Source organism: Streptomyces sp. S063, assembly GCF_002832675.1.
Taxonomy (GTDB): Bacteria; Actinomycetota; Actinomycetes; order Streptomycetales; family Streptomycetaceae; genus Streptomyces; species Streptomyces sindenensis.
Map to the genome: position 1 here is coordinate 2,791,916 of NZ_CP021707.1, position 226,608 is coordinate 3,018,523.

Genomic DNA, 226,608 nt, shown 5'->3' on the forward strand with positions numbered 1-226,608 from the left:
CCGAGCGGGACTTGCCCTCGAACTCGTAGACGCCGTCCTTGTAGAACTCGGACGCGGCGACGTCGAGCGCGAGCGCGATGTCGCGGCCCGGGACATAACCGGCCTCCTTGATGGCCTCGACGATGAGGTCCAGGGCGGCGCGGTTGGACTCCAGGTTCGGGGCGAAGCCGCCCTCGTCGCCGAGTCCGGTGGACAGGCCCTTGGTCTTGAGGACCTTCTTCAGCGTGTGGTAGATCTCCGCGCCCCAGCGCAGGGCCTCGGAGAAGGACTCCGCGCCGATCGGCGCGATCATGAACTCCTGGATGTCCACGTTGGAGTCGGCGTGCGAGCCGCCGTTCAGGATGTTCATCATCGGAACGGGCAGCAGGTGCGCGTTCGGGCCGCCCAGGTAGCGGAAGAGCGGCAGGTCGGACGCCTCGGAGGCGGCGTGCGCGACGGCCAGCGAGACGCCGAGGATGGCGTTCGCGCCGAGCGAGGCCTTGTTCTCGGTGGCGTCCAGGTCGAACATCGCCTGGTCGATGAGGCGCTGCTCGGTGGCGTCGTACCCGACGAGCTCCGGGCCGATCTGCTCGATGACGGCGAGGACGGCCTTCTCGACGCCCTTGCCCTGGTAGCGGTTGGGGTCACCGTCGCGAAGCTCGATGGCCTCGAACGCACCGGTGGAGGCGCCGGACGGAACGGCAGCACGACCCGTGCTGCCGTCGTCGAGGCCGACCTCGACCTCGACCGTGGGGTTCCCCCGGGAGTCGAGGATTTCCCTGGCTACGACGACGTCGATGGACGGCACGAGGCATCTCCTTCTGGGATCTGACACTGGTTGTGCAGGGTCACTGTGGCCTTGCGACCCGAGCCTATCCGGCCCGGCCGCGTCCGTCGGCCGACCGCCCGCCTCCTGGGACGAAAAAGGACCCGAGGGCCTGCATAGCGGGACAGAACTCTAGATATCTACTGAGGGGTAACAACAAGAGGTGAACGCATGCGGGCCCCCGGGCTCCCGCCGTCCACGAAGAACCCGGCCCGGCGCGCTGGGGGGAAGAGCGCGCCGGGCCGGGAAGCCGTGCGAGGAGAAGTGCCGCCGGACACCGCTCCTCCGGGGAGGAGAGACGGCGATTACTTCAGGTGGAGCTGCTGCCCCGGGAAGATCAGGTCCGCGTCCTTGACGATGTCGTCGTTGAGCTTGAAGAGCTTGCTCCAGCCGCCCTTGACGCCTTCCTTCTGAGCGATCTTGCTCAGGGTGTCGCCGGCCTTGACCTTGTACTCGCCGTCGCCCTTCTCGACCTTCTCGCCGGTCGGGGTGGTGACGGTCTTCTTGCTCTCGGCCTTGGGGGCCTCGCGCTGCTCGCTGCGCGTGGTGGGCTGCTCGGCCTGGCGCTGGGGCTGCGCCTGCTCGGGCTTGCTCTCGGACCGGCCGGAGCCGCCGGGGTTCACGCCCGGGTCCACACCGTCGTTGGTGAGGCCGCCGGCGCCGGCGCAGGCCCAGGCGCCCGGGCCCTGCATGTCGAGAAGCTTCTCGGCGGTGGCGATCTGCTGGTCCTTGGAGGCCAGGTCGGCGCGCGCGGCGTACTGCGTACCGCCGGCGGCGGCCCAGCTGGACTGCGAGAACTGCAGTCCGCCGTAGTAGCCGTTGCCGGTGTTGATGGACCAGTTGCCGCCGGACTCGCACTGGGCGACGGCGTCCCAGGTCTCGACGGAGGCGGCGGAAGCGTTGGTCGCGCCCATCAGCGGGACGGCGACGGCGGCACCGGCGACACCGGCGAGGGTGGCGATACGGGCGGCCTTGGACGGGCGGCGGTGCTTGCCCTTGCTGTTCAGCAGCATGGAACGAATCTCCTCACCGACGCCTACGAGGTGAGCTGTCGGGTTCGGGCTGATGAGTTGCCCGGCCGTGCGTCCTTGCGCACGGCTTCACCCCTAGCCGGTCCCGTACGCCCCCGCGGAGGGGGCCGTGCGGACCCGGCGGCTTACCTGGGTCCCCCGCTCCTGCCTACGGCGCTTACGCGTCTGTTCCCTTCGACCGACGGCAGGATTCGGCGTGACGGTCGACGGGGCCCGCGGTGCGAGCAGTTAGACCGTAAACACAGGCAACCCCGACATTCAAAGATGGACATAGGGGGCAATCGCCCCGAACTCGCGGCAACCGGCAGGCCGTTTCCGCAGGTCGGGGGCGATGTGTGCGAATGAGCCGGAAGGGGCGTGCGAGTTGAAGCAAAGAGACCCATGTCTCACTTACGCAAAGTGGACATAGGCCTCTTAACTGCCTCTGTTTTCGGGGCTTTTTCCCGAATTGGATCAGTTGGCGGCAGGCGCCTCGGCGGGCTCCTCGACATCCTGGCCGACACCCTGATCCGAGCCCCGGTCGAGCCCCAGATCCAGGTTCTGGCCGGGCAGGATCAGGTCCGGGTCGGAGCCCAGGAGGCCCTTGTTGGTCTCGTACAGGCCGGTCCAGCCACCGGGGAGCTCCTGGGCGTTGGCGATCGCCCAGAGGTTGTCGCCGGGCTGCACGGTGTACGCGCCGGCGGTCGCCGCACCGCCGTCCCGGGCGTCACCGTCGCCGCGCGAGGCGTGCCGGCCGGATCCGCGCGGGCCGTCCTCCCGGCCCGACTCGGCCCCCTCGGGCGCAGGGGTGCCGCGGTGCTTGCCGCCCTTGCCTTTCGAGGCGTCGGGAGCGGTGGAGGGGTCCGTGGCGTCGGGGGCGCCGGAGGACGGCGGAGCGGTGGGCGTCACCGACGAGTCGGGGGCTTCACCACTCTTTTCCGCGTCACCACTGCCCCCCTTGTCCGCAGAGTCGCCCTTGCTGCTCTTGTCGCCCTTGCCGGACTCATCAGATTCATCGGACTTGCCGGATTCATCCGCTTCGTCGGGTGCATCCGCTTCGTCCGTCGGGGCGGTCGTCGGGTCGGGGGCCGGCGAGGTGCCCGGGTCGACGCCCGGGAGGCTGCCGTCCACCGCGAGACCCGAGATCACCGCACAGCTCGGCCACGCCTTGGGCCCCTGGTCGTCCAGGACCTTCTCGGCGACGGAGATCTGCTGGGAGCGGCTGGCGAGGTCGGCACGGGGCGCGAACTCCGTACCGCCGTACGCCGACCAGGTCTCCTGCGAGAGCTGGAGCCCGCCGTAGTAGCCGTTGCCGAGGTCGGCGCTCCACATTCCGCCGCTCTCGCACTCCGCGACCCGGTCCCAGGTGGTGGCCTCGGCGGCGGTCGCGCCGCTCGCCCCGAGCAGCGGGATGGCGATGGCCGATCCCGTCACCCCTGCGGCGACGACGATGGCGGGTGCCTGGCGAGGGCGGCGGTGTCTGCCGTTCGCGGAGCCCATGGGTATGCCTTCCGTGCGACTGACAAGCGAGTGACCTGAGCGCCGAGCAGCGGGATTCCGTGCCTGCGGCGGCGCACAAGTGACGCGTGAGCAACGTGCGACCGACGCGTCGAACCGTGAACCTAGCGGGACTCGAACGTGTGTCACAAGTCGATGCAGCGCAGATCACGTGAAAGTCACAGAGTTGACAGAGCGTCACTTTTTTCGGACCGGTTGCCCGGCTCGAACTCGACCGGAAGGGTGCGCAGTCCGCGCATGATGAGCCCGCCACGCCAGCGCAAATCGGCAGGTTCTGCCGCAAGTCGCAGGTCAGGAAGGCGTCTCAGGAGGGTCGCCAGCGCGGTCTGTCCTTCGAGCCGAGCCAGCGGCGCCCCCAGGCAGTAGTGAATGCCGTGCCCGTAGCCGAGGTGCTGATTGTCACGCCGTGCAAGGTCCAGCGTGTCCGGATCCGTGAACCGCTCAGGGTCGCGGTCGGCCGCCGCGAGCACCACGAGTACGGGATCCCCGGCGGCGATCTCCTCGCCGCCCAGGGTCAGCGGCTCGGTGGCGTACCGCCAGGTCGCCATCTCGACCGGCCCGTCGAACCGGAGCAGCTCCTCCAGCCCGGTCGCCGGCAGCGCGCTCTCGCCGGCCTCCAGGGAAGCCTGGAGCGCGGCCCGCTGCTCGGGGTGGCGCAGCAGGGCGTACGTCCCGTTCCCGATCAGGTTGACGGTCGTCTCGAACCCGGCGAAGAGAAGGATGAACGCCATCGCGGCCGCCTCGTTCTCGGTGAGGTGCTCGCCGTGGTCGCTGGCCCGGATCAGCCCGGAGATCAGGTCGTCGCCGGGATTCTCCCTCTTCCGGTGGATGAGTTCGGCGAGATAGCCGCGCATCTTCTTCACCGACCGGGCGACCCCGCCGCGCGGCCCGCCGCCGTGCCGGATCATCATGCCCGCCCAGTCCCGGAAGTCGTCCTGGTCCTCGCGCGGGACGCCGAGCAGGTCGCAGATGGCGTAGATGGGGAGCGGGAAGGCGAAGTCATGGATCAGATCGGCCTTCCCCTCCTCGATGAACCCGTCGATGAGCCGGTCCGTCAGCTCCTGCACGCGGGGCGCGAACTCCGCGACCCGGCGCGGGGTGAACGCCTTGGAAACGAGCCGTCGCAGCCGGGTGTGGTCCGGCGGATCGATATTGAGCAGATGCGTCATCAGCTCCGCCTTCCGCTCCCCCGGAATCCCCGTCTTCCCCTTGGCGTGCGGCGATTCGGCGTGGTTGGCCGGGTTCTTGGAGAGCCGCGCGTCGGCGAGCGCCTGCCTGGCGTCCCCGTACCGCGTCACGAGCCAGGCCTCGACCCCGCTGGGGAGCGCGGTGCGGTGCACGGGGCGGTGCTCGCGGAGCCACGCGTAGGCGGGGTAGGGGTCGGAGGCGAACTCCCAGGTGAAGAGTTCGGGGGCGGGGGCCGCCGGGGCGGCCTCGTGCGGGGTGGCGTGCGGGCAGGTGGGGGGCTCGGGGGTGCTCGGGGCGGGGCTGTCGTTCACGCCTTGACGTTATCGGGCGGGGTCTTGAGGAGCGCCTGCAGCATGTCTGCGGCCCCCCGCGCGTCCTCGTCGCCCGACTCGCCCAACCGGTCCAGCCAGTAGACCGCGCGATCGGCGAGCAGAAGCGCGAGGTCGCTGCGCGCCTCGTCGTCACCGGCTTCGGCCGCGCGCTCCAGATAGATGATGGCGGGAACGGCTTCTCCCCGGTCGGCCAGTATCGACCCCACGATGCCGGCGGCCTCGATGCCGCCCGCGTCGGCGGAGTGCCGGAACCACTTCTCGGCGTACTCGGCCTCCCCGGTCGCTTCATGGAGGCGGCCGAGCACGAGGCCGATCTCCGGATTCCCGTCTGCCAGAGGGGCCAGCTCGATCTGTGCCGTGGCCAACACGACGCCCAGGTAGGGAGGGGCTTCGCGCATCGCCTCCATCGCGAGCAGCCAGAGACCGAGCGGTACGGGCGGGGTGCCCGGCCGGGTCTCCGCCTCGCTGAACAACGAGCTGTGAACGCGCCAGGTGTCAGGGGCTTCCCCCGGGATCAGCATCCCGGCCACTCCGAGCCGGATGGCCGTGGCCCACATGAGCGCGTCCGCGAACGGCTCCCTGGCCGCGCGCGCCGCTTCCTGCTCGTACAGGGCGCATGCTGTACGCAGGACGGCCGAGGGAACAGGCGCGTCATCGGTCCCGCACCGGGCGAAGTCGATGGCCGTCCGGACGAGCAAGTGCCCGTGCGGGTGGGCGTTCAGGCGGCGAGCCCGCCACCACTCGTCCCACAGCTCCGGTGCGAGAGCGAGGTACTCGGTGACACGAGCGCCATCGCGCCAGGTGCTGGCAGCTTCCAGCCTGGGGTCACCGCAACCGACCTCCAGCCGCAGCAGCTCGGGCTCGGTCCAGTCCGAGCTGAGCTCCACCGGCTCGACACCGGCCAGCACCCGGGCGCGGACCTGTCCACCGAAGCGGTGGGCGTCATAGCCCTCGTCGTTCATCGTGGCGATCACCGGGACGCCCAGGCGGACGAGTTCGGCGAGGAGCGCCGGGGTCAGGCCGTGTTCGCCGAGGTGCCCCTCCAGCTCGTCCAGCCAGATCACGCACCGGTTCTCGCCCCGGCCGCGCAGCACGGCGGGAAGGCCGCGCAGATCCGTGCCGGCCGAGGGGGCGAGGAGGCGGGTCGTGCCCGGCAGGTTCGTGAGCATCGCCGCCCAGGCGGTCCGGCTCTTCCCGGACAGGGGCTCGCCGGTCACCAGGACCAGCCCACCGGACCCGGCGGCGGTGCGGACCCGCTCCCCCAGCACGGCATCGCTGTCCCTCACGACGTACGGGGGCAGCGGTGGCTCGTCACCGATGCGCCGGGTACGCCGCACTCCGAAGGCGATCGGGTCGGCCGCGTCGAGCCGGGGCCAGTCGGCGACCGGGGGCAGGCCGGAGGGCGGCTGCTGCCCGTAGTAGGTGTGCAGACCGCCGTTGAGGGTCCCGGTCTGGACGACCGGCGCGTGAAAGCCGCCCCCCGAGACGGAGTTGCCCACGCCCACCGCCGTGCCGTCCGGCGCTTCCCGGTCCTCGGCCACACCCGGCCCCCCGCCCCTCGTAAAGCCTCTGGGGTCACCGTACTAACCCGCCCCGCCCTCCACCGCCACGATCGCGTCGCGGTACGCGCGTGCCGCCGCGCGCAGGGCGGCTTCCGGGTCGGTGCCGTTCGCCTCGGCGGCGACGGCCAGGGCGAGGAGGTCGTAGCCGATGGAGTCGCCGGAGGGATCGCCGTTCGGGAGGGGGACGTCGAGTCCGGCCGTGCGGACTCGGCTCGCCAGCTTCGCGGCGAGGGCCAGGCCCGGCTGGCCGAGGGGGACGCCCTCGGTGACCGAGGTGCGCTGCTTCTCGATCGCCTTGGTGCGCAGCCAGTGCGCGTGGACGTCCTCGGGGGTCTCGGCGGTCTCGTCGCCGAAGACGTGCGGGTGGCGGTGGATCAGCTTCTCGACGAGGCCGCCGGCCACGTCGTCGATGGCGAACGGCTCGTCGGGGTCCTCCTCGGCGATGCGGGCGTGGAAGACGACCTGGAGGAGGACGTCGCCCAGCTCCTCACGGAGTTCGTCCCGGTCGCCGTCCTCGATGGCCTCGACCAGCTCGTACGCCTCCTCGATGGCGTACTTGGCGAGACCCCGGTGCGTCTTCTGCGAGGTCCAGGGGCAGGTGCGGCGGATCCGGTCCATGACCTGGACCAGGTCGAGGAGGCGGGCGCCGGGCAGGTCGTAGGAGCCGGGGAGCAGTTCCAGGTCCGGCATGGCCACCCGGCCCGAACCGCCCAGGCGGGCCAGGCCGTCGGTGAGGGGGCCGTTGCCCTCGCCGCCGGTCAGAACGACGACCGTCCGGCCGCCCGCGCAGTCCGCGACCAGCTCGTCCGCGGAGGGCGCGGCGTGTTCGACGTGTACGCCCGCCTCGCGGAGGTAGGGCAGCTGCGGCTGGTCCCGGTCCGCGCACAGGACGCGGTCGGCGGCGTGCAGGGTCTGCCAGGCCGGCCAGGACAGCAGACCGGGCGCGACCCGGTGGCTGGCGGTGAGCAGGACGATACGGCCGGGGTCGGCGGGGGTCTCGACGGAGGCGTCGGGGGCTTCGGCGTTCACCCTGCGAACCTACCTCCGGCTCCGCGGGCAGCCGACGGGCCGCCCTGCGCAGCCGGGGGGGTCAGGCCTCCGTCGGCTGCTCGGGGGTGAACTTCGTGCGCTGGGTGATCCACGGCGCGCGGTAGTCGCCCAGCTGCATCTTCTGGTCGTCCCAGGTGCCGAAGCGCGGGTTGACGTCGATGTCGAGGGCCTTCGACGCCTTCGTGAGGGCCTCGCCGACGACCTGCTGACCCGCGGGCGTGCCCAGGTCCGCGCCGAGCGCCCGGGCCAGCTTCGGGAGCTGGACCTCCTGGCGCATGTCGGCGTCGATCTGGTCCGGGGCCACCCAGCGCTGCTGGAGCATCATCGCCTCGAACTGCTCCTCGCCGCCCTGCTGGGCGAGGCCGGCCCGCCGCATCTCCTGGATCTCCTTGCGGGTGACCGTGACCCCCGCGTCCTCGGCGGCGCGGTCGAGGATCCGGCCGAAGATCAGCCCGTGCAGCTTCGCGCGGTTCAGCTGGCCCGACTTGTTCACCAGCTGGGCCGCCTGCGGGGAGCTCTCCTGGGCGGCGCGGACCTCCGCGGCCCGCTCCTGGACCGCCGACACCTCGATCCGCTCGCCGCCCACGACGGCCGCGGCGCCGGGGTGGGCCTGGTTGCCGCAGGCCGACAGGAGGGGCGCGGCGACGAGTGTTGCGGCGAGGACGGTGAGCGCGGTGCGACGACGGCGGTGCAAAGGAGCCTCCCGGGGAGAGTTTGTGCATCGGTGCACAAAGCCTTGCGGTGATCGATGTTAGGCAGTGGATGTGGCCTGTGCCACTGATTCGACCAACGATTCGGGAGGAGTTGGGGATGTGGTCCGCGAAGGGCGGTGCTCCGGGGCGCGGTCAGCCGCCTCGGACGTCCCGCTGGTGGCTGAGCAGGCGGCGCAGATCCATGGGCAGCGGGTGGTGCGGCCCGTAGGTGCGCTCGGCGTCGTGCAGCAGCGTCTGGAGCTGTGCCCGGCCCGCGGTGTGGTCGCCGACCGCCAGGAGCAGTTGTCCGATGCGGTGCCGGATGTCGAGGGCGCGGCCGGGGTCGGAGGTGATCGGCCCGTAGGCGTTCTCGTAGTACGGGAGGACCGCGCGGTACTCGACCAGCGCGGCCCCGGCCTCGCCGAGCTGTTCCAGGCACTGGGCCGCTTCGTAGCGGAACTGGAGGGCCTGGGTGTCGGCCGGGCCCGCCTCCGCGGTGCGGTCCTCCGCGAGGCGGCGCAGTTCGGGCAGGGCGCGGCGGTACTGGCCGTCGTCCATGAGCGTGGCGGCGTACTGCTTGCGCAGGATGCGCACGACCGGTGAGTGCTCGCCGTGCTCCGCGGCCGCGGCCGGGAGCGTGGCGCCGAGGATGTCCACGGCCTGGGTGATCCGGCCCTCGCCCAGCAGCTTCTTCACCTCGTCCACGGCCCGGGCGACGTCCAGCCGGCCGGGCGGCGGAGTGGTGGGGCGGGCCGGGGTGGCCGGGGGCGGGGTGAAGGACGGCGGGGCGCCGTGCGGGGGCGGCGTCGTGGCGAAGGCGGGCGGCGGCGGTGCGGCGAAGGTGGCGGGGGCGGGCACGGGGGCCGGGGTGGCGGCCCGGTCCGGCCAGGGGGCGTGCGGCCGCAGGAACGGGCGGGTCGGGTCGAGCGGCCCGGCCGGGGTGCCGTGCTTCGGCAGCAGCGGGGCCAGCTCCTCGTACACCTCCTGCGCGGAGGCGGGCCGGTCCTGCGGGTCCTTGGCGAGCAGCCGCAGCACGAGGGACTCCAGCGCGACGGGCGCCTCGGGGCGCTTCTGCCGGACCGGGACCGGGGCCTCGTAGAGGTGGCGGTGCAGGACGCCCAGCGCGGTGGACCCGGCGAACGGCACGTCGCCGCTGACGAGTTCGTGCAGGAGGACCCCGAGGGCGTACAGGTCGGTGTACGGGCCGACCGCGCCGCCCATCGCCTGCTCGGGGGCCATGTAGGCCGGGGAACCGATGGGCGAACCGGTGTGCGTGAGGCGGGTGGTGTCGGTGTCGAGGACGGAGGCGACGCCCAGGTCGAGCACGGTGACCGTGCCGTCGGGGCGGACCATCACGTTCCCGGGCTTGAGGTCGCGGTGGACGATCGGCACGGCGTGCACCGCGCAGAGGACCGCGCAGAGCTGGGCGGCGACCGCGACGGCCCACGGCCAGGGGTACGGGTCCTGCTCGGCCAGATGGTCGGCGAGGTCGGCGCCCTCGACGTACTGCATGACGAGGTAGAGGTCGTCACCGTCACTGCCCGCGTCGTGGACGGTGACCAGGCCGGGGTGGTCGACCTGTGCGGTGACCCGGCACTCGCGGACGAACCGGCGGCGCAGTTCGTCGGCCGCGTCGCTGCCGGTGGGCCCGGCGACGCGGTCGGGGCGCAGCAGTTTGACGGCGACGCGGCGGTCGAGGCGCCGGTCGTACGCCGTCCACACCTGGCCCATACCGCCCTGGCCGAGGATGGCGGCCAGTTCGTAGCGGTCGGCGATGGTCCGCCCGCTCACCGGCCCTCGCCGTCCCTGTTCTCCTTACGGAGGTAGTCGCTCAGCTCGTCCAGCTCGGCCCGGACCTGATCGAGGCGCTGCGGTGCGGGCTTGGGGGTGGGCGGCGGGGCCGGCGCGGTGTACGGGTTGGGCTGCTGGTGCTGGTGGGGCTGGTGCTGCTGGTGCTGCTGGTGTGGGGCGAGGTGCTGTTGCTGGTACGGGAGCGGGGGCGCCGGGTGCGCGGGCGCGCCGTACGGGGCCGGGGCGCCGAGGGCGTTGTAGTGCCGTATCTCCGCGTACAGGTAGTACGTGATCACCCCGGCCAGCAGGCCGAGGATCCAGAACATCATGAGCAGCGCCGCCGCGTCCGACATCTGGTCGGGGTCGTCCGGCGTGGCCATGATGAAGATGAACAGCCCGACGTTGAGGGCCACCACGACCACCAGCAGAGCCCAGTCGCGCGGCTTGCGGGTGACGATCGCGAGCCGCAGCATCGGAGCCCAGCCCAACAGGCCGCAGCTCAGCACGGTCAGCGCCACGAGGATCACGCGCACCGTCGTGAGCGTCGCCGGGGACGGCCGCGATGTCGTCGGCTGCTGCGGCATGGGGCCGTAGCCGTGCATGTGCTGCTCCTGGGAGGCGTATGTCGGACGTGTGGGGTGAGCGTATACACCTCCGCCGACCGGTTGTCCCCGGTTGCCCCCAACGTTGTCCTCAACGTTGTGTGCGGCGGTCCTCCCCGGCCGGTCGCCACGGCGGGGGCGTCCGGCGCGGCCGGCTCATCCGGGCGTGACCGTGCCGTCCGTCAGGCCGTCGTACATCCCCTGGACCAGTTGGCCGCCGAGCCGCCCCGCCGTACGCAGCGCGTCCTCGAAGGCGGCGAGTTCACGGAAGCGCTCCCCGTACCGCTGCTGCTCGGCGAGCGGCATCCGGGGCAGTTGGAGGCGGCGCGCGTCCAGCCGGGCGGCGGTGGACGCGTAGCTGCTGGCCTGCCGGTGGTTGGCGGTGCCGCGCAGGAACCCGGCGAGGAACCAGGGGTCGACGGCGGCCGGGTCGGGCCGCAGGAGCTGGAGGTTGCGGCCGAGCGCGGCCCCGGCCGTCGAAGCGTCCACGACCCGGGCCGCCGTGGAGCCGCCGAGCACGGGCACGACGACGTCGCCGGGTTCGAGCAGGACCGGGTCGTCGGCGGCCGCCCCGCCCGGGGCCTCCCGCTCGGTGGGCGGGAGGACGGCCGGGGCCGCGCCGGTGAGGACGTCGTGCTCGGTGAGGACGGGAGCGGCCGTACCGCCGGGGACCGCCGTACCGCTGTGCAGGAACAGCGCTCCGGCGCGGGCGAGTTCGCCGACGGTGGTGAGCGGGCGGTGCGCGGGTGCGGCGGGCGCGGCGGTGGGCGGGACGAGGCCCGCGGTCAGGCGGAGCGTCTCGGTGAGGCGTTCCCGGACCTCGCCGAGGCCGGCCGCTCCGCCGCCGGACGCCGGGCGCGGCAGATGGCGGGCCGGGGCCAGATCCACGTCGTCGTCGAGGAGTTCGATCACGGGCACGACGCGGCTGACCCCCTCGACGTCGGCCCGGTCGCGCCAGGCGCCGAGGACGGCGGAGCGTACGGCGGGCCAGTCGAACCGTTCGCGTCCGCCGCCCGGGGCCTTGCCGCCGGCCGCTTGGCCGCCGGGCGGGCGACCGGGGCCCGTGGATGTGTCCGGGGCCGGTCCCGGGAGGCCGGCGGTGTCGGCGAGGAGGAGATCGGCGGCGGGCCGTACGCCGGGCTCCGGCTTGCGCAGGATCCAGAGGTGGAGCGGAATGCCGTACGGAGGGGCGGCGCCGGCCGGCAGGGCGATGACGGCGCAAAGGGCTCCCCGGCGCAGGAGTCCGGCGCGGATCCGGCGGCCGGAGCGGCGGGAGGCGGCGGCGGGCGGCATGAGCAGAACGGCGGTGCCGCCGTCGCGCAGCCGGGCCAGGACGTGCTGGACCCAGGCCAGTTCGGACTCGGTACGGGCCGGGAGGCCGTACTCCCAGCGAGGGTCGTAGGCCAGTTCGTCGTGCCCCCAGTTGCGTTCGTTGAACGGCGGGTGGCAGAGCACGGTGTCGGCGGCCAGCTCCGGGAAGGCGTCGGCCCTCAGCGTGTCGCCCGTCCGCACGGTCGGCCCGGGGGCGGCGCGATGTGTTCCGCCGGCGGCGCGGCGCGGCCCTTCGGCGGCCAGGGCGAGGCGCAGGGCGGTGAGCGCGGCGAGCGCCGGGTCGGCTTCCTGGGCGTACAGGTCGGCGGGCCCGCCGACCGCCCGGAGCAGGGCGCCGGTGCCGGCGGCCGGGTCGAGGACGCTGCGGCCGGGCCGCTCCCGCGCCGCCCGGCCCGCGTCCTTCGGCGGTTCGGCGAGGTCCACCATCAGCTCGGCGAGCTGGGGCGGGGTCAGCGTGTACTGGCGGGGGTTGGCGTCCAGCTGCCGGCCGAGCAGGAACTCGAAGGCCTGACCGGCCCCGATCCCGGCGGCCAGCTCGGCGGCCGCGCGCAGCAGCGGCACGGACGGGAGCAGGTCCCGCTCGGTGGGCGCGTGAACACGTCCCGGGTCCGGTGAACCAGCCCCGTGTACACGCCCCGGCTCCGGTGAGCCAGCCCCGTGAACACCTCCCGGGTCCGGCGCACCGGCCGTGTCAACGTCTGCCGGCTCCGGCGCACTCGCCCCGCGAACACCGTCGGCCTCAGGGCCGAACCTCGCGGTGAGGACGTGCTCCATGGCCTGCGGCAGCAGGGCGGCCATCCGCTCGTCCGGGGCCGCCGCGAGCTCCAGCCAGGCGGTGGGCCGGTCACGGACGAGCAGCAGGGCGCAGCCCACGTGGATCAGTGCACGGCCGGGGCCCGCAGGATGTCCGGCGACCCCTTGCCAGACGCGCTCGCGGAGTGGGACCTCGGCAAGTTTCCCCTGGTCACGCAGCCACTGCTCGACCTCGGGCAGCGCGAAGGACGGACTGGTGCCGGTCCCGCCGACCGGCTGCGGGAAATCGGCGTACCGACGGCGCCAGTTGCTGACGGCGGCGCGTCCCACGCCTGCGAGTCGGGCGATCCCGGCCGCGGTGACCTCGGTCGCGTTCTCCGGCACTGGCCATCTCTCCTCGGTCCGTACGCCCTGCCTGTCAGGCCTGCCCGCGAGCATAGCGACTCTCCCGCGCCACACTCGCAAAGCCCGTTGCCCGACACATCTCGCGTGAACCGTGTTGACTCGGTTCACAAGCTTTGATCTTATTGACTCGTCGCCACGGGGGCACCTCGGAAGGGGTGTTCCTCCAGAGGGCGTTCTTCATCCGCTGTCCGGCGCGCCTCGCGCCCCTCCTCCCGGAGCCTGCCCCATGCGTCTCGTCACCCGTATCTCCATCAACACCCTCTGCACGCTGGCCCTGGCCGGTCTCGTCGCCTGCGGCACGGACTCCCCGAAGGAGACCGGGCCGTTCGCGGGCCAGTCGGGGCCGGAGGTCGTCAACAAGGCCCTGAAGAAGACGACCGGGGTGAAGTCCTTGCGCATGGACCTCGACATGACCACCGCCGACGGCCGGATCAAGGCCGCGTTCGCATCGAGCCTGGGCGGTGACTGCACCGGGACGATGACCATGGGCGGCGAGGGCAGGATGGACGTCGTCAAGACGGGCGAAACGGTCTACACGAAGTTCGACGAGGCCCTGCTGCGCGAGCAGTCGAAGGGCGAGCCGAAGGCGGACGTGGACGCGGCGGTCGAGCTGCTCGCGGGCCGCTGGATGGAGTCGAAGGCGTCCGACCCGGACACCAAGGACTCCATCGAGTTCTGCGACCTGAAGGGGCTCCTGAAGGATTTCGAGGGGAACGACAACGCCGCCCGGAAGAAGGGCCCCACGACGGTCGCGGGCACTCCGGCCCTCCGGCTCACGGAGAAGGAGGGCAAGGAGACCTACACCGTCGACGTCGCAGCCGAGGGCGCCCCGTACATCCTGCGCATCACGTCCCGGGGCGGCGAGGAGCCGATGACGATGAACCTGTCCGACTTCGACGTGCCGGTCGTGGCGAAGAAGCCCGCAGCGAAGGACATCGTCGACCTCGACCTGAAGCAGTAGGAGTCAGCCCGGGGCAGAGGCGCCCGGGGCGCACGAGGGGTTCCGCGCCCGAAGTCGACCTCGGCCGCGGGCAGGACGCGCACCCGGCGCCCCGGGAAGCGGAGGTTCCGGCAGATCTCGTTGTGGTGCGCCACGGACGCCTCCGGTGCGGCGGGCCGGACGGAGGCGGCGGACCGGCCGGAGGCGGCGGGCCGGCCGGAGGCGGCGGGCCGGCCGGAGGCGGCGGGCCGGCCGGACGTGGTGTGTCCGTCCGCGACGAGCACCACGTCGTACCCCCGGCTCAGCGCCTGCCGGGCCGTGGATTCGACGCAGATCTCGGTGGCGAACCCGGTGACGACGACCTCGGTCACTCCCCGGCCGCCCTGGCCCGCGCCTGGAGACCGGCGACGGACGCGACGGTGACGGACGCGCGGTGCGCGATCGCGACGAGGGTGTTCCGCACGTCGATGACGAGGAGCGCGGGGGTGGACGACGCCCCGGAAGCGCCGCCTCGCCGTCACAACCGGTGCCGCACCCACACGTTGGGCTCGACGTACACCGCGTACCCGTGGGCGAGCGCGCAGTGCACCGGGACGAGCGCGCCCGGCACCTCCACCGGACCGTCCGTGTCGAACGGCAGCCCGGTCCAGTCCCGCCACTGTGCCAGCGAACCGCTCACCGTCATCGACACGGTGGCGACCGAGTCCACTGTCCCGCCGGCCCGGGCGTGGACCCGCAGCCAGGGGTCCTCGGGCAGCCCGTCCTCGGGGCGGGTCAGCCGGGCGTACTCCTCCATCGGCAGGTCGGACCTGAGGTGCTTGCCGCTCGGCCGCACCGGGGCGACGACCTCCCGGAAGCCCTGCCGACGCGCGTTGTCCCGCATCGCGGCGAGCATCCGGCCGGATATCCCCTTTCCCTGATGGCCGGTGGCCACCGTGATCTCGATCGCGCCGACCGTGTCGGGCGTCCGCCCGCGCCGCAGGTCGGCGAAGGCCCACAGCAGCATCCGGTCCCAGCCGCCGACGGGCAGTTCACCGCGCCCGGGGGCGTCCAGCACGAAGGGCACGCTGTAGGCGCGGGCGACCACGACACCCTCGGGGTCGGTGGCGACCAGCACGTACTGGGGGAACTCGACGGCGATCCGGGCGAAGTTGGCCCAGCCGACGATGTCCTCCAGCACGAACTCCGGCCAGGTGTCCGGCATTCCGTCCAGGGCGCCGGCGAGCTCGGGACGCTCGGCGAGGGTGGTGATGTTCAGCTCCATACGCGTGACCCTAGGCACCCCGTACCGCTCCGACCAGCGAATATCGGCGCGGGGCCGCCGCGCTCCGGAGGGGCGGGCCGCTCCGGGCTACCCTCTCGCCGCATGACGACGACACCACCACCGGGCTCCCCTGCCCCCGTCCCCGTACATATCCGGCCCTGCCGCGCGGCGGACCTCGACGTGCTGGAGCGGCACATGCCCTCGCCCGGCCGGACCCGGCGGCACGCCGCCCGGTTCGAACGGCAGGAGCAGGGGCTCGCCACCTTCCTCACCGCCTGGGCCGACGACGACGCACCCGTCGGGACGGCGCAGATCCTGTGGCGGGGCTGCTCGGCCCCGGAGGTACAGGCCCGCTTCCCCGGCTGCCCCGAGTTGAACGGGCTCGGGATCTGGCCCCCGGAGCTGCGGTCCCGGGGGATCGGTACGGCGCTGATCCGGGCGGCGGAGGAACGGGTCCGGGCCGCCGGCCACCCCGTCATCGGCCTGGGCGTGGACGACGACAACGACCGGGCGGCCGCGCTCTATCTGCGGATCGGCTACCGGGAGACCGGCTGCCGCTACTTGGACCGGTACGCGTACGTCGACGACGACGGCGTCCGGCACGAGGTCGTGGACCCGGCCCGCTTCCTGGTCAAGGAGTTGGACGGGGGCGATCCGGGGCCGGTGTGATCCGACCGGAACCGTGAGGTGTGCATGCCGCGTCCCCACCCGTGACTTTCCACCCCGTGCGCCACCTGTGCGCCACCCGTCGAAGACCCGTCGAGGAGCAGAACCATGGCCCAGCCCGGCAGTACACCGAACCGCCCCCGGAGAGGCGCCGGATGCCTGCAGAGCCTGGTGGTGCTCGCGGTGATCCTCGGTCTGGGCTACGGGGCGTCCAAGATCTTCGGTGACGAGTCGTCGAAGTCGAAGGGGTCCTCGTCGTCCGCCTCGGACGGCAAGGGCGGATCGTGGGAGATCGGTGACTGCGGAGGCCCGGACCCGGAGAACAAGCCGGACGGCTACCGCGCCTTCGACTGCGACGACCAGGGCGCGACCTTCAAAGCCCTGAAGATCGAGGACGCGAGCTTCCTGCCCAACGCGATCCAGTGCCCGGCCGGAACGGACCTGATCATCCAGGTCTCCCGGGTCTTCGGCTCCGGCGACGGCAAGAAGGGCGGCGGCATCCCGACCAACACCGTCTGCGGCCGCAACCTGACGGGCGACCACCCCGGTGACGCGGGCGCCGGCGGCGGCCAGCTCGTCGAGGGCGACTGCATCTCGGCGACGGCCAAGGAGATCGCCTGCGCCTCGGCCGGGGCGAACGACTTCAAGGTCCTCGGCCTCGTCAAGGAGAAGACGGAGTGCCCGGCGGCGACCACGGAGCCGATGCAGCTGATGATGGCGATGGGCCGCCCGTACGACGTGATCTGCGGCGGCAAGGTCTGATCGGGCCCCCGGGCCCGGTCAGCCGCCGCACTGGGCGAGCATGGCCCGCTTGTCGGCCGTGGTGACCGGGAGTTCGTACTTCAGCGAGACCTGGGCGAACCGCACCGCGTACGAGCAGCGGATCGGCTTGTACGGCGGGAGCCAGGAGGCGGGGCCGGAGTCGCGCTTGGCGTTGTTGGCGGGGCCGTCCACCGGGAGGAGGTTGAGCGGGTCGTTGGCGATCTGCTCGCGCTTGGACTCGTTCCAGTGGGCGGCGCCCATCTGCCAGTCGTAGGACAGCGGCATCACATGGTCGATCTGCACCTTCGTCGCCCGCTGCTTGCGCCAGTCGATGGTCTCGCCGGTGTAGGGGTCCTGGAGCGTCATCGCCATGACGATGCAGTCGGATCCCGCCTTGTGCTCGATGTCCTTGCCGTCGCGGGCGAGCAGGTCGTTGCGGGTGTCGCAGCCGTTGCGGGCGAGCGGGATGCCGTCGACGCCGTCCTTCCAGGCGTAGCCGAACTTGTCCCGCTCGTAGCCGGTCTTCGGGCCGCGCCCCTTCGTGGCCACCTTCTCGATGAGCTGCCGGGCGGCGGCCCGGTCCGTGTCGCTGGTGAGGGGGGCCAGGCCCGGCTTCGTACCGTCCGGGTTGTCCAGCGGGCTGACGCCGAAGCCCTCGGCGGACTGCGCGCCGCCGTTGGTCCCGCCGCTCGTGCTGTCGCCGTCGGCCGCGAGGTCGTCGGGGCCGCAGCCGCTCGCCAGGGTGATCACGACAAGGGCGCCGAGGGCGGGCAGGGTCGCCGCTCGGTGCGTACGGCGGCGGGGCGTACGGGGAGCTATCACGGGAGAGCCGTCCTGACGGTGAGGAGACCGGACGCCGAGAATCCTAGGGGCGGCCGCGCGGTCTCCGGCCCACGGCTTCGCGACGCTGCTGCTCAGCGGCACGCTCGCGGACGCGATGGCGGGCCGGGACCCGGAGGAGGCGTTCGGTCGCTCGCCGCGTCGGTCTTCGCGGCCGGAGGACTGTCGCGCCGGAGGACGGGCACGGTCCACGCTGCCCCCATGGGCGTTTCCTGAGCGACGAACGAGGTCCCGCGCCGGGACCGGAAGCAGCCCGGCGTCGACCGCTGGGCCCCGTTCGTCTGCCCTCGCACGCCTCTCAGGAGACCCGGCCATGCCGCACACCCGGCCCGCCCACGCCCGTACCGCCGCCCCTACCGCTCCCGCTCCCCTGCCCGTCGACTGCCTGCCCCTGGACCGCCGCATCGAGCTGCTGCGCACGACGGCCGAGGCCGACCCCCGCGTGGAGGGCGTCCTGCTCTACGGCTCGTGGACGCTCGGCGAGGCCGACGCCCACTCGGACCTGGACGCCTGCCTGTACGTACGGGAGGAGGACGTCGACGCCTTCGACGGGCGGGAGTTCGTGGAGCGGCTGGCCCCGCTGAAGCTGGCGTACACCAACATGTACGGCATCCTCGCCGTGGTCTTCGACGACCTGATGCGCGGCGAGTTCCACGTCGAGCCCACCGGCGCCGGCATCGCCGAGATCGCCACCTGGCGCGACCAGGTCCACTTCCCCCGCGCCCACAACCTGCTGCACGCCGTGATCGCCCCGCTCCAGCTCAAGCTCTGCCGCCTGCTGCGCGGGTCGACCACCCACTGGCTCACCCCGAGCCGCGCCCTGGAGACGGACCTGCCGGTGGCGGACGTCGAGCGGTACGCCACGACCACCGGGCCCCTGACCCCGGAGGCGGTCCGCACGGCGGCCGCGAACAGCTGGGAGTGGAGCCGCGAGCCGGCGGCCGAGGCCGCGGACCGCTGGGGGACGCGACTGCCGCTGGGGCTGCACGAGGAGATCGCGGGGGCGTTGTCCCCGGCCGAGTGACATCTGCCGGGGCCGGGGATACAACCCCGGACGGATGCCGGGTGTCTCTCAAGCGCCGGGGGATGAGCCTCCGGCGCCTTTCCGTACGGAGATCGGGGATCAGGTGGGGAAGCAAGTCTGGAGAGCCGTCGTGGCCGGTGGTGCGGCGGCGGTGTTCACGGCCGTGGCCGCGGTGCCGGCCGGGGCGGCCGAGGGCGGGGCCTCGTTCAGCCGTGTCCAGGTGAACGGTGGCAAGCCGATCGTGATCGGAACGACGAACGAGGTGGCGGTACCGGCCTCCTTTCGGGTGCTGACCACGCGCGCGTGGAAGTGGGCGCCCCTGGTGTTCCTCTACCGCAACGGTGCGGATGACACGCTGTGGCACAACATCGGGACGAACGACTGCCCCAACCGGGTCGGCACCTGCGACATCGCCGAGACGATGTACTTCGACCCGAGCGAGTGGGACATGCGCAACAGCGAGGCCGGGGCCTGGAAGGTCGCGGGCGAGGTGCGCTTCAAGGACGGCAGCGAAGACATCGACGCCACGGGGCTGACGGTCCACGTCCAGCGCAACTCCCGTCTGACCGTCAACGCCTCGCCCGAACCGGCGGCCAAGGGCAGGACCATCACCGTGACCGGAAAGGTCACCCGGGCCAACTGGGAGACCAGGAAGTACGCCTCCTACGGCGGCCGCCACGTCAGCCTGCAGTTCAAGCCCTCCGGCTCCACCTCCTACACCACGGTGAAGAAGATCTACGCGGACGGCTCGGGCAACCTCAGGACGACCGTGAAGGCCTCCAAAACCGGTACGTGGCGCTGGGCGTACTACGGCAACACCACCACCGGGGCGTCGAAGTCGTCCGGGGACAAGGTCGTGGTGAAGTGACGCCCGCCGCGCCCACGGACCGGTGACGGCCGGGGAGTCCGGCCCGCCGAGCCGGGCGGTTGCCGCCGGGGAATGACAACGGCCTTGCTCCGCCCGGGCGTCGATGCGATCCGGTCGATGCCCGGGCCCCGCCGGGTGAGCAAACCCGGCGGGGCCCGATCGTTCGCACACCCCGGGGAGCGTAGGCGCCCCCGGGGTCCGGTCGCTCGCAGAGCTCCAGGGAGCTACGACCCCAGGATCGTCGTCAGGAACTCGCCCGTCCACGCCAGCAGTTCGCGGCCGATGACCGGCTTGCCGCCGATCTTGCCCGTTGTCGGGCGCGGGACCAGGATCTGGTGGGCGGCCGGCTTGATGACCGTCTTGGGGTGCAGGCGCTTCAGGCGCAGCTCCTGGGACTCCCGCAGCTCCACCGGGGCGAAGCGGATGTTGGAGCCCTGCAGGACGATCTCGCCCACTCCGCAGGCACGGGCCAGCATGCGCAGGCCCGCCACCAGGAGGAGGTTCTCGACCGGTTCGGGCAACGGGCCGTAGCGGTCGGTCAGTTCCTCGCGGACCGCCCGGATGTCGTCCTCGGAGGAGGCCGAGGCGATCGCGCGGTACGCCTGGAGGCGCAGGCGCTCGCCGGGGGCGTAGTCGTGCGGGACGTGCGCGTCGACCGGGAGCTCGATCTTGACCTCCAGCGGGGGCTCCTCCTCGACGCCGCCCTCCATCTGGGCCCGGTAGTCGGCGACGGCCTCGCCGACCATGCGGACGTACAGGTCGAAGCCGACGCCGGCGATGTGGCCGGACTGCTCGCCGCCGAGCAGATTGCCCGCGCCCCGGATCTCCAGGTCCTTCATCGCCACGTACATGCCCGCGCCCATCTCCGTGTGCTGGGCGATCGTCGCCAGGCGCTCGTGGGCCGTCTCGGTGAGGGGCTTCTCCGGGGGGTACAGGAAGTAGGCGTAGCCCCGGTCGCGGCCTCGGCCCACCCGGCCGCGCAGCTGGTGGAGCTGGGAGAGGCCGAAGTTGTCGCCGCGCTCCACGATCAGGGTGTTGGCGTTGGAGATGTCGATGCCGGACTCGACGATCGTCGTGGAGACCAGGACGTCGAACTTCTTCTCCCAGAAGTCCACCACGACCTGTTCCAGGGCCTGTTCGGACATCTGGCCGTGTGCCGTCGCGATGCGCGCCTCGGGGACGATCTCGCGGAGGCGGGCGGCCGCCCGGTCGATGGACTCGACCCGGTTGTGGATGTAGAAGACCTGGCCCTCGCGCAGCAGTTCACGGCGGATGGCCGCGCCGATCTGCTTCTCCTCGTAGGGGCCGACGAAGGTGAGCACCGGGTGGCGCTCCTCCGGCGGGGTGGTGATCGTGGACATCTCGCGGATGCCGGTGACCGCCATTTCGAGCGTACGGGGGATGGGGGTCGCGGACATGGTCAGGACGTCCACGTTGGCGCGGAGCTTCTTCAGCTGCTCCTTGTGCTCGACGCCGAACCGCTGCTCCTCGTCCACGATGACCAGGCCGAGGTCCTTGAACTTCGTCTCGGAGGAGAACAGGCGGTGCGTGCCGATGACCAGGTCGACCGAGCCGTCCTTCAGGCCTTCGAGGGTTGCTTTGGACTCCGTCTCCGACTGGAAGCGGCTCAGGGCCCTTACGTTGACCGGGAATTGGGAGTAGCGCTCGGTAAACGTGCCGTAGTGCTGCTGGACGAGGAGCGTGGTGGGGACCAGGACCGCCACCTGCTTGCCGTCCTGGACCGCCTTGAACGCCGCCCGGACCGCGATCTCCGTCTTGCCGTAGCCGACGTCGCCGCAGATCAGCCGGTCCATCGGGACCGTCTTCTCCATGTCCTCCTTGACCTCGGCGATCGTGGACAGCTGGTCGGGCGTCTCCGCGTACGGGAAGGCGTCCTCCAGCTCCCGCTGCCAGGGGGTGTCCGCGCCGAAGGCGTGGCCGGGGGCCGCCATGCGGGCGGAATAGAGCTTGATCAGGTCGGCGGCGATCTCCTTGACCGCCTTCTTCGCCCGCTGCTTCGTCTTCGTCCAGTCCGCGCCGCCGAGCCGGTGCAGCGTCGGGGCCTCCCCGCCGACGTACTTGGTGACCTGCTCCAGCTGGTCGGTCGGGATGTAGAGGCGGTCGCCGGGCTGGCCGCGCTTGGCCGGGGCGTATTCGACGAGCAGATACTCGCGGGTCGCGCCCTGGACCGTGCGCTGCACCATCTCCACGTACCGGCCGACGCCGTGCTGTTCGTGGACGATGTAGTCGCCGACCTCCAGCGTCAGCGGGTCGATCGTCTTCCTGCGGCGGGCCGGCATCCGGCCCAGGTCCTTGGTGGCCGTGCGCTGGCCGGTCAGATCGGTCTCGGTGAGCACCGCCAGCTTCAGCGCCGGGTCGACGAAGCCCTGCTCGATCGCCCCGCAGGAGACGTGGACGAGGGAGGGGGCGATCTCGGTGAGGTCCGCGTCGAGGCGGGCCGCGATGCCCTCGCCGCTCAGCACCTCGACCGTACGGGTGGCGAGCCCCTGGCCCTCCGTGACGTACACCGTGCGCCAGCCGTCGGCCAGCCAGCCCTTGGTGTCGGCGAGCGCCCGGGCGGTGTCGCCCCGGTACGCCTCGGGGGCGTGCATGGAAAGCTGGAGGGTGTCCTCGTCGTGGTCGGCGGCGTCGGCCGCGAACGGGGAGACCGACCACCACATCATGCCCAGCTCGCGGGCCCGGTCCCGGACGTCCGCGATGCCCCAGAGCGAGGCCGCGCCCACGTCGATCGGGGCCTCGCCGCCGCCCGCACTCGCCGCCCACGAGGCCTGGAGGAACTCCTGGCTGGTGGCGACCAGGTCGGCCGCCCGGGTCCGGACCCGCTCCGGGTCGCAGACGATCGCCATCGCGTCCTTCGGCAGGACGTCGAGCAACAGCTCCATGTCGTCGACGAGGACCGGGGCCAGCGATTCCATGCCCTCGACCGCGATGCCCTCCGCGATCTTGCCGAGCAGCTCGCCCAGCTCCGGGTGGGCCTCGGCGAGGGCCGCGGCCCGCTCGCGGACCTGGTCGGTCAGCAGCAGCTCGCGGCAGGGCGGGGCCCACAGCCCGTGCGCCGCGACCTCCAGCGACCGCTGGTCGGCGATCTTGAAGTAGCGGATCTCCTCGACCTCGTCGCCCCAGAACTCCACTCGGAGGGGGTGCTCCTCGGTCGGCGGGAAGACGTCCAGGATCCCGCCGCGTACGGCGAACTCGCCGCGCTTCTCAACCAGTTCCACCCGGGAGTACGCGGCGGCCGCCAGCGCGTCCACCACCTCCCCCAGGTCCGCGCTCTGCCCGCCCGCAAGGCTCACCGGCTCCAGATCGCCGAGCCCCTTGACCTGCGGCTGGAGCACCGAGCGGATCGGGGCGACGACGACGGAGACCGGGCCGGTCTCCGGGTCGTCCTCGCGGGGGTGCGCCAGGCGGCGCAGCACGGCGAGGCGGCGGCCCACGGTGTCGGAGCGGGGCGAGAGCCGCTCATGGGGCAAGGTCTCCCAGGACGGGAACTCCGCGACCGTGTCCGGCGGCAGCAGCGTACGCAGGGCCGCGGCCAGGTCCTCGGCCTCGCGGCCCGTGGCGGTGACGGCCAGGACGGTCCGGCCGGTCTGCCGGGCCAGCGCGGCCACGGCGAACGGGCGCGCGCCGGGCGGGCCCACCAGGTCGACATGGGCCCGGTGCCCGTCTCCGGCGGCCTTCACCGCCTCGGCGAGCGCCGGGTCCGTAGCGACGACATCCAGCAGACCGTGCAGGCTCATGAAGTTTCCGTCCGGGATCAGATCAGCGGTGGCTCGGACGTTGCCGGCAGCCGGCTGCTGGCCGGGCAACGCGAAGGGCCCGACACGTGGGACGCGCCGGGGGTTCCAGGTTACGACCCGGGGGTGACAGCCGCTCCCGCAACCGGCCGAGAGGCGCCGGCCGTCCGTCCCGTCGTGCCGGGCCCGCCGCCCGTCGTGCCCGCCCCGCCGCTCGTCGACGGTCGCGCACCGTTCATCTCCGTATCGCACACAGTTGCGCCGGGGCCCCTCACAGGAACGGGCCCAGCGTCTAGTCTTTGCCCGACCGTTACACGGACTCGGACGGCGGAGCGAGCAGCGGCCGGGCGGGCGGGCGGCGCGGGGTGACCCCCCTCGGTGCACGGCCCCGCGGCATCAGGCATCGGGGGCGTACGTGGGCGAGAACGAGATGTCTGTCTTCGGGGTCCCGGAGGCCGAGGAAGAGATCTACCGGTACTTCCTGCGCAACCCCGGAACACGCGCCGACGACCTCCGTCCCCTGCCGCACTCCCGGCCCGGCGAGGCCCGCGCCCGGATCGCCCGGCTCCAGGAGCTGGGGCTGCTGCACGCCGAGGACGCGGAGGGGCGGATCTTCCCCGTGGACCCCGAATCGGCGATCACCCGACTGGTGGACGTACGGCTGGCGGCGCTCCACCGGGAGCTGCGTCGCGTCACCCGATCGCGGCACGTCATTGATGGTCTACGCGCGGAGCTCGGCGGTGCGAGGAGCGGCGCGGGCACGGCCGCACCGCGCCCCTCCGGTATCGAGCGGCGGGTGCTCGTGTCGATGTGCACGGTGGGCAAGGACGAGGCTGGTGCGCGGGAGCTGGGGGTGTCGGTGCGGACCTACCGGCGGCATGTCGCCGATCTGATCCAGACGCTCGGCGCGGCCAGCCGGGCCCAGGCCGCGTTACTGGCCCGCGAACGAGGCTGGATCTGAGACCCGGCGGGGCAGCCCGATGCGGCCGGAACCGAGGCCCGGCGGGGCAGCCGGCGCGGCCGGAACCGAGGCCCGGGAAAGGCTCGGCCCCGGGACGTTTGGAGGAACGTCCCGGGGCCTGCCGGTCATCCTACGGTGACGCCCTCGGGCTCACCCCCGCCGGGCGGTTGCGTGCTCACCCGTCTGTCGCGATGGCGTTCAGGACGTTCATCCGGCCCGCCCGGAAGGCCGGGACGAGGGCGGCGAACAGTCCGACCAGGGCGGAGCAGGCGAAGACCGTGAGGATCGTCGGCCACGGGATGTCCAGGACCTCAAGGCCCTCCAGCGCCAGCAGCTTCTGGGCCGCGGTGCCCCAGCCCATCCCGAGTCCGAGTCCGAGCAGCGCACCGAAGAGGGCGATGACCACGGACTCCAGCCGGATCATGCGGCGCAGCTGGCGGCGGGAGAGCCCGATGGCGCGCATCAGGCCGATCTCACGGGTCCGTTCGACGACGGACAGGGCGAGGGTGTTCACCACACCGAGCACCGCGACGATGATCGCCAGGGCGAGCAGGCCGTACACGATGTTCAGCAGCTGGCCGATCTGGTCCTTCAGCTGCTCCTTGAAGTCGGCCTGGTTCTGGACCTGGTAGACCGGGTACTCGGCGATGGCGCTCTTGAGCGCCGCGTACGCCTCCTTCTCCTTGCCCTCCTCGGCCTTGGCGAACATGACCACGTTCTGCGGCATCCGGTCGGCCGGGACGTAGGACGCCGCCGTGGTGAGGTTGGTGTACATCGCGCCGCGGTCGATGTTGGTGTCGTCGGAGGTGATGGCCGCGACCTTGAGCTTCGCGGTCTCGCCCGCCTTGAAGGCGACGGTCATCGTGTCGCCGACCTTGATCCCGTGCCGCTCGGCGTACGCGTCGCCGACGGACATGGCGTTCTTCCCGTACGCCTTCGCGAGGTCACCGGAGACGACCGTGCGGCGGACGTCCTGCTGGTACGTCGGGTCGGCGGCGACGAGCCCCTCGTCCTCCGTCTTACCGTTCGGGGCGGTGATCTTCGCCTTGACGAAGGTGTAGTCGGTCATGTGCTCCAGGCCGGGGACGGCGCGCACGGCGTCGGCGGCCTGGGGCACGATCGGGCGGCCGGTGCTGCCGTCCTGGACGATGAAGTCCGCGCCGACCGACTTGTCGAGCTCCTCGGTGGCCGAGGCCACCATGGAGGACCCGACGACGGAGAGGCAGGCCACCAGGGCGAGCCCGATCATCAGGGCGGCGCCGGTCGCCCCCGTACGCCGGGGGTTGCGCAGGGCGTTGCGCTCGGCCAGCCGGCCGACCGGGCCGAAGAGCCGCAGGACGACGACGCTCAGCCCGCGCACCACGACGCCCGCCAGGAGCGGGCCGATCACGATGAAGCCGATGAGGGTCAGCAGCACGCCGAGGGCGAGGAACAGGGAGCCCTCGGTGGCCTTGTCCGCCTGGGTCGTCGCCCACAGGGCCGCGCCGCCCGCCGCCGTCAGGAAGAGACCGATACCGGCCCTGATCCAGCCGGAGCGGCCGTCGGCGGGGGTCCCGGCGTCGCGCAGGGCGGCCATCGGGGAGACCTTGCCGGCCCGGCGGGCCGGGATGTACGCGGCGAGGACGGTGACGACGACACCGAGCACGAGGCCGATCGTCGGGGTCGTCCAGGCGACGGTGAGGTCTTCGGTGGACAGCGTCATCCCGACGGCGCTCATCATCTTCATCAGCCCGACGGCGAGGCCGACGCCGGCCGCGACGCCGAGCACGGAGCCGACGATGCCGAGGAGGACGGCCTCCAGGAGCACGGACCGGTTGACCTGCTTGCGGCTGGAGCCGATGGCCCGCATCAGGCCGATCTCGCGGGTGCGCTGGGCGACCAGCATGGAGAAGGTGTTGACGATCAGGAAGATGCCGACGAGGAAGGCGATTCCGGCGAAGCCGAGCATCGCGTACTTCATGACGTCCAGGAAGGCGCCCATGTCGTCCTTGTTGGCGTCGGCGGCCTCCTGCTGGGTCTGGAGCTTGTACCCGGTGGTGCCGTCGAGGGCGGCGGCCACGTTCTTCTTGAGCTGGGTGTCGCTGACGCCGCTCTCGGCCGTCACGAGGATCTGGGTGAAGACGTCCGGGGCGCCCAGCAGGTGCTTCTGCGCGGTGGCGGTGTCGAGGTAGACGACGGCCGCGCCCGGGTTGGTGACGGTGAAGGACGCGATGCCGCTGATCTTCGCCTTGAGGTCACCGGTGGCGGCGATGGTGCGCAGCTCGTCGCCGATCGTGAGCTTGTGCTTCTTCGCCGTGTCGGCGTCGACCATCACCTCGGTGGGACCGCGGGGTGCGTGCCCGGAGGTGATCTCCATCGAACGCAGGTCGTTCTTGGTCCAGTTGCTCGCGATGGTGGGGGCGCCGGTGTCGGAGCCCATGTTCTTGTTGTCGCTGTTGACGACGGTGACCGCCATGGAGAAGGCGGAGCCCTCGGCCCGCGCCACCCCGTCGGCCTTCTCGACCTGCTGGACCACGGAGGCGGGCAGCGAGGCGGGCTTGCCGCTGTCGGGCTGCTCGTCGTCGCTCTCCGCGCTCTTCGGGCTGACGGTGACGTCGGGCGAGGAGATGGTGAAGAGCTTGTCGAACGTGGTGTTCATCGTGTCGGTGAAGACGAGCGTCCCGCAGACGAACGCCACGGACAGCAGCACCGCCACGGCGGAGAGGGCCATCCGGCCCTTGTGCGCGAAGAAGTTGCGCACGGAGGTCTTCCAGACAGTCATGACGTCCGCCCGCGTGCGTCGAAGTGCTTCATGCGGTCGAGGACCTGCTCGGCGGTCGGGTTCAGCATCTCGTCGACGATGGAACCGTCGGCGAGATACAGCACCCGGTCCGCGTAGGAGGCGGCCACGGGGTCGTGGGTGACCATGACGATGGTCTGGCCCAGCTCGTCGACCGACCTGCGGAGGAAGGAGAGGACCTCGGCCCCGGCGCGGGAGTCCAGGTTTCCGGTGGGCTCGTCACCGAAGATGATCTCCGGCCGGGCGGCGAGCGCCCGGGCGACGGCGACGCGCTGCTGCTGGCCGCCGGAGAGCTGGGTGGGGCGGTGCTTGAGGCGCTCGGCGAGCCCGACGGTCTCCACGACCTGCTGGAGCCAGGCGGCGTCGGGCTTGCGGCCGGCGATGTCCATCGGCAGCGTGATGTTCTCGATCGCGTTGAGCGTCGGGAGCAGGTTGAACGCCTGGAAGATGAACCCGATCCGGTCGCGCCGGAGTTGGGTGAGCTTCTTGTCCTTCAGCTTGGTGATCTCGGTCTCGTCGAGGAAGATCTCGCCCGACGTGACCGTGTCGAGCCCGGCCAGGCAGTGCATCAGGGTCGACTTGCCGGAGCCGGACGGGCCCATGATCGCCGTGAACTGCCCGCGGGCGATGTCCACGTCGACGTGGTCGAGCGCGACGACCCGGGTCTCGCCGGTGCCGTAGGCCTTCACGACCTGCCGCGCCCGTGCCGCAACGGCCGTACGCCCTCCAGTGCCCCCGTGCCTGGGAATGGTCACAGCCGTTGTCACGGTTTTTCTCCTATGTCGGTCGATGACTGGACGTCGCTGAGTACGTTCCGATTCTGTGTTCCGGACCGCCCCCGGCGCGATGGTGCTCAGCGCAGTCTTCAGGTGGGGTTTTCCCCACCCACCCCCCTGCGGTGAGCCGTAGCGGCGACGTAAGAAGAGGTTAAGGAGAAGGCCCCCGCCACCACGTCCTCCGCCGGGAGGAACGGGCCCTGGCCACTATGAGGGGGCGCCCCCTAGGGGAACTCGTCCCTCTGGCGGAGAAGGGTCAGGGGCTCCCCCTCGGCGCCCCATCGATGAGACAGTGCCACCGGAGATACGTGCATAGGGAAGGAATCCGGTGAGCGGCACGGACGGCGAGAGCGACGCGAACACGGGCGACACGGAGGCGGGCGGCACGGGCCGGGACGGCGGCACGAGCCGGGACGGCCGCGACGGTACGGGCCGGGGCGACGGGAGTTCAGGCGGCACGGACCCGAACGGCGACGGCGGCTCCCGCGGCACCGTCCGCGGCCGGGGCGACGAGACCGCGGCGCCGGCCGCCGTCACCACCCCCCGGGGCCGCCGCCCCGTCGTGGCGGCGCTCATGCTCGGCATGGCGCTGGCCGCCATCGACGGCACCATCGTCTCCACCGCCGTCCCCCAGATCGTCGGCGACCTCGGCGGGCTCACGGTCTTCTCCTGGCTCTTCTCCGGCTATCTGCTGGCCGTCACCGTCACGCTCCCCCTGTACGGGAAGCTCTCCGACACCTTCGGCCGCAAGCCGGTCCTGATCGCCGGGATCATCCTGTTCCTGGTCGGCTCGGTCCTCTGCGCGGCCGCGTGGAACATGGCCGCGCTCATCGCCTTCCGCATCGTCCAGGGGCTGGGCGGCGGTGCGCTCCAGGGCACGGTGCAGACCATCGCGGCCGACCTCTACCCGCTCAAGGAACGCCCGCGCATCCAGGCGAAGTTGTCCACGGTGTGGGCCACGTCGGCGGTGGCGGGGCCGGTCGTCGGCGGGCTGCTCGCCGGGTACGCCGACTGGCGGTGGATCTTCCTGATCAACCTCCCGGTGGGGGCCGTGGCCCTCTGGCTGGTCGTCCGCCATCTCCACGAGCCCTCCCGGCCCCGGCCCGCCGCCCGGCCCCGCGTCGACTGGGCGGGCGCGCTCGCCGTCTTCGCGACCGGCACCCTGCTGCTCACCGCGCTCGTACAGGGCGGGGTGGCCTGGCCCTGGCTCTCGGCGCCCTCGCTCGGCCTGTTCGGGGCGAGCGCGGCGCTGGCCGCGCTGACCGTCGTCATCGAACGGCGGGCGGCGGAGCCGATCATTCCGGGCTGGGTGTGGCGACGGCGCACCATCGCCTCCGTCAACCTGGCGCTCGGCGCGATGGGCCTGCTGATGGTCGCGCCGACCGTCTTCCTGCCCACGTACGCCCAGTCGGTGCTGGGTCTCGGCCCGATAGCCGCCGGGTTCGTGCTCTCGGTGATGACGCTGAGCTGGCCGGTGTCGGCGGCCCTGTCCGACCGGGTCTACAACCGCATCGGCTTCCGGCGGACCGCGATGATCGGCATGAGCGCGGCGCTGCTGGTCCTGCTGGCCTTCCCCCTCCTCCCCTACCCCGGCGAGCCCTGGCATCCGGCCCTCCTGATGCTGCTGCTCGGCGCGGCCCTCGGCCTGTTCCAACTGCCGCTGATCGTGGGCGTGCAGTCGACGGTCGGCTGGGCGGAGCGCGGTACGACGACGGCATCGGTCCTCTTCTGCCGCCAGGTCGGCCAGAGCATCGGCGCGGCGCTCTTCGGGGCCGTCGCCAACGGCGTCCTGGCCGCCCGCCTCCTCGACGCCCCGGTGGACGGCCTCCCCGGCGACCTGGACGCGGTGACCCGCGCGCTGGAGGACCCGGGCGCGTTCTCGGCGGCGGCGACGGACCACGTGCGCCGGGCGGTGGACGCGGCGGTGGACTACGTCTACGTCGGGGCGGCCGGGGCCGCGGCCCTGGCCCTGCTCGCCCTGATCATCCTCGCCCCCCGCCGCTTCCCGGTCATCACCGAGGTGGCGGACGTGCCCGAGACCGCCGGGGCGCAGGGCCGGCAGGGCGCCGCTTCGTAGCGGGACGAGCCCCCCGCTTGATAGGCAAGTCACCACTTGCCTATCGTGGAGTCATGGCGGACGATGTCTTCAAGGCCCTGGCCGACCCGACCCGGCGGCGCATCCTCGACGAGCTGACCGACCGGAACGGTCAGACGCTGTTCGAGATATGCGGACGGCTGGTGACCAGACACGGCCTCGGCCTGTCCCGGCAGGCGGTCAGCCAGCACCTGGCCGTCCTGGAGTCGGCGGGCCTGGTCATCACGCGCCGCGAGGGCCGGTACAAGTTCCACGACCTCGACACCGAACCTCTTGAGCACATCGTCGGGCGATGGCTCGGACCGAAGACACCGCGGACCCCGCAAACCCCGGAGGGCACCCCATGAGGATCAACCTGACCAGCGTCTTCGTCGACGACCAGGAGAAGGCCCAGCGCTTCTACACGGACGTCCTCGGTTTCGTGAAGAAGCACGACGTCCCGCTCGGCGGCGAGGACCGCTGGCTGACCGTGGTCTCGCCGGAGGACCCCGACGGCACCGAACTCCTCCTGGAGCCGGACAAGCACCCGGCCGTGAAGCCGTACACGACGGCTCTGGTCGAGGACGGCATCCCGGCCGCCGCCTTCGCCGTGGACGACGTACGGGCGGAGTTCGACCGGCTCAGCAAGCTCGGCGTCCGCTTCACCCAGGAGCCTACGGAGATGGGCCCCGTCACCACCGCCGTCCTGGACGACACCTGCGGCAACCTCATCCAGATCATGCACAACGGCGGCTGATGCCGCCGCCCGCGGGCGGCGGCAGCCGAAATCGGTTCGCGTGGTGCGGGCGCCCTCCGGCACGCTGCCCCCATGGATCACGCGGAATTGCTGCTCATCGGCGGACGGGCCGGCGTCGGGAAGACGACGGTGGGGTGGGAGGTTTCGGCGCTGCTGCGCGCCGAGGCCGTCGCTCACACGGTCATCGACGGCGACTTCATGGGGCAGGTTCACCCGGCTCCGGACGGAGACCCCCGCCGCGCGAAGATCACCGAGAGCAATCTGACGGCCGTGTGGGCGAACTACGCCCGGCTCGGCCACCGGCGCCTGATCTACACGAACACCATGAGCGTGCTGCCGGAGACGACGGGCATGTTCGAACGTGCCATGGGGGCAGGAGTGGGGATCGTACGGGTCCTGCTCACCGCCTCCGACGCCACCGCCCGCGAGCGGCTGACCGGACGCGAACTCGGCTCGGAGCTGGAGCACGAGTTGCGGGCCAGTCTCCGGAAGGCACGGCTTCTCGACCAGCATGCCCATGGGGACACCGTGCGCGTCGCGACGGACGGACGGCTCGTCGCCGACATCGCACGGGAGGTGGTCGACGCCACCGGCTGGACCGGGCCCCGGCCCGTCGGCGGTTCCTGATCGTCATCCGTGCGCCCGGCCCCCACCGGCGGGCGGGGCCGCCGCCACCTCCGCCCACACGGTCTTCCCGATCGGGTTCCGGGGCTCCCACCCCCACTTCGTCGCCAGGCACTCCACCAGAAACAGGCCGCGCCCCGACTCCTCGTCCTCCGGGGCAAGCGTCGCCTGCTCGGGGGTCCGGCCGAGCAGGGCGTCCGAGACCTCGATACGGAAGCGGCTCGCCGGACCCTCGTAGTCCACCCGGACATGGAAGTTCCGCCCCCGCAGCCGCCCGTGGCACACCGCGTTGGCCGCCAGCTCCGCCACCACGAGGGCGACCGAGCACGACGCGTCCGTCATCGGCCCGAACCCCCACTGCCCCAACTGCCGCACCACCGTGCGACGGGCGAGCCGCGCCCCCCTGGGCGTCGGGGGGAACTGCCGCGACAGGCTCCCGTAACCGTTGGCCGTCAGCCCGAAGCCGCGCGGGTGGGGTGGGGCATCTTCCCGTGCGCCGGCCTGCGCCGCCGCGGTCGTCCTCTTGCCGGTCATGCTGACCATCCGCTCGCTCGACTCTTCTCACGTCACCCACACGTGCGAGTTCCGTGACGTTCCGTGCTCAAGAGTCGGCGGCGCGGCCTAGCCTCGGAAGGTGACAGCGCCTTACCGCGCAGGCCGTAAGGAACGGAAGTATCGCCATGGCCAAAGCAATTGACCCGCAGGCTTCCATGGCCGCGCTCTTCGGATCGCGCCTGCGCAAGCTCCGCGTCGCGGCCGGACTCACCCAGGCCGAAGTGGGCGCGCTCGCCCACGTGGTCAGCAGCCGGATCGCCCAACTGGAGCGCGCGACCGGTGCGAAGCCCACGCTGGAGCTGACCCGGGTCCTGGACAAGGAGCTGGTGGCGGACGAGTTACTGGTCGACCTCTGGCCGTACGTGTACCGGGAGGCGTATCCGGACTGGTCGCAGGCGTTCATCGCGTACTCCGCCCGGGCGACGGTGATCCGTGAGTATTCCTCCCATGCCGTGCCGGGCCTGCTGCAAACCCCGGAATACGCGCGGGCCCTGCTGAGCATGGGCCACTCGCTGCGCGACGCCGAGCACCTGGAGGAGCGCGTCGCGGCCCGGCTCGACCGCCAGGTGCGGCTGACCGGCCCGGACCGGCCGGAATTGTGGATCGTTCTCGACGAGGCCGTGCTCCGGCGCCCGGTCGGTGGAGCGGCGGTGATGCGCGGCCAGTCGGAGAAGCTGCTCAGGATGGCGGAGGAGCCCAACGTCACCCTTCAGGTGCTGCCGTTCGACCAAGGCGCGCACGGTGCGCTGCCCGGGTCCCTCACCGTCCTGGTGATGCCGGACGGCACGAAGATCGCCTACACGGAAGGGGCACACCACGGCCGGCTCACCGAGGAACCGGACGAGGTCGAACAGTTCGATCTGACTTACGATCAACTCAGGGCGATGGCACTACCACCACAGATGTCGCTCGACCTGATCCGATCCGTGCTGGAGGTTGATTACCGTGCAGGGAGTATCCCGTCCCGATCTGACCGCCGCCGCCTGGCGCAGCAGCAGCTACAGCAACGAGGAGGGCGGCAACTGCGTGCAGGTGGCGGACGGATTCCCCGGCGTCGTCCCCGTCCGTGACAGCAAGAACCCCACCGGCCCCGGCCTCGTCGTCCCCGCCGCCGCATGGAGCGCGTTCATCGCCGGGGTCGCCGCCCGCTGACGCGGTGCGCCGCGCCCCCCGCGCGCTTCGACACCACTCGGTTTACTGGTGTCACTGAGCATTTACCGACGCGATACCGGATCTACCGGCACCACAGCCTCGCCCGATATGATCCGGCGAGGCTTTCCGGATTGGCCGAAAAGAATTCCTCGGGCCCGGAACGTCCTCCCTTCGCGGCGTACGTGACGCATATGCCCCGACCATTCCCCCGGGGCCCATTCCCGTCCGGTGCCGGTCAGTGCCGTGCACCGCCGCGCGAATACCACAACCCTCATGTTCGGCTGGCTCCTTCGCGACAAAATCACTCTGCCTACGGACTATGCCGTTCACCGGATCAACCGCCGCACAAGCATGTCTACGATGTGGTCGAACCCTGACAGGAAAGGCTGCTTCCGCTTTTCTCCGATTCGCCAGGTGATCTGCACCATCCCGGAGCGGCCGCACACCTTCCGCTCGGTAGAACTGAGGGACCGCATCCATGCCAGAACCCGTACCAGCCAGTCAGCGGCGGAGGCCGACGAAGGCGCCCGGGACGGCGAGAGCGCCGCTTGTGGCCGTGCTGTCCGTGCTCGCCGTCGCCGGAGCCGTGGCCGTGGTCCTGGCTCCGTCCGGGGCGCGCGGCTGGGCGGTGGCGGTGGTGGTCACCGGCTGGGTCGTCCTGGCCGCCGCCCTCTCCGTCGCGCACACCCTCGCCGTCCGGGCCCAGCGGGCGGCCTCGGCCCGGACCGCCGAGGCCGAACGGCTCAAGACCTCGCTGACCGCGCTCGAAGCGGACACCGCCCACACCGCCGACGTGGCGCTCCCCGCACTGCTCCGTCTCGTACGCGGCGGAGTACCGGCCGCCGAAGCCCTCGGCCGGATCCCGCTGCCGCGCGGGCAGCGCCAGCGGAAGCTGCTGCACGCCCTCGCGGCCACCGTCGAGGGACAGGAGCAGCAGACCGCTGCCCTGCGCACCGAGAGCACGCGGATCCACGACGAGCTGGGCAGGGAGAACGCCCGGCTCCGCGACGAACTGCACGCCCTGACCTCCGAGGTGGAACGCTTCACCCACGAGACCCTGCCGGGTGTGGCCGCCCGGCTCCGTGAGGGCGAGTCCGGCGCCACGGTGCAGTCCGAGGCGTACCTCCCGGAACAGCCCCTGCTGCGCGCCTCCGTCGAGGCCGTCCTCCGGGAGCTCGCGCTCAGCGAACGCCGCGCCCTCGCCGCGCAGACCGCGTCCGCCAAGGCGCTCAGCCGCGTCCAGGCGAAGTCCGTCAGCATGCTCGCCGATCTGCGCAGCATGCAGGAACGTCACAGCGAAGAGGTGTTCGGCGATCTGCTGAAGCTGGACCACAGCACCTCTCAGCTCGGCCTGATGACCGACCGCCTGGCCCTGCTGATGGGTGGCCGGCCCAGCCGCGCCTGGAACAGGCCGATCGTCATGGAGAGCATCCTGCGCGGCGCGGTCGGCCGGATCGCCGCCTATCAGCGGGTCCGGCTGCACTGCTCGTCGAACGTCGCCGTCTCCGGCTTCGCCGCCGAAGGCGTGATGCACCTGCTCGCCGAACTGATGGACAACGCGGCCAATTTCTCGCCGCCCATCGACGAGGTGCACGTCTATGTCGAGGAGCGTGGCACCGGCATCGTCGTCACCATCGAGGACAGCGGCCTGAAGATGGCCGACGCGGCGATGCGGCGCGCCGCGGACGCCGTCGCCGGGCGGACGACCGACCTCGCGGCCCTCCAGGGCACACGCCTCGGTCTCGCCGTGGTGGGGCGGCTGGCGCTCAAGCACCGGATCAGCGTCAACTACCGGCCGTCCTCCCGCGGTGGCACCGGCGTCGTCGTCCTGCTGCCGAGGCATCTGATCGCGCAGGAGTCCCGCGAGAGCCATGCGGTCGCCCCGGGCCTCCGGGAAGCCGCCGCCCCGACCGCGGCTGCCCCTGCCTCCGCGCCCGCCCCTGCCTCCGCGCCTGCGCCGGCCCCTGCCCCTGCCCCTGCCCCTGAGCCCGAGCCCACGGCCGCGCCCGCACTCGCGCTCGCGCCGGAACCCGTGTCGCCCGCACCCGCGCCCGTAACGCCGCCCCCGACGCCCGCACCGGCGACGCCCTCCCTCCCCGAAGCCCCCGCACCGGCTCCCCCGGCCCCCGACCCCCTCGTCGTCCGTTCCCGGGAGCCCGAGCAGCCCGCGGCCCGCCCGGCGGCCCCCGCCTCCACCCCCGGTGGTCTGCCCGTCCGCACGCCCGGCCGCACCATGGGCGAGGCGGAGCGCGAGCGGGGCCGTCACCGTGGGGCGCCCGCGCCGGCCTCCTCGGCGAACCCGCGGGGCGACACGCCACGGGCCACCCCGCCCCGCACCGCGGGCCAGCAGTTCGGCGCCTTCCAGCGCGGCCGGCGGCCCCAGGGCCACACGGCGGCGGAGCAGCCGGACCCCGGGACCGTACCGCCGCCGTCCGCCGCGCCGTAGCCAGGAACGCCATCCGCAGGGTGTCCGGGGCCACCGGACGCGCTCGCCCGAACATCCGAGATTGGAGGTACGGGCCGTAGGCCGGTTCCCCGGCGCCACGGTCCCGTCACTCATCATGCAGACAACGGACAACAGCCTCACCTGGCTCCTGCAGAGGCTGCTGGAGCAGACCCCCGGCACACGGCACGCCCTGGCCCTGTCCCGCGACGGGCTCAAGCTCTGCTGGAGCGAGCACCTCACCCTTGACCAGGCCGACCAGCTGGCGGCCATCTGCTCGGGCATGCAGGCGCTGGCGCAGGGCGCCTCCATCGAGTTCGGCGACGGTTCCGGCGGCGTACGCCACTCGATGACCGAGTTCCACGGTGGCCTGCTCTTCATCGTCGAGGCCGGTGAGGGCGCGCACCTGGCCGTCGTCGCCACCGAGGAGGCCGACCCCAGCATCGTGGGCAACCAGATGACGCAGATGGTCGAACAGATCGGCGAACACCTGCGCGCCGCACCACGCGGCACCGTGCCGGGGAGTACCTCGTGATCCGGCGCCCCGTCGACACCGGAGCCCCCGACCGGCTCTACACGGTCACCGGCGGACGCAGCCGCGCCGCGGACTCGTTCGACCTGGTGACCCTGGTGGTCAGCGAGAGCCGGCCGACCCCCGGCATGCAGTCCGAGCACGCGCGGATCCTCGAACTGTGCAGCCACCCGACCGCCGTCGTCGAGATCGCCGCCGAACTCTCCCTCCCCGTCACCGTGGTCCGCATCCTGCTGGACGACCTCCACGTCATGGGCCGGATCACCGCCCGCCACCCCCGCGTGTCCGCCTCGCGGGCCGAACTCCCCGACTCCGAACTGCTGAAGGAGGTGCTCCATGGTCTCCGGAAGCTGTGAGCTGCCCGCCCAGCGCACCCCGCTGGCCGACGCGGCCGAGACCGGCCTGAAGATAGTCGTCGTCGGAGGGTTCGGCGTCGGCAAGACCACGCTCGTCCGCTCGGTGAGCGAGATCCGGCCGCTGAACACCGAAGAGGTCATGACCCAGGCCGGTGTCGGCGTCGACGAGACGAGCGGCGTCGATGCCAAGACGACCACCACGGTCGCCTTCGACTTCGGCCGCATCAGCCTCAACGAACGCATCGTGCTGTACCTGTTCGGCGCCCCGGGACAGGAGCGTTTCTGGTTCCTGTGGGACCGGCTGTTCTCCGGCACGCTCGGCGCGGTCGTCCTCGTGGACACCCGCCGGATGGACGACTCCTGGTACGCGATCGACCGGCTGGAACACCACGGCACCCCGTTCGTGGTGGCGGTCAACCGGTTCGACGACGACGTCGCCCACCCCCTCGAAGAGATCCGTCAGGCCCTGGCCCTGCCCGAGCACGTCCCGATGATCGACTGCGACGCCCGGGTCCGGGCGTCCAGCAAGAACGTCCTGATCACGCTCGTCGACCATCTGCGCACGATGGCCATCGCCCGGGAGACGACACCATGACCACCTCCAGCCCGTCCTCCAGCCCGTCCTCCGATCCTCCCTTCGGCTCTCCGTACGCCCCGGACGCCACCGCCGCCTCCGGCTGCCCGGTCGCCCCCGGTGCCGTACGCCTGTCCGGGGCCGCCTACCAGCAGACGCCCACCGAGCTCTACCGCTCGCTGCGGCGGAAGCACGGCGCGGTGGCGCCGGTCCTGCTCGACGGTGACGTACCGGCCTGGCTGGTCCTCGGCTACGCCGAACTCTCCTACGTCACCACGCACGACGAGCTGTTCGCCCGGGACTCGCGCCGCTGGAACCAGTGGGACAGCATTCCGCCGGACTGGCCGCTCCTGCCGTTCGTCGGCTACCAGCCGTCGGTGCTCTTCACCGAGGGCGACGAGCACCGGCGCCGGGCCGGTGTCATCACCGAGGCGCTGGAGGGCGTCGACCAGTTCGAGCTGGCCCGGGACTGCCGGCGCATCGCCGAGCGGCTCATCGCGGACTTCGCCGGAAGCGGCCGGACGGAGCTGATGAGTACCTACGTCCACGCGCTGCCGATGCGGGCCGTGGTCCAGATGTGCGGGATGCCGGTCTCGGGCTCGGACACCCAGCAGTTGGTGGACGACCTGCGCATCTCGCTCGACGCCGGCGAGGGGGACGACCCGGTGGCGGCCTACGGGCGCGTCGGCGACCGGCTGCGCCAACTGGTCAAGGACAAGCGGGCGGCGCCCGGACCCGATGTCACCTCCCGCATGGTGACGCACGGGGCGGGGCTCACCGACGAGGAGATCGTCCAGGACCTGATCTCGGTGATCGCCGCCGCCCAGCAGCCCACCGCCAACTGGATCTGCAACACGCTGCGGCTGCTGCTGACGGACGAACGCTTCGCGGTGAACGTCTCCGGCGGCAGGCTCAGCGTCGGCGAGGCCCTCAACGAGGTGCTGTGGCTGGACACCCCGACGCAGAACTTCATCGGCCGCTGGGCCGTACGGGACACCCAGCTCGGCGGCCGGCACATCCGGGCGGGCGACTGCCTGGTCCTGGGGATCGCCGCGGCCAACACCGACCCGGAGATCTGGCCGGAGGCGTACGTCGGGGCCGAGAACTCCGCGCACCTCTCGTTCAGCGGCGGCGAGCACCGCTGCCCCTACCCCGCGCCGCTGCTGGCCGACGTGATGGCCCGTACGGCGGTGGAGACACTGCTGGAACAGCTGCCGGACCTGATGCTGGCGGTCGAACCGGCGGAGCTGTCCTGGCGGCCCTCGATCTGGATGCGCGGGCTGTCGGCGCTGCCGGTCCGGTTCAGCCCGATGGCTCAGTAGCGGGCGGCCGTAGCGAGAGGGCGCAGGAGAGCGGGCCGGGGTTCGAGGTGGCGCAGGAGAGCAGGCCGGGGCGAGCGGCAGGGGGCGGTTCCCCGCCCTCTGCCGCTCGCCCCGGCACCGGCCCCTGCCGCTCGCCGACGACGGCGTTCCGTCAGCCGGACACCGGTGTGAAACGGACCGGCAGGCTCTTCGGCCCCCGGGTGAACACCCCGTTCTCGACCGGGTCGAAGCCGTCGGCCAGCCGCAGATCGGGCATGGCGTCCAACAACTGGCCCACGCCGGTCTCGACTTCGGACCTGGCGAGCAGAGCACCCACGCAGAAGTGCCGGCCGAGCGCGAAGGCAAGATGGTCGGCCGCCGCCGAGAACGCGTTCGTGGCGCTCAGGTCCTCGCGGAAGATGTCGAAGACGTCGGGGTCGCGATAGCGGTCCTCGTCACGGTTGGCGGAGCCGATCAGACAGGTCACCGTGCAGCCCGCCGGTACGGTGCCACCGCTCAGCTCCACGTCCACCGCCGACTGGCGCATGATCATGTGCACCGGCGGGGTGTAGCGCAGCGTCTCGGCGAAGGCGCGGGCTATCAGGCTCCGGTCGGCGCGGACCGCCGCCAACTGGTCCGGGTGCGTGAGCAGGTTGGCGAAGATACCGGCGATGGCCTTGTCCGTGGTCTCCCCGCCGGCCGCGAGCAGCAGACTGCAGAACGCCTTGACGTCCTCGTCGCTCATCCGGACTCCGTCGACCTCCGCGGTGCACAGCGTCGACAGCAGATCGTCGCCCGGCGCTTCCCTCCGTTCGCGGATGATCGGCAGCATGTACTCGGCGAACTCGACGCGCGTACGTTCACCGGCGCGCGCCACCTCCTGGTCGCCGGAGAGATTGCCGAGAAAGGCTATGACGGCCGTATACCAGCCGTGAAAACGCTCATAGTCGGACTTGTCCAGACCGAGCATGTCCGCAATGACGTTCACGGGAAATCGAGTGGCGTAGTCGGCGACCAGGTCGACGGAACCGGACCCGCGGAACCGGTCGATCAATTCGCGTGAATTGCGCTCGATGACCGGTAAGAACTTGTCCCGCAGGTCGGCGCCCCGGAAGGCGGGCGCGACGAGGGCCCGGCGTACGGCGTGCTCGCGCCCGCTGAGCTGGAGAATAGTCCGCCCGTGCACGGGCTCGATCTGCCAGTCGTAGTTCTCGGTGGTGAACTCACCGGCCTTGTCCTTGAAGACGCGCTCGACGTCCTCATAACGCGAGACGATGTAACTCTTGGTGGCCTCGTGCCACAGGAGCGGCGTGTCATGCCGCATCCGGCGATACGCCTCGTACGGGTCTCTCTCGAACTCTGGCGACAGAATGTCCGGTGCTCGGACGGTCATGACCACTCCCTTGCAAGCAGAACGGGAACTGCGAGGTGCATGACTTATTCAGCTCGCACCGACGGGTATATGCAAGAGCCACGGGTCGCGAACTCCCCGAGGCGGTACGGCATCCCGGCCGCTAGCATCTCCGGCTGTGACGCATGACCGTGAGCGGACCGGGCCCGCCTGGGGGACCTTCCTGGAGCCGGCGGATCCCGCCGAAGGGCCCCTGCACACGCGGCTGGCCCGGGCGCTGCGGGCCGCCGTCACCAGCGGGCGACTCGCCGTGGGCAGCACCCTGCCCCCGAGCCGCGTCCTCGCGGCGGATCTGCGGTGCTCCCGCTGGGTGGTGACCGAGGCGTACGCCCAACTCGTGGCCGAGGGCTACTTCGAGGCCCGCAGCGGCTCGGCCACCCGGGTGCGGGCGCACGCGGGCATCACCGCACCCCGGGACCCGGGTGCGGGCCCGTCGCGCTGGACGCCCCGGTTCGACCTGCTGCCGGGAATCCCCGACCTCCGCGCGTTCCCGCGCAAACGCTGGGCCGACATGGTCCGCGCCGCCACCACCGAACTGACCTGGGACGAGCTGGGCTACCCCGACGCGGCGGGGCTGCCGCGACTGCGCCGGCAGCTCGCCTCCTACCTGGCGCGCGGGCGCGGCGCCCGCGTCGAGCCGGAACAACTCGTCGTCTGCGCAGGCACGTTGGACGGCGTTCTGCGGCTGTGCCGGACCCTGCGGGCCGCCGGGCACACCCGGGTCGCGATCGAGGACCCCGGCTGGGCCCAGCTGCGCCTGACCGTGGCCGCTGCGGGCCTGACACCGGTGCCGGTCGCGGTGGACGAACAGGGGCTGCGGGTCGACCTGTTGCGCCGGGCGGCGGCCGTACGGGCGGTGATCGTGGCCCCGGCGCACCAGTTCCCCACCGGCGTCGTCCTCGCGCCCGCCCGCCGCGCGGAACTGGCCGACTGGGCCCGGGAGGTGGACGGCCTGATCATGGAGGACGACTACGACGCCGAGTTCCGCTACGACCGCCACCCCGTGGGGGCCCTCCAGGGCATGGCGCCGGACCATGTCGCCCTGCTCGGCTCGCTGAGCAAGACGCTCTCCCCCGCCGTACGGCTGGGCTGGGTCGCCGCTCCCGGCCGCTGGACCGAGGCCCTCGTCGCCCGGGACACCGGAGGCGCCCCCCCCGTCATCGATCAGGACGCCTTCTCCCGCTTCGTCACCTCCGGTGCCTACGACCGGCATCTGCGCGCGTCCCGGCTGCGCTACAAGCGCCGCCGCGACCGGCTCCTGCGCGAACTCGCGACACATCTGCCCGGCACGGCCGTCGGCGGGGCGGCCGCCGGATTCCATCTGCTGCTCCCCCTGCGCGACTGCCCGGCGGGCGCCGTGGTGAAGGAGGCGGCCGGTGACGACGTACGCCTGGCGAGCCTCGACGACTACCGGATGGTGCCGAAGGACCCCGGGCCGGACGCCTCGGGCTCGACCCTCGTCGTCGGCTACGGGAACCTCACCGACCAGGCGGTGCCGGAAGCCGTCCGGCTGCTGGCCGCCGCCGTAGAGCGCGTGCGGGGCGGCCCGATCAGCCGTCGCGTACGGGACGACTGATCGCCGCGTACGGGAGTCTGCCGGCCTGGCCTGGCTCCGCCGCGTACGGAGGTCAGCCGGCCTGACCGGGATCCGCCGCGTCCAGGCGTGCCTTCAGCTCCTCCGGAAGCCGCAGCTCCGCCGCCCCCAGGATCTCGTCCAGCTGCTCGACCGAGCTGACACCGACGATCGGGATGACCGGCGGGTCACCGGCCATCAGCCAGGCCAGCACCACCTGGTTCGGCGTCGCGCCCAACTCGTCGGCCACCTCGCCGAGCACCGCGAGCCGCCGCGCGCTGCCCGGGTGGTCGTACGCCTTTGGCAGCGGCTTGTCCGCCCGGGTGTACGCGCCCGAGATCAGCGCCGAGTAGGCCATCAGCGTCAGGTCGGACTCGGCCCGCAGATAGTCGAGCAGCTCGGGCGTGACGTGCACGTGCGCGCTCTCCGGCAGGCTCAGGTCGAAGCGCGGCTGAAGGTAGGAGTAGCGCTGCTGGACGCAGGTGTAGGGCGTCATCCCGCCGGCGCGGGCCACGGAGCGGGCCCGCTCCGTCCGCCAGGTGGCGTGGTTCGAGCAGCCCAGGACGGTCGCCTTGCCGTCCTTGACCAGGGAGTCGAGGGCCTCGATCGTCTCCTCCAACGGGACGGTCCGGTCCTCCAGATGGGACCAGTACACATCGAGGTGGTCCGTGCCCAGGCGGCGCAGGCTGTCCTCCGCGGCCTTGGTGACGACCGCCCCCGACAGTCCCTCGGCCGTCTCCAGACCGGTGCCGGGGACGGTCGGCCGCGCCCCGGCCTTGGTGGAGATCAGCACCTGGTCGCGTACACCCCGGTCGGCGAGCCAGCGGCCGATGGTCGCCTCGCTCTCGTCCCCGGTACCGCCGGGAACCCAGAACGCGTAGGCGTTGGCGGTGTCGAGCAGGTTGCCGCCCGCCTCGACATACCGGTCCAGGATGGCGAAGGACGTTTTCTCGTCCACCGTGGTGCCGAACGGCAGCGTGCCCAGGGCCAGAGCGCCGGCCTGGGGACCGGTGGGCCCTCCGATACGACGTCGCAGCATGCGGAACTCCTCAACAAGTGGGCTGTCGTGCCCTCCTGGACGTTCTCCGGGAGGAACGATCACCACCGTAGGCCGCGAACGGTTCGGTATCCCGGGCCAATTCCACGACGGAAAACCGGACCGCTTCGCCGTGCCCGCGCCGACGCCCGGCTTCGGAGACTCGGGTGCTCAGGCCCTCTCGTTCTCCTGCTCGTGCTCGTGCTCGTTGTCGTGCTCGTTCTCCGTCGACGTCACGCGCCCCGTCAGCGCCGCCAGCGAGCTGCGTACGTGCGCCATGTGCGCCTGGACCTCCTCGCGGCCCTCCTCGTGCTCCCGCAGGATCCGCTCCGTCTCCCGGACCACCCGCTCCTCCCGGACCCGGGCCTCGGCCAGCAGCTCCGCCGCCCGCGCCTCCGCGTCCTCCTGGCCGTGCCGGGCGGCCTCCTGCGTGGCGGCGAGATGCCGGCCCGCCTCCGCGAGCAGCGCCTGGGCACGCTCGGTCAGCTCTGCGTGCCGGGCCTCCAGCGCGGCTTCCTCGGCGGCCAGTTCGGCCTCGGCCGCCTTGCGGCGCTCCGCGTGCTCCTGCTCCTGGTGGGCCAGCACACTCGCCGTACGGTCACGGGTCGCCGCCATCACCGACGCGGCGGCCGCCCGCACCTCCTCGGCGTCCTGCCGGGCCGCCGCCAGCAGCGCTTCCGCCTCCCGGACCGCCTCGGCGACCCGCTCCTCCGCCGCCCGGACCGCCGCCTCGCGCACCGCGTCGGCCGCCTCGCGCGCCGCATCGGCTGCGGCCCGGCCCGCCGTCTCCGCCTCGTCCCGCAGCGCCTGGCCCGCCGCCACGGCCTCCGCCTCCAGCGCCCGGGCCTCCTCCTCGGCCAGGGCCAGGATCCGCTGCGCCCGCTCCCCCAGCTCCGCGTAGTCCTGCACGGGCAGCGCCGCGACGGTCTCCGCCAGCCGGGCCGCCTCGGCGAGAAGCTCCTCCACCCGGCCGGTCAGCCGCGCGACCTCGGCGAGCGCTCCGTCCCGCTCGGCCGTCAGGGTGGCCACCACACGGTCCACCTGCTCCGGGCGGTAGCCCTTCCCCCGGACACCGACGACGTCGAACGCGGACACCGGTCCAGCACGCATCCCTGAAACCTCTCTCCGACCCACCGGTCCACCGACCCACCGCGATACGTCAAGGATGCGGCAATTGGTGCCGGAAGTCGGAATCGATCAGCCGCATTCAGGCCGGAAGCGACCGGCATCACAGATCCGGGCGAACCGGCACACAGCGAGGCGCCCGAACCCGGGAAGGGTTCGGGCGCCTCGGCCGGACCAGGGTGCCGGGCCGCCGGATCGGGCCGGCAGACCGGGTCAGATCAGATCAAGCCGTCCCACATCTGCTCCAGCAGCACCGACCACCAGCTCTCCGGCGACGCCAGCGCCGCCGGGTCCAGGGCCACCAGCTGTGCCTGGAAGTCGACGGTCCAACGGCCCGCCTGCTCCGGGTTCAGCCCGTACCGCAGCCGCCACATCCGGCCCAGCAGCGCCATCGACCGCACGAACTCGGGCAGCCCGGTGTTCACGAACTGGGGCGGTACCGGCTGCCCGCCGGGCCCCGCCTCCACCGGGACGGCCACGATGTTCGCCGTGCCGTACTGCACACAGACCGCCCGGCCGAAGTCCGTACCCATCACCAGGTACGACCCCGCGTCCGACGCGGGCTGCACCTGCCGCTGGGCGGCCAGCTCGGCCAGGGTCGGCACCACCGGCTGCCCCGGCTGCGCCCAGAAGAACGGCCCGAAATCGGCGGGCAGCCCCGCCCACACCAGGGTGCGCGCGACCACTTCCGGCACCCCCTGACGGGACACCGCACGCTGGTCGAACCGGAGGATGCCCTGCGGACCGAACGCCTGCGCCAGCTCCTCGGCGATCGCCTCCGGCGGCAGCGCGGGCGCGGGCGGCGTCTGCGGCAGCGGCGCCCGCACCGGCGCGGGCCGCGCCGGGCCGTCCGCGACCTGGTGCAGCTCGCCCTGGTGCGTCAGCAGATGCTGCATGCCCTGCTGCCGGCTGGCGTGATCGGTGCCGTACGGGGCGACGCTGGTGATCCGGACCTGCGGCCAGGTCTCCCGGATCATCCGCGCGCAGTACCCGCCCGGCAGCTCGCAGGACTCCAGCTCCGTGTGGAGCTCGATGACCTGCTGCGGCGGCACGTTCATCGCCCGCAGCTCGTGCAGCATCTGCCACTCGGGGTGCGGGGTGCCCGGCGCCGAGCGGCGGATCAGCTGCTGCTCGCTGCCGTCCGGGGCCCGGAACCGCAGCACGGCCTGGTAGCCGGGGCCCACGGTCGGCTGACCGGTGGGCTGTTGCGGATAGCCGTACGCCGGAGGCGGCGGGGTGTGCCCGCCGGGCGGCGGTCCGGGCGGACCGGGCGGCTGCGGTACGGAACCGGGAGGGCCGGCCGGTGAACCGCCCGGGGCTCCGGGCGGACCGGGCGGGCCGACCTGGCCCGGAGCCGCGAACATCGTCTCGGCCTGGTGCACCCCGCTGCCCGGAGGCGGCGTGGAACCCGGCGGCGGACCGGGGGGACCGGGAGGCTGCGGGGCACCCGGGGCACCGGGCGGGCCCGGCGGCCTGGGCGCGCCCGGGACGCCCGCACCGATGCTGCTCCCGTCGGCGAGCATCGTCGCGGCGTGGTGCACCCCGCCACCCGGGGGCGGCGTGGAGCCGGGGGGCGGGGGCGGGCCGGGCGGGCCGGGTGGACCGGGCGGCGGAGTGGAACCCGGCGGCGGGCCGGGCGGGGTGGCACCGGGCGGGCCGAGCTGGGAGACCAGCTGCGTCGGGACGTACCCGCCCGCGGGAGCTCCGGGCGCACCCGGACCCGAAGGCGGCGGCGTCGCTCCGGGCGGCATCCCGGGAACGCCCGGGGCGCCGGGCGGCGGCGGGGTCGACGGACCGCCCCCACGCGCCCCGCGCGGCGGCACCACGGCCTTGCTGGTGGCCGCGTCGGCGATGTCACCGGCCTCGTCCGGGGCGCCCTGCTCCGGTCGGAGCGCCGGCGCCACCTGCGTACGCGGCAGCTGGCTGCCCCCGGACATCAGCGCGGTGGGCGCCTCCGCCGGGACGACCGGCGGCGGGGTCTCCTCGTCGTCCGTCCCCGACAGCGGCGGTGCGAACACCGTCGCGGGCAGCGGGACCGCCGCGTCGTCGGAGTCGGAGTTGGTGTCCGTACCGGCCCACGGGGTCGCCCCGGCGGGCACACCGTCGGAAGCCGTCGGCTCGTAGGCCGCGCCACCGCCGGCGGCGGGCCACGACGCGCCGGAGCCCCCGGAAGAAGGGGAGGGGGGCGGCGGCGTCGCGTCGGCGGAGGCGGGACCGGAGGGCCGGTCCGACGCCGCCGCGGCCGGAGGCGGGACCGGGGACGGGGCCCCGGGCGAGTCCTGCGGCTCTGACGGGGACGCGGACGACGCCGACGACGGGGACGGCTCAGCGGCCTCCGCCGCCTCCGCCTCCCGGCGCTCCGCACGATGGTCCGGGATCCCCAGCTTGTCCGCCGCCTCCTGGAGCCACTCCGGCGGCGTCAGCAGGAACGACGTCTGGTTCAGATCCACCCGCTGCGGCGGCTCCGGAGCAGCGGCCGTCGCACCCGCCGGAGCCCCGTACTCCTCCTCGTACCGCCGGATGACCTCGCCCACCGGCAGCCCCGGCCACAGCGTCGCCTCACCGCTGTCCCGGGCGATCACCAGCCGCTGACGGCCCCCGTCCGAGACGGGGCCCTCCGGCCGGTCCTCGGCCCAGACCACGAAACCCAGCTCGAACTCACGGACGCGCACCTCACGGTGCTGGTACGCGGGCACGTCGCCGTTGACCCACTCGTCCGCCCGCTCCTGCGCCTGCGCGAAAGTCACCACCGCGCTCACCCCTCCACCGGGACGGCGCGCGCGAAGCCACCGTCCACCATCAGGTTCGCCACGGTCTCCAGCTCCGGCGGATTGCCCGCCAGCCGCTCCAGGAAGGCGTCGAAGTCCGTACCGCAGGGCAGCAACAGCCGCTCCACACGCTCCTGGACACTCCAGCCGTCCTGATCCCGGGCGTCGTCGTACGGGCAGAACCACACCGAGCCGACATCCTGGCCGCGCACCTTCACGGCGAGAATCCCGCCCTGGACGAACGCGACGCCCAGGAAGTCCTTGGTGAAGTGATCCCGCAGACACTTGTTCACGTACACGAGGTCGTTCATCGCGGCTTCGTCACGCACCGTGAAGAACGGCTGGTCCACCAGCAGCCCCAGTTCCGCGTCCAGCGCCGCGCCCACCGGGGCGGAACCTCCCGCCGCCTTGAGGAACGAGCGGTACGCGCCGGGCAGCCGGTAGCCGAGGTCCTCCTCGACCCCCTGGACCTGCTGTTCGGTCACCGCGCCGGCGCCCTTGGGCAGCCGGAAGTGCGCCGGACGGGTCTCCTGCAACGGGCGCGTGCCACGCCGGTGCTGGTCCACGTCCGTACCCGCGAGGCCGGCGTGATGACGCAGCAGCGCCTTCACCTCGACCGGCACCAGCTCCATCCGCCGGCCGCCGGGCACGTGGTGCCACGTCCAGCCGTGCGGGGTCGCCACCGCGGGAATCGTGTCCCACAGGTCATGGCCGCTCGCCGCCATCGCCGCGTTCGCCGACACGTAGTCGGTCAGGCGCAGCTCGTCGATACCGAAGCCCGGAGGCGGATCGGCGATCTCCGCCGCGGCGCGCGCGTACGGCGAGAGAACCGGGTGGCCGCTCCCGTCCATCCGCACCCCACCGGGGTGCCGGGACGCCCGGACCGGATCCGGGAAATTCACGACCTGCCCGGCATAGGCGGCGTTCGGTGGCGCGGCTTGCTGCCCGAGCCGACCTGTCGTCATGGCTGATGCCCCCTGCTGCGTCCGGTGTTCCGCACAGCCTAAGCCGTGGGGCAGCAGGGGATCCCGTCCCGCCGGTTCCGTCACGAACGGTCACATCCGTGTGACGGTGAGGCGACGGTCTCGCACCCGCGGGCGACACGCAGACACGTTTCCCTGCCCCAGCTTCCCCACCACCCGGCACATTTGGCAGGCTGTCCCCGCAACTCGGGGGATTGCAGGGAGGGACGTCAACACGATGCATTCAGCACAAACCGTCACATCAGGGGATCCGCGCCTCAGCTGGAGCAGTACCGGGACCAGCCGTACGCCCCGACTGCTCCACCGCCGCGACGGGATCCTCCCCGCCGTGGCCGCCGCGCTGTCCGTCCGCGGCGAGACGCTGACCTGCACTGCGGGCAAGGGGGACCAGCCGCCGGTGCTGCACCCGCTCGTCCAGGACTTCCTCGACGCCCTCACCAGCGGCCAGCGCGAACGCTTCACCGGCCGCTGCCCCGAGGCGATACTGCTCTCCCGCCAGCTCACCGCCGCCGAGACCGGGCGCTCCAAGCGGGCCCAGCGAAAACCCCTGACCAACGGGGAGGCGCGGCGCGCGCTCAAGCACGCGCGGATCACCGCGCGACGCATCCGCGAGGACGGCGACCCGCTGCACGGCAGCTACGCACCGCCCTGCCGGTCCTGTTCCGCACTCCTGTCCCACTTCGGCGTACGCCCCGTCGACCTGACCTCCACCGGCGCCGCGACCACCGCCGAGAAGGGCTGACCGCCCACCGATGCACGACCGCCAGCAGCACACCTCCACCACCACCCGCTTCCCCGTCGCCGTCGACGCCGCCCTGCGTGAGGCGGGCTGGCAGCCCGGGCGCTGGGACATCCGCCAGGCGGAGGAGTGGGCCGACGCCCTGCGCTCCCATGCCTCCCCGGCCGGCCACCGGCACGCCGTGTTCCCGGCCGCGGTCGAGGCGTGGGCGGAGTTCGGCGGCCTCCGCATCACCGCGGCCGCGCCGGGCCGCCACATCGCGCCCACGGCGGTACGGATCGACCCCCTGAGCGGCCTGCACCTGGCCCGTACGCTCGGGGACCTCGGCCGGGCCCTGGAGACGGAGGTCAGCCCGCTGGGGGCGGAGGGGGAGGAGCAGGCGGTGCTGGCGATCGATACGGAGGGGCGGGTCTACAGCATCGATCACACCGGGGACTGGTTCCTGGGCCAGGACATCGACGAGGCGCTGGCCACGCTGGTGACGGGCACGCAGCCGCCGCGCCTGACGTCGGCCTGAGCCCACTTCCTCACGCGCCCCGCAGGCAGAGGTGGGCCGCCCTCCGCGCACCGGACGGGCTGAAAAGGCCAGGCGCCACGGGCCTAAGCGGTGGGCCCCACCGGGAGTACCGCCGAGACACGGAAGCCCCCCGCGTCCGTGGGGCCCGAGACGAACACGCCGCCCAGCCCCAGCACCCGCTCCCGCATCCCCACCAACCCGTTCCCCCGCTCGGCAACCCCGCGTCCGCCGCCGCCGCGTCCGACGGACCGTTCTCGACCTGCATCGCGACCTCGGCCTCCCGATGCGCGAGCCGTACCCACGTCTTCGCGCCCGCCGCGTGCTTGTGGACGTTCGTCAACGCCTCCTGCACCACCCGGAACGCCGTCTGCTCCACCTCCGGCGGGTACGGCCGCAGCTCGCCGTGGACCGTCAGCTCCACCACCATCCCCGCCTGCCGCGACTGCGCCACCAGCGCCTCCAGCTCGTGCAGCCGGGGCCCGTCCTCCGTCGCGGCGGGGGCGGCCGCCGCCGCGGCCGCCTGCCGTACCGACGCCAGGGGAACCCGGCCCGCCGCGGCCGGCGCGGTCAGCGCCTCCCCCGTCCGCAGCACCCCGAGCATCTCGCGCAGCTCCGTCAGCGCCTGCCGGCCCATGTCCCCGACCAGCGCCGCGTTGCGCACGGCCTTCGCCGGGTCCTTCGGGGCGACGGCCTGGAGGGCGGCGGCGTGCACCACCATCAGACTCACCCGGTGCGCCACCACGTCGTGCATCTCGCGGGCGATCCGGGTCCGCTCCTCCGTACGCGCCCACTCGGCCCGCTCCTCGGCCCGGTCCGCGAGCAGCGACAGCTCCCGCTCCAGCGAATCGGCCCGCTCGCGCAGGCTCTCCATCAGACGGCGTCTGGCCCCTATGTAGAGGCCGAGGAGCACGGACGGGGCCGTGAGGCCCACCGCCATGAAGACGGACATCAGGGGGACGTACCAGTCCCCCGGACCGAAGTCGGTCTGCTCGGCCACGCTCTGCCGCAGCCGTACGTACGTGATGATGAACGTGCCCACCAGCGCCATGCTCGCCAGCACGACGGTGATCCGGCGCGGCACCTCGGACGCGGCCAGGGTGTACAGGCCGACCAGCGCCATCAGGAAGCCCATCTCGGCGGGCGTCATCGCGATCGTCAGCAGCACCACGACGATCGGCCACCGCCGGCGCACCAGCAGCACCGAACCCGCGAGAAGCCCGAACACGACGCCCACCGGCACCGGGATCCCGGTGTTCCGGGCGAACTCCACCCCCTCCAGGCCACACTCCAGCGCCGATACCAGCGCCAGACCCACGTCCAGGGCGACACTCCGTCGCCGCTCCCACCACCAGTAGCCGCGGGTGGTCGATCCCGCCGCCTCCCGGTCTGCCCCCGTTGCGGTCATGGCATCCAGCCTACGGGCGGACGCATCTCAATTCCGGGTGACCGGCAACAGGACGTTTTGCGTTCGGGCAGGAGCGCCGGACGCCGTCCGACCTCGACGAGCACCGCCCCCTCTCCGTCGTTCCCGTCGTCGCACAGAAGGGGCTTGGTACGGCATAGTGTTGGGTGCCGATCCGGTGAGCCGATGCAATGTCCGGTTCACTCGGAATTGATCCCCCATGGTGTAATCAGGCAGCACTGCGGTTTTTGGTACCGTCTGTTCAGGTTCGAATCCTGATGGGGGAGCTTCGACACGCGGGCCCCGACCACACCGGTCGGGGCCCGCCCCCGTTTCCCGCCGAAACACCCCCGGTATCCTGCGGATGACCACCACCCGAAGCCGAAGGGCACATCCGTGAGCGCAACCAGCCCGGCAGCCGTCGTCGTCCTCGCAGCGGGTGAGGGCACCCGCATGAAGTCGAAGACCCCCAAGGTTCTGCACGAGATCTCCGGGCGCTCGCTCGTCGGACATGTCGTCGCCGCCGCCCGTGAGCTGGCCCCCCAGCACCTCGTCGTGGTCGTCGGCCACGCCGGCGAACAGGTCACCGCACACCTGAACGCCGGTGAAGCCCCCGTGCGCACCGCCTTCCAGGCCGAGCAGAACGGCACCGGGCACGCCGTCCGCATGGGGCTCGAAGAGCTCGGCGGGACCGTCGACGGAACCGTGATCGTCCTGTGCGGCGACACCCCGCTGCTCTCCGGCGAGACGCTCGGCGCACTCGCCGCCACCCACGCCGCCGACGCCAACGCGGTGACCGTCCTGACCGCCGAGGTCCCGGACTCCACCGGCTACGGGCGGATCGTGCGGGACCCCGCCACCGGCGCGGTCACCGAGATCGTCGAGCACAAGGACGCCACCGAGGAGCAGCGGGCGATCTCCGAGATCAACTCCGGGGTGTTCGCGTTCGACGGACGGCTGCTGGGCGACGCGCTGGGCAAGGTGCGCACCGACAACAGCCAGGGCGAGGAGTACCTCACCGACGTGCTGTCCATCCTCCGCGAGGCCGGGCACCGCGTCGGGGCTTCCGTGGCAGGCGACCACCGCGAGATCCTCGGCATCAACAACCGGCTCCAGCTGGCCCAGGCCCGCCGGCTGCTGAACGAGCGGCTGCTGGAGCGGGCCATGCTCGCCGGCGTGACCGTCGTGGACCCGGCGACCACACTGATCGACGCGACCGTGACGTACGAGCGGGACGCGATCGTGCACCCGGGGACGCAGCTGCTCGGCTCCACGCACCTCGGGGAGGACTCCGAGGTCGGGCCCAACTCGCGGCTCAAGGACACCGTCGTCCACCCGGGCGCCCGGGTCGACAACACCGTGACGGACTCGGCCGAGATCGGGCCGGGGGCGTCGGTGGGTCCGTACGCGTATCTGCGGCCGGGGACGCGGATGGGGGCCAAGTCCAAGGCCGGTACGTATGTCGAGCTGAAGAACACCACGGTCGGCGAGGGGACCAAGGTCCCGCACCTGAGCTACGTGGGCGACGCGACCATCGGCGACCACACCAACATCGGTGCGGCGAGCGTGTTCGTGAACTACGACGGTGTGGCCAAGCACCACACGACGATCGGTTCTCACTGCCGTACCGGTGCGGACAATATGTTTGTGGCACCGGTCACGGTCGGGGACGGCGTCTACACCGCCGCCGGGTCGGTCATCACGAAGGACGTGCCGTCCGGTTCGCTGGCCGTGGCACGGGGCCAGCAGCGGAATATCGAGGGTTGGGTGGCCCGGAAGCGTCCGGGCAGCGCAGCCGCGCAGGCCGCTCAGGCGTCGCCGCAGGAGCCCGACGGGCAAAGCTGACCGGAAACAGGTACGCCGGTGACGGCGTACCGTGATAGATGCTCACCCCATTTCGGCTGGCTCGTTGCACATCGGGACCTATGCGTGCAGCGCCAGATACACGTCTGAGGAGACTGTGCTGTGACCGGGATCAAGACGACCGGCGAGAAGAAACTGATGCTCTTCTCCGGCCGCGCCCACCCCGAGCTTGCCGAGGAGGTCGCCCATCAGCTGGGAGTCGGTCTCGTACCGACGAAGGCTTTCGATTTCGCCAACGGTGAGATCTATGTGCGGTTCCAGGAGTCGGCACGTGGCGCGGACTGCTTCCTGATCCAGAGCCACACGGCTCCGATCAACAAGTGGATCATGGAGCAGCTGATCATGCTGGACGCGCTGAAGCGCGCGTCGGCCCGCTCCATCACGGTGATCGTGCCGTTCTACGGGTACGCCCGCCAGGACAAGAAGCACAAGGGCCGCGAGCCGATCTCGGCCCGCCTGGTGGCGGACCTGATGAAGACGGCGGGTGCGGACCGGATCCTCACCGTCGATCTGCACACGGACCAGATCCAGGGCTTCTTCGACGGCCCGGTGGACCACCTGTTCGCGCTGCCGATCCTGGCGGACTACGTGGGCGCCAAGGTCGACCGCACCAAGCTGACGATCGTCTCCCCGGACGCGGGCCGCGTGCGGGTAGCCGACCGCTGGTGCGACCGGCTGGACGCCCCGCTGGCGATCGTGCACAAGCGCCGCGACAAGGACGTGCCCAACCAGGTCTCCGTCCACGAGGTCGTCGGTAACGTCGAGGGCCGGGTCTGTGTGCTCGTCGACGACATGATCGACACCGGTGGCACGATCTGCGCCGCCGCGGACGCCCTGTTCGCGCACGGTGCGGAGGACGTCATCGTGACGGCGACGCACGGTGTGCTGTCGGGTCCGGCGGCCGACCGCCTGAAGAACTCGAAGGTGAGCGAGTTCGTGTTCACGGACACGCTGCCGACGCCGGGCGAGCTGGAGCTGGACAAGATCACGGTGCTCTCGATCGCGCCGACGATCGCGCGCGCGGTGCGTGAGGTGTTCGAGGACGGTTCGGTGACGAGCCTCTTCGAGGAGCAGGGCTGACCGCCTGAGCGGTTCCCGCCGATCCACTGGCGGTCCCTGTTGATCCACTTTGGGGTGCGGCCTCCCCGCCGGGTAGACTCAGCGAGTTGCTCGGCGAGGGAGGCCGTACCCGTGTGTACGGCGGTCCGTTATCGACGCGCTCTTCGTAGCAGGCCTGTCGTGGGCCGGGTGACCGTTCGAGATCCGTCACCCCCGACGGCTCTCCCTACCTGACGAGGAGTGCACCATGGCCGAGATCAAGCTCGCCACCGAGGTCCGTACCGAGTTCGGCAAGGGCGCCGCCCGCCGTGTCCGCCGCGCCGACCGTGTTCCCGGTGTCGTCTACGGCCACGGCGCCGAGCCCGTCCACGTCACGCTGCCGGGCCACGACCTGCTGCTCGCCCTGCGTACGGCCAACGTGCTGATCGGTCTGGAGATCGACGGCAAGGACGCGCTGGTCATCCCGAAGGCCGTGCAGCGTCACCCCCTCAAGGGCACCATCGAGCACGTCGACCTGCTGACCGTGAAGCGCGGCGAGAAGGTCGAGGTCGAGATCGCGGTGCACGTCGAGGGCGACCTGGCGCCGGGCGCCAACCTGCTGGAGTTCGTCCAGAACACCCTGCTGGTCGAGGCCGAGGCCACCCACATCCCCGAGTCCGTCACGGTCTCCGTCGCGGGCCTGGACGCCGGTGACTCGATCGTCGCCAAGGACATCCCGCTGCCGAAGGGCTCCGTGCTCGCCGGTGACGAGGACGCCATCGTGATCCAGGTCGTCGCCGCACAGGCCGAGGAGCCGGCCGCCGGCGAGGCCGCCGAGGGCGAGACCGCCGAGGCCTGAGCCTCGCGCTCCCCCCCGCACCGCTTCTGTTCCACCTGCTTGACTGACGGGGTGGTGGTTCCCTTCCGGGAGCCGCCGCCCCGTTTGCCTGTGCAGTAAGCCGTATGTCCTGTGCCGCAAGCCGTATGTGAGGAGACCGAGCGCTGATGTCCGACGCCACCGACCCCTGGCTCATCGTGGGCCTGGGCAACCCGGGTCCCGACTACGCGGCGAACCGTCACAACGTCGGGTTCATGGTCGCCGATCTGCTGGCGACCCGGATCGGCGGGAAGTTCAAGCGGGCGCAGAAGGCACAGGCGCAGGTCGTGGAAGGGCGGATCGGTCCGCCGGGTCCGGCGAGCCGACGGGTGGTGCTGGTGAAGCCGATGTCGTACATGAACCTGTCGGGCGGTCCGGTGACGGCGCTGCGGGACTTCTACAAGGTGCCGACGGACCATGTCGTGGCGGTCCATGACGAACTGGACGTCGACTACGGGTCGCTGCGGCTGAAGCTGGGCGGCGGGGACAACGGGCACAACGGGCTGAAGTCGATGACGAAGGCGATGGGGCCGGACTATCACCGGGTGCGGTTCGGGATCGGGCGGCCGCCGGGGCGGATGCAGGTCGCGGACTTCGTGCTGAAGGACTTCTCGTCGACGGAGCGCAAGGAGCTGGAGTTCCTGGTGGACCGGTCGGCGGACGCGGTGGAGTGTCTGCTCGCGGAGGGTCTTGAGCGGGCGCAGAGCGCGTACAACTCCTGAGGGCCGTGCCCGGTTGGTCACACTCCCCCGCCGCGCACAACTCCTGACATTCCTGATGCTCCTGGGACGTTTTCCGGCCATAGGTTGACCGGCGGTGCGGGTCTGGCCAAGGATCTGCCCCCATGAAGCGGAGCTCTTCCCACCGCGCGGCGGCAGCGGGGCGGCGGACGGCCATGGGACTGGTCGTCCTGGTGCTGCTGGTCGCGGGTGCGTGGTCGTCGTGGGACACCGCGCACCACATCGTTCTGGCCAAGGGCCGTGACCACGGGACCGTGACGGTGACGGGGTGCGGCGAGGAGAAGTGCACCGGGTCGTTCACACCGGACGCGGTGTCGCGGGAACGCGCGCGGGTGACCCTGGACCGGTCCGTCGCGGCGCGCGAGGGGGATCGTTTCCCCGTGGTGGTGAAGCCCGGCTCCGACGCGGTGGTCCGCACGGGGTTGCCGGGCTTTCTCCATGCCTGGGTGCCGCTCGCCGGGGCGCTGCTGCTGGCCGGGTTCGTGATCGGCGGCGGTCTGCGGATGGCGCGGACGGCGTGGGGCGTGGGAACGACGGGGGCGGCCCTGCTGGTGGCGACGTTCGTCGCGCTGTAGCAGGACCGCCCCGTTCGAGCGTGCGTACCGGGCGTACGGTCAGCCGGTGTTGCGCAGACCCGCCGCGACGCCGTTGACGGTGAGCAGCAGGGCGCGGGAGAGCAGCGGGTCGGGCTCCTCACCGCGCATCGCGGCCTGGCGCTGGCGGGCGAGCAGGGAGACCTGGAGGTAGGAGATCGGGTCCAGGTAGGCGTCGCGGATGGAGAAGGTCTGCTGGAGCACCGGGTTGGTGTCGAGCAGCTTCTCGCCGCCGGTGATCCGCAGGACCTCCTGCACGGTGAGGGCGTGTTCGGCCTCGATGCCGTCGAAGACGTGCTTCAGCTCGTCGGGCACGAGCGTGTCTACGTAGTGGCGGGCAATGCGCAGGTCGGTCTTGGCGAGCGTCATCTCGACGTTGGAGATGAAGTTGCGGAAGAAGTGCCAGTGCTCGTGCATCTCGTCCAGGACGGTGTCGAGACCGGCTTCGCGCAGGGCCTTGAGGCCCGAGCCGACGCCGAACCAGCCGGGCACGATCTGCCGCGACTGCGTCCAGCCGAAGACCCACGGGATGGCCCGCAGGCCGTCGAGCGAGACGCCCGAGCCGGGGCGGCGGGAGGGCCGCGAGCCCAGGTGCAGGTCGGCGAGCTGGTCCACCGGGGTGGAGGCGAGGAAGTACGCGGGCAGGTCCGGGTCCTCGACGAGCTTGCGGTAGGCGCTGTGGGCCGCGTCGGAGACGGTGTCCATGGCCGCGTCCCAGCGGGCGAGGGCCTCGTCGGACTGGCGGGGCGCGGTGTGCAGGGCGGAGGCCTGGAGGGTGGCCGCGACGGTCAGTTCCAGGTTCTCGCGGGCGAGCGCGGGGATGAGGTACTTGTCGGAGATGACCTCGCCCTGCTCGGTCACCTTGATCTCGCCCTCCAGCGTCCCCCACGGCTGGGCGAGGATCGCGTCGTGCGAGGGGCCGCCGCCGCGGCCGACGGTGCCGCCGCGGCCGTGGAAGAGGCGCAGCCGTACGCCGTAGCGGTGGGCGACGTCACGCAGCCGGCGCTGGGCGCGGTGGATCTCCCACTGGGAGGTGGTGATCCCGCCGAACTTGGAGGAGTCGCTGTAGCCGAGCATGACCTCCTGGACGTCGCCGCGCAGGGAGACGAGACGCCGGTAGGAGGGGTCGGCCAGCATCTCGTCGAGGATGTGGTCGGCGGCCTTGAGCTCGTCGGTGGTCTCCAGGAGCGGGACGATGCCGATCTTGGCCCAGCCGGCGTGGAGGTCGATGAGCCCGGCCTCGCGGGCGAGGACGGCCGCGGCGAAGACGTCGTCGGCGCCCTGGCACATGGAGATGATGTAGGACTCGATGACTTCGGGGCCGAAGCGTTCGAAGGCCTGCTTGATGGTGTGGAAGACGCCGAGGGTCTTCTCCCCGGCCGCGTCGAGCGGGGCGGGGGTGGGGGCCAGCGGCCGGCGGGAGCGCAGCTCCTTGGCCAGCAGCTTCTGCCGGTAGTCGCGCGGCATGTCGGCGTAGCGCCAGGACTCCTCGCCGAGCCGGTCGAAGAGCTGGCCGAGGGCGTGGTGGTGGGCGTCGGCGTGCTCGCGTACGTCCATGGTGGCGAGCTGGAGGCCGAAGGCGGCCAGCGTGCGGATGGTGCGGTCCATCCGGCCGTCGGCGAAGAGGCCGCCGCGGTGCTCGCGCAGGGAGGTCTGGATCAGCTCCAGGTCAGCGATGAGCTCGGCGGTGCCGAGGTAGTCGCAGCCGGGGCGGTGGGGGGTGCCCTCGGCGAGGCGCTCGCGGGTGTTGACGAGCTTCTGCCGGATGCAGGTGGCCTTGAGGCGGTAGGGCTCCTCGGCGTTCAGCCGCTTGTAGCGGGGGCTGATCCCGGGGAGGCGCTCCAGGTCGGCCTGGAGGGAGGTGAGGAGTTCCTCGGTGGCTCCGGCGTAGCGGATGGAGTTGGAGAGGAGGCCGCGGAGGTAGTCGATCATCTCCAGGGCGTCGGTGATGCCGTGCTCGTGCTGGAGGATCAGGACGTCCCAGGTGACGGCGGGCGTCACGTTGGGGTTGCCGTCGCGGTCGCCGCCGATCCAGGTGCCGAAGGTGAGGGGGCGGGTCCCGGCGGGGAGTTCGACGCCGACGCGGTCCAGCTCGGCGGCGAGGTCCTCCAGGACGTCGCCCACCGCGCCCGCGTGCAGCTCGTCCAGGTAGTAGATGGCGTTGCGGGCCTCGTCGGCGGGCTCCGGGCGGACGACGCGGAGTTCGTCGGTCTGCCAGATGAGGTCGATGTTCTCGGCGAGGCGGAGGTCGAGGCGGCGGCGGTCGGCCTCGATGACCGGGGTCTCCAGCAGCTCGGCGATGCGGCGCAGCTTGTTGAGGACGGAGCGGCGGGCGGCCTCGGTGGGGTGGGCGGTGAAGACGGGCCGGACGTTGAGGTTCTTGACCGTCTCGCGCAGGTGCTCGGGGTCGGCGTCCTTGAGGCGGTCGGCGGTGCGGGCCAGGAGGCCGCCCTCGGCCGAGCGGCGGTCACGCATCTCGTGGGCGCGGTGGACCTGCTCGGTGACGTTGGCGAGGTGGAAGTAGGTGGAGAAGGCGCGCACGAGCTGGGCGGCGGTCTCCAGGTCCGTGTCGCCGAGCAGTTCGGCGGCGGCCTCGCCGTCGGTGCGGGTCAGGGCGCGTACTCGTTCGACGAGGTCGAGGAGTTCCTGGCCCTCCTGGCGTACGAGGGTCTCGCCGAGGAGATCGCCGAGGCGGCGGATGTCGGCGCGCAGCGCGGGGCTGGCGGCAGGGGTCTGGTCGGCACTGCTCACAGTGTGCGGCTCCTTGCAGTGAATGAGGAGGTGCGTTCGCTTCGCCGTCCCCCACCTGGGTGGCGGTGGGAGCGGGTGGCGGGGGCCGGGGCCCTGCGGCTGGCAGCGGTGCTGTCGCCACGCCCCGACGAGCGGGTGCGGACCGCGCTGTCCGACCCTCCCAGGATAGGTGTCGTCGCAGGCGGCGTGTCCGTTGGCCCGAGGCGTCGCGGCTGCCGCCCGGGACGCCCGGGCGGTTACCCCCTACCCCGGAGGGCGGGCGGGTTACCGCGTGGGACGGGCTGGAGCGGCCTCTCGTGTTGTGGGGCCCGTCACTGCCATACTTACCAAGCCGTAGGTTACGGAACCGTAGCCACGGCCGTCCGAGCCTTCTCCCTCACCCTCAGAGGTATCCCCCTATGCAGAGCACTCCTCCTGCGATCGACGAGACCGAGCCGCCCGGGGCAGCGACGCCGCCGCCCTCCGCCACGCTGGGCGGTGACAACAAGCGGTCGATCGAGCAGTTCGCGCTGCTGGCGTTCATCGTGGTGCCGTTCCTGGCGCTGGTCGCGGCGGTGCCACTGGCGTGGGGGTGGGGGGTGAGCTGGCTCGACATCGGTCTGCTGGTGGCGATGTACTACATCGGCTGTCACGGGATCACGATCGGCTTCCACCGGTACTTCACGCACGGTTCGTTCAAGGCGAAGCGGCCGTTGCGGATCGCGCTGGCCGTGATGGGTTCACTGGCGGTGGAGGGCCCCCTGGTGCGGTGGGTGGCCGATCACCGCAAGCACCACCGCTTCTCGGACGCGGAGGGCGACCCGCATTCGCCGTGGCGGTTCGGCGAGAGCCTGCCGGCCCTGATGAAGGGGCTGTGGTGGGCGCACATCGCGTGGATGTTCGACGAGGAGCAGACGCCGCAGCAGAAGTACGCCCCCGATCTGATCAAGGACCCGGCGATCCGGACGGTCTCGCGCCACTTCCTGACCTTCACGATCGTCTCGCTGGCGATCCCGCCGCTGGTGGGCGGTCTGGTGACGATGTCGTGGTGGGGCGCGGCGACGGCGTTCTTCTGGGGTTCGCTGGTACGGGTCGCGCTGCTGCACCACGTGACCTGGTCGATCAACTCGATCTGCCACGCGGTGGGCAAGCGGCCGTTCAAGTCGCGTGACCGGTCGGGGAACGTGTGGTGGCTGGCGGTGCTGTCGTGCGGCGAGTCCTGGCACAACCTGCACCACGCGGACCCGACGAGCGCCCGGCACGGGGTGATGCGGGGGCAGATCGACTCCAGCGCCCGGCTGATCCGCTGGTTCGAGAAGCTGGGCTGGGCCTATGACGTGCGCTGGCCGGATGCCGCGCGTATCGACTCCCGGCGCACGTCCGCCCCGGCCGACGCGGCATGATTGACGACGTGGCGACCGACCCCAGCACGAGCAGCGACAAGAGCAGGACCTCCTCCCCCTCCCGCAGGGCCCGGCGGGTCCGGATGACGGGCAAGGAGCGCCGCGAGCAGCTGCTGGACATCGGGCGCGCCCTGTTCGCCGACAAGGGCTTCGAGGGCACGTCGGTGGAGGAGATCGCGGCGCGCGCCGGGGTGTCCAAGCCGGTGGTGTACGAGCACTTCGGCGGCAAGGAGGGCCTGTACGCGGTGGTGGTCGACCGCGAGATGCGGCAGCTGCTGGACATGGTGACGGGGGCGCTCACGGCGGGCCATCCGCGCGAGCTGCTGGAGCAGGCCGCGTTCGCGCTGCTGGACTACATCGAGTCGTACACGGACGGTTTCCGGATCCTGGTGCGGGATTCGCCGGTGGCCCAGTCGACGGGCACGTTCGCGTCGCTGATCAGCGATATCGCCACGCAGGTGGAGGACATCCTCGGCCTGGAGTTCAAGGCCCGCGGCTTCGACCCGAAGCTGGCCCCGCTGTACGCGCAGGCGCTGGTGGGCATGGTGGCGCTGACGGGCCAGTGGTGGCTGGACGTCCGCAAGCCCAAGAAGGCGGAGGTCGCCGCCCACCTGGTGAACCTGTGCTGGCACGGGCTGGAGAACCTGGAGTCGAAGCCGCGGCTGATAGGGCACCGGAAGAGCTGATCACGGCTGATCACGTAACCCTTCCGCACGTCGTCACCCGTTGTGATGACGCGTGCGGATTTCCCGCCGTAGTGTGGTCGGGAGGGCAGAGGATTCGTCCATGGGAGGAACCATGACCGCCGAGCCGACCACCGCGCACAGCTCCCGCTGGCCGGTGCCCCCGCAGGACGGATACACCGTGGACGATCTGTTCACGCTGCCCGATCTCCCGCCGCACACCGAGCTGATCGACGGGAGCCTGGTTTTCGTGAGTCCGCAGCGACGCTTTCACCAAAAGACGATCGACCTGTTGGTGAATGGCCTGCGCAGCACCGCTCCGGCGGATCTGAAGGTGGAACGTGAGATGACGGTCGTTCTGGATCGGCGCAACGGTCCGGAACCCGATGTGTCTATCGTCAAGGCCTCAGCCACTACGGGCCTGGAGCAAACGCATTTCCAAGCCGCCGACGTCCTCCTTGCCGTCGAGGTCGTCTCCCCCGACTCCGAGGCCCGCGACCGTGAGGCCAAGCCGCACAAGTACGCGACCGCCGGCATCCCGCACTTCTGGCTGGTCGAGATGACCGGCACCGACCAGCACCCCGTCGTGCGGGTCTATGAGCTGGACCCGGTGACGAAGGCGTACGCGCTGACCGGGATCCATCACGACCGGCTGAAGACGGGCGTGCCGTTCCCGGTGGACATCGACATCTCGGCGGAGGCGCTCGCAGCGCTGTAGAGCGGGCCGGGTTACGCGTCCGGCTCCAGGAACTCCAGGCGGTTGCCGACCGGGTCGTGGGCGTAGAAGCGGCGGTGGCCGGGGAGGTTGTCGTCCCAGGTGACGTGGACCCCGTGGGACTCCAGGCGTGCGGCGTACGCCTCGATGCCGGTGACGCGCAGGCCCGGGTGGGCCTTCTTCGCGGGGCGGAAGTCCTCCTCGATGCCCAGGTGGAGCTGGACCGGCCCGGCGGCGAACCAGCAGCCGCCGCGGGCGGCGAGCACCGGGGGTTTCGGGATCTCGGTCATGCCCAGGGCGTCGGCGTAGAAGGTCCGCAGGGCGTCCTCGGAGCCGGGCGGGGCGGCGAGTTGGACGTGGTCGACGGCGGCGAGGCCGACAGGCGCGGTCATCACTTCTCCTTGCGGGCTACGGCGAAGATGCGGCGGAACGGGAAGACCGTGCCGTACGGGCCCCGCGGATAGGCCTCGCGGAGCAGGTCGCGGTATTCGGCGAGGAACGCCTCGCGGGCGGCCGGGTCGTCGGCGAGCGCGGTGAGGACGGGGCGCAGGGCGGTGCCCTTGACCCAGTCGAGGACCGCGTCGTCGCCGTGCAGGGTCTGGAGGTAGGTGGTCTCCCAGACGTCGGCCGTGCAGCCGAGGTCGCGGAGGCGGGTGAGGTAGTCGACGGGGTCCAGGACGGAGGCGGAGCGATCGCCGACGCCGTGCAGCAGGGGGCGCCAGCGGTCGGACTCGCGGAGCCCGGCCAGGAGCGTGTGGCTGGGGGCGGTGAAGTTGCCGGGGACCTGGAAGGCCAGCGTGCCGCCGGGGGCGAGGGCGTCGAGCCAGCGGGGGAAGTGGTCGGCGTGGCCGGGGATCCACTGGAGTGCGGAGGTGGAGACGATCAGGCCGTACGTCTCGGTGGGCTCCCAGGTCACGGCGTCGGCCTCGGCGAAGTCGAGCAGGGGCGGCCGGGCGTGGGCGGCGGCCTCGGCGAGCATCTCGCGCGAGGTGTCGTAGCCGGTGATCCGGGCTCCTGGCCAGCGGTCGGCGAGGAGCGTGGTGACGTTGCCCGCGCCGCAGCCGAGGTCGGCGATCCGGGGCGCGGGGCGGCCGGGCAGGTCGTCGCCGATGTGGGCCAGCAGGTCGTGGAAGGGGCGGGTCCGGTGGTCCGCGTGACGCAGGTACTGCTGCGGATCCCAGGAGGGCCGGTCAGGTGCGTTCATGGGAACAGAATCACGGCGGCCGTATCTTGATGTCAAGACGCTTGATTTCAAGAGACTTCATGTCGAGGGACCCTCTACACTGATCGACATGGAGGACGAGGTCGACCGACTGGTCGCTGCATGGCGCCGCGAGCGCCCCGACCTCGACGTGGAACCACTCGAGGTGCTCAGCCGCGTCTCCCGCCTGGCACGCCACCTCGACCGGGCCCGCCGCATAGCCTTCTCCGAGCACAACCTGGAGCCGTGGGAGTTCGACGTGCTCACGTCGCTGCGCCGGGCCGGCGCCCCGTACCAGCTCTCCCCCGGGCAGCTCCTCACCCAGACCCTGGTCACCTCGGGCACGATGACCAACCGCATCGACCGGCTCACCAAGAAGAACCTCGTCGAGCGGCTGCCCGACCCGAACGACCGGCGTGGCGTCCTCGTGCGGCTCACGGCCGAGGGGCGCGACAAGGCCGACCAGTCGCTGGCCGGACTCCTCGACCAGGAGCGCGCCATCCTCGGCGAGCTGTCCCGCGCCCAGCGCGGCGAACTGGCCGGGCTACTGCGCCAGTTGACCGCCCCGTTCGACAACATCCCGACCTGACGGCCCCGCCTCCGGGCCGACGGGGCCGACCCCCGCCCGGCGGGCCAGCGCCACCGCTGCCAGTGTCGAGTGCACGCCGAGCTTGCCCAGCACGTTCTGCATATGGGTGCGCACCGTGTGCGGGGACAGGAACAGCCGCTCCGCGACCGCCTTGCGGCCCAGGCCGGCCACCATGCAGCGCAGCACCTCGTGCTCCCGGGGCGTCAGCGACTCCACCAGCCGCTCGCTCTCGGAGCGGTGCTTGCGGGCGGCGGTCAGCTCCCGCAGGACGCCGGTGAGCAGGGCGGGCGGCAGATGCGTCTCGTCGCGCAGCACGCCCCGGATCACCGACAGCAGCCGTTGCAGCGAGCAGTCCTTGGCCACCCAGCCCGAGGCCCCCGCCTGGAGCGCCCGGGCGGCGGCGCGCGGGTCGTCCTTCTCGGCCAGCACCACCGACCGTACGCCCGGCCGGGCCGCACGGACCCCCGCGACCAGGGCGATGCCGTCGACGGCGGCCGCCTCCTCCTGCCGGGGCGCGGGGACGGCGGGAAGCTCGCCGCCACCCGTCTGGGCGCCCAGCTCGGCGTCGACCAGGAGCACGTCGTAGCCCCGCCCCTCGGCGGCCGCGCGCTCCAGCGCGCGCAACGCGGCCGGGCCGCTGCCCGCCGCGGAGACGTCCACGTCCGGTTCGGCCGCGAGGGCGGCCGCGAGCGACTCGGCGAAGATGCGGTGGTCGTCCACCACGAGAACCCGGATACGCGCCACAGAACCCCCATCGATGGGTCGGAAAGCTGCGGGTACGGCGTCCGGGGCTCGCGGCCTGCCGCGCCGACGACCGCCGTCGTCGAACCGCCTGCCGCCCTGCCCCGGACGCCGTACCCGGCTTTCTCGCTCCCCTGAATCGGCACCGGCCCCCACCGGTGCTGAGCATCAGCGTACGGGCGGGGGCCCGGGGGGGAAGGCGATTGGCCGAACTGGTCGCCTCAGGTGTCCGGACCCCTGTTGCCGGTGGGTCTTAGGGTGTGCTCATGTTCCGTCTTGAGACAGAAGTAGACAAAGAACGTCGCATTCTGCTGAGCGGGCGTCTGCACGAGGACAACGTCGCCGCGTCGGCCGGCCTGCGTGCACTGCTCTCCACCTCCGCCGAGCACGAAGTCCCGCTGGAGGTGTGGGCGTTGGACGAGCACGGGGCCCTGGCGGGCGGGCTGACCGGGCGGACCTGGGCGTACTGGCTGCACGTCGATCTGCTCTGGGTCGACACCCCGCACCGGGGCCTCGGCCTCGGCGCGCGTCTGCTCGCCGAGGCCGAACGGACCGCCCGCACCGAGCGCGCCTGCACCCGCTCGCGGCTGGAGACCTGGGATTTCCAGGCCCCCGGTTTCTACCGCCGCCAGGGGTACGAGGAGATCGGCCGGGTCGCCGACTACCCGCCCGGCGTCACCGAGTTCATCCTGGCCAAGGAGTTGTGACCCCGGACCCCGGAGACGGCACGAAGGCCCTCGGGCCCAGCGCGGCCGGCTTGCGTGTCCCCGGGCTCAGCGCAGTCGGCGCGCCCCGGCGGACGGGACGCCGTCGAAGATCCCCGGGGCCGTGTGCCCGGCCGCCACGAACGCCTCGCTGACCGCCTTGGCCACTGTGCCGGCCTGCGCCTCCTCCACCAGGACGACCGCCGAGCCGCCGAAGCCGCCTCCGGTCATCCGCGCACCGAGCGCCCCGGCCGCGTTCGCCGCCTCGACCACCAGGTCCAACTCGGGGCAGGAGACCCGCAGATCGTCGCGGAGCGAGAGGTGGCCCTCGTTCAGGACGGGACCCGCGGCGCGGACGTCACCCGCGTCGAGCAGGGAGATGACCTGCTCGACCCGGTGGTTGTCGCTGACGACATGGCGTACGCAGCGGATCACGGACTCGTCCGCCCCGGCACCGGCGAGGGTGGTGAGCGCCGCGTCGAGACCGGCGTACGGCAGATCGCGGAGCATGGGTATGCCGAGCAGCCGGGCGCCCTCCTCGCAGCCGGCCCGGCGCTCCGCGTACGCCCCGTCGCCGAGCGCGTGCTTGACCCGGGTGTCGACGACCAGGAGCGTCAGGCCCTGGGCGGCCAGGTCGAAGGGGACCTGGCGCAGCGAGAGGTCCCGGGTGTCCAGGTGCAGGGCGTGGCCCTCGGTGCAGCAGGCCGAGGCCATCTGGTCCATGATCCCGCAGGGCACGCCGACGAAGTCGTTCTCGGCGCGGCGGCCGATGACGGCGAGTTCGGCGGCGCTCAGGCCGAGTTCGAAGAGGTCGCTCAAAGCGAGCGCGGTGACGACTTCGAGGGCGGCGGAGGAGGAGAGCCCGGCGCCGGTGGGCACGGTGGAGGTCAGCACGATGTCCGCCCCGGTGACCGGGTGCCCGGCCTCGCGCAGCGCCCAGAGGACCCCGGCGGGGTAGGCGGCCCAGCCGTGGCCGGAGTGCGGGGCGAGTTCGCCGACGCGCAGCGAGACGACGCCACCGGGGACGTCGGTGGAGTAGAGGCGCAGGCCGCCGTCGTCCCGGCGGGAGACGGCGGCGACGGCGGTGTGCGGGAGGGCGAGCGGCATGACGAAGCCGTCGTTGAAGTCGGTGTACTCGCCGATCAGGTTCACTCGTCCGGGTGCGGCCCAGATGCCCTCGGGCTCGCCCCCGTACAGCTCGGTGAAGGTGGCGGCGGGGTCGGCCCGGTGTCCCTCGGCGGCGGCCACGGTCGGTTCGGCGTGCTGGGTCATGGGGTGGTGGTGTCCTCTCGGCGGGCGAACTGCCAGGCGTCGGCGATGATTCCGGCCAGGTCGGCGCGGGACGGCTGCCAGCCGAGGCGCTCGACGGCGGTGGCGGCGGAGGCGACGAGAACGGCCGGGTCGCCGCCGCGGCGGGGGGCGGCGGTCTCGGGGACGGGGTGGCCGGTGACCTTGCGGACGGTCTCGATGACCTCGCGGACCGAGAAGCCGTTGCCGTTGCCGAGGTTGCAGATCAGGTGCTCGCCCGGGGCGGCGGCGGTGAGGGCCAGCAGGTGGGCCTCGGCGAGGTCGGCGACGTGGATGTAGTCGCGGACGCAGGTGCCGTCGGGGGTGGGGTAGTCGTCGCCGTAGACGTTGATCGACTCGCGCTTGCCGAGGGCCACTTGGAGGACCAGCGGGATGAGGTGGGACTCGGGGTCGTGGCGTTCACCGCACCTTCCGTACGCCCCGGCCACGTTGAAGTAGCGCAGCGAGACGGCGGCCAGCCCGTGGGCGGTGGCCTCGCCGCTGATCATGTGGTCGACGGCGAGCTTGGACGCGCCGTAGGGGCTGGTGGGGGCGGTGGGGTCGGCCTCGGTGATGGGGCTGGAGACCGGTTCGCCGTAGGTGGCGGCGGTGGAGGAGAAGACAAGGGTGCGGACGCCGTGTTCGCGCATGGCGGCGAGCAGGGCGGTGGTGCCGCCGACGTTGTTGACCCAGTACTTCTCGGGGTTCACGACGGACTCGCCGACCTGGGAGAAGGCGGCGAAGTGCAGGACGCCGTCGTAGGAGGGGTCCAGATGGCGGGCGGCGTCCTGGATGCGGCCCTCGACGAACGCGGCCCCGGCCGGGACGCCCTCACGGAAGCCGGTGGACAGGTCGTCGAGGACGGTCACCGTGTGCCCGGCCTCCAGCAGATGCTGGGCGACGACGCTGCCGACGTATCCGGCGCCGCCGGTGACCAGGTACTTCTTGGGCGGGCGGGACACGCTCTGGGGGTTGCTCACTGGCTCGCTACCTCTCGCAGTCGCTCGGCCGCGGCCTCCGGCGGCACGTCGTTGATGAACACGCTCATGCCGGACTCGGACCCCGCGAGGAACTTCAGCTTGCCGGAGGTCCGGCGAATGGTGAAAAGCTCCAGGTGCAGGGCGAAGTCGTCCCGGCCGTCGACCCCGAACGGCGCCTGGTGCCAGGCCGAGATGTACGGGGTCGGCGGCTCGCCGGGTCCGAAGATCCGGTCGAAGCGCCTCAAGAGTTCCAGATAGACCTGGGGAAACTCTGTTCGCGCGCCCTCGTCCAGCACCCGCAGATCGGGGACGCGGCGGCGGGGATAGAGATGGACCTCGTAGGGCCAGTGCGCCGCGTAGGGGACGAAGGCGATCCAGTGGCCGGTGGCGAGGACGACGCGTGAGCCGTCCTTCTCCTCGCGGGCGACCACGTCGTCGAAGAGGTTGGAGCCGGTCTCCTCGCGGTGCCGGGCGGCCGAGCGGAGCATCAGCTCGGTGCGCGGGGTGACGAAGGGGTAGCCGTAGATCTGGCCGTGCGGGTGGCCGAGGGTGACGCCGATCTCGGCGCCTCGGTTCTCGAAGCAGAAGACCTGGGTGACCTGGTCCAGGGCGGCGAGGGCGGCGGTGCGGTCGGTCCAGGCGGCGAGGACGAGCGCGGCCTGCTCCTCGGTGAGGTCGGCGAAGGACGCGTCGTGGTCGGAGGTGAAGCAGACGACCTCGCAGCGGCCGGAGTCGCCGGCGAGCGAGGGGAAGCGGTTCTCGAAGACCGCCACGTCGTAGTGGCCGTCGGGGATCTCGCTGTGCCGGCCCTCCCGGGTGGGGCAGAGCGGGCAGGCGTCGGCCGGCGGGTGGTAGGTGCGGGCCTGGCGGTGCGAGGCGACGGCGACCGCGTCGCCGAGCAGCGGATCGCGGCGGATCTCGGACGAGGTCGAGACGGGGTCCAGGGGGCGCTGGTCGACGGCGTCGCGGACGGTGTCCTCCGCGGCGTCGTAGTAGATCAGCTCACGGCCGTCGGCGAGGGTCGTCACCGTTTTCTTCACCAGGGTCCTCCACCCGATCCCTCCAACATAATCGCACATAAAAAATCACAAGCAAACACGCCCGTCAATGGCCGAAGGCGTGGTGGATCACGAGCGATTCAGCGCGGAGCACCGGCCGCATAGTCGGACATTCGACCGCGCTCGATCACGATCGAACAAAGAACCCCAACGAGACTGTTCATTTCTCGAACATGACGGCGTAAGTTCCGTCGGGTTAAGTTCGCAATCCGAAGCGAGTACCCCCATGCAGACACTGGCCGAAGGGCTTCGGCTCCCCACGAACGGGCTCGACTACGCCATCCTGGCGATCTACTTCGTCGTCGTACTCGGCATCGGCTTCATGGCCCGTGCCAGCGTCAGGACGAGCCTCGACTTCTTCCTCTCCGGACGGTCCCTGCCCGCCTGGGTGACCGGGCTCGCCTTCGTCGCGGCGAACCTCGGCGCCACCGAGATCCTCGGGATGGCGGCCACCGGAGCGCAGTACGGCGTCGCGGTGGTGCACTGGTACTGGATCGGCGCGATCCCCGCCATGGTCTTCCTCGGCCTGGTGATGATGCCGTTCTACTACCGCTCCAAGGTGCGCTCCGTGCCGGAGTTCCTGCTCCAGCGGTTCGACACGTCGGCGCACCTGCTGAGCTCCGCGCTCTTCGCGTTCGCGGCGATCCTCATCGCGGGCGTCAACCTCTACGCCCTGTCGATCGTCGTGGAGGCGCTCCTCGGCTGGCCGCAGTGGGTCGCGATCGTCGTCGCGGGCCTGTTCGTCCTGGTCTACATCACGATCGGTGGGCTCTCCTCGGCGATCTACAACGAGGTGCTCCAGTTCTTCGTCATCCTCGCCGCGCTGATCCCCCTCACCGTCCTCGGCCTGAAGCGGGTCGGCGGCTGGGACGCGATGAGCGACTCGCTGACGAAGCAGCACGGCGGCGACTTCATGACCGCCTGGGGCGGCACCGGCATCGGTGACGCCAACCCGCTGGGCGCCAACTGGCTGACGATCATCCTCGGCCTCGGCTTCGTGCTGTCCTTCGGCTACTGGACGACGAACTTCGCCGAGGTGCAGCGCGCGCTGTCCGCGAAGAACCTCTCCGCCGCCAAGCGCACCCCGCTGATCGCCGCCTTCCCGAAGATCTTCATCGTCTTCGCCGTGATGATCCCGGGCCTGGTCGCCGCCGTGATCGTGCCGAAGATCGGCACCCCGGGCTCCGACCTGACCTACAACGACGCGATACCCCTGCTGATGCAGGAACTGCTGCCCAACGGTGTCCTCGGCATCGCCGTGACCGGCCTGCTCGCCGCGTTCATGGCGGGCATGGCGGCCAACGTCTCCTCGTTCAACACGGTGTTCACCACCGACATCTGGCAGCGGTACGTGGTCAAGGACAAGCCGGACACGTACTACCTGAAGTTCGGCCGCCTGATCACCGCGATCGGCGTGCTGGCCTCGATCGGCACGGCGTTCATCGCCGCCAGCTTCTCGAACATCATGAGCTACTTGCAGACGCTGTTCTCGTTCTTCAACGTGCCCATGTTTGTCGTATTCATTATCGGAATGTTCTGGAAGCGCGCTTCCATGAAGTCCGGTGTCTGGGGCCTGGTGGCCGGCACCGCCGCCGCGATGGTCAACTACTTCTGGATCTACAAGGGCGGGATCATCGACATCCCCTCCGACCAGGGCGCCAACTTCGTCTCCGCGATCGTCGGCTTCGTCGCCGGAGCCGTCGTCATGGTCGTCGTCACCCTCTTCACCGCGCCGAAGCCCGAGGCGGAGCTGGCCGGTCTGGTGTACGGGACCGAGTCGCCGAGCCCCGACGAGGAGCTGGAGGAGGCCGACCGCGCCTGGTACCGCAAGCCGGCCCTGCTCGGCTGGGGCGCGATCGTGCTCGCCGCCGCGTGCTACATCCCCTACTCGTTCTGATCGGAGGCACTCACCATGTCCGACCTGCACAAGGAAGTCTCCGAGCTGGAGCGCAAGTCCGCGACCGCGGCCCGTCTCTTCGACATCCGGCGGATCATCGGCGGCCTGTTCGTGGTCTACGGAGTGATCGTCACCATCGCCGGGCTCAGCCCGTCCGACGCCGACCTGAAGAAGGCCGAGGGCGTCCACATCAACCTGTGGACCGGCCTCGCCATGCTGGCGCTCGGCCTGTTCTTCCTGGTCTGGATGAAGCTGCGCCCGGCCGAGGCCCCGGCGGCGCCGGAAGCGGAGCCGGAGCGGGAGCGGGAGCCGGGGTCCGACGCGGGATGACCCGCCGCCCTCGCCGCACTCGGGGCCGTACGTCAGCCACGCTGGCCGGGAACGTACGGCCCCTGCCGCGTTCCGTGCGGCGCACCGTCGGGGACAGCCGCTACGCGCGGCGCACCGTCGGGCACAGACGCTCCGCCCGGCGCCCCCTCGGAGGCGTAGGGGCCCTGCGGCGCGCCGCCGTTCGCCGCGGCGCGCTCCAGCAGTCCCGTACGGGCGGCGAGGGCGGCCGCCTCCAGCCGGGAGCCGACCCCGAGCTTCATCAGGACTCGCTGGACATGGGTGCGGGCGGTGCTCGGGGCGATGTCCATCCCGGCCGCGATCAGCCGGGTGCCCTCGCCCTCGGCGACCCGCACCAGCACTTCGGCCTCGCGCGGGGTGAGCATCCGCAGCAGCCGTCTCCCCTCGTCGTCGGGCTGGGCCGCCGGGTTGAGCAGCTCGGCGAAGGCCCCCCGCAGCAGCTGCGGGGCGACGGCACTCTCCCCCGCCCGCGCCTTGAGCATGGCCCGCTCGACGCCCTCGATGCGTTCGTCGTGCCGGACGTACCCCACGGCCCCGGCGGCGAACGCCGCGGCGATCCCGCGCGGGCTGGGCACCGGGCCGAGGACGACCACCGCCACCTGCGGGCGCTCCTGGCCGATGCGCGCGATCGGGTCGAAGACGCCGGGGGCGGCGGGCGAGGCCGTACCGAACAGGCAGACCTCCGGGGCCCTTCTGACGACCAGTTCCGCGGCGCCCGAGGTCGGCGCGGCGGCCGCGAGCACCCGGTGCCCGCGGAGTTTCAGTGCCGAGGCGAGTGCCTCGGCGAGCAGACGGTGATCGTCGACCACCATGAGCCGCACGCCCATCGGTCCTCAGCCCCCAAAAGCCCTGTACGCCCGGCCCCCCGGACTCCTGACCCGGCAAGGTACACGCTCGCCCGACGCCGCGCGGCGCTTACGTGGCAGAAGATCCGCGGAATGCCGGATTCTGCGCCCTTCGGCCCTCGTTGACCTGCGGCCGGTGATCACCTCACGAGCGAGCGGGGCGGAAAATGATCGGCCCCGCCGGTCAGGGGATCGACCGGCGGGGCCTGTTGTCGCCCGGGAGGGGCGAGGTGATCAGTCGGTGCCGTAGGCGACGACCAGGTAGACCTTCTCGTCGGGGGTGACGGTGCTGGGCTTGTGGACCGACCTGGCTGCCATGTAGAACTGCCCGTCGGAGTAGAGCAGTTCGGCCGATCCGATGTTGAAGCGCTTCTCCGCCTTGCGGATGGCCTCGTCGTCCGGGTTCTCCATCAGCGTGGTCTGCTTGAAGGTCTCGCCGTCGATGGAGACGACCTGGCCGCCCTTGTCGTAGGGGGCCTCCTTGTAGGCGATGATGCTGGTGCCGTCCATCCGGAGCGGGGTCAGGATGTGGCGGTCGCCCGCGTCCGCCCGGCCGCCGAGGAGCTTGCCGGTGTCCAGGTCGAAGGCGACGACCTCGTTCGTGTCGCCGTACTCGCTGGTCCCGTCGTGGCGCTCGGTCGGCAGGTAGAGACGGTTGTTGCCGACGGCCATGTTCTGGCACTTCTCGACGTCGGTGGAGTCGCAGTCGCCCGCGTACTTCTCCGCGTCGGCGGGGATACGGACCTTCAGCTTGCCGGTCGCCGCGTCGATCGAGAAGAAGTCGGAGATGCCGCTGCCGTCGCCGGCGGTGTCACCGACGTCGGCCGCGACCACCAGCGGCTTGGTGGAGACGATGTGCGCGTACTCGACGCCGGCGGGCATCTGGTACGAGGACAGGGGAGCGCCGGACGTCGGGTTCAGCGCCTGCACGGTGAGCTGCGGGCTGTCGTACGTACCGCACTTGCGGACCACGGCGAGGGCCTCGCCGCCCGCGTAGCCGCGGTCGTAGCAGCCGTCCGCGCCGGTCTTCGGCTTCCAGAGTTCGGCGCCGGTGTCCAGCTTGAAGGCCGCGCCGCCCGAGGTGCCGCCCGCCGCGACGGTGGTCCCGCTGAGCGTGACCTCGTCGAAGGTGACCGGCCGGTCACCGCCGGTGGCGGAGGTGACGCTCTTGCTCCACAGGAGCTTCCCGGCGGCCAGGTCGATCACGCCGACCTGGTTGCACGCGGGGTACTTCTTCTCCTTGGTCGGCTTCGACTCCTGGAAGACGATGGCCGTCTTGTAGTCCTTGCTCACGTGCCGGGACGTGGTGCAGATCTCGCCGGCCAGCGGGAAGGACCAGAGCTTGGTGCCCTTGTCGCGGTCGTAGCCGTTGATCTCGTTGATGCCGGTCTTCACGTACGCCTTGTCGGTGAGCCAGGAGCCCTCGACCGTGACGATGTCCTTGACCACCGGCTGCGGCACCTGGAAGGCGACCTTGGACTTGGTGTTGGCGGGCACCTTCTCGCTGCCGCCGGCCAGTCCGCCGTCCTTGCCGCCCTTGCCCTCGCCGCCGGTGGAGCCGGAGGAGGACGCCTCGTCCTTGCCGCCGTCGTCACCGCTGGTGGCGGAGTAGATGACCCCGGCGCCGATGATCAGCACCACGGCGACGGCCGCGGCGACGATGATCTGCATCTGGGTGGAGAACTTCTTGCCGCCGTTGCCACCCGGCTGCGGGGCCCCGAACTGCGGCTGCATCGGCTGGGTCGGGTAGCCGTACGCCTGCTGCGGCATGCCGGGCTGGCCGGGCTGGCCGCCGGGCCCCTGCGGATAGCCGTACCCCGGCTGCGGGGCCTGGGGGTAGCCGTAGCCGTTGGGCTGCGGCGCGGGCGGGGTGGGGTAGCCGGCCGGTCCCGGGGGCGGCGGGGTGCCGTAGCCCCCGGCGGGCGCGTCCTGCGGCGCGGCGGGCGGCTGCTGTGGGGCGGCGGGCGGCTGCTGCGGCTGCTTGCCGAAGGGGTCCGCAGGCGGCGGAGTCGGCTGGCCGAAGCCCCCGGGCGGCGGGTCCTGCGGCGCTCCGAACCCGCCCGAGGGCGGACCGGCGGACGGCGCCGGGGGCGTGGCCGGTGCGCCCGGCGGCGGGTTCGACGGCTCGTCGGGGTTGGGCGGCTGCTGCGGCGGCTGGGTCATGGCGTGCGTACCTCGGGGGACGAGTGGGGGTGGGGGCGCGTGGGGCAGAGAGGGGCCGGCCGCGTTGGGAGGCCGGGAGCGGCGAGTGTCCGGCGGACCGTCACTTCTCGAACACCAGCATCGTCGTCTGCTCCAGCTCTTCCTTGTCGTTGCTCGCGCTCACACGCTCGCTGAAGATGAAGGAACGGCCGTCCCGGTAGAGGACCTTGGCCGAGAAGAAGCCGTTCTCGACCCGGCCGGCGCCCGCAGGGTGCTGGAGCAGCGTCTTGGGGGTGCCGCCGGTCGGCGGAAGGGTCACGATGGCGCCGGCGGTGTCGTACTTCGGCCGCATGTAGAGCAGGACGTCGCCGCCCTCCATGCCCAGCGGCTTGAGAACGCGCTCGGCCGGGGCGGGCGCCTCCCACTTGGGCTTCCCGGTGTTCAGGTCGAAGGCGATGACCTTGTTCGTCCGGCCGGTGCCGCTCGAATCGTCCTCGGTCGCGATGTAGAAGGTGTTGGCGTCGGCGGCGACGCCGCTGCACCCTTCGAGCTTCTGGCCGAAGATCGCGAAGCGGCTGCCGCAGTCGGCGGTGAGCTTGGCGCCCTTGGCGGGCGTGAGCTGGGAACGGAGCTTGCCGCTCTCGGTGAGCGCGACGATGGTGTACTGCTTCTTCTCCTCGTGCTCCAGCCGGACGACGAGCGGGGTGGAGGAGTAGACCCTGCTGACTTCCCAGCCGCGCGGCGGCGCGTACGTCCACCGGGGCTTGCCGGTGGCCGGGTCCAGCTCCTGGACCTGGTGCTGCGGGTTCTTCACGTCGTCGGTGCGGCAGCTGGCCGCGGCGATCAGCTTGTCGCCCCCGGAGAAGGCGAAGGGCTTGCAGTTGCCCTCGGGGTTACCGAACAGCTCCTTGCCGTCGCTGACCCGGTAGGCGTTGGAGTTGCCGGTGCGTCCCACGGCGACGGTGTCCCCGCTGATCGCCAGACCGATGTCGGACAGGAAGTCCCAGGTCCCGTTCTTCTTGATCTCCTTCTTCCAGCCGGCCTTGCCGGTGTTGAGGTCGACCATCTGGAGGACGGAGCAGTTGGCCCGGTCCGTGGTGCCGTTCTTCACCCCGATGACGATCTTGCCGTCGGCGGTCGGGGTGTTGGGCGTGGCGCACACGTCGGCGGGGAGGTCAAGCTTCCACCTCTGCTTGCCGTCGGCCACGGAGTAGCCGGACACGCCCCGGTACATGGCCTTGGCGACCACGTCGCCGGCGAACCAGGGGCCCTGGACGGCCGAGCCGTTGCGCGGCAGGTCGACGTCGTTCTTCTGGAGCCAGGCGACCTTGGCCTCGCCCGGCTTGCGTCCGGCGTTGAGGTCGTCGCCGGTCTCGCGCCCGTCACCGCTGCCGTCGCCCTCGTCGACCGTGGGCGACTCGCTGGGGGCCTTGGGGTCGTTGCTGCCGGTGGCGACGGGCTTCTTCGGGTCCTCGTCGCCGCTGTCGCGCACGAGGAACCAGGTGCCCGCCCCGGCCGCCAGGACCACGGCGAGCGCCGCCGCGACCACGATGCCGGTCTTCCCCTTGAGGAACCCGCCACCGGAGCCCGGTCCGCCGGGGGCGGGGGCGCCGGGGTACTGCTGCTGCGGATAGCCGTACCCGGCCTGGGGCTGCTGCCCGTACGGGCCGGGAGCCTGCTGACCGTACGGCCCCGGGGCCTGCTGACCGTAGGGCCCGGGCTGCTGACCGTACGGGCCGGGGGCCTGCTGACCGTACGGTCCGGGGGCCTGGCCGGGCTGCTGCGGATAGCCGTAGCCGGGCTGTGTCGGGGGCTGCTGCGGGTAGCCGTACGCGGGGGCGCCCGGAGGAGGCGTCTGCGGCGGGCCGGCCGGGGGCGCGGGCGGCTGGGCGGGCGGCGGCGTCTGCGGCGGCTTGGCCAGGTCCGGCCGTTCGGGGGACGGCTGGTTCTGGGGCGACTGAGGAGCTCCGTTCGGCGGCTCCTGCGGAGCCCCGAAGCCTCCCTGCGGCGGTTGCTGGCTGGGCGGCTGGCTCATATCAGCGCGTCCCCCTTCGTGCGGCCCGGTGCGCGATCCGGTCTCCCCCGCATTCCCAAGAGGGTCAATCCCTCTCGGAAAGGAGCGAATCGGGCATGGCTTCCGCGGTGTTACGACAGTCGGGCGGGGCTTCTTTCTACCACCCGCCAGGCGTCGGGCACCGATTCGGGCCAACCCCTGTTCCCAAGGGAGAACCGCCTTGTGATGCCCTCGTTACGCCTCGACCGGAGGTGATGGTCAGTCACCGAAGGCGATCATCGTCCGCAGCTCCAGCTCCTCCTCGTCGGTGTCTCCGGAGACCTGGGGAAGCATGAGGAGGGAGCGCCCGTCGGTATGGACGACGATCGCCTCGTCGAAGGCGCGCTCGGTCGCCGCGGCCGACGCCGGGTGCCGCAGCACCGGTCGAGGGGTGCCGCCCCGCGGGCCGAGGGCCATGATGCCGCCGCCCACGTCCTTGGTCTTCGGGTCGGGCGGGCTCAGGTACATCAGTACCTTGCCGTCCTCGACCCGCAGCGGCATCAGGGTCTGCGTGGCGGGCGAGGGCACCTTCCACCTCTTCTCGCCGGTGTTCATGTCGAAGGCGATGACGTCGTTGGCGAACGACCCGCCCGCGGGCCGGCGCTTCGTGGCGACGTAGAGCGTGTCGGTGTCGGTGTCGACGGCCGCGCCCATGCAGATGTCGAGGTTCCAGCCCAGTTCGCGCTCCTTGCCGGGGCACAGACCCTCCGGGGCGTCGCCTCCGGGGACCGGCTGGGAGCGGATGGTGCCGTCGTCGTTCAGGACGGCGATCGCCGACGTGCCACCCACCAGCGGGCCGTTCCGCAGGAAGATCACCGGCGGGTCGACGGAGTAGAACGCGTCGACGTTCCAGTCCTTCCTGACCTCGTACGTCCACAGGGTCCGGCCGGTGACCGGATCGATGCGCCGCACCTCTTTGCCGGCCTCGCCCTTCGGCTGCGCAGGACAGTCGACAGAGGCGAGCATGACGGCTCCGCCGGCGAACCCCTCGACCTCACACGGGCCGGGCAGCTTGTCCCACAAGCGTTTGCCGTCACTGACGCGATAGGCCGCGGCACGCCCGAGGCCGCCGATCGTCACGACGTCGCCGCTGATCGCCATGATCACGTACCGGAGCATGTCGTTGTTCACCGCGCGATCGATGGTCACGGACCAGCCGGCCTCGCCGGTGGCCAGATCGATCATCTGAAGCTTGTCGCAGTTCTCCTCCGCGTCCGCGGAGGTGTCGGTCAGCAGCCCGATGACGATCTTCCCGTCGGCGGTCGGCCGGGTGGGCGCCGCGCAGACGTCGGCGGGCAGGCGCAGGCTCCACTTCCGCGATCCGTCCTCCAGGGAATAGCCGGACACCGTGCGGTACATCGCCTTGGCCACGATGCCGCCGGTGATCCAGGGGCCGAGGGCGGACGCACCCAGCGGCACGTCCACGCCGTTCTCCTGGATCCAGCGGACCTTCGCCTCGCCTTCCTTGCGCCCCTCGTTGATCTCCGCGGCCTCCGCGGCGGGCGTCTTCTTCCGGTCGGACCCGGCGCCGGGCTGCTTCGGGGCGGTGCTCTCCTTCGCGACGGGCTTCTTGTCGTCGGAGCCGCCATCGCCACCGGCGACGAACCAGACGCCCGCCCCGACGACGAGGACCCCGGCGAGCACGGCGGCGACGAGCCCGACGAGCCGGCCCCGGGAGCGCCCACCGGAAGGCCGGTTCGGCGGCTGGGGCGGCTGCCCGTACGGGCCGGGCTGCGGCTGCCCGGGGTCCCCGTACACGCCCGGTCGTGGTTCGTACGGAGCACCGAACCCCTGCTGCGGCGGCGGCTGCGACATCGGTGTGGTCCCCCTCGAACGTACGGTCCCTGCCGCCCCGTTCTACCACCCGCCCCGGCGGCCCCACCTGCCCGGTCAGGCGTCCTCGGCCAGTTCCAGCCAGCGCATTTCCAACTCGTCCCGCTCGGTGACGAGTTCGCGCAGTTCCGCGTCGAGCTTGGCCACCTTCTCGAAGTCGGTGGCGTTGTCCGCGATCTGCTTGTGCAGCGCGGTCTCGCGGGTGGAGAGCTTGTCGAGCTGGCGCTCGACCTTCTGCAACTCCTTCTTCGCGGCGCGGGACGCCTGCGCGGAGACCGCCGGTGCGGCGGCGGAGGCCGAGGACGAGCGGGGCGCGGGGGCGGCGGACGGGGTCGCCGCCTCCTCCAGCTTCTGCCGGCGCTCCAGGTACTCGTCGATCCCGCGCGGCAGCATCCGCAGGGCGCGGTCGCCGAGGAGGGCCATGACCTTGTCGGTGGTCCGCTCGATGAAGAACCGGTCGTGCGAGATCACGATCATCGACCCGGGCCAGCCGTCGAGGAGGTCCTCCAGCTGGGTGAGGGTCTCGATGTCGAGGTCGTTGGTGGGCTCGTCGAGGAAGAGGACGTTGGGCTCGTCCATCAGCAGCCGCAGGATCTGGAGCCGGCGGCGCTCACCGCCGGAGAGGTCGCCGACGGGCGTCCACTGCTTCTCCTTGGTGAACCCGAACTGCTCGCAGAGCTGACCGGCGGTCATCTCGCGGCCCTTGCCGAGGTCGACCCGGTCGCGGACCTGCTGGACGGCCTCCAGGACCCGGAGGTTCGGGTTCAGCTCGTGGACCTCCTGGGAGAGGTAGGCGAGCCTGACGGTCTTGCCGACGACGACCTTCCCGGCGGCGGGCTGCTCGTCGCCCTGGGTGCGGGCGGCCTCGGCGAGGGCGCGCAGCAGCGAGGTCTTGCCCGCGCCGTTGACGCCGACCAGGCCGACGCGGTCGCCGGGGCCGAGCTGCCAGGTGAGGTGGGTGAGCAGCGTCTTTGGTCCGGCCTGGACGGTCACGTCCTCCAGGTCGAACACGGTCTTGCCGAGGCGGGCGTTGGCGAACTTCATCAGCTCGCTGGTGTCGCGCGGCGGCGGCACGTCGGCGATGAGTTCGTTGGCGGCCTCGATGCGGTAGCGCGGCTTGGAGGTACGGGCCGGGGCGCCGCGGCGCAGCCAGGCCAGCTCCTTGCGCATCAGGTTCTGCCGCTTGGACTCCTCGGTGGCGGCGATGCGTTCCCGCTCGGCGCGGGCGAACACGTAGTCGCTGTAGCCGCCCTCGTACTCGTGGACGGCGCCGCGCTGGACGTCCCACATGCGGGTGCAGACCTGGTCGAGGAACCACCGGTCGTGGGTGACGCAGACGAGGGCGGAGCGGCGGGCGCGCAGATGGCGGGCCAGCCAGGAGATGCCCTCGACGTCGAGGTGGTTGGTGGGCTCGTCGAGGACGATCAGGTCCTGCTCCTCGATGAGCAGCTTCGCCAGCGCGATCCGGCGGCGCTCGCCGCCGGAGAGCGGGGCGATGACGGTGTCCAGACCGTGCTCGAAGCCGGGGAGGGCCAGACCGCCGAAGAGCCCCGTGAGGACGTCGCGGATCTTGGCGCTGCCCGCCCACTCGTGGTCGGCGAGATCACCGATGACCTCGTGGCGGATGGTCGCCTTCGGGTCGAGGGAGTCGTGCTGGGTGAGGACGCCGAGGCGCAGCCCGCCGTTGTGGGTGACGCGGCCGGTGTCCGCCTCCTCCAGCTTGGCGAGCATCCGGATGAGGGTGGTCTTGCCGTCGCCGTTACGGCCCACGACACCGATCCGGTCGCCCTCGGACACCCCGAGGGACACACCGTCGAGCAGGGCACGGGTGCCGTACACCTTGCTGACCTGCTCGACATTGACCAGATTGACGGCCATTTCACTCCTGTCCGGGGGGTCGATCGACCTTCCCAGGGTACGGCGCGGCGGAGGGGGCCCGGTCGTGCGGCCTCGGGCCGGTCCGGGACCGTCCGGATGCCGGGATAGCCTCGTGCGGGTGCTTTTGCCGATCGACGGGGGAAATCTATGGGTTCGGTCCCGGTGACCGTTCTGGTGGTGGACGACGACGCGCTGGTACGCGACGGCCTGAGGCGCATCCTGGAGTCGGCCGACGACATCCGGGTGCCGGCGGTCTGCGGCCCCGGAGAGGCGCTGGAGCTGGCGCGCCGGCACCGGCCGGACGTGGCGCTGGTGGATCTGCACATGCCCGGGACGGACGGCATCGAGGTGCTGCGCGGCCTGCGGGCGTCGGCCCGGCCGCCGAGAGTGGCGGTGCTGACGGGCTTCGGCGAGGACGAGCACGTACGGCGCGCCCTGCGGGCGGGGGCCGCCGGGTTCCTGCTCAAGGACTCGGCGGTGGACGAGCTGATCCCCGGTGTACGGCTGCTGGCCGCGGGGGGCGGCGCGCTGTCGGAGCGGGTCGTCCGCGCGCTGCCGGGCGGCGCCGGGGAGGAGACCGCGCCCGCGGACCCGCCGGGGGCCCGGCTGCTGACCGCGCGGGAGCGGGAGGTGCTGGAGCTGCTGCCTTCGGGGATGTCCAACGAGGAGATCGGTCGCCGGCTCTTCCTGAGCCGGACCACGGTCCGCGACCACGTGAGTTCGCTGCTCGCCAAGCTGGGTGCGGCCAACCGCGTCCAGGCAGCGGTCATCGCGTCCGGGATGCGCCGGGGACGGCGTAAGGATTCCGCCGCCGCCCGGGACGCGGCCGGCCGGTGAGCGCGGCCATACCCCGACCGCGGCGGGCCCGGTGGGTCGGGCGGGTCCGGTGGACCGGACGCGGCAGGTGGACCGGACGCGGCAGGAACGGACAGGCCATGACGGACGGTGCGCTGGTCGCCGCCGCCGGGGCCGAACTGCTGACCGTCGTGGGCGAGGTCGGCCGACCGACGCTGGCCGCTTACGTACTGGCGGTGGGCGCCCTGGCCGTGCGGCGCCGGCACCCCCTGCTCGTCGTGCTGGCGACGGTGCCCGCGGCGATGACCGGCTACCTCTGGCTCGCCCCGATGTTCGCGCTCGGCACGGCGGCCCGGCTGGTGCACAGCGGAGCGCTGGTCGGCGGCGCCGCGGCCGCGGTCTTCCTCGCCGCCGCCGCGCCGCTGGCGTACGAGATTCAGTGCGCGGGCGGGGCCGGCTCCCCGGCCGTCCTCGCGGCGGGCCTGCTGGGGCCGGCGCTGCTGGCCGCCGGTCCGACGCTGCTGGGGCGGGTGGCCCGCAGCCGCCGGGCGCTGGCCGAGCGGCTGACCGAGGCGCGGGCCGCGCTGGCCCGGGAGCACCGGATGGCCGAGGAGCGGGCGGCGGTGGCCGAGCGGGCCCGGCTGGCCCGCGAGATGCACGACATCGTCTCGCACCATGTGAGCCGGATCGCCGTCGAGGCGGGGGCGCTGAGCGTCACGGCGGACACGCCCGAGGCGCGCCGGGCCGGGGCCCGGATCGGCCGGATCAGCTCCCTCGCCATGACCGAGCTGCGGGACACGCTGGGGGTGCTGCGCGCCCAGGAGGCGGCGGGCGGCGGCCCCGGAGCCCTGGCGGACCTGCCGTCCCTGGTCAAGGGAAGCGGCGTCGACGCGTCGGTCACGGACCGGGTTCCGGCCTCCGCCGAGCTCGGGGCCGAGACGGAGTACGCGGCCTACCGCACGGTGCAGGAGGCGCTGACGAACATCGTGCGGCACGCTCCGGGGGCCCGGGCGGAGGTGGTGCTGGAGCTCCGGGGCGACGCCCTGCTGGTCGAGGTCGCCAACGGCCCGCCGGCCGACGGGGCCACCGCGGCCGGTACGCCGATCTCCGGGGCGGGGCCGGGGCTCGGGCTGGTGGGGCTGCGGGAGCGCGCGGCTTTGCTGGGCGGTTCGCTGGAGGCCGGCCCGGACGGCGACGGCTTCCTGGTCAGGGCACGACTGCCCCGGTCCGCGACGGCCCCCGGCGGCCGAGAGGGCTGAGGGGTGGTCGAGGGGACTGCTCCACCCCTCCCCGACAGGTGTCGGGGGCACTCCCCCGACACCAGGACGGAAAATCCGCACGAAAAGCGACAGGTGCGACACGTCCCTCCCATCGATCTTGCGGGCGTTCAGGGCGGTTCGTTACAACTCGACCCGCGCCGAACGGCGTTCGCCCGACCGGGGTTCGTCCGACCGGGCGCCAACCATTCCCGAGCACCACCAGAAGGAAACACCTCACGTGTCTGTCTCGATACTCCACCGCGCCTCCCTCCGCCGTACGGCCGTCGCCGTCGCGGGCCTGACCGCGACGAGCGTTCTGCTCACCGCGACCTCGGCGCAGGCCGCCCCCGCCGAACCGGCCGCCCACGGGGCGCCGGTGGCCGCCACGGCGGACGACGAGGCGATGGCCCGCGCCTTCGAGGAGGCACTGCGGATCATCGACGCGATCCCCGAGGAGGTCCTGGCCGAGGGCGAGGAGGCCACGGTGCGGTGGCTGGAGGAGCACGGCCGGAGCACGGTGACGGCGGACGGCACGCCGGTCCTCTACGCGTTCAACCTCGGCGGCTGCGCGCGGGGCATCGCCCTGGCGGTCGGCTCCAACATCTTCGCCGTCGCCAAGGTCTACAAGGTGAAGAAGGCCATCGACAAGCTCGGCGGCGTGAACAAGGTGATCAAGAAGATCCAGTCCAAGAAGAAGATGGGCAAGACCTTCAAGAAGGGGCTCATGGAGGTCTTCGAGGAGGCGGGCGGCGGCATCGGCGCCATCGCCGCCGAGATCCTCGGCATCGACGGCGTCGTCAAGAACTGCTGGTAGCCGGGGAATCAGGAGAGGGGTTTTCTGCCGATGACCGTCGTCGCGACCGCACTGCGCTGGGCCTTCCTCGTGGCAGGAGTGGCCGTCCTGGCCGCCTTCCTCGTCAGCGCCGCCCGGGCCCGTATCTCCGGCGCCCGCTTCGGTGAGCTGGTCGACGCGCTGGAGAACCGGTGGTTCGCCCCGGGCCAGGTGTTCTTCGCCGTACTGGCGGGCCTCGCCGGGTCCTGGGCCGCGGGCTGGGTGGGCGGGACCCGTCCGCCGCTCCTGGAGTCGGTGCCGATGCTGTTCCCGCTGGGCATCGTCGCCGCGTTCGTCGTCTGCCGTACGGGCGGGGGCGCGGGAGGCGACGAGGATGCGGACCGGGCCGGCAGCACGTTCCTGATGACACTGCTCGCCCTGCTGGCCGCGCCGCTGCTTCTGGGCGGCGTGATGACGGGCTGGTGAGGACGAGGCCGGGAGGCCGATGAGCCGGGCTTGCGGCGGCGAGGCGCACGGGGGCCTCGCCGCTCGCCCCCCTACCGCACGCCCCGCCCCCGCCCCGCGCACTCCACCAGCAGCCAGCCGCCCAGGGTCATCGCCACGGCGGCCGGGGCGCTGACCGGGATCGCGATCAGCAGAGCCGTGCGGCCGTCCAGCAGGCCGTTGAAGCCGACCATGGACAGGCCGAGGACGCCGAGCAGGCAGAGCGTCGCGCCGAGGGCCGCGAGGGGGCCCGCCCCGGGGGCTCGGGACGCGGCGAGAGGGCCGTGGCCCCCTCCCGGCGCAGGCGTCGCCGGGCGTTCGAAGGTGCGGAAGGCGGCGACCAGGGCCGCGGTCAGGGCCGCCGCGAGGGCGAGGCGCAGCGGGACCTGGGCCCACCAGGCGGCCGACGCGGGCTCGGGCAGGGCGACGTCGAGGGCGAGCAGCGCCCCGTACACCCCGAACATCGCCGTGAGGTGCCAGAGGAACGCGGTCATCGCCACCCCGTTCGCCGCCACCACCGTGCGCCAGACCCGGGGGCGTTCCAGCAGCCGGGCGGCCGGGGCGCGGAGCAGCTCGACCGCGCCGACGAGCCAGAGGCCGTGGGCCAGCAGGGCGAGGGTGGGCGGGGCCATGTTGCTGACCTTCTCGCCGGGCATCCCGACCATGGACAGCGGGTACGGCCCGAACGCCACCAGCGCCCAGGCGGCGACCAGGCCGCCACCGGCGAGCAGGGCGGGGCGGCGCAGGCGGAGGTGACCGTCGGCGCGCAGGAAGCCCAGTTGGTGGACCGCCAGCCACACGAATGCGAAGTTCAGGAACTCGACGTACGGGACTCCGGCGGCGAACCGCAGGACGTCCACCACGACCACCGCGCCCGCCAGACCGGCGAACGCCCCCCAGCCGTACCGCTCGTGCAGCCTCAGCAACGGCGGCGTGCAGGCGACCATCGCCAGGTAGATCCCGATGAACCACAGCGGCTGGGTCACCATGCGCAGCGTGACGCCGGTCAGCCCGCCGCCCCCGCCGAGGAGCTGGACCAGCAGCGCCGCAGCTCCCCAGACGAGGACGAAGACCATGGTCGGGCGCAGCAGCCGCTGGAGCCGGGCGCGCAGGAAGGCGGAGTAGACGGAGACCGCGGCGGCCCCCGGAGCGGCCTCGGGGCGCTTGCGGAGCAGGGAGCGGTAGGACAGCGCGTGCGAGAAGCCGCCGACGAAGAAGAACACCGGCATGACCTGGAGCAGCCAGGTCAGCGGCTGGAGCGCCGGGACGACGGCGAGCAGGTTGCCCACCCCGTCCGGGGTGACGGCGGCCATCAGCCAGTGGCCGAGGACGACCGCGCCGAGCGAGGCGACCCGGAGGAGGTCGACGTAACGGTCCCGGGTGGCGGGCGTCGCCCCGGCCAGTTCACGAACACTTGATCCCATGGACTCAACGTCGCGCGAGACGGGCGGGGTGCGGCAGCGCGACCGTACTCAGATCCGGGGTGAGTACGCCCGGCAGGAGGCTCAGATCACGTGCGCGCCCGGCGCCGGCGATCCCGCGACGCGCGCGTTGCGGCAGGTCCCCGATGCCAGCAGCGCGGCCGCCACCTTCTCGGCCGTCTCCTCGTCCGGGGCCAGGAACGCCGTCGTCGGCCCGGAGCCGGAGACCAGAGCGGCCAGGGCGCCGGCCTCCGTGCCCGCCGCCAGCGTCTGAGCGAGGGACGGGCGCAGGGAGAGCGCGGCGGGCTGGAGGTCGTTGCTCAGCGCGCCCGCGAGTGCGGCAAAGTCGCCGGAGCGCAGGGCGGCCAGGAGGGCGGGGGACGCGGTCGGTTCAGGGACCTCCGTGCCCGCCGTGAGGCGGTCGAACTCGCCGTAGACGGCGGGGGTGGAGAGGCCGCCGTCCGCCACCGCGAAGACCCAGTGGAACGTGCCGCCGACCTCGATCGGGGTCAGCTTCTCGCCGCGTCCCGTACCGAGCGCGGCCCCGCCCACCAGGCTGAACGGCACGTCGCTGCCCAGTTCGGCGCAGATGCCCAGCAGCTCGTCGCGGCTCGCGCCCGTCCCCCACAGCGCGTCGCAGGCGACCAGGGCGGCCGCCCCGTCGGCGCTGCCGCCCGCCATGCCGCCCGCGACCGGGATGTCCTTGGCGATGTGGAGGTGGACGGCGGGGTCGATGCCGTACCGCTCCGCCAGCGCTGCGGCGGCGCGGGCGGCCAGGTTGGTGGTGTCCAGCGGGACCTGCGCGGCGTCCGGGCCCGAGCAAGTGATGCGCAGCTCGTCGGCGGGGGTCGCGGTGACCTCGTCGTACAGGCCGACGGCGAGGAAGACGTTGGCCAGGTCGTGGAAGCCGTCCGCGCGGGCGGCACCCACGGCGAGCTGGACGTTGACCTTGGCGGGGACGCGGACGGTGACCCCCGTACGCACAGGACCCGCGGGGACGCCTCCGGCTTGTGCGCGACTCATTCCGACACCTCCGGCTTGTGCTCCGCGATCGCCGCGAACTCCTCCACCGTCAGCGCCTCCCCGCGCGCCTGCGGCGAGATCCCGGCGGCGACGAGCGCGGCCTCGGCGGCGGGCGCGGAACCGGCCCAGCCGGCCAGGGCCGCGCGCAGCGTCTTGCGGCGCTGGGCGAACGCCGCGTCCACGACCGCGAAGACCTCGGCGCGGGACGCCTTGGTGGCGAGCGGCTCGGTGCGGCGGACGAGCGAGACGAGCCCGGAGTCGACGTTCGGAGCGGGCCAGAAGACGTTGCGGCCGATCGCCCCGGCGCGCTTGACGTCCGCGTACCAGTTGGCCTTCACCGACGGCACGCCGTAGACCTTGTTGCCCGGGCGGGCGGCGAGGCGGTCGGCGACCTCGGACTGGACCATGACGAGGGTCCGCTCGATGCTGGGGAAGCGCTCCAGCATGGTGAGCAGGACGGGCACGGCCACGTTGTACGGGAGGTTCGCCACGAGCGCGGTGGGCGCGGGGCCCGGCAGCTCGGTGACCAGCATCGCGTCGGAGTGGACGAGGGCGAAGCGGTCGGCGCGCTCCGGCATCCGGGCGTTCACCGTGGCGGGCAGCGCGGCCGCCAGCACGTCGTCGATCTCGACGGCGATCACCCGGTCCGCCGCCTCCAGCAGCGCCAGGGTCAGCGAGCCGAGCCCGGGGCCGACCTCGACGACCACGTCGTCCGGGCGGACCTCGGCCGTGCGCACGATACGGCGGACGGTGTTGGCGTCGATGACGAAGTTCTGACCGCGCTGCTTCGTGGGGCGTACGCCCAGCGTCGCGGCCAGGTCGCGGATGTCTGCGGGCCCCAGGAGGGCGTCGGGCTCTGTGCTGCTCACCCGGTAAGCCTACGGCCGCAGTGGGGCCACGGACTCGCCCCCCGCTGCGCGTACAGCTTCTTCGCCCGGTACGTCTGCTCGGCGGCGGGCGCGTCCTGGGGCCGTCCGCTGCCGCCGAGGGACTGCCAGGTCTGCGTGTCGAACTGGTACAGCCCGCCGTACGTGCCGCTCGGGTCGACCGCGTCGGCGCGCCCGCCGGACTCGCAGGCGGCGAGCGCGGACCAGTTCAGTCCGTCCGCCCCGGCCACGGAGTCGGGCCGCTGCCGGGTGCCGGTGCGCACGACGCGGCTGACCGGCCGGTGGACCAGCTCCTCGGCGGCCCGCCGCGGCTGCTGCCGGACGCCGTTGACGGTCCGGACCGTGTACGTGACCCGGCGGACGCCGTTGCGCCCGGCCCGTTCGACGACCTCGGTGCCCCGGAACAGGGCGGGATCCTCGCTGCGCTCGACGGCGTAGGGGACCGTCTCCTCGCGTACCTCGCGGGTGTCGGTGATCCGCATGACGGAGATCGTCTGGCCGTCGCGCGGGAAGCTCGCCGGGGCGACGGAGGTGGTGTCCTCGCCGTGCAGGGTGATCCCCGCCTCGGCGAGCGCCTCCCGGACGGTGGCGGCGTTGGTGCGCAGGGTGCGTTCCTGGCCGTCGGCCATGAACGTCACGGCGCGTTCGGTGCGGACGGTGAGGGTGAGGCCGGTGCGGGCGATCCGGGTGGAACGGGCGGCGGAGAGGTGCGCCCCCTCGGCCCGGATCCCGAACTCGCGCAGCGCCCCGGCCACGGTGTCGGCGGTCGTCCAGACCCGGTGGCGAACGCCGTCGAGGGTGAGGGTGACGGGCCGCCCGTAGCGGACGACGACCTCGTCGCCGTGGTCGAGGCCGGTGCCGGGGGCCGGGGAGACCCGGTCGTGCGCACCGACGGTGACGCCCTCCTCCTCCAGCAGCTCGGTGACGTCGTCGGCGAACGTGTGCAGGGTCCGGGGCGCGCCGTCGACGTCCAGCCGGACGGCCTTGTCGTGGGCGACGAACGCGGTGGTGCCGCCGGCAAGGAAGGCGACGACCAGGGCCCGGGGGACGAGCCGGCTCAGCTTCAGGTTCTCGGGGTCGGCGACGAGGGAGCGGCGGCGCCTGGCGGCCCGGCGGGCCTCGGCGCGGGTGGGTCCCTGGCGGGGCACGGTGGGCGGCGGCAGCTCGGTGGGCGGCGCGTCGGCGAACGGGGTGTCGACCATGGTCGGGGCGTGGGCGGCGGCGACCGGGGCGTACGGGGCGGGCGCGGCGTACGGGGCGGGCGCGGCGTACGGGGCGGGCGCGGCGTACGGGGCGGGCGCGGCGTACGGGGCGGGCGCGGCGTACGGGGCGGGCGCGGCGTACGGGGCGGGCGCGGCGTACGGGGCGGAGCCCGCCGCCCATGCCGCGCCCCCGGCCCCGCCTCCGCCGGCCAGCGTCAGCTGCTCGTGGAACGCGTCGGGACGCCTGTCCTGCGAAGTACTCAAGCCGTTCACGCCGTTCACGCCGCTCCTGAAGGTCCGCCCGCTGCCGCCCCCGTCGTGGGCGGGGACGATAGCGGAGCAGCGGTGACTCTCCAAAGCGACACGGCTGCGCAGCGTGCGCAGCGCGGCTCGGGGCCGGGCTCAGAAGTCGAACGCCCGCGCCGTGTTGTCGTAGATCGCGGCGGCGAGCACGTCCTCGTCCAGGCCCTTCACCTCGGCCATCGCGCGGAGCGTGACGGGGATGAGGTAGGGCGCGTTGGGCCGGCCGCGGTACGGGGCGGGGGTGAGGAACGGGGCGTCCGTCTCGACGAGGACCAGCTCGGTCGGGGCGGCGGCGAGCGCGTCCCGCAGCGGCTGGGCGTTCTTGAAGGTCACGTTGCCCGCGAACGACATGAAGTACCCGGCCCGCGCGCAGATCCGGGCCATCTCGGCGTCGCCGGAGTAGCAGTGGAACACCGTCCGCTCGGGCGCCCCCGCGTCCGCCAGCACCCGCAGTACGTCCGCGTGCGCGTCGCGGTCGTGGATGACCAGGGCCTTGCCGTGCCGCTTGGCGATCTCGATGTGGGCGCGGAAGGACTCCTCCTGGGCGGCGACGCCCTCGGGGCCCGTACGGAAGAAGTCGAGGCCCGTCTCGCCGACCCCGCGTACGCGGTCGAGGGCGGCCAGCGCGTCGATCTCCGCGAGCGCCTCGTCCAGCGCCGCCTTGCCGCCGGGCTCCCGCGCGCCCTGCCGCGCGGTGCCGTCCGGATCGCCGTGGACGATGCGCGGGGCTTCGTTGGGGTGCAGGGCGACCGAGGCGTGGACGGCGGGGTGGGCGGCCGCGGTCTCGGCGGCCCAGCGGGAGCCGGCCACGTCGCAGCCCACCTGGACGACGGTGGTCACGTTCACCGCGGCGGCCCGGGCGAGGGCCTCCTCGACGGTGGCGTCCTGCATGTCCAGGTGGGTGTGGGAGTCGGCGACCGGAACCCGCAGGGGCTCGGGCAGCGGCGGGGCTTCGGTACGGCTCATGCCGACGATCGTACGAGGGCCCCGCCCCGGTACGACGTCGGCATGAGGGCCGAAGACGTCATCTGCGGTGGAACGGGTGCAGCAGGTCGGACAGCCGCCAGTGCCGGTCCGGGGTGGCGGCCGTCGACACCGTACGGTCCTTCGCGCCGGTCTCCGCGGTCTGCGGCATCTGCTGCTTCCGCAGCAGCTCCTGAACGCCCGCGACCCGCCCCGCCCGCATGATGCGCACCACGTGTCCGCCGCAGTTGGCACAGGTGGGCGTGGAGAGCGGCGACGGCACCCGCTCACCGTCCGCCGTGTAGACGACGAAGGCGTGGCCGTGGACGTCGACGTGGTGCTCTATCTCGTAGGACTGCTCCCAGCCGTACCCGCACTTCATGCAGGCGAAGGCGTACGCCTCATGGACAGTGGTCGCTGCGGTCTCGCTCATGCCTGCTCCTCTTGTCCGCCGGTCACACACGCCGGGGACGGCCGGCCCGCCCGAGAGGTTCGAACAGGTGGCCCGTCCCTTCCAGTGGACACCTGCACCCGGATGGACGCACCAGCTCAGCGGCATTGTTGATGCGTTCTTGGCCTCCTTGGGCCGCGCTTTGCCGACGCATGGCGCGGTAGAGAAGCCCGGCAGGGCAGCGCGTGACCGCCGGGCCACCGAGCGCCCCCGAGAGCGCCGCCCGCCGGTCGTGAACGCGCCCGCGCACCACCCCCGGCCGCCCCTGCGGCATTCCTGGAATTACCAGGGATTTCGCGCGGTTCACACCCCGTCCGCACTCCATGAATTCATCATTCAATTGAATCCATGATTTCCCCGGATGCAGCCCCCGATTTGCGACGCCTCTCTTCCTCCTTTTCACTCGTTACGTCCACCCCATTTCCCACAGGACGGGGAACAACCCATGTTCACCACGGACACCACTGCCACCGACGTCGAGCTCGACCTCGACGCCGCTCTCAACCCCGGTGAGGTCGAAGGCCTGTACCGCGACTCCCGCGAGTGCGCCTACCTGGCGCTCCTCGCAGGCGGCGGGGCACTGCTGCTCTCGCCTCCGACCCCGCGCCCGAAGAAGGGCTAGTCGCCGGCACATGGACCAGACACATGCTTCGTCGCCCCTGGCGGGTGCCGTGCATGACCTGGCAACAGAGGTGGTCCTCGCTCTTCGGAGCGGGGACCACCTCGCCACGGTGTGCGGCGCGGCGGGAATCGACGAGGAGAATCGGACCGGAATCGCGGCGGTACGGGTCATCGGGGCCGACCTGTTGCTGCCGAGTGTTCTTCACGGACGCCATCCGCATCCGGGGGACGTCGCCGTACTCGACCGGGCGGTGCGGGAATTCCCGCCCAAGCCCGACGCTCCGGCCGCGACGGCCTGGAGCCACTGGCACATGATCTCCACGCTCCAGCGGATGGCGCCGCCCGCACCGGGTGCCGCCCCCGGCACCTGTGCGGAGCCGGACGCCGCCTGGCTGGAGGAGGCCCCCTGGCAGGCGTTCACCCACCAGCTCTCGGTCCTCGCGCCGCTCGCCGTACCGGCCGCGCCCTCGGCCGTGCAGCGGGCCGCGGCGAACCGGGCCGTCGACCTGTCGCGCGGCTTCGTCCGCGCGGTGCGGCGGCGCGACTGGCTCCAGGCGGCGGGTGCGGGCCGCTGGCTCGCGGCGATCGGCGGCGAACCGGCCACCCTCGGCCTGGAACGCGGCCTGGACTTCGTCGAGCAGATGGGCGGGCACGACCCCCGGGTGACGCTCCATGTGCGGGCCGCCCGGCTGATGGCCGAGGCGAGGGCCCGGTGACGACGACCGCGACCGAGGACCCGCGGGGCCGCCCGGCCCGGGAGCGCGTCTCCACCCCCGGGGCCTCCGGGGCCTCCGGGGCCGCGCTCGCCGTCCTCCCCGGAGTCCTGACCTCCGCCCTCGCCTGGACCGACGCGCACCGCACCCGCTTCGCGCTCCCCGACGACGTCCTGGAACCCCACACCCAGGTCAACGCCACGCTGAAGCCGCTGGGCGAGCTGGCCCAGCTCGGCTCCACGATCCGCCGCACGACCGCCCCCGGCACCCCGGAGCACGAGCTGGCCGGGGACCTCGTCACGTACGCCTGGGAGCAGGTGCACGAGGGCGCGCTGCTCCTGGAGCTGCTGCGCGCCGAGCCGTTCGCCGCCTACCCGTACGAGATCTACGCCGCCTTCGCCGGGTACGGGCTGCGCCACGAGGGCTTCGAGGCGCTGGCCCGCCCGCTCACCGCGACCCGCGCCTGGGCCCACACCGAGCAGCACGCCAACCGGCAGCTGGGGCTGGTCAACTCCGAGCGCCGGGTGGGGGTGCTGACCCACACGGACGCGGGCGGGGTGCTGTCGCGGACCTGGCTGGGCGGTCTGTCCGAGCCGTGGATGTTCGAGGGCCCGTCCGGCTACGCGCTGACCCACACCGTCTTCCACCTCACGGACTGGGGCCGGATGCCCGACCGGGTACCGGAGAGGATCGACGGCTATCTGCGGACCTGGCTGCCCGCGTGGGCGGACGGCTGTCTGGAGAGCGGCCAGTGGGACCTGACCGGCGAGCTGCTGGCGGTGGCCGCGTCGCTGCCGGGCCCGGCCCCCGCGGAGCTGCTGGACGCGGTCTGGCCGGTGCTGGCCGACGTCCAGCATCCGACCGGCTGCGTCCCGGAGACCGGTGTGCCGGCCGAGGACCCGGCGCCCGACCCGTACCCCTTCATCGACTGCTACCACTCCACGCTGGTCACGGCCTTCGCGGCGGCCCTGTCCCTGAGGTCGCTGCGCGGGGACGGCGAGCGGGGCGAGACCGGCGGGGCCGCACCCGGCCGGGAAAGGCGCACTCCATGAGCAGCGGCACCACCACCGGCATCCAGCAGATCCACGACGTCGGGGCGAAGGCCCTGGGCTGGCTGTACGAACACCGTGAGGGCTTCCGGCTGGAGACGGACCCCTCCCCGGACGCGGGGATGCTGGACCGGTTCAAGCCGCTGGGCGAGCTGGCGCTGATCGGGAAGGTCATCTTCCGCGAGGGGGTGGCCGGCTCCCAGCAGTCCTCCCTCGCCCACAAGCTGCTGGACCACGCCTGGCACGAGCTGCTGGACTCGGGGGCGCGGCTGCTGGAGGGCCAGCGGCGCGAACCGCTGTCGCCGGTGCCGCTGGAGGTCTACGTACCGTTCCGGGAGCTGGGCCACCGGCAGCCGGATCTGGAGTCCGCGATCCGGCTCAACCACCGTCTGGCCAGCTGGGCGGCGCTGGAGGTGCTGCCGGTGCGGCGGCTCGGCCTCAGCGCCATCGAGCGGCGGTTCGGGGTGGAGCCGAGCGTTCCGGAGACGGCGGCGCTGGCCCACACCTGGCTGGCGCGCAGGCCCGAGCCGTGGACGGTCGAGGGCCATATCGGCTACGACATCACGCACACGGTGTTCCACCTCACCGACTGGGGCGAGAAACCGGCCGGCCTCCCCGCCGACATCGCGGAGTACGTGGCGCTCTGGCTGCCGGTCTGGCTGGACGACTGGCTGGACCTGAAGCGCTGGGACCTGCTGGGCGAGCTGCTGGTGATCGACGCCTGTCTGCCGGAACCGACCCTGGACCCGGCGGCCTGGGCCGGGTTCGCGCAGGCGCAGGAGCCGGACGGGGCGATGCCGGTGGTCGGCGGGATGCCGGAGGGGGACGAGGAGGCGGTGTTCGACCTGGTCTACCACCCGACGCTGGTCGCCGCGTTCGCCTCGGCGCTGGCGATGTCCCGCGCCCTGTCCGACCTCAGCGCGGATCCGGCCCCGGCATGACGGACACGAGCGACACCGCGGTCCGCGTGAGCGCCCCCGGCTCCCGGGCTGCCACCGCCCGCATCCTGGCCGAGGCCGCGCGGGCCGTCGACGCGCCCGACCTGGTGCTCGCGGTCAGCCGGGACCGGGTGCGCACCGTCCACACCGGCGGGAGCGCGGAGCCGGGTCCGGTCCCCCGCGACCGGCTGGCGTACGAGCTGGGGTCGGCGTCGAAGCCGTACGCCGGGCTGCTGCTGGCCCGGCTGGTGGCGCAGGGCCGGGTGCGGTACGAGGACCGGGCGGCGGACCTGCTGGCCCCGGGCTTCCCGGTGCACCCGGCGGTACGCCGGATCACCCTGCGCCATCTGGTCACCCACACCTCGGGGCTGCCGGGCCTGCCCGCCGACTTCTACCCGCAGGCGGTGCCCCGCTGGTCGACCGACCCGTACGGCGGCTACCCCGCCGACCGGGTGGTCCGGTCCTTCCTGCGGGCCCGCCGGCTCCACCGGCCCGGAACCCGCTGGCGCTACTCGAACTTCGCCGTCTCGGTCCTCGGCCACACCCTGGCGGCGGCCACCGGGACCCCGTGGGAGGTCCTGCTGCACCAGCAGGTCCTGGCCCCGCTGGGCCTGGAGGCGACCCGGGTGCGCCCGGGCCCCGACGGCACGGACGCGGTGGGCCACCGCCGCGACGGCACGCCGGTGCCCGCGCTGGACACCGGGGGCTTCACGGCGGCGGGCGCGGTCCGGGCGACCCCGCTGGACCTGCTGACGTTCCTGGAGGCGCATCTGGGCGCGGCCGGCCCCGCGCAGCCGGACGGCGGGCCCGACCTCCGGGACCCGACGCTGGCGGCGGCGCTTGCGGAGGTCAGGAGCCCGGTGCTACGACGCGGCCTGCGGCACGCGCACACCCACACGCTCACGTGGTTCCACCACCCGTCCCCGTACGGCCCGGTCCTCTTCCACGCGGGGGCGACCCTCGGCCAGCAGGCGTTCCTGGGCTTCCGCCCGGCAACGGGGCTCGCGGTGGCGGCAACGGCGACGCGGCGGGTGCACCGGGCGGACACGTTCGTGGCGACGGCGTACGGCTTGCTGACGGAAACGCCCTAGGCCTTCGGGGCCTTGTCCTCATCAGCCTTCGCGGTCTTCTCCGCGTTCTTGGCGGCGACGACCGCGTCGAACACCTCCCGCTTCGGCAGCCCGGCATCGGCGGCGACGGCGGCGATGGCCTCCTTGCGCCGCTCCCCCGCCTCCTCGCGCACCCGTACGCGCCGCACCAGCTCCTCGGCGTCGAGATCCCCGGGGCCGGCGTCCGCCGCCCCCTCCACCACGACGGTGATCTCGCCGCGCACCCCGTCGGCGGCCCACACCGCCAGCTCGCCGAGGGGCCCGCGCTTGACCTCCTCGTACGTCTTGGTCAGCTCGCGGCAGACGGCCGCACGGCGCTCGGCGCCGAAGACCTCGGCCATGGCGGCGAGGGTGTCGTCGAGCCGGTGAGGGGCTTCGAAGAAGACCATGGTGCGGCGCTCGTCGGCGTTCTCGCGGAGCCGGGAGAGCCGTTCGCCGGCCTTGCGCGGCAGAAACCCCTCGAAGCAGAACCGGTCGACGGGCAGCCCGGAGAGAGCGAGGGCGGTGAGCACGGCGCTGGGTCCCGGCACGGCGGTGACGCGAATGTCCCGCTCCACGGCGGCGGCGACGAGCCGGTAGCCGGGATCGGAGACGGAGGGCATCCCGGCGTCGGTGACCAGAAGCACCCGAGCACCACCGCTCAGCGCCTCGACCAGCTCGGGCGTCCGGGCGGACTCGTTCCCCTCGAAGTAGGAGACGACACGCCCCGAGGTGTGGATGCCGAGCGCCTGGGTGAGCCGGCGCAGCCGCCGGGTGTCCTCGGCGGCGACGACGTCGGCCCGCTCCAGTTCGGCGGCGAGGCGGGGCGGGGCGTCCGCCACATCGCCGATGGGGGTTCCTGCGAGCACGAGCGTTCCAGTCGTTCCAGTCACATCAGCCATCCTCGCAGCACGGGCAGCGCCCTTCGCACAGATGCGTTCCCTACGATGGCGCGGTGACGAGTACCGCACCCGAGACCCAGCGGGGCCACGACGCGGGGGACCCGCTCGGCGAACAGCCGACCTCCTGGCAACGGCGGCTGCGCCGCTTCGGCCATGTCCCCCGCCCGGAGACCTCGCTCCGCGACCGGCTGGACCCGCCGTACACCCGGCCCGGACGGCAGGTGTGGTCGGTGCTCGCGATCCCGCCGCACGTGGCGGACCGCCTGGTGCGCTGGTCAGGCTGGGGCGGCCCGCTGCTCGTGACACTCGTCGCGGGCCTGCTCCGCTTCTGGAAGCTGGACCGGCCGCACGCGGTGATATTCGACGAGACGTATTACGCGAAGGACGCGTGGGCGCTGGTCAACCAGGGGTACGAGGGTTCCTGGCCGAAGGACGTCGACAAGCAGATCCTCAACGACCCCTCCTCCGTCCCGATCCCGACCGACCCGGGCTATGTGGTGCACCCGCCGGTCGGCAAGTGGATCATCGGCTTCGGTGAGCAGCTGTTCGGCTTCACGCCGTTCGGCTGGCGGTTCATGGTGGCGGTGCTGGGCACGATCTCGGTCCTCCTCCTCTGCCGGATCGGCCGGCGCCTGTTCCGCTCGACGTTCCTGGGCTGTCTGGCGGGCCTGCTGCTCGCGGTGGACGGCCTGCACTTCGTGATGAGCCGGACCGCGCTGCTGGACCTGATCGTCATGTTCTTCGTGCTGGCGGCGTTCGGCTGCCTGGTGGTGGACCGGGACCACGCCCGCCGGAGGCTGGCGGCCGCCCTGCCGGTGGACGAGGAAGGCGTGCTGCGCCCGGACGTGAGGGTGGCGGAGACGCTGCGCCTGGGATGGCGTCCGTGGCGGCTGGCGGCGGGCGTGATGCTGGGCCTGGCGTTCGCGACGAAGTGGAACGGCCTGTACGTGCTGGCGGCGTTCGGCCTGATGACGGTGTTGTGGGACGTGGGCGCGCGGCGGACGGCCGGGGCGGTGCACCCGTACCGGGCGGTGCTGCGTCGCGACCTGGTCCCCGCCTTCGTCTCGACGGTGCCGGTGGCGATCGTCACGTACGTCGTGTCGTGGACCGGCTGGATCGTCACGGACAAGGGCTACTACCGCAACTGGGCGGCCACCGAGGGCAAGGGCTCCTCCTGGAGCTGGCTGTTCCCGGACTGGCTGCGCAGCCTGTGGCACTACGAGAACCAGGTGTACGACTTCCACGTCGGCCTGACCTCGGGCCACACGTACGAGTCCAACCCCTGGAGCTGGCTGGTCCTGGGCCGCCCCGTCTCGTACTACTACGAGGAGCAGACGGGCTGCACGGAGTCCGCGACCGGCAAGTGCGCCGCCGAGGTCCTGGCCATCGGCACCCCGCTCCTGTGGTGGCTGGCGTGCTTCGCCCTCGCGTACGTGGTGTGGCGCTGGTTCTTCCGCCGCGACTGGCGGGCCGGCGCGATCGCCTGCGGCGTGGTGGCGGGCTGGCTCCCCTGGTTCTTCTACCAGGAGCGGACGATCTTCCTCTTCTACGCGGTGGTGTTCGTCCCGTTCCTCTGCCTGGCGGTCACGATGATGCTGGGCGCGATCGCGGGCCCGGCGGCAGGCACGGGCGCCCGAGCCGACCTGGGCCTCACCACCCACGACCCCACCGGCGAACGCCGCCGCACCCTGGGCGCGATCGCGGTGGGCGTCCTGGTGCTCCTGATCATCTGGAACTTCATCTACTTCTGGCCGCTGTACACGGGGACGTCGATCCCGGAGGACCTGTGGCGGGACCGGATGTGGCTGGATACGTGGGTCTAGCTGGGAGAACGGCGGGCCCGGCACCTGATGGTGCCGGGCCCGCCGTGGTCGTTGGTGGTGGTCACTGGTCGTCCTGGGCCGCCCGTTGACGGCCCAGAGACGGCCCACAAGAAGCCCCCTGCCGTTTGGCGCGAACCACTGAGAGGCCGTCATCGATGGCCTTCGCGGCGAGCATCACGAGGCAGCTTGGGCATAGACATGTACCCAACGCGGGACAGGCTGGGCAGCGCCGAGCCCATCCACTAGGCGCGGCGCACAGGTACGCGATACGGTTGCAGTTCTGGTGTAGGTTCCAGTGCACCACAGTCGGAGTGTCATGCCAGCGAGCACGACGAGGATGGTGTTGGAGCGCATGTACGAGAACAGGGAAATCTACCCAAACTCACCACTGGCGCTCGTGACGGTGGAGGTCAAATATCCGTACGCTCCACGACTGCGCCAGGTGGACGCGCTAGACCGAATTCAGATGTCACTGGAAGGGCTGCTGCCCATCAGGCAGCGCGAGCAGCGATTCACGTTGCAGGTAGCGATGGGTGCTGGCCCCTTGGCTTCTCCACCGCAGGCGATGGACGTCTTTCGATTTCTAAATAAAAGCCGTCGACGCTCGGCTGTCATCTCCCCGGAAGCCTTCTCTGTCGAAATGACGGACTATCGGGAATTCTCCGAGTTCCTGGAACTAATCTCGGCCGTAGCCCAAGCAATTCAGGCCGAAGGGGCTATCCCGGCCGTCGAGAGAATCGGATTGCGCTACATCGACGAAATTCGAGTTCCGGAGAAAATTACAGAGGCTTCACAGTGGAGCAATTGGCTGGCTCCCGAACTTTTGCCCAGCACCGAATCGCGCGCCGGAACCGCTAGGGCGGTCCAAGGCGCAATCCTTTATGAAACAGCACCGTCGTCACAGCTTCGCCTTTCTTTCGCATCCCTAGAAGGTCAAGGCGTGGTCAGCAATGACCCTCTGCGGCGCAAGTCGATCCCGGAACCCGGACCATTCTTCGTAATCGATATTGACAGCTTTTGGGAAGCGGCCTCACCGGAAGACTCCCAAGAGTTTGACGTCGAGCTTTTGAAGCAAACCGTGGGCGAGCTACACGACCCCATGGGGCGCGTATTCCAGTCGGTGATTACCGATAAGCTGCGCGAGATTTTCAGGGGGGAAAATGGTTAATTCGATCAGTTCTCGGGGAGCGACTACCGACTCCAACGGCGTGCGGGAGTATGATGCCCCCGATTCCGTCACGCATTCGTCGGCAATCGACTACCGTGCCACCACAGGCTTCCTACGGTCACGAGCGGCCATCGTCAGCAGTGACATCGTCGACTTGCATAACCAGGCGACGGAAGGGGACCTGCGGACCAGGGCGGCCTTGAAGACCCGTATGGGCGTGAAAAGTCTCCTCAATGAGCTTGCCGTTGAGCGCGGGATGGCGTGGGCCGACATCGCCAAGCTCGCCGGCGTCAGTGTGTCAGCCGTAAGGAAGTGGCGGACCGGCGGAGACGCCAGCCCCGAGAAGCGCGGTCAACTGGCCCGGCTCGCTGGCTTCCTGGACCTTCTGGAGGAGTCACTGATCGAAGACCCTGCTCAGTGGATAGAGGTGCCGCTGAGCCTCCCCGACGGGTACTCTGTACGCCCAGTGGAGCTCTACGCCCTAGGACATCTGATCCCGGTTCTGGAGATCGCCGGCCTGAGGCGGGAGCCTGCGGACGTTCTGGATGAGGTGCTTCCAGAATGGCGTAGTTCCCGGAAGTCCAACTATGAGGTCTTCACCGCCAACGATGGCATCCTTGCCTTTCGCGAGCGTGAGGATAGCTAAAATTGGGGGCGGAAACTCATGGACGCACTTGATTCACCGGAATCGGTGGATGAGCTCTACGCTTCATGGGGCGAGGCCCCTTCGTTCGCAAGGCCTCTCATGCAGGGTGACGTGTTCTTCGATGTCACCCTGCCTGGAATTTCCGATGAACCGCAGCGCGCACAAATCGTCATGCATCCGTGCAACATGCGCCGGGGCGCAAATTTGGTTCCCCTTGTAACAATGGCCCCAGTCGCCGATTACGCGATGCAAGCGACGGACTGGCAGAAGCGCTTCAGAATTATGCCCCTCCCCGAGATGAGCGGCACAGGGTCCTCCAACGCGAGGGCAGATCTACTCCAGTTCACCTCCGTCGCGTCGAATCAACTATCTCCTTCTAAGAGGGTTGCCGCTCTGAGTGACGCGGGGGTTCTCCTTCTTCAGCAGAGGCTAGTTTTTACTCAAACGAGAATCCTCCTGTCCCTCGATCGAATCCATGAGCAAATGTCGCCAACCTTCACCGAGTTGGAGCTTCAGGAGGATTGGGTCGAGGAAGCATTGACGGCTGCGGGCGATTCTCAGAAACAAGAGGCGCTGGGGCAGGCCACAAAGGACTTCCAGTCCTGGCTAGACGAAGACAACAGGTCTAGGCGTGTCAGGCTCCAGAACGTGCGGGAGCACAGCAGAATTCGGCGAGAAGCGCGCGCAGAGTGCGTGGAGCGGTACTCTTCGCGATAGGTCACAGTCTGCCTTTACCACACACATGGGGCAGTCATAGCCTCATTAATTCAGTGCGGCATTAGCAATATGACTCGCCTCTCACCTTTTCAGTGCTGTCATTAATCCTCATTCCCCAGTAGGGACAGTACCTACCGCCAGAAGGTGGGAACTGGCGGCGAGGAGTTCCGGGTACGGCTCTGCCATGCGGGCTGCGTCCATGGCCGAGGCGATCAGCTCATCGGTGGGGCCCTCGCCCGGCTGCTGTTCCGCAGCCTTGACCAGCGACCACGCCGGGCCCTCGATCCCGAAGACCTGCACGTCCTCCAGCCCAGAAGCAGCAAGCTCCGCCACCAGCTCTTCAGCTCGATGGAAGTACGAGAGGGTAAACCCTCTCGCCCCGTCGTAGACGGCCGTCTCCAGGATCTTGGAGACGGAGCTATGAATCCGCTCGGTGTGCAGGTGTGCGTACGTAACGTGCTCGAAGAGCGACGCGTAGCGATTGATCGCAGCGGCGGCGACCAGTCCACCGGGTTTGGCTACACGGGAAGCTTCAGCTAGCGCCCGCTGCCGGTCGGCCTGTTTGGGCAGGTGATAGAGCGGCCCGAGGAGCTGCACGACATCGAAGGTGTCATCCGGCTCGGGCAAGTCACGTGCATCTCCGACGACCGCCGGGCACACCGCCGACGCGGCCTCAACATGTCGGGGCACCGGGTCCACCAGGACAACGTCGTAGCCATCCTTCACTAGCCACTCAGCGTGAACCCCGGTCCCACCGCCCACGTCAAGCACGCGCGCTGGCGCGGAGGGCAGAAAACGTCGGAGAAGTTCCTGAGTTCTGACGAGTTCCATACGGCCGTCTGCTGAGCTGCGCAGGCGACAGTCCTCGTTGACCGTCTCGCCATAGAACCGCATCACGGAGGGAGCCAATTCGAGATTCGACATGGTCGCAGTATCGTGTGTACCGGTGGACCAGTCCAGCTCAGGGAGCAGGGAAAGCCATGGCAGTCCTGAAGTACGAAGAGATCGCAGAGTTCCTGCGCGCCCGCATCGCCGCTGGTGAGATCGCACCCGGGGCGACGATTCCATCGGGCCGCGAGTTGGCCGAGCAGTGGGACGTTTCGCGAGCCACTGCCATCAAGGCCGTCGATGTGCTGCGCAACGACGGCGTGGTCGTGGCCAAGCAGGGAACCGGGTTCGTCGTCACGGAGACACCCGTTGCACGCCCCGCCGGCGCTCGCCGTGCGGGGTCGGCGCGCATCTTGGGAGGGATGCCGTTCCGGCGCGTCGGTGAACCCGACTGGATTGAACCTCCTGTCCGCGTCGCAGCCGCCCTTGGTCTCTCCCCCGGGACGAAAGCGCTCCGGCGCGTTCGGGTCCTTCAGCTCCCGGATGGGACGCCGAACAGTTGCGTTGAGGCATGGTTCCCCCGGACGTCGCGGAAGCGTCGCCGCGTCTCGCAGATACCAATCCCATCGCCGAAGGAACAACGCGCTACGTGCGGCGACAGACCGGCCGGGGGCCATCCGAGGGCGTGGACGTCACCACGGTGCGTCTCGCGTCTGAGACGGAGGCGGACCGCTTGAAGGTGCCTCAGAACACCCCGGTCGCCGTGTTGCTACACACCGCGTACGACGAGCAGGGGAGGCCGCTGGTCTGCGAAGAGGGCGTTACGCCCTCTTCGCTCTTCGAGCAGGTAGACACCTACGCTATGTAGGCGCTCTCTAGCGGTGAGAACTGGCTGGACCGGTCCACCGGTTCAGCTTTTTTATTGCCTGCGAATACCCTCCGACGTGCACATTCCTCCACCCCGGAGAGGCGGCACGCACATTCACCACTTGACTGGACCGGTCCACCGGTCCAGTCTCTTGTTGTGGCCATCGCCCGCTTCGGAATCTCCGGAGGGAGCAAATCTGCCACGCCAAAACTCCATAGCGTGATCCATCGCAGTACGGCGGCCGTGACCGTTCCGGCCGAGGCGAGTGGAGACCAGTCGGCCGAGAAGGGGCCCCCGTCACACCGGGGCCCGACACCCCAGACGGGGGACACGCCACCGACTCGAAAGAACCGCTACGGCACACCTTGAAGCTGCCACCTCAGACGTCCGGGACTTCGGCTCTCCCCGGACCGAGCAGCGCCGAGCGAACACGAGAACCGAAGCACCAGCGCTCACGGTGCCCGGCATCCCCACACCCGCCCTGCCGGCGGGCCCGGGTGTCGGGTCGCCGTGGTCGCTCGTAGTCCACGAACGACCTTCGCCAGACGGCGCGAGGCCCCGGTGCGGGAACACCGGGGCCTCATTTCGGGCCGTCGCACCTGCTAGGGAGAACACGACCCATGAATAGCATCGCAGCACTTCAGGCCGCTGTTACGGCCACCTCGTCCGACGGTGAGCCCTCGGACGCAGAGCTGGACGCGATCGAGACCGAGTCACCGCTGATCCTCGCGGACGTCGCGCTCCTCGACGCACAGATCATGACCATCGACCGCACCCCGACCGAGCTGGACCAGCAGCGCATCCGCCGGGCCCGCCGCCGGGTGCTGGCCGCCCGCCGGGACCTCGCCAACCGCGCCGCCACCCTGACCGTCTCGGGCGGCGCGGCATGAGCGCCACGGCGACGAAGACGGTTCTGCCGGCCGTCGCGATGACGGCGGTATCGATGGTCCTCACCCTGGCTGTGGTGGTGATGTGGCTCGGCACCGCGATGCCGTGGCCGGTCGCCCTGGTCGTCGGTCTCGGGATCGACGGGGGGTGGCTCGCCACCCTCGCCTACGAACGCCGCCTCGCCGCACAGGGCGACCACTCCACCCCCGTCGCGGCCGTGGGCTGGTTCTTCGGCCTGGTCGCCACCGGCGTCCTGATCGCCCACGCCGCCACCGCCGACGGGAACGTCGGTGCGTGGCTCGCTGTCGCCTGGCTGCCGCTGGCCGCGAAGGCGCTGTGGTTGGTGCACGGGATGTGGGAGCGGACCGCGCTGACCGGGTCCGCGTTGGAGGCGATCCAGGGCATCCAGCAGGAAGCCCGCGACGAAGCCGCCGTGGCCAGGGCCCGGCTGCGGGCCGAGGCGGGGACGGAGGAGACGCGGCTGGCGGCTGTGACGCAAGCCGGGGCGCGCGTCGCACGCGTCCAGGCACAGACCGCTACCACCCTCGCCCGGGCCTGGTCGACGCTGGAGAGCGCCCGGTCCGGGAAGGACACCGGCAGGGCCCTGACCAGCGTGACGACCCGTGTCACACCCGGCGTCACACCCACCTGGGAACTCCCCGTCTGGGGCCCCACCAACCCCCTCCCCGCACTCGACCCCGCACCCGCGCTGCCCGACGCAGAGCTGGACCGGTTGGTGGATGAGATCCGGCACAGCGAGACCCCGGCCCTGTCCTACCGGGAGATGTCCACCCGGTTCCGGGCCGCCGGCCACGCCGCGTCCGAGGTCCGGCTGCGGGCCGCGTGGAAGCGCGTAGCGGCCTGATGGCCACCGTCTACCGGTGGCGTCTCGCCCCCGACGGGTTGGCCACCCGCCGACAGCTCCGCGCGCTGGGACTGCGGCCGGGCGGTCAGGACGTCGTCGCGGAACTCCACCGCCCTCGACATCGGGGGCGGGCCCCGCTGGTCGCCTACCTCTACCGCGTCGACCACGCCCGCCCTGTCCGGCCCATGACGCCGGGCCGTGCCGCTGCTCTGGCGGCGGCGATGCGGGCCCGCCGCACCTGCCCCAACTGCCGCCTGGATGTGGGGTATTGCATCCCACGTTCGCTCGGCATGTGCGTCCCCTGCCACGACACCCCGTCGTCTTCCTGACTGGAAGGACCCTGCCGTGCTGTTCCCCGCCCTCTTCGTCCTCCTCTACCTCGGTCACCTGCTCGCGGACTACCCGCTCCAGACTGACCACCAGGCCGCCCATAAAGCCGACCGGTGTGCCGCCGGATGGGCCGCCAACCTCGCGCATGCCGCCACCCACGTCGCTACCTGCGCCGCCGCCCTCGCCTTGGGGGTCCTGGTCCTGGACGACGTGACCGTGTCTCTCCCCGTCTCCGTGGCCGCACTGCTGTGGATCGGCGCGAGTCACGCGTTCATCGACCGCCGCTGGCCCGTTGCCCGGTGGATGAAGTTCGCCCGCCAGCAGAAGTGGGCGCAGCACGGCGGGGCCGCGCACGTCGACCAGACCGCCCACATCCTCGCGCTCGTCCTTGCCGCCCTCGCGCTGGCGGACCCGGAAGGACCGTCATGGACCACCTGCCCGAACCCCGCCGGCCGTCCGTCGTGAACCTCCCGGACGGCACCCCCGCCTACACCGACCACCTCCCCGCCACCTACCAGCCCACCAACGTGGTCCCGCAGGTCATCCACGTCCACCAGGCACCCCCAGACCGCACGGTGCAGCGCCTCGCGCTCGGCTCCGGCGTCGGCGCCGGAGCGGTGGCCGCCGGGGTCTACTTCGGCCCGCTGCTGGTCAGCGTGCTGACCGCGATCGCCGCGAACCTTGCCCTGCTGGCCCTGGTCGCCTCCGTGTGCGCATGGGGTGTCGTGACGGTCGTGAAGTCCGTGAGCGACACCAAGGCCGCTCGCAAGCGCCGCTGACCCGAAGGGAGCGCCACCGTGTTCCAGGCAGGTCAAGAGGTGCGGATCGTCGCTTGTGAGGACGACCCGCGTGCGGCCGGTCGTACCGGCCGGATCGTCGACGAGGTCCCGCCGGGGCCCCTCACCGGGGGCCGGTGGACCGTGCGCGGGGTGGGGCTGCTGATCGGCCCAGTGCTGTGCCACACCCACGAGTTGCGGCCCGCCTGACGGCTGCCCGCCACCCCCGAACCCGTCGTGTTTCGGGGGTGGTTGGGGAGTCGGACAGTCCGGCCCCACCCACCTGGGAGGTTCGCTGTGCACAGCTACACCCGAGCCGAGTCCCGCGAACGCGCCAAGCTCTTCCGCAAGGGCTTCCGTCAGGCCCTCGCGGACTGCGTCGACCCGGACATCCGCCGGAAGATCGAGCGCATCGACCAGTCCGCCGCCGAGCGCGGGGCTCTGGAGCTGGCCGCGCTGCACCGGGTGCAGGCCGAGGCCCGCCACGACTTCGCCGCCGCCAAGGCCGCCGAGCGCACCGCCCCGCGTGCCGACAAGGCCGCCGCCCGGCAGGCCCGCAAGACCGCCGAGGAGCGCGTCCGCCTCGCTGAGCGGGCCGTCCACAAGGCAGAGCGCGGCTGAGCGGGGGCGGCCGGACCCGGCCAAGGAAACCGGCCGCCCCCTCACCCCATCCCGTTGCACTGAGCAGGAGAGGCACGTTCATCATGACCGAACCCGCCAGCACGGTCCCCGTCATGGGGACCGTGCACCACCTCGACGACCACCGCCCCACCACCTCCGACACCACCACCGAGCCGGTGGTGAGCCTGGCCAAGGACCCCGCCACCGACCCGACCGACCCGGACACCTCGCCGCCCGTTCCCCGCGTGTCCCGGGCGGTCCGTACAGCTCGTGCCCTGCGTACGGCCGCGACGCACGAGCGAACCCGTACGGCGGGCCGGTTCACCGTCCGGCACGGCATGTACGTGGTCGGCGGGGGTCGGATCGTGGCCCGCCGGGCGTGGGAGGGCCGTACCGCCGCCCGCTACGAGCGCATGCTGCGGGCGGCGGAAGCCGCGGGGAACCTCGACCTCGCCACTGAATGGGAGGAGCGCGGCCAGCGGTTCCGCGCGGCCCGTCACCAGCGGCGCATGGACCTGCTGTCGGCCCCGGTGAAGGCGGCCAAGGGGGCGGCGGCCGGGCTCGGCATCACCGCCGGCGGCCTGCTCCTGCTCGGGATCATCCTCGCGGTGGCGAACGAGAACTTCGCCGACCTCGCCACCCCCACTCTCGCCCTGATCGAACTGGTCCGGTGGATCGTGCTCATCATCACCGTGGTGTGGGGGCCGCTGGTCGCCCTCGGCCCGTGGGCCGCCCTGCTGGCCCTGTGGGGTGTGGGCCGTCACCAGCAGGCCGCCCCGCAGTGGGTTCTTCCCGCCCGTGCCGCTGATGTCGGTGCGCCGATCACCCCGTCCGTCGTGGTCACCGCCCTGCGGGACCTGGGGATCGCCCCTCTCCGTACGGCGGTGAAGGAGATGGGGGATGCGGGGGCGGCGATGCTCGGGCCGATCCGGATCGCCGGATGCGGCGTCGAAGTCGACGTCACCCTCCCCTCCGGCGTCGCGACCGACGAGGTGCAGAAGCGCCGGCGGAAGCTCGCGGAGAACCTGAACCGGCACGAGCACGAGGTGTTCATCACCATCGCGCAGGCCGCCCGCACGGTCCGGTTGTGGATCGCGGACTCCGGGGCGCTGGACGAGCCGATCGGACCGTCGCCGCTGATGACGGACACCACCCTGACCGCCGACTACACCAAGGGCCGCGCGCCCTGGGGTCAGGACCTGCGCGGGGACGCTGCCCTGATCAGCCTCTACCAGCGGCACATGCTCATCACCGGCCTGTCCAACCAGGGCAAGACCGCCGCCCTGCGCGCCCTCGCCCTCTGGCTCGCCCTCGACCCCCGCGTCGAATTCCGGGTGGCGGACCTCAAGGGGGTCGGGGACTGGGGCATGTTCGACGGGCTCGCCACCGTCCTCATCCAGGGACCGACCGACGACCACGTCATCGAAGCGACCGAGATGCTGGAAGACCTGGTCGACGAGATGGAGCGCCGCATCCAGGCCCCGCCGGGCACCGTCTTCACGCCGCTGATCGGCATCGTGGATGAGGCGCAGGTCGCGTTCATGTGCCCCGTGGTCGACGGCGAGAAGCGCCCCTACGGCGGAACCCGGGCCACCTCCCGCTACTTCATGGCCGCCCGGAAGATCCACAACCAGGGCCGGGCCGTGGACGTGCTGCTCTTCCAGGGCACCCAGGACCCCACCGACCAGAACCTCCCCAAGCTCGTCCGCGAGGGAGCCCACACCCGCGCGTCCCTCGCTCTCGGCACCGAGTCGCAGGCCCGCATGGCGCTGGGGGACAAGGCCGTTGACGGTGGGGCCGCCCCGAACCTGCTCCGGCCTGGCCTGGACAAGGGCACGGTCGTGGTCGCCTCGGACGGGATCAAGATTCCCGCCGGGCAGGCCGCGTTGACGGTGCGGACGCACTACATCAGCACCGACGACGCCGCCGAGATCGCGAACCGGGCCAAGGCCCTGCGCGACGGCGTCACCACCCTCCACGCGATCGACCGTGGTGAGGAGCGCGAACCGCTCATGGACATCATGACCGTCCTGGGAGATGCCTCCCGCGTCCTGACCACGGACGTCCTCAAGCGGCTGACCGCGCTGAGCGAGGACACCTACGGCAAGTGGTCGCACCTGGACCTCAAGCGGGTCCTGGACGGCACCGGGGCCGAGCCCTACAAGTCCGACGGCCGGATGGTCATCGCCCGCGAACGGCTCTTCCGCCACCTCGCCAACCGGCACGCCGACGGTTCCGCTTCCGCCGCCGAGTGACAGGGAGTCGACCCCTGTGTGGTCAGGGAGGCAGGGAGAAGTCCCTGACCCCCTCCCTGACCTGCCTCCCTCGCCCTGAGCTGCACAAATGATCTGCCAGGGAGTCAGGGAGGCACCGCAGGTCAGACCCCCGAAACCCCCTCCACACGCACCCCGACAGGGGGTGCCCAAGCCTCCCTGCCGCAACGGCGACAGGGATTCCGGATACCGCCCGGCAAGCCGAGAGCGGCCCCTCTCACGCCAATGAAGTCGGGGCCGCTCTCGTCTGCCAGCACTCACGGAACTGGAGACATCCATCATGACGCACCCCACCGTTGTGCGGGAGGCCGCACGCGTCATCGCGATCGAGGCCGCCTGCGCCTACGTCGCGAACATCCGCCCCATCGACCTCACCAACCCGAACGTTCTCGTCGGTCACCTCATGGCCGCCGAGACCCTGCTCATGGACATCGTCGCCGCCCACACCGAGCCCACCGAGGGGGCGGACCGATGACATCCCTCTCCCTCCGCCGGCCGCGCCTGCTGGACCTGTTCTGCTGCCAGGGCGGCGCGGCCAAGGGCTACGACGATGCCGGGTTCGACGTGACCGGCGTCGACATCCAGCCCCAGCCCCGCTACCCGTACTCGTTTATCCAGGCCGAAGCGGTCGCCTTCGTGCTGGAGCACGGTGCGGAGTTCGACGTGATCCACGCGTCGCCGCCGTGCCAGCACGACAGCGACTGCCAGCGTCTCCAGGGCAACACCCACCCCGACCTCATCGCGCCCACCCGCACCGCCCTGAAGGCGACCGGACGGCCGTGGGTGCTGGAGAACGTACGCGGGGCGGTGCCGAAGCTGGTCCGGCCGGTGATGCTGTGCGGGCCGATGTTCGGGGTGGAGACCTACCGGCACCGGTACTTCGAGACCGGCGGCGGCCTCACCCTCAACCAGCCCCCCCACCCCTTGCACTTGGTGCCGCAGGCGAAAATGGGCCGCCCCATCCCGCCCGGCCACTACGGCCAGTTCGTCGGCAACTTCTCCGGCGTCGACCTGGCCCGCCAGGTGATGGGGGTGCCGTGGATGAACCGCGACGGCATCCGCGAATGCATCCCCCCGGCCTACACCCACCACATCGGCACCCAGGCTCTTGCCCTGCTGGCCGCAGCCGGTCTGGGGGTGGCCGCGTGAACGCGCGTGTGCTGCCGCTGCGCAGGCCGAACGGGCTGCGGGTGCTGGACCTGTGCTGCGGGGCCGGTGGCCTGTCCATGGGCTACTACCTCGCCGGATACGACGTCACCGGCGTCGACCTGCACCCTATGCCGAACTACCCCTTCACCTTCCACCGGGCCGACGCCCTCGACTACCTCGCCACCATCACCGCCACCGGGGAGATCGAGCGCTACGACCTGGTCCACGCCTCCTGGCCCTGCCAGAACAAGGCCCGCGTCACCGCTTGGCGCGGCAGCCGTGACGACCACCCCGACCTGATCACCCCCGGCCGCGAACTCCAGGCCGCTTGCGGCAGGCCCTGGCTCATCGAGAACGTCCCCGAAGCCTCCTGGGACGGCACCCTGCGCCCCGACTACCTGCTGTGCGGCTCCCAGTTCGGCCTCAACGTCCGCCGCCACCGCGTCTTCGAAACCTCCTGGGGCGGCGGCGGTGACCTGCTCTCGCCCTGCTGGCACCACAAAGGGCTCCTCACGTTCGAGCACAAGGGCGAGCGGGCCTACGCGGACGCCATGGGCTGCACCTGGATGACCAACGTCGAAGCCCGCCAAGCCGTACCCCCCGCCTACACCCAGTGGATCGGCCACCAGTTCCTCACCCACGAAAGGACGGCCGCAGCATGAACCCCCACCTCACCACCGCCCTTGACCTGGCGAACCGGTCCGTCCCTGCCCTGCCTCTGCGGGCCGGGAAGGTCCCGTTCGGGAACTGCCCGGCCTGCCGGGACAACGCCTGCGGCGGCCGGCCGAACATGAAGAACCCCGGCCCGTGCGACTGCCCCCGCCCCTGCCACGCATGGGCCGCCGCCACCACCAACCCCGACGTCATCACCGGGGCCGCGTGGTCGACGGCGTGGAAGCAAGCCGCGGCTGTTGCCTGGCACCCCGGCGGAATCGGGCTGACCGTCGTCGACCTGGACCACGCCGACGCGGTCGCCTGGGCCCGCCGGACGCTGCCCTCGACGCGGACCGTGCCCACGACGCGGGGCGAGCACTGGATCTACCGGGGTGCGATGTCGTCCGTGAACGCGGTGCGGGACGGGATCGACATCAAGTCGACCATGGTCTACGCCCGGTGGCTCGGACCCGGCACCGGCACCATGGCCACCCTCCCGGACACGGTGCGGGCCCTGATCGTCAAGGAGCCCTCGCCCACCCGGCCCGTCACTGTGGCCGTGCCCACCGGGGGTGGAGAGTGCCGCCACCGGACCCCCGCCTACCTGGAACGTGGCATCGCCATGGCGGAACAGCGGATCACCGCCGCGACGAGTGGTGTGCACGCCACGGTGTACCGCACGTTCCTCGCCGTGCTGTCCACGCACGGGCGGTGCGGGTGCCTCACCGACGCCCACGCCGCCCGGTTGTTCGCCGCCGCGCAGACCAAGGGCGAAACCGCCCGGCACTGCACGGACGCCTGGTCCAACGCCCGCACCGCACTGGGGATGTGAGCCATGTCCGAGGAGGAGAAGAACCCGGCGCGTGAGGTCATCAGCGACTACGCGCAAGCCCACTTCCGGTACTTCCGCACCGCCGACGGCACCGTCTACGCACAGAAGAACGGTCATCCCGTCGCCCGGCCGATCCGCTCCCAGGGCACGACGGGCAGCCACCGGCAGGAACTCATGGTCGGCATGTTCCTCGACAGGGTCGGCGTCTTCAACGGCACGGCGCTCAAAGAGGCGTTGGACCTGATCGAGGCGCTGGCGATGACCGAGACCACCCAGGCCGTACACATCCGCGTCGCCCCCGGCTTCGACGGAGCAACCTGGCTCGACCTCGGCCGCGCCGACGGGCAATCCGTCCGCATCCACCCCACCGGGTGGGAGGTCACGGTTCCCGATCCTCGGGAGGTGTGTTGGCGGCGGACCCAGCTCACCGGGGAACTCCCCCTGCCGGCCAAGGACACCCAGGGCAAAGGCATCGACCTCCTGATGCGGCTGTGCAACTTCGCGAACGCCGAAACCGAATGCCTGGCCATCGCGTGGCTGATCGGATGTCTCGGGCCTGGCGTGCCCGTCCCGGCCCCGTTCCTCACCGGCCCGCAGGGCGCGGGGAAGTCGACCGGGGGCGGATGCTGGTGCGGATCGTGGAGGGCATGAGCGGGGACCTGCGCCGGGCCCCGAAGGACGAGGAGAACCTGATCGCCGCCGTCGCCGCCGGATGGGTCACCGCCCTGGACAACCTGAGCCACATGACCCCGGACCTGTCCGACGCCATGTGCTGCATCGTCACCGGAGCCGAATCCGTGAAGCGGGCGCTGTTCACCGACGGGGACGTGCACCGGGCCCGCTACCGCCGACCGCTCCTGCTGACCGGGATCGACGTCGGAGTCATCCGCCCGGACCTCGCGGAACGGCTCCTGCCGCTGCGGCTGGAGCGGCCCACGGTCCGGCGGACCGAGGCTGAGTTGTGGGCAGAGTACGAGGAGGTGTTGCCCGTGGTCCTCGGCTCGCTCCTCGACCTGACCGTCAAGGTCCGTGCCGCCGAAGCGGTGACCCCGACCGATCTGCGGATGGCGGACTTCGCCCACCTCTGCGCCCAACTCGACGTCGCCACCGGGCTCGGGGCACTGCCCGCGTACCGGGCGAGCCTGGACGACCTCAACGACGACGTCATCGAAGGCGACCTGCTCGCGCAGACCGTCCTCCAACACGCCGAGACCCTCGACCCCGGCGGCGAGCAGCGCATGACGTCCACGGAATGGCTGCACGCCCTGAGCCGCCTCTACAGCGGCGACGAACTACGCCCCCTGCCCAAAGGGTGGCCGACCACCGGCAAGGTGCTCTCCGACCGTCTCAAGCGCCTGCAACCCACCCTCGCCGCCCGGGGCGTCCTCATCGACAGCGGGCGCACGAAAGCGGGCCGGTACCTCGAAATGACCCGCTGCCCCGGGACGCCCCCCCCTGAGCAGCCGGAGCAGGCGGCGGCGTTCTGACAGCCCCGGTCCCCGGGGGACAAGCAAGAGGAGCACCCCGCGCCACGCCGCCGGGTGCTCCTCTTGCTGTTCGGCGGCAGCGCCGCCCAACAGGCGTGCCCGAAGGGCCCCTCACTTCGCCCGAAGGATCACCGCCACTACTACAGACACCCCTCCCCTTTTTCCTAAGTAGGGAAGGTCTGCGTCACCTGCGTCACCCGGGACGGAAAACGGCCCCCCACCTGCGCCGGAAGGGGTGACGCAGACGCCGAATCCTGCGTCACCCCTGCGTCACCCGCGTCACCCCCACGTCACCGGTGACGCAGAAGGTGACGCACGGGTGACGCACACCCAACCCGCTGCGTCACCCAAACCCGCAGGTCAAAGACCCGGATGACGCGGGTGACGCGGTGACGCAGAAATCCACACCTCGGACAACCACGCCGCCCATTGGAGAGCCCGTGGCACCGAAGCCCGACCCCCGCGCCACCCTCCGGGGCGGCCTCCCCGACCGCTACCTCACCCCCGACGACATCGCTGAAATCTTCGAGGTGCCCAAAGAGACCGTTTACGCCTGGCGCAAGAAGCAGATCGGCCCTCCCGGCTTCCGTATCGGCAAGCACATCCGCTACGACCCCGCCGAAGTACTCGCCCACGTCACTCACCTCAAGAACATCGACCGCGAAGCGGCCTGACCCACCACCCACAGGGGCGCGACCACCACCGGTCGCGCCCCTGCCGCATCCCCGACAGGAGCACCACGTGGCCGGCCACATCCAAGACCGCTGGTACAAAACCGAACCCGGGCCCGACGGCAAAGACCGCCGGGTCAAGAGCGACCGATACGGCACCGGACTCCGCTACCGCGCCCGCTACATCGGCCCCGACGGTACTGAGAAGTCCAAGTCCTTCCCGGACCGACAGAAGCGCCTCGCAGAGAAGTGGCTGAGCAAGACCGAGGCCGACATGAGTAACGGCCAGTACGTGGACCCGAAAGCGGGCCGGACCACCTTCCAGCAGTACGCCGAACGCTGGGTGTCCTCTCACGTCGGCGAGGTCAACAGCGGGGAAGGGGCCGAACGGCGGCTGAGACTTCACGCGTACCCGACTATCGGGAGTCGGCCGCTCGGTTCCTTCAAGCCGGAGCATGTCCGCACCTGGCTGGGGGTGCTGAAGAAGTCCCTGCCGAACGAGGCGCATCGGCGGGTGGTCGCCGCGACCGTCTCCGCCGTCTTCAACGCGGCCGTCGATGACGAGTTGCTGGCGCGGAACCCCTTCAAGGCCCGCTCCGTGCAGATGCCGAAAGTCGCGGACGCGTCGGTGAAGCCGTGGACCACCGACCAACTGTTCACGGTGCAGCGTTCTCTGCCGGCGCGGTTCCGTACCGCAGTGGATCTGGGAGCAGGGTGCGGGCTGCGTCAGGGGGAGATCTTCGGGTTCTCCGTGGATGAGGTCGACTTCGAGAGTGGCTGGGTCACCGTGAGCCACCAGCTCAAGCGGCTCCGAGGTCGATACGTCTTCGCCCCTCCAAAGGGCGGGAAGACCCGACAGGTGCCCCTCCCCCGTGCGGTCGCGGCCGCGCTCCGGTCTCACGCTGTAGCCTTCCCGCCCATCGCCGTGAGCCTGCCGTGGCGCACCGTGGACGGCGAGCGGCGCACCAAGCGGTTGTACTTCAGCGGAGCGGCTGGCATGCACGTCCGGGTGAGCCACTTCAACGACTTCATGTGGAAGCCTGCTCTGGCCGCTGCCGGGATCATTCCGGAACCGGAAGAGGGCAAGCGCTATGCCTCCGCCCGGGAGCACGGCATGCACGCGCTGAGGCACTTCTACGCCTCCGTGCTGCTGGATGCCGGCGAGAACATCAAGGCTCTGAGTCGGTACCTGGGACACGCGGACGCGGGGTTCACGCTGCGGACCTACACCCACCTGATGCCGAGCAGCGAACTACGCACCCGCAACGCGGTGGACGCCTTGTATCAGGGGCCGCGAAACCATGATCACGGCCCAGAGACGGCCCACCACGAGTGACAGCCCACTCGACGGGGCCGTTTTGGCTGGTCATCGGCGGTGCCGCGTCTACGCCTCAGAACTTCATCTACTTCTGGCCCCTGTACACGGGGACGTCGATCCCGGAGGACCTGTGGCGGGACCGGATGTGGCTGGACACGTGGGTGTAGTGGGTTGCCGGAGAACCCATCGCCCCTCTCATGCCGGCGGAGAACAATGCCGGGGTGGGAACAGACATTCACGGCTTCATCGAGTGCCGCTGGGATCGCTGGCTGGACGAGGACGATCGCGCGTGGTTCCCGGCCATCGACCTCACGCACCTCTACAACGGGCGCGACTACGTTGCCTTCGGCTCCCTGTTCGGTGTCCGCGACACCGATTCATTCCGCCCACTCGCCGATCACCGAGGCTTGCCACCGGACGTTTCGAAAGAGGTCCTCGCCGCCTTCGAGCCCTGGAGTCATGATCAATACGGCGAGTCATGGATCTCCTGGGCGGAGCTGACAGCCACCGACTGGGACGAGGTCTCCAACCAGGTCGATGGCTGTGTCCACGAGTTCCGCCGGAGCTCTGACGGCAGCTGGAGGATGCACGGGCGGAACTCCGACCTCACCCGTTTCGCGGAACTCTCCGGACTCGCAGATGCCCGGCAGCTCTACACCGCGGGCAACGCCTACCCCGAGAACGCCGAGTGGCCGGACGGCGACCGCCTCTTCCGAGTAGGCCGCCTGCGGCGGAAGGATGCCGTGCCCGACGGCGAATGGGGCGCGGTGTGGTCGGTGATGCGGACGCTGGCGGACCTGCACGGCGACGAGGGAGTCCGCCTGGTCGTCTGGTTCGACGGCTGACCCCACCGGGCAGATCGGACAGGATGCCGCGTACCAGATGAGCAGAGACGGCCCACGGCAGGTGACAGCTCGCTCTTCGTGGATGCTTCACCCGGTCTCAAGTTCTCGCGGTCACCCCGCGATTCCCGGCCCGGCCGCCGCCTTTCGCCGCTGCCGTACCAGGAAGACCGCCGCCACGGCCGACAGCATCAGGAAGAGCAGCGCGGTCCCGCCCGAGATCCAGGCGAGCAGGGCCGCGCCGCCGCCCCCGACGTCCGCCTCGCGGGCGACCACCTGGGGGTCGTCCGCCTGGTAGCGGACGGTCAGGGCGGCGCCCACGGACTGCTTGCCGCCGCCGCTGCCCGTCGGCAGATCCGCCACCACGGCCCGGCCGTCGACCTCGAACTCGACCCGGCAGTGGCCGATCATGCACGACCCGCCCGTGTGCAGCGTGGCGTCCGCCCGCTGGCCGTCCCGCAGGGAACGCAGGTGCTCGGCCGCCGGGAACATCACCAGCAGCGACAGCATCCCCAGCAGCAGCGCGAGCGTCAGCGACATCACCAGGGATCCGCGGGGTCCCAGTCCGCTCCCCGGTGCGGTCCCGTGCGCTGTGGTGCTGTCCATCGGTGTCGCCTCCCCCTCCGTCGGCGCCCGGCCGACGTTCCCCGTTCCGGTGTACGAGCAGACTAGTTCGGTGCCCGAGCGGACCGAGCGGGAACGACGGCGGCTGTCGGAGACCTCGCGCAGGTCGAGCGGCGTCGCAGTCGAGCGGGAAGAACGGGAAACGGCGCCAGGCCGCCGAGCCGTCAGCGCCCGCGATCAGTCGCCGCAGCCGCCGCAGCTCGACCTGCAGCTCGATCCGCAGCCGCCACCGCTGCTGTACCTGCCGCTCCCACCGCTCCCGCTCGACCGGTCCGGCGAAGGCCGCGGCGGGTTCCTGCGGCGCTCCTCCGCTTCGCGCTTCGCCCGCTCGTCCGCCGCCCGGTCCCGCGCCGCCTCCTCCCGGGCCTCGCGGAGCCGTTCGCGCTGGCGGGTGGCGCCGTCGACCGGTTTCCAGACGCCCAGCCCGTGGTGGCGGTCCGGCCGGAGGAGGACCGTGGTCACGGCCGCGTACATCCGGCCCATCTCCTGGCGGCGGTGGTACTCGGCGCAGGCGTATTCGAGGACGACCTCGTCGCCCTCCGTCGGCGTGCCGTACAGGATCGCCTCGAAGGGCTCCCGCCGCGGGTCGATGTCGTGGTGCCCGTTGCCCTCCGCGTACACGGAACCGCTGCCCAGGAGCCGCGTCCGGGTGCGGGTGTCGCGGCCCCGGGGAACGTACGGGACCAGTGGGGGCGCCGAGGGCGTGCGGGCGTCCGGGTACACCCAGTGGCGTCCGTCCGCGCCGGTGCGTACGCCCACGATCAGGGCCGGCTGGTCCTCCTCGTGGAGCCGCCGCGCCGCCCGGTAGGCGAGCTGGCCCCAGCCGGCGAAGGTCGTACCGGCCACGAGAAGCACCAGGCAGACGCGCTGCTGCCCGATGGCGTCGTACCCGACACCGCCCGAGGTCAGGTCCTCGACCAGGCCGTCGGTCAGGATCGCGAGGCCGGACAGGCAGAGCACCAGCCCGAGGTAGACCTGCGCGTGGCCGCGGTGACCGTCCGACTCCGGGACGCCCCTGGGCAGCGGGAAGCGGCGTTCCCCGGCCGCGGCGAGGGCCAGCGCCCGCTGCCGTCGGCGGGCCCGCAGCCGCAGGCCGGCTCCGGTGGCCGAGAGGGCGCAGACGGCGAGGACGACGAGGTACCCGGCGGTCGCCGAGCGGTCGATGTCGCCGGTCCGGGCCGCCAGCAGGGCCGCCTCCACCGCGACGAACAGCGCCGCCGGGAAGACCGCGACCGGAACGTACCGGTACCAGAGCGGCAGGGCCGTCAGCAGGACCACGCCCGGATACCTCAGCCAGTCCGTGCCGCCCCCGAGCCCGTCGCGCCACGCCCCGGACGCGGACGAGAGCCCGAAGAGAAGGACGTACGCCGTCATCACCAGGGCGGCCAGGATCCAGCCGCCCAGGACGGGGGCCAGGACGGTCGGGACCCCCGCCTTGCGCCACTTTCCCGCGTCGGCGACGGACCAGGCGGTGATGGAACCTCCGGACACGGACTTCGTGGTGCTGCCGTCCCCGCCGACCGACCAGACCGGGACGCCCCCTTCGGGCAGGGTTCCGGGCGGCAGGTACTTGATGTGATGCACCCTCTGCGGCCGATCGTGGCCCGTTCTCCCTATGAACATCCCGTACGCCCCCCGACGTCCGCTCCCCCATGCGTTCCCGGCCAGTCTTCCCACAACGGTCCCTGCACACACAGGTCGCGGTCCCGGCCCGCGCAGGCCACGGTCCCGGCACACACACGCCAGACCGGAGAGCGCTTTCCAGCCAAGCATTCCGGTCCGGTAACAACCCTCTCGCCGCCCGCCCCAGCCCTTTAGGGTTCCTCACAGTTGCCCCTTGAACATGTTCAGGCCCTTGAGCATGTTCAGGGGGGCTCCTGGGGAGGGGGACTGCGAGATGCGCAGTGGAGCGAAGGTCGCCGTCGTCGGCGGTGCGTTCGTGCTGGTGGCCGGTGGGATCGGTTACGGGGCGTACAGCGTGCTCGGGGACACGGGCGGTGGGGGCGGCGGGGGTACGCAGAGCGCGTCCCAGTCGTCGAAGGTGAAGACGGGGCCGCCGAGCGCGGAGGAGATAGCGGAGACGTCGAAGGACTTCTTCGACGCGTGGGCGGCCGGGGACGCGTCGGCTGCGGCCCTCCTGACCAACAACGAGGCGGGCGCGGAACCGGTGCTCGCCTCGTACGGCGAGGACGCCCGTATAGGCAAGGTGAAGATCACCCCGGGCCCGGCCGTCGGCACGAAGGTCCCGTACACGGTCAGCGCGACCGTCGCGTACGAGGGGAAGTCGAAGCCCTTGTCGTACGCCTCGGAGCTGACGGTCGTACGCGGCCTGACGACGGGCAAGGCCCTCGTCGACTGGGAACCGACCGTCGTGCACCCACAGTTGACGGAGGGCGCGACGCTGAAGACGGGCGAGTCCTCGACGCCGGCGATCGAGGCCGTCGACCGCAACGGCACGGTGCTGACGAAGGAGAAGTACCCCTCACTGGGGCCGATCCTGGACACCCTGCGCCAGAAGTACGGAGAGACGTCGGGCGGTTCGGCCGGCATCGAGACCTGGATCGAGCCCGCCGACGCGTCCCAGCCGGACGTCAACCTGCTGACCCTGTCCAAGGGCAAACCGGGCAAGGTCCAGACGACGCTGGACGCGAACGCGCAGGCGGCGGCCGAGCGGGCGGTGAAAAGGTTCTCCGAGGCGTCGGTGGTCGCGGTGAAGCCGTCCACGGGGGCGATCCGCGCGGTGGCCAACAACCCGGTGACCGAGTTCAACGTGGCGCTCCAGGGCAAGCAGGCCCCCGGCTCGACGCTGAAGATCATGACGGCGGCGATGCTGCTGGAGAAGGGCCTCGTCACGGCGAACGGGGCGGCCGAATGCCCCAAGGAAGCTATGTACCAGGCGCGTTCGTTCCACAACCTGGCCCACTTCGACCTGCCGGACGGCTCCACCTTCACCCAGAGCTTCGCCCAGTCCTGCAACACCGCCTTCATCAAGCTCATCGACGACACGAAGGACGACGCCGCCCTCCCCAAGATCGCCAAGGACGTCTTCGGGATCGGCCTGGACTGGAAGACGGGTGTGGTCACCACGGACGGCAGCGTGCCGGAGGAGGTGGGCGGCGAGGCGGCCGCCCAGTACATCGGGCAGGGCACGGTCCAGATGAACGTCCTCAACATGGCGTCCATCACCGCGACGGCCCGCACCGGCACCTTCCGGCAGCCGATCATCGTCCCGCAGTCCCTGGACAACCGGGAGGTGGCGACGGCCTCGCGTTCGCTGTCACCGTCCGTCACGCAGCAGCTCACGACGATGATGCGCGCCACGTCCGCCTGGGGAACGGGCGCGAAGGCCATGGCAGGCGTCGGCGGCGACAAGGGCGCGAAGACCGGTTCGGCGGAGGTCGGCGGGCAGTCCACCTCGAACAGCTGGTTCACCGGCTTCAGCAACGACCTCGCGGCAGCGGCGGTCGTCCAGGCCGGCGGCCACGGGGGCGACGCGGCGGGCCCGGTCGTGGCGGAGGTGCTGAAGGCGGGCGGCTGAGGCCGCGGGTGGCCCGCGCGGGCAGCTGAGGCCCGGGCCGAAGGATCCGGGGCTCTGCGCGCGGGCCGAAGGGTCAGCGGCTCTGCGCGCGGGCCGAGGGGGCCGGGGCTACGGAGCCTCTCAGAGGTCGTCCACGTCGACGAGTCCGTCCTGAACGGCCCGGGCCACCAGGCTCGCCTTCGTGCGTGCGGGGCGGCCGACGTTCGCGTACTTGATCCGCACACGGTCCAGGTACGAGTTGACCGTCCGTACGGAGATGCCGAGGCGCTGCGCGACCAGTTCCTTCGACTCCGACTGGAACCATTCGATGAGCACGTTCTCCTCGCGCGAGGAGAGCTGCGGGCGGTCCGCCCGGGCGTTCGTGCCCAGCGCGCCGGCCAGCGCCGGCGGCATGTAGGGCCGCTCGTCGGCCGCCGCCAGGGTCGCCTCGACCAGGTGTTCCTGGCCCTCGCTCTTGGTCAGGAAGGTCGCGGCGCCGAGGTCCAGGCAGGTGAGCGCGGTCTTCTCGTCGTCCCGCATCGAGTAGACGACGACCTGCCGCCCGGCGTCGACCAGTCTCCGGAGGCTGCTGAAGGCGGGCACGGTCTCGCCCAGTTGCAGGTCCAGGACGACCACATCGGCCGCGCTGCCCGGGGCGGTCCAGGCCTCCCGGACGGAGGCCCCCGCCGCGACCACGGTGATGGGGCGCGGTGAAGCGCTGTACCACATCTGCACGCCCGAGAGGATGGCGGGATGGTCGTCGATGACGACCACGCTGACCGGTCTGTCGTTACTCATGGCAGGTCAACTCCCGATGGCATCGGTCTGCTCCAACTCGCTTCCGCCCACACACTTTCACCGCGTCTGGTTCTTACCACGGACACGCCCGGGTCCGCGGACCGGCCGTCCGCCGGGTCAGCCGCCGCCTCGGTGCGGTCGTCCGCGCAGTCGACGCCCACGACGCTCACCCGGACGGCGCCGGGGGTCCAGACGACCGTCACGCGCGCGGTCGAGCGGGTACGCCCCAGAGTCACCGCCACCGGGTCGACCAACTCCCTGCGCACCTCCACAGGCACCTCGCCCGGTCGGCCGCGAACGGCCAGGCTCACCGTCACCCCCTGGTGTTCGGCCACCTCGACGCAGGCCCGCACCTCGTTCAGCAGCGGGTCGGAGACGGCATCGCCTTCGGCGAACAGGCGGCGCATACGGGCGCCTTCGACACCGCACCGCAGTCTGACCTCCTCGTCGTGCGGGCTCAGCACACCGTGGCCGAGGCCCACCAGCAGCGGCACGGTCGTCGCCGTCAGCGCGCGGTAGCGCTCCTTGTGATCGCTCTGCAGGTGCTCGTGGATACGTTCCCGGGTGCGCAGTTCCTCCTCCCGCGCGGCGGCCGTCCCCGCCGCCGGAGCCGTGTCGCGGAGCAGATGGGTCATCAGGACGCCGATGGCGAGCTGGAGGCCGCAGCTGCCGCCCGTGGCGATCCCCAGGACGGCCGCCTCGGCCGCGGTCGGCGTCCCGTGCCAGACCACGGCCGCCGCGTTGATCCCTGTGTGCGCCCCGAGGAAGACCGCGTACACCCTGACCCGCAGGTCGGCCAACAGGAACAACGCATGCCAGCCGACCACGCCGAACGCCCAGTCCGCCGGGCCCGTCGAGTGACCCGGCGGAAGCGTGTACGCGCTCACCGCCGAGGCGGCCAGCACCGCGCCCAGGCAGCAGCCGCGCACCCCCGGTGGGATCCGCCGGCCGCGCAGCAGATGGGCTCCCCCGGTCACCGCGACGGCGACGAGGCAGAGGAAGGCGGCCGTCTGCGCCCACGCCGGCTCGTACACGTCCTGGTGCGCCACCAGCCGGCGCAGCGAGATGGTGAACTGCCACACCAGGCAGATCAGCAGGGCGACCAGCTGGGCCCCGTAAAGGAGTTGTCCGCGGATGAAGCGGACGGCGGCCGTGTGCTGCGCCGGAGTACGGGGCGGGCACGGTACACCCGTGGCCCGGACGGCGTGACCTGTCTGCGGCGCACGCCCCCGGTCGGGCCAGCGCCACCGCACACGCGTCCCGGCGCCCGGACGCGAGGTGATGGAAGCGGTGCCGCCGACCGCGCGCATCCTGCCGACGATGGAGCCGGAGATGCCCCGGCGCCGCACCGGTACGGAGTCCGGGTCGAAGCCCCTTCCCGCGTCGGACAGTTCGACGACGACGCCGTTCGCCTCGTCCCGCCACGCCCTGAGTTCCGCTTCCCGCACCCCGGCATGGCGGGACACATTGGCGACGCCTTCCCGGACGCCGTTGAATAGCGCGAGCCCCGGGCCGGACGGAATCGCCAGCGGGCCCTCGATGTGCGTCGTCAGCCGTACCCTCGCCTGCCCCTCCCCCTCGGGCACACAGCTCAGCAGCGCCGCGAGGTCGACGCTCCCCGTCTCGAATCCGGGCATGGCGGACAGCGCCTCCAGGTCCTGCCTGGCGCGCGGGGGAAGCCACGACCAGTCCCGGCTGTCGCCCTGGGAGACCATCAGCAGGGTGGCGCTGGCCGTGTCGTGCAGGGTCGCCAGGTACTCGCGCTCCGTCGCCCGCCGTGCCGCGGCGACATCGGCCTCCCGGCGCAGGGCGGCTCTCACGGCGGCCGACCGGTCGGCCGCCCTGGCCCGCGCCCGGACGATGAGGTAGCCCGCCCTCGACAGCCCCACCTGGATCAGCATGCGCACCAGGGGCACCACGTCGGGGGCGTGCCCGGGCGAGGAGAGGACGTCCCCCAGTACGCAGGCGGCGCCCCCCGCCACGGCCAGGGCGACCCCGGCGACCGGACGCGTCGCCCACTCGAACTGGAACGCGATGACGCTGATGCCGACGGCCACTTCCACCATCGCGTTCGCGCCCTCACCGCCGACGACCGGCTGGGAGAGCCCCACCAGCGTCACCACCGCCGCGTCCAGCGTCCACAGCAGGGCGAGCGGGAGCGGACGGCGCAGCGCCCGGAGGCGCACGCCACAGGCGAGGGCGGCCGGTGCCAGCAGCGACAGCGCCCCGGGCACATCCGCACCGTCCGCCCGGACCAGGCCCAACGCACCGCACAGAAGGACCACGGCGGACCTGAGCCACACCCCGTACCGCTCGACGGTGCGATTCACCAGGCGCTCGCTGTTTCCCTCGTGCCCCCCACGCCGCATGAGGGCGAGGTTAGTTGACCGGCGGACGACCAGCGCCGGATGTGGGGCGAACGACCGGCACACCCCGCGACCGGACCGGGCTAACGTCCCGACGAGAACCACACGGGAAAACGGAAACACGGGGAAACGGGGAACATTTCATGCAGAGAAACCAGAGGCGGCTCACGCTGCTGCTCGCCGCGGCGCTGTCGGCCGTCCTCACCATGCTGGCCGTCGCGCCGGCCGGCGCGGCGAGCAAGCCGTCCCGGTCGAACGGCGCGAACAACCGGGTCATCTTCGTCCACGGGCACGCCCCCTTCGGCAAGCACGACTGCACGAAGACGTTCAGCGCCGCCCGCAAGCACTTCACGAACAAGAAGTGGAAGGGGAACCTGCTCACCTTCGGCTACTACACGAAGAACACGAAGTGCTCGGCCAATGTCACCGGCAGCCGCGATACGCCCATCAAGGACGTGGCCAAGAAGTTCGCGAACTACGTCTCCAGGAACTACACGGAGAAGGGCATCAAGGTCGACGTCGTAGCCCACTCCATGGGCGGTCTCGTCGTCCGCGCCGCTCTGCACTACACCCACCAGCGTGCCGCGGGCTTCCCGAAGAAGCTGTACATCGAGGACGTCGTCACGCTCGGCACCCCGCACGCCGGAATCACCAAGAGCAGGGCGGTGCTCTGCGGAAAGGCCCGGCAGTGCACGGACATGAAGGCGGGTAGCGGCTTCCTCAAGGCTCTCCCGGGCAAGATGCCGAGCACCACCAGGAACGGCAACATGAGCACCGACTGGACCACGATCTCCTCGTACGACGACGGCACCGTCACCGAGGCCTCCGGCATCGCCGGCACCGCGAACCACGAAGCCCAGTACAAGGCCGGAATCAACCACGGCGAACTCATCACCACAACCTCCGGCAGTCACAACGGCAGGATCAAGTACTCCACGACGTGGACCAAGTTCCACAAGCGCGTCTCGCCCGTGGAACAGGCACGCCTGGCCGTGTACTGGCACGCCACGACCTGACATCCGCTGATCCGCCGAGAGGCGGAGCGACGGAAGGTGCGGTCGCCCCGGCGGGGGCGGCCGCACCTTTGACGTGTGATCACCCGGGCTTCACCGCGCCGCTCCCCGAGCGGGCCGCGGCGTCGGCCGAAACGGCCCCCGGACCACCCGGTTCGGGCAGTGAGCGGAAGAACAGCCAGCTCAGCAGAGGCATCAGGACGAGGGGCGCCAGGGCAGTTCGCAGGGACGTGGCGTCGGCCAGCGCTCCGATGGCGGGGCCGGCCAGGCCGCCGACGCTGACGGTCAGGCCGAGGGTGATCCCGCCGGCGGTGCCGACCCGGGACGGCAGGTAGTCCTGGCCCAGCGTGACCTGGAGGGAGAAGGGCACGTACAGGCCCGCCGAGGTGAGCGCGACGAAGAGGTAGACGGCCGGGCCCGGCACCCACACCACGCCCGCCACGGCCACGGCCGCGACCAGGTAGGACCGGCGCGCGACGGTCACCCGGTCCCAGCGGGCGGCCAGCGACCCGCCGAGCACCGAGCCGACCGTGCTGCCGAGGTAGAGCACGGTCAGCGCGGCGGTGCCCGTGACCGTGCTGCCGCCGAGGCGCTGGCGTACGTACAGCGAGATGAAGGTGCTCAGGCCGATGAACGCGATCGACCGGAAGACCACGGCCAGGGACAGCTTCACGAAGGAGGCGACGTCGTCGTCCCCGCGCGGCGGTGTCGTACGGGGCCCGTCGGCGGCCTGCCGCTCCTGGAGGGCCCGCACCACGGGCAGGCACATCGCGGCCCCCGCGAGGGCGGGCAGGACGAGCAGCGGCGTCCAGCGCAGCCCTCCCGTGGCCACCACGGCCGCGACCATGAGCGGGGCCAGCGCGAAGCCGATCGTGCCGCCCGTGGAGAACCAGCCCATCGCCCGGTGGCTGCCGCGGGCGGCGACGCGGGCGACGCGGGCGGATTCGGGGTGGTAGGCGGCGACCCCGATCCCCGAGAGCGCGACGAACGCGAGGGTGAGCGGGTAGGAACCGCTCAGGCCGCTCAGCGCGATGCCGACACCGCCCAGCAGGGTGCTGACCGGCAGGAGCCAGGGCATCGCCCACCGGTCGGTGAGCACCCCGAACACCGGCTGTGCCACCGACGACAGCAGCGAGGCGGCCAGCACGATGCCCGAGGCGACCGCGAGGGAGTAGGCGCGCTCGGCGATGAAGAACGGCACCAGGGCCGCGACGCAGCCTTGGTAGACGTCGACGCAGGCGTGGCCCACGGACAGCAGGACGATCGGCGTGTTCCTTCGCATCCGGCCATGCTCCGGCCGGGACGCCCTGGCGCGCTTTCCTTAAACTGCCAGATGATGCGACATCCTCCAGGCCGACCCCGGCGACCGCCGTACGCTCGCCGAACTCGGTCGCCAGGTGGGGGCGAGCGACCGGACCCTGTCCCGGCTGTTCCGCAGCGACCTCGGCATGACGTTCCCGCAGTGGCGTACGCAGTTGCGCCTCCACCACGCCCTGGTCCTGCTGACCGGGCGGACGCCGGTGATGGCGGTGGCGCACCGGTGCGGGTGGTCGTCGACGAGCGCGTTCATCGCGGTCTTCCGCCGTACGTTCGGCCACACCCCGGGCTCGCATGTGGCGGGGTGAGCCGGCGGGCCCACGCTCCGGAACCCCCTCGCGTGCATCGTGCACGGACCGCTAGCGTGCAGCCATGAGCACACCCGAGCCCACCGAAACCGCCGCACCTGTCTCCCCCGCCCACCCCCGGTTCGCGGAGGCGCTGGCCGAGGTGGGTCTCCAGGTCGAGGTGCGCCGCTTCCCCGACGCGACCAGGACCGCGACCGAGGCCGCGGCGGCGATCGGCTGCGAGCTGTGCGAGATCGTCAAGTCGCTGGTCTTCACGGCGGACGGCGTGCCGGTGCTGGTCCTGATGGACGGGTCGTCCCGGGTGGACGTCGAGCTGGTACGCCGCGAACTCGGCGCGCGGAAGGTCGCGCGGGCGGACGCGGACCTGGTCCGGGAGACGACGGGCTACGCGATCGGTGGCGTACCCCCCTTCGGCCACGCGACCAGGACCCGCGTCCTGGCCGACCGGCGGCTCCTGGACCACCCGGTGGTGTGGGCGGCGGCGGGCACCCCGCACACGGTGTTCCCGCTCGACCCGAAAACGCTGATCGCCCACGCGGGCGCGACCGTCGTGGATGTGCGCGAGCCCGCCGAGTGACCCCGCTGGTCGCCCTCGCGGTCCTCATAGCCGCGGTCACGCACGCCAGTTGGAACGCCATCGCCCATGCGATCAAGGACCAGCTGCTCTCGTTCACGCTGATCTCCGGCGGCGGTCTGCTGATCGGTGCGGCGATGGCGCTGTTCGCACCGTTCCCGGCGGCGGGCGCCTGGCCGTACCTCCTGGTGTCGGCCGCGCTGCACGTGGCGTACATGATGCTGCTGATGCGCTCGTTCACGCTGGGCGACTTCGGCCAGATGTACCCGATCGCCCGGGGCACGGCCCCGCTGGTGGTGACGGTCCTGGCGGCGGTGTTCGTCGGCGAGCGCCCGGACGCCTGGGCCACGACGGGCGTGGCGGTGGCCTCGGCCGGGCTGGTCGGCCTGGCACTGTGGGGCATCCGGGGTTCCGGAAAGCGTCCGCACTGGCCGGCGATCGTGGCGGCCCTCGGCACGGGCCTGGCCATCGCCGGGTACACCACGGTCGACGGCGTCGGCGTCCGCGCGTCGGGCACCCCGCTGGGTTACGTCGCGTGGCTGATGATCCTGGAGGGCCTGGCGATCCCGGCGTACGCGTACTGCCGCCGCCGTACCGAGCTGCTCCCGCAGCTACGCCCGTACGCGGTACGCGGACTGCTCGGCGCGGCCCTGTCGGTGGTCGCGTACGGCCTGGTGCTCTGGGCCCAGACCAGGGCCCCGCTCGCTCCGATCGCGGCGTTGCGCGAGTCGTCGATCATCGTGGGCGCGGCGATCGGCACGCTGTTCTTCAAGGAGCGTTTCGGGGCTCCGAGGATCGCGGCCGCGGGGCTGATGGTGGTGGGCATCGGGCTGATGCTGCACACGAGTTGATGCCCCCCGCCCCTCCGTACGGGGAGGGGCGGGGGGCATCCGGAGCTGTGGGGATCAGACGGTCGCCTTCGTCGTTTCGCCGTCCGTGTCTCCGCCGGTTCCGTCGGTGCCGCCGGCCTTCCGGACCCGCACGTATTCAAGGAACTTGTCCAGTTCGCGCTTGACGACGGGGGCGAGGAGGTAGAGGCCGATGATGTTGATGACGGCGAGGGTGAAGAGCACCGCGTCGGCCAGGTCGATGAGGGTCTGCAGGGTGAGCAGCGACCCGGCGATGGCGAAGAGGGTGTAGAGGGCCTTGTAGACCGTCTCGCTGGTGCGGCTGCGGCCGAAGAGGTACGTCCAGGCCTTGAGCCCGTAGTAGCCCCAGGTGAGCACCGTGGAGAACGCGAAGAGGATCACCGCGACGGTCAGGACGTACGGGAACCAGGGCAGCACCGTCTCGAAGGCGTCCGAGGTGATCGTCACACCGCCGATGGACTCACCGGCGCGGGCCTCGCCCCAGCTGGCCGGATTGGCGATGACGATGGTCAGTGCGGTCATGGTGCAGACGACGACCGTGTCGATGAACGGCTCCAGCAGGGCGACCAGGCCCTCGCTGGCGGGGTGCTTGGTCTTCACCGCGGAGTGGGCGATCGGCGCTGAACCGAGACCGGCCTCATTGGAGAACGCGGCGCGCTTGAAGCCGACGATCAGCGCACCGAGGATGCCGCCCGCGACGCCCTGGGGGTTGAACGCGCCCTTGATGATCTCCTCGATCGCGGCGGGCACGGCGGTGACGTTGACGAGGATGACGACGAGGCAGGCGGCGATGTAGATCCCGGCCATGGCGGGGATGAGCCGGCTGGTGACCTGGGCGATGGAGCGAATGCCGCCGAGGAGCACGATGCCGACGAGCGCGGCGACGAGGATGCCGAAGAAGAGCGCACCGCCGGAGGAGCCCATCGCACCGCTTTCGCCGCCGGTGACGGAGACGAGCTGGGCGTAGGACTGGTTCACCTGGAAGAGGTTGCCGCCGAAGAGCCCGAAGAACAGGATCATGATCGAGGCGAGGACGGCGAGGACCTTGCCGAGGCTCTTGCCGTTCTTCCCGAAGCGTTCGGCGAGCCCTTGGGCAGGTAGTGCATCGGCCCGCCGGAAACCGTGCCGTCGGCGTGGACCTCGCGGTACTTCACACCGAGGGTGACCTCGACGAACTTGGTGGCCATACCGAGCAGGCCGCAGAGGATCATCCAGAACGTGGCTCCGGCACCACCGATGGAGACGGCGACGGCCACACCGGCGATGTTCCCGAGCCCGACCGTGCCGGAAACGGCAGCGGTCAGGGCCTGGAAGTGGTTGACCTCGCCCGGCGAGTCCTTGTCGTCGTACTTGCCGCGCACCACGTCGACGGCAAGACGGAACTTCCGCACCTGGATGAACCCGAACCAGCCCGTGAAGACCAGACCGGCCACCACCAGCCAGGTGACGATGAGAGGCACCTCGGCCCCGGCGACGTTGACGGAGTAGAAGACGATCCCGCCCAGCCACTCGGCTATGGGCTCGAAGAACCCGCTGACGGACTCATCGATGTTCTCGGTGATGGAGTCGAGTGACACGTTGGCTACCTCGATGACGCTGGAGCGGCGGACTTGGGGGGGGCTTCGCCGGTCGGTGTGCGATGGGGGTAATGAGGGGGATGGGCGAACGACGCTGTCCGAATGGCGACCCGCCGTGACCGCGTGGGCGGACGACGTCGGTGATCGCTCTGATGCTGCCGGTTGAGCCCCGGCACTCCGCTGCGACGCTGGTTCCGCCCGCGAAGTTGGGCATTTGTACCACGCCGTTTACCGAACTATTAGTGACGTGGATCACATTCTGGGATATTGCGAGTGAAGATGCTGGGCAGGTGACGTCATCGTTATGCGGATTCCCGGATGCGTTTATCGGACATCTATCTGCCCGGTCGAGCGCCCTCGGACGGCCCACGGCGACGTCGGCCGCCGGGCCGGTCCAGGACCGCGCCGCCGCCGGGCCGGTACCGCGCAGGACGGTGCGGGCGGAGATCGACCTCGTACGGTGACGACCCCCGCCGGGTCGCGCGCGGGCACGGTCCGGTGCAGCCCCACCGGGTCGTGCGCCCGCGCGACCCACTGCGGCACGACATCAACTACTTAAAGAACCAAGAGAAAGAACCCGACCCCACCCCACCCGTCCGGTGGCCACCTGACGGACCCCAGGCGCTTGCGGAGCTTCATCACTCACACGGGTGACATTTCCCAACTCAGCTCGCTTTCGGGCAGGTTGCCCGGCATATGCTCACGCCAGAACCACATCCCACACATACGTCGGCCCCCGACCGGGACTGCAATCCCAACCGAGGGCCTGGCCACCAAGGAAGTTAGGGCTTCCCGATGGATACCCAGCAGAATACTGCCCTCACCCGCGCCCTGGCGGAGGTTCCCGGACCTCTCCCCACCTCCGGCGTCATCCACATCACCATCCCCCACACCGACCGCTTCACCGTCGTCGGCAACCACCTCGCCCAGCACCCCCACCTCAGCTGCACCGCCGTCGGCATCGCCGTACGCATCCAGTCCCTGCCCCAAGGGACCGAGATCAGCATCAAAGCCCTCGCCGCCCGCTGCAAAGAAGGCGAGAAGCGCATCGCCGCCGCCCTGCGCGAACTCGAAGCCCACGGCTACCTGCAACGCTTCCGCCACCGACTGCCCGGCCAGAAGGTCATCACCCGCACCGTCTTCTGCGACCAGCCCGCCGCGCTCGCACACCCCCGCCACCCGGCGACCACGGCAACCGCGCCTGTGCCCGTACCCGTGCAGGCGCCCGCACCCGTATCTTCGGCTGCGCCGCCCGCGCCGGAGGCACCCGTGGCCCCGCCCGTACCACCACCCCCGCCCGCACCGTCAGCCCCGCTCTTCATGCCGCGCGTACCGCCCCCGACCGCGCCCAAGGCTCCTCGCCGGCCACTGCCCCGGCCCAGCGAGCTCACGCCGGAGCTCGACCGTGCCGCCACCGTGTTCCTCAGCGATCTGCACCGCCAGGCACCCCAGTTCACCCTGTCCGAGGACGATGTCCGTCGGCTGGTCCCCGGAGTGGCGGCCTGGCTCGAACGCGCAGCCCGCCCCGAAGCCATCCGCCGTGCCCTCACCGACGACCTGCCCCAGCCGCTCAAGCACCCGGCCAAACTCCTCAGCTACCGGCTGACCGAGCTGCTCCCGCCCGCGCCGCCCGGCGTCGACGACCTCGCCGCGCTCGCTCGTCCCCGCGTCACTGTCACGCCCTTCCAAACGTGCGACGACTGCGACCGGGCCTTCCGCTCCCCCACTCCGGGCCACTGCCGCGACTGCCGCGGAATCCGCACCGCATACGCGCAGGCCGCCGCCTGACCTGAGGAGTTCAGGACAGTCCCAGGGCGGACGCACATCGCTTGAAACAGTTCGGCAGCCCTCGCGGTCCGGCTCCGGTCCTGCTCAGGGCCGTTCCTCGGTGAAGGGGTACATCTCGGCATAGGGGTCGGGCTCGCCAGTAGCCGGGTCCAGTCCGGCCCTGAACCGTCGGTCTTGCTCTCGCCAGCTGACGAATGCGCCTGTCCGCTTCCAGAGCGACGCATCGCCGAGGGGGCAGGCGTCGAACTGGCCCAGCATCATGCGGGTGATGAACTGGACCATGTTGCAGTCGAACAGGGCCCATGGCGACTCGCCCCACGAGTGCTGCCGGCGCCAGGCTATGACTGGCCACTTGTCCGGATCCGGGTCGTTGGTGAGCCACGCCATCTCGTTGGCGTTCATCCCGGAACCCCAGGGCAGGACGGCTTCGGAACCAAGCGTCACGTGCGGAACTCCTCCACGGTCCTCCCAGAATCCGCGCAGGCCGTCCGTCATGCTTCCGATGTGACACTCTTCCCACCCGGGCACGTCACTCGGGAGTGGAGGCAGAATGATCAGATCTCCGATATCACCCACGCCGTACGTGTCCAGCAAAGCCTTGTAGTCACTCGGCAGCTTGGTGCCCAGCGTGGCTTCAGCCGCGGCCCAGTCGATCTGCTCGCCGCCTGCGAAGTCTGCCGGCACGAGGTCGAGCAATACGGCGACGTCGGGATGCATGCCCATGGTGAAGCCCCTTGAGGTCGGTGGTCAGCAACCCTATGGGTGGGGACTGACAGAACAGGCGTCCCGGCACACCGCGCAGGCGCCTCCCCCCGGCCACTGCCTCGGCCTGGACCGTGGACGTGCCGTCGGCTGGAAACCGTGGCCAGAAGGGCTTCAAGGCCATCCCGCGGCGCTCGGTCGTGGACGGACTTTCGGCTGGCTGATGAACCACCGCCGCCTCGCCCGCGACCACGAAACACACCCGCACCGCTCCGAAGATGGTCCGAATCGCGATGACCGACCTGATGAGCCGCAAGCTCACCCGAGAGTCCACTCCGAACTGCAAGGACTCATAGCCAGAGCGCGAGGAGCAGACTCGCCGGCCCGGCAAGCCCACCCGGCGATACGAGAGGATGCGGGTCAGCCCCTCTCGAGAGAGCGAGACGTACGTTGACTGAACCGGCCCCGGTGAACATGATCGATCTGGGAGACGCGGATGGCAACCGCTGCGTCGTCCGCGTGGCCGGCCGCTACCAACCCGGAGTGCTGACCGGCCACGACATTCTGCAAGCCGATGTCCTGGTCTCCGCGAGCTTTGTCGATGCCAGACTTGAGCTCTACCTGTTCCAGCAGGACCTCGACACCTGGCAGCACGACTTGACACAGCTCGCACCGGGCAAAGGCGCAACCATCGGTGGCCACCGCGGGCTGAGTCTCGACTTCGTCATGCATGAGGACCGCACGTTGTCGTTGATGGTCCAGGACCCCGACCGCCTGAGCCTCGCGCTAGGGATCGGACCGCAGGAGACCTGGATCCAGGACCACCACCAGCGACTTGAGCACGTTCGAGAGACCTGGCCCAGCGAAGTCGTGGAGACGGCTCCCATGACCTACGAGTGGAGCTCCAACCGCAAGCGCTGAGTCGGTACGCTCCTGGCAGCGCATCGACACATGGTTGGCCCGGCATGCCCCGATCGACTCGCAGAGCTTGCGCCCCCGGCTTCGCCACAAGCCATCGACCAGCTCGAAGTCGCGTTGAACGTACGTCTTCCCACCGACCTTCGCGCATCACGGCTGTGCCACGACGGGGACTCGTCCTATCGGGGCGGCCTTCGCACGGCCCCCCGGCACCAAGGACAAACAGCGGGCGCCCCGCTACGACGTTGGCAGAACAGTCAAACGGGCCGAGACCCCCAAGGCCATCGGCAAGCCCGATAGATCTTGGTGGATAGAGAACAAGCTCAGCGGCCGGCCGTCGCGTCCCAGTCCCGGCGGAGCAGACCGTAGACCCAGGAGTCGGAGACGTCGCCGTTGACGATGCAGTCCTCGCGGAGGGTGCCTTCGCGGACGAAGCCGAGCTTCTCCAGGACCCGGGCGGACGCCACGTTGCGGGTGTCGGTCTCGGCCTGGACGCGGTTCAGGTCCAGGGTGTCGTACGCCCACCGCAGGACGGCGTGGGCGGTCTCCGTGGCGTAGCCGTTGCCCCACGTGGTGGCGTCGAAGACATAGCCCAGGGACGCGCTGCGGAAATCCGGGTCGAAGCCGGTCAGGCCGCACCAGCCGATGAACGAGCCGTCCAGGGCCCGGTCCACGGCCAACCGCGCTCCCGACCCTTCCTCCTCGATCCTCCGGCAGGTCGCGAGGAAGCGCTGGGAGCGGGCCGGATCGGTCCACGGCGGGGAGTCCCAGTAGCGCAGCACGTGGGCGTCGCTCTGGAGCGCGTAGAGCGACGCGGCGTCGGCCTCGGTGAACGGCCGCAGCCGCAGGCGCTCGGTGTGCAACTCGGGGGTGGGCAAGGTCATGCGGGGCATCCTGCCGCGCACGACCTCGTCCCCGCCATCCGTTTTCTCCGGCGGCCGGATCTCCGTTCCGCAACTACCATCCCGGCCCATGACCACCACCAGCGCCCAACCCGACGACGACGCGTACGAGATCGATACCGACCCGGACCGCATCGACCTCGACGCCGTACACCACTGGCTCTCCACCGACGCCTTCTGGGCGCTCGGCCGCAGCCGGGACCTCGTCGAGCGGGCCCTGCGCGGATCGCTCAACTTCGGTGTGTACGACCGCCAGGGGACGCAGGTCGCGTACGCCCGGGTCATCACCGACCATGCCACCTTCGCCTGGCTCTGCGACGTCTACGTGGACCCCGCGCACCGGGGCCGGGGCCTCGGCATACGCCTGGCGACCGCCGTCCGCGACCACCTGGCCCCGTACGAACTCAATCGCACCCTGCTCGCCACCCTCGACGCCCACGAGCTGTACGCCAAGGTCGGGTTCGCCCCCGTGCCCGACCCGACGATGCTGATGATGCTCGGCCCGGCGACGTAGAAGCGCGGCGGGCGGGACGCGCACTCACTTCGCCGCCGCTACGTCCGCTCCGCCACCACTTCCCCGTCCTCCTCCACCCCCGTCGGCCGGAAGCCGAGCGCGGTGTACAGGCGGGCGGCCGCCTCGTTCTCCGGGGCGTACGAGAGGCGTACGGCGGTGCCGGCCTCGCGGGCCGACAGCCAGTCCGCCAGGGTGTGTACGGCCGCGCGGCCGATGCCCGTGCCCTGGTGGGCGGCGTCGATCAGCATGCCGCCGATCCAGTGCGAACCGTCCTCGTCCCGGCCCCACATGATGTGGCCGGTCACCTCGTCGCCCGCGAGGACGGCCAGGGAGTTCCAGGTGTCCTCGCGGCTGCTCAGGACGAGGTAGCGGGCGGCCAGGGCGGGGACCCAGTCGCGCTGGTCGTCGCGGGGCGCGCAGTCCGCGACCGCCCGCCAGTTGTCCGCGTCCACCTCGTGGAGGGTGACGGGGCGGCCGGTCCTGTCGGTGTGTCCATGGTTGATCATCCGCGCAGGTTAGGCCGCCCGGGCCGTGCGCGACCAACGGGTTTACGGCTGTGCCATCGCCTGCCGGAAGCCCGTGTTCACCGCGACGATCCCGCCGTCCACCCGCAGCGTCGTCCCCGTGATCCACGACGCGTCGGACGAGGCGAGGAAGGCCACGGCCGACGCGATGTCCTCCGGGGTGCCGATCCGGCCCAGCGGGTACAGGGCCGCCGCCCGGGCCAACTCCGCGTCGCGGCCCGCCCAGGCGTCCGTGCGGATCGTGCCGGGGGCGACCAGGTTGACCCGGACGCCGCGCGGTCCCGCGTGGCCCGCGAGCGTACGGGTCAGGCTGGCCAGGCCCGCCTTGGCGGCGCTGTACGCGTGGCCGCCGAAGTCCTGTTCGCCGTTGACCGAGCCGATGGTGACGATCGCGCCCCGGCCCGAGGCGACCAGGTGCGGCAGGGCGGCGCGGGCGCAGCGGAACGGACCGGAGAGGGTGATGTCCAGGTCGCGTTCCCAGCTCTCGTCCGGCTCGTCCTCGAAGAGTTCGGCGTCCTCGCTCGCCGCGTACGCGTTGTTGACCAGGACGTCGAGCCGGCCGAAGGTCTCGACCGCGTACGCCACGGCCTCCTCCACCGCCGTCCGGTCGGCCACGTCGCAGGCGAGGGACGCGGCGGTGCCGCCCGCCTCGCGGATCGCCGCCGCCTTGTCCGACGCGCGCTTCGCGTCCAGGTCCGTGACGAGGACCGAGGCTCCTTCCGCCGCCAGGCGGTGGGCCGTTGCCGCGCCGATGCCCTGGCCCGCGGCGGTGATCAGGATGCTGTAGCCGTCGAAGCGGGGAGGTGTCACAGGTGTCATAGCGCCGACCGTACTGCCCTGACCAGCGCCTGGGCACGGGGGTCGGCGGTGACTCCCTTCTGGAGGCCGTTGGTGACGTAGCCCAGCGCGATGCCGGACTCCGGGTCGGCGAAGCCGAGGGAGCCGCCGCGGCCCGGGTGGCCGAAGGAGCCGGGGCCCAGCAGCGGGGCGGCCGGGCCGTGCAGCATGTAGCCCAGGCCGAAACGGGTGTTGACGACCAGCACCCGGTCCGGGCCCGCCGACTCCTCCGTACGGGCCAGGGTGAGCGTGGCGGGGGCGAACAGGCGGCGGTGGCCGTCCACCGGGCCGATCATCGCGGCGTAGCAGCGGGCCAGGCCCCGGGCGGTCGCGATGCCGCCCGACGCCGGGAGTTCGGCCGCGCGGTAGGCGGGGTCGTTCTCGTCGGGGAACGGGTCGATCGCGCCGAACGCGCGCCGGGTCAGCGACTTGGGGTCGCGGTAGGCCTCGACGACGGAGCGTTTGGGGCGTACGCGCAGGGCGCCCGACGCGGCGGCCGCGGCCGGGGGCTCCACAGGACCGATGCGGCCGATGCGGTGGGCCTCGTCGGCGGGGAGCCCGAACCAGAAGTCCAGGCCGAGCGGGCGGGCGATCTCCTCGGCGATCCAGCGGCCGATGGTGCGGCCCGTGGCGCGGCGGACCAGTTCACCGATCAGCCAGCTGTAGGTCTGGGCGTGGTAGCCGTGGTCGGTGCCGGGTTCCCACTGCGGGCGCTGGGCGGCGACTGCGGCGGGCCCGGAGACCCCGTCGGCGGCCTCGGCCGGGGTGAGGGCGCGGTCGAGGGCCGGGACCCCGGCCCGGTGGGCGAGGAGGTCGCGGACGAGGACGCGTTCCTTGCCGTTCGCCGTGAACTCCGGCCAGTAGGTGGAGACCGGGGCGTCCAGGTCCACCTGCCCGCGCTGGTGGAGGAGGAGTGGGACGGCGGCGGCGATGCCCTTGCCCGCCGAGCGGACGATCTGGACGGTGTCGACGGCCCACGGTTCGGTGCCGTCGACGTCTCTCGTACCGGCCCACAGGTCGACGACCTTGCGTCCGTGACGGTAGACGGCGACGGCCGCGCCGCGTTCGCCGCGCTGCTCGAAGTTCCGGACGAAGGCGTCCGCGACCGGTTCGTACCCGGGGGCCACCGTGCCCCGGACGTCCACGGTCCTGCCCTCGGTCACGGTCCCGTCCGTGGTCGCCGCTGCCTCCGTGCCGGGTTCCGCTCCCGTGTCGGGTTCCGCTTCCGCGCCCGTACCCGTCGTGCTCACTCCCGCGCTCCCGCTCATCCCCCCATGGTGCACGTCCCGGCGGGGTGTTCGGGGAGCGGGTCTCCGTGACCACCGGGCTGTCACCATCTGTTTACGGTGTCGGAACGTCGACGGCTCCCGGGTCGAAGCCGAACGGCAGCTCCAGCCGGTGGGAACGCACCAGCCCCTCGTCGCGCAGCAGTTCCTGCGTACGGTCGTCGGCGGCGATGACGCCCTCGCTGAGGATGACCGCGCGCGGGCAGAGCTCCAGCGCGTACGGCAGATCGTGGGTGACCATCAGCGCCGTGATGTCCAAGGACCGCGGGATATCGGCCCGTTCACGGCGGGAGGCGGGTCCAGGTTGGACGAGGATCTCCGGGTCCATCGCGAGGACGGTGGCCACGGCGACGCGGCGACGCTGCCCGAAGGAGAGGTGGTGCGGCGGGCGGGCCGGCGACGAACGCCGAGGCGGTCGCGGACCGGCGGGTGCGCGGCAGAAGCCCGGCGAGCGGGGCGGTGCGTTCATCCAGTGCGCGGCGCGCCGCGCAAGGCTGACGGCTACCGCGCCGGCCGCGAACACTCCGGCGGCGACGGAGACAGGTGCGTCGATGAATCCATCGGGTACATGCATGACAGAGGCTCCGCTTTCTGCGGTTCCGCACGGTGTCCGCGTCCGCTCGGGCACGGATCTGCGGGCGGGGTCATGAACCCATCAGTAGGAGTGCCCTCTTGCGAGCTGTACGCAAGAGCGGAAGCCCGGCAGCTGAGATACACCCACGGTCACGATGCGTACGCGCTCGCCGCGCCACTTCCGCAAAATATGGGACATTAGATGGCAGAGCGATACATATAGGAGGAGCCGGCCTATGTCCCCTGTGATCGAAGAACACGCACGCGCCCGGCTCATCACCGATGGCCCTCTCACCCGTCCGGTCCCGGTCGATCTGCGCTACGACCCGGCGGACGAGCGGCGCACCGTCCACATAGGACTGCCCGACGGCACCGACTGGGCGTTCGGCCGCGACCTCCTGGAACGCGGTCTGCGCACACCGATCGAGCGCGGCCCCGTCCGCGTCTGGCCCTGCGGCCGTACGCAGCTGATCGTGGAGCTGCATTCGACGGACGGGGTCGAGGTGTTCCAGTTCGAGATCCGGACGCTGATCCGGTTCCTCGCCCGGACCCGTACGCAGACGCCGACGGCGTCACCGGACGCGGACCGCGAACCCCGGCCGCCGTCCCGCACGACCCGCCCGGACAAGAGCGCCGAGCAGGAGCGGGGCACCCAGCCGGCCCACGGCTGAGGCGCAGCTGCACGGAGAACGCCGAGAGCGTTGAGAGCGCTGAGAACACGGTGAAGGCCGAGAACGCCGAGAACGCGGAAAGCCCCCGTGCCGCTCGCACGGGGGCTTTCGCTGTGCCCCGGTCCCCGTCCCCACAGGTAACCGGCGCTTCCGGGGCCGCGCTCCGCTCAGACGCGGACCCCGGAGTCTTCACCGTCCGGACGCGTCAGACGCGGACGAGCTCACGCTCCCCCTCGCCGCCGCCGTCACCGGGCCCGGCGGAGTCGGACGTGTCGGTCAGCTGCTGCTGGAGCTTCTCGCCCTCCACGTCCACGTTGGGCAGCGCCCGGTCCAGCCAGCGCGGCAGCCACCAGGCCTTCCGGCCGAGCAGGGCCAGAACGGCGGGCACGATCGCCATGCGCACCACGAAGGCGTCGAAGAGGACGGCGATGGCGAGCGAGAAGCCGATCATCTTGATCATCTGCTCGCTGGAGCCGATGAAGCCGGCGAAGACCGCCATCATGATCACCGCGGCGGCCGTGACCACCCGTGCGCCGTGCTTGAAGCCGGTCACGATGGCCTGGCCCGGGCTCTCGCCGTGGACGTACGCCTCGCGCATCCGGGTCACGAGGAAGACCTCGTAGTCCATCGCGAGACCGAAGACCACACCGACCATGAAGATCGGCATCATGCTCATGATCGGACCGGTCTGCTCGACACCGAAGAGCGAGCCGAGCCAGCCCCACTGGAAGACCGCGACGACCGCACCGAGGGCCGCGACCACCGAGAGCAGGAAGCCCAGGGCCGCCTTCAGCGGGACGAGGATCGAGCGGAAGACCAGCATCAGCAGCAGGAACGCCAGGCCGACGACGAGCGCCAGGTAGGGCACCAGGGCATCGTTCATCTTCTGCGAGAAGTCGATGTTCATCGCGGTGGCGCCGGTGACCAGGACCTCGGCCCCGGTGTCGGCCTTGATGGTCCTGCCCGCGTCACGGATGTCGTGGACGACCTCCTCCGTGGCGTGGGAGGACGGCCGGTCCTTCGGGATGACCACGATCGTCGCGGTGTCGCCGGCCTTGTTGAACTGGGCCGGGGCGACGGCGACGACGCCGATGGACTCGATCTCCTCGGAGACCCGTGCGGCGGCGGCCTTGCCGTCGGAGCTGTCCTTCGTGTCGACGACGACCATCAGCGGACCGTTGAACCCGGGGCCGAAGCCGTCCGAGAGCATGTCGTACGCCTGGCGCTGCGTGGTCGACTTCGGCTGGGCGCCGTCGTCGGGCAGGCCCATCTCCAGCGAGGCGGCCGGTACGGCGATGACGCCGAGGCCGAGGACGCCGACGAGCAGGACCCAGACCGGCCTGCGCAGCACGAACCGCGCCCAGCGGGTGCCCATGTTCGGCTTGGCGCCGGCGCTCTTCGTCAGGTCGGCGCCGTTCCCCCGCTCGGCGTCCTTACGGGCCTTGCGGCCCATGACCCGCTTGCCGGCGAAGCCCAGCAGGGCCGGGACGAGGGTGAGGGCGATGACGACGGCGATCGCGACCGTACCGGCGGCGGCGAAGCCCATCTTCGTCAGCATCGGGATGTTGACGACGGCGAGGCCCACCAGGGCGATGACCACGGTCAGACCGGCGAAGACGACCGCGGACCCGGCCGTGCCGACGGCCCGCCCGGCGGCTTCCTCGCGGTCCCGGCCGTCGGCCAGTTCGGCGCGGTAGCGGGAGACGATGAACAGGGCGTAGTCGATGCCGACCGCGAGGCCGATCATCATGGCGAGGGTCGAGGTGGTCGAGCCGAGATCCAGGACGTTGGCCAGCGCGGTGATCGTCGAGACCCCGATACCCACCCCGATGAGCGCGGTCAGCAGCGGCAGCCCGGCGGCGACGAGCGAACCGAAGGTGATGACGAGGACGATCGCAGCGATGACGACACCGATGATCTCGGCGGTCCCGGTGTGCGGCATGACCTGGAGGGCGTCGCCGCCGATCTCCACCTTCATGCCGCTCTTCTGCGCGTCCTTGCCCGCGTCCTCCAGGGAGTCCCGGGTCGCGTCGGTCAGCTCCATGGAGTTGACCTGGTAGGAGACGGAGATGTATGCCGTCGAACCGTCCTGGCTCACGGCCTGGACCTGGAACGGGTCGTCGACCTTGGCGATCTGCTTCGAGCCGGACCGCAGCTCCTTGACGATGCCGGTGATCTCGCGCTTGTTCTCGGCGTCGGTCACCTTCTCGCCCTCGGGGGCCTTGAAGACGACCCGGGCGGTCGCGCCGTCGGCGCTGTTGCCGGGGTTGCGCTCTTCCAGCAGGTCGAAGGCGCGCTGCGCCTCCGTACCGGGGATCGAGAAGGAACTGGAGGTGGCGGTGGACGCGGTGGCCGCACTGATTCCGGCGACCGCCAGCAACGCCACCCAGATCAGGGCGACGAAGCCGCGGCGGCGGAAAGTGAGCCGTCCGAGCTTGTAGAGGAAAGTGGCCACGGGGGCGTACTCCCGGTCAGGTCGTATGAGTGGAAATTGGGCGTGAGGAACCAGCCCGACGACGAGAGCGGCGTGTCAGGTGGAGCTTCGGGGAGAGGGCCGTGCGGGTGGGTGGTGCGGGGACGTCAGACGCCGAGAGCGGGGAGAATCACGGCATCCACGTAATCCATGAGGAACGCCTGGTCGAGCGGGCGGTCCTCGATCAGCTGCCGGGCGGCCAGCGCGCCGACCAGCATGTGCGGGATGTACTTCAGCGCCGGGTTGTCCGGACGCAGCTCGCCCCGGTCCACCGCCCGTTGCAGCAGCTGGTCGAGACCGGTCATCTCCGGTTCGATCAGCAGCTCGCGCAGGGCCTGGAGCAGCTCGGGGTTCTCGTGGACGGCATGGCTCAGACCCCGCATCAGCGCGGCGTCCTTCTCCATCTGACAGTCGTCGGTCCGGCTCAGCGCGGCATGGAAGTCACCGCGCAGCGAACCGGTGTCGATATCCGAAAGGCTCACCGGCTTGTCGTGCCGCAGCGCCTTCACGACCAGCTCGGGCTTGGAGCCCCACTGGCGGTAGAGAGTGGCCTTGCTCGAACGGGTACGGGCGGCGACGGCGTCCATGGTCAGGGCGTCGTAACCGACCTCGCGGAGCAGGTCGAGGACGGCCTCGTAGAGCTCGCCCTCACGCTCGGGGGTCAGCCTGGTGCGTGCCATGCGCCGACCTCCTTCGCGCTCGATTCATCTGCCGGCGGCCTCGCTCAGCATCGAACGAAACCGTTTCGTACACCTGAACCGTACCCCCGGCCGCCAGCGAAACGAAATCGTTTCGCTTGTGTCCTGCACCACAAGTTGCCCCGGGCCCCGCGCACCGAAAACATTGGGGGGTGAGTGACGACGTCGCGTATCTCCGTTTCCCGCACCTCCACCAGGACTTGCTGTGCTTCGCGGCCGAGGACGACCTCTGGGTCGCCCCCCTCGCCGCCGCGGGGCACCGGCCCGGAAGAGCCTGGCGGGTGACCGTCGACCGGACCCGGGTCAGCCATCCGCGCTTCTCACCCGACGGCACCTCCATCGCCTACACGACCTGGCGGACCCTGGACCCCGAGATCCACCTCGCCCCGGTGGACGGCGGCCCGGCGCGCCGGCTCACCTACTGGGGCTCGACGGACGCCCGGGTCTGCGGCTGGAGCCCCGATCCTGGCGAGGCCTGCCAGATCCTCGCCGTCTCCTCGCACAACCAGCCGTTCTCGTACTTCTCCTGGGCCTACAGCGTCCCCACCGACGGCAGCCCCGGCGGCAGGCTCCCCTGGGGCCCGGTCTCCGACATCGCGGTCGCCGACATCGACGGCGAGCGCCGCACCCTGCTGCTCACCGGCACTCCCCCGCACGAACCGGCCGCCTGGAAGCGCTACCGGGGCGGGGCCATGGGCCGCCTGTGGCTGCACGGCGAACGGCTGCTCCCGGACATCGACGGGCACCTCGCCAACCCGATGTTCGTCGGCCGCCGCATCGCGTTCCTCTCCGACCACGAGGGCGTCGGCAACCTCTACTCCTGCCGGACGGACGGCACCGACCTGCGCCGCCACACCGACCACGACGCCTTCTACGCCCGCAACGCCTCCAGCGACGGGCACCGGGTGATCTACCAGTGCGCGGGCGAGCTGTGGCTCGTCGAGGACCTGGAGTCGCCCGACGCCACCCCGCGCAAGCTGGAGGTACGCCTCGGCGGCCCGCGCACCGGCCGGCGCGTCCACCAGGTGCCCGCCGCCAGCAACGTCGACTCCCTCTCCGTCGACGAGACGGGCCGGGCCAGCGCCGTCACCGTACGCGGCAGCCTCTACTGGCTCACCCACCGCGACGGCCCCGCCCGCACCATCGCCGACACCCCGGGCGTACGGGTGCGGCTGCCGGAGATGCTCGGCAGCGGCGGTCAGGTCGCGTACGTCACCGACGCGGAGGGCCCGGACGCGGTCGAGATCGCCTATCTGCCGCGCGCCAGCGGCGACCGGCCGCCGCGCAGGCTGGCCACCGGGCTGCTGGGCCGGGTCCAGGAAATGGTCTCCGACCCGGACGGGAAGCGCCTGGCCATCGCCTCCAACGACGGCCGGCTGCTGCTCCTGGACACGGGAGACGCGGAGGCGGAGCCCCTGGAAACCCTGGAGCCCGTGGAGCCCGTGGAGAAGGCCCCCAGCGGCTCGACCCGCGCCGACCTCCACGCGGCCACCGGCGCGGCGACCCCGGACAGCGCCGTGCCGGTCGACGAGCACCCCGGGCTCACCGAGCTGATCCGCTCGGTCAACGGCCCGGTCCGCGATCTGGCCTTCTCCCCCGACGGCGACTGGCTGACCTGGTCGCACCCGGGCGTCGGCCGCTCGCTGCGGCAGATCAAGCTGGCCCGGATCTCCGGCCCCGGCGCGCCGGTCATCGTGGACGTCACCAACGGCCGCTTCGAGGACGAGAACCCGGTCTTCACGGAGGACGGCCGCTATCTGGCGTTCCTGTCCTGGCGCGGCTTCGACCCGGTGTACGACGTCCACACCGGCGACCTGTCCTTCCCGCTCGGCTGCCGCCCCTACCTGGTCCCGCTCTCCTCGGCGACCCCCTCCCCCTTCGCGCTCTCGCCGGACGGCCGCCCGGCGGCGGGCGGCCTCGACCCCGTGGACGTGCCGGACGGGGGTACGTCGGAGGGGTCGACGGTCATGGTCGAGTTCGAGGGGCTGGAGAGCCGGGTGACGCCGTTCCCGGTCTCCGCCTCCAAGTACTCGGCGCTCGCCCCGGTGAGCGGCGGCGGTCTGGTCTGGCTGCGCTGGCCGATCTCGGGAGCGCTGGGCGAGACGTTCGCCAACCCGGCCGACATGTCGGGGCGGCCCACCCTGGAGCACTTCAACATCGCGAAGGCCCGCAGGACCGAACTGGTCGACCACCTCGACTGGTTCGCGGTCAGCGGCGACTCCTCGCGCCTCGTCGTGATGGACGACGGTGAACTGCGCGCCGTCCCCGCCACCGAGCCCGGCGACGGCGACACCACGGTCTACCTCGACCTGCGCCGCATCCTGCACGAGGTCGACCCGGGCGCTGAGTGGCGGCAGGCGTACGGGGAAGCGGGCCGGATCATCCGGGACTACTTCTGGGAACCGGACATGTGCGGCATCGACTGGGACGGGGTGCTGGACCAGTACCGCCCGCTGGTCGAACGGGTCGCGTCCCCCGACGAGTTCGCGGATCTGCTGCGCGAGGTGCTGGGCGAGCTGGGCACCTCCCACGCGTACGTCTCCCCCGCCCGCCGCAACGAGGGCCCGCCGCACTACCAGCGGGCGATCGGCCTGCTGGGCGCCAACCTGGTCTGCCGGGACGGCGCGTGGACCATCCAGCGCATCCTGCCCGGCGACTCCTCGGACTCCAAGGCGCGTTCACCGCTGGCCGGTACGGGGATCAGGGAGGGCGCGGTCCTCACCCATGTCGACGGCCGGCCGGTGGACCCGGTGGCGGGCCCGTACCCGCTGCTGACGGCGGCGGGCGGCACCACGGTGGAGCTGACCTTCACCCCGGCGGGCGGCGGCCCGTCCCGCCGGGTGGCGATCATGCCGTTGGTCGACGAGCGCCCGCTGCGCTACCAGGACTGGGTGGCCAAACGCCGTGAGGTCGTACGGGAGTTGAGCGGCGGCAAGTGCGGCTATCTGCACATCCCGGACCTGGGCGGCTCCGGCTGGGCCCAGTTCAACCGGGACCTGCGCCTGGAGGTGGCCCGGCCCGCGCTCATCGTGGACGTACGGGGAAACGCGGGCGGCCACATCAGCGAGCTGGTCGTGGAGAAGCTCACCCGCACGATCCTCGGCTGGGACCTGACCCGTAACGCGCAGGCGGTCAGTTACGCCTCCAACGCGCCGCGCGGCCCGGTCGTGGCCCTGGCGGACGAGGCGACCTCCTCGGACGGCGACATGATCACCGCCGCGTTCCGGCTGCTGAAGATGGGGCCGGTGGTGGGCCAGCGCACCTGGGGCGGGGTGGTCGGCATGACCGGACGCCACCGGCTCGGCGACGGCACGTCGATCACGGTGCCGATGAACGCCGCCTGGTTCGACACGTACGGCTGGTCGGTGGAGAACCACGGAGTGGAGCCGGACGTGGAAGCCCTGCGCACCCCGCTGGACTGGGCGGAGGGCCGGTACGCGGTCCTGGACGACGCGGTCCGCCTGGCGCTGGACCTGCTGGCGGCCCACCCGGCGGCGACGCCCCCGTCGTACGACACGGCACCCGACCTGCGCAGGCCGCCGCTGCCGCCGAGGTGACGGCCGCTCAACCGGCCGTCGATACCCCGTGCGTGCGTAGTGAGCCCCCGTCCGGGCGTGCCGGGCGGGCGCTCCTCCGCGCGCGGCCGACACGATGGAAGGGGCTGCCCACGGACGAGGGAGAAGCATGACCGAGAACCGCTCGGACCGGATCGCACGCGGCCGGCCCGGGGAAGCCCCCGACCTCGCCCCCGCCCCGCCCGACCTGCGGCGGATCGGGGCCAACCCGGACTTCTGGTACCCGGTCGCCCTCTCCCGGAGCGTACGGAAGGAAGGGGTGGCCGCGGCCGTGTTCGCCGGGGAGCGCATCGCGCTCTACCGCGCCCGGAGCGGTGCCGTCCACGCGCTGGAGGACCGGTGCGCCCACCGGCAGGTGCCGCTGAGCATGGGCGTCGTGGACGGCGAGACGCTCCGCTGCTGCTACCACGCCTGGGCCTACCGGGGCGACGGCCGCATCTCGCAGATCCCCTACCTCGCCAAGGGCGACGCCCGGCCGCCGCGCGGCGTGCGCGCCTACCCGGTGCGCGAGGAGTACGGCCTGGTGTTCGTCTTCCCGGGCGACCCGGAGAAGGCGGCGGTCACCCCGCTGCCCGACGTGCCGGCCTTCGCCTCGCCGCGGTACAGGACGATGACGTTCTCCCGGACCGTGCGCTGCCACTACTCGTTCCTGCACGAGAACCTGCTCGACATGAACCACCAGTTCCTCCACCGGGGCGTGGTCGGCAGGCTCCAGCCCAAGCTGCTGGGGTACGAGAGCGGCCCGGCCTCGGTGGAGGCCCGCTATCTGTTCACCCACACCGGCGGCAAGCGCAACCGCAGCGCGAGCCTGCTCGCCGCCGAGGGCCTGGGCGGCCGGCCCTCCAGCGACGTCATGACGATTCGCACCGAGTACCCCTACCAGACGCTGGACCTGGTCCCGGAGAAGGCCGACCACCCGGCGCTGCGCCTCTGGGCGGTGTACGTCCCCGAGGACGCGGAGCAGCGCGTCTGCCACGCGTACGGGCTGCTCATGATCGAGAAGCCGAGGATTCCGGCCGCGCTGAGCGTGGCCTGGCCGTTCATCCGGCACTTCACCGAACGGGTCTTCGCGGAGGACCGCATGGCCGTCGAGGCCGAGCAGCGGGCGTGGGACGAGCAGGGCGAGGACCGCAACCACGAGGTCTTCGCCCTGATCCTGGACGTCCGCGACGTCCTGCGCGCCAACGGCGTACCCGTTTCCAGCCCGTCCGGCGATTGAGGACGCCCTCTTGACCCGCGGCCCGGGGGGCTGACGCCGCGCACAAGGAGGAGGCGCACCCGGTCACCCGGGTGCGCCTCCTGACGCGACGCGTACGCACGCGCTGACCGCAGCACGTACGCGTCACACCTCAACGACCGTCAACGGTCAAAACGCTCGCGCGCCTGGTCCGCGGCGTCCTGGGCACGGTCCTTCATGCCCGAGGAGGAGTCCGACCGCTGGTCGCGGTCCTGCCGGCCGCGCTCCTTGGCCTGGTCCTTGCCCTGGCCGGCCTTCTGCTTGGCCTGGTCGCTGAGCTCCTGCGCCTTGTCCTTGAACTGGTCTGCGATACCCATGCTGTTCACTCCTGCGGTATGCGTGGGACGGATGTGGGGGTGGCCCCAGCGGGGCCGTGCTCAGCGTTGCACGCTCCGACATCCCGCGCATTTCGGACCGCTACCCACCGTGAGGTGGGGTGCGTCCACCCCGTTACGGCCGGTCCGCACGCTCCGCGCGCGCGTCCTGGTCCGCCGCTCCGCCGGCCCCCACCAAGCCCTTCGACACGGTGTGGAGACGCGGTTCGAAGCGCCGCATCTCGCGCGGTCCGCCGATCGCGATGACCGAGGGCAGATAGCCCCGGACCGACTGCATCCCGCGCAGCCACCACTGGGCGTAGACGTGCGGGGAGCGCCGCGCGATGCCGTCCACGATCCGGTCGACGGCCGGGCCGAGCGGGTAGGTGCGGTTCATCGGCCACGGCAGCCGCTGCCGCAGCTCGCGCATCACGTCGTCCTGGTCCGCGCCGCGCACCATGTCGGTGTCGGTCCAGGAGAGGTAGCCGACGCCGACCTTGACGCCCTTGTGGCCGACCTCGGCGCGCAGGCTGTGCGCGAAGGCCTCGACGCCCGACTTGGACGCGCAGTACGCGGTCATCATCGGGGCCGGGGTGATCGCGGCCAGCGACGCTATCTGCAGGAAGTAGCCCCGGCTCTCCGTCAGCACCGGCAGGAACGCCCGGCCCGTGACCGCGCCGCCGATGAGATTGACCTCGATGACCCGCCGCCAGGCGGTCGGGTCGGAGTCGGCGAACGGACCGCCCGCGGCGACGCCCGCGTTGGCGACGACGACGTCGACCTTGCCGAAACGTTCCTTGACCTCACGCGCCACCTGGGCCATCGCCTCGTGGTCGGTGACATCGGCGAACCAGTGGTCGCTCTCGCCGTGCAGCCGGTCGGAGACCTGCTTCAGCTCGTCCGGCTCCAAGCCGACGAGCGCGAGGGTCGCCCCGCGTGCGGACAGCTTGCGGGCGAGCAGTTCGCCCACGCCCCGGGCCGCGCCGGTGACGACGACGACCTGCCCCTCCAGATTCCGCTTGCCGCTCATGCGACATCCTCCTTCTCCGCCGTGGCGCCCGCGCCCGTGGCGACGTACCGGGTGACCAGCTCCCTGATTTTCGCCGAAACGGCCTCCGGGGCCTCGACCGGCGTCATGTGTCCCATGCCCGTCAGCTCGGTCAGGCCGAGGCCGACCGGCAGGGCGTCCGCGATGGCCCGGGCGTGGACCGGCGGGGTCAGCCGGTCGTCCGTGCCGGCGATCACCGCGGTCGGCACCCGCAACGCCCGTACGCCCGCGGCGAGATCGAGCTCGGCGAGCACATGGCCCCACTCCACCCGGGCGCGGCGCGGGCAGGCGTGCACGATCCGGGCGCAGGCGTCGACCCGGTCCGGGGCCGAACCCCGCCCCATCGTGGCGTACTTGAGGATCTTCCTGGAGACCGGGGTCACCGGCCCGAGGGGGGCTTTCGCGCCGAGGACGGCGGTGGTGAGCCGGGTCCGCAGCGCACCCGCGCGCAGCGGCAGGACCAGGGCCTCGGCGGTCAGCCGCGTGACTCCGGTGGAGCAGAGCAGCACGGCGGCGGCGTGTTCCCGCAGTCCGGGCCGGTCGGCCGCCGCCATCACCGTCATCCCGCCCATGGAGTGCCCGGCGAGCACCGCCTTGCGGCCCGGGGCGAGCGTCGCGGCGAGGACCGCTTCGAGGTCGTCGGCCAGCGCGTCGGTGCTGTAGCCGCCGGGGCCGGGCTCGGGGGTGAGGCCGTGGCCGCGCTGGTCGTAGGCGATGACGCGGTGGTCGGCGGCCAGGTCGCGGATCTGGGCGTCCCAGAAGCGCGTGTTGCAGGTCCAGCCGTGGGCGAGGACGACGGCGGGCGCGTCCTCGGGGCCGTGCAGTTCGACGTGGATCCGCGAACCGTCGGCGGAGCGCGCGGTCAGCTCGGCGGCGGGCACGGGCGGGACGGTGTCGCGGTGCAGGAGCCGGCTCATCGCGTCGCCTCCTCGGCGACGGGTCCGTTCTCCTCCGCCGCGGCGGCGGTGACGGTCTCGCGGTCGGTGCGGCCGGGCTGCTCGGGGACGCGGCCGACCCCGGTGGCCCGCCGCTCACCGCCCGCGCCGCCGGCCCGGATGACGTCGTACTCCGCGAGGTCCACCGACCGGGTCTGCCGCCGGAACTCACCCGTCGTGCCCGGCCAGACGGTGGTGTTGCGGCCCGCCTCGTCCAGGTACCAGCTGGTGCAGCCGCCGGTGTTCCACACCGTGCGCTTCATCCGCTGCTGGACCTTGTCGTTCCACGCGGTGACGGAGCCGGACCGGGCGTCGAGCGCGGCGCGTCCGCCGAGCACGTTCAACTGGCGGAGGTAGTCGGCCATGTAGTTCAGCTGGGACTCGATCATCAGGATCATCGAGGAGTTCCCGAGGCCCGTGTTGGGGCCGATGATCGTCATCCAGTTGGGGAACCCGGCGGCGGTCGCGCCGCGCAGCGAGTTCATCCCGTCCTTCCAGGTCTCGGCGAGGGTGATGCCCTCCGCTCCGACGACCCGCTCGGCGATCGGCATGTCCGTCACGTGGAAGCCGGTGCCGAAGATGATCGCGTCGACCTCGGCCTCGGTGCCGTCGGCGGCGACGACCGTGGAGCCGCGTATCTCGCCGAGCCCGGAGGCGACGACGTCCACATTGGGCTGGGCGAGCGCCGGATAGTAGGTGCTGGAGAGCAGGATCCGCTTGCAGCCGATGCGGTAGTCGGGGGTCAGCTTGGCCCGCAGGGCCGGGTCCTTGATGGCCCGCGCCATGTTGGACTTGGCTATCTTCTCCACCAGACCCAGCTGGTCGGGGTGCTTGGTGAAGGCGCTGACCTGCAACTCCCGTATGCCCCACAGCAGTCCGCGGCGCGCGGTGCCGGTGGCGGGTACCGCGCGGTGGAGGGCGCGCTCGGCCTTGCTGATGGTGCGGTCCATGCGCGGCATGACCCAGGGCGGGGTGCGCTGGAAGAGCGTGAGCTTCGCGGTCTTCGACTGTATCGCGGGGACGATCTGGATCGCGGAGGCGCCGGTGCCGACCATCGCGACGCGCTTGCCGGCCAGGTCGTAGTCGTGGTCCCAGCGCGCGGAGTGGAAGACCTTGCCGGGGAAGGAGTCGAGCCCGGGTATGTCGGGCATCTTGGGGTCGGAGAGCGGACCGGTGGCGGAGACGACGACGTCCGCGTGCAGCGTGGTCCCGTTGGCGGACTCGATCACCCAGTACAGGTTCTCCCTGTCCCAGCTCATCAGCTTCACCTCGTGGTTCAGCCGGATGTGCGGGCGGAGCCCGAAGGTGTCGGCGACGCGCTCCAGGTAGGCCCGGATGTGCTCCTGGCCGGAGAAGGTGCGTGGCCAGTCCGGGTTGGGCGCGAAGGAGAAGGAGTACAGGTGGGACGGTACGTCGCAGGCGCAGCCGGGATAGCTGTTGTCGCGCCAGGTGCCGCCCACCGAGCCGGCCCGCTCCAGGACGACGAAATCGGTGATGCCTTCGCGGCGCAGCCGGACGGCGGCCCCCAGGCCCCCGAATCCGGTACCGATCACCGCCACACGTACGTGCTCCTGCTGGGCCATGCTGCCGCCTCCCGCGGTACGTCACGCGACTTTGCCAGCAATCACTGGCATGGTTCGGAGAGTAGAGCAGGTCCGTACTGATGGGTAGGGGGCAGACCAAGGAAAGTTACCGGCGGTACAACATAGGGTGCCCTTGTGGCTGAAGGACGCGAGCACCGCGAATACCGCATGGAGGAGCTGGCCAAGGAGGCCGGCATCACCGTGCGGACCCTGCGCTTCTACCGGGAGCGCGGACTGATCCCGCCGCCCCGCCGCGAGGGCCGGATCGCCTGGTACGACGACCACCACCTGGCCCGGCTGCGCACGATCGCGGGCCTGCTGGAGCGCGGCCACACACTGAACGGCATCGCCGACCTGGCGGCCACGTTCGAGAGCGGCCGCGACGTCGCCGAGGTGCTGGGCCTGGGCGAACCGACCGAGGAGACCCCGGTCCGGCTCACCCCGGAGCAGCTCGCGGACTACTTCGAGGGCGAGGTCACGCCGGAGAACCTCGCCGCCGCACTGGACCTGGGCTATCTCGCCACCGACGGGGACGAGATCGTGCACATCAGCCGCCGCCTGCTCGAGGTGTCGGCGGAGCTCGTACGGGAAGGGGTGCCGCTCGCCACGGTGCTCTCCTCGGGCCGCCGCGTCCGCGAGCACGCGGAGGCGCTCGCGGAAATCTTCGTACGCGTACTGCATGCCCACACGAAGGAGACCGAACCAGCCCAACTCCGGCCACTGGCCCGCGCGGTGGTGGACGCGGAGCTGTCGATGGCGCTGGACCGGAGGCTGCGCCGCGAGGACGGCACGCAGCCCCCGAAGGCGTAACCGCACGCAGGGAGCCGCGGTGCGGCCTCGCGCCGCAGGGGCCGCGTGACGGCCCCGGACGGCACTACCGCTCGTAGACGACCGTGACGGGCGCGTGGTCGCTCCAGCGCTCGCCGTGCGTGGCCGCCCGCTCGACCCAGGCCTTCACCGCACGCCCGGCCAGCCCCGGGGTGGCCATCTGGTAGTCGATGCGCCAGCCGGTGTCGTTGTCGAAGGCCCGGCCCCGGTAGGACCACCAGCTGTACGGCCCCTCGACATCCGGGTGCAGCGACCGCACGACGTCGACGTACGCGGCCTCCTCCAGGACCCGGGTCAGCCAGGCGCGCTCCTCGGGGAGGAAGCCGGAGCTCTTGCGGTTGGCCTTCCAGTTCTTCAGGTCGGCCTCCTGGTGCGCGATGTTCCAGTCGCCGCAGACCACGACCTCGCGGCCGTCCGCCGCCGCCCGCGCCTTCAGTCCCTGGAGGTAGGGCAGGAAGGCCGCCATGAAGCGCTCCTTCTCGTCCTGGCGCTCGGTGCCGACCTCACCGGAGGGCAGATACAGGCTCGCGACCGTGACCCCGGGGAGGTCGATCTCCACATACCGGCCGCTCGTGTCGAACTCCTCCGCCCCGGGGGCCCCGTGACCGCCGAAGCCGATCTGGATCCGCTCGGGGGCGTGCCGCGAATAGAGCGAGACGCCCGCGCGGCCCTTGGCGGCGGCGGGCGCGTGGACGGTGTGCCACCCCTCGGGAGCGCCCACCCCTTCGGGCAGCTGAGCCGGCTCGGCCCGCACTTCCTGGAGGCAGACCACATCGGCGTCGGTCGCCGCCAGCCACTCGACGAAGCCCTTCTTGGCGGCGGCCCGGAGCCCATTAACATTCACAGTGGTAACGGTCAGCATCCCCGAACAGTACCTACTCCACCCCAGCGCACAGATATACGATATCCAGCATGCTTATTCATTCTCGGCCCTTCGACCACCCCGACGCCGTCAAACTCAACGACCAGGTGCAGCTCGAATACGCCGAGCGCTACGGCGACGAGGGCGATGTCACACCGCTCGACCCGTCGATGTTCGTGCCGCCGCACGGTCTGTATCTGCTCGCCTACGACGAGCAGGACCGCCCGGTGGCGACCGGCGGCTGGCGGACCCAGAACCACAACGCCGACGGCTACGAGGACGGCGACGCCGAGATCAAGCGGATGTTCGTGATTCCCGAGGGCCGGGGCCGGGGCCTGGCCCGGCGGATGCTCGCCGCCCTGGAGGAGGACGCCCGGGCCGCGGGCCGGACCAGGATGGTCCTGGAGACCGGCGACCAGCAGCCCGAGGCCGTCGCGCTGTACACCTCGTGCGGTTACACCGTCTGCGACGTGAAGTTCGGCCACTACCGGACGTACGACAGCAGCATCTGTATGGCCAAGCCGCTGCGGCAGCCGTAGCAGCCACAGGGTCTGCGCGGTCGGTCACGCGTCCCCGCCGCGTCATGGAACCCGACGGCCGGTCACGCACCCCCGCCGAGCACCAGGACCACGTGCTCGTCCTCCCCGTGCCGCACCGTGCCGGTCACCGTGAACCCGCACTTCTCCAGCAGGCGTAGGGAGCCGGTGTTGCCCGAGACGGGGTCCGCGTACAGCGGGCGGGCCGTCTCCCGCTCCAGGAACGCGGTCAACGCCTCGGTGCCGATGCCCCGGCCCCAGTACGGACGGCCGAACCAGTAGCCGAGGAAGCGCCGGTCCTCCTCCCACCAGGCCACGATGTTCCCCGCGGTCTCCCCGTCCACGAGGACCGTCTGCACGAAGTTGGCGGGATCCCCCAGCACCCGCGTCTTCCAGTGCGTCATGAACGCGTCCCTCTCCCGGGGGGCGAACCGCGACCGCCGGACCGCCTCCGGATCGTGCTCGTACGCGAGGAACACCTCCAGGTCCTCGGGCACGACATTCCTGAGCTGCACGCTGTTCTCCACGCTCTCCATGCCGACCGAGTCTGGCACCCGCCACTGACAATCGGCCCGGCCGCTCACCTCGGGGTGGCGAGCACCTGGGTCCAGTAGGGGCCGCGCGGGGAGTCGGCGATGCCCACGCCCACGTGGACGAAGTCGCAGTTGAAGATGTCGTCGTCGCGGCCGGGGCTGTTGCGCCACTCCTCGACGACCGCCGCCGGATCGCTCATGCCGGTCGCGATGGTCTCCCCGACGGCCGACCAATCGTAACCGGTGGCGCCGACCCGGTCGCCCGCTCCCCGGCCCGAGGAGTCGGTGTGGCCGAAGTAGTTCCGCGCGGCCATGTCCTCGGAGTGCCGCTGGGCGACCTCGGTCAGCCGGGGGTCGGTCTCCAGCTCCGGGCAGCCGTTCGCGGCGCGCAGGGTGTTGACCCGGGTGACCACGCGGGCGTCCGGGCCGGGGCGCGGCGCGGGCGCCGGCGAGGCGGAGGGCGACGGGGGGACGGTGGGCGGCCGGGTGGTGGCGGTCCTGCCCGGGGTCGGCGTGGGCGAGACCGCGGCGGGGCTGGGGCTCGGCTCGGCGGGGGCGGTCGCGGGCGGGGGCGCGGGCGCGGGGCTGTGGGTGACGCCGCCGCCCCGGGACTCGGGCTCGGCCGGGGCGGAGGGCCAGATCAGTACGGCGAGGGCGGTCACGGCGGCCGCCCCGGCTATGAGCCCGGCCGCCTTCCCGGCCGAGAGGGCGGCAGGGGCGGAGTGGGCGGCGCCGGAGGCGGACGGAGCGGCGGCGGACGCGGCGGCCGGGGCGGCCGGGGCGGCCGATGAAGCGACGGCCACCGCCACCTGCTGCCCGCTGTCGTAGAGCGGCACCACGAGCGCGAGCCCGGACAGCAGGCCCTCCGGCGGGACCAGCCCCGCACTGCCGTCGGAGCAGGAGGCGCAGCCCCGTACATGGCGGGCGATCCGCTTGCGCCAGAGCGGCGTCGGCGTACCGTCCCAGTCGCCCAGCAGGTCCTCCAGGGCCGGGCAGCGGGGATCGGAGGCCAGGGCCCGGACGACGGTGCGGCCGACGTCGAGCTGGTTCTTGACCCGCTGGACGCGGACGGCGGCGTGCTGCGGGGAGAGGCCGAGCGCCTCGGCCAGCTCGGACCGGGTGAGGTCGCCGGTCGTCTCCAGCCACCACAGGGACAGCACATCGCGCTCGGCGTCGTCCAGCCAGCGGGTCGCCTCGGCCGTCTCGCGCCGCTGCCCGGAGAGTTCCAGGCGCAGGATCGTCAGGTCGACGAAGTCGGCGGCGGGGTCGGCGGGGTCGCTGGTCTCCTCCAGCGGGGCGGGACGGTGGCCGAGGTTGGACCAGCGGCTGCGGACCTGGTTCATGGCGATGGCGACGAGCCAGGAGCGGAAGCGGGCCGGATCGCGCAGGGCGGGCAGGCCGGAGAGCGCCCGGAGCATGGTTTCCTGCACCACGTCGTCCACGTCCGGATGGCCGTTGAGGGCGCGCCCGACGACGTTGTAGACCAGGGGGAGGTACTGTGCGGCCAGCCGCTCCCCGGCGGCCCGGTCGCCGTTCCTCGCCGCGATGACCAGAGCGGTGCTGTCCACGCCGTTCACGCCCTTCGTTCGGGTTCGCCACCGGAATGTGGGCCAGGTCACCCCTGGGGGTTTTGTTATCCGCCCCCCGTCCGGTGGTCAACCAGTATGCGGGGGCCGCCAGGCAGCCCCGCCGAGAGAGTGCCGGGAGCGGGGAGAGACATGTCGAGCGACACGGACACCGACGAGGCGCACGCCACCGCCGCGCGGACGGGCGTGGCCATCACCACCTCGGCCCTGCACGCGGCGGCGACCGGAGCCGACACCTTCCCCGGGGTCCTGCGGGAGGCGCTGAACCGCCGCGGGCTCTCCCTGGAGCGGGTGAGCGAACGGCTCAGGGTGCGCGGCATCACGATCAGCCAGGCCACCCTGAGCAGCTGGCAGCGCGGCCGCAGCCAGCCCGAACGGGCCCGCTCCCTCCAGGCGGTGGACGTGCTGGAGGAGATCCTGGAGCTGCCCGCCGGGTCGCTGCGCTCACTGCTCGGCCCGCGCCGCCCGCGCGGCCGGACCACCCCGCCCGACGCGGAGGGGGCGGCGCTCCAGATCCTCGGCGAGGACTCGGTGGTGGAGAAGGCGCTCGGCGCGCGCTTCCGCCACTTCAACCAGGAGACCAGCTCGCTGATGGTCCACGACATCGTCAGGGTCGGCGAGACCGGCACACTGAGCGGCATCTCCACCACGAACGTGCTGCGCGCCAAACGGGCCGGCGCCGACCGGGCGATCTTCGTCCTCAGCTTCGACGACGAGGCGGCCGAACCCGTCGACATCAAGGTCACCTGCGGCCGACTGGCAGAGGCCACCTATCTGAAGGGGCTCAAGTCCTTGGTGCTGGAGATCCACTTCGGCCGGGAACTGGCCAAGCTGGACACCACGGTGGTGAGTTACGCGGTCGAGGTGAGCCCCTCCGAGACCCCGGCCACGCACTACGAACGCTGGTCGCGGACGAACCTCCACGAGTACCTCCAGCAGGTCTTCTTCCACCCCGGCGCCCTGCCCGCCGACTGCCACCGCTACGTCCGGGACAAGGTCGGCGCCCCGCCCCGGGGCCGCCGTCGCATCCCGCTGAGCGAGGCACACGACGTCCATGTGCTCACCTCCCGGTGCAAGCCCGGCGTCCACGGAGTGGCGTGGGAGTACGGAACGGGCACAGGCGGAACGGGCGGGCCGGGAGCAAGTGGAACGGGAGACCGCCCAGGATGAGTGGACGGTCTCCCGTGTCTGGGGGGTGGCCTTTTCTGCCGGTCTGTTCCCGCGGTGGGACTACTTGGTGTTGAGCGTCAGCCCGTAGTACGCGAGGGCGTCGTCCAGCGGCTGGAAGTAGGAGGAGCCGCGCGCGTTGACCTGGCCGTTGCAGCGCTGGTTGCTCGGGCCGCCGGACGTCATGCCCTGGGCCTGGTCACCGGAGACGTACGCGCCGCCGCTGTCCCCTCCCTGGGTGCAGACGCTGGAGCTGGCCAGGCCGGTCACGACGGTGTCGGGGCCGCCGTTCTGGTCGGTGTAGGTGACGCTGACGTTGTACGAACCGACCTTGCCGCAGGTCCACTGGGTGGTCTGGCCGGACTTGCAGAGCGCCGCACCGGAGGGGGCCCGCTTGCTGCCCCTGACCGGAACGGTGCCGGCCCTGCCGTACGTGGTGATGTCGAGGCCGATGGAGTGGCCGGCGTCGACGGCCGCGATGCCCATGTCGACGCTGCGGGTGCCGAGCGCGAACCGGGTGTGGGTGCCCTTGGCGAACCGGGTGCCGTTGTAGGCCAGTTCGGGCAGATCCTCGATGCAGTGCCCGGCGGTCACGAGCACCTGATTGCCGTTGCGGTCCTTGGCGCCGTAACCGACGGAGCAGAGGTAGCCGTTGAAGGTCATCCGGCTGCCGGGCGGCACTACGGCCTGGGTCTCCAGCTTCTCCTGGCCCTTCACGACGCGCACGGCGTCGCCGTTGCTCTTCGCGGCCTTGAGGAAGCTGCGGGTGGCGGCGTCGGTGTCGCCGTTGACCTCGACGGTCACCGTGTCCGACGCGAGGTCGACGGACCAGGAGGAGACCCCGGCCGGGGCGCTCTTGAGGGCCTTGGCGTCGAGCTGGGCCTTGATGCGGTCGAGTTCGCTCTCGCCCCGCTCGGGAATCCGGGCCTTGAGACCCGCGGCCCGGACGTCCTGGGCCGCTTCGGCGTCGGCGGCGTTGACGACGAGGGAACCGTCCTTGGCGAAGAAGGCCCCGAGCGTGTCGACCCGGTCCTTCCGCAGTTCGGCGAACCGGTCCTGCTGCTCGGCCTCGCGGTCCAGCCGCTCGATCGCGGCCTTCTCGCTGACGCCCAGGGTCACGGCGAGCGCCTTGACCATCTCCGGCTGGTACGCCGGCGCCGCCGCGGGCGCCGAGGGCTCCTCCGTCGTACCGGCGTAAGCCCCTGTGGCGACTCCGGCCGACAGAAGGGCGCCGATCGAGGCGGCCACGATGTATCTGCGCGCGTTCTTCTTTCCGTGCTTCACGCGATTCCTTCCGCTACGCAGGCGAGCGTCCAGACAATGGGGGGGTGGCCACACCGCGCCTGGGGAAGCACGATGTGTTCCATGGACACTGCCTGGCGGCGATGACATGTTCCTGTCGCCGCGACTCGAACTCTGGCGCAGCCGGAACTGCCGCGACAAGAAGTGGCGGTGGGGCTCTTTTCTACAGAACTGGCCGAGAACTGTAGAGAGAACGGCGGAAAGCGCTGGTGCGGACCTTTGCGCCGGGTCGTATGCCCGCCCCGGAGTCGCCCCGAACACCATTGCCCAGCAGTAGAGTTGCCTTCCGAATAAGGGGGGACGCCGGCGTGAACAGAGGCCGAAGAGCCGTACTGATGTGGACGGGCCTGGGGGTCGCCGTGCTCGCGGGAGTGCTGTCGTTCCTCAGCTGGGACCGGGCCGGCCAGGTGGCCGGAGTGGTCTCCGCCGTGGTGAGCGTGGCCGCCCTGGGAGTCGGTGTGTACGGGGCGCTCGGCCCGGCCCGGGTCCCCGACGTGCAGGTCTCGGGCACCGGCAGGGCGGTGTCCCGTGGCGGCGGCGAGGCCAACACCGGGTTCGTCGCTCCGTCCTCACCCACCGCGCCCGGCACGGTGTCCGTCAGCGACACCGGCGACGCGGAGACCGACGGAGGCAGCGCGAACACCGGCTTCCGGCAGGGGTAGCGCAGCTGTGGCCGGCGGCAGGATCGGAGCGAGGGAAACGGGCGACGCGTCGGCGCAAGGGGGCGCGGCCCTCTCCAACACCGGGGTCATCAACGGCCCCGTGACGTTTTCCTCTCCCCCGCGACGGCCCGCCGTATCGGGCTATCTGCTCCAGGTCGAGAGGATGGCGGCGGCCGACTTCCGGGGACGTGTGGCCGAGCTTTCGGAACTGGCGTCCTTCAGCACGGAGGAACGTCCGCGGGGAGCGGCCGGAAAGAACTACTGGCGCTGGCTGGCCCCCGCCTGGGCCGGTAAGTCCGCCCTGCTGGCGGAGTTCGTCCTGAATCCGCCACCCGGAATCGATGTCGTCGCGTTCTTCATCACCTCCCGGATGGCGGGCCAGAACGACGCCGCCGCCTTCTGCGAGGTCGTCCAGCGGCAGCTGTACGCCCTGTTGCGGGAGGAGGAGCCGCTGAGCACGCCGGCCACGCGGGACGAACAGCTGCGGCTCGCCATGGACCGTGCCGCGGAGCGCTGCGCGACGGAGGGCCGACGGCTCGTCCTGGTGGTGGACGGGCTGGACGAGGACCACGGCGTCACCGCCGGTCCCGACTGCCACAGCATCGCCGCGCTGCTGCCCCGTACGCCCCCGCACGGCATGCGGATCATCGTGGCCGGCCGCCCGCACCCGCCCGTACCTGAGGATGTGCCCGGCGACCATCCGCTGCGGACCACGGAGATCAACCACTGGCTGGAGCCCTCCCCGCACGCCCAGGCGGCCCGCTGGGACGCGGAGCAGAACCTGCTGCGGCTGCTCGACGGCGGCGGGCTGGGGCGTGAGCTGGTCAGCCTGACGGTGGCGGCGGGGGGCGGGCTCAGCGCGAGCGACATCGCCGAACTGACCGGAAGCCGGCCCCGCCTCGTGGAGCGCGAGCTGTCCGCCGTCAGCGGCCGCAGTTTCCGCCGCCGCTCGGCGCACTGGACACCCGGCGGCCCCGAGGTCTACCTCCTGGCCCACGAGGAGATCCAGCGCAGCGCGGCGGAGCTGATCACGGACGCGGAGCTGGCGGACTGCCGCACGCGGCTGCACGCGTGGGCCCAGACGTACCGGAGCGCGGGCTGGCCCGCCGCGACGCCCGAGTACCTGCTGCGCGGTTACGCACAGCTCCTGCGCGAACTGGGGAACACCGGGCAGCTGGTCGAGCTGGTGTGCGACGCCGCACGGCACGAGCGGCTGTGGCAGGTCACCGGGGCGGACCTGGAAGCGCTCGGCGATCTGTCGGCCTCACTGGACCAGTTGCTGGGACAGGGCAGGCAGAGTGGCGACCTGGACGTCTCGGCCGCTCTGCGCCTGGCCGCCGCCCGCGACGGGCTGCACGAGCGGACCCGGGCTCTGCCGCCCGGTCTCATCGGCCTGTGGGCACGGCTCGGGCACACCGGCCGGGCCATCAGCCTGGCGGAATCGCAGCGGGAGCCGTACGACCGGGTGGGCGCCCTGACCGCCGTCGCCGCCTGCCTCGCCGCCACCGGTCACCGGGAGCAGGCGGAGGCGCTGGCGGCGGACGCGGACAGCCGCGAGGACGAGGCCCGATTCCTGGAGGCCATCGCGAAAGGGCTGGCGGAGGCGGGCCTCTACGGCGAGGCGTTCCGAACGGCCGCGAAGGCAAAGGGCACGGACCGACTGGCGCCGGCTCTCGTCGCGACGGTCGGACGGGCGGCCGGCGACCACGCGGCACACGGGCGGATCGGGGTGGAGACGATCACGCCGCACTTCGCCGAGGCGTTGCACGCCGTCGCGGCAGTCCGCGGCGTCGAGCAGGGCGAGCTGTACGCCGATCTGGCCTGCGCGTTCTCCCTGTTCGGAAACGAAGAACGGGCGCGGGAGACGGTGGACCTGGCCGTCCGGGACCGCTCGGACGACGAAGGGGTGTTCCGGCAGGCCCAGAATCTCAGTCACATAGCCGTACGCCTCGCACCTGCGCCGGGCCTGGCGCAGCGCGCCGCGATCATCGCCCGTGACGCGGCCGATCTGGCGCATACGATCGACGACCCCCAGAGCGTCCAATGGCTCTTCCCTCAGATCGCCTCGGGCCTTGCGGCGACCGGGGAGTACGAACGCGCGGAAGAGGTGGCCACCGGGTTCCTGCCCGACCCGGCCGACCGTGACGAAGGGCTCTGCGCCGCTGCCGTGTCGGCGGCCGAAGTCGGCGAACCGGCCTGGGCGCTGGAGGTCGCGGACCGCCTCACCGCCCCGATCGACGTGGCCAGGATTCTGGTCGCGGTCGGAAGGAGGATGGCCCGGTCGGCCGCCCCGGCAGAGATCTCGCGGCTGGCCCGGCGGGTTCTCACGGTGACCGACGAAGTGTCCGGCCATGGATGGCGGACGGAGTTTCGGACCGACACGTCGGACTTCCTGCTCCGGGCCGGCGAGAGGGAACAGGCCGAGACCGTGGCGGCCACAGCGACGGCTCTCGCCCGGAACAGCACGACGCCCAGGGGCAATGTGACCGCGCAGATCGCCGTCGCCCGGGCTTTGGCGGCGGCGGGCGCCGAGTCCGAGGCACACCGGCTCGTCCACTGGGCGAGGGAGTCGGCCGAAGCGGAGACCGGATACCTCCGGCTGCTGCGCCTGGCCTACGTGGCGGGCGGGCTGCACGCGATCGGCCGGGATGACCACAAGGTCGCCATGCTGGCCGCGCTACTCGAGGAGACGCGGCAGGAAGCGCATCACTCGGAACACGCTGATTCCATGCAGCGCGTGGCCGAGGCATTCGGTGAGACCGGCGATCCCGACCTGGCGAGGGAGGTGGCTCGGGAGCTCCTGGACAGGGCGGAAGCCTTGGACAGCGCGTACCAGCAGGGGTGGAACAGATACTGCGCGGCCGGCGCCTATCTGGCGGCCGGTGACTTCGAGAATGCCTTGGCTCTCACCGACTCCCTGCCGGACGTCGTCGTGTCCGATTTCCTCGCCAGGGTTGTGGAGAAGCTCGTGCGGGCGGGCGAATACGCGTGGGCGGAGCGGCTCGCCGAGGAGTTGGCGGACGCCCGTGGAGGCGATCGCTGCCTCAGGCACCTCGCGGCGGGCATGGCGGGCAGGGGCGATTTTCCCCGGGCGGTCGCTCTGCTCGACGAGATCTCCGTATCCGCTCAGCGTGAGGCGGCCATGGCCGAGGTCGTCAGCGCGTCGGTCCGGGCGGACGCGCCCCACGAAGCCCGCGCCCTGGCCGACGCCATCACCGCCCCGGACCACCGGAGCCAGGCCCTGGCAGCCATCGCCCACTCCCACGGTCCCACACCGACGGGCCGCGTCCTGCTCGTCGAAGCACTGGCCCTGGGCCCCTGGGACCACCTGGTCGAGGCGATCGCCGCGGTGGCCCCGGAGCATCTGGTCCTCCTGGCGAACCTGTCCCGGAACGAGCACTAGGCGGGCCCCGGCAGCCGCCCGCGCCGCCCCGGTCGAAAAGCATGCGCGCGCATCTGTACGCCGCGCCGTTACCCCCAGTAAGTTACCTCGCGGTAAGGGTTGTGCCGCCTTGCCCACCAGGTAGTGCCGCCTCGTGCACCCAGATTCGGATACCGGGGGAATCATGAACCGGAGCACCGCCGGCCTGCTGGCCGTCGCCGTCGTCACCGCTCTCACCGTCGGCGCGGCGCCGACGGCCTGGGCCACGCCCGCCACCGCCACGCCCGCCGCAGCCGCGCAGAACGACAGCAAGGCGTCCGACCCGTTCTACCGCTACGACGGCAGCGAGCCGCTGTCCTCCTACGCGCCGGGCGACGTGCTGAAGAAGCGCACGCTGGACTATCACGTCCTCGGCATCCCGACGCCGGTCAAGGCCGTCCAGCTGCTCTACCGCACGACCGACGCCCAGGGCCGGCCGTCGGCCAACGTGACCACGGTGGTCCGCAGTCACCGCGGCGACGGCAGCAAGGCGGTCTCGTACCAGTCGTTCTACGACTCCCTCGACCCCGAGGACGGCCCCTCCCGGGCCATCGCCGGGAAGGTCACCCTCGGCGGGATCATCGCCAACGTCGAATCCATCGTCATGGCACCGCTGTTGCTCAAGGGCTACGACCTCGTCATCCCCGACACCGAAGGCCAGAGCGCCGAGTTCGCGGCCGGTCCCGCGTACGGGACGAACACCCTCGACTCGATCCGGGCGAGCACCCGGGCCGGGGCGACGGGGCTGCACGGCGGGACCAGGTTCGGGCTGCTCGGGTACTCCGGCGGGGCCATCGCCACCAACTGGGCGGCGGCCCTGGCCCCGGAGTACGCCCCCGAGGTGAACAGGCAGCTGGTCGGGTTCGCCGAAGCCGGGCTGCTCGTCGCGCCGGCGCACAACCTGAAGTACATAGACGGCTCCGTGGTGTGGACCGGCGTGCTGCCGATGGCGGTGATCGGCGTGTCCCGTGCCTACGACATCGACATCGAGCGCTATCTGAACCCGAGGGGCATCGCGGTCTTCGACGAGCTCGAACACGGCTCGATCGTCGATGCGCTGGGCCGCTACCCGGGGCTGACCTGGAAGGACCTGGCGAAGCCGGAGTACAAGGACCCCAACTCCATCCCCGCCTTCGTCGACGCGGTCAACAAGGTCAACCTCGGCGAGGCGGCCACCCCGACCGTCCCCGGTTTCATCGGGCAGGGAAACGCGGGCGTGCTGGAGGGAACGTTCAACCGGCCGCCGGGCATCGGCACGGGCGACGGTGTGATGGTCGCCGGTGATGTGCGGGCGCTCGCCAACCAGTACTGCGCCACCGGCAACCCCTCGATCCGGTACGAGCAGTACAACCTGCTCAGCCATTTCGGTGCCATGCCGTACTGGACCCCGCGCGCGATGTCCTGGCTCGACGACCGGTTCGCGGGCAAGACCGCCCCCACCAGTTGCGGCCGCATCCCCGCGGGCAACTCGCTGGCGCCGGAGAAGCCCGCCGTCACGAACTGACCGGCTCGTGGGGCAGCCGCCCCGCTCGTACGGCAGCGGTGCGGCCCGGTGTACGTGACCGGGACCGCACCCCTGCCCGGCGCGGCGCGGCGTTACGACAGCACCTTCGCCAAGGCCGTGAGCGCCGCCCCGAGTTCCTCCTCGGTGATGGTCAGCGGAGGCGCCAGCCGTACCGTCGAGCCGTGGGTGTCCTTGACCAGCACCCCTTCGGCGAGGAGCCGCTCGCTGATCTCCCGGCCCGTGCCGATCGCGGGGTCGATGTCCACGCCCGCCCACAGCCCGCGGGCCCGGTAGGCCGTGACGCCCGCGCCGACGAGGGCGGCCAGACCGCGGTCCAGTACTTCGCCCAGCTCGGCGGCCCGCCGCTGGAACTCGCCGGTGGCCAGCAGGTCGAGGACCGCGGAACCGATCGCCGCGGCCAGCGGGTTGCCGCCGAAGGTCGAGCCGTGTTCACCGGGCCCGAGCACGGAGAGCACGTCGCGGCGGGCGACCACGGCGGAGACCGGGACGATGCCGCCGCCCAGGGCCTTGCCCAGGAGCAGCATGTCCGGGACCACGCCCTCGTGGTCGACGGCCAGCGTGCGGCCCGTGCGCCCCAGGCCCGACTGGATCTCGTCGGCGATGAACAGGCACCCCGCGCGCCGGGTGAGTTCACGGACCCCGGTGAGGTAGCCGTCGTCGGGGATGACGACGCCGGCCTCGCCCTGGACGGGCTCGATCAGCACGGCCGCGGTCGTCTCGTCCACGACGGATTCCAGGGCGGCGAGGTCGTTGTACGGGACGACCCGGAAGCCCGGGGTGAAGGGACCGAAGCCGGCCCGGGCCGTCCCGTCCGTCGAGAAGCTCACGATCGTCGTGGTCCGGCCGTGGAAGTTGCCGTCGGCGACGACGATCGTCGCCCGGTCCGGTGCGACGCCCTTGACCTCGTACGCCCACTTGCGGGCGACCTTGACCGCGCTCTCCACGGCCTCGGCGCCGGTGTTCATCGGCAGCACCATGTCGAGGCCGGTCAGCGCCGCCAGGCGCTCGGCGAAACCGGCCAGCCGGTCGTGGTGGAAGGCGCGCGAGGTGAGGGTGAGTTCGTCGAGCTGGCGGTGCGCGGCCTCGATGAGGGCGGGATGGCGGTGGCCGAAGTTGAGAGCGGAGTAGCCCGCCAGCATGTCGAGGTAGCGACGGCCCTCGACGTCCTCGACCCAGGCGCCTTCCGCGCGGGCGACGACCACGGGCAGCGGATGGTAGTTGTGGGCGAGCACCGGGGCCTCGGCCCGGATCAGCTGCTCCGACGAGCGCGTCCCGGAGGCGGCGGAAGGGGTGACGGTGTCGGTCATCAGCGGATCTCCTGGGTGCAGCACTTGATGCCGCCGCCGGCCTTGCGGAACTCCGAAAGGTCGACCGGGACGGGGACATGGCCACGGTGGGCGAGCTCGTCGATCAGGCCGTGGGCCTGCGGAGCGATGAAGACGTGACGGCCGTCGGAGACGGAGTTGAGGCCGAACGCCAAGGCGTCCTCCTCCGTGGCGACGACCGCGTCCGGGTAGAGGTGCCGCAGGACCTCACGGCTGCCCGGGGAGAACGCCGCCGGGTAGTAGGCGATGTTCCCCGCGTCCGCCCCGGCGCCCCCGTCCGGCTCCCCGCCGAGGTGGAACAGAGCCGTGTCCAGGTGGTAGAAGCGCGGATCCACCAGGTCGAGGCCGATCACGGGCCTGCCGAAGAACTCCTGCACCTCGCGGTGCGCGGAGCTGTGCGTACGGAAGCCCGTTCCCGCCAGTACGTACCGTCCGGCCGGGACGAGGTCCCCCTCGCCCTCGCAGACCGAACGGGAGGGGCGGACCTCGTACCCGGCTTCCTTGAACCACTGCGTGTACGCCGCCGCCTCGGGCTGCCGCTCGGGCGCGTGGAAGGACGAGCCGAAGACCTTGCCGTCCATGACCAGAGCCGCGTTCGCCGCGAACACCATGTCGGGCAGACCGGCGACCGGGACGATCGTCTCGACGGTGTGGCCATGGGCCCGGTACGCCTCGACCAGGGTCAGCCACTGGTCACGGGCGAGCGGGAGATCGACCGGTGTGCCGGTGTCCATCCACGGGTTGATGGCGTAGCGCACCTCGAAATGGCGGGGCTCGCACATCAGATAGCGCCTGAGGCTCGGGCCACGGCCCAGCGGGCCACGTTCTACGGGCACGGCTTTCCTCCGCGTTCTCCGGGTGACGATGGGGATGTCATCACCGTAGAAAGCGGCCCGCGCGCCCGCCAAGAACGAAAGGCTGCACGCATACGCAGGAATGCTGCGCAGATGCGCCACTCAGAGCAGGTTCAGTGCGTCACCGCCGCCGCCCACATCCTCTCCGGCGTCGGGCGCGGGCTCGCTGACCCCCGCCTCGGGGCTGTCCGGCAGCAGGTGGGACAGCACCATGTAGCTGATCGTCTTGCGGATGAAGGGTTCGCTGCGGATCCGTTCGAGCACCTCCTCGAAGTGCTCCACATCGGTGGCCCTGATGTGGAACAGGGCGTCGGCGGCCCCGGTCACCGTCATGGCCGCCACGATCTCCGGGTACTTGCGCGCCACCTCGGACAGGCGCCTGGGCGGCGCCGCGCCGTCGCAGTACACCTCGATGTACGCCTCGGTGCGCCAGCCGAGCGAGGCCGGGCGGACGGTAGCCCGGAACCCCGTGATCACCCCCGTGGCGCGCAGCCGGTCGACCCGGCGTTTGACCGCGGTGGCCGACAGCCCGACGGACGTGCCGATCTCGGCGAAACTCGCCCGGGCGTTCGCGATCAGGGTCGCGACGATCTTCCGGTCGAGCTCGTCGAACGGCGTGGGCTTCGTGGTCATGGCGGGTGACCTTCCCCTCGTGCCGCCCCGGGAAGGGGCCGTCGGTCTCCCCCATCCTGCCGGTTCGCACGGCCCGCCCTCGGCGTGCGCCGAACCATGACCTCCATCGGCGAAGGAACGACGCTCTGGGGCTTCGCCGCCATTGGGCCGACAAATGACGGAACTCCTGCCTGGTTGACGCGCGTTGACAAGCAGCACACACTCAGTCAGGTCCATGACAACACGCACCTGACTGACCAACGACAGGGGATTTCCCGTGCTGCCGAGACCGAGTGTGTCCGCGTACATGAGGACCGCCGTCACCGCCCTCTCCGCCATCGCCCTCGCCGTCACCGGACTGCTCGCCGCCGCCCCCGCCGCTCCGGCGAACTCCTCGGCCGGCGTCGGGCACCCGTCCGCCGGGGTGGTCGTGAAGATGCCTGCCGCCGTCGCCGACCGTCTCGGCGCCGAACGCCAGGCGCTGTTGGACGCCGTCTCCGCGGACGTCCTCTCGCGGTCCCACGACGCCAGGGAACTCGCCCCGAGTGCCGCCGTCGGCGAACTCGCCGACGAGGGCCGCAAGGTGGTCGTCGACGTACGCGACGTCTCGGGCGACTGGGCCCGCGGCGTCGCCTACGTCGAGGCGTCGCGCACGCGGCACGGCGCACCGGAGGGCTGGCTCTACATCGCCCACCGCACGGACGGACGGTGGGTCTCGGGCCTGGAGGGCGACCGCGAGTTCGCCGACCATGTGGCCGAATCCCCGCTGGTCGGCGCGGCGGAGCGGCGGACCATGAAGGCCTACGCCGAACGCAAGGTGACCCCGGACGCGCAGGCCGCGCCGGCCGGCGCCCTGGCCAACACCAGCGGACTGCTGCTGCCCTGGATGCCCGACTACTACATGACCCTGACCGGCGGCCCTCACGCACATGACGGTGCGACCGGCTACTGGAGCGCCCTCGACTTCGCGGGCGGCAACGCCAGTGGTCTGGTGCGCTCGTCGCGTGAGGGTACGGCCACCTCGATGTGCGGCGCGGGCGGCGGCTGGACCCGGGTGATCCACCCCGGCGGCTTCTCCACGGACTACTACCACCTGCGGAACACGACCTACTACAACGGGACGTCGATCGCGCGCAGTGCCCTGCTCGGCAGCATCGGCACCGACACCTGCGCCGGCGGTTCCGCGACCGGCGCCCACGTGCACTGGTCCCTGCGCACGTACGACGCCAACTACAACGGCCAGTACACCTGGCTGAACGGCCGCACGATCGGCGGCTGGGCGTGGTGGAACGGATCCGCCCAGTACTCCGGCTGCGGCACCCGTCTCGGCGTCACGGCCTGCCCCGGCACGGCGATCTACAACCGCACCGGCTGACGCCCGGGGCGCCGCTCGCGGGACACCACGGGCCCGGCGGCAGGAGAACCACGGGATCCCGCCCGGTCGAAGCAACCGGACGGGATCCCGTGACGTTCATGAGAGCTGTTCAAGAGCTGTCGTTCGCGGGGCGCTCACGCACACGTCCGACCTGCGGCGACGCGATGCCCCCGGCGGGGGCGGATCCGATGATGACGGCCTCGCGGATCCCGCTCATGCGGTCCGCTCCGGGTTCGCCGGGGCGATCTCCTCGATCAGGCCCTCGACGAGCTTCCTGATCTCGTCGCGGATCGGGCGGACGGCCTCGACGCCCTGGCCCGCCGGGTCCTCCAGCGTCCAGTCGAGGTAGCGCTTGCCGGGGAAGACGGGGCAGGTGTCGCCGCACCCCATGGTGATGCAGACGTCGGACGCCTTGACCGCGTCGACGGTGAGGATCTTGGGGGTCTCGGCGGCGATGTCGATGCCGACCTCGCGCATGGCCTCGACGGCGGCGGGGTTGACCCGGTCGGCGGGGGCGGAGCCTGCGGAGCGGACCTCGACGCGGTCTCCGGCCAGGTGGGACAGCCAGGCGGCGGCCATCTGGGAGCGGCCGGCGTTGTGGACGCAGACGAACAGGACAGAGGGCTTCTCGGACACGGCAGTCTCTCTTGTCTCACGGCGAAATCAGGCACGAATGACTTCAGCACCTGATGGTGTCAGCCACCACTGATGTGAGAGTATCAGCCCATGATGACGTCAGTCGACACTGAACTGATCCGGGTGCTGGGCGACCCCCTGCGCCTGCAGATCGTGACCCTGCTCGCCCGCGAGACCCTGTGCACCACCCACCTCGTCGAGGAGACCGGCGCCCGGCAGACCAATCTCTCCAACCATCTGAGAGTGCTGCGCGAGGCCGGAGTCGTGGAGACCGAGCCCTGCGGCCGCTTCACCTACTACAAGCTCCGCCCGGACGTCATCGCCCAGCTCGCCGGCCAGTTCGCCGACCTGGCCGAGTCCGCCCGTACCGCAGCCGAGAACAAGAGGGCCTGCCCGTGACCCCCACCCAAGCGCCCGCGACCACCGAGGAGGCCTCGGTCGTCGCGAAGCTGTCGACGCTCGACCGCTTCCTCGCCGTCTGGATCCTCCTGGCCATGGGCCTCGGCCTCGGGCTCGGCAGGCTGATCCCCGGGCTGAACGACACGCTGGCCAAGGTCGAGATCGGCGGCATCTCGCTCCCGATCGCCGTGGGCCTGCTGATCATGATGTACCCGGTCCTCGCCAAGGTCCGCTACGACAAGCTCGACGCCGTCACCGGCGACCGCAGGCTGATGGTCTCCTCCCTGGTCGTCAACTGGGTCCTCGGCCCGGCGCTCATGTTCGCCCTGGCCTGGATCTTCCTGCCGGACCTGCCCGAGTACCGCACCGGCCTGATCATCGTCGGCCTCGCCCGCTGCATCGCCATGGTCATCATCTGGAACGACCTCGCCTGCGGCGACCGCGAAGCCGCCGCCGTCCTCGTCGCCCTCAACTCGGTCTTCCAGGTCATCGCCTTCGGCGTCCTGGGCTGGTTCTACCTCGACCTGCTGCCGGGCTGGCTCGGCCTCGGCGACGGCGAGACCCTCGACATCTCCATGGGGAAGATCGCGCTGAACGTCGTCATCTTCCTCGGCATCCCGCTCGTCGCCGGCTTCCTCACCCGCCGCATCGGCGAGAAGAAGCTGGGCCGCGAGTCCTACGAGCAGAAGTTCCTGCCGAAGATCGGCCCCTGGGCCCTCTACGGCCTGCTCTTCACGATCGTCATCCTCTTCGCCCTCCAGGGGAAGACGATCACCTCGCAGCCGCTGGACGTCGTACGGATCGCCCTCCCGCTGCTCGTCTACTTCGCGGTGATGTGGTTCGGCACGTTCCTGCTCGGCAAGGCGATCGGCCTGAACTACGACCGCACCGCCACCCTCGCCTTCACGGCCGCCGGCAACAACTTCGAGCTCGCCATCGCGGTCGCCATCGCCACCTTCGGCGTCACCAGCGGCCAGGCCCTCTCCGGAGTCGTCGGCCCGCTGATCGAGGTTCCCGTCCTCGTCGCCCTGGTGTACGTCTCGCTCGCCTGGCGCAAGAAGTTCACCCCGCCGCAGATCAAGTAGCCCGGCCGTACAGCAGAATTCGGCTGCCCCGCCTCACCCGGCGGGGCAGAGACCGACCGCCGCCCTCGCGGTCCCGCCCGATCAGGCGGGACTGGCGAGGAGAGCCGCCATTCCGGCGATCACCGACGGCTCCACCCAGTAGTAGACCCACGTACCGCGCCGCTCGGAGGCCAGCAGACCGGCCTCGCGCAGCTTCCTGAGGTGGTGGGAGACGGTCGGCTGGGAGACGCCGACGTCGGCGATGTCGCACACGCACGCCTCCCCGTCCGGGTGCGAGGCGACCTTGGAGAACAGGCGCAGCCGCACCGGGTCGGCCAGGGCCTTGAACATCGCGGCCATCTTCTCCGCGTCCGCCTGCGAGAGCTCGGCCGAGGTGAGGGGCGGACAGCACGGCTCCACCTGCCCGACGGGCGTCACCGGCAGCTCCATCATCCGCGAATTCGACATATGTCTATGTTGACACCCGCCGATGCAAGTGGCAAGCTCCAGACACGGAAGGACATCGACGAACATCGAATCAAAGGCGGTCGTCGCCGGTCCGCGCCGATCGCATGCCGCCGTCCGCCGCCCCGTTCCGAGGAGACCACCCGCCATGAACGAACAGCAGCTTCCCGTCGTCGTCATCGGCGCCGGCCCGGTCGGCCTCGCGGCCGCCGCCCACCTCACCGCGCGCGGTACCGACGCCCTGGTCCTGGAGGCCGGGACCGCGGCCGGGGCCGCGGTGCGCGCGTGGGGTCATGTACGCCTGTTCTCCACCTGGTCCGAACTGGTCGATCCGGCCGCCGCGAAGCTCCTGGCGCCCACCGGCTGGGCCGCCCCCGACGGTGCGACCTACCCCTCCGGGGCCGACTGGGCCGAGAAGTACCTCCAGCCCCTCGCCGACGTCCTGGGCGACCAGGTCCGCTACGACGCCACCGTGACCGGCGTCTCCCGCCTGGGCCGGGACCGTGTCGTGGACGCCGACCGCGAGCGGCAGCCCTTCACCGTCCACGTGCGCCACACCGACGGCTCCGAGGAGCGTCTCCTCGCCCGCGCGGTCATCGACGCCTCCGGCACCTGGTCCACCCCCGGCCCCCTCGGCGGCGACGGTCTCCCCGCGATCGGCGAGAAGGCGTCGGCCGACCGGATCTCCTACCGGATCCCCGACCTCAAGGACCCGGCCGTCCGCTCCCGGTACGCCGGCCGGCGTACCGCCGTCATCGGCTCCGGGGCCTCCGCCTTCACCGCCCTGGCCTCGCTGGCCGGCCTCGCCCGACAGGAGGGGGGCACCCACGCGGTGTGGGTGCTGCGCCGGGGGATCTCGGGCTCGACCTTCGGCGGCGGCGCCGCCGACCAGCTGCCCGCCCGCGGGGCCCTGGGCCTCGCCGCGAAGGCCGCGGTCGACGAGGGGTACGCCGACGCGGTCACCGGCTTCCGCACCGGGTCGGTCGAGAGGGCGGGCGAGCAGGTGGTCCTGGTCGCCGAGGACGGCCGCCGCCTCGACCCCGTGGACGAGGTCATCGTCCTCACCGGTCTGCGCCCGGACCTGTCCTTCGTCTCCGAACTCCGCCTCGGCCTCGACGAGCGCCTGCAGGCCCCCGGTGAACTCGCCCCTCTCATCGACCCGAACCAGCACTCCTGCGGCACCGTCTACCCGCACGGGGTCAAGGAGCTCTCCCACCCGGAGAAGGACGTCTACCTCGTCGGCATGAAGTCCTACGGCCGAGCACCGACCTTCCTGGCCATGACCGGCTACGAACAGGTCCGCTCCGTCGCCGCGGCCATCGCCGGCGACCGGGAAGCCGCCGAGCGGGTCGAACTCACGCTGCCCGAGACCGGCGTCTGCGGCGGAGCCGGCCTCTTCGACGAGCCCGAGGCGGACCGGGCCGGGAACGGCGGCTGCTGCGCCACCCCCACCACGGAGACCATCGGCATCGGAGCCCCCGCCTCCTCCGGCGGCTGCTGACCGCGGTGCCCGACGCCAAGGCCCCGGAGGCCGCGACCGGAACGGGGGTCCGGTCGCGGCCACGCGCCGTGCTGCCCGCACTCTGCGCCACACAGATCACCAGCTGGGGCATCGTCTACTACGCCTTCCCCGTCCTGCTCTCCCGCATCACCGCCGACACCGGCTGGTCCACGAGCGCCACGACAGCCGCCTTCTCCCTGGCCCTGCTCGTCTCGGCGGCGACCGGCATCCCCATCGGCAGAGTGCTGGACCGCCGAGGCCCTCACCTCGTGATGACCGGCGGATCGGTCCTCGCCGTCCTGGCGGTACTCACGGTGGCGGCGGCCCCGAACCTCCCGGTCTTCTTCGCCGCCTGGGCAGCGGCCGGCGTCGCGATGGCCGCCACCTTCTACCAGCCCGCCTTCGCCGCGCTCACCCGCTGGTGGGGCCCCGACCGCATCCGCGCCCTGACCGTCCTCACCCTGGCCGGCGGCCTCGCGAGCACGGTGTTCGCCCCCCTCACCGCCGCGCTGGCCCAGCACCTGAGCTGGCGCTCGACCTACGCCGCTCTCGCCGTGATCCTCGCCCTCATCACCATCCCCGCCCACGCCCTCGCGCTGCGCGCGCCCTGGCCGCCGGCACCGCCCGCGCCACCGGCGACAGGCAAAGGCACCGCGGTGACCCGCAGCCGCCCCTTCGTCGTCCTGGCCGTCGCCTTCACCCTCTCCGGTTTCGCGATGTACGCGGTCGTCATCGGGCTCGTACCCCTTCTTCAGGAACGGGGCGCGAGCACCACCGCCGCGGCCTGGGCCCTGGGCCTCGGCGGTGCCGGTCAGACCCTCGGCCGCACCCTCTACGCCGGTCTCGCCGCCAGGACGTCCGTCACCGCGCGCACCACCGTCCTGATCGCCCTCGGCGGAGCCACCACGGCCGCACTGGCTCTCGTCCCCGGTCCGGTCCCGCTCCTCGTCCTGCTCGCGGTCCTCGCGGGCGTTGTCCGCGGCAACCTCACCCTCCTCCAGGCCACCGCCGTCACCGACCGCTGGGGCACCACGCACTACGGGAGGCTCTCCGCGCTCCTCACCGCTCCCGCCACCCTCGCCGCCGCCCTCGCCCCCTGGGCCGGGGCCGCCCTCGCCGGACCGCTCGGCGGCTACGACCGGCTCTTCCTCGCACTGGCGGGAAGCTCGCTGGTAGCTGCCGTGCTTGCCCGGAGCGCGCGTACGCGTGGAGGTGCGGTACTGCCTGAACACCGCTGAGGCCCACCGTCACGTGATTCGCGCCAGGACCCCGGTCACCCCTGCTCGACGACCGGAGCGTCGGGTTCGTGCTGCCGCCGCGTCCCGGTGTGGCGGGGTGCGCGTCCTGCACGACGTCCTCGGCATCGGCCGCCGAGCCGAGGAGACGGTACGCGAGCGAGGCCGGTCAGCCCCTCGCCGACGAGCCCGTACGGTCCCGCCTCCGCGCCGGCCGTCTTGCGCGTCGAGGCGGTCGCGCAGCCGCAGCGCCGACGGCCGTCCCGCGACGTCGAAGGCATGCTCGGCGTCGACGGTCGGTACGAGGTCACGGTGACCCTGTTCTCCAGGGCCCGGGGCGGCGTCCCACCTACCCGCGGACAGAAGTCTGCGACATCCCGGAACGGTCGTGCAGGCCGAGCCGCAGATGCTCCACATGGAAGAGCGCCTGCTCCAGGAGCTCGGCGACGTGGTTGTCGTAGAGCGAGTAGATGATGGAACGACCGTGACGCTCGCCGGTGACCAGTCCGAGGTTGCGCAGCAGCCGCAGCTGGTGCGAGCAGGCGGACGCCTCCATGCTCACGGCCTCCGCGAGGTCGCCGACCGAGCACGGGCCCTCCTGGAGGCGGGCCAGGATGTACAGGCGGGACGGGGTGGCCAGAGCCTGGAGGGTCGCGGCGACGTCGGAGGCTCCCGCCGCGTCGAGTCGTTCACGCGCGGTGGTGTCGCTCCTGCCGTCGGCTCCGTGCCCCATGGGACCCATCCTAACGATCACACCTGAACACCTCTTCAGGCATTCTTGGAAGCGCGCTACTGCCGAGGGACAAGGCCACCGCCGTCCAGGGGGAGGCGCGTACCGGCCGCGCGGTGGGGGCGAGGTCGCGCGGTCAGCGGCCGTGGTGCTGGGCTCGGTGCGTCTCCCAGCGCTCCATCAGCGACCCCAACTCCTTCTCCAGGAACTGGAAGAACTCCAGCGTGTCGTTGATCCTGCGCCCTTGGGGGGTTTCGAGCCCGAAGTGGCTCACACCCTCCCTCAACGTCGCCTGCCAGCTCCTCAGCATGGCGTCGCGCCCCGTCAGGGCGCTGTACCACTGATCACCCTGTACGCGGTAACGCTCACGCCGCGAACCCGGCTCCCTCTCACGGCTGATCATGTTGACCTGTGCGAGATGGCGGACGGCTCCCGATACGGCCGCCGGGCTGATCGTGAGCCGCTCGCCCAGCTCGGCGGAGGTCAGGGCCCCCCGCTCGGAGGAGAGCAATGCCGCGAAGACCCTGGCCGGCATGCGGGCCATCCCGGCTTCGACGAGCTGGGCGGCGAAGCGCTCGACGAACGGCGAGGCGGCGGCCTCCGCGTCGGCGGCCCCGCCGCCGACGCGGGCCTCCCCCGGCCGCCGTCCGCACGGCCGTCTCCCCGCCGCCGCTCATTCATGCCCTGACCCCAGTCCTTGTGATTCGGCGCCCCGACCCACCCGAGGCCCCGCGGCAGTCTATCGAGTGATTCATACGGTTCCTTAACTTCACACACTTCTGAAGAAAGCGTACGTTCGGCATCATGAAGAAGGCAATCACTGTCGCCGGGCTCCACAAGTCGTTCGGCCGGACACACGCCCTCGACGGCCTGGACCTCACCGTCGACGTCGGCGAGGTCCATGGCTTCCTCGGCCCCAACGGTGCGGGAAAGTCCACCACCATCCGTGTTCTGCTCGGGCTGCTGCGCGGTGACTCCGGCTCCGCGCAGCTCCTGGGCAAGGACCCGTGGAAGGACGCCGTCGAGCTGCACCGGCGGCTCGCCTACGTACCCGGCGACGTGGAGCTGTGGCCCAACCTCACCGGCGGGGAGGCCATCGACCTGCTCTCCAAGCTGCGCGGCGGTCTCGACCGGCGGCGGCTCGACGAGCTCGTCGAGCGGTTCGACCTGGACCCGACCAAGAAGGGCCGCGCCTACTCCAAGGGCAACCGGCAGAAGGTCGCCATCGTCGCCGCGCTCGCCTCCGACGCGGAACTGCTGCTCCTGGACGAGCCCACGGCGGGACTCGATCCGCTCATGGAGGTCGTCTTCCAGGACGTCATCCTTCAGGCGAAGGCCGCGGGCAGGACCGTGCTGCTCTCCAGCCACATCCTGGCCCAGGTCGAGAAGCTCTGCGACCGCGTCAGCATCATCCGGCAGGGCCGCAACGTACAGTCGGGCACGCTGAGCGAGATGCGGCACCTGACGCGCACGACGGTGGAGGCCGAGACCCAGCACCCGGTCACCGGACTCGACACCCTGCCCGGCGTCCACGGGGTCCAGACGCAGGACCGTCGGGTGAGCTTCGCCGTCGACGGAGCACACCTCGACACCGCCATCCGCAGAGTCGGCGAGTTCGGCATCCGCGGTCTGATCAGCCATCCGCCGACGCTGGAGGAGCTGATGCTGCGCCACTACGGCGACGAGCTCGCCGTCAACGGAGGCCAGAGGCGCACCGGAGGCTCCTCCGGCTCAGGGGACACGGTCTCCGGCACGGTCACTCCGGTCCTCGGCGGCGACGAGGCGGACCGATGACCACCACCGCAGCAGCCCTCCGGGCCCGCACCGCACCCGGACCGGGTCCGGGCGCTTTCGCGGGTACCGCGGCCCTCATCCGGTTCGCCCTGCGCAGGGACCGTGTCCGTCTCTCGGTCTGGCTGCTCGCGCTCACCCTGGGCACGCTCGCCACAGCGAGCGAATACACGACCCTGTACGCCACCGCCGAGAAGCGGGCCGCGGTCGCCGCCACCATGGACAGCCCCGCCGCGCTCGCCATGACCGGCCCGCGCCGCTACCTCTCCGACTACGACATCGGCGCGATGCTCGGTCATCAAATGCTCGGCTTCATGGCCGTCCTGGTCGGCCTGATGAGCGTCCTGATCGTCACCCGGCACACGCGGAACGAGGAGGAGACCGGCCGGGCCGAGCTGGTGCGCTCCACCGTCGTCGGGCACCACGCCCAGCTGGCCTCCGCCCTGGCGGTCGCCGCCGTCGCCAACATCGCCCTCGCCGTCCTCGTGGCCCTGGCCCTCGTCTCGACGCGCATCGACGGCATCGGCACCGGCGAAGCACTGCTGTACGGGCTCACGCACACCGTGATCGGCCTGGTCTTCGCCGGCATCGCCGCCGTCACCGCGCAGGTGACCGCCCACGCGCGCGGCGCCTCCGGAATGGCGCTCGCACTGATCGGTGTCGCCTACGTGCTGCGAGCCTCCGGCGATGTCGGCAACGACGCCCTGTCCTGGCTCAGCCCGATCGGCTGGATCCAGCGCACCTACGTCTTCGTCGACAACCGCTGGTGGCCCCTGCTGCTCTGCCTGGCCACGGCCGCGCTCACGGCCGCCGCCGGCTTCGTGCTGAGCACCCGGCGTGATGTCGGCGCCGGCCTGCGCGCCGCCCGGCTCGGCCGCCGTACCGCGTCCGAAGCCCTCACGCGGCCCTTCGGCTTCGCCCTGCGGCTGCACCGGGCGACCCTGCTGGGCTTCGGCGCCGGACTGTTCCTGATGGGCCTCATGTACGGCTCCATCCTCGGCGACGCCGCCGACATGGTGAAGGACATCGAACAGGTCCAGGAGGCGCTGGCGGAGATCGGCGGCAGCTCCGTCGCCGAGTCGTTCGCGTCGATGGTGATGGTCGTCGTCGCGGTCGTCGCCGCCGTGTACGTGGTGATGGCCTCCCTGCGGCCGCGAGCCGAGGAGAGCGCCGGCCGCGCCGAACCCCTGCTGGCCACCGGTCTCTCGCGCGACCGCTGGCTGGGCAGCCATATCGCCGTCGCGCTGGCCGGCGGTACGGCGCTGCTGCTCGCGGCCGGGCTGGGCTTCGGTCTCGCGGGCGCCGCGTCCACCGGGGACACCGCCCTCGTGGGGGAACTGCTCGGGGCCGCCGTCGCGTACGCGCCCGCTCTGTGGGTGACCGCGGGTGTGGCCGTCGTGCTGTTCGGCTGGTGCCCCCGCGCCGCATCGGCGGCCTGGGTCGTGCCCGTGTACGCGTTCCTCGTCGGGTACCTCGGCGCGATTCTCCGCTTCCCCGACTGGATGAACGACCTCTCGCCCTTCGGCCACGTCCCCCGCCTTCCGGCCGCCGAGATGAGCTGGACTCCCGTGCTCGTCCTCACAGCCGTCGCGGCCGGACTGGTCCTGTCGGGGCTGGCGGGCTTCCGCCGACGGGATCTGGAGACGAAGTGACGGAGGCAACCGGACCTGCGTAGAGCAGAGGGCCCTCCTCACCCGGCGGCACCCCCGCCCGCCACCACAAGCGCCGGTCCGCGCCCCGGAAAGGGGGCGCGGACCGGCGGTCAAGGGTGATCGGACATCTAACGGTGGTGCGTCACCGCACCGTATGAGCCCTGCAGAACCGCTCCACGAGCTCGCAGACCTCCACCGGCGCCTCGTCCAGGAGCAGGTGCCCCGCCCCTTCGACCACCCTGAGCCCCACCCCCAGACGATGCCGGGCGGCCGGCCCCAGAGCGCCCGGGGGCAGGAAGAGGTCGAACCTTCCCGTAGCGACCAGCACCGGAGCCGCGCGGGACCGTTCCAGGAGGGCGGGCGGCAGCGGCGCAGGGGCCAGGCTGGTGCGGCAGCGGCGCGCGACCAGATCCATCCACGCGCTCAGGTGCCCGGGGACCGTCCACCCCGGGGCGGACATATGACGCAGCAACTCCTCCGCTCGCGGCACCGAAGGGCGCAGGAGCCAGGGAACGGTGGCGGCCAGCAGGGGGGCGGGGGTCCGCAGACGCGTGACGCCGGCGCCGGACAGCAGCACTCGACCGGCAATGAGAGGAGAGCCGCAGGCCAGCGCCACCGCGCCGCCCAGGGAATGCCCCACCACCACGGCCGGCTCCCGCACCACCAGAGCCAGGATCTCGCTCAGCCACCTTCCGTACCAAGCCGTGCGCCCGGCACGGGGCCTGTGACCCGAGCTGAGCCCCGGCTGCCCGGGCAGGTCCAGGATCACCACACGGTGTTCACGGGCCAGCCCTTCGGCGGCAGCCAGACACAGGGCGGCATTCATGTTCGTACCCGGCAGCAGAACGACGGCCGGTGCTCCGTCCCGCGACTCGGGGCCCACGGTCACGACACTGGTCAGGCCCGCCGATGTCGCCGTCTCCCGGCGGGCATGGGGCACGTGCCACGCGTCGATCCGACTCAGGCACCAGTGCCGAATCTCCTTTTGAGCCCTGGCGTTTCTGTAGACAGAGGGCACGTACCCGTCCTTCGTGATCGGCACCGGCAGATGGAGGCGGCAAGTCAGGCGTTCTGATCGGGCCAGTTGAGGATGCGGGCTCCGATGACCGCGGTCTGCAGCGCGTATCGGTGCCGGGGGTTGGCCGGGTCGGACCCGGTGAGCTGGTGGATGCGCTCCAGCCGGTAGGTGAAAGCGCGGACGCTCAGGGACAGCTTCCGGGCGGCGTACGTCGTGACGCATCCCGCGTCGAAGTAGGCGGTGAGGGTGTCCAGATGGGTCTGCGGGCCGTTGCGGCTCCTGAGCAGCGGGCCCAGCGTGGTGCGGACAAGGTCGGCCATGGCCTGCCGGTCCCGGGTCAGCACCGGATACACGAGAAGGTCCGCGGCGTACAGCACCGGATCATCGAGTTCCAGCCGGACCGCCAGATCCAGGGCCCGGAGGGCCTCCTCGTAGGAGTGGACCACGCCGCCCGCGCCCGGGTGCGGGCGGCCGATGGCGGCCCGGCCACCGTCGGTCGCGGCGTGGGCCTGTTTGGCGAAGTGGATGAGAACGTCCCGCTGGTCGCCAGGGGCGATGCAGATCATCCGGCCGTCCTTGGTGGTGAGCAGGACGTTGCGGTCGCCGAAGCGCGCGTTCACGGCCCGCTCCACGAGGCGGGGCACGGCCTCGCCCTCCAGGTAGGGATCGGCGCCTTCCGCGACGGCGACGGCGTGGGCATGGGAGAGCCTCAGCCCGAACTGCTCCGCACGCTCCACCAGACGTCCCAGGTCGCCACGCCCGTACAGCAGGTCGTCGATGAACTCGCGGCGGCGTGACTCCTCCTGCCTGAAGGCGATTTGCTGCGCTCTTTCGTAGCCCTCAGAGCGCCTCGACGGCGGTCTGCACCGTGGCGAGCACACAGTCAGCACCCGCGGCCCCCACGGGCCAGGCGACGCGGGCGCGGGCGAGGTGGTGCACGACCAGGGCGCGCAGCGTGATGCCGTCGTCGGCCGCTTGTTCCCCGAAGACACGGAGTCCTTCCAACGTGGCCTCGTCGGGCTCTTGCCCTGTCGCCGCGGCCGAGGCCAGCAGGGATTCGTATCCGGTGTACGTCTGCATCCGGTCGTCCTGTCTCAGGGCGCCACCTGTACTGCCTCGGGTGCGCCGATGCCTTCGGGGATCGGCGCACCGGCTCAGGTGGTGCGGTCGTCGGCGTAGGTGACGGGTTCGTCGACTCCGGCCCGGCGGAAGCCGTCGCGAGCTTCGAACGAGGCTCCGCTGATCAGGGTCAGGACGCCGCGGCACCGAGCGGGACGGGCGGCTGTTCCCACTCCCTGGGCACCGTCGGCGGTCAGGACAGTGGTGCCGCGCAGGCCGATGCGGACCCGCTCGGCCTCCGGACGGAGCACGGCGACCTGCCGCCGGTCCGGCAGCGGCTTCACCGGCGACCGGCGCGCCGGGGCCCCCTCCCGGACAACAGATCCGGGGCTCTCGTGCAGTGGTGCGGTCGTTCGTACACGGCGGGCAGCCTCCGGGGTCGCGGCGGACGGAGGGACAACCGCCCCCGTCGCCGACCAGGCTTCCCGGCACACCAGCGCCCGTGACGACGCGTTGCACGCATCCTAGTCACGGCCTCTCACGGACAACATAGATGCGACGACCGGTCCGAAGCCCGACTCGAACCGAGCAGCGCCGGGCGGCGCCGAACCGAGGCTTCTCCGAGCGGCATCCGCGTCGCACCAAGTCTGAGAACCACGAAATCCCGCCCAGTTGAAGTAACTGGACGGGATCTCGTGAACCCTTCACGAGATGACTCGTGAACAGTTCGCTTGTGGACCTGTGGGGATTTGAACCCCAGACCCCCTCGATGCGAACGAGGTGCGCTACCAGACTGCGCCACAGGCCCTTGCGACGTGTGAAACTCTAGCACCCTCACAGGGGTGCTTGGAAATCCGTTCCTCCGCTGGTCAGCGGTGTCGGGTTTCCCGGTACCCCCGGGCGTCCCCGGGGGCCTCACTCATTGGCCGCGCGCGGCCGGTCCTCGTCGTCGTACTGGTCGAAGAGCGGGGTCCGGCCCCGGTCGCGGTTGCGGCGGGACTGGTTCGTGCGCTGGCGCGGGGCCGGGTCGACCGCCGGAGCCGTCGGGTGCGAGGTGCCCGTCTGGGTGGGTTCGGCGGTGCTGGAGCGGGCCGCGCTCCAGGTCTCCGGGTCACCGACCTCCACCGCCCCCGTGGCCCGGGGGGCGACGGGCGCGGTGACATAGGTGGGCAGCGGTACGGGAACGGGTTCCCAGCTGTCTCCCTGAACGCGGCCGCGTTCGCGCTGCTGGTCCACCCACTCCGCGTGATCCGTCTGCTCGACGAGGGCGCGGCGGCCGGCCTCCTGGGGGGAGACCGTGGGGGTGGGTTCCGGCTCCGCGTGGTGCGCTTCGGAGTCGTCGTCCGCCTCGGCGGAGTCGGGGGCCGCGGGCTGGTTGCGGCGCGGGCGGTTCTCCCGCAGCCGCTGTGCCGCGTCCTCGGCCCGGCGGCGGTCCATCGTGAAGGCGAACCGTCGGCGCTCCTGGGCACGCAGGTGCACGATGTACGTGCTCAGCAGCACGGCCGGCACCGCAGGGGCCCAGAGGAAGCCGAGGCCGCCGACCGCCGCGACGATCGCGCCGAGGGTGAAGGCCAGGAAGAGGACGACCGTGGTCCGCCTGCGCCGCGCCAGAACCTGGGAGCGCCGGGCGCGCCGGGCCCGCTCGGCGTCGGCCGCGCCGGGGCGCGGGCGCCGCGGGGCGGGGGGCACGTGCTCCGCGGGGCGCTCGCCGGACCGGCGGTCGTGCGCCGGGCGGTCGGATGCCTGGTGGCCCGGGGCGCGCTCGGGCGCGTGCGCCGGGTCGTTCAGCCGGGCTTCCGTGTGCGCCGGAGGCGCGGCAAAGGCCCGGACGTCCACGGACTCCATACGGTCCGTTTCCCGGTCCGGGTCGACCTCGGGCCCCGCCTCCTCGGCGGTGCGCTCCCGCAGCTCCTTGGCGTAACGGCGCTCCATCGCCGCCCGGCCGGACAGCAGCCGGATGGCGGTGCTGAAGCGTTCGGTCGGACGTGCTTCGTTGAGCTCGTCCTGCCTGCGGAGCCACATCGGCACCAAGTAGGCGGCCCAGGCCCCGACGATGACTGCGTAGATGAGGCCGCTGCTGCTCACACTCACACCGTAGAGGGGTTTGCGCGGAAGGATCCGCCAATTGGCCCGGTGTGTCGCACGATCCGGCTGATATCACGGACTTTTTTTGTGATTGTTCGGATCAACAGAGGCCGATAGCCCTGGCCATTACGGTCACTCAGCGATCAAATTCGAACACTTATTTTATTTCCTCGGTCGCCCCGGGGCCTTCCGGCGTCGCGCGCCGCGACCGGCGCCAGCGGCGGAGCATCCCGTCGGGCACTTCCTCGGCGGTGAGGGCGAAGATCAGGTGGTCGCGCCAGGCTCCGTCGATGTGGAGATAGCGCGGGCGCACGCCCTCGGAGCGGAATCCGAGTTTCTCCACCACCCTGCGGCTGGGCGCGTTCTCCGGGCGAATGCAGACTTCGATCCGGTGCAGGCCCACCGTGCGGAAGCAGTGGTCCACCGCGAGCGCCACCGCCGTCGGCATGACGCCGCGCCCGGCGACGCTCCGGTCGACCCAGTAGCCGATATGACCGGAGCACATCGAGCCCCAGGTGATCCCCGCGACCGTGAGCTGGCCGACCAGCCGGCCCTCGTACTCGATGGCGAACGGCAGCATCCGCCCCGCGTTCGCCTCGGCGCGCAGATGGCGGACCATCTGCCGGTACGTGGGGCGCTGCGCGATCGGGCCGCCGGGGGCGGGCGGTGGGACGGTGGCCTCCCAGGGGCGCAGCCAGTCGCGGTTGCGCCGGTTGACCTCGCGCCAGACCCGCTGGTCACGCATCTTTATCGGACGCAGGACGATCTCGCCGTCGGTCAGCGTCACCGGCCAGGTCGCGATGCTCAGCTCGGGCTCCCCGGTCGGGGGTGGTCGCCGCCTCGGAGCTGGTCGACGGCGTGCACCAGGAGCCGGCCGAGGACGGAGAGCCCGTCCTTCACCCCGCCGGTGGAGCCGGGGAGGTTGACGATCAGGGTGCGGGACGCGACGCCCGCGAGGCCCCGGGAGAGAGCGGCGGTCGGGACCTTCGCGAGGCCCTCGGCCCGGATCGCCTCCGGGATGCCGGGGATCTCGTGGTCGAGGACGCGGCGGGTGGCCTCGGGGGTGGCGTCGGTGGGCGAGATGCCCGTACCGCCGGTGGTGACGATCACGTCGTACCCGGCGGCGACGCCCGCGCGCAGGGCCGCCTCGACCGGGTCGCCGTCCGGGACGACCTGTGGGCCGTCGACCGTGAAACCGAGGCCGGTCAGCGCCTCCGCGATCAGCGGGCCGCCCTTGTCCGCGTACACACCGGCGGAGGCCCGGTTGGAGGCGGTGACGACGAGGGCGCGGTACGGGGCACCCGGGGCGGCTCCGGTGGGCTCGGGCCCCCGCGCCGGCTGCTCGTGGCCGGCGCCTCCGGCGGGCTCGGGCGGCGTCACGCGTTCGGTCCCGCCGATGCCGCCGGCGTGGTGCGCCGGTAGTCGCCGGACTTGCCGCCCGACTTCGCCTCGACCCGTACGTCGGTGATGACCGCGCTCTTGTCGACCGCCTTGATCATGTCGACGACGGTCAGGGCCGCCACCGACACCGCCGTCAGGGCCTCCATCTCGACGCCCGTGCGGTCCGTCGTCTTCACGGTGGCCGTGATCTCCACCGCGTCGTCGGCCACGCTCAGGTCGACCTTCACCCCGGAGACGGCCAGCGGGTGGCAGAGCGGGATCAGGTCCGGGGTGCGCTTGGCCCCCATGATCCCGGCGATCCGGGCGGTGGCGAGGGCGTCGCCCTTGGGGACCCCCTCGCCGCGCAGCAGCTCGATCACGCGCGGCGCGACGAGCACCCGGCCGGACGCGCGGGCGACGCGGGTGGTGACGTCCTTCGCCGACACGTCGACCATGCGGGCCGCGCCCGCCTCGTCGATGTGCGTCAGCCTGTTCTGCGTACTCAACTCACTCCGCCTAGCGGTAGGGGCACCGATGGGCCTCGGGCCCGGAGGGGGACCTCCGGAAGGCACGGCGGCAGATACCGTACCGCCACCGGGCGGCGGTCAGCGGAGCAGGACCACGTCCGTCTCCGTGCCGGGCTCGACCGAGGTGACGTCCTCGGGGACCACGATCAGCGCGTCGGCCTGGGCCAGCGCGGCGACCAGATGCGAACCGGAACCGCCGACCGGGGTGACCGTGCCCGCCTCCGCGTCGTAGCGGCCGCGCAGGAACTGGCGGCGGCCGGCCGGCGAGGTGAGCGCTTTGTCGGAGCCGAGCTCGGCGCGGACCGTGGGACGGTGCACATCGGCCAGGCCCATCAGGGCCCGGATCGCGGGGCGGACGAACAGCTCGAAGGAGACGTAGGCGGAGACCGGATTGCCCGGCAGGGCCAGCAGCGGGGTGTGGTCCGGGCCGATCGAGCCGAAGCCCTGGGGCTTGCCCGGCTGCATGGCGAGCTTGCGGAACTCGACCCCGCTGCCCGGCTCGTCCGCGTCGCCGACGGAGGACAGCGCCTCCTTGACGACGTCGTACGCGCCGACGCTGACGCCGCCCGTGGTGACGACGATGTCCGCCCGGATCAGCTGGTCCTCGATGGTGGAGCGCAGCGTCTCGGCGTCGTCGGCGACCGCGCCGACCCGGTAGGCGATGGCTCCGGCGTCCCGGGCGGCGGCGGTGAGCGCGAAGCTGTTGGAGTCGTAGATCTGGCCGCCCGTCAGCACCTCGCCCGGCTGGATCAGTTCGCTGCCGGTGGACAGGACGACCACGCGGGGGCGGGGCCGTACGACCACGGTGGAGCAGCCGATCGCCGCGAGCAGGCCGATCTGCGGCGGGCCGACGACCGATCCGGCGGCCAGGGCCGGCTCGCCCGGCTGGACGTCGCTGCCGCGCTTGCGCACATGGGCGCCCGCCGCGACCGGACGGTGGACGCGGACCTCGCCGGTGGCGCCCTCCGGCGCGTCGGCGTGCGCGCGCATCCCCTCGGCCGGGCCCTCGCCCGTACCGCCGTCCGTCCACTCGACCGGGACCACGGCCTCCGCGCCGGCGGGCAGCGGGGCGCCCGTCATGATGCGGGCGGCCTGTCCCGGTCCCACGACCTGGTCGTCGGCGAGCCCGGCGCTGCCCGCGGCGACGTCCCCGATGACGGTGAGGACCGCGGGGAACTCCTCGCTGGCGCCCTCGACATCGGTGACGCGGACCGCGTAACCGTCCATGGAGCTGTTGTCGAAGGGCGGCAGGGCCACCTCCACGACGACGTCCTTGACGAGGACGCAGCCCTGGGCGTCGGGCAGCTGCAGCTCGATGGGCTCCAGCGGCCTCACCAAGGCGAGGATGTCGTCCAGGTGCTCGTCGACCGACCAGATCGTGCTGCTCACGGGGTTACATCTCCTCAGCGACGTACTTGCGCAGCCAGGTCCGGAAGTCCGGCCCCAGGTCTTCACGTTCGCACGCCAGTCTGACAATGGCGCGCAGATAGTCGCTGCGGTCGCCGGTGTCATAGCGGCGGCCCTTGAAGACGACGCCGTGCACGGGGCCGCCGATCTTCTCGTCCGCGGCGAGCAGCTGGAGCGCGTCGGTGAGCTGGATCTCGCCGCCGCGGCCCGGCTCGGTGTGTCGCAGTATGTCGAAGACGGCGGGGTCCAGGACGTACCGGCCGATGATGGCGAGGTTGCTGGGGGCGTCGGCCGGGTCCGGCTTCTCGACGAGGTCGGTGACGCGGACGACGTCGCTGTCGACGGTGGCGTCCGCGGCGGCGCAGCCGTACAGGTGGATCTGCGAGGGATCGACCTCCATCAGCGCGATGACGCTGCCGCCCTCACGCTCCTGGACCTCGACCATCCGGGCCAGCAGCGCGTCGCGCGGGTCGATCAGGTCGTCGCCGAGAAGCACCGCGAAGGGCTGGTCGCCCACGTGCGGGGCGGCGCACAGCACGGCGTGCCCGAGGCCGCGGGGGTCTCCCTGGCGCACGTAGTGCATGGTGGCCAGATCGCTGGACTCCTGGACCTTGGCCAGGCGTTCGGCGTCGCCCTTGCGGGTGAGCGCGGACTCCAGCTCGTAGTTGCGGTCGAAGTGGTCCTCCAGGGGCCGCTTGTTGCGGCCGGTGATCATCAGTACGTCGGAGAGGCCGGCTGCCACGGCTTCCTCGACGACATACTGGATGGCCGGCTTGTCGACGACAGGCAGCATCTCCTTCGGAGTGGCCTTCGTGGCGGGCAGGAACCGGGTGCCGAGACCTGCTGCCGGGATGACGGCCTTGCTGATCCTGGAGGGCGACTGAGTCATGTGCCGACCTTAACGGGTGCACACGGCCGGAAGCTGATATTCCGGTTAACTTCGTCCTTAAATATGCCCATACGAGAATCGTGCGAGTCACCAATGAACACCGACAAGTCCGGAAAGACGTCCGCGAAGGGCTCCCTGCGCCGCGAACTGCTCGCCGCCAGGGCCCTTCTGACGAAGGAGGACGCTCTCCGGGCCGCCGCGGTTCTCGCCGACGCCGCGCTGCACCTCCCCGAACTGGCCGACGCCCGTACGGTCGCCGCGTATGTCTCCGTGGGCCGCGAACCGGGCACCCGTGCCCTCCTGGAGGCGCTGCGCGGCCGCGGCGTGCGGGTGCTGCTGCCGGTCCTCCTGGCCGACAACGACCTGGACTGGGCGGCCTACGAGGGCCCGGCGCACCTGCTCCCGGCCGGACGAGGGCTCCTGGAGCCGGACGGTCCGCGCCTGGGCCCCGACGCCGTCATCGCCACCGACGCGGTGCTGCTGCCCGGCCTGGCGGTCGACGGGGCCGGGATGCGGCTGGGGCGGGGCGGCGGCAGCTACGACCGGGTGCTGGCCCGGCTGACGGCCGCCGGGGCGCACCCGTCGCTCGTCGTGCTCCTGTACGAGAACGAGGTGGTCGCGCGGGTCCCGTCGGAACCGCACGACCACCCCGTGGACGCCGTGGTCACGCCGGCCGGAGCGCGGCGCTTCGTGAACCCTCTGTAGGGCCTACGGTTTCAGCGTCAGCGTGTCGACGGTGGACGCGTCGACCGCCTCGGTCCCGAAGGACCAGTCGAGCAGTTCACCGTCGACCCACTTGTCGGTCTGGTCGGTGTAGTGCGCGTTGAACGCGTGCCCGGAGGCGCCGCTGAGGTTGATCCAGCGGGACTTGTCCCAGTCACCGACGTTGACCACCATGCGCATCGACGGCACCCAGATGACGTCGTAGCCGCTCGCCGCGTTCCAGCCGGTGGCGTTGACCGCCGCCTCGCCGCCGCCGAGGTTCCAGGGGCCGCGGTTGAGCGCCCGCTGGAGCAGGCCGGGGCCCTCGGTGCCGAGCGTCTGGTTCTTCAGCGTGAGCCGGTGCAGCCGGCCCCAGCTCCAGGTGGAGATGTTCTTGCCGAGCTTGGAGGTCAGCTCCCAGCGGGCGTCCTCCATCGCCCGGGCGAACAGGTCGTCCCGGTTCTCCAGGGCGTCCTCGCGACCCCGGGCGGGCGCCTTCCACCACGCGTTGTCCTGGTCGCCCATGATCTCGCGGACCACCTGGAACCAGCGGTCGCCGCCGTCCGGCTGCGCCGTGTCCCCGTCGCGCTGTCCGCACTCGCGGACGAGCTTCCTCTGCTGGTCGGCCGGACCGCTGTTCTTGGCGGGCGGCACATTGATGCAGTCGCCCTTGACGCGCATCTCCTTGGGCAGCTTGTTGCCGAAGGCGAGCTTCAGGATGTTGCGCCAGACGCCGTTGAAGTACGCGGCGGCGGCCGAGTCGGGCTCCTGGGTGTAGTCCCAGCCCTCCAGCAGCTTCTGGGCCTCGCGGACGCTCGGGTCGGAGATGTTGATCTTCTTCAGCTCGGGCACCAGCAGCGCGGCGATCTCGCTGAAGTTGTCCATCTGCATCTTCTGCATGTCATCGGTCGAGACCTTCTCGCCGCCCTTGATCTTCTGGGCGAGGAGGTCGTTGATCCGCTGGCTGCGGGCGCCGTAGCCCCAGTCCTTGGTCAGGAGGTGCGGGTACTTCTTCTCGTCGATGACGGCCTGGTTGGCGGTGACGATGTAGCCGCGGTCCGGGTTGTACTCGTAGGGCAGCTCGTCGAAGGGGATGTAGCCCTTCCACGCGTACTTCGGGTCCCAGCCCGGCGCCGGGACCGTACCGTCGAAGCCGGCGGAGCGGACCGGGATCTTCCCCGGGGCCTGGTAGCCGATGTTGCCCTCGGTGTCGGCGTAGATGAGGTTCTGCGAGGGGACCTCGAAGTTCTCGGCGGCCGCCCGGAAGGTCGTGAAGTCCTTGGCCCGGTTGATCGCGAAGACGGCGTCCATGGACTTGCCGGGCTGGAGCGCGGTCCACTTCAGGGCCACCGCGTAGCCGTCGGCCCGGTCGGGGGCGGCGTTGCTGACGGGGGCCTTCTGGCCGACCTTGTCCAGTTCCTTGCTGCGGTCGGAGACCAGAGGGCCGTTGTCGGTCTCGCGGACGGTGATCGTCCGGTCCCGGCCGCCCGCGACCTTGATGGTCTCCTCGCGGGTCTTGAACGGCTTGGTCGCGCCGTCGTACAGGTAGCCGCCGTCGGAGACCTTCTCCAGGAAGAGGTCGGTGACGTCGGCGCCCAGGTTGGTCAGGCCCCAGGCGATGTCCTGGTTGTGGCCGATGATCACACCGGGCATGCCGGAGAAGGTGTAGCCGGCCGTGTCGTACTGGCAGGTCGCCGAGAGCTTCCGGCAGTGCAGGCCCATCTGGTACCAGAGCGAGGGCAGCATCGGCGCGAGGTGCGGGTCGTTCGCGAGCAGCGCCTTTCCGGACGTCGTGTGCGCGCCGCCGACGACCCAGGAGTTCGAGCCGATGCCGTTGCCGTTCGGGCCGAGCAGCGCCGGGATCTCGTCCAGGGTGTCGGAGAGCGCGGCGAGCTGGGTCGTCAGGCCCTCGCCGGCGCCCTGCGGGGTCGCCGAGCCGATGTCGTCCGCCGGGGTCGCCTCGGGGTCGAACTTCCCGGTCACCGGCGAGATCGCGCCCTGCTCGACGATCGGCTTGTGCTGCTTGTACGGGTAGCCGGGGTACAGGTCCTCGATCTGGTCCTGGTCCAGGCGGCTGGTCAGAAGCGAACGGTCGATCTCGTCCTGCATGTTGCCGCGCAGGTCCCAGGCCATCGCCTTGAGCCAGGCCACCGAGTCGACCGGGGTCCACTCACCGGGCTTGTAGTCGTTAGTCAGACCCAGCGCCGCGTACTCGACCGAGATGTCCCGGCCTTCCTTGCCCTTCAGGTACGCGTTGACGCCCTCCGCGTACGCCTGGAGGTTCTTCTTGGTGCTCTCGTCGAGGACCTCGTCGTACTCCCTCTGCGCCACCTGCCGCCAGCCGAGCGTACGGAGGAAGGCGTCGGTCTCGACCTGCCCGGAACCGAACATCTCGGAGAGCCGGCCGGACGTCATGTGGCGCCGGACGTCCATCTCCCAGAAGCGGTCCTGGGCCTGGACGAAGCCCTGGGCGCGGAAGAGGTCGGCGTCGGAGTCCGCGTAGATCTGCGGAATCCCGTAGGAGTCGCGTTTGACCTCGACGTCGCCGGAAAGGCCGTCGAGCTCTATCGATCCGGTGGTCTGCGGGTACGACGCCCGCACGGTGGCTACGGACCAGTACGCCCCGTACCCGACACCCGCGACGAGCGCCAGCACCAGGACGAGCACGATCAGGCGGGCACGTCGCCCCTTCTTCCTGCCGGGCTTCTTCGCGTCGGAAGGGCCGGAAGAGTCGGTTGTGTTGGCGGGCATCGCTGTCCTTAGAGGGGCAGGGTGGTCCTGGGAGTGCAGGAGCAACCATAGGCGCAGCGGAGAAGCCACTCGGACGCGGTATAGGGATGCATCCATTTACGTCTTCCTCGTACGAACACTCGAAGCCGTCAAGGATTCGTTAACGATTAGGTAAGGTAACGAAGTACTTGACTGCCGGGGCCGATCCGGCAGGCGCACGCAGGGAAGGAACGGACCCTGACTGTCCACGCGCTCAACGAACTCCTGCTCGTCTGCTCGCTCGTCCTGCTCGTCGCCGTGGTGGCGGTACGGGTCTCCTCGCGCAGCGGGCTTCCCAGCCTGCTTCTGTATCTCGGCATCGGGATCGCCCTGGGCCAGGACGGCATCTTCGATGTCAGGTTCGACAACGCCGAGCTGACGCAGGTGATCGGCTACGGCGCCCTGGTCGTCATCCTGGCCGAGGGCGGACTCGGGGCGAAGTGGAAAGAGGTCAAGCCCGTCCTGCCCGCCGCCGCGGTGGTCTCCACCATCGGCGTCGCCATCAGCGTGGGCATCACCGCCTCGGCCGCGTACTACCTCGTCGGCCTGGAGTGGCGCCAGGCGCTCATCATCGGCGCGGTCGTCTCCTCGACCGACGCCGCGGCCGTCTTCTCCGTGCTGCGCAGGGTGCCGCTGCCGCCCCGGATCACCGGCGTCCTGGAGGCCGAGTCCGGCTTCAACGACGCTCCCGTCGTCATCCTGGTCGTCGCGTTCTCCACGGTCGGCCCGATCGAGCACTGGTACGTCCTGGTCGCGGAGATCGCCCTGGAGCTGGCCATCGGCGCCGCGATCGGCGTCACGGTGGGCTGGCTGGGATCCCTGGGGCTGCGGCACGTCGCCCTGCCCGCCTCCGGCCTCTACCCGATCGCCGTGATGGCCATCGCCGTCTCGGCGTACGCGGCGGGTGCCTTGGCCCACGGCAGCGGGTTCCTCGCCGTCTACCTGGCCGCCGTGATCCTCGGCAACTCCAAGCTGCCCCACTGGCCCGCCACGCGCGGTTTCGCCGACGGGCTCGGCTGGCTGGCCCAGATCGGCATGTTCGTGCTGCTCGGCCTGCTGGTCACCCCGCACGACCTGGTCGCCGACTTCTGGCCGGCCGTCGTGGTGGGCCTGGTGCTGACCGTGGTGGCCCGGCCCGTGTCGGTCTTCCTCAGCCTCGCGCCGTTCCGGATTCCGGGCCGCGAGAAGGTCCTCATGTCCTGGGCCGGGCTGCGCGGGGCGGTGCCCATCATCCTGGCGACCATTCCGATGGTGTCCGGGGTGCAGGGCAGTACGCGCATCTTCAACATCGTCTTCGTCCTGGTCATCGTCTACACCCTGATCCAGGGCCCGACACTGCCCTGGGTCGCGAACAAGCTGAACATCGCCGAGGACCCGGCCGAGGCCGACGACCTGGGCATCGAGTCGGCCCCGCTGGAGCGGCTGCGCGGCCATCTGCTGTCGGTCGCCGTCCCCACGAAGTCGAAGATGCACGGTGTCGAGGTCGGCGAGCTGCGGCTCCCGGCCGGGGCAGCCGTCACGCTGGTGGTCCGGGAGAACCAGAGCTTCGTACCGTCCCCGGCGACGGTCCTGCGGCGCGGCGACGAGCTGCTGGTGGTGGCCACCGACCCGGTGCGCGACCGGGTGGAGGAACGGCTGCGGGCGGTCGCCGAGGGCGGCAAGCTGGCGGGCTGGCTGGGCACGGGCGGATCCCCCGCCTCCGGAACCCCCGGCGCCACGGGGCCCCGGGGCGGGTCGGCCATCCCCCAGGCGATGAAACTGGCCAAGAAGCTCGGCGGCGCGGGCGCCGACACCCGTACCGGCGTCCATGGGAGCGGCGGCGTCGGCGGCGGCACGAAAACCCGTTCCTGAGCCTCCCGGATCCCCGAGCCTTTCGGATCCCGGGCGTATGAGAGGTGACAGCACAGGCGACCCGCGACGAACGCGGCGTAGATCACAGGCTGACACGGAAGCTGTGTGCGCAATCGCAGGCGCACTTGCCTTCCTACCTGTAGCATGAAGGCAAACCTGATCGACCAACTCTGTCTGATGCAGAGCTGGCGCGACCGTATGGCGGTCGTGGTGCCTCTTCGCCCGGCGTTTCTTCGCCGATGGCAGCGAGTCGCCCGGCATCTACCGCAGTTCCGCGCGAAGAGGACAGCTCTCGGCCGCTTCCGTCCGGCCCGCCCCACAAGGGCGCCGGGAAGCAGTGCCACCAGGCGGCAGAAAGGCAAGGACCGTGGCGACCACGGTCTCCGACCGCCCCGGATACGGGCAACTGCTGCGCACCCCCGGTGCGTGGACCTTCCTCCTCCCCGGCTTCGCCGCACGGCAGCCCTTCGCGATGCTCACCATCGGCATCGTCCTCCTCGTGCAGCACACGACCGGCTCGTACGGCAGCGCGGGCGCCGTCGCGGCGGTCTCCGGCGTCTCCATGGCGCTGTTCGCCCCGCAGAGCGGCAAACTCGCCGACCGGTTCGGCCAGCGTGCCGTCCTGGTGCCCGGGGTCCTGCTCCACGCCGTCTCGGTGAGCGCCCTGACCGCGCTGGCGCTGGCGGACGCGCCCCTGTGGGCTCTGTTCGCCGCCGCCGTGCCCACCGGTGCGTCGATCCCGCAGGTCGGCCCGATGGTCCGGGCCCGCTGGGCGGCGATGCTGGGGGCGACCCCCGACCGGCCCGCCTCTCCGCTGATGTCCACCGCGGCCGCGTTCGAGTCGGTGACGGACGAGTTCACCTTCGTCCTGGGTCCGGTGATCGCCACCGCGCTGTGCACCGGCGTGCACCCGGCGGCCGGCCTGATCACGGAGGCCGCCCTGACCCTGGTCGGCGGCCTCTTCTTCGCCGCCCAGCGGGCCACCCAGCCCGCACCGCGCGCCAAGGCCACCGCGGCCGAACCGCACGCCTCGGCGCTCTCCGTTCCCGGCGTGCGCGTCCTGGCCGTCACCTTCCTGGGCATCGGCGCGGTCTTCGGCGGGATGCAGGTCTCGCTGACCGCGTTCTCCGAGGAGATCGGCCACCCCGGGGTCAACGGGGCCCTCTACGGGATCTTCGCGGCGGGCAACATGCTGGCGGGCATCGCCTGCGGCGCCATCGCCTGGAAGAGCAGCCCGCGCCGCCGCCTGATCGTCGGGTACGTGGCGCTGACCCTGACCGCGTCCGGCCTGTGGGCCGTGCACTCGGTGCCGCTGCTGGCCGGGCTCGGCCTGCTGGTCGGCCTCTGCATCGCCCCGGCCCTGATCAGCGGCTACACCCTGGTCGAGGCGCTGGTGCCCGCCACCGCCCGGACCGAGGCCTTCACCTGGCTGACGGGCGCGGTGGCGCTCGGCCAGGCGGCGGCCGTCACCGTGGCGGGCCGACTCGCCGACGCCCACGGCGCGAGCACCGGATTCCTGGTCCCCCTGGCCGGAACCGCACTGGCCCTGATGACCTTGCTCGCCCTGCGCTCCCGGCTGACTCCGAAGTCCCAGGGACGCACGGTGGCACGTGGGATCGGTCACCGCGAGCCGGTCACGGTGGACTGATCCGACGGAATACGTCAGTATGGAGCGTCGTTAGCACTCATTGAGTGAGAGTGCCAGGAGGAGCAAGTGCCGACCTATCAGTACCAGTGCACCGAGTGCGGCGAGGGCCTCGAGGCGGTGCAGAAGTTCACCGATGACGCCCTGACCGTGTGCCCGAGCTGCGACGGACGCCTCAAGAAGGTGTTCTCCGCGGTCGGCATCGTCTTCAAGGGTTCCGGTTTCTACCGGAACGACAGCCGCGGCTCCTCGTCGAGCAGCACGCCGGCGTCGTCCTCGAAGTCGTCCGACTCGGGTTCGTCCTCGTCGTCGACGGGTTCGGACACGAAGTCGAGCGCCTCGTCGTCCGCCTCCTCGTCGTCGGCCCCCGCGCCGGCCTCGTCGTCGAGCGGTACGTCGGCCGCCTGATCCCGCGTACGCCCCACCTGCTTTTCACCGGACCCCGCCGAGAACCCCTCGGCGGGGTCCGGGCGTTTCCCCCGGGCGTCATCCCGGCGGATACGGTGACCGCATGGTGAACGCACATACGGAAACGAACTCCGGTACGGGTACAGGTACGGGCGCGGCGGGGGCCGAGGGGGCCGCGGAGATCGGTGTCATCGGCGGCTCGGGTTTCTACTCCTTCCTGGAGGACGTCACCGAGGTCGCCGTGGACACCCCATACGGCAAGCCGAGCGACTCGGTCTTCCTCGGCGAGCTCGCCGGCCGCCGGGTGGCCTTCCTGCCCCGCCACGGACGCGGCCACCACCTGCCGCCGCACCGCATCAACTACCGGGCCAACCTGTGGGCGCTGCGCTCCGTCGGGGTCCGGCAGGTGCTCGGGCCGTGCGCGGTGGGCGGGCTGCGACCGGAGTTCGGGCCGGGCACCCTGCTCGTCCCCGACCAGCTGGTGGACCGCACGAAGGCCCGTGTGCAGACCTATTACGACGGTGAGACCCGGGCCGACGGAACCGTGCCGAACGTCGTCCACCTGGGCTTCGCCGACCCGTACTGCCCCGACGGCCGCAAGGCCGCGCTCGCGGCGGCCCGCGGACGGGACTGGGAGCCGGTGGACGGCGGCACCCTGGTGGTGGTCGAGGGCCCGCGGTTCTCGACCCGCGCGGAGTCGCGCTGGCACGCGGCGATGGGCTGGTCCGTCGTGGGCATGACCGGGCACCCGGAGGCGGTCCTCGCCCGGGAACTGGGGCTCTGCTACACCACGATGACCCTGGTGACCGACCTGGACGCGGGGGCCGAGGCGGGCGAGGGCGTCTCCCACGAGGAGGTGCTCCAGGTGTTCGCGGCCAATGTGGACCGGCTGCGCTCGGTGCTGTTCGACGCGGTGGCGGGGCTGCCGAAGAACGAGAGCCGCAACTGCACCTGCGCCCACGCGCTGGACGGGATCGACACGGGGATCACGCTGCCGTAGTGGGACGACCGCCGCTCGGGCACGCCCCGGGGTTTCTGCCGCTCGGGGCACGCCCCCGGGTGTCTGCCGCTCGGGCAGGGCGGGGCTCACCGGATCGGGTGACGGGGTTGTCCACAATGCGGGGGCTGTCCACAGGGCTCAGCGGGATCTGCTGGACGGGTGGAAAGTGAGGGGAGTCCGGCCGGGTCGCACCGGTCCGGACTCCCCTTTCCCTTGCGCGCTTCCTTGCGCGTCTCCTTGCGCTCGTCCGCACTGATCCCAGGTGGTGCCATGTCCACTTCTTCCTCTCCCCTCTCCTGTCCTGCCCCGGTGCCCGCGCCGTGCGGGGTGGGGCCGTTCGGCCCCCTGCGGGTGCGGGGCGGCGGCTCGGACCGGTTGCGGCGGATGCTGCGCCGACAACGGCGTGCGGCGGCCGCGGGGCTCGCGCTGGCGGGCGCCGTACTGGCCACCACGGGCCCGAGCAGCGCCGATGGCGGGGCCGGCCCGCCGGAGGATCCGCCGGGGACGGGCCGGGCACCGGTGCGGCTGGTCTCCGCGCCGGTCCGGATCGCGGATCCGGAGACGGTACGGCTGCTGCGGCCCGGAGACCGGGTCGATGTGATCGCGGTGGGCGACGCGGGCGGCGACGCGCGTGTGGTGGCCCGAGGGGCGCGGGTGGCGAAGGTGCCGCCCGCGTCCACGGGGGCCGGGGCGTTGGTGGTGTTGTCCGTGGAGCGGCCGACGGCGACGGCGCTCCTCGGCGCGGGCACGTCGGGCCGACTGGCCGTGGCGGTGTCCGATGCGAACTGAGGTTCTGCCACCGACCCTGCGGGAATCAGCGGAGTGGACAGTGTCGCCTTCAACCGCCTTGGGTGGTGGAGCAGTTCGCTTCCCTCACCGTCCACGCGAAAGAAGGCTCATCCGTGAGCGAGAAGAAGGTCAGTCTGCTGGAGGGCTTCAAGGCCTTCCTGATGCGCGGCAATGTGATCGACCTCGCGGTGGCTGTCGTCATCGGTGCCGCTTTCACCAACATCGTGAACGCGGTCGTCAAGGGCATCATCAACCCCCTGGTAGGCGCATTCGGCACGCAGGACCTGGACAACTACAGCTCCTGCCTCCGGGGCCCGTGCACCACGAACGCGAAGACCGGGGAGATGGACGGGATCGAGATCCTGTGGGGCTCGGTGCTCAGTGCCACCCTCAGCTTCCTGATCACCGCGGCCGTCGTGTACTTCCTGATGGTGCTGCCGATGGCCAAGTACCTGGCCAGGCGGGCGGCGATGCAGGCCGCCAAGGAAGGGGTGCAGGAGACGATCGAGGTGAGCGAGCTGGAGGTGCTGAAGGAGATCCGCGACGCCTTGGTCGCACAGCGCACCGGTGGCGCGCCCGGGCAGGGCTCGGGCGACGGCCCGGGCGGGGCCGGCGGGACCGCTGTCGGCCCGCGCGAGGACCGGTAGCCCTCAGGGCGGCCGCTCAGATGTGGTGCGGCGGCTTCTCGTCCAGGAAGCGCGCGAGGTCCGCGGCGCTGTCGCCTGCCGGAGGCCGCTCACCCCACCCCCGGTCCGTATCGTCCGCGGACTGCCGGTCCAGCGGATCGTCGAAGATCAGAACCGGCTTGGGCTTCGGTTCCCGGTGCGGCTGCTCCTGTGGCTGCTGCTGCTTCGCATCACGCGGGCTGGGGGCGGGGGCGGCGCTCATGTCTCCAGGGTACGGCGGCTCACCGCGGAGGGAGAGCCGCCATGGGCCAGGGCGGCGGGCGTCAGCGGTCCTTCGGGTCGACGAGCCACAGGCCGAGCACGACGAGGAACGACAGACAGAGGAAGCCGGCCCCCCACCAGGCCGTGCCGGTGCTGCCCTCCATCCACTCGTCGATCAGGACCGTCAGCCCCCAGAGCTGGCCGATGACGACGGACATGGCCAGGGCGAGGCGGGCGGTCAGCTTCGAGGAGCGCTCGGGGTTCTGGTCGGTGCCCGCGCCCGGTCCGGGGCCGGTGTGGCGGACACGCGGATCCCCGTATCCGCTGGTGGGGCGGATCTGGGGGTACCGCTCGTGGACGGGCCGGTTCAGCTCGGGGTCGGCGCTGCCGGGGTGGTAGGCCGGGTAGTGGCTGCCCGGGGGCGGCAGCGGTTGCTCGGGGCGCGGGGAGTCGCTCATGCCCGCCCGCCCGGGTTCTCGGCGGTGGCGGACGTGGCGCCGGTGGCCCGGGGTACGCCGTCGGTCCGGGGTGCCCCGCCGGCCCGGGGTGCGGGCCGTTCACCGATGGTCCGGTTCCGGGCGCGTGGCCCGGCGGCCCGGGGCGGGGACTCGGCTCCGCCGTCGATGCCCGGGCAGCCGATACGGGCGGCGAGGTCGGGGCGCTCGCCGCCGAGCCGGCGGCAGAGACCTTCCTCGACGCTCTCGCCGGACCGGGTGGTCCCCACGGCCCAGACGCTTCCGTCGTCCTGCTCGACGACCACGACCTTGGGCAGCCCGCGCGGCGGCGGGCCCGCGGTGACCTCGCCGGACCGGGCGTCGAAGACTCCCTCGTGGCACGGGCAGTACAGCTCGCCCTCGGTGCCCCGGTCCTTGCGCCAGAGCACGGCGCAGGCGAGGTGGGTGCAGACGGCGGAGTAGCCGACGAGGGTGCCGTCGTCGAGGCGGACGGCGACGGCCCGGTCCTCCTCGCCGGGGTAGCGGAAGGCGATCGATTCGCCGGGCAGCAGCCCGCCGGCGATGCGCTTCGGCTCGGGGGCCTTGCCCTCCTCGCCGTCGCCGTGGCGGTGGAGGATGCCCGCGGCCACTCCGATGCCGCCGACGGCGAGTCCGCCGGAGACGGTGGTGACGATCCGGAGGTAGTCCCGGCGGGTGGTGAGGGAGTCGGCGGCGATCCGGTCCCGGAGCGCCTCGCGCGGGTCTCCCCCGGCGGGGTGCCCGCCGGCCGGCGGCTGGTCGGTGACGCTCATCGGCGGACGTCCTTCCCGTTGATCTCGACGACGGGAAGACCGCCGGGCACCGGCCACTGGACCCGTTCGGCGGGGACGACCATGGCCACACCGGTGCGGACCTCGGTCTCGCCGAAGACGAAGGTGTCGGCCACCTGGACGCCGGGGCGCTCCGCCTGGAGCTCCTCGACGGTGCCGTAGAAGAGCGCTCCGGTCGGGCAGACGGTGGCGCACATGGGGGCAAGGCCGTAGGCGGTGCGGTCGTAGCAGAGGTTGCACTTCATCTGCAGCTTCGCCTGGAGGTCGATCTTCGGTACGCCGAAGGGGCAGGCGTTGACGCAGTTGGAGCAGCCGATGCAGCGGGTGGTGTCGGCCTGCTGCACCACACCGTCCGCGGTCACCAGGATCGCGTCGGCGGGACAGACCTCGGCGCACGGGGCGACCGGGTCCTCGCAGTGCATGCAGACGGTCGGAAGGGAGGCGACGGACCGGCCCTCGTCGGTGTAGTCGAGGTGGATCATCGACTTGCCGCGGTGCGAATCGCATTCGCGGCAGGCGGAGACACAGGCCTGACAGCCGATGCAGCGCCCCGGGTCGATGAAGATCGTTCTGCCCATCATGGGCCTCAGCTCCTCTCCGAGGTGCCACGGCCCTGCGGGGCCGTGGGGGGCAGCGGGTCGGTTCGGGAGACCTGGGTCTCCGGGTAGGCGACGTGGCCGGGGGCGACCGGCGGGGCGGGGACCTCGTCGATCCGCTCGGCGTGCTCGATGCGGCAGGCGCACACCTTGTACTCGGGGATCTTGGACCGGGGGTCGAGGGCATCGATGGTGAGGGCGTTGGCCGCGGTGGGGACGGGCCAGTGGTACGGGACGAACACGGTGTCGGGGCGGATCGCCTCGGTGACCAGTGCGGGGAAGACCTCGCTGCCGCGCCGGGTGACGACGCGGACGGGCTCGCCGTTGCGGAAGCCGTGGGAGGGGTGGATCTCGGCCCAGGGGCGCGGGGTCTGTTCGACGAGGGCGCCGAGCCTGCGGGTCTGGTTGCCGGAGAGGAAGTGGGCGACGGTCCGGCCGGTGGTGAGGGACATGGGGTGCTCGTCGTCGTACGGGTCCATCGGTGGGTGCCACTCGACGACCTGGAGGTGGATCCTGCCGTCGGGGTGGTAGGTCTTCCCGTCCTCGAAGAGCCGCGGGGTGCCGGGGTGGTCGGTGGCAGGGCAGGGCCAGGCGATGCCGCCGGTCTCCTCCAGCCGTTCGTAGGTGATGCCGTAGTAGTCGTTGACGGTCCCGGCGGAGGCGATGCGCAGCTCGTCGAAGACCGACCGGGAGTCGGGGAAGTGGAATTTGTCGCCCGCTCCGAGGCGGCGGGCGAGTTCGCAGATCACCCAGGTGTCGGTCCGGACGCCTGGCGGCGGGTCCTGGGCTTTGTTGTGCTTGACCACGCGGGCTTCCGCGTTGGCCATCACTCCTTCGTCCTCGGCCCAGGTGGTGACGGGGAAGACGACGTGGGCGTTGGCGGCGGTCTCGGAGAGGAAGAAGTCGAATTGGGCGTGGAACTCGGTGGCGTCGTACCCCTCCTTGACCACCCGGTAGTTGGGCAGGGAGACGAAGGGGTTGTTGCAGATGCCGATCAGGCCGCGGATCTCTCGGCGCTGCATCTGCCAGACCATCTCCATCATGGAGGTGCCGGCGGGCGGGAGTTCGGATTCCTCGATGCCCCAGATCTCGCAGATCTGGCGGCGGTGCTCCTCGTTCATGATGGAGCGTCCGCCGGGGAGGAGGTCGGACTTCTGGCCGTGCTCACGGCCGCCCTGCCCGTTGCCCTGGCCGGTGATGGTGCCGTAGCCGGCGCCGGGCCTGCCGATGTGACCGGTGGCGGTGCAGAGGTTGATCACGGAGAGGCAGTTCTCGACGCCCTGCGAGTGGTGTTCGATGCCGCGGGCGTGCCAGGCCATGGCCTTGGGGGCGCGGGCGAAGGCCCGGGCGACCTGGACGATCTGCTCGGCGGGGACGCCGCAGATCGCGGCGGCGCGGGAGGGCGGGTATTCGGCGGCCTTGGCCTTGAGCTCCTCCCACCCGGTGGCGTGGTCGGCGAGGAAGTTCTCGTCGGTGAGCCCTTCCTCGATGACGACGTGCAGGACGGAGGTGAAGAAGGCGGAGTCGGTGCCGGGTCTGAGGGCGACGTGGATGTCGGCGGTCCGGGCGATGGCGGTCTCGCGCGGGTCGACCACGATGAGGGTCGCGCCGCGGTCCCGGGCGCCCCAGACGTACTGGGTCATCACGGGGAAGCACTCGCCGACGTTGGAGCCCGCGATGAGCAGGCAGTCGGTGAGCAGGATGTCGGAGAAGGGGTTGCCGGCCCGGTCGATGCCGAAGGCCAGTTTGTTGGCGCCCGCCGCGCTGACCATGCAGAGGCGGCCGTTGTAGTCGACGTGCCGGGACTTGAGGGCGACCCGGGCGAACTTGCCCACCAGATAGGTCTTCTCGGAGAACAGGCTGGCTCCGCCGAGCAGCCCGAAGGCGTCGTTGCCGTACGTCTGCTGGATGCGCTTGATCTCGGAGACGGTGAAGTCGAGGGCCTCCTCCCAGGAGACCTCGCGGAACTCCTCGTCGCGGGAGCGGCGCATCAGCGGGGCGGTGAGCCGGTCGGGGTGGTTGACCTGCTGGTAGGCGTTGATGCCCTTGGGGCAGAGCCGCATCCGGTTGATGTCGTGGTTGCGGGGTTCGACGCCGAAGACCTTGCCGCCGTGGTCCACGCGCAGATACATCCCGCACTGCACACCGCAGAAGCAGCAGTGGGTGGGCACGAGCGTCTCGCCGTTCTGGTCGGCGTGCCACCGGTCGGCCGGGATGCCGCCCGCGTCCCGGAAGGCGCGGGTGCCGGGCGGGGCGAGGGAGGGGTCCAGGGGGATGAAGGTGCGGCGGTCGGCAGCAGCTCGCGGATCCGCGGTCAATTGAAGCCCTTCTTCACATGGGAGAGGTAGGCGCTGCCGCGCAGCACCCGCTTGCAGCGCGGGCAGTATTCGGCCCAGGCGTCGAAGTCGAGGCTGAGGTCGCGCATAGTGCCTCGGAGGTTCTCGACGTACGGACCGGTGTCGATGGGTTCCTCGCAGCGGCGGCAGGCGAACACCTCGTCGTCCTTGCGGCCGGTGTACTTGAACAGCTGCATGCCGACCGCGGCCGGGCGCTGGACGATGTGGAAGAACTTGCCGAACGGGATGTAGATCAGGGTGAAGACGACGGACACCATGTGCAGGATCGCCAGGAACTGGTAGCCGCCGCCGTGCAGGAAGACCGAGGAGAAGGTGAGCAGCAGGCCGGTCACGGAGATGACGATGAGCGCGATCGGCGGCACCAGGTCGTAGGCGAAGCGCTGGCCGGTGATGGCGCCGCGGTCCTTCATCCGGCGCCACAGGAAGTACGAGGCGCCGGGGATGACGAGGACGGCTGCGATGTCCAGGCCGTGGAACATCAGCCAGCCGAGCAGGTTCAGGGAATCGAAGCCGAGGATCTTGAAGCCCCAGATCCGCATCTCGTAGCCGGGCCCGGATCCGGTGCTGGAGGTGAAGGTGAACCAGCCCCAGGTGAGCGGAAAGGTGATCAGGGCGGCGAGGACGCAGCCCCAGAAGATGAGCTGGTGAGCGGCCCAGCGGGCGTGGGAGCGGGCCCCGAGGAACTTCTGGAAGCCGAGGTAGGTGGCGATCATCCTGGGCAGGGCGGTGGGGGCCCGGCGGAAGTTCTCCATCGAGAAGAGGCTGCGCCAGCCCTGTTTGAAGAGGCGCCGGGCACCGGGGGCGGAGATCCAGACCGTGTAGCGGTAGGCGACGCCGAAGGCGAGGAAGACCGTGGCCACGGCGTAGGGGAGGAGGGCCGAGTCGAAGTTGCGGAGCATGCGGCTGCCGAGCACGATCGCGAGGATCAGGAGGGCGGAGACAACCACTCCGGCGAGCGTGGCCCGGGTGGTGACGGACCGGGGGCCGGTCGGCGCGGGAGGCGTGGCCGAGGGTTCGCCGGGGGCGGGGGGCTCGGCTGCTGCGGTGGCTTCTGAGGGCTCGGTCACCCGGCCACCGTAGGACTGTTTGGGCGGATTGAACCCGTTTTAGAGAGTGAGAGGGTGAGCGGGTCGCCCGGACAGTCGCAAGGTCCGCCTTGCGCGGGCGGACGGGCTTGGACGGGCTGCCCCCGGGCTGGCGTGGGCGGGCGGGGCCTGGCTCGCCTTGCGGAGGGTCGGTTCGCGTGCGCCCCGCATCCCGGCCAGGTCGCGCACGCCTCGCCCGGGCCAGGCCTGCGGGCCCTCCCCCGGGCCGGGCCGCCGGGCGGGGCCCGGCGCAGCGGCCGTACGGGGTCTCGGGCACCGCTTCCGGCTCGCCGGTACGTTCGAGGTGGAGCGGCCCGCGTTCTTCGGCGGGCCCCGATGCCGACCGGAGGAGCCGCACGATGACGCGCGAGGACAAGGCCCCCGAACTCCCGCCTCTGCTGGACGCGCTGACCGATGTGGCCGGTATCCGCGTCGGCCACGCCGAGGTCGCCGGTGCGGGCGCGCTGAGTGGCACGACCGTCGTCCTGGCGCCCGAGGGCGGGGCCGTGGCGGCCGTGGACGTACGGGGCGGCGGGCCGGGTACGCGGGAGACGGACGCGCTGGACCCGCGCAACCTGGTGCAGCGGGTCGACGCCGTCGTCCTCACGGGCGGAAGTGCCTTCGGGCTCGACGCGGCGTCCGGTGTGATGGCCTGGCTGGAGGAGCAGGGCCGGGGCGTCCGGGTCGGCCCCGGGCCCACCCAGGTGGTGCCGGTCGTTCCGGCCGCCGCCCTCTTCGACCTCGGCCGGGGCGGCGACTGGCGGGCCCGCCCCGACGCGTCGACCGGCCGCGCCGCGGTGGAGGCCGCGGCTGCCACGGGCCCCGGGGCGCCGGTCGCCGAGGGCTCGGTGGGGGCGGGCACCGGCGCAGTGGCCGGGCAGCTCAAGGGCGGCACCGGCACGGCGAGCGTCCGCCTCGCCTCCGGGGTCACGGTGGCCGCCGTCGTGGCGGTGAACGCGGCGGGCTCGGTGGTCGATCCCCGGACCGGGGTGCTGTTCGGGGAGTACGGGGCCGAGGGGCCGCCGGTCCACCCTCCGGCCGAGGTCCACGCGGCGGCGGAGCGGCGGCTCGCGCAGGAGCGCGAGGCCGTGGAGGCGGCCGGGGGCGGGGTCCCGCCGTTCAACACGACGATCGCGGTCGTCGCCACGGACGCGGACCTGACCCGGGCGCAGGCCCAGAAACTGGCGGGCACCGCGCACGACGGCCTGGCCCGCGCGGTGCGCCCGGTCCATCTGCTGACCGACGGGGACACCGTGTTCACCCTGGCCACGGGGCGGGTGCCGGTGGAGCCGGGGAATCCGGTCGCCGTGAACGAGATCCTGGCGGCGGGCGCCGACGTCCTGGCGCGGGCCATCGTGAAGGCGGTGCGCGCGGCCCGGAGCGCCGAGGGTCCGGGCGGCACGTTCCTCTCGTACACGGAGTTGTACGGGGGCGGGATGCGGTGAGGCTGCGGCGGAGGGGGCGTGCGGGGTGAGCAGGGGGCGCGCACGGGTGGCCGACTCGCCGCTCGCGTAAGGGAGTTCCTCCCAAGCGCCCGAAATGCACCGGGCACGGGCGGGGAACTTTCGGCGGGCGCCTTACGTTTTCATCCAACCCCGGTCACGATGTCAGGCCCAGGGACTACGTTAAGCACGCATCGAGTAACACGCGGCGACGGCCTGGAGACACCACCTTGAGCGATCCGTGCGAGACAACCGAGCACCACCTCGACCGACTCCTGCGACGCGCCCTGAACTCCTTCGACCTTCCCGACAGCACGGTCGACCGCCTCGGCACGGCGCTCGCCCACAGCAGTTCGCTGCACTCGTCGCACCACAGCTCGGTGCTGCACCGCGAGACCTACCGGCACACGTATCTCCTCGCCGACGGCTCCGCCCTCACCCTGTGGGAGCTGGTGCACAGCGGCGGCCGTGACGTGCGGAGCCCGCGCCGGCACGAGCTGTACGACGACGAGGGCGACGCTCGTATCGCCGCGTCCCGGCTGGCGGAAAGCCTCTCCGACTCCCCGGCCTTCGGCGACGAGGGAATGCCGGAGGCTCCGGCGAGCCTGGAGATGCTGACGGTCCTGATGTCCGCCCCGCCGGCCCCGCTCCCCCGGACGTACGCCCCCGACAACTCCGCGGACCACGCCCGCCGCGTGCTGCGCCGTGCGGAGAACGCCGACCGGCCCGGCGAGGAGAAGGCGCGACTGCTGCGGGCCGCCTTCGCCCACCACATCACCCTGATCTTCGGGCGGCAGTGCGACGTCGACGGCCGGCCGGCCGGATTCACGCTCTACGAGCACGCGTTCCTGCTGCTGGACGGCAGTGAGACGAGCCTGTGGGAGGTCGAGCACACGGCGACGCCCGATGGCCGCCACATGTGCGAGGTGTACGAGGACGAGCACACCGCCCGCGCGGCGATGGAGAGCCGCACCCGGATCTGCTGACCCGGGCCCGTTTCCCCTGCCGCACCGGTCAGTTCGGGGCGGACTCCCCGTGGGCGCGCGGCCGGGCCGGCAGCGCGAACATCACCAGGAAGATCACCGAGAGCACCCCGGCCACCCACCACAGCGCCCCCTGGAACGCGTCGACGAACGCCGGTCCGACCGCTTCCGGGGCCAGCCGGTCGCCGATCGCGCCGAAGAAGACGACGGAGACCAGACCGAGGCCGAGCGCCGTCCCCATCTGCTGCACGGTGTTGATCAGGCCGGACGCCGAACCGGCATGCTCCTGCGGCACTTCGGAGAGCACCGTGTCGGTCAGCGGGGCCACGATCAGCCCCATCCCCGCGCCCATGACCACCAGCGGGACGGCCATCTGCCAGGAGCTGATGCCCATGCCGTACTGCTCGCTCTCCCAGAGGTAGATCAGCAGCCCGGCGATCATGAGGAGCGCACCGGCCTGGAGGACCTTGCGGCCGAAGCGGGGCACGAGCTTCTGCACGGAGATCCCGGCGGCCACCGAGACGGAGACGGAGAAGGGGATGCCTGTCACGCCGGCGCGCAGCACGCTCCAGCCGAGACCCATCTGCATGTAGAGGGTCCAGACCAGGAAGAAGATGCCGAGGCCGACGCCGAAGGTCAGCTGCACGGCGATACCGGCGGCGAAGCTCTTCACCCGGAACAGGGACAGTTCGATCAGCGGCGAACCGTCGATCAGGGCCTTCCGCCGCTGGTGGATCACCAGGGCCGCGAAGACGAACAGGCTGCCCACCATCGAGAGGTGGCCCCAGAGCGGCCAGCCCAGCTCGTGCCCCCGGGTGAGCGGATAGATGAGCATCAGCATCGCCAGGGTGATCAGAGCGACGCCGGGCAGGTCGAGACGGACCGCCTTGGGGGCCTTGGACTCGGTGATGAACTTCGCGCCGAGGAGCAGTCCGGCGATGCCGACGGGCAGGTTGATCAGGAAGATCGGCCGCCAGCCGAGCCCGAAGAGGTCCCACTCGGTGAGCAGGGCGCCCAGCAGCGGACCGGAGACCGCGCCGAGGCCGACGACCGCGCCGAAGAGGCCGAAGACCTTGCCGCGCTCGTGGGCCGGGAAGGTGGCGTGCACGATCGAGAGGACCTGGGGCACCATCAGGGCCGCTGTCGCGCCCTGGAGGATGCGGGCGGCGACCAGTATCTCGGGGTTGGGCGCCACGCCGCACAGGGCCGAGGCGAGCGTGAATCCGCCGATGCCGATGAGGAAGAGCCGCTTGCGCCCGTAGATGTCGCCGAGTCGGCCGCCCGTGATCAGCCCGGCCGCGAACGCGAGCGCGTAACCAGCGGTGATCCACTGGATCGCGGAGACGGAGGCTCCGGTCTCGCGCGTGATGCTGGGAATCGCGATGTTGACGATCGTGACGTCGACCAGGTCCATGAAGGCCGCGGTCATCACGATGGCGAGCGCGAACCAGCGACGCCGGTCGGCCGGGGCGGGCACGGGCGCGGGCGCGGTGACGGGTACGGATGCGACCGGCGTCTTCACCGGGGCGGGCGACGTGGGCGGTGCGAGCTGCGATGCCGCGGGCGGCGGCGGTGCGGAAGAAGGCATGGGAAGAACGTATGCGCCCATTAGGTCAGATCATGACCTGATGGTCCGCCATCCTGGGGCCATGTCCGATACCCCGGCACGTCTGCTGAAATTGCTGTCCCTCCTTCAGACCCCGCGTGAGTGGCCGGGCGGCGAACTGGCCGAACGGCTCGACGTCAGCCCGCGCACGATCCGCCGCGATGTCGACCGGCTGCGTGACCTGGGCTATCCGGTCGAGGCCTCGCGCGGCTCGGTCGGCGGTTACCGCCTGGTGGCGGGGGCCGCCATGCCGCCCCTGCTGCTGGACGACGAGGAGGCGGTGGCCATCGCGGTGGGGCTGCGGGCCGGGGCGGGGCACGCGATCGAGGGCGTCGACGAGGCCTCCGTACGGGCGCTGGCGAAGCTGGAACAGGTGCTGCCCTCCCGGCTGCGGCACCGGGTCTCCGTGCTCCAGAACGCCACGGTTCCGCTGACCCGGGGCGACGGCTCCACCATCGACCCGCGGACCCTGACGACGCTGGCATCGGCGGCCACCGGGCGGGAGCGGCTGAGGTTCGCGTACCGCAGCGGCGACGGCACCCGGACGAAGCGGCAGGTGGAGCCGTACCGGCTGGTGAGCACGGGGCAGCGCTGGTACCTGGTGGCGTACGACATCGGCCGGGAGGACTGGCGGACGTTCCGGGTGGACCGGATCGGCGAGCCGTACGCAACGGGGGCCCGCTTCACCCCGAGGCCGCTGCCCGTCGAGGGCGCGGGGAGCGGTGCGGGCGCCGGGGGCGGGAAAACGGGGCACGGGGACGCGGGGAACGGGGACGCGGCGACGTTCCTGGCCCGGTCGATGCGGCGGATGCAGCCGGAGCTGCGGCTCGATGTGCGGTTCGGCGCGCCGGCGGAGTTCGTGACGGCGCGGCTGCCCGCGCACCTCGGGGCACCGGAGCCGGACGGGGAGGGCGGCTGCCGGCTGCGCGCCTCGTGCGCCGATTCCCTGGAGTGGGTGGCGCTGCGGCTGGCGCTGGTGGACTGCGAGTTCTCCGTGCAGGGGCCGCCGCAGTTGGTGGCGTATCTGGAGGACCTGGGCGCCCGGCTGACCCGGGCCGCCGCCGGGGCCGGAACGGAACCGCGACAGGAAGCCGGCCCGGAACGCGGGCCGGTGGCCGACCCGGAGCAGGGCCCGGAACAGGGATGAGCCCCGACGCCGGGGGGGGTGGGCGCCGGGGCTCAGCTCGTGGACCGGTGAAAAACCGGTCGGGTGACCGGAACGACCCGGTCGGTCAGCCGGTGCGAACCGGCTTGATGGGGAGATTACGGGTTAATGGCTCACGCCGCAGCGTCAAAGCCCGTGTCGTGAGCCATTCGCTTCAATTCGAGCAGTGCGTGCTTCTCTATCTGCCGGATCCGCTCCCGTGTGAGGCCGTGCTGCTTGCCCACCTCGGTCAGGGTCCGCTCACGCCCGTCCTCGATGCCGTACCGCATCTTGATGATCGAGGCGGTCCTGTTGTCGAGCTTGCCGATGAGGTCCTCCAGCTCCTCACTGCGGAGCAGGGTCATCACCGACTGCTCGGGCGAGACGGCGGAGGTGTCCTCCAGCAGGTCGCCGAACTGGGTGTCGCCGTCGTCGTCCACGGACATGTTGAGACTGACCGGGTCGCGGGCCCAGTCCAGGACGTTGCCGACGCGCTCGGCGTTGGAGTCGAGCTCGGCGGCGATCTCCGCGTGCTCCGGGTCGCGCCCGTGCTCGCGGTTGAACTCGCGCTGGACCCGGCGGATCCGGCCGAGCTCCTCCACCAGGTGGACGGGGAGCCGGATCGTGCGGGACTGGTCGGCGATGGACCGGGTGATGGCCTGCCGGATCCACCAGGTCGCGTACGTGGAGAACTTGAAGCCCTTGGCGTAGTCGAACTTCTCGACCGCGCGCACCAGGCCGGCGTTGCCCTCCTGGATCAGGTCGAGCAGAGGGAGCCCCGCGCGCGGGTAGCGGCGGGCCACGGCGACGACGAGTCGGAGGTTGGACCGGATGAATATGTCCTTGGCGCGCTCGCCCTCGGCGACCAGCGCCTCCAGCTCCTCACGCTTCGCGTCACCGGCATCGCTCTCCACCTCGCCGTCGAGGATCTGCTGGGCGAAGACGCCCGCCTCGATGGTCTGGGAGAGGTCGACTTCCTTGGCGGCGTCGAGCAACGGTGTGCGGGCGATCTCGTCCAGGTACATGCCGACCAGGTCGCGATCGGCGATCTCCCCGCCCACGGCGCGAACACTGCTTGCCCGGTCGGTCTCACCGGAGCCGGCGGACGTACGACGGGCGACGGCACGGGTTGCCATGCGTGCTCCCTTGCTGAGTAGGTCGCGACACCCTTTCGGGTGCCCTGCATCCGATGGAAACAACGACTGGAATCCGGACAGAATTCCCATGCGGCACATTCATTTTCGTGATCATGCAGTACCCTGTTCGGTTCCGACCGCTGGACACCGCTTGCGGATCCCGTCGGAATCGCAGGTCAGAGCCGGTGCGGAAGGTGTTCCGGCCCCCTTGCCGGCCCCTTCTCAGCCCCTTGTCGGCTCTCCGGCCGGGTACCCGGAATCGGCGCGTCCACCCGAAGCGCCGTACTCCCGCCCGAAACGCCGTGCTCCACCCCGAGAGACGGCCGCGGAGGCGTTCGGGTTGCTCACGGCGCCCGCGACGGACCTGGTCCACCGGCCGGTCCGGCCGGTAACCACGGACCGGCGCGCCGGGCCCGCGGTCCGAGGCCGACCGGGACCGCAGCCGCCGCATCGCCGACTGGACGGCGTACGTCGAGCGGGAGACGGCCGAGAGCCCCTGGCGCGACGCGCTCGTCGAGCGCCGGCCCCGGCTGCCGCCGGGCATCGCGGCGGGTGCCACGCGCACGGGCCCCTCGGCCGGACCGCACCGAGCGTCAGCCGAACTGCACCGACCGCTTCGCCAGTCCCATCCAGAAGCCGTCGATGACGCTCCTGCCCCGGTCCAGCTCGTCCTCGGCCGCGCCCAGCGTCACGAACAGCGGCGCGAAGTGCTCGGTGCGCGGGTGAGCGAGCTTTCCGGCCGGGGACGTGTGCTCGAAGTCGATCAGCGCGTCGATGTCCTGGGCACGCAGCGCGCGGTCGCCCCAGTCGTCGAACTCCGCCGACCAGCCGGGCACCCCGCCGCCCTGGTGTCGCAGGGCGGCCAGGTTGTGGGTGAAGAAGCCGCTGCCGACGATCAGCACGCCCTCGTCGCGCAGCGGCGCGAGCTTGCGCCCGACGTCCATCAGCTTCTGCGGGTCGAGGGTCGGCAGGGAGATCTGGAGTACGGGAATGCCGGCGTCCGGGAACATCTCCACCAGCGGGACGTACGCCCCGTGGTCCAGACCCCGGTCCGGAATGTCCTGGACCGGGGTGCCGGCGCCGCGCAGGAGCTTGCGGACGCTGTCGGCGAGCCGGGGCGCGCCGGGGGCCTCGTACCGCACTTTGTAGTAGTGCTCGGGGAAGCCCCAGAAGTCGTACACCAGCGGCACGGTCTCGGTCGCCCCCAAGGCGAGCGGGGCCTCCTCCCAGTGAGCGGAGACCATCAGGATCGCGCGGGGGCGGGGCAGGTCCGCCGACCAGGCGGCGAGTTGGCCGGGCCAGACGGGGTCGTCGGCCAGGGGCGGTGCGCCGTGCGAGAGGTAGAGGGCGGGCATCCGCTCCGCGGTGGCTGTCATGGCACTCCCCATCCACTGGGCGCCGAATCCCGGGCGGCCGGGCGCCGCGCTGGGCGTCCGGGTCGCCGGATCCGGTCACGAGTTCGTCAGAGCGGTAGTTCCCCGAGGTCATCCGGGGGGATCGTTGTTCAGAGGTCCTGCGGAATTCCGCGGGAGCCCCCTCGGGTCTCCTGCCGGATACCTTCCCCGGAGACCTCCCGGGAAGGTTCCTTGAAACTTCAAGGTCCTACCTGTGGAGACCTTAGCTCTATCTAGTTCAACTTTCAAGAAAAGGTCGTACAGTGGAGTCCATGACCACGGCATCCACCAGCGCACCGCGTTGGCTCTCCGACGAGGAGCAGCGCGTCTGGCGCGCCTATCTGCATGCCACCACGCTGCTGGAGGATCACTTCGACCGCCAGTTGCAGCGCGATGCCGGTATGCCGCACACCTATTACGGGCTGCTCGTTCAGCTCTCACAGGCCCCTCGCCGCCGGATGCGGATGACGGAGCTGGCCAGGAACGCGAAGATCACCCGCTCCCGGCTCTCGCACGCCATCGCCCGGCTGGAGAAGAACGGCTGGGTACGCCGTGAGGACTGCCCGTCCGACAAGCGCGGCCAGAACGCGGTGCTCACCGACGACGGCCTCGACATGCTCCGCCGCTCGGCGCCGGGCCATGTCGAGGCCGTGCGGCAGGCGATGTTCGACCGGCTCACGGACGAGCAGGTGAGAAGCCTCGGGGAGATCATGCGGACGCTCGCCACCGGTCTGGAACCGGAGGGCGCGGACGCGGATCTGCCCTGGCTCCGCTGAGCGGAGCCAGGGCAGATCGGGGGCCGGTCCCCGTCAAGGGCCGGCCGTCGCCGAAGGACGGCCGGTGCCGGTCGTCAGTGGGCGACCACCGGGATCTTGAACTCGGCGTCGGTCTCCTCGGCGCCCTCGCCGGACGCGCTCTCCGTGCCGCCCGTCCCCGTTCCGGGGCGGCCGGTGTTGATGAGGCCGATCGCGATGACGGCCGCGGCGACGAGGATGCCGACCGCCCACCAGATCGCGGCGGCGAAACCGCTGACCATGGCCTGGAGCTCCAGGAGCTTCGGGTCCGTGGCGCGGGCCGCGTGATCGGCGACGTACGCGGTGGTGGCGCTCGCGGCGATGGTGTTCAGCAGAGCGGTGCCGATGGCGCCGCCGACCTGCTGCGAGGTGTTGACCATCGCGGAGGCCACTCCCGCGTCACGCGGCTCGATGCCGTGCGTGGCCAGGGACATCGCCGGCATGAACGCCGTACCCATACCGAGGCCGAGCAGCAGCATGCCGGGCAGGATGACGGCCGCGTAGCTGGTGTTCAGGTCCAGCTGGGTCAGCAGCAGCATGCCGACCGCGGCGACCAGGAAGCCGGGGCCCATCAGCAGACGCGGCGGGACCCGGGTCATCAGCCGGGTGCCGATCTGGGTGGAGCCGGTGATCATGCCCGCGATCATCGGGAGGAACGCGAAACCCGTCTTGACCGGGGAGTAGCCCTTCACGACCTGGAGGTAGTAGGTCAGGAAGAGGAACAGTCCGAACATCGCGATGATGGCGAGGCCCAGCGAGAGGTACACCCCGCCGCGGTTGCGCTCGGTGAGGACGCGCAGCGGCAGCAGCGGCGACTTCACGCGCGCCTCGGTGACCACGAAGGCCAGCAGCAGCACGGCGGCGGCGATGAACATCGAGACGGTCAGGCCGTCCGACCAGCCGGCCGACTCGGCGCGGGTGAAGCCGTAGACCAGGGCGACCAGGCCGAGCGTGGAGAGCACGACGCCGGGGATGTCCAGCGGTGCGCGGTTGCGGGTGCCGGAGGGCTCACGGATCACGAAGTACGCGCCCGCGGCGGCGACGACGGCGAACGGGATGTTGACGAAGAACGTCCAGCGCCAGTTCAGGTACTCGGTGAGGAAGCCGCCGAGGATCAGCCCGACCGCGCCGCCGCCACCGGCGATGGCCCCGTAGATGCCGAAGGCCTTGGCGCGCTCCTTGGCGTCGGTGAACATCACGGCGAGCAACGAGAGAGCGGCCGGGGCGAGCAGGGCGCCGAAGACACCCTGGAGGGCCCGGGAGCCGAACATCATCGCCTCGTTCTGGGCGGCCCCGCCGAGCGCGGAGGCCAGCGCGAAGCCGATCAGGCCGACGACGAAGGTGCGCTTACGGCCCCAGAGGTCGGCGATCCGGCCACCGAAGAGCAGGAGACCGCCGAAGGCGAGGGCGTAGGCGGTGATGACCCACTGTTTGTTGCCGTCGGAGATGCCGAGATCGGCCTGGGCGGAGGGCAGCGCGATGTTCACGATGGTCGCGTCGAGGACGACCATCAGCTGGGCGAGCGCGATGAAGGCGAGGGCTTTCCAGCGACTCGGATCGGGAAGGGCGGTGTCAGCCGTTCGGGACAGGCCGGCCGTTTTTGACATGGGTGTAGCCACCTAAGGACGTGCGAGGGCGCCGAGGCGTCGCGAAATGGGCGTCGGCGGTACGTGCTGTGACGTACGCGCGACGGTTACGTGGGCCCGCCCGCGGGCGACCCCGTGCATGACAGGGACGTACGGGCCGGTGTTCGGGTGGGGCGGGACCGTGAGGCCGGTGGGGTCGGCGGGTCCGGAAGGTTCAGGTCGGTGCGGCCGTCAGGAGCGCCGCAGATCCTCCAAGGTCGCTGCCGATCCGGGCAGTTCGGAGCGGGCCGGGGTCTCCAGGCCGTCAAGGAACAACTGCAGATGACGGTGGGTGAACCGGTCGATGCCCTGGCAGGCGATGCCGGGGAGCGGCCGGGTGAGCTGGGAGAGGGCGACGAGTACGTCACCGACGGCGATGTCGGTGCGCAGCCGCCCCGCGGACTGGGCCCGCGACACGAGCCCCGCGACGGCCTCTTCGAGGCGGTCGCGCTCGGCGAGCAGATCGGGATGGTCCTTGTCGAAGACGCCGGAGATCATCGGGCACAGGGCGCCGATCCGTTCGTCGGCGGCGGCGTGCACGAAGCGGCTGAGCGCGGCGAACGGGTCGGACTCCGCGGCGACGGCCTCCTCGGCCCTCAGCGTGGTGCGGGAGGTGACCGCGAGGACGACCTCGTGGGTGAGGGCGGCGCGGTCGGGGAAGTTGCGGTAGAGCGTGGCGTTGCCGACCCCCGCACGGCGGGCCACGTCGTCCAGCGCCACGTCCGGCCCCAGCTCGACGAACAGCTCGCGCGCGGCCGCGATGATCCGCTCCCGGTTGCGCAGCGCGTCCGCGCGCGGGCGGGCGACGCGGCACGACGGCGCCCGCGCGGCGCCGCTCTTCCCGACGACGGCCTGAGCGGCGTCCTTGGCGACGGTCTTCACTGCGACCCTCCTCCCTTCCCTCTGTGTAGCCGGTCGGACCCCATCCGTAAGCGGGGGCCGCTTCCCCGTTTAGCGGGGACACGTATGCAAACGGGGAGAGCTTCCCCGCTTATTTCCCACCTCATATGTGACCTGCGTCACATGATCCCGGCAGGAAACCCACCGATCGGCGCACTCAGCGAGCGGCCCCGGACCACCCGGCACAGGCTGATCGCCAGAGCGCAGTCAGGGGTCGGCCGACTGCCGCGGACCCCGAAGGCGCCTCTATGCAGCAGCCCCGCCACCGGATACGCAGACACCGCCGCCCGGTCGCCCTGGCCGGAGCGACCGCCCTGGTCATAGCGGCCATGGCCTCGGCCAGCACCACGCTTCCCTCTGCCGGCCGTGCCTCGGCGGGCCCGGCGGCCGCCGCCCAGGACTCCGCGCTCGCCCCGTGCCGGATCGCCGCGGCCATGGGCGTACAGATGTCCGAGGGCCTGCCGACCCCGCCCGGCTACGCCCGGTCGACCGGTGAGATCAGGGCGCTCAACCTGATGATCGACTTCCCGGACGCGGAGGGGACGGAACCCGCGACGGACCGGTTCGCGGAGTTCTTCCCGCAGACCTCCGAATGGTTCAGGACCAGCTCCTACGGCCGGCTCGTCTACCGGCCCGAGGCCCCCGTCAAGGACTGGCTGCGGATGCCGATGGCGTTCACGGAGTACGGAATAGAGCGCGGCTCACCGTTCGAGCCGGGCTACCGCCAGCTGGTGAAGGACATCGTCGCGGCCGCCGACCCCCGGGTCGACTTCTCGGAGTACGACCTGGTCAACATCCTGGTCAGCCCGAACGCCGGCCCCTCCGCGCTGGACACCGTGCTCTCAGTGACCTTCTCCGGCAACGACGAGGCCCCGGAGGCGGACGGGGTGCCGCTCGCCAACACCTCGTTCGTCTACAGCCGCCAGGACGACGGTTCGGGGTCGTACGCCGAGACCGGCTACCGCGTCCTGCCGCACGAGAACGGCCATGTCTTCGGGCTGCCCGACCTCTACACGATGGAGGGCGGCGGCTCGGTCGGGCACTGGGACATCATGTCCGAGGACTGGGGCGCCAACAACGACTTCCTGGCCTGGCACAAGTGGAAGCTCGGCTGGCTCGACAACGAGCAGATCAGCTGTGCGTCGCAGCCCGGCGTCAGCGAGCACACGCTCGGCCCGCTGGCCACCGAGGGCGGCACCAAGCTCGCCTTCGTCCCGCTGAGCGCCCAGTCCGGCTATGCAGTGGAGGTCCGCACGGCGGCCGGCAACGACGAGGCGGTCTGCCGACCCGGGGTGCTGATCTACAAGGTCAGCTCCGACGTGGACACCGGCCAGGGCCCGGTCTCCGTCGCCGACGCCACCAAGGACAGCGGCGGCTGCACGCGCCGCCCCAACGTGCACGCGGAACTGTCCGACGCCCCCTTCCGGCCCGGCCAGACCTTCACGGACCGGGCCAACGGCGTACGGATATCCGTGCTGGACGAGGACGACGACGGCAACTACCGGGTGCGGGTCACGCGCCCGTGACGGGCCCGGCCGCCTCCGCCAGGGCACGGATCCGTTGCTTGACGAGCTTCCCGGTGGCGTTGCGCGGGAGCGGCTCGTCGGTGAACAGCACCCGGGCGGGCACCTTGAACGCGGCCAGCCTCCCGCCGACGTGGTCCCGCAGCGCCCCGGCGGTGACCGTCGCCCCGGCGCGCAGCCGGACGACGGCCGCCACCTCCTCCCCCAGCACCGGATGCGGGAGGCCGAGGACCGCGGCGTCGGACACGTCGGGGTGGTCGTGCAGGACGCCCTCGACCTCGACGCAGTACACGTTCTCGCCGCCCCGGATCACCACGTCCTTGAGCCGGTCGACCACGGAGACCTGCCCCTCGCGGCGTACGGCGAGGTCCCCCGTACGGAACCAGCCGCCGTCGGCGAAGGCGTCCTCGGTCGCCGCCGGGTCGCGCCAGTAGCCGCGGAACAGCGACTGGCCGCGCAGCCACAGCTCGCCCGTCTCGCCGTCGGGCAGTTCCTCGCCCGACGGCCCGGCGATCCGGACCTCGGTGACGGGGGTCGGGCGGCCCGCGCCGGCGGGGTCGGCGCGGTAGTCGTCCCCGAAGTGCGCGAGGACGCCGCCGCTGGTCTCGGTGAGGCCGTAGCCGTTGCGGGGCTCGACGCGCTTGCCGTACCGGGCGGTGAGGCGGGCCACCAGGGCGGGCGGGGGCGCGGCTCCCCCGGTGCTGAACAGGGTGAGGCTCGCCAGCCCGTCCCCCGTGCGCTCGGCGGCGTCCAGCAACTGGAGGGCGGTCGTGGGCACCCCCGCGAAGTGCGTGACGCCATGGGCGCGGATGAGCCGGAGGGCCTCGTCCGCGTCCCACTTGTCCATGAGGACGAGAGTGCCTCCGGCCGCCATCACCCCGTAGAAGCTGGTGAACGCGGCGACGTGGAAGAACGGGAACGTCATCAGGGAGACCGGGGCGGGCCCCAACCCCGGAACGGCCCCCCGCCCCAGCGCGGAGGCGGCCGCCTGGTAGCGGGGATTGAGCGCGGCCCCGGCCTGGGCGAGATGGGTGGCCACCGCGCCCTTGGGACGGCCGGTGGTGCCGGAGGTGTAGAGGATCGTGGCGTCGTCCTCGGGCCGGGGCTCGACGTCGGGCGGCGCGGCCAGCGGATCGGGGGCGGGGAACTCGTCGTACCGGTCGAGGCGCAGCGCCTGCGCCACCGACGCTACGGCGTGTTCGACGTGCTCACCGTGTTCGGCGTGCTCACCGTGTTCGGCGTGCTCGCCGTGCTCGCCGTGCTCGCCGTGCTCGCCGTGGAAGAGGATGACGTACGCCCCGGTCCGCCGGGCCCAGCCCGCCACCCGGCCCAGCCGCGCCCCGTCCACGAGGAGCACGCCGGGCTCGCAGTCGTCGAGGGCGTGGACCAACTCGCCCTCGGTCCACCAGGCGTTGAGCGGTACGGCGACGAGACCGGCCAACTGGGCGGCCCAGAAGGCGATCTGCCACTCGGGGTGATTCCGCATCGCGATCACGGCCCGGTCGCCGGAGCGCAGCCCGTACCGCTCCCGCAGGCGTACGGCAAGGGCGGAGGCGGCGGCGAAGAACTCCCCGTAGGAATACGTCCGTTCACCCGCGATCAGGAACGGCGTGTCCCCGTAGGCCCAGGTGGTCTCGACGAACTCCCGCAGCGTACGCGGCGCGTCGGCGTACTCCGGCGTCCCCCGCTCACCGAGGACCACGGCGAAGGGCGCGCCGGGCGCGGTGAGGGAGTCCTCGATATGCGCGGCGCGCCGGGCGCGTTCCGCTCGGGCTGCGGCGTCCTCGGCCGGGAGCGGGGACGGGTGGGTGTGCTGCGGCACGGACGGCCTCTCTCGCGCTGACGCTGGGTGCTGTCCGAGACGCTATACGCAGGTCGCTGAGCGGAAGCGGGAAAGCTGTCCCTCCACACGGCAGGGAGCCGCCGACGGGTCCGGCCCGGCCCTGACGGAGGACGCAGCCAGGGATTTCCCGCACATATCGGTCTCCTATGAGATAGGCCACTTTCGGGTGGCATAGGCAGGGGCGGCCACCTCGGCCTACAGTCCTTTTCGTTTGCGGAGTATTCGGCTCCGTTTCGTCCGGCCCACCCCTCCGCTCCGTACACGACCTGTACGCGCACGCGGAGACCGGGCCGATTCCCCGACTCACAAGGAACCGGGAACATCTGCATGGGCACGTTGGAAACCTGGGTCGTCGACCTCAACGACATCTTCTGGACATATCTGCTGATTCCGCTGGTCGCCGTCGCCGGCGTCTGGTTCACGCTGCGCTCCAAGGGCGTGCAGATCCGCCTGATCCCGGAAATGTTCCGCGTCTTCAGGGACAAGCCGCAGTCCGGCGTCAGCCCCTTTGGTGCCTTCACCATCTCCGCCGCCGCGCGGATCGGCACCGGCAACATCGCCGGTGTGGCCACCGCGATCACCATGGGCGGCCCCGGAGCCGTCTTCTGGATGTGGATGATGGCCCTGATCGGCGGTGCCTCGGCGTTCGTCGAGTCGGTCCTGGCCCAGCTGTACAAGGTGCGCGACACGGAGCCCGGTACGTACCGAGGCGGCCCGGCCTACTACATGCAGAAGGCGCTCGGAATGCGCTGGCTCGGCGTGATCTTCGCCGTTCTGATCACGCTGACGTTCGGGTTCGTGCTGACCGCGGTGCAGTCCAACACGATCACGGTGGCCACGAAGGGGTCCTTCGGCTCGGACGCCTCCTGGTTCAATCCCGTCCTCGGCGTCGCGCTCGCCGCGCTGCTCGCGCTCGCGGTGTTCTTCGGCGTGAAGCGCCTGACGGCCGTCACCAAGGTCATCATCCCGGCAATGGCCGCGCTCTACCTGCTCGTCGGCCTGGTCATCGTGCTCCTCAACCTCGGCAACGTGCCCGGCATGCTCGGCGACATCATCGGCGGCGCCTTCGGCTTCCGCGAGGTCGCGGGCGGTGCCGTGGGTACGGCCATCCTGCAGGGCGTGCGGCGCGGCATGTTCTCCAACGAGGCGGGCATGGGCTCCGCCCCGAACGCCGCCGCGGCCGCGGAGACCACGCACCCGGTCAAGCAGGGCCTGGTCCAGACCCTGGGCGTCTACTTCGACACCTTGGTCATCTGCACCATGACCGCCTTCGTGATCCTCTCCGCCAACCCGACCCTCGGTGAGCGCGGCGGCGCGGACGTCACACAGGCCGCCTTCACCAGCGCGCTCGGCGACTGGGCCGGTCATCTGCTGACTCTGGTGGTCTTCATGGTCGCCTTCAGTTCCATGATCGGTAACTACTACTACGGCGAGTCCAACATTCAGTTCATCACCCGCAGCAAGAGCGTGATGAGCACGTACCGCGCGATGGTCGTCGCCTGCGCCGTCCTCGGCGCGATCGGCTCCGTCCCGCTGGTCTGGAGCCTCGCGGACGTCACCATGGGCGCGATGGTCCTGGTCAACCTGATCGCGATCATCCCCCTCGGCGCGGTCGCTTTCCGCCTCCTCGACGACTACCTGGCCCAGCGCCGCCAGGGCCTCGACCCGGTCTTCCGCAAGGACCGGGTTCCGGGCCTGCGCGGCGAGGTGGAGTGCTGGGGCGCATCGGACGTGGACGCCACACCGCAGGAGCGGACGCCGGTCGGCTCGCGCTGACGCGCCACCGCGCGACCGTACGCATCGACGGGCGGCACCCCGGGAGGGGTGCCGCCCTCGGGCTTTTCGAGGTCGGGCCCGAATCCCAGGAACCGTGGCGAAGGGCGGCGCGAAGGTATTGCGGCGCACATCGGCAACGGGGGCGACCTCCGCGAAGCGGCAACGGGGGCGACCTCCGCGATCCCCATCCGCTACGCTGTCAGCGGTCAGTCGACCTCAAGTGCGCCTGCCCGGGAAAGCGTCCTTCCGGATCCCTACCGCGGCACCGCCACAGGCTGGCATGACCAGGGCGTTTACCTCGCCCCGCCTGGCATTCCCCACTGGGGTCTCCGGCAGGGTTCGGCAAGCCCCCGCCTTCGTAGCTCAGGGGATAGAGCACCGCTCTCCTAAAGCGGGTGTCGCAGGTTCGAATCCTGCCGGGGGCACAACGCATTACCGCTCTGACCTGGGGGTTCACTCCCCGGGCGGGGCGCTTTCCCGGCCTCGGACTTCTCGTCCGGGGCCGCTTTCGTGGGTGGACGGGGAGCCGACGCCCCACTCCGTCCCCACGGACCGGGGCCGACCGCCCCGGTCCCTACGTGACGATCTCCTCGATCACCTGCGCCGCGATCCGTGCCATCACCGGGTTCGTCTCCCGGTAGTGGGCCAGCTCCAGCAGGGCGATGGAGAGCGCCCAGCCCCTCCCCCGCGCCCAGGTGGCGTCGTCGGCCGCGACCGCCGTGCGGAACGTCTCCCGGGCCCCGGCCGTCAGCAGGTACCAGGCCGCGATCAGGTCGACGGCCGGGTCGGCCAGGCCCGTGCAGCCGAAGTCGATGACCGCGGCGAGGCGGCCGTCCGCGACCAGGACGTTGCCCGGCTGGAGGTCCCCGTGCACCCAGACGGGGGCGGCGGTGAAAGGCGGGGCGGAGAGGGCCTCGTTCCAGGCGGCGGCGACGACCTCCGCGTCCACGATTCCGGCCAGGGACGCCAGCGCCTCGCGGGTCGTCGCGTCGCGGGAGGCCAGCGGCTCGCTGCGGTACGCGGGCGGGGCCTGGGCCGGGTCGACCCGGCGGAGCGCCAGCACGCACTCCGCCAGATCCGCCGCCAGGAGGTCGGAGGACGAAGAGCCGTCGCCGGGGGCCGGGTTCGCGCCGTCCAGCCAGGTGCAGACCGACCAGGGCCGGGGGAACGCCTCGTCCGGGACTCCTTGGGCGAGCGGGAGCGGCACGGGGAACGGCAGCCGCTCGGCCAGTCGCGGCAGCCAGCGGTGCTCCGTCGCCACATCCGCCGCACTGCCCTCGGTACGGGGCAGCCGTACGGCCTTGTCGGCGCCCAGACGGTAGATCGCGTTCGCCGTCCCGCTCGCGTCGACCGCCTCCACCGGCAGGTCCGCCCAGTGCGGGAACTGGGCGGCGATCAGGCCACGTACGAGCGACGGTTCAATGATCATGCTGCGATCGAACCAGGTGGTCCCGGGGCCGCACAACGTTCCGGCCCGGGCTCTGCCCCGGCGCCTCCTCGCCGTGGGCGCCTCCTCGGACCGCCTCGTCCGAAAATCGGTGCGGCGTCGCGTGTCCGTACGAGAGGATCTGCGGCCATGACCTATCCATCGCGCACCCTCGTGCTACCACCCCAACTCACCGCCTCAGCAAGGAGGTTACGCACCACAGCGCTGCGTCGCGGGCTGCGGGTCGTGGAGGCGGCGGCCTCCGCCGTACCCGAGGGGCCGGGAAGACCGGAGTGGGCGGCGGGCACCGGGGGCGAGGCGCACTCCCTGCATCTGCACGCGGGGCCCTCCTTCGCCGATGTCGTCGCTCCCGCCCTCGGGGTCGCCCTCCTGGAGGCTCCCACCGACTGGCTCGCCCGGCTCCCTCGCGCGCTCACGCAACGGGAGATCCGGGCGATGCCCATCGGCGAGGCGTACCGGCTGCGCCGTCCCGCCTTCGTCAAGTCGCCCAACGACAAGGGCATTCCGGCGCTCGTGTACGCGGACGGGTCCCGGCTGCCCGGACCGGATGCCGTGGACCCGGCCACCGCGGTGCTGGTGAGCGACGTGATGACCTTCGCCGTCGAGTACCGGCTGTTCCTCCTCGACGGGGCCGTCCACACGGCCTCGCAGTACGCCGAGGCCGGCCGGCTGCGGCTCGGGCCGCCGAGCGGAGCCGCGCTCGCCTTCGGGCGCGAGGTACTCGCGGCCGCCGGGGACACCCTGCCCTCGGCGATCGTCGTCGACATCGGGCGGGACACCGAGGGCCGATGGGCCGTGATCGAGGCCAACGCGGCCTGGGCCAGCGGGTGTTACGAAGCCGACCCGGGACGCGCCCTCGACACCGTCCTGCGCGCCGCCGGACCCGCCACGGACCTGTTGCCGCACGACCGTGCCTTCGTACGGTAGGCCCGGGGGTGGGTGGCCCGGCGGAGCCGGTGGTTCGACGGGGCCGGTGGGGCCGTGGGCCCACGTCCGCGCGGCCGCGCCGTAGTGGGCTCAGTGGCAGGACGCCCTCATCTGCGCCGCCGCGTGATGCGCGCCGACCCGCCGTGCGTCGCCCCAGTCCCGGCCCCGGTCGATGAGCTGGACCGCGAAGACGTCCCCCTTGACCGGATAGCTGCGCACCGGGACCCCGCTCCCCCGGTGTTCCGTCTGGAGCACGGCGAAACCCGTGTACGCGGAGTCCGCGTCGTCCGGGTCCGAGAGCACCCGGTAGACGGTCGGCTCCCCCGCCGCGTCGCGGGGGCGGCCGCTGTCGGGGACGAAGACGGTCAGCGCGCACTCGCTGAAGCCCCGGCCCAGGTGCCAGGACCAGGTGGCGGTGGAGCCCCGGTCCTCCGTCGGGCTGCCCGACATCGGGATCGCGCTGAACCGGCCGTCGCACCCGTCACCGTCGAAGCCGCCGTTCTCGACCGTGTACCAGCCGGCGTCCCCGCTCTCGAAACGGCCGCGCTCCCGGTACGTCCCCTTCGCACAGCCGGGGCCCGCCCACTGTGTGAAGCGGGCGCCGTCCGCCGGGGGCTCCGAAGAGGGGGCCGGGGTGCCCGGGGCCTCCGTACCCGTGCCCGGGCCGGGCACGATCCTCGTGGGGGCCGCGCCGCCGATCCGGTCGGGGACCGCGCCCGCCCGCCCCGCCGCGTCCGTACGGCTGCCGCCACCGGCCGGGACCAGCAGCGAGGCGACGGTGACCAGGCCTCCGGCCGCCACCACGACGCCCGCCGCGAGCAGGGCCTTGCGTCGGCGCGGCAGGGTGGAGAGGCGGCCCGCCAGCGTCTCGCGCGCGACCCATGATCCGTCAGCCCCCGCCGTGCGGGACGCCCCGGCCCCGCAGCCGGGGCAGACCATTCCGGGCAGCGGCCCCCGGCGTCCGCCGCCGCAGTACTGGCACCTCGTGGCGTTCATGGCAGCACACCTTGCCAGTGCGCCGCCCGCAGAGGGAGATCCCGCACCTGATGGCCCGTACACGGGACGGGCACGAACGGATGGCCGAGGACCGGTCAGCTCAGCTCTTCCGGGCAGGGCGTGCCCGGCTGGAGCTGGTACGGGGCCGCCAGCCGGTACGTACCCGGCCGCGGCGCGAGCAGTTCGGTCCACTCGTCGCCGTACGGGCCCTCCTCGACCTTGTTCAGACAGCCGTGGATGTTGAGATACGTCTTCGGCGCGGTGTCGTCCAGCCGCGACCGCTCCTTCGACTCCTCGGTCTCCAGCGGGCGCTCCACGCTCTTGCCGTCCTCGTCGACGAGCGCGAGCCAGCGCGTGTACGGGATCCGGATCAGCACCCGGCCGGCCGACTTCACCGTGATCGTCAGCTCGTCCGCGCCCGCCCGCTCCACCGTCGCCGGCGGGTCGGCCAGCGGCACCGGGTCCAGCACCCGGAAGAGCTTCCAGTTCGCGTCGCCCCAGATCTGGCGCAGGTACGGCTGCCCCTGCTCGACCAGTTCCGCCTCCTGGACCGCCCCGTTGTCCGGCCGGTCCTTGGGCAGCACCACGTAGTGCACGGCCCAGCGGTCCAGCCACTCCCGGTAGTTCACCGGGTCGAGCGTGTCGTCGTAGAAGAGCGGGTTGCGCTTCATGTCCGCCTGGCGGTTCCAGCCGCGCGCCAGGTTGACGTACGGGGCGAGCGCCGACGATTCGCGGTGACTGCTCGCGGGCACCACCTCGACCCGGCCGCGCTCCGCCCCCACCTGCTGGAGCTGGTTGATCAGCGGGGCCAGTTCGCGGTTCCAGGACGCGGCGGGCGCGGTCCGGACGATGTCGTCGACGCCCTTGAAGCCGATCCAGAAGTTGAGGCCCACGAAGGCCAGGACCAGGGCGTACCAGCGGCGGCTGCGCGGCACGGTGTACGGCAGGGCGGCGAGCAGCGCCACCCCGGCGAACAGCATCGCCATGCGCGTGATGTTCGACCCGATCTGCGAGTCGATGACGTACGTGAGGAGCGTCCCGAGTCCGTAGACGGCGGCGGCCGTGCGGACCGTGCTCCAGTCGCGGGGGACGAGGAAGAAGACCAGCACCGCGAAGACGAAGGGCAGCGACAGCGTCCCGAGCGACATCGGCTGCGTACCCGAGAAGGGGAACAGCCAAGCGGAGAGCCCCACCACGGCGACCGGGGCGAGGCCGATGGCGTACGCCCCCGGGCGTCGTTTGTGCAGGAACAGCGCCGCCGCGACGACGCCCAGGAAGAGTCCGGCGACCGGGCTGGACGCGGTCGCCAGCCCGGCGAGCGGGGCGGCGACGGCGGCCTTGGCCCACCGCTTGTACCGCCAGCGGTAGGGCCAGCAGAACACCGCGGCCACCGAGCCGACCGCGAACATCATGCCGAGCCCGAACGTCACCCGGCCCGACAGCGCGTTGCACAGGAACGCGAAGACCCCGGCGAGCGAGCAGGCCAGCGGATTGCGGACGGCCGGGACCCGCACCAGGATCAGCGCGGTCAGCCCGGAGGAGACCGTGCCGACGATCATCATCGTCGTACGGACGCCGAGCAGCGACATCAGGTAGGGCGAGACCACGCTGTACGAGACGGGGTGCATGCCCCCGTACCAGGCCAGGTTGTACGCGGTGCCGGGGTGCCGGCCGACGAACTCGGCCCAGGCGTCCTGCGCGGCGATGTCCCCGCCGGTGTTGGCGAAGAAGAAGAACCAGAGGAGGTGGAGCACGGCCGCGGCCGCCGTCGCGATGGTGACGGGGTGGCGCAGCAGCCGGCGGGCCCGGGCGCGCGGGGTTTCGGCGGCCTCGGTGGATCCCTCGCGCCCGCCCGTGCTCTCGCCCGCGCCCTCGTCCGCGCTCCCGTTCTCCGACGACGCGGCGCCCTCGGCGGGAGGCTCCGGCACGCGGGGCGACGGCACGCGGACGTGCAGGGCGTCGCCCCCGGCACCGGTGGTCCCGTCCGCCTCACGGCCGGGCTTCGGCTCCGCGGTGGTCACTACGGCTCTCCCCGTCCTCCGGCGGCCCCGTACCCGCGTACCTCGTGGTTACGTCCTCAAGGACGCGTCCCGGCATCCCTGAGTTGTCCGGGGACGCTAACACGTACCTCGGGCACGCTTCCCTGTCATAAGCGGCCACCGGAGCAGCGGGGCGGGACCCGCACCCACCGCTCCGGTGGCCCGGCTCTCAGCCGATCCTGGTCAGCTTGTCGCCGAAGGCCGCCTCGGGCAGATCGTTCTGCAGCACCACCGGCGCCGTGACCTTGCCGGTGCCGGTGCCCACGGTCACCGAGCCGACCTCGGTCCCGGCCTTCGCGGCGTGGTCGATGCCCTTGCCGTTGTCCGTGACCTCGAGCTCGACCTTCAGGCCGGACCAGCCGACCGCCTTCAGGTTCTTGGTGGCGATCACCGGGGCCTGTCCGCCGAACCCGTTGTCCACGTACCCGACGACGTCGCCCTTCTTCACGACGGTCGCCGAGGTGGCGGCCTCCTGCGCGTCCTTGATCAGCTTCAGGCTGTTCTGGAGCGACAGCTCCAGGCTGTCGTAGACCCGGCCGGTCCCCGCCTGCTGGCCCATCACCGCTCCGTAGATCCACAGCATCTTGCCGTCGACCTTGGTGTTAGCGGACCAGAGCAGGTTGCCGCCCGCCGGGGTGGAGGAGCCGGTCTTGATGCCGCTCACGCCCGGCTGGAGCAGGAGATTGTTGTTGTTGTAGATCTTGCCGTCTATGCCCTCGATCTCGACCTCGGGCATGTCCACGATCTCCCGGAAGACGTCGTTGCGCATCACGGCCTGCGCCAGCTTCAGCTGGTCGGTGGCCGTGGAGACGGTGGTCTTCTCCAGCCCGCTCGGGTCCGTGTACGTCGACCCGGTCATCCCGAGCTCCTCGGCCGCGTCGTTCATCTTCTCGATGAACTTGTCCTCGGAACCGGCGTCCCAGCGGGCGAGCAGCCGCGCCGCGTTGTTCCCCGAGGGGATCATCAGCAGCTGGAGCAGCTGGCGCTGGGTGAGCTCCTGCCCCTCGGTCAGCGGGGCCGTCGACTCGTCGGGCCGCTTGGACTCGTCCTCCGCCTTCTGGTCGACGGTGATCTTCTCGCCCTCCTCGTCACCCTTGAGGGGGTGCCCCTGAAGGATCACGTAGGCGGTCATGACCTTCGCGACGCTGGCGATCGGGGCCGGCTTCTGCGCACCCTCGGAACCGAGCGACCCGACGCCGTCGACCATCACGGCCGACTGCCCCTGCCCCGGCCAGGACAGCTCCGTCTCCCCGCCCTCGAAGGTGTACGTCGGCTTCGCCGTGAGCTCCAGCGAGGGCTCCGGGAGCGGGCGCATCACCTGCACGATCGCAAAGACGATCAGCAGGAGGAGTACCAGCGGGGTCCAGATCTTGACCCGTCGTACGGCGGTCCGGACCGGGGTCTCCGGCGGAGGCGGGGTGTTCGTCAGCTCGGCGAGCAGGTCGAGCGGCGGCTTCGGCGGCAGCGGCTGCTGCCGGGTCCGCTCGGCAGCCGCCCAGGACGGGGCGGCGGCCGGGCTTGCCTCCGGGGTGCGCGCGGGCGCCTCGGGTCCGGCCGCGGACTCCGGCTCCGGCTCCGGCTTGCGGGGCGCGGGTCCGGTCCGTACGTCGTCGGAGCGCAGGGGCACGAAGGTGCTCGTGCGCTCGGCGTCGGTCTCGGGTCCGGCCCCGGTGCCGGTGCCGCCCTTGGGCTTGTCGTCGCGGGGCGGGAGCTTCAGCGCGGTCGTCGCCTGGTCGACCCGGTCGGCCGGCTTGACCGCCTTGAAGATGGCGGTGGGCTGATCGATTCCTCGCAGGTCGGAGGCGCCGTCGGCGGCCGGCTCGGAGGCGGAGTCAGAGTCGGAGCGGGAGTCGGAATCCGTTTCGGGCTCGGCTTCGGTCTCGGCGTCGGGCGTCTTGTCCGGCTCGGTGTCGGCCTTCGGCTCGGTGTCGGCCTTCGGCTCGGCGTCGGCCTTCGGCTTCTCGGCCGTCTTCGGCTTCTCCGCGGCCTTCGGCTCGGGCTTCGACTCGTCGTCCTGCTCAGCCTTCGCCTCCGGCTCGGGTTCCGGCTTCGGCTTCGGCTCCGTCTTCGCGGCGGACCCGGGCTCGGCGGCCTTCGCCTCCTCGGCTTCCTCCGCCTTCGGCTCGTCCTCGGCGGCGGCATCGACCCAGGCGGCCACGGCAGCACGCAGCCGGCCGTCCCCTTCCCCGGTCTCCGGCTTCCCGGCCTCCGGCTCGTCCGCCGATCCCTCGGCGGGAGTCTCCGCGTCCGTCTCCGCATCCGCCGCGTCCGCCGCGGACGCCTCCACGTCCGCGTCCGCGTCTGTGCGGCCTTCCGCGACCCCCGCGCCCTCGGAACTCCCCGCAGGCGCGTCAGCGTCTCCAGGGGCCGCAGAGGCCGTTACAGGCGCTCTCTCGGCGTCGCCCTCGGGCTCGGACTCCCGCCGGGCAGCGTCCTCCGGCAGCCGGGGACGGAACACCGCGGTCGCCGTGTCGGACATGGCTCCCGCGTCCGCACCCCTGCCCGTACGGGCGTCCGCATCCGTACCGGCGTCCGCGTCCGTGTCCGCGCCGGGGTCACGGAACACGGCGAAGCGCGGGTCGCGTTCCTCCGCAGCCGTCCCCGACGACTTCCGCTGCTCCGTTTTGTCGGGGGACTCGCCCGCCACCGATGCCTCCTCATGCGCTGCGGGGCCACCCCGCGCTGTCCGAACCATCTACCAGTGTCCTGTGTGAACCCCTGGCCGAGCTGCTAGACGAGAACGACATACCTACTGGTTCCCATACAAAGCGACCAGGCGCTCTCGACAGATGAATGTGAGAGGGGTCACCCTGTCAGACATCCACGCGGGGAGGCATGGATGGGCAGGAGCCGCAGAACAATCCCGGAGGAGCTTCTGTTGCTCGCTCTGGACCCGACCACGGGTACCACAGCGCAGCCGCAGTCGCTCGACCTCGGCCTGGCCGGGGCACAGCTAGTGGAGCTGGCTCTGGCAGGACGGATAGCCCCTGACGGGGATCGTATCGCCGTGGTGATGCCACGGCCGACAGGAGATCCGACTCTGGACTCCGCACTGGAGCTGCTGCGCCGTCGTGGCAGCCCGGTCCGGGCGGTCCACTGGATCGGCGGGCCCCGGCTGGGGCTGCGTCAGATCTATCTCGCTCATCTGGAGCGGTGCGGCATGGTGCATGCCGTGGCGGGCCAGATGTGCGGGGTGCTGCCGACGACTCGCTACCAGGCGACGGAGACGGCGATCAGCCGGGACATCAGGAACCGGCTGGACAGTGCGATCCGCACCGGCGTACCGCCGGACCCGCGGACCGCGGCGCTCGCCGCGCTGGCCCACGCGGTCGGACTCGGCAAGCACCTGTACCCCGGGAACGAGGGGCGCTCGTCGCGCTCCCGGCTCCGGGACCTGATCAGGCACGACCCGATGGGCGGACTCGTGGCGCACGCCGTGATGGACGTCCAGAACGGAGTGGCGGTCCAGCCACGCCGCTCGCAGCAGGCAGCGGGCGTTCCGTTGCAGCCGCAAGCACAGGCCCGGCGCGGGAGCATGGCGCACACCGCCGCGAGCTGAAAACCGCACACCGCCGTACCGTCGTCAGTCGTCACCGACCCGGTCCGGGAGCCGCACCACGCACGGGGCAGCCGGTAGTCACCATCACCGGCTGCCCCGTGCGCTTGTGCGCCACCCCGCGCGCCGATGCGCACGCCCCCCGGCTCCGCGTGTAGCCATTTCCCAGCGCGGCCGGGGCAAGGGGTGGCAATCTGCTGAGCAGTAGATACGCACAGCTACATAGCCGGAGGTGCCGTTTCCGTGCCGTCCAACGTCAATCCCACTGTCAGGCGACGCAGGTTGGGCCAGGAATTGCGCCGCCTGCGCGAACTCAAAGGCATGACGGCCGAGGAAGTGGCGGAGCGGCTGCTGGTCTCGCAGTCGAAGATCAGCCGCCTGGAAAACGGCCGCCGTTCCATCAGCCAGCGCGATGTGCGCGATCTCTGCGGGGTGTACGAGGTCGAGGACCACCGCATCGTCGACTCGCTCATGCAGATGGCGAAGGACTCGCGCCAGCAGGGCTGGTGGCACGCCTTCGGCGACATCCCGTACAGCGTCTACATCGGCCTGGAGACCGACGCGGAGTCGCTGCGGGTGTACGAACCGCAGATGGTTCCGGGGCTGCTCCAGACCCGGGCGTACGCCGAGGCGCTGATCAGCGGCGCGCTGCCCGAGGCCCCGCCGTCGGACATCGAGAAGCGGGTCAACGTGAGGTCGCGACGGCAGGACCGGGTCAACGCGCCGGAGAATCCGCTGCGGCTGTGGGCCGTGATCGACGAGTCGGCGCTGCGCCGGGTGGTCGGCGACAAGCAGGTGATGATCGACCAGCTGGAACACCTCGTCGAGCAGTCGCATCTGCCGCATGTCACCGTGCAGGTCCTGCCGTTCGAGATGGGCGCGCACCCGGGCGTCAACGGCCAGTACGCGATCCTGGAGTTCCCGGACGCCGCGGACTCCAGCGTCGTCTACATCGAGGGCGTCACGAGCGATCTCTACCTGGAGAAGGCGAACGACGTGCAGCGCTACAGCGTGATGTACGAGCACCTGCGGGCGCAGGCGCTGAACGTGGAGCAGACCCGGGAGTTCATCAGCAAGATCGCCAAGTCGTACACCAGCTGAATCCGGACAGTGGGGTGAGCGGCGGCGGGATGGTACACCGCCGCCCAGTCACAACAGAAGATCTACCGGGGAAAGACCATCCGGTCGAGTGAACGGCCATCTCATGGACGGGGCTTGGCGAGTAGCGTCGATCACGCCAATCGGAATCAGGTTGGTGCGACTCCCCCAACTCTCTGAACCGGAGTGAACATGGCAATTCTTCAGGGTGCTACGGACCAGTGGACGAAGTCGTCGTACTCCGGCGGCAACGGCGCGTGCGTCGAGGTCAAGTCCCCGGTCGCTCTGTCCATCGCCGTACGTGACTCGAAGGCTCCCGAGGGCCCCTCGCTCACCTTTGTCCCCGGTGCGTGGAACGCGTTCGTGCGCGATGTCGCCACGGGCTCGATCAACGCCTGACCAGCCGGCAGCGTTCCCGTACCACCGCACCACCCCGCACCACCTGATGGAGCCCTCTCGACCGGTTCGCCGTCCTGGCCGAGGGGGCTCGGCATGTATCCGGTGTCACCGCAGCCGGTCGACGTAACGGTCCGTCCCCGGCACGGTCGGGACGAACGGGGCGACCAGCTCGGCCCTCCCGAGGCCGGCCTCCGCGACCGCCGCGTCCCGGCCGGTGAAGCGCTCCGCCCAGCAGCTCCGCGGATCCTCCTGGAGGAACCACAGCAACGTCAGCCGGGTGTCGACCCCCTCGACCTGCTTCACATACGTCATCCGGTCACCGGGCAGCGGCGTCGGCCGGAAGACCGTGGCCATCGCCGCGGGCGACCCCTTCAGCCGCTCCGGGAGTTCCCCTCCCGTCGCCCCGGCCGCACGGGACCCGCATCCCGCGTCTGAGGGATGCCGCTGAACGGCCCCTCAGCCGCGCGGGTAGCGGGCCAGCCAGCCCGGGGCGACGGCAGCCGGGCTGTGCAGGGCGGGGCCCTGGGTCATCTCCATCGCGAAGTCGTCGGCCAGTTCGAGGAGGGTGGCCCGCCCCTCCAGCTCCGCGAGCCAGGCCGGCGGCAGCGCGGTTTCCCCGTGCAGGGCACCCAGCAGCGCCCCGCAGACCGACCCGGTGGCGCGGGAGGGCCCGCTGTGGTTCACCGCGAGCCGCAGCCCGTGCCGGATGTCCTCGCTCACCAGCGCGCAGTACACCGCGACCGCGAGGACCTCTTCGGCGGCGTCGGTCGCTCCCAGCGCCTCGATCAGCGCCGGCCCCGGAATGCCCTGGCGCACGGAGCCCAGCGCCTGGCGCAGGGCCTCGGTCACCGGCTCGTGGCCGGGGCGTTCGGCGAGCAGGGCCAGCGCGTTCTGGACGGCGCCGTCCAGGCTCTCGCCGCGCGCGAGACCGTGCACCAGAACGGCGAAGGCTCCGGCGGACAGCTGGGCGGCGGGATGGCCGTGGGACTGGGCCGCGCACTCGACGGCCAGTTGGAGCACGAGCCCCGGCTCCCAGCCGACGAGGAGCCCGAAGGGCGCGGACCGGGTGAGCGCGCCCGCGTCCCGGGCGGTGGGGTTCTTCGGCCGGTCGAGGGTGCCCATGACGGTGTCCCCGAAGCCGGCCAGGCATTCCCGGGCGGGATCGCGGCGGGCGTAGAGCCACTCCTCGGCGGCCAGCCAGCCGTTGTCCTCGCGCCGTTCGTCGGGCCCCCAGTCGTGCTGGGTGGCGGCCCAGCGCAGATGGGCCCGGTGCACATCGGTGGGCGGGTGCCAGGCGCCGGTGTCGCGGCGGACCTGGGCGCGGATCAGGCCGTCGACGGTGAACAGGGTGAGCTGAGTGAGGGCGGTGACGGCACCGCGTCTGCCGTGCGCGGGGACGTAGTCGACGACCCCTTCGACCCCGTGGGCGGCGCGGATCTCCTCCAGCACGAGCCCGCTGACCCCGGCCCCGAGCGCGTCCCCGACGGCCCCGCCGAGCAGGGCCCCGCGGACCCGGCTGCGGAAGTCCTGCTGCTCGGCCCGGCCCCAGACCGCCGCGGTCCCTGTGCTCACCCCGCCCCCTCCCGTCGCCGCTCCCGGCACCACGTGCTCGCCTGCGCGCGGGCCCCTGCGGGCGACCGCGCAAGCACTGTAATCGAACGGGAACGGGCGGTAGAGGGGGCGACCGGGGTACGGGCGGGTATGTCGACGGACGTCCCGCAGGTCGCTTTTGACCGGTGAGGGGGACGGCCCGGGACGCCTCAGAAATCGTCCGGCATGATCCGGAAGTGCGTATAGCGACCCGCGAGCGGCCGCAGCGCGCGGAAGTCCCGGATGTCCCGGGTCAGCACCGCGTCCGTGTCGTACTCGGCCGCGAGGGCGACGTTGACGGCGTCCACCAGATCGAGGTTCAGCGTCGCGTAACGGGCCCGTACGGCGAGTGCCGTATCGATGATCTCCGCCGTCGGGGGTGCCAGTACGAGCCGCGCCTCCCTGATCCGCCTGCTGATCGAGCGCAGGATGTGGTCGGCGGCCCTGCGGCCTCCCCGGACGGACGCCACGTGGTGGATCTCGGTGAGCACGAGAGGGCTCGCGACCAGCAGACCGCACTGGTCGATGATCTTGCGCGCGGCGAGGTGGTCCGGATCGGAGCTGTTGTAGAGGGCGAGCAGCCCGGATGTGTCGGCGACGACGATCACGTGGCGTGTCCCCGACCGCGGGGCTCTCGGCCGCCGAACGCCTCGCTCACGGCCCCCCGTACGTCATCGCGCGTGATGGGCCCGCCCAGGTCGAAAGTCTCCTCGTCGCTGACGAACGGCTCGTCCCACACACGCCGCGCAAGGGCGATCCGATGGATGCCCTCCCGGATCAACTCCGCCTCGGACACGCCCAGGCGTCCCGCCGCTTCCTTGATCAGGGCGAGGTCCTCGTCGTCCGCGTACACATTGGTCCGTTTCAGCGCCATACGCGCATGGTACAGGACCTGTACCATGCGCGCGGTTCTCCGTCAGCCCGCCCCCAGCCGCTCCCGCTGCGCGCGGGCCCACCCGTACTCCGGGTCCAGCTCCAGCGCCCGGTCCAGATCCGCCCGTGCCTCCGACAACCGCCCCAGGGCCTCCAGAGCGAGGGCCCGGCTGCCGTGGGCCCAGGCGTACCCGGGATCCAGGGCCAGCGCCCGTCCGTAGCAGGCGACGGCCTCCTCGTACCGGCCCGTCGCCCGGTACACCTCGCCCCGCTCCCCCTCGGTCCCGGGCAGCCCGGGGTTCAGCTCCTCGGCCCGGTCCAGGTCGGCGAGGGCGCCTACCGGGTCGCCGAGCGCAGTGCGGACCCGGGCCCGCCGGACCAGCGCCCAGGCGTACTCCGGCCACAGGGCGAGCGCCCGGTCGAAGTCGTCCAGCGCCTCCTCGGACCGGCCCAGGGCATGGCGGACCAGACCCCGGCTGCCCAGCGGCACGGCGTCGGACGGGTCCAGGGCGTGCGCGCGGTCCAGGACGGCCAGGGCCTCCTCCAGGCGGCCCATCCGCCGGTACGTCTCGCCCCTCTCCCGCACCGCCCAGGCCCAGGCGGGCGCGATCTCCTCGGCCCGGTCCAGGTCGGCGAGGGCTTCCTCGTAGCGGCCGAGGGACCGCAGGATCACCGCACGGCCCTGGTGGGCGCGTTCGCTGCGCGGGTCCACGGCGATGGCCCGCCCGTGGTCGGAGAGCGCGGCGTCCAGCTCCCCGGTCCGGAAATGCTGCCAGGCGCGCACCACGAGGGCGGCCGCCCGGTCCCGGTCGGTCAGCTCGGCCCGGGTCAGCAGCAGCCCGAGGGCGGCGGTGGGGCGCGGGCCGTGATCGGTTATGGCGGCGAGGAGGTCCCGACCCCACTCCCGCAGTACGGCGTCGTCGGCGTCCTCGCCCGCGTCCACCAGGGTCCGGGCCCAGTGCCGGGCGCGGGACGGCCGCTGGGCGAAGAGGTCGATCCCGGCACGCAGGGCCTCGGGCAGCGCGGTGCGGGGACGGGCGCACAGCCGGTGGTAGAGCACGTCCAGAGCCGCCCGGCGCCAGGGCTGTTCGGCCCAGAGCCGTTCCGGGTCGATGCCCTCGGCCGCCGCGTCCCGGCGGGCGGCGAAGGCCTCGGCCAGCCGGTCGTGCGCCGCCTTCCACCGCTGCGGGGACCCGGTGCGCTGGAGCCGGAGCATGGGGGCCCGGACGACCGCGTGATAGCGGGAGCGCCCGCTGTACGGCTCGGCGACGAAGGGCAGTTCGAGCAGCCAGTCGTAGAGCCCGGGCACGGTGTGCGGCCCGTCCTGCGGTACGGCGACGGCGACCAGGTCCTCGTCGAACCTGCGGGGCAGCGCGCAGGCGAGCGCGGCCGCCCGGCGGGCCGGGTCGCTCTCCCCCGCCAGGAAGCGTTCGACGGCGGTCGCGTTGGCCTCACCGGCCGCGCCGGGGTTGGCGGCGAGCGTCGACACCAGGACCGGCAGCCCACCGGAGAGCCGGAGCACTTCCCGTACGACGGGCTCCGCCATAACACCACGCTCGTTGAGGAGTTGGCGCGATTCGGCCTCCGTGAACGGGCCCAGCGGCACGTCGGCGACGAGCCGGCCCCGGTCGCCCCAGTGCGCGGGGTCGAGGCGGCGCTGTCCGGCCAGGGTGAGGACGAGGTTGGCGGGCAGTTCGCCGTACCGCCCGGGGGTGAACAGGTCCGCGAGCCACCGGTCCAGTTGGGGTGCGGTGCGCTCGTAGGTGTCCAGGAACAGGGCGACCCAGGGCACGGCGTCCGCGACCCGGTCGAGCTCGGCGACGAACACCGGGGTGAGGACCTGGACCGGTTCCGCCAGCAGCCGGGCCTCCTCCTGCTGCCGGGCCCGCCCGCCGAACACCGCCCGCAGCCCGCCCGCGCCCCGCGCCACGACCGCCGGGTCCAGGCCGCCGGCCAGCGCCCCGACGACCGGTATCGCCCCGGCCGCGATCAGCCCGGCCTGCGCCGCGGCGAGCGCCCCGGGCGAGGGAACGCCGACCGACCCCTCGTTGTCCGCCGCGAGCCGCCCCGCCGCCTCGTGGAGCGCGCGCCGGTAGGTGGCGAGCAGCCGGTCGAGCGCCTTGAGCGGATGCCCCTGCTCGGTGAACTGCGCGGCGAAAGCGGCGAGTACGTCCGGCACGGAGTCGGCACTCTCGTCGGCCGATGCGGTCAGCGCCCCGAACTCCCCTGCCGCCTGCCGCCATTCCCGCAACAGCGAGGTCTTGCCGACCCCGGCGTTGCCCCGCACATGGAAGACGAACCGGTGCCCGGGGTCCTCGGGCGGCAGCATGAAGTTGGTTCGGAACAAACCGAGTTCGGCCTCCCGGCCGACGAAGGCGGCGCGGCGCCGGCTTTCGACGATCTGCTGGAGGGAGAGGCGGCGGGGGCTGGACGGCGACATGGGATCAGTCTGTCAGCGGCAGTGGTCCGACGGGAGCCGCCGCCGTCCGCCATCGATCGCCGGTGTCCGGCAGCCGCACCCCCCGGCTGTGCGCGAAGAGCGGCACGTCCCGCAGGGGCAGCGCGGCCTGCGTCAAGGTCCCCGCAGGGGCAGCACGGCCTGCGTCAAGGCCCCCGCAGGCCCCGCGCTTCTCATCACCGCCCCCGCCTGGGCGGCCTGTGGAGTTCGCGGCCGAGCGCTGACCCCACCCCGTACACCGCGGGGCCCGCGCCCAGGTCCTCACCGGACAGGGCGCGGGCCTCGTGCCGATTCCCC

The 226,608-nt window shown here is 71.7% G+C and carries 197 protein-coding genes, 3 tRNA genes, 10 pseudogenes and 1 riboswitch (1 of these 211 running past the window's edge); of the genes and pseudogenes, 106 read left to right on the top strand and 104 right to left on the bottom strand.

Features of this window, described 5'->3' with window-relative positions:
* The 10 genes from eno to CCZ36_RS12610 form a co-directional block, all read right to left on the bottom strand.
* On the bottom strand, positions 1–787 hold the 5' portion of the coding sequence (gene eno / locus CCZ36_RS12565) for a phosphopyruvate hydratase (protein WP_006125111.1). The gene continues 494 nt to the left of window position 1, outside the view; the window shows 787 of its 1,281 coding nt (coding positions 1–787); the start codon lies at positions 785–787; its stop codon lies beyond the left edge, outside the window.
* A 323-nt stretch (positions 788–1,110) separates the two neighbouring features.
* On the bottom strand, positions 1,111–1,818 hold the full coding sequence (locus CCZ36_RS12570; protein WP_069737386.1) for a transglycosylase family protein: 708 nt from the start codon (positions 1,816–1,818) through the stop codon (positions 1,111–1,113).
* Positions 1,819–1,823: 5 nt separating this feature from the next.
* Positions 1,824–2,002: riboswitch (cyclic di-AMP (ydaO/yuaA leader) on the bottom strand.
* 287 nt (positions 2,003–2,289) lie between these two features.
* Positions 2,290–3,315: a transglycosylase family protein gene (locus CCZ36_RS12575; protein WP_128817664.1), complete on the bottom strand. Its 1,026-nt coding sequence runs from the start codon at positions 3,313–3,315 to the stop codon at positions 2,290–2,292.
* A 176-nt stretch (positions 3,316–3,491) separates the two neighbouring features.
* Positions 3,492–4,832, bottom strand: coding sequence for a cytochrome P450 family protein (locus CCZ36_RS12580; RefSeq protein WP_069737384.1), 1,341 nt, complete (start codon positions 4,830–4,832; stop codon positions 3,492–3,494).
* On the bottom strand, positions 4,829–6,394 hold the full coding sequence (locus CCZ36_RS12585) for a sel1 repeat family protein (RefSeq protein ID WP_128817665.1): 1,566 nt from the start codon (positions 6,392–6,394) through the stop codon (positions 4,829–4,831). Before CCZ36_RS12585 ends, CCZ36_RS12580 begins: the two co-directional genes overlap by 4 nt.
* A gap of 42 nt (positions 6,395–6,436) precedes the next feature.
* On the bottom strand, positions 6,437–7,444 hold the full coding sequence (locus CCZ36_RS12590; protein ID WP_069737382.1) for a nucleoside triphosphate pyrophosphohydrolase: 1,008 nt from the start codon (positions 7,442–7,444) through the stop codon (positions 6,437–6,439).
* A gap of 61 nt (positions 7,445–7,505) precedes the next feature.
* A complete protein-coding gene (locus CCZ36_RS12595) occupies positions 7,506–8,159 on the bottom strand; it encodes a SurA N-terminal domain-containing protein (RefSeq protein WP_069737381.1) in 654 nt (217 codons plus the stop codon).
* A 151-nt stretch (positions 8,160–8,310) separates the two neighbouring features.
* Complete coding sequence (locus tag CCZ36_RS12600) at positions 8,311–9,888, bottom strand: serine/threonine-protein kinase (RefSeq protein ID WP_237302831.1); 1,578 nt, start codon at positions 9,886–9,888, stop codon at positions 8,311–8,313.
* A 56-nt stretch (positions 9,889–9,944) separates the two neighbouring features.
* Positions 9,945–10,550 (bottom strand): hypothetical protein, encoded by a 606-nt coding sequence (locus CCZ36_RS12605; RefSeq protein ID WP_128817667.1) that lies wholly within the window; start codon positions 10,548–10,550, stop codon positions 9,945–9,947.
* A gap of 156 nt (positions 10,551–10,706) precedes the next feature.
* Complete coding sequence (locus CCZ36_RS12610; RefSeq protein WP_128817668.1) at positions 10,707–13,019, bottom strand: N-6 DNA methylase; 2,313 nt, start codon at positions 13,017–13,019, stop codon at positions 10,707–10,709.
* Between the two features lie 247 nt (positions 13,020–13,266).
* Here CCZ36_RS12610 and CCZ36_RS12615 point away from each other — a divergent pair, with 247 nt between their 5' ends.
* A complete protein-coding gene (locus CCZ36_RS12615; protein ID WP_128817669.1) occupies positions 13,267–14,001 on the top strand; it encodes a hypothetical protein in 735 nt (244 codons plus the stop codon).
* Positions 14,002–14,036: 35 nt separating this feature from the next.
* Here CCZ36_RS12615 and CCZ36_RS36510 read toward each other — a convergent pair.
* Together CCZ36_RS36510 and CCZ36_RS12625 are read right to left on the bottom strand one after the other, a co-directional pair.
* Positions 14,037–14,449, bottom strand: a pseudogene (locus CCZ36_RS36510) (isochorismatase family protein); the annotation flags it as partial.
* Between the two features lie 48 nt (positions 14,450–14,497).
* Positions 14,498–15,244 (bottom strand): GNAT family N-acetyltransferase, encoded by a 747-nt coding sequence (locus CCZ36_RS12625; RefSeq protein WP_069740524.1) that lies wholly within the window; start codon positions 15,242–15,244, stop codon positions 14,498–14,500.
* A gap of 102 nt (positions 15,245–15,346) precedes the next feature.
* Between CCZ36_RS12625 and CCZ36_RS12630 the strand changes: the two genes are divergently transcribed.
* A complete protein-coding gene (locus CCZ36_RS12630) occupies positions 15,347–15,913 on the top strand; it encodes a GNAT family N-acetyltransferase (protein WP_128817670.1) in 567 nt (188 codons plus the stop codon).
* Between the two features lie 105 nt (positions 15,914–16,018).
* Positions 16,019–16,672: a hypothetical protein gene (locus CCZ36_RS12635; protein ID WP_128817671.1), complete on the top strand. Its 654-nt coding sequence runs from the start codon at positions 16,019–16,021 to the stop codon at positions 16,670–16,672.
* Between the two features lie 18 nt (positions 16,673–16,690).
* On the opposite strand, the gene CCZ36_RS12640 is transcribed toward CCZ36_RS12635, so the two are convergent.
* Positions 16,691–17,494 (bottom strand): HNH endonuclease family protein, encoded by an 804-nt coding sequence (locus CCZ36_RS12640; protein WP_069740522.1) that lies wholly within the window; start codon positions 17,492–17,494, stop codon positions 16,691–16,693.
* 331 nt (positions 17,495–17,825) lie between these two features.
* On the opposite strand from CCZ36_RS12640, the gene CCZ36_RS12650 reads away from it, so the two are divergent.
* Positions 17,826–18,536, top strand: coding sequence for a nucleotidyltransferase domain-containing protein (locus CCZ36_RS12650; RefSeq protein ID WP_237302646.1), 711 nt, complete (start codon positions 17,826–17,828; stop codon positions 18,534–18,536).
* Between the two features lie 103 nt (positions 18,537–18,639).
* Entirely contained in the window at positions 18,640–19,404 is a 765-nt protein-coding gene (locus tag CCZ36_RS12660; RefSeq protein WP_164873498.1) for a hypothetical protein, read from the top strand.
* Positions 19,405–19,628: 224 nt separating this feature from the next.
* Here the strand turns inward: CCZ36_RS12660 and mfd are convergent, their stop codons facing one another.
* Positions 19,629–23,162, bottom strand: coding sequence for a transcription-repair coupling factor (mfd, locus tag CCZ36_RS12665; RefSeq protein ID WP_128817673.1), 3,534 nt, complete (start codon positions 23,160–23,162; stop codon positions 19,629–19,631).
* Positions 23,163–23,574: 412 nt separating this feature from the next.
* Between mfd and CCZ36_RS12670 the strand changes: the two genes are divergently transcribed.
* On the top strand, positions 23,575–24,120 hold the full coding sequence (locus tag CCZ36_RS12670) for a helix-turn-helix transcriptional regulator (protein WP_069740519.1): 546 nt from the start codon (positions 23,575–23,577) through the stop codon (positions 24,118–24,120).
* A gap of 175 nt (positions 24,121–24,295) precedes the next feature.
* Here CCZ36_RS12670 and CCZ36_RS12675 read toward each other — a convergent pair whose 3' ends face one another.
* Positions 24,296–26,881 carry an ABC transporter permease gene (locus CCZ36_RS12675; RefSeq protein WP_128817674.1) on the bottom strand — a complete coding sequence of 862 codons (2,586 nt, stop codon included), beginning with the start codon at positions 26,879–26,881 and terminating at the stop codon, positions 24,296–24,298.
* Entirely contained in the window at positions 26,878–27,666 is a 789-nt protein-coding gene (locus CCZ36_RS12680) for an ABC transporter ATP-binding protein (RefSeq protein ID WP_032781529.1), read from the bottom strand. The genes CCZ36_RS12675 and CCZ36_RS12680 overlap by 4 nt, the downstream gene beginning before the upstream one ends.
* Before the next feature lie 337 nt (positions 27,667–28,003).
* Here CCZ36_RS12680 and CCZ36_RS12685 point away from each other — a divergent pair, with 337 nt between their 5' ends.
* The 4 genes from CCZ36_RS12685 (at position 28,004) to CCZ36_RS12700 (ending at position 31,133) form a co-directional block, all read left to right on the top strand.
* Positions 28,004–29,752: an MFS transporter gene (locus CCZ36_RS12685; protein WP_443069806.1), complete on the top strand. Its 1,749-nt coding sequence runs from the start codon at positions 28,004–28,006 to the stop codon at positions 29,750–29,752.
* 53 nt (positions 29,753–29,805) lie between these two features.
* Positions 29,806–30,117 carry an ArsR/SmtB family transcription factor gene (locus CCZ36_RS12690; protein WP_069740664.1) on the top strand — a complete coding sequence of 104 codons (312 nt, stop codon included), beginning with the start codon at positions 29,806–29,808 and terminating at the stop codon, positions 30,115–30,117.
* Positions 30,114–30,506: a VOC family protein gene (locus CCZ36_RS12695; RefSeq protein ID WP_069740665.1), complete on the top strand. Its 393-nt coding sequence runs from the start codon at positions 30,114–30,116 to the stop codon at positions 30,504–30,506. Before CCZ36_RS12690 ends, CCZ36_RS12695 begins: the two co-directional genes overlap by 4 nt.
* Before the next feature lie 72 nt (positions 30,507–30,578).
* Positions 30,579–31,133, top strand: a complete 555-nt coding sequence (locus tag CCZ36_RS12700; protein WP_206515726.1) for an AAA family ATPase — start codon at positions 30,579–30,581, stop codon at positions 31,131–31,133.
* Between the two features lie 3 nt (positions 31,134–31,136).
* On the opposite strand, the gene CCZ36_RS12705 is transcribed toward CCZ36_RS12700, so the two are convergent.
* On the bottom strand, positions 31,137–31,673 hold the full coding sequence (locus CCZ36_RS12705) for an ATP-binding protein (RefSeq protein ID WP_069740667.1): 537 nt from the start codon (positions 31,671–31,673) through the stop codon (positions 31,137–31,139).
* Positions 31,674–31,840: 167 nt separating this feature from the next.
* Between CCZ36_RS12705 and CCZ36_RS12710 the strand changes: the two genes are divergently transcribed.
* The 7 genes from CCZ36_RS12710 (at position 31,841) to CCZ36_RS12740 (ending at position 38,064) form a co-directional block, all read left to right on the top strand.
* Complete coding sequence (locus CCZ36_RS12710; protein WP_128817675.1) at positions 31,841–32,755, top strand: helix-turn-helix domain-containing protein; 915 nt, start codon at positions 31,841–31,843, stop codon at positions 32,753–32,755.
* Positions 32,712–32,837, top strand: coding sequence for a DUF397 domain-containing protein (locus tag CCZ36_RS34750; RefSeq protein WP_164873499.1), 126 nt, complete (start codon positions 32,712–32,714; stop codon positions 32,835–32,837). The genes CCZ36_RS12710 and CCZ36_RS34750 overlap by 44 nt, the downstream gene beginning before the upstream one ends.
* A 478-nt stretch (positions 32,838–33,315) precedes the next feature.
* Positions 33,316–35,283, top strand: a complete 1,968-nt coding sequence (locus CCZ36_RS12720) for an ATP-binding protein (RefSeq protein ID WP_237302647.1) — start codon at positions 33,316–33,318, stop codon at positions 35,281–35,283.
* 115 nt (positions 35,284–35,398) lie between these two features.
* Positions 35,399–35,815: a roadblock/LC7 domain-containing protein gene (locus tag CCZ36_RS12725; RefSeq protein ID WP_069744710.1), complete on the top strand. Its 417-nt coding sequence runs from the start codon at positions 35,399–35,401 to the stop codon at positions 35,813–35,815.
* The gene (locus tag CCZ36_RS12730) at positions 35,812–36,168 is read left to right on the top strand and encodes a DUF742 domain-containing protein (protein WP_069740652.1); all 357 of its coding nucleotides are present in this window, start codon (positions 35,812–35,814) and stop codon (positions 36,166–36,168) included. Before CCZ36_RS12725 ends, CCZ36_RS12730 begins: the two co-directional genes overlap by 4 nt.
* On the top strand, positions 36,149–36,763 hold the full coding sequence (locus CCZ36_RS12735; protein ID WP_069740653.1) for a GTP-binding protein: 615 nt from the start codon (positions 36,149–36,151) through the stop codon (positions 36,761–36,763). Before CCZ36_RS12730 ends, CCZ36_RS12735 begins: the two co-directional genes overlap by 20 nt.
* Entirely contained in the window at positions 36,760–38,064 is a 1,305-nt protein-coding gene (locus CCZ36_RS12740) for a cytochrome P450 (protein WP_128817678.1), read from the top strand. Before CCZ36_RS12735 ends, CCZ36_RS12740 begins: the two co-directional genes overlap by 4 nt.
* Before the next feature lie 151 nt (positions 38,065–38,215).
* On the opposite strand, the gene CCZ36_RS12745 is transcribed toward CCZ36_RS12740, so the two are convergent.
* Positions 38,216–39,367, bottom strand: coding sequence for a cytochrome P450 (locus tag CCZ36_RS12745; protein ID WP_069740659.1), 1,152 nt, complete (start codon positions 39,365–39,367; stop codon positions 38,216–38,218).
* 205 nt (positions 39,368–39,572) lie between these two features.
* On the opposite strand from CCZ36_RS12745, the gene pdxR reads away from it, so the two are divergent.
* Positions 39,573–41,030 carry a MocR-like pyridoxine biosynthesis transcription factor PdxR gene (gene pdxR / locus CCZ36_RS12750; RefSeq protein WP_164873500.1) on the top strand — a complete coding sequence of 486 codons (1,458 nt, stop codon included), beginning with the start codon at positions 39,573–39,575 and terminating at the stop codon, positions 41,028–41,030.
* 52 nt (positions 41,031–41,082) lie between these two features.
* Here the strand turns inward: pdxR and CCZ36_RS12755 are convergent, their stop codons facing one another.
* From CCZ36_RS12755 to CCZ36_RS12770, 4 genes are all read right to left on the bottom strand, one after another.
* A complete protein-coding gene (locus CCZ36_RS12755; RefSeq protein ID WP_128817679.1) occupies positions 41,083–42,066 on the bottom strand; it encodes an aldo/keto reductase in 984 nt (327 codons plus the stop codon).
* A gap of 168 nt (positions 42,067–42,234) precedes the next feature.
* Positions 42,235–43,173 carry a cellulose-binding protein gene (locus CCZ36_RS12760; protein WP_128817680.1) on the bottom strand — a complete coding sequence of 313 codons (939 nt, stop codon included), beginning with the start codon at positions 43,171–43,173 and terminating at the stop codon, positions 42,235–42,237.
* A 233-nt stretch (positions 43,174–43,406) separates the two neighbouring features.
* Complete coding sequence (locus CCZ36_RS12765) at positions 43,407–45,938, bottom strand: SUKH-4 family immunity protein (RefSeq protein WP_443069807.1); 2,532 nt, start codon at positions 45,936–45,938, stop codon at positions 43,407–43,409.
* A gap of 5 nt (positions 45,939–45,943) precedes the next feature.
* The gene (locus CCZ36_RS12770) at positions 45,944–46,921 is read right to left on the bottom strand and encodes an SMI1/KNR4 family protein (RefSeq protein WP_006125157.1); all 978 of its coding nucleotides are present in this window, start codon (positions 46,919–46,921) and stop codon (positions 45,944–45,946) included.
* Between the two features lie 235 nt (positions 46,922–47,156).
* Between CCZ36_RS12770 and CCZ36_RS12775 the strand changes: the two genes are divergently transcribed.
* Together CCZ36_RS12775 and CCZ36_RS12780 are read left to right on the top strand one after the other, a co-directional pair.
* A complete protein-coding gene (locus CCZ36_RS12775; protein WP_069739226.1) occupies positions 47,157–47,681 on the top strand; it encodes a YwqJ-related putative deaminase in 525 nt (174 codons plus the stop codon).
* A gap of 10 nt (positions 47,682–47,691) precedes the next feature.
* Complete coding sequence (locus tag CCZ36_RS12780) at positions 47,692–48,195, top strand: SUKH-3 domain-containing protein (RefSeq protein ID WP_069739225.1); 504 nt, start codon at positions 47,692–47,694, stop codon at positions 48,193–48,195.
* 83 nt (positions 48,196–48,278) lie between these two features.
* On the opposite strand, the pseudogene CCZ36_RS12785 reads toward CCZ36_RS12780, so the two are convergent.
* Positions 48,279–49,600 (bottom strand): annotated as a pseudogene (locus CCZ36_RS12785) (sensor histidine kinase).
* Between the two features lie 211 nt (positions 49,601–49,811).
* Between CCZ36_RS12785 and CCZ36_RS12790 the strand changes: the two are divergent.
* The 6 genes from CCZ36_RS12790 (at position 49,812) to CCZ36_RS12815 (ending at position 54,690) form a co-directional block, all read left to right on the top strand.
* Positions 49,812–49,884: transfer RNA gene (locus tag CCZ36_RS12790), tRNA-Gln, on the top strand.
* Between the two features lie 109 nt (positions 49,885–49,993).
* Positions 49,994–51,442: a bifunctional UDP-N-acetylglucosamine diphosphorylase/glucosamine-1-phosphate N-acetyltransferase GlmU gene (gene glmU / locus CCZ36_RS12795; protein ID WP_079134352.1), complete on the top strand. Its 1,449-nt coding sequence runs from the start codon at positions 49,994–49,996 to the stop codon at positions 51,440–51,442.
* 120 nt (positions 51,443–51,562) lie between these two features.
* Complete coding sequence (locus CCZ36_RS12800; RefSeq protein ID WP_069739222.1) at positions 51,563–52,540, top strand: ribose-phosphate diphosphokinase; 978 nt, start codon at positions 51,563–51,565, stop codon at positions 52,538–52,540.
* Between the two features lie 226 nt (positions 52,541–52,766).
* Positions 52,767–53,357: a 50S ribosomal protein L25/general stress protein Ctc gene (locus CCZ36_RS12805; protein ID WP_069739221.1), complete on the top strand. Its 591-nt coding sequence runs from the start codon at positions 52,767–52,769 to the stop codon at positions 53,355–53,357.
* Positions 53,358–53,503: 146 nt separating this feature from the next.
* Positions 53,504–54,097, top strand: coding sequence for an aminoacyl-tRNA hydrolase (gene pth / locus CCZ36_RS12810; RefSeq protein ID WP_010059751.1), 594 nt, complete (start codon positions 53,504–53,506; stop codon positions 54,095–54,097).
* Positions 54,098–54,219: 122 nt separating this feature from the next.
* Positions 54,220–54,690 carry a hypothetical protein gene (locus CCZ36_RS12815; protein WP_128817682.1) on the top strand — a complete coding sequence of 157 codons (471 nt, stop codon included), beginning with the start codon at positions 54,220–54,222 and terminating at the stop codon, positions 54,688–54,690.
* A gap of 39 nt (positions 54,691–54,729) precedes the next feature.
* On the opposite strand, the gene ppc is transcribed toward CCZ36_RS12815, so the two are convergent.
* A complete protein-coding gene (gene ppc, locus CCZ36_RS12820; RefSeq protein WP_128817683.1) occupies positions 54,730–57,459 on the bottom strand; it encodes a phosphoenolpyruvate carboxylase in 2,730 nt (909 codons plus the stop codon).
* Positions 57,460–57,857: 398 nt separating this feature from the next.
* On the opposite strand from ppc, the gene CCZ36_RS12825 reads away from it, so the two are divergent.
* The 3 genes from CCZ36_RS12825 (at position 57,858) to CCZ36_RS12835 (ending at position 60,242) form a co-directional block, all read left to right on the top strand.
* A complete protein-coding gene (locus CCZ36_RS12825) occupies positions 57,858–58,841 on the top strand; it encodes an acyl-CoA desaturase (protein WP_069739218.1) in 984 nt (327 codons plus the stop codon).
* Positions 58,838–59,527, top strand: coding sequence for a TetR/AcrR family transcriptional regulator (locus tag CCZ36_RS12830; protein ID WP_069739217.1), 690 nt, complete (start codon positions 58,838–58,840; stop codon positions 59,525–59,527). Before CCZ36_RS12825 ends, CCZ36_RS12830 begins: the two co-directional genes overlap by 4 nt.
* 112 nt (positions 59,528–59,639) lie before the next feature.
* Entirely contained in the window at positions 59,640–60,242 is a 603-nt protein-coding gene (locus CCZ36_RS12835) for a Uma2 family endonuclease (protein ID WP_069739216.1), read from the top strand.
* An 11-nt stretch (positions 60,243–60,253) separates the two neighbouring features.
* On the opposite strand, the gene CCZ36_RS12840 is transcribed toward CCZ36_RS12835, so the two are convergent.
* Both CCZ36_RS12840 and CCZ36_RS12845 read right to left on the bottom strand, forming a co-directional pair.
* Positions 60,254–60,631, bottom strand: coding sequence for a VOC family protein (locus CCZ36_RS12840; protein WP_128817684.1), 378 nt, complete (start codon positions 60,629–60,631; stop codon positions 60,254–60,256).
* A complete protein-coding gene (locus CCZ36_RS12845) occupies positions 60,631–61,443 on the bottom strand; it encodes a trans-aconitate 2-methyltransferase (RefSeq protein ID WP_069739214.1) in 813 nt (270 codons plus the stop codon). The genes CCZ36_RS12840 and CCZ36_RS12845 overlap by 1 nt, the downstream gene beginning before the upstream one ends.
* 88 nt (positions 61,444–61,531) lie before the next feature.
* Between CCZ36_RS12845 and CCZ36_RS12850 the strand changes: the two genes are divergently transcribed.
* Positions 61,532–62,029, top strand: coding sequence for a MarR family winged helix-turn-helix transcriptional regulator (locus CCZ36_RS12850; protein ID WP_006125172.1), 498 nt, complete (start codon positions 61,532–61,534; stop codon positions 62,027–62,029).
* Here the strand turns inward: CCZ36_RS12850 and CCZ36_RS12855 are convergent.
* Positions 61,985–62,773, bottom strand: a complete 789-nt coding sequence (locus CCZ36_RS12855; protein ID WP_069739213.1) for a response regulator transcription factor — start codon at positions 62,771–62,773, stop codon at positions 61,985–61,987. The two genes, CCZ36_RS12850 and CCZ36_RS12855, sit on opposite strands and share 45 nt — an antisense overlap.
* 263 nt (positions 62,774–63,036) lie before the next feature.
* On the opposite strand from CCZ36_RS12855, the gene CCZ36_RS12860 reads away from it, so the two are divergent.
* On the top strand, positions 63,037–63,477 hold the full coding sequence (locus CCZ36_RS12860) for a GNAT family N-acetyltransferase (RefSeq protein ID WP_069739233.1): 441 nt from the start codon (positions 63,037–63,039) through the stop codon (positions 63,475–63,477).
* 66 nt (positions 63,478–63,543) lie between these two features.
* Here the strand turns inward: CCZ36_RS12860 and galK are convergent, their stop codons facing one another.
* The 3 genes from galK to galT are packed head-to-tail and all read right to left on the bottom strand — an operon-like array spanning position 63,544 to position 66,781.
* Positions 63,544–64,746, bottom strand: a complete 1,203-nt coding sequence (gene galK, locus CCZ36_RS12865) for a galactokinase (protein WP_069739212.1) — start codon at positions 64,744–64,746, stop codon at positions 63,544–63,546.
* Positions 64,743–65,723, bottom strand: coding sequence for a UDP-glucose 4-epimerase GalE (gene galE, locus CCZ36_RS12870; protein WP_069739232.1), 981 nt, complete (start codon positions 65,721–65,723; stop codon positions 64,743–64,745). The genes galK and galE overlap by 4 nt, the downstream gene beginning before the upstream one ends.
* 14 nt (positions 65,724–65,737) lie before the next feature.
* A complete protein-coding gene (gene galT / locus CCZ36_RS12875) occupies positions 65,738–66,781 on the bottom strand; it encodes a galactose-1-phosphate uridylyltransferase (protein WP_069739211.1) in 1,044 nt (347 codons plus the stop codon).
* 244 nt (positions 66,782–67,025) lie between these two features.
* On the opposite strand from galT, the gene CCZ36_RS12880 reads away from it, so the two are divergent.
* The gene (locus tag CCZ36_RS12880) at positions 67,026–68,696 is read left to right on the top strand and encodes a sodium:solute symporter family protein (protein ID WP_069739210.1); all 1,671 of its coding nucleotides are present in this window, start codon (positions 67,026–67,028) and stop codon (positions 68,694–68,696) included.
* A gap of 15 nt (positions 68,697–68,711) precedes the next feature.
* Entirely contained in the window at positions 68,712–69,026 is a 315-nt protein-coding gene (locus CCZ36_RS12885; RefSeq protein ID WP_069739209.1) for a hypothetical protein, read from the top strand.
* A 32-nt stretch (positions 69,027–69,058) separates the two neighbouring features.
* On the opposite strand, the gene CCZ36_RS12890 is transcribed toward CCZ36_RS12885, so the two are convergent.
* From CCZ36_RS12890 to CCZ36_RS12910, 5 genes are all read right to left on the bottom strand, one after another.
* Positions 69,059–69,871 (bottom strand): helix-turn-helix transcriptional regulator, encoded by an 813-nt coding sequence (locus CCZ36_RS12890; protein WP_128817685.1) that lies wholly within the window; start codon positions 69,869–69,871, stop codon positions 69,059–69,061.
* 252 nt (positions 69,872–70,123) lie between these two features.
* Positions 70,124–72,052: an outer membrane protein assembly factor BamB family protein gene (locus CCZ36_RS12895; RefSeq protein WP_069739208.1), complete on the bottom strand. Its 1,929-nt coding sequence runs from the start codon at positions 72,050–72,052 to the stop codon at positions 70,124–70,126.
* Positions 72,053–72,152: 100 nt separating this feature from the next.
* Positions 72,153–74,066, bottom strand: coding sequence for an outer membrane protein assembly factor BamB family protein (locus tag CCZ36_RS12900; protein WP_128817686.1), 1,914 nt, complete (start codon positions 74,064–74,066; stop codon positions 72,153–72,155).
* A gap of 237 nt (positions 74,067–74,303) precedes the next feature.
* Entirely contained in the window at positions 74,304–75,899 is a 1,596-nt protein-coding gene (locus tag CCZ36_RS12905; protein ID WP_069739206.1) for an outer membrane protein assembly factor BamB family protein, read from the bottom strand.
* A 75-nt stretch (positions 75,900–75,974) separates the two neighbouring features.
* Complete coding sequence (locus tag CCZ36_RS12910) at positions 75,975–77,795, bottom strand: ABC-F family ATP-binding cassette domain-containing protein (RefSeq protein ID WP_069739205.1); 1,821 nt, start codon at positions 77,793–77,795, stop codon at positions 75,975–75,977.
* Positions 77,796–77,942: 147 nt separating this feature from the next.
* On the opposite strand from CCZ36_RS12910, the gene CCZ36_RS12915 reads away from it, so the two are divergent.
* From CCZ36_RS12915 to CCZ36_RS12930, 4 genes are all read left to right on the top strand, one after another.
* On the top strand, positions 77,943–78,632 hold the full coding sequence (locus CCZ36_RS12915; protein ID WP_069739204.1) for a response regulator: 690 nt from the start codon (positions 77,943–77,945) through the stop codon (positions 78,630–78,632).
* A gap of 98 nt (positions 78,633–78,730) precedes the next feature.
* Positions 78,731–79,849 (top strand): sensor histidine kinase, encoded by a 1,119-nt coding sequence (locus tag CCZ36_RS12920; RefSeq protein WP_237302648.1) that lies wholly within the window; start codon positions 78,731–78,733, stop codon positions 79,847–79,849.
* 238 nt (positions 79,850–80,087) lie between these two features.
* Positions 80,088–80,663 carry a hypothetical protein gene (locus tag CCZ36_RS12925; RefSeq protein ID WP_128817687.1) on the top strand — a complete coding sequence of 192 codons (576 nt, stop codon included), beginning with the start codon at positions 80,088–80,090 and terminating at the stop codon, positions 80,661–80,663.
* A 30-nt stretch (positions 80,664–80,693) separates the two neighbouring features.
* Complete coding sequence (locus CCZ36_RS12930; protein ID WP_128817688.1) at positions 80,694–81,107, top strand: hypothetical protein; 414 nt, start codon at positions 80,694–80,696, stop codon at positions 81,105–81,107.
* A 71-nt stretch (positions 81,108–81,178) separates the two neighbouring features.
* Here the strand turns inward: CCZ36_RS12930 and CCZ36_RS12935 are convergent, their stop codons facing one another.
* From CCZ36_RS12935 to CCZ36_RS12960, 6 genes are all read right to left on the bottom strand, one after another.
* Complete coding sequence (locus tag CCZ36_RS12935; RefSeq protein ID WP_128817689.1) at positions 81,179–82,549, bottom strand: acyltransferase family protein; 1,371 nt, start codon at positions 82,547–82,549, stop codon at positions 81,179–81,181.
* An 81-nt stretch (positions 82,550–82,630) separates the two neighbouring features.
* The gene (locus CCZ36_RS12940) at positions 82,631–83,569 is read right to left on the bottom strand and encodes a 4-(cytidine 5'-diphospho)-2-C-methyl-D-erythritol kinase (RefSeq protein WP_206515727.1); all 939 of its coding nucleotides are present in this window, start codon (positions 83,567–83,569) and stop codon (positions 82,631–82,633) included.
* Positions 83,566–84,438 (bottom strand): 16S rRNA (adenine(1518)-N(6)/adenine(1519)-N(6))-dimethyltransferase RsmA, encoded by an 873-nt coding sequence (gene rsmA, locus CCZ36_RS12945; RefSeq protein WP_069739199.1) that lies wholly within the window; start codon positions 84,436–84,438, stop codon positions 83,566–83,568. The genes CCZ36_RS12940 and rsmA overlap by 4 nt, the downstream gene beginning before the upstream one ends.
* A complete protein-coding gene (locus tag CCZ36_RS12950; RefSeq protein ID WP_443069840.1) occupies positions 84,435–85,931 on the bottom strand; it encodes a ubiquitin-like domain-containing protein in 1,497 nt (498 codons plus the stop codon). Before CCZ36_RS12950 ends, rsmA begins: the two co-directional genes overlap by 4 nt.
* Positions 85,932–86,060: 129 nt before the next feature.
* On the bottom strand, positions 86,061–86,927 hold the full coding sequence (locus CCZ36_RS12955) for a TatD family hydrolase (RefSeq protein WP_069739198.1): 867 nt from the start codon (positions 86,925–86,927) through the stop codon (positions 86,061–86,063).
* 58 nt (positions 86,928–86,985) lie between these two features.
* Complete coding sequence (locus CCZ36_RS12960; protein WP_069739197.1) at positions 86,986–87,357, bottom strand: hypothetical protein; 372 nt, start codon at positions 87,355–87,357, stop codon at positions 86,986–86,988.
* Positions 87,358–87,820: 463 nt separating this feature from the next.
* Between CCZ36_RS12960 and CCZ36_RS34755 the strand changes: the two genes are divergently transcribed.
* Genes CCZ36_RS34755 through CCZ36_RS12980 form a run of 5 tightly spaced genes read left to right on the top strand, consistent with a single transcriptional unit; the run spans position 87,821 to position 91,787 of the window.
* Positions 87,821–87,997, top strand: a complete 177-nt coding sequence (locus tag CCZ36_RS34755; protein ID WP_098892314.1) for a hypothetical protein — start codon at positions 87,821–87,823, stop codon at positions 87,995–87,997.
* 10 nt (positions 87,998–88,007) lie between these two features.
* Positions 88,008–88,712, top strand: coding sequence for a hypothetical protein (locus CCZ36_RS12965; RefSeq protein ID WP_069739196.1), 705 nt, complete (start codon positions 88,008–88,010; stop codon positions 88,710–88,712).
* On the top strand, positions 88,709–89,761 hold the full coding sequence (locus CCZ36_RS12970; RefSeq protein ID WP_128817690.1) for a DUF6895 family protein: 1,053 nt from the start codon (positions 88,709–88,711) through the stop codon (positions 89,759–89,761). Before CCZ36_RS12965 ends, CCZ36_RS12970 begins: the two co-directional genes overlap by 4 nt.
* Complete coding sequence (locus CCZ36_RS12975; RefSeq protein ID WP_069739194.1) at positions 89,758–90,699, top strand: DUF6895 family protein; 942 nt, start codon at positions 89,758–89,760, stop codon at positions 90,697–90,699. The genes CCZ36_RS12970 and CCZ36_RS12975 overlap by 4 nt, the downstream gene beginning before the upstream one ends.
* Positions 90,696–91,787 carry a serine hydrolase domain-containing protein gene (locus CCZ36_RS12980; RefSeq protein WP_128817691.1) on the top strand — a complete coding sequence of 364 codons (1,092 nt, stop codon included), beginning with the start codon at positions 90,696–90,698 and terminating at the stop codon, positions 91,785–91,787. Before CCZ36_RS12975 ends, CCZ36_RS12980 begins: the two co-directional genes overlap by 4 nt.
* Here the strand turns inward: CCZ36_RS12980 and rsmI are convergent.
* The gene (gene rsmI, locus CCZ36_RS12985) at positions 91,784–92,686 is read right to left on the bottom strand and encodes a 16S rRNA (cytidine(1402)-2'-O)-methyltransferase (protein WP_206515728.1); all 903 of its coding nucleotides are present in this window, start codon (positions 92,684–92,686) and stop codon (positions 91,784–91,786) included. The genes CCZ36_RS12980 and rsmI overlap by 4 nt on opposite strands.
* Positions 92,687–92,739: 53 nt before the next feature.
* On the opposite strand from rsmI, the gene CCZ36_RS12990 reads away from it, so the two are divergent.
* The 4 genes from CCZ36_RS12990 to CCZ36_RS13005 all read left to right on the top strand — a co-directional run bounded on the left by CCZ36_RS12990 (position 92,740) and on the right by CCZ36_RS13005 (position 97,040).
* A complete protein-coding gene (locus CCZ36_RS12990; protein ID WP_069739191.1) occupies positions 92,740–94,509 on the top strand; it encodes a dolichyl-phosphate-mannose--protein mannosyltransferase in 1,770 nt (589 codons plus the stop codon).
* A 352-nt stretch (positions 94,510–94,861) separates the two neighbouring features.
* Positions 94,862–95,677: a TIGR04255 family protein gene (locus CCZ36_RS12995; protein ID WP_164873501.1), complete on the top strand. Its 816-nt coding sequence runs from the start codon at positions 94,862–94,864 to the stop codon at positions 95,675–95,677.
* On the top strand, positions 95,670–96,323 hold the full coding sequence (locus CCZ36_RS13000; protein WP_128817693.1) for a hypothetical protein: 654 nt from the start codon (positions 95,670–95,672) through the stop codon (positions 96,321–96,323). Before CCZ36_RS12995 ends, CCZ36_RS13000 begins: the two co-directional genes overlap by 8 nt.
* Positions 96,324–96,341: 18 nt before the next feature.
* Positions 96,342–97,040, top strand: a complete 699-nt coding sequence (locus tag CCZ36_RS13005; protein WP_128817694.1) for a hypothetical protein — start codon at positions 96,342–96,344, stop codon at positions 97,038–97,040.
* A 108-nt stretch (positions 97,041–97,148) separates the two neighbouring features.
* On the opposite strand, the gene CCZ36_RS13010 is transcribed toward CCZ36_RS13005, so the two are convergent.
* Positions 97,149–97,964 (bottom strand): class I SAM-dependent methyltransferase, encoded by an 816-nt coding sequence (locus CCZ36_RS13010; protein ID WP_128817695.1) that lies wholly within the window; start codon positions 97,962–97,964, stop codon positions 97,149–97,151.
* A gap of 56 nt (positions 97,965–98,020) precedes the next feature.
* Here CCZ36_RS13010 and CCZ36_RS13015 point away from each other — a divergent pair.
* From CCZ36_RS13015 to CCZ36_RS13095, 17 genes and pseudogenes are all read left to right on the top strand, one after another.
* Positions 98,021–98,736, top strand: a pseudogene (locus CCZ36_RS13015) (GntR family transcriptional regulator).
* 620 nt (positions 98,737–99,356) lie between these two features.
* Positions 99,357–99,626, top strand: a complete 270-nt coding sequence (locus tag CCZ36_RS13020; RefSeq protein WP_128817696.1) for a DUF6284 family protein — start codon at positions 99,357–99,359, stop codon at positions 99,624–99,626.
* On the top strand, positions 99,623–100,489 hold the full coding sequence (locus tag CCZ36_RS13025; RefSeq protein ID WP_128817697.1) for a protein spdB: 867 nt from the start codon (positions 99,623–99,625) through the stop codon (positions 100,487–100,489). Before CCZ36_RS13020 ends, CCZ36_RS13025 begins: the two co-directional genes overlap by 4 nt.
* Entirely contained in the window at positions 100,489–100,818 is a 330-nt protein-coding gene (locus CCZ36_RS13030; RefSeq protein ID WP_128819458.1) for an RRQRL motif-containing zinc-binding protein, read from the top strand. The genes CCZ36_RS13025 and CCZ36_RS13030 overlap by 1 nt, the downstream gene beginning before the upstream one ends.
* 19 nt (positions 100,819–100,837) lie before the next feature.
* Positions 100,838–101,284, top strand: a complete 447-nt coding sequence (locus CCZ36_RS13035; protein ID WP_237302832.1) for a DUF3307 domain-containing protein — start codon at positions 100,838–100,840, stop codon at positions 101,282–101,284.
* On the top strand, positions 101,245–101,598 hold the full coding sequence (locus tag CCZ36_RS13040) for a DUF6251 family protein (protein WP_128817699.1): 354 nt from the start codon (positions 101,245–101,247) through the stop codon (positions 101,596–101,598). The genes CCZ36_RS13035 and CCZ36_RS13040 overlap by 40 nt, the downstream gene beginning before the upstream one ends.
* Before the next feature lie 18 nt (positions 101,599–101,616).
* On the top strand, positions 101,617–101,805 hold the full coding sequence (locus CCZ36_RS13045; protein WP_128817700.1) for a hypothetical protein: 189 nt from the start codon (positions 101,617–101,619) through the stop codon (positions 101,803–101,805).
* Between the two features lie 87 nt (positions 101,806–101,892).
* The gene (locus CCZ36_RS13050; RefSeq protein ID WP_128817701.1) at positions 101,893–102,216 is read left to right on the top strand and encodes a hypothetical protein; all 324 of its coding nucleotides are present in this window, start codon (positions 101,893–101,895) and stop codon (positions 102,214–102,216) included.
* 113 nt (positions 102,217–102,329) lie between these two features.
* Entirely contained in the window at positions 102,330–104,471 is a 2,142-nt protein-coding gene (locus CCZ36_RS13055) for an FtsK/SpoIIIE domain-containing protein (RefSeq protein ID WP_164873616.1), read from the top strand.
* A 298-nt stretch (positions 104,472–104,769) separates the two neighbouring features.
* Positions 104,770–104,964, top strand: a complete 195-nt coding sequence (locus CCZ36_RS13060; RefSeq protein WP_128817702.1) for a hypothetical protein — start codon at positions 104,770–104,772, stop codon at positions 104,962–104,964.
* Positions 104,961–105,638, top strand: a complete 678-nt coding sequence (locus CCZ36_RS13065) for a DNA cytosine methyltransferase (protein WP_128817703.1) — start codon at positions 104,961–104,963, stop codon at positions 105,636–105,638. Before CCZ36_RS13060 ends, CCZ36_RS13065 begins: the two co-directional genes overlap by 4 nt.
* Positions 105,635–106,300: a DNA cytosine methyltransferase gene (locus CCZ36_RS13070; protein WP_206515729.1), complete on the top strand. Its 666-nt coding sequence runs from the start codon at positions 105,635–105,637 to the stop codon at positions 106,298–106,300. Before CCZ36_RS13065 ends, CCZ36_RS13070 begins: the two co-directional genes overlap by 4 nt.
* Entirely contained in the window at positions 106,297–107,124 is an 828-nt protein-coding gene (locus tag CCZ36_RS13075) for a DNA primase (RefSeq protein WP_128817704.1), read from the top strand. Before CCZ36_RS13070 ends, CCZ36_RS13075 begins: the two co-directional genes overlap by 4 nt.
* A 3-nt stretch (positions 107,125–107,127) precedes the next feature.
* Positions 107,128–108,611 (top strand): annotated as a pseudogene (locus CCZ36_RS13080) (ATP-binding protein).
* Between the two features lie 440 nt (positions 108,612–109,051).
* A complete protein-coding gene (locus tag CCZ36_RS13085) occupies positions 109,052–109,285 on the top strand; it encodes a helix-turn-helix domain-containing protein (protein ID WP_030710539.1) in 234 nt (77 codons plus the stop codon).
* 67 nt (positions 109,286–109,352) lie between these two features.
* Complete coding sequence (locus CCZ36_RS13090; RefSeq protein WP_128817705.1) at positions 109,353–110,618, top strand: tyrosine-type recombinase/integrase; 1,266 nt, start codon at positions 109,353–109,355, stop codon at positions 110,616–110,618.
* 179 nt (positions 110,619–110,797) lie between these two features.
* The gene (locus CCZ36_RS13095; protein ID WP_237302650.1) at positions 110,798–111,445 is read left to right on the top strand and encodes a hypothetical protein; all 648 of its coding nucleotides are present in this window, start codon (positions 110,798–110,800) and stop codon (positions 111,443–111,445) included.
* A 111-nt stretch (positions 111,446–111,556) separates the two neighbouring features.
* On the opposite strand, the gene CCZ36_RS13100 is transcribed toward CCZ36_RS13095, so the two are convergent.
* Together CCZ36_RS13100 and CCZ36_RS13105 are read right to left on the bottom strand one after the other, a co-directional pair.
* Entirely contained in the window at positions 111,557–112,048 is a 492-nt protein-coding gene (locus tag CCZ36_RS13100; protein ID WP_069739190.1) for a hypothetical protein, read from the bottom strand.
* Positions 112,049–112,243: 195 nt separating this feature from the next.
* Positions 112,244–113,650 carry a hypothetical protein gene (locus CCZ36_RS13105; protein WP_237302651.1) on the bottom strand — a complete coding sequence of 469 codons (1,407 nt, stop codon included), beginning with the start codon at positions 113,648–113,650 and terminating at the stop codon, positions 112,244–112,246.
* Between the two features lie 313 nt (positions 113,651–113,963).
* On the opposite strand from CCZ36_RS13105, the gene CCZ36_RS13110 reads away from it, so the two are divergent.
* Positions 113,964–115,604 carry a penicillin-binding transpeptidase domain-containing protein gene (locus CCZ36_RS13110; protein ID WP_128817707.1) on the top strand — a complete coding sequence of 547 codons (1,641 nt, stop codon included), beginning with the start codon at positions 113,964–113,966 and terminating at the stop codon, positions 115,602–115,604.
* Positions 115,605–115,724: 120 nt separating this feature from the next.
* Here the strand turns inward: CCZ36_RS13110 and CCZ36_RS13115 are convergent, their stop codons facing one another.
* Positions 115,725–116,381 (bottom strand): response regulator, encoded by a 657-nt coding sequence (locus CCZ36_RS13115; protein WP_069739187.1) that lies wholly within the window; start codon positions 116,379–116,381, stop codon positions 115,725–115,727.
* Positions 116,378–118,750 carry a sensor histidine kinase gene (locus CCZ36_RS13120; protein WP_237302652.1) on the bottom strand — a complete coding sequence of 791 codons (2,373 nt, stop codon included), beginning with the start codon at positions 118,748–118,750 and terminating at the stop codon, positions 116,378–116,380. Before CCZ36_RS13120 ends, CCZ36_RS13115 begins: the two co-directional genes overlap by 4 nt.
* 140 nt (positions 118,751–118,890) lie before the next feature.
* Here CCZ36_RS13120 and CCZ36_RS13125 point away from each other — a divergent pair, with 140 nt between their 5' ends.
* The gene (locus CCZ36_RS13125) at positions 118,891–119,763 is read left to right on the top strand and encodes an esterase/lipase family protein (RefSeq protein WP_234428085.1); all 873 of its coding nucleotides are present in this window, start codon (positions 118,891–118,893) and stop codon (positions 119,761–119,763) included.
* A 79-nt stretch (positions 119,764–119,842) separates the two neighbouring features.
* Here the strand turns inward: CCZ36_RS13125 and CCZ36_RS13130 are convergent, their stop codons facing one another.
* Positions 119,843–121,042, bottom strand: a complete 1,200-nt coding sequence (locus CCZ36_RS13130) for an MFS transporter (protein ID WP_128817708.1) — start codon at positions 121,040–121,042, stop codon at positions 119,843–119,845.
* A 55-nt stretch (positions 121,043–121,097) separates the two neighbouring features.
* Between CCZ36_RS13130 and CCZ36_RS13135 the strand changes: the two are divergent.
* The 3 genes and pseudogenes from CCZ36_RS13135 to CCZ36_RS13145 form a co-directional block, all read left to right on the top strand.
* A pseudogene (locus tag CCZ36_RS13135) lies at positions 121,098–121,385 on the top strand (helix-turn-helix transcriptional regulator); the annotation flags it as partial.
* Between the two features lie 64 nt (positions 121,386–121,449).
* Complete coding sequence (locus CCZ36_RS13140) at positions 121,450–121,962, top strand: YbaK/EbsC family protein (protein ID WP_128817709.1); 513 nt, start codon at positions 121,450–121,452, stop codon at positions 121,960–121,962.
* On the top strand, positions 121,959–122,810 hold the full coding sequence (locus CCZ36_RS13145) for a DMT family transporter (RefSeq protein WP_128817710.1): 852 nt from the start codon (positions 121,959–121,961) through the stop codon (positions 122,808–122,810). The genes CCZ36_RS13140 and CCZ36_RS13145 overlap by 4 nt, the downstream gene beginning before the upstream one ends.
* 54 nt (positions 122,811–122,864) lie before the next feature.
* Here the strand turns inward: CCZ36_RS13145 and CCZ36_RS13150 are convergent.
* Positions 122,865–124,405, bottom strand: a pseudogene (locus tag CCZ36_RS13150) (alanine/glycine:cation symporter family protein).
* Positions 124,406–125,200: 795 nt separating this feature from the next.
* Here CCZ36_RS13150 and CCZ36_RS13155 point away from each other — a divergent pair.
* Positions 125,201–126,193 (top strand): hypothetical protein, encoded by a 993-nt coding sequence (locus CCZ36_RS13155; protein WP_128817711.1) that lies wholly within the window; start codon positions 125,201–125,203, stop codon positions 126,191–126,193.
* Positions 126,194–126,277: 84 nt separating this feature from the next.
* Here the strand turns inward: CCZ36_RS13155 and CCZ36_RS13160 are convergent, their stop codons facing one another.
* On the bottom strand, positions 126,278–126,916 hold the full coding sequence (locus tag CCZ36_RS13160; RefSeq protein WP_069740314.1) for an SMI1/KNR4 family protein: 639 nt from the start codon (positions 126,914–126,916) through the stop codon (positions 126,278–126,280).
* A 146-nt stretch (positions 126,917–127,062) separates the two neighbouring features.
* Between CCZ36_RS13160 and CCZ36_RS35680 the strand changes: the two are divergent.
* Positions 127,063–127,251, top strand: a pseudogene (locus CCZ36_RS35680) (IS5 family transposase); the annotation flags it as partial.
* 118 nt (positions 127,252–127,369) lie between these two features.
* Entirely contained in the window at positions 127,370–127,816 is a 447-nt protein-coding gene (locus CCZ36_RS13170; protein ID WP_237302833.1) for a DUF5959 family protein, read from the top strand.
* Between the two features lie 320 nt (positions 127,817–128,136).
* Here CCZ36_RS13170 and CCZ36_RS13175 read toward each other — a convergent pair whose 3' ends face one another.
* Positions 128,137–128,697 (bottom strand): GNAT family N-acetyltransferase, encoded by a 561-nt coding sequence (locus tag CCZ36_RS13175; RefSeq protein WP_069740312.1) that lies wholly within the window; start codon positions 128,695–128,697, stop codon positions 128,137–128,139.
* An 88-nt stretch (positions 128,698–128,785) separates the two neighbouring features.
* On the opposite strand from CCZ36_RS13175, the gene CCZ36_RS13180 reads away from it, so the two are divergent.
* Entirely contained in the window at positions 128,786–129,229 is a 444-nt protein-coding gene (locus CCZ36_RS13180; protein WP_069740311.1) for a GNAT family N-acetyltransferase, read from the top strand.
* Positions 129,230–129,267: 38 nt separating this feature from the next.
* On the opposite strand, the gene CCZ36_RS13185 is transcribed toward CCZ36_RS13180, so the two are convergent.
* From CCZ36_RS13185 to CCZ36_RS13200, 4 genes and pseudogenes are all read right to left on the bottom strand, one after another.
* Positions 129,268–129,735 carry a GNAT family N-acetyltransferase gene (locus CCZ36_RS13185; protein ID WP_069740310.1) on the bottom strand — a complete coding sequence of 156 codons (468 nt, stop codon included), beginning with the start codon at positions 129,733–129,735 and terminating at the stop codon, positions 129,268–129,270.
* Positions 129,736–129,777: 42 nt separating this feature from the next.
* Entirely contained in the window at positions 129,778–130,572 is a 795-nt protein-coding gene (locus CCZ36_RS13190) for an SDR family NAD(P)-dependent oxidoreductase (protein WP_128817713.1), read from the bottom strand.
* Positions 130,569–131,735 (bottom strand): serine hydrolase domain-containing protein, encoded by a 1,167-nt coding sequence (locus CCZ36_RS13195; protein WP_069740317.1) that lies wholly within the window; start codon positions 131,733–131,735, stop codon positions 130,569–130,571. The genes CCZ36_RS13190 and CCZ36_RS13195 overlap by 4 nt, the downstream gene beginning before the upstream one ends.
* Before the next feature lie 196 nt (positions 131,736–131,931).
* A pseudogene (locus tag CCZ36_RS13200) lies at positions 131,932–132,270 on the bottom strand (hypothetical protein); the annotation flags it as partial.
* A gap of 415 nt (positions 132,271–132,685) precedes the next feature.
* Here CCZ36_RS13200 and CCZ36_RS13205 point away from each other — a divergent pair.
* Positions 132,686–133,120, top strand: a complete 435-nt coding sequence (locus CCZ36_RS13205) for an SsgA family sporulation/cell division regulator (RefSeq protein ID WP_128817714.1) — start codon at positions 132,686–132,688, stop codon at positions 133,118–133,120.
* A gap of 205 nt (positions 133,121–133,325) precedes the next feature.
* On the opposite strand, the gene CCZ36_RS13210 is transcribed toward CCZ36_RS13205, so the two are convergent.
* Together CCZ36_RS13210 and CCZ36_RS13215 are read right to left on the bottom strand one after the other, a co-directional pair.
* Positions 133,326–135,575 (bottom strand): MMPL family transporter, encoded by a 2,250-nt coding sequence (locus CCZ36_RS13210; RefSeq protein ID WP_128817715.1) that lies wholly within the window; start codon positions 135,573–135,575, stop codon positions 133,326–133,328.
* A gap of 125 nt (positions 135,576–135,700) precedes the next feature.
* Positions 135,701–136,273, bottom strand: a complete 573-nt coding sequence (locus tag CCZ36_RS13215) for a TetR/AcrR family transcriptional regulator (RefSeq protein WP_032767179.1) — start codon at positions 136,271–136,273, stop codon at positions 135,701–135,703.
* A 170-nt stretch (positions 136,274–136,443) separates the two neighbouring features.
* On the opposite strand from CCZ36_RS13215, the gene CCZ36_RS13220 reads away from it, so the two are divergent.
* Together CCZ36_RS13220 and CCZ36_RS13225 are read left to right on the top strand one after the other, a co-directional pair.
* Positions 136,444–139,848, top strand: coding sequence for a S41 family peptidase (locus CCZ36_RS13220; protein ID WP_069740306.1), 3,405 nt, complete (start codon positions 136,444–136,446; stop codon positions 139,846–139,848).
* Positions 139,849–139,975: 127 nt separating this feature from the next.
* The gene (locus CCZ36_RS13225; protein ID WP_128817716.1) at positions 139,976–141,085 is read left to right on the top strand and encodes an aromatic ring-hydroxylating oxygenase subunit alpha; all 1,110 of its coding nucleotides are present in this window, start codon (positions 139,976–139,978) and stop codon (positions 141,083–141,085) included.
* A gap of 140 nt (positions 141,086–141,225) precedes the next feature.
* On the opposite strand, the gene CCZ36_RS13230 is transcribed toward CCZ36_RS13225, so the two are convergent.
* The 4 genes from CCZ36_RS13230 to CCZ36_RS13245 all read right to left on the bottom strand — a co-directional run bounded on the left by CCZ36_RS13230 (position 141,226) and on the right by CCZ36_RS13245 (position 144,983).
* A complete protein-coding gene (locus CCZ36_RS13230; protein ID WP_069740305.1) occupies positions 141,226–141,420 on the bottom strand; it encodes a hypothetical protein in 195 nt (64 codons plus the stop codon).
* 133 nt (positions 141,421–141,553) lie between these two features.
* A complete protein-coding gene (locus CCZ36_RS13235) occupies positions 141,554–142,447 on the bottom strand; it encodes an SDR family oxidoreductase (RefSeq protein ID WP_069740304.1) in 894 nt (297 codons plus the stop codon).
* Positions 142,444–143,382, bottom strand: coding sequence for an alpha/beta fold hydrolase (locus CCZ36_RS13240; protein ID WP_069740303.1), 939 nt, complete (start codon positions 143,380–143,382; stop codon positions 142,444–142,446). Before CCZ36_RS13240 ends, CCZ36_RS13235 begins: the two co-directional genes overlap by 4 nt.
* Positions 143,379–144,983 (bottom strand): flavin-containing monooxygenase, encoded by a 1,605-nt coding sequence (locus CCZ36_RS13245; RefSeq protein ID WP_128817717.1) that lies wholly within the window; start codon positions 144,981–144,983, stop codon positions 143,379–143,381. Before CCZ36_RS13245 ends, CCZ36_RS13240 begins: the two co-directional genes overlap by 4 nt.
* A gap of 168 nt (positions 144,984–145,151) precedes the next feature.
* On the opposite strand from CCZ36_RS13245, the gene CCZ36_RS13250 reads away from it, so the two are divergent.
* On the top strand, positions 145,152–145,793 hold the full coding sequence (locus CCZ36_RS13250; RefSeq protein WP_069740301.1) for a MerR family transcriptional regulator: 642 nt from the start codon (positions 145,152–145,154) through the stop codon (positions 145,791–145,793).
* A 64-nt stretch (positions 145,794–145,857) separates the two neighbouring features.
* On the opposite strand, the gene CCZ36_RS13255 is transcribed toward CCZ36_RS13250, so the two are convergent.
* The gene (locus CCZ36_RS13255) at positions 145,858–146,673 is read right to left on the bottom strand and encodes an exodeoxyribonuclease III (protein ID WP_128817718.1); all 816 of its coding nucleotides are present in this window, start codon (positions 146,671–146,673) and stop codon (positions 145,858–145,860) included.
* A gap of 50 nt (positions 146,674–146,723) precedes the next feature.
* Here CCZ36_RS13255 and CCZ36_RS13260 point away from each other — a divergent pair, with 50 nt between their 5' ends.
* A complete protein-coding gene (locus CCZ36_RS13260; RefSeq protein ID WP_128817719.1) occupies positions 146,724–147,212 on the top strand; it encodes a GNAT family N-acetyltransferase in 489 nt (162 codons plus the stop codon).
* Positions 147,213–147,274: 62 nt separating this feature from the next.
* On the opposite strand, the gene CCZ36_RS13265 is transcribed toward CCZ36_RS13260, so the two are convergent.
* Both CCZ36_RS13265 and CCZ36_RS13270 read right to left on the bottom strand, forming a co-directional pair.
* Positions 147,275–147,745, bottom strand: a complete 471-nt coding sequence (locus CCZ36_RS13265) for a GNAT family N-acetyltransferase (RefSeq protein WP_164873502.1) — start codon at positions 147,743–147,745, stop codon at positions 147,275–147,277.
* A gap of 44 nt (positions 147,746–147,789) precedes the next feature.
* On the bottom strand, positions 147,790–149,319 hold the full coding sequence (locus tag CCZ36_RS13270; RefSeq protein ID WP_128817720.1) for a sigma-70 family RNA polymerase sigma factor: 1,530 nt from the start codon (positions 149,317–149,319) through the stop codon (positions 147,790–147,792).
* A gap of 141 nt (positions 149,320–149,460) precedes the next feature.
* Here CCZ36_RS13270 and CCZ36_RS13275 point away from each other — a divergent pair, with 141 nt between their 5' ends.
* Positions 149,461–150,498: a helix-turn-helix domain-containing protein gene (locus CCZ36_RS13275; protein WP_079149757.1), complete on the top strand. Its 1,038-nt coding sequence runs from the start codon at positions 149,461–149,463 to the stop codon at positions 150,496–150,498.
* Between the two features lie 60 nt (positions 150,499–150,558).
* Here the strand turns inward: CCZ36_RS13275 and CCZ36_RS13280 are convergent, their stop codons facing one another.
* The gene (locus CCZ36_RS13280; protein ID WP_128817721.1) at positions 150,559–151,779 is read right to left on the bottom strand and encodes a S1 family peptidase; all 1,221 of its coding nucleotides are present in this window, start codon (positions 151,777–151,779) and stop codon (positions 150,559–150,561) included.
* A gap of 326 nt (positions 151,780–152,105) precedes the next feature.
* On the opposite strand from CCZ36_RS13280, the gene CCZ36_RS13285 reads away from it, so the two are divergent.
* The 3 genes from CCZ36_RS13285 to CCZ36_RS13295 all read left to right on the top strand — a co-directional run bounded on the left by CCZ36_RS13285 (position 152,106) and on the right by CCZ36_RS13295 (position 157,384).
* Entirely contained in the window at positions 152,106–152,459 is a 354-nt protein-coding gene (locus CCZ36_RS13285) for a hypothetical protein (RefSeq protein ID WP_237302653.1), read from the top strand.
* A gap of 100 nt (positions 152,460–152,559) precedes the next feature.
* The gene (locus tag CCZ36_RS13290; protein WP_237302654.1) at positions 152,560–155,862 is read left to right on the top strand and encodes a hypothetical protein; all 3,303 of its coding nucleotides are present in this window, start codon (positions 152,560–152,562) and stop codon (positions 155,860–155,862) included.
* 163 nt (positions 155,863–156,025) lie between these two features.
* Positions 156,026–157,384 (top strand): lipase family protein, encoded by a 1,359-nt coding sequence (locus tag CCZ36_RS13295; RefSeq protein ID WP_069744621.1) that lies wholly within the window; start codon positions 156,026–156,028, stop codon positions 157,382–157,384.
* Positions 157,385–157,476: 92 nt separating this feature from the next.
* Here CCZ36_RS13295 and rocD read toward each other — a convergent pair whose 3' ends face one another.
* The 3 genes from rocD to CCZ36_RS13310 form a co-directional block, all read right to left on the bottom strand.
* A complete protein-coding gene (gene rocD, locus CCZ36_RS13300) occupies positions 157,477–158,712 on the bottom strand; it encodes an ornithine--oxo-acid transaminase (RefSeq protein WP_128817723.1) in 1,236 nt (411 codons plus the stop codon).
* Positions 158,712–159,512 carry a dimethylargininase gene (gene ddaH, locus CCZ36_RS13305; RefSeq protein ID WP_069740248.1) on the bottom strand — a complete coding sequence of 267 codons (801 nt, stop codon included), beginning with the start codon at positions 159,510–159,512 and terminating at the stop codon, positions 158,712–158,714. Before ddaH ends, rocD begins: the two co-directional genes overlap by 1 nt.
* 174 nt (positions 159,513–159,686) lie before the next feature.
* A complete protein-coding gene (locus CCZ36_RS13310; protein WP_069740247.1) occupies positions 159,687–160,217 on the bottom strand; it encodes an Lrp/AsnC family transcriptional regulator in 531 nt (176 codons plus the stop codon).
* Positions 160,218–160,503: 286 nt separating this feature from the next.
* Between CCZ36_RS13310 and CCZ36_RS13315 the strand changes: the two genes are divergently transcribed.
* A complete protein-coding gene (locus CCZ36_RS13315) occupies positions 160,504–161,571 on the top strand; it encodes a M23 family metallopeptidase (RefSeq protein ID WP_069740256.1) in 1,068 nt (355 codons plus the stop codon).
* A 213-nt stretch (positions 161,572–161,784) separates the two neighbouring features.
* Here CCZ36_RS13315 and CCZ36_RS13320 read toward each other — a convergent pair whose 3' ends face one another.
* Positions 161,785–162,207, bottom strand: coding sequence for an arsenate reductase ArsC (locus CCZ36_RS13320; RefSeq protein WP_069744618.1), 423 nt, complete (start codon positions 162,205–162,207; stop codon positions 161,785–161,787).
* 90 nt (positions 162,208–162,297) lie between these two features.
* Between CCZ36_RS13320 and CCZ36_RS13325 the strand changes: the two genes are divergently transcribed.
* Positions 162,298–162,606, top strand: coding sequence for an ArsR/SmtB family transcription factor (locus CCZ36_RS13325; protein WP_023416076.1), 309 nt, complete (start codon positions 162,298–162,300; stop codon positions 162,604–162,606).
* On the top strand, positions 162,603–163,691 hold the full coding sequence (gene arsB / locus CCZ36_RS13330; protein WP_128817724.1) for an ACR3 family arsenite efflux transporter: 1,089 nt from the start codon (positions 162,603–162,605) through the stop codon (positions 163,689–163,691). The genes CCZ36_RS13325 and arsB overlap by 4 nt, the downstream gene beginning before the upstream one ends.
* 81 nt (positions 163,692–163,772) lie before the next feature.
* Here arsB and CCZ36_RS13335 read toward each other — a convergent pair whose 3' ends face one another.
* Positions 163,773–164,138, bottom strand: a complete 366-nt coding sequence (locus CCZ36_RS13335; RefSeq protein WP_069740244.1) for an ArsR/SmtB family transcription factor — start codon at positions 164,136–164,138, stop codon at positions 163,773–163,775.
* Between the two features lie 145 nt (positions 164,139–164,283).
* Here CCZ36_RS13335 and CCZ36_RS13340 point away from each other — a divergent pair, with 145 nt between their 5' ends.
* Together CCZ36_RS13340 and CCZ36_RS13345 are read left to right on the top strand one after the other, a co-directional pair.
* Positions 164,284–165,636, top strand: a complete 1,353-nt coding sequence (locus CCZ36_RS13340) for an FAD-dependent oxidoreductase (protein WP_128817725.1) — start codon at positions 164,284–164,286, stop codon at positions 165,634–165,636.
* 5 nt (positions 165,637–165,641) lie between these two features.
* Complete coding sequence (locus tag CCZ36_RS13345; RefSeq protein WP_069744615.1) at positions 165,642–166,874, top strand: MFS transporter; 1,233 nt, start codon at positions 165,642–165,644, stop codon at positions 166,872–166,874.
* Positions 166,875–167,220: 346 nt separating this feature from the next.
* Here CCZ36_RS13345 and CCZ36_RS13355 read toward each other — a convergent pair whose 3' ends face one another.
* Together CCZ36_RS13355 and CCZ36_RS13360 are read right to left on the bottom strand one after the other, a co-directional pair.
* Complete coding sequence (locus tag CCZ36_RS13355; RefSeq protein ID WP_069744614.1) at positions 167,221–167,604, bottom strand: ArsR/SmtB family transcription factor; 384 nt, start codon at positions 167,602–167,604, stop codon at positions 167,221–167,223.
* 133 nt (positions 167,605–167,737) lie between these two features.
* The gene (locus CCZ36_RS13360; protein ID WP_237302655.1) at positions 167,738–168,136 is read right to left on the bottom strand and encodes a GbsR/MarR family transcriptional regulator; all 399 of its coding nucleotides are present in this window, start codon (positions 168,134–168,136) and stop codon (positions 167,738–167,740) included.
* A gap of 269 nt (positions 168,137–168,405) precedes the next feature.
* On the opposite strand from CCZ36_RS13360, the gene CCZ36_RS13370 reads away from it, so the two are divergent.
* Positions 168,406–169,395, top strand: a complete 990-nt coding sequence (locus CCZ36_RS13370) for an ABC transporter ATP-binding protein (RefSeq protein ID WP_128817728.1) — start codon at positions 168,406–168,408, stop codon at positions 169,393–169,395.
* Positions 169,392–171,044, top strand: coding sequence for an ABC transporter permease (locus tag CCZ36_RS13375; RefSeq protein ID WP_128817729.1), 1,653 nt, complete (start codon positions 169,392–169,394; stop codon positions 171,042–171,044). Before CCZ36_RS13370 ends, CCZ36_RS13375 begins: the two co-directional genes overlap by 4 nt.
* Before the next feature lie 142 nt (positions 171,045–171,186).
* On the opposite strand, the gene CCZ36_RS13380 is transcribed toward CCZ36_RS13375, so the two are convergent.
* The 10 genes and pseudogenes from CCZ36_RS13380 to galU form a co-directional block, all read right to left on the bottom strand.
* Positions 171,187–171,984, bottom strand: a complete 798-nt coding sequence (locus tag CCZ36_RS13380; protein WP_237302656.1) for an alpha/beta fold hydrolase — start codon at positions 171,982–171,984, stop codon at positions 171,187–171,189.
* Between the two features lie 122 nt (positions 171,985–172,106).
* Positions 172,107–173,142, bottom strand: a pseudogene (locus tag CCZ36_RS13385) (PucR family transcriptional regulator).
* 74 nt (positions 173,143–173,216) lie between these two features.
* Positions 173,217–173,465, bottom strand: coding sequence for a hypothetical protein (locus CCZ36_RS13390; protein ID WP_128817730.1), 249 nt, complete (start codon positions 173,463–173,465; stop codon positions 173,217–173,219).
* 390 nt (positions 173,466–173,855) lie between these two features.
* Positions 173,856–173,929, bottom strand: a tRNA-Ala gene (locus tag CCZ36_RS13395).
* 107 nt (positions 173,930–174,036) lie between these two features.
* Positions 174,037–175,206: a divisome protein SepX/GlpR gene (gene sepX / locus CCZ36_RS13400; protein WP_128817731.1), complete on the bottom strand. Its 1,170-nt coding sequence runs from the start codon at positions 175,204–175,206 to the stop codon at positions 174,037–174,039.
* Between the two features lie 157 nt (positions 175,207–175,363).
* The gene (locus CCZ36_RS13405) at positions 175,364–175,993 is read right to left on the bottom strand and encodes a GNAT family N-acetyltransferase (RefSeq protein WP_069740344.1); all 630 of its coding nucleotides are present in this window, start codon (positions 175,991–175,993) and stop codon (positions 175,364–175,366) included.
* Between the two features lie 17 nt (positions 175,994–176,010).
* Positions 176,011–176,586, bottom strand: a complete 576-nt coding sequence (locus CCZ36_RS13410; RefSeq protein WP_128817732.1) for a MogA/MoaB family molybdenum cofactor biosynthesis protein — start codon at positions 176,584–176,586, stop codon at positions 176,011–176,013.
* Positions 176,583–177,092: a cyclic pyranopterin monophosphate synthase MoaC gene (gene moaC / locus CCZ36_RS13415; protein ID WP_128817733.1), complete on the bottom strand. Its 510-nt coding sequence runs from the start codon at positions 177,090–177,092 to the stop codon at positions 176,583–176,585. The genes CCZ36_RS13410 and moaC overlap by 4 nt, the downstream gene beginning before the upstream one ends.
* A 99-nt stretch (positions 177,093–177,191) precedes the next feature.
* Positions 177,192–178,502 (bottom strand): molybdotransferase-like divisome protein Glp, encoded by a 1,311-nt coding sequence (gene glp, locus CCZ36_RS13420; protein WP_128817734.1) that lies wholly within the window; start codon positions 178,500–178,502, stop codon positions 177,192–177,194.
* A 4-nt stretch (positions 178,503–178,506) separates the two neighbouring features.
* The gene (gene galU, locus CCZ36_RS13425) at positions 178,507–179,409 is read right to left on the bottom strand and encodes a UTP--glucose-1-phosphate uridylyltransferase GalU (RefSeq protein ID WP_030803516.1); all 903 of its coding nucleotides are present in this window, start codon (positions 179,407–179,409) and stop codon (positions 178,507–178,509) included.
* A gap of 93 nt (positions 179,410–179,502) precedes the next feature.
* Between galU and CCZ36_RS13430 the strand changes: the two genes are divergently transcribed.
* Complete coding sequence (locus CCZ36_RS13430) at positions 179,503–180,114, top strand: 5-formyltetrahydrofolate cyclo-ligase (protein WP_069740341.1); 612 nt, start codon at positions 179,503–179,505, stop codon at positions 180,112–180,114.
* Positions 180,115–180,117: 3 nt separating this feature from the next.
* Here the strand turns inward: CCZ36_RS13430 and CCZ36_RS13435 are convergent, their stop codons facing one another.
* Positions 180,118–182,862 carry a penicillin acylase family protein gene (locus tag CCZ36_RS13435; protein WP_069740340.1) on the bottom strand — a complete coding sequence of 915 codons (2,745 nt, stop codon included), beginning with the start codon at positions 182,860–182,862 and terminating at the stop codon, positions 180,118–180,120.
* Between the two features lie 276 nt (positions 182,863–183,138).
* On the opposite strand from CCZ36_RS13435, the gene CCZ36_RS13440 reads away from it, so the two are divergent.
* The 6 genes from CCZ36_RS13440 to mscL all read left to right on the top strand — a co-directional run bounded on the left by CCZ36_RS13440 (position 183,139) and on the right by mscL (position 189,220).
* Entirely contained in the window at positions 183,139–184,731 is a 1,593-nt protein-coding gene (locus CCZ36_RS13440) for a potassium/proton antiporter (RefSeq protein WP_069740339.1), read from the top strand.
* Between the two features lie 367 nt (positions 184,732–185,098).
* Positions 185,099–186,379: an MFS transporter gene (locus CCZ36_RS13445; RefSeq protein WP_128817735.1), complete on the top strand. Its 1,281-nt coding sequence runs from the start codon at positions 185,099–185,101 to the stop codon at positions 186,377–186,379.
* 66 nt (positions 186,380–186,445) lie between these two features.
* Entirely contained in the window at positions 186,446–186,784 is a 339-nt protein-coding gene (locus CCZ36_RS13450) for an FmdB family zinc ribbon protein (protein ID WP_079134077.1), read from the top strand.
* Positions 186,785–186,887: 103 nt separating this feature from the next.
* Complete coding sequence (locus CCZ36_RS13455) at positions 186,888–187,784, top strand: S-methyl-5'-thioadenosine phosphorylase (protein WP_206515730.1); 897 nt, start codon at positions 186,888–186,890, stop codon at positions 187,782–187,784.
* Between the two features lie 270 nt (positions 187,785–188,054).
* Positions 188,055–188,573, top strand: coding sequence for a hypothetical protein (locus CCZ36_RS13460; protein WP_128817736.1), 519 nt, complete (start codon positions 188,055–188,057; stop codon positions 188,571–188,573).
* Positions 188,574–188,686: 113 nt separating this feature from the next.
* Complete coding sequence (mscL, locus tag CCZ36_RS13465) at positions 188,687–189,220, top strand: large conductance mechanosensitive channel protein MscL (protein WP_128817737.1); 534 nt, start codon at positions 188,687–188,689, stop codon at positions 189,218–189,220.
* Between the two features lie 16 nt (positions 189,221–189,236).
* Here the strand turns inward: mscL and CCZ36_RS13470 are convergent, their stop codons facing one another.
* The 6 genes from CCZ36_RS13470 to CCZ36_RS13495 form a co-directional block, all read right to left on the bottom strand.
* Complete coding sequence (locus CCZ36_RS13470) at positions 189,237–189,461, bottom strand: hypothetical protein (protein WP_069740335.1); 225 nt, start codon at positions 189,459–189,461, stop codon at positions 189,237–189,239.
* A gap of 61 nt (positions 189,462–189,522) precedes the next feature.
* Entirely contained in the window at positions 189,523–189,918 is a 396-nt protein-coding gene (locus CCZ36_RS13475; protein WP_069740334.1) for a hypothetical protein, read from the bottom strand.
* Entirely contained in the window at positions 189,915–190,706 is a 792-nt protein-coding gene (locus CCZ36_RS13480) for a Rieske (2Fe-2S) protein (RefSeq protein ID WP_069740333.1), read from the bottom strand. The genes CCZ36_RS13475 and CCZ36_RS13480 overlap by 4 nt, the downstream gene beginning before the upstream one ends.
* Complete coding sequence (locus CCZ36_RS13485; protein WP_044371306.1) at positions 190,703–191,305, bottom strand: 4Fe-4S dicluster domain-containing protein; 603 nt, start codon at positions 191,303–191,305, stop codon at positions 190,703–190,705. Before CCZ36_RS13485 ends, CCZ36_RS13480 begins: the two co-directional genes overlap by 4 nt.
* Positions 191,306–191,310: 5 nt before the next feature.
* The gene (locus CCZ36_RS13490; protein ID WP_069740332.1) at positions 191,311–193,638 is read right to left on the bottom strand and encodes a molybdopterin oxidoreductase family protein; all 2,328 of its coding nucleotides are present in this window, start codon (positions 193,636–193,638) and stop codon (positions 191,311–191,313) included.
* On the bottom strand, positions 193,635–194,744 hold the full coding sequence (locus tag CCZ36_RS13495; protein ID WP_128817738.1) for an MFS transporter: 1,110 nt from the start codon (positions 194,742–194,744) through the stop codon (positions 193,635–193,637). The genes CCZ36_RS13490 and CCZ36_RS13495 overlap by 4 nt, the downstream gene beginning before the upstream one ends.
* 377 nt (positions 194,745–195,121) lie before the next feature.
* Here CCZ36_RS13495 and CCZ36_RS13500 point away from each other — a divergent pair, with 377 nt between their 5' ends.
* Together CCZ36_RS13500 and CCZ36_RS13505 are read left to right on the top strand one after the other, a co-directional pair.
* Entirely contained in the window at positions 195,122–196,207 is a 1,086-nt protein-coding gene (locus CCZ36_RS13500; protein ID WP_128817739.1) for a P1 family peptidase, read from the top strand.
* A 227-nt stretch (positions 196,208–196,434) separates the two neighbouring features.
* Positions 196,435–197,190: a DUF6227 family protein gene (locus tag CCZ36_RS13505; protein WP_128817740.1), complete on the top strand. Its 756-nt coding sequence runs from the start codon at positions 196,435–196,437 to the stop codon at positions 197,188–197,190.
* A gap of 28 nt (positions 197,191–197,218) precedes the next feature.
* Here the strand turns inward: CCZ36_RS13505 and CCZ36_RS13510 are convergent, their stop codons facing one another.
* Positions 197,219–198,775: an MFS transporter gene (locus tag CCZ36_RS13510; protein ID WP_069737149.1), complete on the bottom strand. Its 1,557-nt coding sequence runs from the start codon at positions 198,773–198,775 to the stop codon at positions 197,219–197,221.
* Between the two features lie 61 nt (positions 198,776–198,836).
* Between CCZ36_RS13510 and CCZ36_RS13515 the strand changes: the two genes are divergently transcribed.
* Entirely contained in the window at positions 198,837–199,940 is a 1,104-nt protein-coding gene (locus tag CCZ36_RS13515) for a helix-turn-helix transcriptional regulator (RefSeq protein WP_069737148.1), read from the top strand.
* 131 nt (positions 199,941–200,071) lie between these two features.
* On the opposite strand, the gene CCZ36_RS13520 is transcribed toward CCZ36_RS13515, so the two are convergent.
* Complete coding sequence (locus CCZ36_RS13520; RefSeq protein ID WP_069737147.1) at positions 200,072–201,073, bottom strand: sigma-70 family RNA polymerase sigma factor; 1,002 nt, start codon at positions 201,071–201,073, stop codon at positions 200,072–200,074.
* Positions 201,074–201,666: 593 nt separating this feature from the next.
* Positions 201,667–202,449, bottom strand: a complete 783-nt coding sequence (locus CCZ36_RS13525) for a dioxygenase family protein (RefSeq protein WP_069742149.1) — start codon at positions 202,447–202,449, stop codon at positions 201,667–201,669.
* A 281-nt stretch (positions 202,450–202,730) separates the two neighbouring features.
* Between CCZ36_RS13525 and CCZ36_RS13530 the strand changes: the two genes are divergently transcribed.
* Entirely contained in the window at positions 202,731–203,243 is a 513-nt protein-coding gene (locus CCZ36_RS13530; protein ID WP_069737145.1) for a MarR family winged helix-turn-helix transcriptional regulator, read from the top strand.
* Between the two features lie 74 nt (positions 203,244–203,317).
* Here the strand turns inward: CCZ36_RS13530 and CCZ36_RS13535 are convergent, their stop codons facing one another.
* Together CCZ36_RS13535 and CCZ36_RS13540 are read right to left on the bottom strand one after the other, a co-directional pair.
* Positions 203,318–204,868, bottom strand: a complete 1,551-nt coding sequence (locus CCZ36_RS13535; protein WP_176734575.1) for an MFS transporter — start codon at positions 204,866–204,868, stop codon at positions 203,318–203,320.
* Positions 204,869–205,078: 210 nt separating this feature from the next.
* Positions 205,079–205,768 (bottom strand): TetR/AcrR family transcriptional regulator, encoded by a 690-nt coding sequence (locus CCZ36_RS13540; RefSeq protein ID WP_069737144.1) that lies wholly within the window; start codon positions 205,766–205,768, stop codon positions 205,079–205,081.
* Positions 205,769–206,034: 266 nt separating this feature from the next.
* On the opposite strand from CCZ36_RS13540, the gene CCZ36_RS13545 reads away from it, so the two are divergent.
* On the top strand, positions 206,035–207,312 hold the full coding sequence (locus CCZ36_RS13545; RefSeq protein WP_069737143.1) for a M6 family metalloprotease domain-containing protein: 1,278 nt from the start codon (positions 206,035–206,037) through the stop codon (positions 207,310–207,312).
* Here the strand turns inward: CCZ36_RS13545 and CCZ36_RS13550 are convergent.
* Positions 207,299–209,131 (bottom strand): class I adenylate-forming enzyme family protein, encoded by a 1,833-nt coding sequence (locus CCZ36_RS13550; protein ID WP_128817741.1) that lies wholly within the window; start codon positions 209,129–209,131, stop codon positions 207,299–207,301. The genes CCZ36_RS13545 and CCZ36_RS13550 overlap by 14 nt on opposite strands.
* 348 nt (positions 209,132–209,479) lie before the next feature.
* On the opposite strand from CCZ36_RS13550, the gene CCZ36_RS13555 reads away from it, so the two are divergent.
* Positions 209,480–210,928 (top strand): alanine/glycine:cation symporter family protein, encoded by a 1,449-nt coding sequence (locus CCZ36_RS13555; protein WP_069737142.1) that lies wholly within the window; start codon positions 209,480–209,482, stop codon positions 210,926–210,928.
* Positions 210,929–211,280: 352 nt separating this feature from the next.
* A tRNA-Arg gene (locus CCZ36_RS13560) sits at positions 211,281–211,353 on the top strand.
* A gap of 149 nt (positions 211,354–211,502) precedes the next feature.
* Here the strand turns inward: CCZ36_RS13560 and CCZ36_RS13565 are convergent.
* Positions 211,503–212,357 carry an aminoglycoside phosphotransferase family protein gene (locus tag CCZ36_RS13565; protein WP_128817742.1) on the bottom strand — a complete coding sequence of 285 codons (855 nt, stop codon included), beginning with the start codon at positions 212,355–212,357 and terminating at the stop codon, positions 211,503–211,505.
* Between the two features lie 243 nt (positions 212,358–212,600).
* On the opposite strand from CCZ36_RS13565, the gene CCZ36_RS13570 reads away from it, so the two are divergent.
* Positions 212,601–213,302 carry an ATP-grasp domain-containing protein gene (locus tag CCZ36_RS13570; protein ID WP_128817743.1) on the top strand — a complete coding sequence of 234 codons (702 nt, stop codon included), beginning with the start codon at positions 212,601–212,603 and terminating at the stop codon, positions 213,300–213,302.
* Positions 213,303–213,392: 90 nt separating this feature from the next.
* On the opposite strand, the gene CCZ36_RS13575 is transcribed toward CCZ36_RS13570, so the two are convergent.
* The 3 genes from CCZ36_RS13575 to CCZ36_RS13585 form a co-directional block, all read right to left on the bottom strand.
* Positions 213,393–214,241, bottom strand: coding sequence for an adhesin (locus CCZ36_RS13575; RefSeq protein ID WP_128819476.1), 849 nt, complete (start codon positions 214,239–214,241; stop codon positions 213,393–213,395).
* A 152-nt stretch (positions 214,242–214,393) separates the two neighbouring features.
* A complete protein-coding gene (locus CCZ36_RS13580) occupies positions 214,394–216,319 on the bottom strand; it encodes an MFS transporter (protein WP_128817744.1) in 1,926 nt (641 codons plus the stop codon).
* Positions 216,320–216,506: 187 nt separating this feature from the next.
* The gene (locus CCZ36_RS13585) at positions 216,507–218,984 is read right to left on the bottom strand and encodes a serine hydrolase (RefSeq protein ID WP_128817745.1); all 2,478 of its coding nucleotides are present in this window, start codon (positions 218,982–218,984) and stop codon (positions 216,507–216,509) included.
* Between the two features lie 192 nt (positions 218,985–219,176).
* On the opposite strand from CCZ36_RS13585, the gene CCZ36_RS13590 reads away from it, so the two are divergent.
* The 3 genes from CCZ36_RS13590 (at position 219,177) to CCZ36_RS13600 (ending at position 221,390) form a co-directional block, all read left to right on the top strand.
* Positions 219,177–219,896, top strand: a complete 720-nt coding sequence (locus CCZ36_RS13590; RefSeq protein ID WP_006125323.1) for a GOLPH3/VPS74 family protein — start codon at positions 219,177–219,179, stop codon at positions 219,894–219,896.
* A 240-nt stretch (positions 219,897–220,136) separates the two neighbouring features.
* Positions 220,137–220,994, top strand: a complete 858-nt coding sequence (locus CCZ36_RS13595) for a helix-turn-helix domain-containing protein (RefSeq protein WP_030803670.1) — start codon at positions 220,137–220,139, stop codon at positions 220,992–220,994.
* Positions 220,995–221,183: 189 nt separating this feature from the next.
* Complete coding sequence (locus tag CCZ36_RS13600) at positions 221,184–221,390, top strand: DUF397 domain-containing protein (RefSeq protein ID WP_006125325.1); 207 nt, start codon at positions 221,184–221,186, stop codon at positions 221,388–221,390.
* A gap of 105 nt (positions 221,391–221,495) precedes the next feature.
* Here CCZ36_RS13600 and CCZ36_RS13605 read toward each other — a convergent pair.
* The 5 genes and pseudogenes from CCZ36_RS13605 to CCZ36_RS13625 form a co-directional block, all read right to left on the bottom strand.
* A pseudogene (locus tag CCZ36_RS13605) lies at positions 221,496–221,777 on the bottom strand (hypothetical protein); the annotation flags it as partial.
* Between the two features lie 69 nt (positions 221,778–221,846).
* Positions 221,847–222,962 (bottom strand): ADP-ribosylglycohydrolase family protein, encoded by a 1,116-nt coding sequence (locus tag CCZ36_RS13610; protein ID WP_128817746.1) that lies wholly within the window; start codon positions 222,960–222,962, stop codon positions 221,847–221,849.
* A 188-nt stretch (positions 222,963–223,150) separates the two neighbouring features.
* Positions 223,151–223,588 carry a type II toxin-antitoxin system VapC family toxin gene (locus CCZ36_RS13615; RefSeq protein WP_069737136.1) on the bottom strand — a complete coding sequence of 146 codons (438 nt, stop codon included), beginning with the start codon at positions 223,586–223,588 and terminating at the stop codon, positions 223,151–223,153.
* Positions 223,585–223,854: a CopG family transcriptional regulator gene (locus CCZ36_RS13620; protein ID WP_069742174.1), complete on the bottom strand. Its 270-nt coding sequence runs from the start codon at positions 223,852–223,854 to the stop codon at positions 223,585–223,587. Before CCZ36_RS13620 ends, CCZ36_RS13615 begins: the two co-directional genes overlap by 4 nt.
* A gap of 42 nt (positions 223,855–223,896) precedes the next feature.
* A complete protein-coding gene (locus CCZ36_RS13625; RefSeq protein WP_128817747.1) occupies positions 223,897–226,293 on the bottom strand; it encodes a tetratricopeptide repeat protein in 2,397 nt (798 codons plus the stop codon).
* Between the last annotated feature and the right edge of the window lie 315 nt (positions 226,294–226,608).

What these genes read in the sequence shown, in the direction of transcription:
- CCZ36_RS13355 (WP_069744614.1), bottom strand. Translation starts at nt 167,604, where the DNA reads ATGGGGCACGGAGCCGACGGCAGGAGCGACACCACCGCGCGTGAACGA.
- CCZ36_RS13520 (WP_069737147.1), bottom strand. Translation starts at nt 201,073, where the DNA reads ATGGCAACCCGTGCCGTCGCCCGTCGTACGTCCGCCGGCTCCGGTGAG.
- CCZ36_RS12650 (WP_237302646.1), top strand. Translation starts at nt 17,826, where the DNA reads ATGCCGCACACCCGGCCCGCCCACGCCCGTACCGCCGCCCCTACCGCT.
- CCZ36_RS13060 (WP_128817702.1), top strand. Translation starts at nt 104,770, where the DNA reads ATGACGCACCCCACCGTTGTGCGGGAGGCCGCACGCGTCATCGCGATC.
- CCZ36_RS13175 (WP_069740312.1), bottom strand. Translation starts at nt 128,697, where the DNA reads ATGACCTTGCCCACCCCCGAGTTGCACACCGAGCGCCTGCGGCTGCGG.
- CCZ36_RS13315 (WP_069740256.1), top strand. Translation starts at nt 160,504, where the DNA reads ATGAGGACCGCCGTCACCGCCCTCTCCGCCATCGCCCTCGCCGTCACC.
- CCZ36_RS12805 (WP_069739221.1), top strand. Translation starts at nt 52,767, where the DNA reads ATGGCCGAGATCAAGCTCGCCACCGAGGTCCGTACCGAGTTCGGCAAG.
- CCZ36_RS13025 (WP_128817697.1), top strand. Translation starts at nt 99,623, where the DNA reads ATGAGCGCCACGGCGACGAAGACGGTTCTGCCGGCCGTCGCGATGACG.
- CCZ36_RS12760 (WP_128817680.1), bottom strand. Translation starts at nt 43,173, where the DNA reads ATGCGTGCTGGACCGGTGTCCGCGTTCGACGTCGTCGGTGTCCGGGGG.
- CCZ36_RS13000 (WP_128817693.1), top strand. Translation starts at nt 95,670, where the DNA reads ATGGTTAATTCGATCAGTTCTCGGGGAGCGACTACCGACTCCAACGGC.
- CCZ36_RS13335 (WP_069740244.1), bottom strand. Translation starts at nt 164,138, where the DNA reads ATGTCGAATTCGCGGATGATGGAGCTGCCGGTGACGCCCGTCGGGCAG.
- CCZ36_RS12710 (WP_128817675.1), top strand. Translation starts at nt 31,841, where the DNA reads ATGGCCGCGCTCTTCGGATCGCGCCTGCGCAAGCTCCGCGTCGCGGCC.
- CCZ36_RS13250 (WP_069740301.1), top strand. Translation starts at nt 145,152, where the DNA reads ATGGAGGAGCTGGCCAAGGAGGCCGGCATCACCGTGCGGACCCTGCGC.
- CCZ36_RS12940 (WP_206515727.1), bottom strand. Translation starts at nt 83,569, where the DNA reads ATGAGTCGCGCACAAGCCGGAGGCGTCCCCGCGGGTCCTGTGCGTACG.
- CCZ36_RS12905 (WP_069739206.1), bottom strand. Translation starts at nt 75,899, where the DNA reads ATGTCGCAGCCGCCGCCGCAGCAGGGGTTCGGTGCTCCGTACGAACCA.
- CCZ36_RS13125 (WP_234428085.1), top strand. Translation starts at nt 118,891, where the DNA reads ATGCAGAGAAACCAGAGGCGGCTCACGCTGCTGCTCGCCGCGGCGCTG.
- CCZ36_RS12690 (WP_069740664.1), top strand. Translation starts at nt 29,806, where the DNA reads ATGGCGGACGATGTCTTCAAGGCCCTGGCCGACCCGACCCGGCGGCGC.
- CCZ36_RS12835 (WP_069739216.1), top strand. Translation starts at nt 59,640, where the DNA reads ATGACCGCCGAGCCGACCACCGCGCACAGCTCCCGCTGGCCGGTGCCC.
- CCZ36_RS13030 (WP_128819458.1), top strand. Translation starts at nt 100,489, where the DNA reads ATGGCCACCGTCTACCGGTGGCGTCTCGCCCCCGACGGGTTGGCCACC.
- CCZ36_RS13275 (WP_079149757.1), top strand. Translation starts at nt 149,461, where the DNA reads ATGTCGAGCGACACGGACACCGACGAGGCGCACGCCACCGCCGCGCGG.
- CCZ36_RS13240 (WP_069740303.1), bottom strand. Translation starts at nt 143,382, where the DNA reads ATGAGCCGGCTCCTGCACCGCGACACCGTCCCGCCCGTGCCCGCCGCC.
- CCZ36_RS13460 (WP_128817736.1), top strand. Translation starts at nt 188,055, where the DNA reads ATGTCCACTTCTTCCTCTCCCCTCTCCTGTCCTGCCCCGGTGCCCGCG.
- CCZ36_RS13485 (WP_044371306.1), bottom strand. Translation starts at nt 191,305, where the DNA reads ATGATGGGCAGAACGATCTTCATCGACCCGGGGCGCTGCATCGGCTGT.
- CCZ36_RS13040 (WP_128817699.1), top strand. Translation starts at nt 101,245, where the DNA reads ATGGACCACCTGCCCGAACCCCGCCGGCCGTCCGTCGTGAACCTCCCG.
- CCZ36_RS13005 (WP_128817694.1), top strand. Translation starts at nt 96,342, where the DNA reads ATGGACGCACTTGATTCACCGGAATCGGTGGATGAGCTCTACGCTTCA.
- CCZ36_RS12895 (WP_069739208.1), bottom strand. Translation starts at nt 72,052, where the DNA reads ATGACCCAGCCGCCGCAGCAGCCGCCCAACCCCGACGAGCCGTCGAAC.
- CCZ36_RS13430 (WP_069740341.1), top strand. Translation starts at nt 179,503, where the DNA reads ATGAACACCGACAAGTCCGGAAAGACGTCCGCGAAGGGCTCCCTGCGC.
- CCZ36_RS13010 (WP_128817695.1), bottom strand. Translation starts at nt 97,964, where the DNA reads ATGTCGAATCTCGAATTGGCTCCCTCCGTGATGCGGTTCTATGGCGAG.
- CCZ36_RS13230 (WP_069740305.1), bottom strand. Translation starts at nt 141,420, where the DNA reads ATGGGTATCGCAGACCAGTTCAAGGACAAGGCGCAGGAGCTCAGCGAC.
- CCZ36_RS12700 (WP_206515726.1), top strand. Translation starts at nt 30,579, where the DNA reads ATGGATCACGCGGAATTGCTGCTCATCGGCGGACGGGCCGGCGTCGGG.
- mfd (WP_128817673.1), bottom strand. Translation starts at nt 23,162, where the DNA reads ATGAGCCTGCACGGTCTGCTGGATGTCGTCGCTACGGACCCGGCGCTC.
- CCZ36_RS12605 (WP_128817667.1), bottom strand. Translation starts at nt 10,550, where the DNA reads ATGCACGGCTACGGCCCCATGCCGCAGCAGCCGACGACATCGCGGCCG.
- pth (WP_010059751.1), top strand. Translation starts at nt 53,504, where the DNA reads ATGTCCGACGCCACCGACCCCTGGCTCATCGTGGGCCTGGGCAACCCG.
- CCZ36_RS12980 (WP_128817691.1), top strand. Translation starts at nt 90,696, where the DNA reads ATGACGGACACGAGCGACACCGCGGTCCGCGTGAGCGCCCCCGGCTCC.
- CCZ36_RS12965 (WP_069739196.1), top strand. Translation starts at nt 88,008, where the DNA reads ATGGACCAGACACATGCTTCGTCGCCCCTGGCGGGTGCCGTGCATGAC.
- CCZ36_RS12695 (WP_069740665.1), top strand. Translation starts at nt 30,114, where the DNA reads ATGAGGATCAACCTGACCAGCGTCTTCGTCGACGACCAGGAGAAGGCC.
- CCZ36_RS13225 (WP_128817716.1), top strand. Translation starts at nt 139,976, where the DNA reads ATGACCGAGAACCGCTCGGACCGGATCGCACGCGGCCGGCCCGGGGAA.
- galU (WP_030803516.1), bottom strand. Translation starts at nt 179,409, where the DNA reads ATGACTCAGTCGCCCTCCAGGATCAGCAAGGCCGTCATCCCGGCAGCA.
- rocD (WP_128817723.1), bottom strand. Translation starts at nt 158,712, where the DNA reads ATGACCGACACCGTCACCCCTTCCGCCGCCTCCGGGACGCGCTCGTCG.
- CCZ36_RS13525 (WP_069742149.1), bottom strand. Translation starts at nt 202,449, where the DNA reads ATGACAGCCACCGCGGAGCGGATGCCCGCCCTCTACCTCTCGCACGGC.
- CCZ36_RS12615 (WP_128817669.1), top strand. Translation starts at nt 13,267, where the DNA reads ATGCGTCTCGTCACCCGTATCTCCATCAACACCCTCTGCACGCTGGCC.
- CCZ36_RS12740 (WP_128817678.1), top strand. Translation starts at nt 36,760, where the DNA reads ATGACCACCTCCAGCCCGTCCTCCAGCCCGTCCTCCGATCCTCCCTTC.
- CCZ36_RS12635 (WP_128817671.1), top strand. Translation starts at nt 16,019, where the DNA reads ATGGCCCAGCCCGGCAGTACACCGAACCGCCCCCGGAGAGGCGCCGGA.
- CCZ36_RS12675 (WP_128817674.1), bottom strand. Translation starts at nt 26,881, where the DNA reads ATGACTGTCTGGAAGACCTCCGTGCGCAACTTCTTCGCGCACAAGGGC.
- CCZ36_RS12575 (WP_128817664.1), bottom strand. Translation starts at nt 3,315, where the DNA reads ATGGGCTCCGCGAACGGCAGACACCGCCGCCCTCGCCAGGCACCCGCC.
- CCZ36_RS12745 (WP_069740659.1), bottom strand. Translation starts at nt 39,367, where the DNA reads ATGCGGCATGACACGCCGCTCCTGTGGCACGAGGCCACCAAGAGTTAC.
- CCZ36_RS13310 (WP_069740247.1), bottom strand. Translation starts at nt 160,217, where the DNA reads ATGACCACGAAGCCCACGCCGTTCGACGAGCTCGACCGGAAGATCGTC.
- CCZ36_RS13180 (WP_069740311.1), top strand. Translation starts at nt 128,786, where the DNA reads ATGACCACCACCAGCGCCCAACCCGACGACGACGCGTACGAGATCGAT.
- CCZ36_RS13295 (WP_069744621.1), top strand. Translation starts at nt 156,026, where the DNA reads ATGAACCGGAGCACCGCCGGCCTGCTGGCCGTCGCCGTCGTCACCGCT.
- CCZ36_RS12960 (WP_069739197.1), bottom strand. Translation starts at nt 87,357, where the DNA reads ATGAGCGAGACCGCAGCGACCACTGTCCATGAGGCGTACGCCTTCGCC.
- CCZ36_RS13515 (WP_069737148.1), top strand. Translation starts at nt 198,837, where the DNA reads ATGTCCGATACCCCGGCACGTCTGCTGAAATTGCTGTCCCTCCTTCAG.
- rsmI (WP_206515728.1), bottom strand. Translation starts at nt 92,686, where the DNA reads ATGGCTGATGTGACTGGAACGACTGGAACGCTCGTGCTCGCAGGAACC.
- CCZ36_RS13480 (WP_069740333.1), bottom strand. Translation starts at nt 190,706, where the DNA reads ATGAGCGTCACCGACCAGCCGCCGGCCGGCGGGCACCCCGCCGGGGGA.
- CCZ36_RS13140 (WP_128817709.1), top strand. Translation starts at nt 121,450, where the DNA reads ATGAGCACACCCGAGCCCACCGAAACCGCCGCACCTGTCTCCCCCGCC.
- CCZ36_RS12885 (WP_069739209.1), top strand. Translation starts at nt 68,712, where the DNA reads ATGTCCGACCTGCACAAGGAAGTCTCCGAGCTGGAGCGCAAGTCCGCG.
- CCZ36_RS13625 (WP_128817747.1), bottom strand. Translation starts at nt 226,293, where the DNA reads ATGTCGCCGTCCAGCCCCCGCCGCCTCTCCCTCCAGCAGATCGTCGAA.
- CCZ36_RS13260 (WP_128817719.1), top strand. Translation starts at nt 146,724, where the DNA reads ATGCTTATTCATTCTCGGCCCTTCGACCACCCCGACGCCGTCAAACTC.
- CCZ36_RS12850 (WP_006125172.1), top strand. Translation starts at nt 61,532, where the DNA reads ATGGAGGACGAGGTCGACCGACTGGTCGCTGCATGGCGCCGCGAGCGC.
- CCZ36_RS13215 (WP_032767179.1), bottom strand. Translation starts at nt 136,273, where the DNA reads ATGGCACGCACCAGGCTGACCCCCGAGCGTGAGGGCGAGCTCTACGAG.
- CCZ36_RS13245 (WP_128817717.1), bottom strand. Translation starts at nt 144,983, where the DNA reads ATGGCCCAGCAGGAGCACGTACGTGTGGCGGTGATCGGTACCGGATTC.
- CCZ36_RS13620 (WP_069742174.1), bottom strand. Translation starts at nt 223,854, where the DNA reads ATGGCGCTGAAACGGACCAATGTGTACGCGGACGACGAGGACCTCGCC.
- galK (WP_069739212.1), bottom strand. Translation starts at nt 64,746, where the DNA reads ATGACCCAGCACGCCGAACCGACCGTGGCCGCCGCCGAGGGACACCGG.
- CCZ36_RS13095 (WP_237302650.1), top strand. Translation starts at nt 110,798, where the DNA reads ATGCCGGCGGAGAACAATGCCGGGGTGGGAACAGACATTCACGGCTTC.
- CCZ36_RS13325 (WP_023416076.1), top strand. Translation starts at nt 162,298, where the DNA reads ATGATGACGTCAGTCGACACTGAACTGATCCGGGTGCTGGGCGACCCC.
- CCZ36_RS12725 (WP_069744710.1), top strand. Translation starts at nt 35,399, where the DNA reads ATGCAGACAACGGACAACAGCCTCACCTGGCTCCTGCAGAGGCTGCTG.
- CCZ36_RS12630 (WP_128817670.1), top strand. Translation starts at nt 15,347, where the DNA reads ATGACGACGACACCACCACCGGGCTCCCCTGCCCCCGTCCCCGTACAT.
- CCZ36_RS12705 (WP_069740667.1), bottom strand. Translation starts at nt 31,673, where the DNA reads ATGGTCAGCATGACCGGCAAGAGGACGACCGCGGCGGCGCAGGCCGGC.
- CCZ36_RS12915 (WP_069739204.1), top strand. Translation starts at nt 77,943, where the DNA reads ATGGGTTCGGTCCCGGTGACCGTTCTGGTGGTGGACGACGACGCGCTG.
- CCZ36_RS12840 (WP_128817684.1), bottom strand. Translation starts at nt 60,631, where the DNA reads ATGACCGCGCCTGTCGGCCTCGCCGCCGTCGACCACGTCCAACTCGCC.
- CCZ36_RS13475 (WP_069740334.1), bottom strand. Translation starts at nt 189,918, where the DNA reads ATGAGCGACTCCCCGCGCCCCGAGCAACCGCTGCCGCCCCCGGGCAGC.
- CCZ36_RS13075 (WP_128817704.1), top strand. Translation starts at nt 106,297, where the DNA reads ATGAACCCCCACCTCACCACCGCCCTTGACCTGGCGAACCGGTCCGTC.
- CCZ36_RS12975 (WP_069739194.1), top strand. Translation starts at nt 89,758, where the DNA reads ATGAGCAGCGGCACCACCACCGGCATCCAGCAGATCCACGACGTCGGG.
- CCZ36_RS13110 (WP_128817707.1), top strand. Translation starts at nt 113,964, where the DNA reads ATGCGCAGTGGAGCGAAGGTCGCCGTCGTCGGCGGTGCGTTCGTGCTG.
- CCZ36_RS13205 (WP_128817714.1), top strand. Translation starts at nt 132,686, where the DNA reads ATGTCCCCTGTGATCGAAGAACACGCACGCGCCCGGCTCATCACCGAT.
- CCZ36_RS12755 (WP_128817679.1), bottom strand. Translation starts at nt 42,066, where the DNA reads ATGCTGCGACGTCGTATCGGAGGGCCCACCGGTCCCCAGGCCGGCGCT.
- CCZ36_RS12880 (WP_069739210.1), top strand. Translation starts at nt 67,026, where the DNA reads ATGCAGACACTGGCCGAAGGGCTTCGGCTCCCCACGAACGGGCTCGAC.
- CCZ36_RS13500 (WP_128817739.1), top strand. Translation starts at nt 195,122, where the DNA reads ATGACGCGCGAGGACAAGGCCCCCGAACTCCCGCCTCTGCTGGACGCG.
- CCZ36_RS12935 (WP_128817689.1), bottom strand. Translation starts at nt 82,549, where the DNA reads ATGGGATCAAGTGTTCGTGAACTGGCCGGGGCGACGCCCGCCACCCGG.
- CCZ36_RS13115 (WP_069739187.1), bottom strand. Translation starts at nt 116,381, where the DNA reads ATGAGTAACGACAGACCGGTCAGCGTGGTCGTCATCGACGACCATCCC.
- CCZ36_RS12900 (WP_128817686.1), bottom strand. Translation starts at nt 74,066, where the DNA reads ATGAGCCAGCCGCCCAGCCAGCAACCGCCGCAGGGAGGCTTCGGGGCT.
- CCZ36_RS13600 (WP_006125325.1), top strand. Translation starts at nt 221,184, where the DNA reads ATGGCAATTCTTCAGGGTGCTACGGACCAGTGGACGAAGTCGTCGTAC.
- CCZ36_RS13555 (WP_069737142.1), top strand. Translation starts at nt 209,480, where the DNA reads ATGGGCACGTTGGAAACCTGGGTCGTCGACCTCAACGACATCTTCTGG.
- CCZ36_RS13100 (WP_069739190.1), bottom strand. Translation starts at nt 112,048, where the DNA reads ATGGACAGCACCACAGCGCACGGGACCGCACCGGGGAGCGGACTGGGA.
- CCZ36_RS13055 (WP_164873616.1), top strand. Translation starts at nt 102,330, where the DNA reads ATGGGGACCGTGCACCACCTCGACGACCACCGCCCCACCACCTCCGAC.
- CCZ36_RS12995 (WP_164873501.1), top strand. Translation starts at nt 94,862, where the DNA reads ATGTACGAGAACAGGGAAATCTACCCAAACTCACCACTGGCGCTCGTG.
- CCZ36_RS34755 (WP_098892314.1), top strand. Translation starts at nt 87,821, where the DNA reads ATGTTCACCACGGACACCACTGCCACCGACGTCGAGCTCGACCTCGAC.
- CCZ36_RS12775 (WP_069739226.1), top strand. Translation starts at nt 47,157, where the DNA reads ATGCATTCAGCACAAACCGTCACATCAGGGGATCCGCGCCTCAGCTGG.
- CCZ36_RS12780 (WP_069739225.1), top strand. Translation starts at nt 47,692, where the DNA reads ATGCACGACCGCCAGCAGCACACCTCCACCACCACCCGCTTCCCCGTC.
- CCZ36_RS13185 (WP_069740310.1), bottom strand. Translation starts at nt 129,735, where the DNA reads ATGATCAACCATGGACACACCGACAGGACCGGCCGCCCCGTCACCCTC.
- CCZ36_RS13265 (WP_164873502.1), bottom strand. Translation starts at nt 147,745, where the DNA reads ATGGAGAGCGTGGAGAACAGCGTGCAGCTCAGGAATGTCGTGCCCGAG.
- CCZ36_RS12600 (WP_237302831.1), bottom strand. Translation starts at nt 9,888, where the DNA reads ATGGGCCAGGTGTGGACGGCGTACGACCGGCGCCTCGACCGCCGCGTC.
- CCZ36_RS12890 (WP_128817685.1), bottom strand. Translation starts at nt 69,871, where the DNA reads ATGGGCGTGCGGCTCATGGTGGTCGACGATCACCGTCTGCTCGCCGAG.
- CCZ36_RS13065 (WP_128817703.1), top strand. Translation starts at nt 104,961, where the DNA reads ATGACATCCCTCTCCCTCCGCCGGCCGCGCCTGCTGGACCTGTTCTGC.
- CCZ36_RS12770 (WP_006125157.1), bottom strand. Translation starts at nt 46,921, where the DNA reads ATGACGACAGGTCGGCTCGGGCAGCAAGCCGCGCCACCGAACGCCGCC.
- CCZ36_RS13455 (WP_206515730.1), top strand. Translation starts at nt 186,888, where the DNA reads ATGGTGAACGCACATACGGAAACGAACTCCGGTACGGGTACAGGTACG.
- CCZ36_RS13545 (WP_069737143.1), top strand. Translation starts at nt 206,035, where the DNA reads ATGCAGCAGCCCCGCCACCGGATACGCAGACACCGCCGCCCGGTCGCC.
- CCZ36_RS12825 (WP_069739218.1), top strand. Translation starts at nt 57,858, where the DNA reads ATGCAGAGCACTCCTCCTGCGATCGACGAGACCGAGCCGCCCGGGGCA.
- CCZ36_RS13565 (WP_128817742.1), bottom strand. Translation starts at nt 212,357, where the DNA reads ATGATCATTGAACCGTCGCTCGTACGTGGCCTGATCGCCGCCCAGTTC.
- CCZ36_RS13020 (WP_128817696.1), top strand. Translation starts at nt 99,357, where the DNA reads ATGAATAGCATCGCAGCACTTCAGGCCGCTGTTACGGCCACCTCGTCC.
- CCZ36_RS13255 (WP_128817718.1), bottom strand. Translation starts at nt 146,673, where the DNA reads ATGCTGACCGTTACCACTGTGAATGTTAATGGGCTCCGGGCCGCCGCC.
- CCZ36_RS12830 (WP_069739217.1), top strand. Translation starts at nt 58,838, where the DNA reads ATGATTGACGACGTGGCGACCGACCCCAGCACGAGCAGCGACAAGAGC.
- CCZ36_RS13535 (WP_176734575.1), bottom strand. Translation starts at nt 204,868, where the DNA reads ATGTCAAAAACGGCCGGCCTGTCCCGAACGGCTGACACCGCCCTTCCC.
- CCZ36_RS12735 (WP_069740653.1), top strand. Translation starts at nt 36,149, where the DNA reads ATGGTCTCCGGAAGCTGTGAGCTGCCCGCCCAGCGCACCCCGCTGGCC.
- CCZ36_RS12930 (WP_128817688.1), top strand. Translation starts at nt 80,694, where the DNA reads ATGACCGTCGTCGCGACCGCACTGCGCTGGGCCTTCCTCGTGGCAGGA.
- CCZ36_RS12570 (WP_069737386.1), bottom strand. Translation starts at nt 1,818, where the DNA reads ATGCTGCTGAACAGCAAGGGCAAGCACCGCCGCCCGTCCAAGGCCGCC.
- CCZ36_RS13375 (WP_128817729.1), top strand. Translation starts at nt 169,392, where the DNA reads ATGACCACCACCGCAGCAGCCCTCCGGGCCCGCACCGCACCCGGACCG.
- CCZ36_RS12910 (WP_069739205.1), bottom strand. Translation starts at nt 77,795, where the DNA reads ATGGCCGTCAATCTGGTCAATGTCGAGCAGGTCAGCAAGGTGTACGGC.
- ddaH (WP_069740248.1), bottom strand. Translation starts at nt 159,512, where the DNA reads ATGTGCGAGCCCCGCCATTTCGAGGTGCGCTACGCCATCAACCCGTGG.
- CCZ36_RS13190 (WP_128817713.1), bottom strand. Translation starts at nt 130,572, where the DNA reads ATGACACCTGTGACACCTCCCCGCTTCGACGGCTACAGCATCCTGATC.
- CCZ36_RS12845 (WP_069739214.1), bottom strand. Translation starts at nt 61,443, where the DNA reads ATGAACGCACCTGACCGGCCCTCCTGGGATCCGCAGCAGTACCTGCGT.
- CCZ36_RS13470 (WP_069740335.1), bottom strand. Translation starts at nt 189,461, where the DNA reads ATGAGCGCCGCCCCCGCCCCCAGCCCGCGTGATGCGAAGCAGCAGCAG.
- CCZ36_RS13170 (WP_237302833.1), top strand. Translation starts at nt 127,370, where the DNA reads ATGATCGATCTGGGAGACGCGGATGGCAACCGCTGCGTCGTCCGCGTG.
- CCZ36_RS13130 (WP_128817708.1), bottom strand. Translation starts at nt 121,042, where the DNA reads ATGCGAAGGAACACGCCGATCGTCCTGCTGTCCGTGGGCCACGCCTGC.
- CCZ36_RS13510 (WP_069737149.1), bottom strand. Translation starts at nt 198,775, where the DNA reads ATGCCTTCTTCCGCACCGCCGCCGCCCGCGGCATCGCAGCTCGCACCG.
- CCZ36_RS13575 (WP_128819476.1), bottom strand. Translation starts at nt 214,241, where the DNA reads ATGGTCTGCCCCGGCTGCGGGGCCGGGGCGTCCCGCACGGCGGGGGCT.
- CCZ36_RS13435 (WP_069740340.1), bottom strand. Translation starts at nt 182,862, where the DNA reads ATGCCCGCCAACACAACCGACTCTTCCGGCCCTTCCGACGCGAAGAAG.
- CCZ36_RS13235 (WP_069740304.1), bottom strand. Translation starts at nt 142,447, where the DNA reads ATGAGCGGCAAGCGGAATCTGGAGGGGCAGGTCGTCGTCGTCACCGGC.
- CCZ36_RS12625 (WP_069740524.1), bottom strand. Translation starts at nt 15,244, where the DNA reads ATGGAGCTGAACATCACCACCCTCGCCGAGCGTCCCGAGCTCGCCGGC.
- CCZ36_RS12720 (WP_237302647.1), top strand. Translation starts at nt 33,316, where the DNA reads ATGCCAGAACCCGTACCAGCCAGTCAGCGGCGGAGGCCGACGAAGGCG.
- CCZ36_RS13340 (WP_128817725.1), top strand. Translation starts at nt 164,284, where the DNA reads ATGAACGAACAGCAGCTTCCCGTCGTCGTCATCGGCGCCGGCCCGGTC.
- CCZ36_RS12955 (WP_069739198.1), bottom strand. Translation starts at nt 86,927, where the DNA reads ATGAGCCGTACCGAAGCCCCGCCGCTGCCCGAGCCCCTGCGGGTTCCG.
- CCZ36_RS13155 (WP_128817711.1), top strand. Translation starts at nt 125,201, where the DNA reads ATGGATACCCAGCAGAATACTGCCCTCACCCGCGCCCTGGCGGAGGTT.
- CCZ36_RS12860 (WP_069739233.1), top strand. Translation starts at nt 63,037, where the DNA reads ATGTTCCGTCTTGAGACAGAAGTAGACAAAGAACGTCGCATTCTGCTG.
- CCZ36_RS13590 (WP_006125323.1), top strand. Translation starts at nt 219,177, where the DNA reads ATGGGCAGGAGCCGCAGAACAATCCCGGAGGAGCTTCTGTTGCTCGCT.
- CCZ36_RS12920 (WP_237302648.1), top strand. Translation starts at nt 78,731, where the DNA reads ATGACGGACGGTGCGCTGGTCGCCGCCGCCGGGGCCGAACTGCTGACC.
- CCZ36_RS12815 (WP_128817682.1), top strand. Translation starts at nt 54,220, where the DNA reads ATGAAGCGGAGCTCTTCCCACCGCGCGGCGGCAGCGGGGCGGCGGACG.
- CCZ36_RS13160 (WP_069740314.1), bottom strand. Translation starts at nt 126,916, where the DNA reads ATGGGCATGCATCCCGACGTCGCCGTATTGCTCGACCTCGTGCCGGCA.
- CCZ36_RS13360 (WP_237302655.1), bottom strand. Translation starts at nt 168,136, where the DNA reads ATGCCGGCCAGGGTCTTCGCGGCATTGCTCTCCTCCGAGCGGGGGGCC.
- CCZ36_RS13370 (WP_128817728.1), top strand. Translation starts at nt 168,406, where the DNA reads ATGAAGAAGGCAATCACTGTCGCCGGGCTCCACAAGTCGTTCGGCCGG.
- CCZ36_RS13120 (WP_237302652.1), bottom strand. Translation starts at nt 118,750, where the DNA reads ATGCGGCGTGGGGGGCACGAGGGAAACAGCGAGCGCCTGGTGAATCGC.